Annotated in this window: 157 protein-coding genes, 1 other RNA gene, 1 CRISPR repeat array and 1 riboswitch; of the genes, 93 read left to right on the plus strand and 65 right to left on the minus strand. The window is 66.3% G+C overall.

Annotation, left to right across the window (positions count from 1 at the left end; genetic code table 11):
• Positions 1-78: 78 nt before the first annotated feature.
• From H3005_RS15210 to H3005_RS15220, 3 genes are read right to left on the minus strand one after another with little or no spacing between them, the layout of a single operon-like run.
• Positions 79-810, minus strand: coding sequence for a class I SAM-dependent methyltransferase (locus H3005_RS15210; protein WP_191078509.1), 732 nt, complete (start codon positions 808-810; stop codon positions 79-81).
• Positions 811-814: 4 nt separating this feature from the next.
• Entirely contained in the window at positions 815-1,432 is a 618-nt protein-coding gene (locus H3005_RS15215; RefSeq protein WP_191078510.1) for an SGNH/GDSL hydrolase family protein, read from the minus strand.
• A gap of 3 nt (positions 1,433-1,435) precedes the next feature.
• Positions 1,436-2,710, minus strand: a complete 1,275-nt coding sequence (locus H3005_RS15220; protein ID WP_191078511.1) for a pyridoxal phosphate-dependent aminotransferase — start codon at positions 2,708-2,710, stop codon at positions 1,436-1,438.
• A gap of 121 nt (positions 2,711-2,831) precedes the next feature.
• Here H3005_RS15220 and rsgA point away from each other — a divergent pair, with 121 nt between their 5' ends.
• On the plus strand, positions 2,832-3,932 hold the full coding sequence (rsgA, locus tag H3005_RS15225; protein ID WP_223880285.1) for a ribosome small subunit-dependent GTPase A: 1,101 nt from the start codon (positions 2,832-2,834) through the stop codon (positions 3,930-3,932).
• A gap of 185 nt (positions 3,933-4,117) precedes the next feature.
• Positions 4,118-5,371, plus strand: a complete 1,254-nt coding sequence (locus H3005_RS15230; RefSeq protein ID WP_191078513.1) for a flavohemoglobin expression-modulating QEGLA motif protein — start codon at positions 4,118-4,120, stop codon at positions 5,369-5,371.
• 440 nt (positions 5,372-5,811) lie between these two features.
• Here H3005_RS15230 and H3005_RS15235 read toward each other — a convergent pair whose 3' ends face one another.
• From H3005_RS15235 to H3005_RS15250, 4 genes are all read right to left on the minus strand, one after another.
• On the minus strand, positions 5,812-8,100 hold the full coding sequence (locus tag H3005_RS15235) for a TonB-dependent receptor (protein ID WP_100554203.1): 2,289 nt from the start codon (positions 8,098-8,100) through the stop codon (positions 5,812-5,814).
• Between the two features lie 175 nt (positions 8,101-8,275).
• The gene (gene phbB / locus H3005_RS15240) at positions 8,276-9,016 is read right to left on the minus strand and encodes an acetoacetyl-CoA reductase (RefSeq protein ID WP_025874115.1); all 741 of its coding nucleotides are present in this window, start codon (positions 9,014-9,016) and stop codon (positions 8,276-8,278) included.
• A 25-nt stretch (positions 9,017-9,041) separates the two neighbouring features.
• Positions 9,042-10,370, minus strand: coding sequence for a CitMHS family transporter (locus tag H3005_RS15245; protein WP_191078565.1), 1,329 nt, complete (start codon positions 10,368-10,370; stop codon positions 9,042-9,044).
• A 78-nt stretch (positions 10,371-10,448) separates the two neighbouring features.
• Positions 10,449-11,585: a porin gene (locus H3005_RS15250; RefSeq protein ID WP_191078566.1), complete on the minus strand. Its 1,137-nt coding sequence runs from the start codon at positions 11,583-11,585 to the stop codon at positions 10,449-10,451.
• Between the two features lie 276 nt (positions 11,586-11,861).
• Between H3005_RS15250 and H3005_RS15255 the strand changes: the two genes are divergently transcribed.
• Genes H3005_RS15255 through H3005_RS15275 form a run of 5 tightly spaced genes read left to right on the plus strand, consistent with a single transcriptional unit; the run spans position 11,862 to position 16,377 of the window.
• Entirely contained in the window at positions 11,862-12,551 is a 690-nt protein-coding gene (locus H3005_RS15255) for a response regulator transcription factor (RefSeq protein ID WP_191078514.1), read from the plus strand.
• Complete coding sequence (locus tag H3005_RS15260; RefSeq protein WP_191078567.1) at positions 12,544-13,935, plus strand: sensor histidine kinase; 1,392 nt, start codon at positions 12,544-12,546, stop codon at positions 13,933-13,935. Before H3005_RS15255 ends, H3005_RS15260 begins: the two co-directional genes overlap by 8 nt.
• The gene (locus tag H3005_RS15265) at positions 13,932-14,987 is read left to right on the plus strand and encodes an ABC transporter substrate-binding protein (RefSeq protein ID WP_100553512.1); all 1,056 of its coding nucleotides are present in this window, start codon (positions 13,932-13,934) and stop codon (positions 14,985-14,987) included. Before H3005_RS15260 ends, H3005_RS15265 begins: the two co-directional genes overlap by 4 nt.
• A 54-nt stretch (positions 14,988-15,041) precedes the next feature.
• Positions 15,042-15,752, plus strand: coding sequence for a hypothetical protein (locus H3005_RS15270; protein ID WP_191078515.1), 711 nt, complete (start codon positions 15,042-15,044; stop codon positions 15,750-15,752).
• Entirely contained in the window at positions 15,721-16,377 is a 657-nt protein-coding gene (locus tag H3005_RS15275) for a response regulator transcription factor (RefSeq protein WP_191078516.1), read from the plus strand. Before H3005_RS15270 ends, H3005_RS15275 begins: the two co-directional genes overlap by 32 nt.
• 59 nt (positions 16,378-16,436) lie before the next feature.
• Here H3005_RS15275 and H3005_RS15280 read toward each other — a convergent pair whose 3' ends face one another.
• The 3 genes from H3005_RS15280 to H3005_RS15290 form a co-directional block, all read right to left on the minus strand.
• Complete coding sequence (locus tag H3005_RS15280; protein WP_191078517.1) at positions 16,437-16,742, minus strand: hypothetical protein; 306 nt, start codon at positions 16,740-16,742, stop codon at positions 16,437-16,439.
• Positions 16,743-17,291: 549 nt separating this feature from the next.
• Positions 17,292-19,943 (minus strand): PAS-domain containing protein, encoded by a 2,652-nt coding sequence (locus H3005_RS15285; protein ID WP_191078518.1) that lies wholly within the window; start codon positions 19,941-19,943, stop codon positions 17,292-17,294.
• 68 nt (positions 19,944-20,011) lie between these two features.
• A complete protein-coding gene (locus H3005_RS15290) occupies positions 20,012-21,181 on the minus strand; it encodes a porin (RefSeq protein ID WP_100462677.1) in 1,170 nt (389 codons plus the stop codon).
• Positions 21,182-21,510: 329 nt separating this feature from the next.
• Here H3005_RS15290 and H3005_RS15295 point away from each other — a divergent pair, with 329 nt between their 5' ends.
• Together H3005_RS15295 and H3005_RS15300 are read left to right on the plus strand one after the other, a co-directional pair.
• Positions 21,511-22,866: a dicarboxylate/amino acid:cation symporter gene (locus tag H3005_RS15295; protein WP_089236772.1), complete on the plus strand. Its 1,356-nt coding sequence runs from the start codon at positions 21,511-21,513 to the stop codon at positions 22,864-22,866.
• Positions 22,867-23,095: 229 nt separating this feature from the next.
• The gene (locus tag H3005_RS15300; protein ID WP_100553509.1) at positions 23,096-25,387 is read left to right on the plus strand and encodes an NADP-dependent malic enzyme; all 2,292 of its coding nucleotides are present in this window, start codon (positions 23,096-23,098) and stop codon (positions 25,385-25,387) included.
• A gap of 399 nt (positions 25,388-25,786) precedes the next feature.
• Here the strand turns inward: H3005_RS15300 and H3005_RS15305 are convergent, their stop codons facing one another.
• Positions 25,787-26,542: a basic secretory protein-like protein gene (locus tag H3005_RS15305; RefSeq protein ID WP_100553508.1), complete on the minus strand. Its 756-nt coding sequence runs from the start codon at positions 26,540-26,542 to the stop codon at positions 25,787-25,789.
• Complete coding sequence (locus tag H3005_RS15310) at positions 26,539-29,883, minus strand: GH92 family glycosyl hydrolase (protein ID WP_191078519.1); 3,345 nt, start codon at positions 29,881-29,883, stop codon at positions 26,539-26,541. The genes H3005_RS15305 and H3005_RS15310 overlap by 4 nt, the downstream gene beginning before the upstream one ends.
• A 437-nt stretch (positions 29,884-30,320) precedes the next feature.
• On the opposite strand from H3005_RS15310, the gene H3005_RS15315 reads away from it, so the two are divergent.
• From H3005_RS15315 to H3005_RS15330, 4 genes are all read left to right on the plus strand, one after another.
• A complete protein-coding gene (locus tag H3005_RS15315) occupies positions 30,321-30,518 on the plus strand; it encodes a zinc-finger domain-containing protein (RefSeq protein WP_025874129.1) in 198 nt (65 codons plus the stop codon).
• 15 nt (positions 30,519-30,533) lie between these two features.
• A complete protein-coding gene (locus H3005_RS15320) occupies positions 30,534-31,649 on the plus strand; it encodes a glycosyltransferase (protein ID WP_100553506.1) in 1,116 nt (371 codons plus the stop codon).
• Positions 31,630-32,961: an O-antigen ligase family protein gene (locus tag H3005_RS15325; protein WP_191078520.1), complete on the plus strand. Its 1,332-nt coding sequence runs from the start codon at positions 31,630-31,632 to the stop codon at positions 32,959-32,961. The genes H3005_RS15320 and H3005_RS15325 overlap by 20 nt, the downstream gene beginning before the upstream one ends.
• Before the next feature lie 376 nt (positions 32,962-33,337).
• Complete coding sequence (locus H3005_RS15330) at positions 33,338-33,787, plus strand: transposase (RefSeq protein WP_191078521.1); 450 nt, start codon at positions 33,338-33,340, stop codon at positions 33,785-33,787.
• A gap of 104 nt (positions 33,788-33,891) precedes the next feature.
• Here H3005_RS15330 and H3005_RS15335 read toward each other — a convergent pair whose 3' ends face one another.
• On the minus strand, positions 33,892-34,809 hold the full coding sequence (locus tag H3005_RS15335; protein WP_089236760.1) for an LpxL/LpxP family Kdo(2)-lipid IV(A) lauroyl/palmitoleoyl acyltransferase: 918 nt from the start codon (positions 34,807-34,809) through the stop codon (positions 33,892-33,894).
• 60 nt (positions 34,810-34,869) lie between these two features.
• On the opposite strand from H3005_RS15335, the gene waaA reads away from it, so the two are divergent.
• Complete coding sequence (gene waaA, locus H3005_RS15340; RefSeq protein WP_100462685.1) at positions 34,870-36,168, plus strand: lipid IV(A) 3-deoxy-D-manno-octulosonic acid transferase; 1,299 nt, start codon at positions 34,870-34,872, stop codon at positions 36,166-36,168.
• Positions 36,169-36,404: 236 nt separating this feature from the next.
• Positions 36,405-37,727 carry an amino acid transporter gene (locus H3005_RS15345; RefSeq protein WP_223880286.1) on the plus strand — a complete coding sequence of 441 codons (1,323 nt, stop codon included), beginning with the start codon at positions 36,405-36,407 and terminating at the stop codon, positions 37,725-37,727.
• An 84-nt stretch (positions 37,728-37,811) separates the two neighbouring features.
• Here H3005_RS15345 and H3005_RS15350 read toward each other — a convergent pair whose 3' ends face one another.
• The 3 genes from H3005_RS15350 to H3005_RS15360 all read right to left on the minus strand — a co-directional run bounded on the left by H3005_RS15350 (position 37,812) and on the right by H3005_RS15360 (position 40,651).
• Entirely contained in the window at positions 37,812-39,170 is a 1,359-nt protein-coding gene (locus tag H3005_RS15350) for a TolC family outer membrane protein (protein WP_100553502.1), read from the minus strand.
• 16 nt (positions 39,171-39,186) lie between these two features.
• Positions 39,187-39,834 carry a protein-L-isoaspartate O-methyltransferase gene (locus tag H3005_RS15355; RefSeq protein ID WP_032975442.1) on the minus strand — a complete coding sequence of 216 codons (648 nt, stop codon included), beginning with the start codon at positions 39,832-39,834 and terminating at the stop codon, positions 39,187-39,189.
• Positions 39,835-39,970: 136 nt separating this feature from the next.
• Complete coding sequence (locus H3005_RS15360) at positions 39,971-40,651, minus strand: TetR/AcrR family transcriptional regulator (RefSeq protein ID WP_100553500.1); 681 nt, start codon at positions 40,649-40,651, stop codon at positions 39,971-39,973.
• A 123-nt stretch (positions 40,652-40,774) separates the two neighbouring features.
• Here H3005_RS15360 and H3005_RS15365 point away from each other — a divergent pair, with 123 nt between their 5' ends.
• The 5 genes from H3005_RS15365 to H3005_RS15385 all read left to right on the plus strand — a co-directional run bounded on the left by H3005_RS15365 (position 40,775) and on the right by H3005_RS15385 (position 48,419).
• Entirely contained in the window at positions 40,775-41,911 is a 1,137-nt protein-coding gene (locus tag H3005_RS15365; RefSeq protein WP_191078522.1) for an efflux RND transporter periplasmic adaptor subunit, read from the plus strand.
• A 3-nt stretch (positions 41,912-41,914) separates the two neighbouring features.
• Positions 41,915-45,076: an efflux RND transporter permease subunit gene (locus H3005_RS15370; protein WP_191078523.1), complete on the plus strand. Its 3,162-nt coding sequence runs from the start codon at positions 41,915-41,917 to the stop codon at positions 45,074-45,076.
• Between the two features lie 63 nt (positions 45,077-45,139).
• Positions 45,140-45,453: direct repeats of the CRISPR family, unit length 24 nt; unit sequence CATCCACGCATGGCGTGGATCTAC.
• A gap of 59 nt (positions 45,454-45,512) precedes the next feature.
• Complete coding sequence (locus H3005_RS21165) at positions 45,513-46,379, plus strand: hypothetical protein (protein WP_263407400.1); 867 nt, start codon at positions 45,513-45,515, stop codon at positions 46,377-46,379.
• Between the two features lie 92 nt (positions 46,380-46,471).
• Positions 46,472-47,245, plus strand: a complete 774-nt coding sequence (locus tag H3005_RS15380; RefSeq protein ID WP_089236746.1) for an SDR family oxidoreductase — start codon at positions 46,472-46,474, stop codon at positions 47,243-47,245.
• A gap of 160 nt (positions 47,246-47,405) precedes the next feature.
• Positions 47,406-48,419: a hypothetical protein gene (locus tag H3005_RS15385; protein ID WP_191078524.1), complete on the plus strand. Its 1,014-nt coding sequence runs from the start codon at positions 47,406-47,408 to the stop codon at positions 48,417-48,419.
• A 99-nt stretch (positions 48,420-48,518) separates the two neighbouring features.
• Here the strand turns inward: H3005_RS15385 and leuB are convergent, their stop codons facing one another.
• The 9 genes from leuB to ilvC all read right to left on the minus strand — a co-directional run bounded on the left by leuB (position 48,519) and on the right by ilvC (position 58,176).
• A complete protein-coding gene (gene leuB, locus H3005_RS15390; RefSeq protein ID WP_191078525.1) occupies positions 48,519-49,580 on the minus strand; it encodes a 3-isopropylmalate dehydrogenase in 1,062 nt (353 codons plus the stop codon).
• Positions 49,570-50,148, minus strand: coding sequence for a 3-isopropylmalate dehydratase small subunit (gene leuD, locus H3005_RS15395; RefSeq protein ID WP_191078526.1), 579 nt, complete (start codon positions 50,146-50,148; stop codon positions 49,570-49,572). The genes leuB and leuD overlap by 11 nt, the downstream gene beginning before the upstream one ends.
• Positions 50,148-51,566, minus strand: coding sequence for a 3-isopropylmalate dehydratase large subunit (leuC, locus tag H3005_RS15400; RefSeq protein ID WP_191078527.1), 1,419 nt, complete (start codon positions 51,564-51,566; stop codon positions 50,148-50,150). Before leuC ends, leuD begins: the two co-directional genes overlap by 1 nt.
• Positions 51,567-51,625: 59 nt before the next feature.
• Positions 51,626-52,405: a class I SAM-dependent methyltransferase gene (locus tag H3005_RS15405; RefSeq protein WP_191078528.1), complete on the minus strand. Its 780-nt coding sequence runs from the start codon at positions 52,403-52,405 to the stop codon at positions 51,626-51,628.
• A 10-nt stretch (positions 52,406-52,415) separates the two neighbouring features.
• Positions 52,416-54,008 (minus strand): 2-isopropylmalate synthase, encoded by a 1,593-nt coding sequence (locus H3005_RS15410; RefSeq protein ID WP_191078529.1) that lies wholly within the window; start codon positions 54,006-54,008, stop codon positions 52,416-52,418.
• Positions 54,005-55,096 carry a threonine dehydratase gene (locus H3005_RS15415; protein ID WP_191078530.1) on the minus strand — a complete coding sequence of 364 codons (1,092 nt, stop codon included), beginning with the start codon at positions 55,094-55,096 and terminating at the stop codon, positions 54,005-54,007. Before H3005_RS15415 ends, H3005_RS15410 begins: the two co-directional genes overlap by 4 nt.
• Before the next feature lie 96 nt (positions 55,097-55,192).
• Positions 55,193-55,444, minus strand: coding sequence for an ACT domain-containing protein (locus H3005_RS15420; protein WP_089236730.1), 252 nt, complete (start codon positions 55,442-55,444; stop codon positions 55,193-55,195).
• The gene (gene ilvG, locus H3005_RS15425) at positions 55,428-57,164 is read right to left on the minus strand and encodes an acetolactate synthase 2 catalytic subunit (RefSeq protein ID WP_180165918.1); all 1,737 of its coding nucleotides are present in this window, start codon (positions 57,162-57,164) and stop codon (positions 55,428-55,430) included. The genes H3005_RS15420 and ilvG overlap by 17 nt, the downstream gene beginning before the upstream one ends.
• 37 nt (positions 57,165-57,201) lie before the next feature.
• Positions 57,202-58,176 (minus strand): ketol-acid reductoisomerase, encoded by a 975-nt coding sequence (gene ilvC / locus H3005_RS15430; protein WP_099821015.1) that lies wholly within the window; start codon positions 58,174-58,176, stop codon positions 57,202-57,204.
• 788 nt (positions 58,177-58,964) lie between these two features.
• Here ilvC and ggt point away from each other — a divergent pair.
• Positions 58,965-60,626, plus strand: coding sequence for a gamma-glutamyltransferase (gene ggt, locus H3005_RS15435; protein WP_191078568.1), 1,662 nt, complete (start codon positions 58,965-58,967; stop codon positions 60,624-60,626).
• 552 nt (positions 60,627-61,178) lie between these two features.
• On the opposite strand, the gene H3005_RS15440 is transcribed toward ggt, so the two are convergent.
• A complete protein-coding gene (locus H3005_RS15440) occupies positions 61,179-62,756 on the minus strand; it encodes a BCCT family transporter (protein WP_089236724.1) in 1,578 nt (525 codons plus the stop codon).
• 247 nt (positions 62,757-63,003) lie between these two features.
• A riboswitch (TPP riboswitch) is annotated at positions 63,004-63,105 on the plus strand.
• Between the two features lie 93 nt (positions 63,106-63,198).
• Between H3005_RS15440 and thiC the strand changes: the two genes are divergently transcribed.
• The 5 genes from thiC to H3005_RS15465 all read left to right on the plus strand — a co-directional run bounded on the left by thiC (position 63,199) and on the right by H3005_RS15465 (position 72,353).
• A complete protein-coding gene (thiC, locus tag H3005_RS15445) occupies positions 63,199-65,043 on the plus strand; it encodes a phosphomethylpyrimidine synthase ThiC (RefSeq protein ID WP_100553487.1) in 1,845 nt (614 codons plus the stop codon).
• Positions 65,044-65,144: 101 nt separating this feature from the next.
• Complete coding sequence (locus H3005_RS15450) at positions 65,145-65,816, plus strand: ion channel (protein ID WP_108266178.1); 672 nt, start codon at positions 65,145-65,147, stop codon at positions 65,814-65,816.
• A gap of 259 nt (positions 65,817-66,075) precedes the next feature.
• Entirely contained in the window at positions 66,076-68,400 is a 2,325-nt protein-coding gene (locus tag H3005_RS15455) for a winged helix-turn-helix domain-containing protein (protein ID WP_191078531.1), read from the plus strand.
• Positions 68,401-68,515: 115 nt separating this feature from the next.
• On the plus strand, positions 68,516-69,415 hold the full coding sequence (locus H3005_RS15460) for a helix-turn-helix transcriptional regulator (RefSeq protein ID WP_100553484.1): 900 nt from the start codon (positions 68,516-68,518) through the stop codon (positions 69,413-69,415).
• A 49-nt stretch (positions 69,416-69,464) separates the two neighbouring features.
• A complete protein-coding gene (locus H3005_RS15465; protein WP_191078532.1) occupies positions 69,465-72,353 on the plus strand; it encodes a TonB-dependent receptor in 2,889 nt (962 codons plus the stop codon).
• A 187-nt stretch (positions 72,354-72,540) separates the two neighbouring features.
• On the opposite strand, the gene H3005_RS15470 is transcribed toward H3005_RS15465, so the two are convergent.
• Together H3005_RS15470 and ppa are read right to left on the minus strand one after the other, a co-directional pair.
• Positions 72,541-73,662 (minus strand): HDOD domain-containing protein, encoded by a 1,122-nt coding sequence (locus tag H3005_RS15470; RefSeq protein WP_180165905.1) that lies wholly within the window; start codon positions 73,660-73,662, stop codon positions 72,541-72,543.
• 151 nt (positions 73,663-73,813) lie between these two features.
• Positions 73,814-74,350 carry an inorganic diphosphatase gene (gene ppa / locus H3005_RS15475; protein WP_025874161.1) on the minus strand — a complete coding sequence of 179 codons (537 nt, stop codon included), beginning with the start codon at positions 74,348-74,350 and terminating at the stop codon, positions 73,814-73,816.
• A 181-nt stretch (positions 74,351-74,531) separates the two neighbouring features.
• Here ppa and H3005_RS15480 point away from each other — a divergent pair, with 181 nt between their 5' ends.
• From H3005_RS15480 to H3005_RS15500, 5 genes are all read left to right on the plus strand, one after another.
• On the plus strand, positions 74,532-75,017 hold the full coding sequence (locus H3005_RS15480; protein WP_191078533.1) for a hypothetical protein: 486 nt from the start codon (positions 74,532-74,534) through the stop codon (positions 75,015-75,017).
• The gene (locus H3005_RS15485) at positions 75,017-75,490 is read left to right on the plus strand and encodes a hypothetical protein (RefSeq protein WP_180165901.1); all 474 of its coding nucleotides are present in this window, start codon (positions 75,017-75,019) and stop codon (positions 75,488-75,490) included. The genes H3005_RS15480 and H3005_RS15485 overlap by 1 nt, the downstream gene beginning before the upstream one ends.
• Positions 75,491-75,573: 83 nt before the next feature.
• Positions 75,574-76,074: an RNA polymerase sigma factor gene (locus H3005_RS15490; protein WP_088101228.1), complete on the plus strand. Its 501-nt coding sequence runs from the start codon at positions 75,574-75,576 to the stop codon at positions 76,072-76,074.
• A gap of 103 nt (positions 76,075-76,177) precedes the next feature.
• Entirely contained in the window at positions 76,178-77,119 is a 942-nt protein-coding gene (locus tag H3005_RS15495) for a FecR domain-containing protein (protein ID WP_191078534.1), read from the plus strand.
• 168 nt (positions 77,120-77,287) lie between these two features.
• On the plus strand, positions 77,288-80,203 hold the full coding sequence (locus tag H3005_RS15500) for a TonB-dependent receptor (protein WP_191078535.1): 2,916 nt from the start codon (positions 77,288-77,290) through the stop codon (positions 80,201-80,203).
• A 118-nt stretch (positions 80,204-80,321) separates the two neighbouring features.
• Here H3005_RS15500 and H3005_RS15505 read toward each other — a convergent pair whose 3' ends face one another.
• A complete protein-coding gene (locus H3005_RS15505) occupies positions 80,322-80,579 on the minus strand; it encodes a DUF2789 domain-containing protein (RefSeq protein WP_032976752.1) in 258 nt (85 codons plus the stop codon).
• Positions 80,580-80,686: 107 nt separating this feature from the next.
• On the opposite strand from H3005_RS15505, the gene H3005_RS15510 reads away from it, so the two are divergent.
• From H3005_RS15510 to H3005_RS15540, 7 genes are all read left to right on the plus strand, one after another.
• Complete coding sequence (locus tag H3005_RS15510; RefSeq protein ID WP_191078536.1) at positions 80,687-81,274, plus strand: biliverdin-producing heme oxygenase; 588 nt, start codon at positions 80,687-80,689, stop codon at positions 81,272-81,274.
• Between the two features lie 31 nt (positions 81,275-81,305).
• Complete coding sequence (locus H3005_RS15515) at positions 81,306-81,773, plus strand: YbaN family protein (protein WP_191078537.1); 468 nt, start codon at positions 81,306-81,308, stop codon at positions 81,771-81,773.
• The gene (exbB, locus tag H3005_RS15520; RefSeq protein WP_191078538.1) at positions 81,760-82,488 is read left to right on the plus strand and encodes a tonB-system energizer ExbB; all 729 of its coding nucleotides are present in this window, start codon (positions 81,760-81,762) and stop codon (positions 82,486-82,488) included. The genes H3005_RS15515 and exbB overlap by 14 nt, the downstream gene beginning before the upstream one ends.
• A gap of 8 nt (positions 82,489-82,496) precedes the next feature.
• Positions 82,497-82,922 carry a TonB system transport protein ExbD gene (gene exbD / locus H3005_RS15525; RefSeq protein ID WP_191078539.1) on the plus strand — a complete coding sequence of 142 codons (426 nt, stop codon included), beginning with the start codon at positions 82,497-82,499 and terminating at the stop codon, positions 82,920-82,922.
• Positions 82,919-83,638: an energy transducer TonB gene (locus tag H3005_RS15530; RefSeq protein WP_191078540.1), complete on the plus strand. Its 720-nt coding sequence runs from the start codon at positions 82,919-82,921 to the stop codon at positions 83,636-83,638. Before exbD ends, H3005_RS15530 begins: the two co-directional genes overlap by 4 nt.
• Before the next feature lie 205 nt (positions 83,639-83,843).
• On the plus strand, positions 83,844-84,329 hold the full coding sequence (locus H3005_RS15535; protein WP_191078541.1) for a hypothetical protein: 486 nt from the start codon (positions 83,844-83,846) through the stop codon (positions 84,327-84,329).
• Complete coding sequence (locus H3005_RS15540; RefSeq protein WP_191078542.1) at positions 84,326-84,838, plus strand: hypothetical protein; 513 nt, start codon at positions 84,326-84,328, stop codon at positions 84,836-84,838. The genes H3005_RS15535 and H3005_RS15540 overlap by 4 nt, the downstream gene beginning before the upstream one ends.
• Before the next feature lie 105 nt (positions 84,839-84,943).
• On the opposite strand, the gene H3005_RS15545 is transcribed toward H3005_RS15540, so the two are convergent.
• Positions 84,944-86,971 (minus strand): sodium-translocating pyrophosphatase, encoded by a 2,028-nt coding sequence (locus H3005_RS15545; RefSeq protein WP_100460264.1) that lies wholly within the window; start codon positions 86,969-86,971, stop codon positions 84,944-84,946.
• Between the two features lie 284 nt (positions 86,972-87,255).
• On the opposite strand from H3005_RS15545, the gene H3005_RS15550 reads away from it, so the two are divergent.
• Positions 87,256-87,759, plus strand: coding sequence for a hypothetical protein (locus H3005_RS15550; protein WP_099821616.1), 504 nt, complete (start codon positions 87,256-87,258; stop codon positions 87,757-87,759).
• Between the two features lie 79 nt (positions 87,760-87,838).
• Here H3005_RS15550 and H3005_RS15555 read toward each other — a convergent pair whose 3' ends face one another.
• Together H3005_RS15555 and H3005_RS15560 are read right to left on the minus strand one after the other, a co-directional pair.
• Positions 87,839-88,228 carry a DUF488 family protein gene (locus H3005_RS15555; RefSeq protein ID WP_191078543.1) on the minus strand — a complete coding sequence of 130 codons (390 nt, stop codon included), beginning with the start codon at positions 88,226-88,228 and terminating at the stop codon, positions 87,839-87,841.
• Between the two features lie 30 nt (positions 88,229-88,258).
• Complete coding sequence (locus H3005_RS15560) at positions 88,259-89,515, minus strand: 6-phosphofructokinase (RefSeq protein ID WP_191078544.1); 1,257 nt, start codon at positions 89,513-89,515, stop codon at positions 88,259-88,261.
• 136 nt (positions 89,516-89,651) lie between these two features.
• Between H3005_RS15560 and H3005_RS15565 the strand changes: the two genes are divergently transcribed.
• The 3 genes from H3005_RS15565 (at position 89,652) to H3005_RS15575 (ending at position 92,484) form a co-directional block, all read left to right on the plus strand.
• On the plus strand, positions 89,652-90,215 hold the full coding sequence (locus H3005_RS15565; RefSeq protein WP_025874177.1) for an adenylate kinase: 564 nt from the start codon (positions 89,652-89,654) through the stop codon (positions 90,213-90,215).
• 329 nt (positions 90,216-90,544) lie between these two features.
• A complete protein-coding gene (gene mpl / locus H3005_RS15570; RefSeq protein ID WP_191078545.1) occupies positions 90,545-91,909 on the plus strand; it encodes a UDP-N-acetylmuramate:L-alanyl-gamma-D-glutamyl-meso-diaminopimelate ligase in 1,365 nt (454 codons plus the stop codon).
• Complete coding sequence (locus tag H3005_RS15575) at positions 91,906-92,484, plus strand: LON peptidase substrate-binding domain-containing protein (RefSeq protein ID WP_089236694.1); 579 nt, start codon at positions 91,906-91,908, stop codon at positions 92,482-92,484. Before mpl ends, H3005_RS15575 begins: the two co-directional genes overlap by 4 nt.
• Before the next feature lie 172 nt (positions 92,485-92,656).
• Here H3005_RS15575 and H3005_RS15580 read toward each other — a convergent pair whose 3' ends face one another.
• Positions 92,657-94,654 (minus strand): bifunctional DedA family/phosphatase PAP2 family protein, encoded by a 1,998-nt coding sequence (locus H3005_RS15580; protein WP_191078546.1) that lies wholly within the window; start codon positions 94,652-94,654, stop codon positions 92,657-92,659.
• 85 nt (positions 94,655-94,739) lie between these two features.
• Here H3005_RS15580 and H3005_RS15585 point away from each other — a divergent pair, with 85 nt between their 5' ends.
• Complete coding sequence (locus H3005_RS15585) at positions 94,740-95,402, plus strand: serine/threonine-protein kinase (RefSeq protein ID WP_191078547.1); 663 nt, start codon at positions 94,740-94,742, stop codon at positions 95,400-95,402.
• Between the two features lie 94 nt (positions 95,403-95,496).
• Here H3005_RS15585 and H3005_RS15590 read toward each other — a convergent pair whose 3' ends face one another.
• Positions 95,497-96,180, minus strand: coding sequence for a hypothetical protein (locus tag H3005_RS15590; protein WP_191078548.1), 684 nt, complete (start codon positions 96,178-96,180; stop codon positions 95,497-95,499).
• Positions 96,181-96,287: 107 nt separating this feature from the next.
• On the opposite strand from H3005_RS15590, the gene H3005_RS15595 reads away from it, so the two are divergent.
• Complete coding sequence (locus H3005_RS15595; protein WP_100460256.1) at positions 96,288-97,106, plus strand: NAD(P)-dependent oxidoreductase; 819 nt, start codon at positions 96,288-96,290, stop codon at positions 97,104-97,106.
• 159 nt (positions 97,107-97,265) lie between these two features.
• Here H3005_RS15595 and H3005_RS15600 read toward each other — a convergent pair whose 3' ends face one another.
• Positions 97,266-98,138 carry an ion transporter gene (locus tag H3005_RS15600; RefSeq protein WP_100554199.1) on the minus strand — a complete coding sequence of 291 codons (873 nt, stop codon included), beginning with the start codon at positions 98,136-98,138 and terminating at the stop codon, positions 97,266-97,268.
• A gap of 63 nt (positions 98,139-98,201) precedes the next feature.
• Between H3005_RS15600 and H3005_RS15605 the strand changes: the two genes are divergently transcribed.
• A complete protein-coding gene (locus H3005_RS15605) occupies positions 98,202-99,428 on the plus strand; it encodes an acetylornithine transaminase (RefSeq protein WP_100460254.1) in 1,227 nt (408 codons plus the stop codon).
• 75 nt (positions 99,429-99,503) lie between these two features.
• On the opposite strand, the gene H3005_RS15610 is transcribed toward H3005_RS15605, so the two are convergent.
• Complete coding sequence (locus H3005_RS15610; RefSeq protein ID WP_191078549.1) at positions 99,504-100,106, minus strand: HAD-IA family hydrolase; 603 nt, start codon at positions 100,104-100,106, stop codon at positions 99,504-99,506.
• Positions 100,107-100,228: 122 nt separating this feature from the next.
• On the opposite strand from H3005_RS15610, the gene azu reads away from it, so the two are divergent.
• Positions 100,229-100,678, plus strand: coding sequence for an azurin (gene azu, locus H3005_RS15615; RefSeq protein ID WP_191078550.1), 450 nt, complete (start codon positions 100,229-100,231; stop codon positions 100,676-100,678).
• A gap of 134 nt (positions 100,679-100,812) precedes the next feature.
• Here azu and hemL read toward each other — a convergent pair whose 3' ends face one another.
• Positions 100,813-102,102, minus strand: coding sequence for a glutamate-1-semialdehyde 2,1-aminomutase (gene hemL, locus H3005_RS15620; RefSeq protein ID WP_191078551.1), 1,290 nt, complete (start codon positions 102,100-102,102; stop codon positions 100,813-100,815).
• Between the two features lie 15 nt (positions 102,103-102,117).
• Positions 102,118-102,753 carry a thiamine phosphate synthase gene (gene thiE / locus H3005_RS15625; protein ID WP_191078552.1) on the minus strand — a complete coding sequence of 212 codons (636 nt, stop codon included), beginning with the start codon at positions 102,751-102,753 and terminating at the stop codon, positions 102,118-102,120.
• Positions 102,754-102,787: 34 nt separating this feature from the next.
• Here thiE and H3005_RS15630 point away from each other — a divergent pair, with 34 nt between their 5' ends.
• A complete protein-coding gene (locus tag H3005_RS15630) occupies positions 102,788-103,012 on the plus strand; it encodes a rubredoxin (RefSeq protein ID WP_025874193.1) in 225 nt (74 codons plus the stop codon).
• Between the two features lie 71 nt (positions 103,013-103,083).
• On the opposite strand, the gene H3005_RS15635 is transcribed toward H3005_RS15630, so the two are convergent.
• The 8 genes from H3005_RS15635 to H3005_RS15670 all read right to left on the minus strand — a co-directional run bounded on the left by H3005_RS15635 (position 103,084) and on the right by H3005_RS15670 (position 107,304).
• The gene (locus H3005_RS15635) at positions 103,084-103,929 is read right to left on the minus strand and encodes a SirB1 family protein (protein WP_089236681.1); all 846 of its coding nucleotides are present in this window, start codon (positions 103,927-103,929) and stop codon (positions 103,084-103,086) included.
• A gap of 285 nt (positions 103,930-104,214) precedes the next feature.
• Positions 104,215-104,661, minus strand: a complete 447-nt coding sequence (locus H3005_RS15640) for a DUF192 domain-containing protein (protein ID WP_180165848.1) — start codon at positions 104,659-104,661, stop codon at positions 104,215-104,217.
• A gap of 20 nt (positions 104,662-104,681) precedes the next feature.
• Entirely contained in the window at positions 104,682-105,329 is a 648-nt protein-coding gene (gene rpiA / locus H3005_RS15645) for a ribose-5-phosphate isomerase RpiA (RefSeq protein WP_099820806.1), read from the minus strand.
• 24 nt (positions 105,330-105,353) lie between these two features.
• Positions 105,354-105,833 carry an EVE domain-containing protein gene (locus H3005_RS15650; protein ID WP_191078553.1) on the minus strand — a complete coding sequence of 160 codons (480 nt, stop codon included), beginning with the start codon at positions 105,831-105,833 and terminating at the stop codon, positions 105,354-105,356.
• Positions 105,830-106,423, minus strand: a complete 594-nt coding sequence (locus tag H3005_RS15655; RefSeq protein WP_191078554.1) for a 5-formyltetrahydrofolate cyclo-ligase — start codon at positions 106,421-106,423, stop codon at positions 105,830-105,832. The genes H3005_RS15650 and H3005_RS15655 overlap by 4 nt, the downstream gene beginning before the upstream one ends.
• 83 nt (positions 106,424-106,506) lie before the next feature.
• Positions 106,507-106,692, minus strand: a non-coding RNA gene (gene ssrS / locus H3005_RS15660) — 6S RNA.
• 97 nt (positions 106,693-106,789) lie between these two features.
• On the minus strand, positions 106,790-107,086 hold the full coding sequence (locus H3005_RS15665; protein ID WP_100553461.1) for a cell division protein ZapA: 297 nt from the start codon (positions 107,084-107,086) through the stop codon (positions 106,790-106,792).
• Positions 107,083-107,304 (minus strand): TIGR02449 family protein, encoded by a 222-nt coding sequence (locus tag H3005_RS15670; protein WP_025874200.1) that lies wholly within the window; start codon positions 107,302-107,304, stop codon positions 107,083-107,085. Before H3005_RS15670 ends, H3005_RS15665 begins: the two co-directional genes overlap by 4 nt.
• A gap of 153 nt (positions 107,305-107,457) precedes the next feature.
• On the opposite strand from H3005_RS15670, the gene H3005_RS15675 reads away from it, so the two are divergent.
• Together H3005_RS15675 and H3005_RS15680 are read left to right on the plus strand one after the other, a co-directional pair.
• The gene (locus H3005_RS15675; protein ID WP_089236676.1) at positions 107,458-108,006 is read left to right on the plus strand and encodes a YecA family protein; all 549 of its coding nucleotides are present in this window, start codon (positions 107,458-107,460) and stop codon (positions 108,004-108,006) included.
• A complete protein-coding gene (locus H3005_RS15680; protein ID WP_165781001.1) occupies positions 108,006-109,334 on the plus strand; it encodes an aminopeptidase P N-terminal domain-containing protein in 1,329 nt (442 codons plus the stop codon). The genes H3005_RS15675 and H3005_RS15680 overlap by 1 nt, the downstream gene beginning before the upstream one ends.
• 476 nt (positions 109,335-109,810) lie before the next feature.
• Here the strand turns inward: H3005_RS15680 and pepQ are convergent, their stop codons facing one another.
• From pepQ to rph, 7 genes are all read right to left on the minus strand, one after another.
• On the minus strand, positions 109,811-111,142 hold the full coding sequence (gene pepQ, locus H3005_RS15685; protein ID WP_191078555.1) for a Xaa-Pro dipeptidase: 1,332 nt from the start codon (positions 111,140-111,142) through the stop codon (positions 109,811-109,813).
• Between the two features lie 75 nt (positions 111,143-111,217).
• Entirely contained in the window at positions 111,218-111,592 is a 375-nt protein-coding gene (locus H3005_RS15690) for a PilZ domain-containing protein (protein ID WP_100553459.1), read from the minus strand.
• Positions 111,589-113,865, minus strand: coding sequence for a DUF1631 family protein (locus H3005_RS15695; protein ID WP_191078556.1), 2,277 nt, complete (start codon positions 113,863-113,865; stop codon positions 111,589-111,591). Before H3005_RS15695 ends, H3005_RS15690 begins: the two co-directional genes overlap by 4 nt.
• Positions 113,866-113,985: 120 nt before the next feature.
• The gene (gene hemW, locus H3005_RS15700) at positions 113,986-115,212 is read right to left on the minus strand and encodes a radical SAM family heme chaperone HemW (RefSeq protein ID WP_223880292.1); all 1,227 of its coding nucleotides are present in this window, start codon (positions 115,210-115,212) and stop codon (positions 113,986-113,988) included.
• Between the two features lie 58 nt (positions 115,213-115,270).
• Positions 115,271-115,867: an RdgB/HAM1 family non-canonical purine NTP pyrophosphatase gene (gene rdgB, locus H3005_RS15705; RefSeq protein WP_191078557.1), complete on the minus strand. Its 597-nt coding sequence runs from the start codon at positions 115,865-115,867 to the stop codon at positions 115,271-115,273.
• On the minus strand, positions 115,867-116,253 hold the full coding sequence (locus tag H3005_RS15710; protein WP_180165836.1) for a VOC family protein: 387 nt from the start codon (positions 116,251-116,253) through the stop codon (positions 115,867-115,869). Before H3005_RS15710 ends, rdgB begins: the two co-directional genes overlap by 1 nt.
• Positions 116,250-116,975: a ribonuclease PH gene (gene rph, locus H3005_RS15715; RefSeq protein ID WP_025874210.1), complete on the minus strand. Its 726-nt coding sequence runs from the start codon at positions 116,973-116,975 to the stop codon at positions 116,250-116,252. The genes H3005_RS15710 and rph overlap by 4 nt, the downstream gene beginning before the upstream one ends.
• Positions 116,976-117,097: 122 nt before the next feature.
• On the opposite strand from rph, the gene H3005_RS15720 reads away from it, so the two are divergent.
• The 6 genes from H3005_RS15720 to recG all read left to right on the plus strand — a co-directional run bounded on the left by H3005_RS15720 (position 117,098) and on the right by recG (position 123,985).
• Positions 117,098-117,958 (plus strand): YicC/YloC family endoribonuclease, encoded by an 861-nt coding sequence (locus tag H3005_RS15720; RefSeq protein WP_191078558.1) that lies wholly within the window; start codon positions 117,098-117,100, stop codon positions 117,956-117,958.
• Positions 117,955-118,617 carry a guanylate kinase gene (gene gmk / locus H3005_RS15725; protein ID WP_033831917.1) on the plus strand — a complete coding sequence of 221 codons (663 nt, stop codon included), beginning with the start codon at positions 117,955-117,957 and terminating at the stop codon, positions 118,615-118,617. The genes H3005_RS15720 and gmk overlap by 4 nt, the downstream gene beginning before the upstream one ends.
• A 110-nt stretch (positions 118,618-118,727) precedes the next feature.
• Entirely contained in the window at positions 118,728-119,027 is a 300-nt protein-coding gene (gene rpoZ / locus H3005_RS15730) for a DNA-directed RNA polymerase subunit omega (protein ID WP_005410877.1), read from the plus strand.
• 106 nt (positions 119,028-119,133) lie between these two features.
• Positions 119,134-121,296 (plus strand): bifunctional (p)ppGpp synthetase/guanosine-3',5'-bis(diphosphate) 3'-pyrophosphohydrolase, encoded by a 2,163-nt coding sequence (locus tag H3005_RS15735; RefSeq protein WP_025874213.1) that lies wholly within the window; start codon positions 119,134-119,136, stop codon positions 121,294-121,296.
• A 183-nt stretch (positions 121,297-121,479) separates the two neighbouring features.
• Positions 121,480-121,866: a RidA family protein gene (locus H3005_RS15740; RefSeq protein WP_025874214.1), complete on the plus strand. Its 387-nt coding sequence runs from the start codon at positions 121,480-121,482 to the stop codon at positions 121,864-121,866.
• A 7-nt stretch (positions 121,867-121,873) separates the two neighbouring features.
• The gene (recG, locus tag H3005_RS15745) at positions 121,874-123,985 is read left to right on the plus strand and encodes an ATP-dependent DNA helicase RecG (protein WP_191078559.1); all 2,112 of its coding nucleotides are present in this window, start codon (positions 121,874-121,876) and stop codon (positions 123,983-123,985) included.
• Positions 123,986-124,032: 47 nt separating this feature from the next.
• Here recG and H3005_RS15750 read toward each other — a convergent pair whose 3' ends face one another.
• The gene (locus H3005_RS15750; RefSeq protein WP_100553453.1) at positions 124,033-125,361 is read right to left on the minus strand and encodes a Fic family protein; all 1,329 of its coding nucleotides are present in this window, start codon (positions 125,359-125,361) and stop codon (positions 124,033-124,035) included.
• A 145-nt stretch (positions 125,362-125,506) separates the two neighbouring features.
• Complete coding sequence (locus H3005_RS15755) at positions 125,507-125,917, minus strand: hypothetical protein (protein WP_100553452.1); 411 nt, start codon at positions 125,915-125,917, stop codon at positions 125,507-125,509.
• 754 nt (positions 125,918-126,671) lie between these two features.
• Between H3005_RS15755 and H3005_RS15760 the strand changes: the two genes are divergently transcribed.
• From H3005_RS15760 to H3005_RS15775, 4 genes are all read left to right on the plus strand, one after another.
• Complete coding sequence (locus tag H3005_RS15760) at positions 126,672-127,610, plus strand: nucleoside hydrolase (RefSeq protein ID WP_100554195.1); 939 nt, start codon at positions 126,672-126,674, stop codon at positions 127,608-127,610.
• An 87-nt stretch (positions 127,611-127,697) separates the two neighbouring features.
• A complete protein-coding gene (locus H3005_RS15765) occupies positions 127,698-127,940 on the plus strand; it encodes a type B 50S ribosomal protein L31 (RefSeq protein WP_006389217.1) in 243 nt (80 codons plus the stop codon).
• A 296-nt stretch (positions 127,941-128,236) separates the two neighbouring features.
• On the plus strand, positions 128,237-129,514 hold the full coding sequence (locus H3005_RS15770; protein WP_089236664.1) for a citrate synthase: 1,278 nt from the start codon (positions 128,237-128,239) through the stop codon (positions 129,512-129,514).
• Between the two features lie 267 nt (positions 129,515-129,781).
• Positions 129,782-130,882, plus strand: coding sequence for a hypothetical protein (locus H3005_RS15775; protein WP_100553451.1), 1,101 nt, complete (start codon positions 129,782-129,784; stop codon positions 130,880-130,882).
• A 237-nt stretch (positions 130,883-131,119) separates the two neighbouring features.
• On the opposite strand, the gene H3005_RS15780 is transcribed toward H3005_RS15775, so the two are convergent.
• Positions 131,120-131,893 (minus strand): helix-turn-helix transcriptional regulator, encoded by a 774-nt coding sequence (locus tag H3005_RS15780; protein ID WP_100553450.1) that lies wholly within the window; start codon positions 131,891-131,893, stop codon positions 131,120-131,122.
• A gap of 93 nt (positions 131,894-131,986) precedes the next feature.
• Between H3005_RS15780 and H3005_RS15785 the strand changes: the two genes are divergently transcribed.
• The 9 genes from H3005_RS15785 to H3005_RS15825 all read left to right on the plus strand — a co-directional run bounded on the left by H3005_RS15785 (position 131,987) and on the right by H3005_RS15825 (position 144,589).
• Positions 131,987-132,754, plus strand: coding sequence for an alpha/beta hydrolase (locus H3005_RS15785; protein WP_100553449.1), 768 nt, complete (start codon positions 131,987-131,989; stop codon positions 132,752-132,754).
• Between the two features lie 109 nt (positions 132,755-132,863).
• Positions 132,864-133,229, plus strand: coding sequence for a NirD/YgiW/YdeI family stress tolerance protein (locus H3005_RS15790; protein WP_100553448.1), 366 nt, complete (start codon positions 132,864-132,866; stop codon positions 133,227-133,229).
• Between the two features lie 292 nt (positions 133,230-133,521).
• Positions 133,522-134,028 (plus strand): CS1 type fimbrial major subunit, encoded by a 507-nt coding sequence (locus tag H3005_RS15795; RefSeq protein ID WP_099820820.1) that lies wholly within the window; start codon positions 133,522-133,524, stop codon positions 134,026-134,028.
• 53 nt (positions 134,029-134,081) lie between these two features.
• Entirely contained in the window at positions 134,082-136,805 is a 2,724-nt protein-coding gene (locus H3005_RS15800) for a TcfC E-set like domain-containing protein (RefSeq protein WP_100553447.1), read from the plus strand.
• A 137-nt stretch (positions 136,806-136,942) separates the two neighbouring features.
• Positions 136,943-137,935, plus strand: a complete 993-nt coding sequence (locus tag H3005_RS21140) for a CfaE/CblD family pilus tip adhesin (RefSeq protein ID WP_331273772.1) — start codon at positions 136,943-136,945, stop codon at positions 137,933-137,935.
• A 17-nt stretch (positions 137,936-137,952) separates the two neighbouring features.
• Complete coding sequence (locus H3005_RS15810; RefSeq protein WP_100553446.1) at positions 137,953-138,660, plus strand: pilus assembly protein; 708 nt, start codon at positions 137,953-137,955, stop codon at positions 138,658-138,660.
• Positions 138,661-138,722: 62 nt separating this feature from the next.
• Positions 138,723-139,001: an ESPR domain-containing protein gene (locus tag H3005_RS15815; protein WP_191078560.1), complete on the plus strand. Its 279-nt coding sequence runs from the start codon at positions 138,723-138,725 to the stop codon at positions 138,999-139,001.
• Complete coding sequence (locus H3005_RS15820) at positions 138,923-143,782, plus strand: YadA-like family protein (protein WP_223880287.1); 4,860 nt, start codon at positions 138,923-138,925, stop codon at positions 143,780-143,782. The genes H3005_RS15815 and H3005_RS15820 overlap by 79 nt, the downstream gene beginning before the upstream one ends.
• Positions 143,783-143,851: 69 nt before the next feature.
• Positions 143,852-144,589, plus strand: coding sequence for a hypothetical protein (locus H3005_RS15825; protein ID WP_100553444.1), 738 nt, complete (start codon positions 143,852-143,854; stop codon positions 144,587-144,589).
• A gap of 76 nt (positions 144,590-144,665) precedes the next feature.
• Here H3005_RS15825 and H3005_RS15830 read toward each other — a convergent pair whose 3' ends face one another.
• Both H3005_RS15830 and H3005_RS15835 read right to left on the minus strand, forming a co-directional pair.
• Positions 144,666-145,310, minus strand: coding sequence for a hypothetical protein (locus tag H3005_RS15830; protein WP_100460222.1), 645 nt, complete (start codon positions 145,308-145,310; stop codon positions 144,666-144,668).
• Positions 145,311-145,547: 237 nt separating this feature from the next.
• The gene (locus H3005_RS15835; RefSeq protein WP_100553443.1) at positions 145,548-147,974 is read right to left on the minus strand and encodes a penicillin-binding protein 1A; all 2,427 of its coding nucleotides are present in this window, start codon (positions 147,972-147,974) and stop codon (positions 145,548-145,550) included.
• A gap of 217 nt (positions 147,975-148,191) precedes the next feature.
• Here H3005_RS15835 and H3005_RS15840 point away from each other — a divergent pair, with 217 nt between their 5' ends.
• From H3005_RS15840 to tkt, 13 genes are all read left to right on the plus strand, one after another.
• On the plus strand, positions 148,192-149,250 hold the full coding sequence (locus tag H3005_RS15840) for a pilus assembly protein PilM (RefSeq protein ID WP_032951624.1): 1,059 nt from the start codon (positions 148,192-148,194) through the stop codon (positions 149,248-149,250).
• On the plus strand, positions 149,250-150,146 hold the full coding sequence (locus H3005_RS15845) for a PilN domain-containing protein (RefSeq protein WP_100553442.1): 897 nt from the start codon (positions 149,250-149,252) through the stop codon (positions 150,144-150,146). The genes H3005_RS15840 and H3005_RS15845 overlap by 1 nt, the downstream gene beginning before the upstream one ends.
• Positions 150,143-150,799, plus strand: a complete 657-nt coding sequence (gene pilO, locus H3005_RS15850) for a type 4a pilus biogenesis protein PilO (protein ID WP_100553441.1) — start codon at positions 150,143-150,145, stop codon at positions 150,797-150,799. The genes H3005_RS15845 and pilO overlap by 4 nt, the downstream gene beginning before the upstream one ends.
• Positions 150,796-151,332 carry a pilus assembly protein PilP gene (locus H3005_RS15855; protein WP_170919634.1) on the plus strand — a complete coding sequence of 179 codons (537 nt, stop codon included), beginning with the start codon at positions 150,796-150,798 and terminating at the stop codon, positions 151,330-151,332. Before pilO ends, H3005_RS15855 begins: the two co-directional genes overlap by 4 nt.
• A gap of 21 nt (positions 151,333-151,353) precedes the next feature.
• Positions 151,354-153,336 (plus strand): type IV pilus secretin PilQ family protein, encoded by a 1,983-nt coding sequence (locus tag H3005_RS15860; RefSeq protein WP_100553440.1) that lies wholly within the window; start codon positions 151,354-151,356, stop codon positions 153,334-153,336.
• Between the two features lie 306 nt (positions 153,337-153,642).
• Positions 153,643-154,668 (plus strand): MoxR family ATPase, encoded by a 1,026-nt coding sequence (locus H3005_RS15865; RefSeq protein WP_191078561.1) that lies wholly within the window; start codon positions 153,643-153,645, stop codon positions 154,666-154,668.
• A gap of 8 nt (positions 154,669-154,676) precedes the next feature.
• On the plus strand, positions 154,677-155,606 hold the full coding sequence (locus H3005_RS15870; RefSeq protein ID WP_100553438.1) for a DUF58 domain-containing protein: 930 nt from the start codon (positions 154,677-154,679) through the stop codon (positions 155,604-155,606).
• Entirely contained in the window at positions 155,603-156,052 is a 450-nt protein-coding gene (locus tag H3005_RS15875) for a DUF4381 domain-containing protein (RefSeq protein WP_100553437.1), read from the plus strand. The genes H3005_RS15870 and H3005_RS15875 overlap by 4 nt, the downstream gene beginning before the upstream one ends.
• Entirely contained in the window at positions 156,049-157,053 is a 1,005-nt protein-coding gene (locus tag H3005_RS15880; protein WP_191078562.1) for a VWA domain-containing protein, read from the plus strand. Before H3005_RS15875 ends, H3005_RS15880 begins: the two co-directional genes overlap by 4 nt.
• Before the next feature lie 17 nt (positions 157,054-157,070).
• Positions 157,071-158,939: a tetratricopeptide repeat protein gene (locus H3005_RS15885; protein WP_191078570.1), complete on the plus strand. Its 1,869-nt coding sequence runs from the start codon at positions 157,071-157,073 to the stop codon at positions 158,937-158,939.
• On the plus strand, positions 158,936-160,636 hold the full coding sequence (locus H3005_RS15890) for a BatD family protein (protein WP_100553435.1): 1,701 nt from the start codon (positions 158,936-158,938) through the stop codon (positions 160,634-160,636). The genes H3005_RS15885 and H3005_RS15890 overlap by 4 nt, the downstream gene beginning before the upstream one ends.
• A gap of 57 nt (positions 160,637-160,693) precedes the next feature.
• A complete protein-coding gene (locus tag H3005_RS15895) occupies positions 160,694-162,028 on the plus strand; it encodes a dicarboxylate/amino acid:cation symporter (protein ID WP_089236644.1) in 1,335 nt (444 codons plus the stop codon).
• A 215-nt stretch (positions 162,029-162,243) separates the two neighbouring features.
• Entirely contained in the window at positions 162,244-164,241 is a 1,998-nt protein-coding gene (gene tkt, locus H3005_RS15900; RefSeq protein ID WP_191078563.1) for a transketolase, read from the plus strand.
• A gap of 124 nt (positions 164,242-164,365) precedes the next feature.
• Here tkt and H3005_RS15905 read toward each other — a convergent pair whose 3' ends face one another.
• Both H3005_RS15905 and H3005_RS15910 read right to left on the minus strand, forming a co-directional pair.
• Positions 164,366-166,318 carry an acetyl-CoA hydrolase/transferase C-terminal domain-containing protein gene (locus H3005_RS15905; RefSeq protein WP_100553434.1) on the minus strand — a complete coding sequence of 651 codons (1,953 nt, stop codon included), beginning with the start codon at positions 166,316-166,318 and terminating at the stop codon, positions 164,366-164,368.
• A gap of 33 nt (positions 166,319-166,351) precedes the next feature.
• The gene (locus H3005_RS15910; protein WP_100553433.1) at positions 166,352-166,909 is read right to left on the minus strand and encodes a flavin reductase family protein; all 558 of its coding nucleotides are present in this window, start codon (positions 166,907-166,909) and stop codon (positions 166,352-166,354) included.
• A gap of 118 nt (positions 166,910-167,027) precedes the next feature.
• Here H3005_RS15910 and H3005_RS15915 point away from each other — a divergent pair, with 118 nt between their 5' ends.
• Genes H3005_RS15915 through H3005_RS15925 form a run of 3 tightly spaced genes read left to right on the plus strand, consistent with a single transcriptional unit; the run spans position 167,028 to position 169,199 of the window.
• Positions 167,028-167,393, plus strand: coding sequence for a BlaI/MecI/CopY family transcriptional regulator (locus tag H3005_RS15915; RefSeq protein WP_100553432.1), 366 nt, complete (start codon positions 167,028-167,030; stop codon positions 167,391-167,393).
• Complete coding sequence (locus tag H3005_RS15920) at positions 167,386-168,639, plus strand: TonB family protein (RefSeq protein WP_100553431.1); 1,254 nt, start codon at positions 167,386-167,388, stop codon at positions 168,637-168,639. The genes H3005_RS15915 and H3005_RS15920 overlap by 8 nt, the downstream gene beginning before the upstream one ends.
• A complete protein-coding gene (locus tag H3005_RS15925) occupies positions 168,639-169,199 on the plus strand; it encodes a hypothetical protein (RefSeq protein ID WP_100553430.1) in 561 nt (186 codons plus the stop codon). Before H3005_RS15920 ends, H3005_RS15925 begins: the two co-directional genes overlap by 1 nt.
• A gap of 41 nt (positions 169,200-169,240) precedes the next feature.
• Here H3005_RS15925 and H3005_RS15930 read toward each other — a convergent pair whose 3' ends face one another.
• The 3 genes from H3005_RS15930 to H3005_RS15940 all read right to left on the minus strand — a co-directional run bounded on the left by H3005_RS15930 (position 169,241) and on the right by H3005_RS15940 (position 172,060).
• Positions 169,241-170,041 carry an MBL fold metallo-hydrolase gene (locus tag H3005_RS15930; RefSeq protein WP_100553429.1) on the minus strand — a complete coding sequence of 267 codons (801 nt, stop codon included), beginning with the start codon at positions 170,039-170,041 and terminating at the stop codon, positions 169,241-169,243.
• 10 nt (positions 170,042-170,051) lie between these two features.
• On the minus strand, positions 170,052-170,870 hold the full coding sequence (locus H3005_RS15935; RefSeq protein ID WP_089236636.1) for a S1/P1 nuclease: 819 nt from the start codon (positions 170,868-170,870) through the stop codon (positions 170,052-170,054).
• Between the two features lie 560 nt (positions 170,871-171,430).
• Positions 171,431-172,060 (minus strand): OmpW family outer membrane protein, encoded by a 630-nt coding sequence (locus H3005_RS15940; protein WP_100553427.1) that lies wholly within the window; start codon positions 172,058-172,060, stop codon positions 171,431-171,433.
• A gap of 193 nt (positions 172,061-172,253) precedes the next feature.
• Here H3005_RS15940 and gap point away from each other — a divergent pair, with 193 nt between their 5' ends.
• From gap to H3005_RS15980, 8 genes are all read left to right on the plus strand, one after another.
• Positions 172,254-173,258, plus strand: coding sequence for a type I glyceraldehyde-3-phosphate dehydrogenase (gene gap / locus H3005_RS15945; RefSeq protein WP_025874252.1), 1,005 nt, complete (start codon positions 172,254-172,256; stop codon positions 173,256-173,258).
• Between the two features lie 127 nt (positions 173,259-173,385).
• Entirely contained in the window at positions 173,386-176,070 is a 2,685-nt protein-coding gene (locus tag H3005_RS15950) for a DUF2339 domain-containing protein (RefSeq protein ID WP_100553426.1), read from the plus strand.
• Complete coding sequence (locus H3005_RS15955; protein WP_100553425.1) at positions 176,067-177,443, plus strand: DUF3999 domain-containing protein; 1,377 nt, start codon at positions 176,067-176,069, stop codon at positions 177,441-177,443. Before H3005_RS15950 ends, H3005_RS15955 begins: the two co-directional genes overlap by 4 nt.
• A gap of 636 nt (positions 177,444-178,079) precedes the next feature.
• Positions 178,080-179,255: a phosphoglycerate kinase gene (locus tag H3005_RS15960; protein ID WP_191078564.1), complete on the plus strand. Its 1,176-nt coding sequence runs from the start codon at positions 178,080-178,082 to the stop codon at positions 179,253-179,255.
• Entirely contained in the window at positions 179,252-179,920 is a 669-nt protein-coding gene (locus tag H3005_RS15965; protein ID WP_100553423.1) for an HAD hydrolase-like protein, read from the plus strand. Before H3005_RS15960 ends, H3005_RS15965 begins: the two co-directional genes overlap by 4 nt.
• A gap of 180 nt (positions 179,921-180,100) precedes the next feature.
• Complete coding sequence (gene pyk, locus H3005_RS15970) at positions 180,101-181,567, plus strand: pyruvate kinase (protein ID WP_089236630.1); 1,467 nt, start codon at positions 180,101-180,103, stop codon at positions 181,565-181,567.
• A gap of 199 nt (positions 181,568-181,766) precedes the next feature.
• Positions 181,767-182,771, plus strand: coding sequence for a class I fructose-bisphosphate aldolase (locus H3005_RS15975; protein WP_100553422.1), 1,005 nt, complete (start codon positions 181,767-181,769; stop codon positions 182,769-182,771).
• Positions 182,772-182,907: 136 nt separating this feature from the next.
• Positions 182,908-184,020 carry an ABC transporter substrate-binding protein gene (locus H3005_RS15980; protein WP_089236628.1) on the plus strand — a complete coding sequence of 371 codons (1,113 nt, stop codon included), beginning with the start codon at positions 182,908-182,910 and terminating at the stop codon, positions 184,018-184,020.
• A gap of 73 nt (positions 184,021-184,093) precedes the next feature.
• Here the strand turns inward: H3005_RS15980 and H3005_RS15985 are convergent, their stop codons facing one another.
• Positions 184,094-184,690, minus strand: a complete 597-nt coding sequence (locus tag H3005_RS15985) for an O-acetyl-ADP-ribose deacetylase (RefSeq protein ID WP_100460196.1) — start codon at positions 184,688-184,690, stop codon at positions 184,094-184,096.
• Positions 184,691-185,012: 322 nt separating this feature from the next.
• Complete coding sequence (gene cysK / locus H3005_RS15990; protein ID WP_100553421.1) at positions 185,013-185,972, minus strand: cysteine synthase A; 960 nt, start codon at positions 185,970-185,972, stop codon at positions 185,013-185,015.
• Between the two features lie 208 nt (positions 185,973-186,180).
• Between cysK and H3005_RS15995 the strand changes: the two genes are divergently transcribed.
• On the plus strand, positions 186,181-187,164 hold the full coding sequence (locus H3005_RS15995; RefSeq protein ID WP_108265941.1) for a LysR family transcriptional regulator: 984 nt from the start codon (positions 186,181-186,183) through the stop codon (positions 187,162-187,164).
• Positions 187,165-187,542 lie beyond the last annotated feature (378 nt).

Here is a 187,542-nt window from a genome sequence, read left to right on the forward strand (position 1 = left end):
GACGTACTTGCAGCGCCCCCTGTGCAGTCCACCCACCCGGCCATCTCACGATCACCTTGGCCGCCCACCACGAGGGGCTCAGCCGTTGGCCGCAGTTCCCGGACGCTCAGCCACCAGCAGCCAGCTGTTGAACGGCGTGCGCCCATGCAGGGGACGCAACGGAGCCACCTGCAGCCCAGCCTCGGCCAGCGTGGCCTGCAGCCGCTGTGGATCCGGGTAATGGCGTGGCCGCGTGCCCATCCAGCCGACCAGCCATGCCAGCCGATCAGCCACCCGCGTGGTGCGGTCGCGGCGGTCGCCGGTCGCCAGCGGCGTACGCAGCAGCAGGCGGCCACCGGGCGCGACCCGCGCGCTCACCGCGCGCAGCAGTTCCAGTTGCGGCATTTCGTCCAGGTACTGCAGCACATCCAGCAGCAACACATGCCCGCTATGTGCCGGCAAGGGTGCCTGCACATCCAGACAGTCGAAACGTGCATCGGCCAGGCCGGTGCCGGCGCGCTGCGCACGCGCGATCTTGTCGCTGTCCACGTCGACCCCGAGGTACGCCTGCTGGCGGCCACGCTGGCGCAGCACGTGCGCGAACAGGCCCAGCCCGCAGCCCAGGTCGAGCACCGGCTGGCCGTCGTCGGGAAGGTGCTGCAGCACGCCGTCATACAGCGGGTCGCTGCCCAGCTTGCCGCGGGTGTAGTAGTAATCGCGGCGGCTGCCCCAGGCCTGCATCGGCCGGAAGGACTCGGCGATCAGGCGCGCCTGTCCGGCATCGAGCGGCGAGCAGGGCAGAGGCGTGCCGTTCCGTGGCGTGCCGTCCATCGGCTCAGTCCGTTCTGCCCAGCAGGTGCGCGGCCACCGGCAGCGCACGCGCGCTCCACAGCGCATACATCCGTGCAGACGGGTGCAGGCCATCCTCGGCGATCATCGCCGGGTCAGCGCCGTTGTCGCGGCTGATATCGGTGATGTCGACGAAGGCCACGCCCTGCTGGGTGCTGATCACCTCGGCGGCAGCATTGAACTCGTCGGTCTCCAGTTCGACGCGGGCCAGGTCGCGACCGCTGCCTGCACCGTACGGCGTGGTGCCCCAGTCCGGGAAGGACAGCACCAGCACGTGGTCCGCGCGGCCACCGGCAAAGCCGATCGCGCGTTGCAGCAGGGCTTGGAACTGCACCTGGTACTCGCCCAGCGGGCGCCCGCGGTACTGGTTGTTGACGCCGATCAACAGGCTGACGAAGTCGAACGGGCCTTGCGGCGCCACTTCGTCGATGCCGGCGTCGAGCTCGTCGGTGGTCCAACCCGTGGTGGCGATCGTCTGCGGGTCGGTCAGATCAATGCCCTGCGCACGCAGGGCGGCGGCGAGCTGATGCGGCCAGCGGCCTTCGACCGCGACCGCTTCACCGATGGTGTAGGAATCGCCCAGGGCCAGATACGACAAGCCCATCGCTCAAGCCACCGACCGGCGGGGCTTCAGCGGCACCACCTTGGTGGCGTCTTCGGCACGGCGGGCGAGGGCGCGGTCGATACGGGCGAACACGTCGCGCATCACCGACGCCTCCGGCAGCAGGGTCACGCGGAAGTGGTGGCGGTAAGGCACGTTGAAGCTCGAGCCCGGCACCACCAGCACGCCATCGTTGTTCATCAGGTCCAGCGCGAAATTGTGGTCGTCGAAGCCCTTGGCGGCGGCACCGACCACGGCCGGGAACGCGTACAGCGCTCCGGCGGGCGCGACCAGCGACAGATGCTCGCTGGCCTCGCAGGCTTCGATCACTGCACGCCGGGTTTCATACAGACGGCCGCCCGGTGCGCACAGCTCGGAAATGGTGTCCGGCCCATTCACTGCCGCGTCGATGGCGTACTGGCCCGGCACGTTGGCGCACAGGCGCAGTGCGCCCAGCAGGTCCAGCGCGGCGCGGAAGTCGCCCAGGCGCGCGTCGTCGCCGCTGAGGTGGGCCCAGCCCACGCGCCAGCCGCAGGCACGGTGCACCTTGCTCAGGCCGCTGAAGGTCAGGCAGGGATGGTCACCGGCCAGCGGTGCGACCGGCTGGAACACCGCGTCGTCGTACAGGATCTGGTCGTAGATCTCATCGACCAGCAGCAGCAGGTTGTGCCGGCGCGCGATCTCGACCACGCGCTCCAGCAGCTCGCGCGGGTAGCTGGCGCCGCTGGGGTTGTTCGGATTGATCAGCACGATGGCGCGGGTACGCGAGGACACCAGCGTCTCGATCTCGCTCGGGTCCGGCTGGAAGCCATTCTCGGCGGCGCAGCGGTAGTACACCGGGCGGCCATCATTGAGGATGGTCGAGGCCGACCACAGCGGGTAGTCCGGCGAGGGCACCAGCACTTCGTCGCCCGGGTTGAGCAGCGCACGCAGCGACAGGTCGATCAGCTCGCTGACGCCGTTGCCGACGAACACGCGGTCCGGGTGGGCATCCGGCGCGCCACGGCGGGCATAGGCGGCGGCGATGGCTTCGCGGGCGACCGGCAGGCCCTGCTGATGGGTGTAGGGATCGGTGCGGCCCATGTCATCGGCGATCGCGCGCTGCAGGTGTTCCGGTGCACGGAAGCCGAAAGCGCCGGGATTGCCGATGTTGAGCTTGATCAGCTTGTGGCCCTGCGCTTCCAGCTCCCGGGCTCGCCGTGCCAGTTCTCCGCGGATTTCGTAGCGCACTTCGGAAAGGCGCTCGCGGATGATCAGGGGTTTGGGCGAGGGAGTGGACATGGGCGGTGGGCCGCAGAAGGCATGGGGGTTCCATGGTAGCGGAATTGCTGCAGCGCATGGCAAGGGCTGCAGGGCCCGCCAACATTGGGCTGGGCGGCATCGCACAGGTAGAATGGCGGCGATGACCCAGACCCCCGATTTCACCGCCCTGCAGACCATCGGCTGGCCCTGGCCGGGCCCGCCGCAGCAGGCCGACTGGCAGGCTGTGATGGCTGCACACCCGCAGGCCCGCCCGGCGCGGGTGATCGAACAGCACCGCACCCACTACGTGGTGGCGGATGGCCCGGAGGCGTCGATCAAGGCCGAATCGTTGCCGGAGTGGCAGCGCCCGCGCTTTCCCAGCCACGAACGGCCAGCGGTTGGCGACTGGGTGCTGCTGGACGGCATCCGCATCGTCGCCCTGTTGCCGCGACGTACCGCGATCAAGCGTGGCGCCGCCGGTGAGCATTACCACCAGCAGGTGATCGCGGCCAACATCGATACCGTCTTCATCGTCTGTGGCCTGGATGCGGACTTCAATCCGCGCCGTATTGAACGCTACCTGCTGCTGGTGGGCGGTGGCGGTGCCGAACCGGTGGTGGTGCTGACCAAGGCCGACCAGACCGAGTACAGCGAAGACGCGCTGGCGGTGCTGGAAGAACTGGAGATGCAGGGCATTGCCCTGCACGCGATCAACGGCCTGGATGCAGACAGTGTTGCAGTACTGGAGCCGTGGCTGGGCCCCGGCCGTACAGTGGTGCTGGTGGGTTCTTCCGGTGCGGGCAAGTCGACGCTGACCAACACGCTGCTGGGCGAGCAGCGGATGAAGACCAACTCGGTGCGCGCCAACGATTCGCGCGGCCGCCATACCACCACCCACCGCGCACTGATGCCACTGCCGATGGGCGCCTGCCTGATCGATACGCCGGGCATGCGCGAACTGAAGCCGACCGGCGAAGAAACGCTGGCCGAAGGTGGTTTCGCCGATATCGAAGCGCTGGCCGCGCAGTGCCGCTTCAACGACTGCATGCATCAGCAGGAACCCGGCTGTGCTGTGCGTGCGGCGATCGATGCTGGCGAGATTGAAGAGAGCCGGCTGCAGAACTACTTCAAGTTGAAGGAAGAAGTGGCAGCGGCTGCAGCAAAGCTGGCCGTGCGCCAGGCTGAGACCGCGCAGGAGCGTGGCGGCAGGAAGGGCAAGGGCCAGCAGTTCCGCCCCGCGGGCAAGCCGCGCAGGCGCTGACCCGGATCGCGGGGTCGGATCCCATTGCGCCGCAATGGGCTCTGCCCCCGGCAATGATCCCGCTGCCGCCTGCTTCTGGTAGGTGCCAACCTCGGTTGGCACGAACGCGTCCGAAGCCCGCCGTCGGCGGCTGCCAACCAAGGTTGGCACCTACCAAAGCAAGGGCAGGGCGTTATAGTCCGACCATGGAACCGACCGCGACGCTGGACCGTGACGTGGCCCACCATGCAGCGCTCGATGCGCGCCTGGTCGAGGCCGTAGGAGGCATCCGCCTGCTGGGCCTGACCAGTTGGCCGGCAACCCTGCAAGCACCCTTCCTGGACAGCGTTGCGCGCGGCCAGCCGACGCTGCCGGTGGTCGACTACCCGAAGCTGGATTTCAGCGAGGAGCGTCGTGCACTGGCCGCCCTCGCTGCCGAGTGCGATGAAAGCCATCCGCTGGGCCATTACGTGCGGCAGTCCGCGCAGAGCTGGGATCTGGCTGCACAGCTGCTGGAAGGCCTCGGTACCGCGGCCGTGGATGCCTGTTCGGTGCAGTTGTTCGGTTCACCCGAGCAACCATTGCCGGGCAACGGACCGAGCACGCGCGATGCAGCGCGCCACTTCATCCAGATTGCTGCCGAACTGGATCACGAACTGCTGGCGCCGGAAGAGCAGGTGCCGGTTTCGGCGATCGCGTTGCAGCTGCAGCTGCAGAATGACCTCGATGCGTTCTTTGAATCACGCATCATCCAGGTGCAGCTGGATCCGGATCTGGTCTCCAAGGCAGCGGCCGGACCGACCCGCATCCGTCTGCGCACCAGCGCGCGTTTCAGCGCCTACGACCGCGCGCAGTTGTTCCACCATGAAGCGCTGGTACATTCGCTGACAGCGTTGAACGGTCGCGCGCAGCCGGTGCTGCCAAGCCTGGCGCTGTCCTCGCCACGGGTGACGGCCACCCAGGAAGGATTGGCGACATTCGCCGAACAGATCACCGGCAGCATTGACATCGAGCGACTGAAGCGCATCAGCCTGCGTACCGAAGCGATCGCGATGGCGCGCGAAGGTGCGGACTTCATCGAGGTGTTCCGCTACTTCTGCGATGCCGGCCAGAACCCGGAAGAGAGCTTCGCCTCGGCGCAGCGGGTATTCCGTGGTGTGCCGCCGACTGGCGGTCTGGCCTTCACCAAGGACACGGTGTACCTGCGCGGTCTGGTGTCGGTGCATACGTTCTTCCGCCACATGCTGGCCGAGGATCGCCTGCAGGTCTGTCGCTGGTTGTTTGCCGGCAAGATGAGCCTGACCGATGCGATCGCGTTCGCGCCGCTGTTCGAATCGGGCGTGCTGAAGCCTCCACGCTGGCTGCCGCACTGGATGAGCCGGGCGAACGGCCTGGCCGGCATGCTGGCGTTCTCGCTGTTCGCCAACCGCATCCGGATGGACCAGCTGGCACCGGAATGAAATGCGTTGGCGGGATGATGCGCTGGCGCCTTGATTGATATCGGTTGGCGGCGGTGGTGCACCCTGGCCAGGACACGCCGTAAACCCATCCATGGGGGCTCGATCGGCGCATCCATGCGCCTCACGGTCCTGGCCAGGGTGCCCCACCGCCGCCAGACAGTTTCCCGCGCGGGCGGCAGCACATCACCGCGCCGAAGGGATTGCGCTTGAAAAGCAAAGAGCCGGGCACCGCCCGGCTCTTTGCTTTTGCTCTTGCTTTCCATTGCCTCCGCGCCGGCGCTGGGAACTGTCCAGCGCGGGTAGGCAGGCCCATGCAGGACCGTTGGCGCCATGGATGGCGCCATCGAGCCCCCATGGATGGGTTTACGGCGTGTCCTGCATGGGCCTGCCTACCCGTGCCATGCAGGAACAATCAACGCGCCGCAGCGCCCGCTTTTGACTTAGAACTCCGCCGCCACCGTCATGAACACCTGCCGCGGTGCACTCGCATGGATCGCATACCGCGTGCCCTTCGGATCGGTCGGTGCGAACGAACTCAGCTGGCCCGCATAGCGCTTGTTGGTCAGGTTGGTCGCGTTCAACGACACCCGCACGTTGCGCAGGCCCATGCCCGGGCCGAAGTCGTAACCGGCACCCGCATCGAAGGTGGTCACGCCCGGCACCGACTGGTCGTTGGTGTAGGTGTAGTAGCGCTTGCCGGTGTACTTGGCACGCAGGCTGGCGAAGAAGCCATCGCGGTTCCAGCTGATCTCACTGGAGGCCATGCGCTGCGGCGTATCCACGGTGATCTTGCCGGCCACCGGTACGATCGCACCGCCCGAGGTGTAGTCATCCTCGTAGGTGGTCTTGTTCCAGGACAGCGCGTTGTACCACTGCAGGCCATCGACCGGCTTGAGGATGAAGGTCAGCTCGGCACCGTGGCTCTTCACCGAACCGACGTTGATGAAGCGCGTCACGCACTCCGGACGTGTGCCGACTTCGATGCTCGAGCACGGGTTCAGCGACAGCAGGCGGTTGTCGAACTTCACGTTGTAGGCCGCGATCGAGGCCTGGTATTTCTCGCCGAAGGTACGGAAACCCGCCTCCAGGCTCTTGGACTTCTCCGGCTCCAGGCCGGCGCTGGCCGCAAACGATTCCGGTGACACCTGCAGCGGGCCACCGCTGCCGCCGCCGACGAAGGCAGCGATGTTCTCGGCATACGAGGCGAACACCTCATTGTTGGCGTTGAGCTTGAAGCCCACGCCCAGCTGCGGCAGCACCGATTCCTTCGCGGTCAGCGTGCCCGAGGCAATGCTGGTTTCCACGCCCGGCTGGGCCTTGGCGGTCATGCGCGTGTTGGGGCTCTTGATGCCCACGTCCACGGTCAGGCGCTGGTCGAGGAAGCGCATCCGGTCCTGCACGTAGAACTGGCGGGTACGGATGTCGAAGTCCTGGTTGAACAGGCGGCGGTCCGGGTTCTGCAGGTACAGGTCGTCCAGGAACGGGCCGCTGATGTAGTAGAAATTGCGCGAGACGTTATGGTCGTTCTGTTCGTACCACACACCGGCTTCCAGCTCATGGATGCCCACCGCCCACGACAGCGCGGCGGTCACGCCGTCGCGGTTGATGGTGTAGTTGGTGCTGCGGATCGAGATCGGCAGCATCTTGTCGGTGCCCGGGTAGGACGGCTGGCCCGGTGCCCACCAGTGGCCCTGGCCACGGTTCTCATGGTGGTAGCCCAGCAGCTTCAGGCGGCCCTGCTCACCCAGGCGGATGTCGGCGTCGATCGAGTACAGGTTGTCGTCGCGCAGCGCACGGCTCTGGTAGTACGCATCGTCGATGCTGTTGACGCCGCCGCTGAACGCGCAGCGCGACTTGTTGTAGGTGCCCGGTGCGCAGTACGCAGCCGCGACGGCGCGATCCCAGTCCGGTGCATAGATGTTCCAGTCATAACCCAGGCCGCGCGCCAGCATGTCCTTGGACAGATAGGCATAGTTGGCCTGGCTGGCGCGCGAGGTGGCCACGAAGGCACCGAAGCGGTTGTCGCCCACGTTCCACACCGCCTTGGCGTTGAACTGGCGGGTGGTCTGGTTCTGGTACGGCGCGGCCCACATGTCCTGGTCCTGGTGCACGCCGGAGACATAGGCCGAGAAACCGTTGATGTCGCCGGTGTCCACGCGCAGGTAGCCGCGGCGCTGGTTGTCATCACCCGCGGTGATGCTGGCGCGGCCGCCGAACTCGGTGGACGGATCCATCGAGAAGTACTGGATGGTGCCGCCCAGGTTGCTGGTCGAGGCCACGCCCAGCGAACCGATGCCCTGCGACAGCTCGGCGCCGGCCAGGTTTTCGGCGATCAGTGCACGGGCGATGCTCAGGCCGTTGTAGTTGCCGTAGCTGTTGTCACCCAGCGGAATGCCGTCCAGCGTGTAGCCCAGGCGGCTCTTGTCGAAGCCGCGCAGGCTGATGGTCTGCGATTCTTCATTCGCACCGAATGCATCGTTGGACTGCACCGACACGCCGGGCAGGCGGTCGAGGATCTTCTGGCCGCTGGTACCCGGCGGCAACACCTGCTTGTCGACGGTGGTGATGCGCTGCACCTGGCGGGTCTCGCCCTGGCCGATGACCGAGACGGTATCCAGCGTCTGCGCGCTCAGCGCGGTATCGGCGGTGGCGTCGGTGGCTTCAGCGGCGTGGGCGCTGGCGGCGGAAAGCGCGATCGCCACAGCGATCGTCAGGTATCGGGTCTGCATGATGGTCCATTGCATGGGGGATGGTCACCGGCCCGGGGGCGCGGCGCATGGCCACTATGCGAACGGAACATGAAACCTTGTTTACGAAAAACCAACGAATGGCGACGTGGGGAAGCCGCGCAGGGCGGGAATCTACCGGGGGAGGGGAGTAGACCCACGCCCTGCGTGGAAAGGGCTAGCCCATGTACAGGCCACCGTTGACCGGATAGTCGGCACCGGTCACGTAGGAGGCTTCATCCGAGGCCAGCCAGGCACACAGGCCGGCCACTTCTTCCGGGCGACCCAGGCGTCGTACCGGCACCGACGCGGCCAGTCGATCCAGTACGTCCGGCGGGAAGCTGCTGATCGCCTGGCTGGCGATGTAGCCCGGCGACAGTGTGTTGACGGTGACCCCGCGCGAGGCGACTTCAGCGGCCAGCGCACGGCTGAAACCGTGCATCGCGGCTTTTGCCGTGGCGTAGTTCACCTGGCCGATCTGGCCCTTGTGGGCGCTGACCGAACCGATGTTGATGATGCGGCCCCAGCCACGCGTGGCCATGCCATCGACCACCTGCTTGGTCAGGTTGAACAGCGAGTTGAGGTTGGAGGCGATCACCGCATTCCAGTCCTCCACCGTCATCTGCCGGAACAGCAGGTCGCGGCTGCCGCCGGAGTTGTTGACCAGCACGTCCACCTCGCCGACTTCGGCACGCACCTTGGCGAAGGCCGCCGTGGTCGACGCCCAATCGGTCGCGTTGCCTTCGGAGGCGATGAAATCAAAGCCCTGTTCGCGCTGCTCGCGCAGCCAGTTGGCCTTGCGCGGCGAGTTGGGTGCGCAGCCGGCGACCACGGTATGGCCGGAACGGGCCAGGCTCTGGCAGATGGCAGTGCCGACACTGCCCATCCCGCTGGTGACGTAGGCGATGCGAAGAGTCATTGCAGAACGCTCCTTGGTAAGGGAATCAGGCCGTGAAGGGATAGAGACCGAACAACAGGCCGCCGACCATCAGCAACAACGAAATGGCGATCGCCCACTTCAGGGTGAACTTCTGGTGGTCGGCGAATTCGACCTTGGCCAGCCCTACCAGCAGATAGGTGGAGGGCACCAGCGGGCTGAGCAGGTGCACCGGTTGCCCGGCCAGCGACGCGCGGGCCATTTCCACCGGCGTGATGCCGTAGTTGCCGGCCGCCTCGGACAGGATCGGCAGCACGCCGAAGTAGAACGCGTCGTTGGACATGAAGAAGGTGAACGGCATCGACGCTACAGCGGTGATCACCGCCAGGTAGGGGCCCCAGCTGTCGGGGATGATCGCCAGGAAGCTGTGCGACATCGCTTCGACCATGCCGGTGTTGTTGAGGATGCCGGTGAAGATGCCCGCGGCGAAGATCAGCGCCACCACCGACAGCACGCTGCCGGCATGGCTGACCACGCGGCGGCGCTGCTCGGCCAGGTTCGGATAGTTGATCACCAGCGCGATGGCGAAGCCGATCATGAACAGCACCGGCATCGGCAGCACACCGATGATGAGTGCGCTCATCAGGGCCACGGTCAGCGCCAGGTTCACCCACAGCAGCTTGGGGCGCTTGGTGTCTTCGGCATCTTCCACGGTCGGCAGCGTATTGCCGTCGTCGGACACGCTGTTGTCCATCCAGCTGCCACCCTTGGGCAGGGTCACCACGCCAAGGCGACGGCGCTCCTTCAGGCCCAGGTACCAGGCCAGCAGCAGCACGCCGGCGCAGGCGATCACCATCGACGGAATCAGCGGCACGAACACATCGGCCGGATCCACGTGCAGTGCGGTGGCCGCGCGTGCGGTCGGGCCACCCCACGGCGTCAGGTTCATCACACCACCGGCGAGGATGGTCACGCAGGTCATGTTCAGCGCGTTCATGCCCAACCGCTGGTACAGCGGCAGCATTGCCGAGACGGTGATCATGTAGGTGGTCGAACCATCGCCGTCGAGCGAGATCAGCATCGCCAGCACGGCGGTGCCAAGCACGATCTTCATCGGGTCGCCCTTGACGAAACGCAGGATGATCCGCACCAGCGGATCGAACAGGCCCGCATCGATCATCACGCCGAAGTAGAGGATGGCGAACATCAGCATCACGCCGGTCGGCGCGATCTTCTTGATGCCTTCCAGCATCATTTCGTCGATGCCGGCGGCGAAGCCACCGATCAGGGCGAAGATGATGGGAATGGTGATCAGGGCAACGAGTGGCGACAGTCGTTTGCTCATGATCAAGTACATGAACGTAATGACCATGCCAAAGCCGAGGATGCTCAGCATCATCTGCGGACTCCTAGAGGAAGCAGGACGTGGGACGTGGAAGGGGCCCGGGAGCGTGCGCGCCCGGGGAAAACGCGTTTAGAAGTCGAACTGCAGGCGTCCGGTGACCGCGCGCGTGCGGTCCACCGTGGTGCCGGCCAGGCGATCGCGGTTGCGGCTTTCGATCACGTTGAGCATGAAGCGCAGGTTGTCGCGCAGGTACCAGTTGCCGCCCAGCGTCCAGCCTTCGGTGCTGCCACGGCGCAGGTCGGGTTGGCCATCAAGGTGCTGTGCGCCCCACATCTGGTCGTAGCGCAGGGCCACTTCGAAGGCACCGGCCTTGTGACGGATGTTCTTGACCCGGGCAAAGCGGCCGGTCTTGCGGTCGTAGGCGCGGCTCTCACCGGTGACGAACCAGCTGAGCATGCCGTAGGCGGCCATCACATCACCGCGCTGGGCACCATCATCGAAGGTGGCGCCGCTGAACTCGCCCTGCCATGACAGCGGGCCGCGCACCTGCGCGTATTCCAGCGACCACTTGTTGACGTCGGTATCGCGGCCGGCGGAGAAGTCGACCAGAGTCAGGCGGCTCTCGTCGGACAGATGGCCGGCCGGACGCGGGCGGATCTTCAGGCCCGGCGTGCCGTTGCCGCCCGGGTTGTCGTAGGCCTCGCGGGCCAGCGACAGGCCCAGGTGCAGCACGTCGCCGTCGCTGGGGGCCGGTGCCCAGGTGACGCGGCCACCGGCGGCGCGGCCCTTGACCTGCCAGGCATCGATGCTTTCCAGGCTGTATACGCTGGCTGCCCAGGTGAAATCGCCCGGATTGGCCTGCCAGGACGCGCCCAGCCGGTACAGTGGCGCCAGCGTGGTGCCGGCGTTGCCGCGCTCCAGGAAGCTGCCGTAGTTGGAGCCGGTGCGGTCGTCCAGCGAGAAATACTGCTTGAACTGGCCCACGGTGAGCCGGCCGGCATCGCCGAAGCTGCGGCTCAGGTAGACGTCTTTGGCCTCGACGCGGTCGCCGGAGAAATCGGCTTCCAGCTTGTAGTCGACCACGAAGAACTTGCCGGAAACGTCAACCCAGGCGCGACGGATCTCGGTGTCATCCTTGTTCGGCGTACCCCGGTTGTCGTTGTCGAAGGTGGCGAAATCCAGGTGCAGGCGGCCGCCGACCGTGGCGGTCACCGGACGCTCGTCCTCTGCGAAGGCCGGCGCGGCCAGCGCAGCCAGGGCCATCATGGCGGCAGGACGCCGCCAGGCAATGCTCAATTCCACAAACCCTCCCAGGTGCACGCCAGGCGCGCGGCAATCGTGGGCACCGGACGGTGCGCGGCCGCAGTCTGTGTCGCGCAAGCTGTCATCGTCCTGTCAGCGGTTTGTGCGGTGCAGCGTAAAAGACCGTCGGGCATGGCCCGGCGCTACCCATGCGGTGTACCCCGGTAGCGCCGGTCCATGACCGGCGGGCGGACCCAGCGCCATGCGGTAGCATTCGTTTCCCCCCTCACGCCCCCGCCCATGCGCCTGCTGCTGGTCGAAGACAACCCGGACCTGGCCGATGCGATCATCCGTCGCATGCGCCGCAGTGGTCACGCGGTGGACTGGCAGGCCGATGGCCTGGCCGCCGCCAGCGTGCTGCGTTACCAGAGTTTCGACCTGGTGGTGCTGGATATCGGCCTGCCCAAGCTGGATGGGCTGCGGGTGCTGGCCGGCATGCGTGAGCGCGGCGACAGCACGCCGGTGCTGATGCTGACCGCACGCGATGGCATCGAAGATCGCGTGCAGGCACTCGATGTCGGCGCTGACGACTACCTGGGCAAACCTTTCGACTTCCGTGAATTCGAAGCGCGCTGCCGTGTGCTGCTGCGACGTGCACGCGGGCAGGCCAGCGAAGTGGTGCAGATCGGCGGCTTCCAGTTCGACAACGCTGCGCACCGGGTGACCCTGGATGGCGAGCCGATCGAGCTGCCCAACCGCGAATATCGCCTCTTGGAGATCCTGGTCGGGCGCATGGGCCAGGTCGTGGGCAAGGATGAGATCGGCAATGGCCTGTTCGGCTTCGATGACGAAGCGGGGCCGAACGCCATCGAGCTGTATATCGGTCGCCTGCGCAGGAAGCTGGCAAGCGCGCCGCTGCGGATCACCACGGTGCGGGGTGTCGGCTACCTGCTGGAAGCCAGCGATGGCAGCACCGACACCGATGGCTGACGCGCGCGCTGCGCCTGCCGCGCCGGGATCTCTGCGGCGTACGCTGCTGCTGTACCTCGGTGCGTTGCTGGCGGTGTTCGCGGTAGCGCTGTTGTTTGCTGCACGCGATTACGGCCAACGCGCGGCCAACCGCTCCTACGACCATCTGCTGGTGTCCTCGGCCCTGTCGATCGCCGATTCGGTGGCATTGGTGGACGGCCAGTGGCAGGTGGACCTTCCGTATGCGGCGCTGGACCTGCTGGCGATGGCGCCGGAAGACCGCGTGTTCTACCGGGTCACCGACAGCCGTGGCAACCTGATCACCGGCTACGGCGACCTGCCAGCGTCGCCGCGTCGGCCGGGCACGCAGCCGCAGTTGTTCGATGCCGCCTACAGCGGCGAGACCGTGCGTTTCGTTGTGGTCGGGCGCAGCTTTGCCGCTGCCTCCGCGCAGGGCGAGGTGCAGGTGCAGGTGGGGCAGACCCGGCGTGCGCGCGAAGCGGTGGCGCAGGAACTGGTCAACCGTGCGCTGCTGGCGATCGGCGTGTTGTCGGGGTTGTTGCTGGCACTGGTGGCCTTCGGCGTGCACCGCGCGTTCCGGCCACTGGTCCGGGTCGAGCGCGAACTGTCACGCCGCGAGCCGTCCGACCTGAAACCGCTGGACGCGCGCGTGCCACGCGAGATGGACCAGATGGTGGCAGCGCTGAACCGCTTCATGGAGCGCCTGTCCAGCAGCAATGAAACCCTGCGTGCGTTCATGGCCGAGGCCGCGCACCAGATGCGCACGCCGTTGGCAGCGCTGCGCGCGCAGGCGCAGCTGGCGCTGGATGACGACGACCCGCAGGACATGCGGCGCAGCCTGCTGGCGATCGAGCGCAACGCCACCCACATGAGCCGCCTGCTCAACCAGCTGCTCAGCGATGCGAGCGTGATCCATCGATCACATCTGCAGCGCTTCGCCACCGTGGACCTGGCCGAGACCGTGCACCAGGCGCTGCACGAAGCACTGCCGCAGGCCGGGCCCGCCCCGCGCGTGCAGCTGGCGATGACGGCCGAGCCGGTGCAGGTGCACGGTGACGCGTTGCTGCTGCGCGAGGCCATCAAGAATCTGGTCGACAACGCGCTGAAGTACGGCGGCGATGGTCCGTTGCAGATCGCGCTGACCGCTGAGGGCGCGCAGGCCGTGCTGACCATCGCCGACCACGGTACGGGCATCGCCGCTGCGGATGCCGAACGCGTGTTCGAGCGTTTCGCACGGGGCGAGGGCGCGCCCTCCGGCGGTGCCGGCCTCGGCCTGGCCATCGTCAAGCGGGTGGTCGACAGCCACGGTGGCCAGATCGATCTCAGCAATCGACCGCAGGGCGGCCTGGTCGCCACCATCCGCCTGCCCCGGAGCAGCACATGATCCGCCTGTTTGCCGCCACTGTTGCCCTGCTGCTGGCCGTGCCGGCCCTCGCTGCGCCCGGCGATGTACGCCGCTTTCCCGCACAGGGCACCGCCACTGCACAGCTGCGCATCCACGGCACCACCGATATCGAAGTCTTCGCCGAGGTCATTGCCGACTACCAGCGCCTGCATCCGGGCAGCGAGGTGGTGTACGAAGACATCATCACCCAGGACCTGTACGCGCGTTACCTGCATGACCGCACCGGACCTGCGTCGCCGGATCTGCTGATCTCCAGCGGCATGGACCTGCAGACCAAGCTGGTCAACGACGGTCATGCGTTGCCGCACCGCTCGGTGCAGACCCAGGCGCTGCCTGCGTGGGCGCAGTGGCGTGGCGAGGCGTTCGGCATCAGTTACGAGCCGGTGGTGATGGTCTACAACACGCGCAGGCTGCCGGCCGCGAAAGTGCCGCACACGCGTCGACAACTGCTGGACCTGCTGCGTGCGGAAGGGGCGCCGTTGCGCGGCAAGGTCGGTACCTACGATATCGAACGCAGCAGCGTGGGTTACCTGCTGGCGACCCAGGATGCCCAGCGCGGCAGCATCGCCGGCGCCCTGCTCGGTGCGCTGGGGGACAACGCGGTGGTACGCGAGGAGCGCACCGGCGTGCTGCTGGACCAGGTGGCCAGCGGTCAGTTGTCGCTGGTCTACAACGTGCTGGGCTCGTATGCGCAGGCGCGTATCGACGCGGGCGCACCGCTGGCCATCGTCGAGCCGGAGGACTACACGCTGGTGGTACTGCGCACTGCGGTGATTCCGCGCACTGGAGCGCACCCGCAGGAAGCGCGACGCTTTCTCGACTACCTGCTGTCGCCACGCGGCCAGCAGGTGCTCGCGCGCCAGGCCCGGCTGATGCCGATCGTGCGCGGCGATGCGCGCGGCGACGATGCGCCCGGGCGCAGCCGCCGCCCGATCCAGCTCGGCCCCGGCCTGCTGGTCTACCTGGATGTGCTCAAGCGCCGCCAGTTCCTGGATGCCTGGCGCAGCAGCGTGGAGCCGGCGGGGCGCTAAACCCAGGTGCCATTCCCGCCGATATCATGTTTCCTGTCGTGCGAGGAATGACCATTGGGAAGGCTGAAGGACAACTTCGAAGACGTTGAAATGATTGGCTCAGGTGTCATGCGCAGCATGCACTGGGCCCGTACAACAGCGGTGAGGCGAGTACTCCTGGTTATCGGTTCCTCGGTGATTATGGTCGGCTTGTACGTTCTGCTGATCAATCATCTGAGTTCGTATCAATTGGAGCGAAGTGACTATCGAGCCAAAGCGGCTGGCCAGGACGATGACGCGATTCAATATGCGGAGTTGCTGGACCCGATCGATGAATGCCTGGCTCCACGGAATGCCGCGCTCGTGGAATTTGCGTGCAGGGCTGCGGACCTGAAGTACTCCGAGGTCCAGCGGGGATCGGCTGTGGTACATCGAAAAGACGTTCTGGAGAGAGGTGACTACCCTCGGATGCGGATTGACGTACGGTCGGCGCAGCGATTGTTGGATCTTCAGCGCATTGGCAGCGTTCCTTCCACCCTGCGTGAGGATCTGTACGAAGTGATGCGCAGTACGTATGGCAAGGTTGGAACAATCCTGCTGTTTGGTGTCGTGTATCTGACGATCTGGTTGGCGCCGCATTTTCTGAATTACAGAGAGTCTGCACTGCGGTCGCGGCAGCCCTCCCCGGGCCATCGACTGGCCGGCGATGCAACTGAAGAAGGTATTCCCTTTGGTGACGTGCCAAACTTGCCCCATGAGCGAATACACCATCCTGATCGCCGATGACCATCCGCTGCTGCGTTCTGCGGTGGTGCAGTCATTGCGGCAGAGCCTGCCGCTGGCGCAGGTGCGCGAGGTCGCCAGCGCCGAAGCATTGGCTGCGGCGCTGGATGCACAGCCCGATGTGGATCTGGTACTGCTGGACCTGACCATGCCCGGTGCACATGGGTTCTCCGCGCTGTTGCACGTGCGCGGCTCGCACCCGGACATTCCGGTGGTGATCCTGTCCTCCAACGATCATCCGCGGGTGATCCGCCGCGCGCAGCAGTTCGGCGCAGCCGGTTTCATTCCCAAGTCCGCGCCTGCCGAAACCATCGGTGAAGCAGTGGAGGCGGTACTCGATGGGGGCCTGTGGTTCCCGGCGATGGCCGCCGAGCGTTCCGAGGCCGACGCGCTGCTGGCCAGCCGTTTGGCGCAGCTCACGCCGCAGCAGTTCCGGGTGCTGCTGTGCCTGGCCGACGGGCTGCTCAACAAGCAGATTGCCTATGAGCTGGGGTTGGCCGAGAACACGGTGAAGGTGCACGTGACCGCGATCCTGAAGAAGCTCGAATGCCACAGCCGCACCCAGGCGGCGGTGCTGGTAAAGGCATTGGAGCCGGAAGGCGACGCGCGCGCCGGGTTGGATGGCTGATCGCGGCAGGACATCGAATCAAGTACTGAGTCGGTGTTGATTCTGTTCCGCTTCCTCGATCAGTTTCCGCTGATCGAATTCAGTTCCGGATCGATAGAGAACATGAATCTGTTTTCGTATCCCGCGCCGATACCCTCAGCTACTTCCGCGTAGCTGTAAGTGGGAGACGATCGGTCTGACGCCAGCCTCTGGCCCCATGCCTCGTGATCGGCATTGCTTCGGGCTCGAGCGATGCCAATGCATATGCTCAGGCCGCACGCAAGGCGCTCAATAACGGTGTTCTGATCCATTGCGCGGATGAGAGACGATCGATAGTGCCTGGCCAGGTCCTGCGCATCAGGGCTGGATGCTGCGTCGATGGTCATGCGGTCGATTGCATCATGGGTACTACGACTCGACCGCAGAAGGTCTTCAGCCGTCTGGCTTGAGATGCCCCTGTTTGCCATGAATCCAGACTCGACCTGAAGGTACTCGGATGTGCGTTCCGTACGATTCCCGCTCGACGCCGAAATGCCCTGATTCGACAATGTGCGGCCACGCGGGTTGGCTGAGTCGGGCGTGTCTGGATGACGCTGGCCGATGCTGCTTTCTTCTGTAGTTCCCTGTTGATTCCCGTCTGCTTTCGGTGATTTGCCATCGATGCATCCGCTGCAGCAAAGGCCGAGGAGCGTCGCCACGATCGGGCTGAAATATCTTGTAAATGCGGGAGGTACGGGAGAAACGGGCACGATCAATGCCTCTGGTCTGGCTGGCCGATTGGCCCGGTCATGCAATTTTCTGATCTTCAGCAACGGTGGTAAGTAGGGCAATTGCTCGTCTGCTGTTCAGACCATGCCCATCCTCTATCCATGGGTGGGTCGCCTTTCAGCCTCCTCTCAAAGAGCGGCCGATGGTCCGCGCGTTGTGCGACAGCTTTACCCGCGATGCCGCAACAGCAACTGCGTCATCAATGCACGCAGCGCCGGTGGCCGCACCGGCTTGAGCAGGAAGCCCCAACCGTTCTCGGCAGCATGCGCCTTCAGCGCATCATCGCGCTCGGCAGTCACCAGGATCACTGGCGGCCGCGCCTGCCACAGCGTGCACAGCGCTTCATACAGGTCTGGTCCGTGCCACTGCCCCATGCGCACGTCCAGCAGCAACAGCTGCGGCACGTTCAACGCGCTGGCGATTTCCACCGCGCCCTGCGGGCCGTCGGCAAGTTCCACATTGCAGCCCCAGCGTTCCAGCAGGGCACGGGTCGCCGCACAGACATGCGGGTCATCATCGATGCTCCATACCCGACATTGGCGCAGTGGGCTGTCATCAGACGGCTCGGTCGCGATGACCGGCGCCGCCGGCGGTGCAATCACCTCGTCGGCGCGTCCGAGTGCCACGCTGACGGCGAATACGCTGCCCTTGCCCAGCGTGGAACGCAGGCTGATGCGGTGGCCGAGCAGGCGGCCGATACGCTCGACGATGGCCAGGCCCAGGCCGGCGCCACGTTCCTGCTCCACGCCATCATTCAAGCGGCGGAATTCCTCGAAGATCTCGCCCTGCAGGCTTTCCGGAATGCCCGGGCCCTGGTCATGCACCTCGATGCGCAACTGGTCACCTGCGCGTCGGCAGCCGATCAGCACGCGTCCACGTGGCGTGTAGCGCAGCGCATTGGACAGGAAGTTCTGCAGGATGCGCCGCAGCAGCGCTTCGTCGCTGACCACAACCGCGCGGGTGTCAACCCAGTCAAGCTGCAGGCCACGGCTCTGTGCGGCGATGCCAAACTCGCGCGCCAGGGTTTCCAGTAAAGGCGAAAGCGCAAAAGCGCGCACGCGGACCTGCAACGATCCCGATTCCAGCCGCGAGATATCCAGCAGACTGTTGAGGATCGCATCCTGCGCTGCCAGTGCGGCGTCGATATGGTCACTGGTCTGCTGCTGCGCGGGGTCACTCAGCTTTCCGCGCAGCACCGACACGAACATGCGCGCGGCATTCAGCGGCTGCAGCAGGTCGTGCACCGCCGAGGCCACGAAGCGGGTCTTGTAGCGGTTGGCCTGTTCGGCTTCGCGGCGTGCTTCGTCCAGATCCTGGGTGCGTTCGGCCACGCGGTGTTCCAGCGCATCGGCCAGCGAGCGCAGTTCGCGTGCGGCGTTCTTGTAGCTGGTGATGTCGGCATAGCTGGTGACGAACCCACCATCGGGCAGCGGGTTGCCGCGGATCTCCAGCACCGTGCCGTCGTCCTTCTCGCTCTCGCGCATATGCGGGCGACCGCTGCGCAGGTGGGTCAGGCGCCGTTCGATGGCCTCGTCGATCGGACCGGGGCCCAACAGGCCACGACGTGCATTGAAACGGAACAGTTCTTCGATCGGGCGGCCCACCCGCACCAGCCCCGCCGGGAAACGGAACAGCTCCAGATAGCGAGAATTCCACGCCACCAGACGCTGCTCCTTGTCGATCACCACCACGCCCTGTGGCAGATGTTCGAGGCTGCGGCTCAAGCCGACGTCGGCGTCGGTGGCGGCTTCCAGCAGGCCGTCCTGGGCGGTGCGCAGCTCCTGCGCGTGCTGCTTGAGCAGAGTTTCCAGTTCGCGCCGGCTGCGCTGGCGATGCTTGGACAGGCGACGCCGTTGCTGCACGAACAACACCAGGAATCCCAGCGCCAGCCATGCGGCGGCGCCGGCCACGGCCGCGCCGCGGCCAGCGCTGGTGGCCGCGCCCGCGTCATGCAGCAGATGCAGGCTCCAGTCCTCGTCGGGCAGCGCCAGGGTCTGCCACAGCATTGCCTGCGGTAGTGGTGGGTCGAGCAGGCGGACCATGCGGCCGCCATCGGCCAGCACATCTTCGGTGCGTACGCGCAGCGGTTGCAGCGAGCGATCGGCATACTGCCGCGCCGCACGCATCTCGTTGCGTTCCTCCGCGCCGAGCGGGCGCAGCAGGCGGTAGCGCCAGGCATCGCGGTTGGCCAGGAACACCACGTCGTGGTTGTCGCTGGTCAGCACCACGTCCGGGCTGTTCAACCATTCCTGTTCCAGCGCGGACAGCTCGATCTTGATCACGATCACGCCGATGCGCTGGCTGTCGGCATCCAGGATGGCTTCGGACATGAAATAGCCGGGCACGCCGGTGGTCATGCCGATGCCGTAGAAACGACCACGGCCATGAGCCAGTGCTTGCTGGTAGTAGGGGCGGTAGCTGTAATCCTCGCCGACGTTGCTGGTCGGCTGGTCCCAGTTGCTGGCAGCCACGGCCACGCCATCGCGGCCGACCAGGGTCAGCGTCGAGGTGCGGGTAACCTGGTTGGCGCGCTGCAGTTTCAGGTTCAGGCGTTGCCGCTCGGCGGGCGAGGGCGGTACCCGCAGTGCGTGCTGCAGGTCCGGATCCAGCGCCATCACCTGCGGCAGGGTGCCGAACCGGTCGATGCGCTGTTGCAGCCCCTGGCCATACAGCTGCAGCTGGCGCTGCACCTGTGCGCTTTCCGTGCCCAGGGCGCGACGCCAGGCGTAGTGGCCGGCGGCGACCGCGCACAGCACGGTGCCGGCCACCATCACCAGAACGGTCAGCAACTGCAGGCGGTGGCGGCTGAGCCAATACATGGCGGCAGTCTACGCAGGGCCGGCGGGCGGGGTGTACACGCCCGCCGGGATCTGACACGTGGAAGGGATCAGAAGTGCATCTGCGCGCGAAGTTCGAAGATCTCCGGGGTGCTGTGCACACCGCGACGGCTGGCATCGACCTTCACGTAGTTGGCCTGGAACTTGAAGTGGCTGGTCAGGTACCAGTTCGCGCCCAGGGTCAGGTCGTGCTGGCGGCCGCCGAGGATGCTGCCGTCGTCCAGGTCCAGGCGGCTGTAGCGGGCCACCAGTTCCACCGCGCCGTAGTCGTGCGCCGGCTTGATGTTGGCAACGGCGCCGGCGTTGTACGGGCGCGATTCGCCGGTCAGCACCCAGCTGGCCATCGCGTACTGGCCGTGGCCGGTGTAGTCGGGCTTGCCATCATTGCGGGTGACCGTCGCCTGCAGCGCTTCGGCCTGCAGCGAGAACGGACCGCGGATCCAGATACCTTCCAGGCCGGTGCGGCGGATCTGGTCGGCGGTGACCAGCGCGCCCGAATCGACGAGGCGGATGTCGGTCAGCCCGGCTTCCGGGCGGGCGCGCAGGCGCGCGCTGGCTTCATGATGCACGTCGCGGCCATCGTGGTAACCGCGCGGGTTTTCCTGCGAATAGGCCAGGCCCAGGTGGATCACATCGCCCGGTGCCTTTACCGGCGTCCACACCGCACGCACCGCCTGGGTGGTGCCGGGGTTGTCGCCCTGCAGGTCCTTGCCGCCATAGGCGCCGGCCTGCAGCAGGTACTGCGGACGCTCCAGCACCCATTCCACGCCGGTGCGACGGCCTGCGTAGAACGCCTGCACGGGCAGCGCGGTTTCCAGGAAGCTGCCGGCGCGCGAGGAGGTGTTCGCATCCAGGCCGACCGGGGTCTTCATGTAGCCGAAGCGGAAGCGGCCGACATCGCGGCCGAAGAACGCCTTGCTCTCGAAGCGCACGAACACGTCCAGCCAGGTGTCGGCCTGGAAGTCGTAGTAGACCATCGCGTCGTACACGCCCTTCTTTTTCAGGGTCGCGCCGAATTCCTTGCGGCGCACCGCGTCGTCATCCTCGATGCCGCTGGCGGACGAGAAGTCGTTGTAGTCGTAGGCGATGTTGGCGGTGGCGGCCAGTTCGGTGCCGTCGCCGAAGGTGTACTTGGTCGGCCAGTTGTCGAAATCGGCAGCCGAAGCGAAGGCGGGAAGCGCCGCCAGGGAAAGGGCGAGCAAGGTGGGAATCGGGCGCATGATGGTGCGGCTCTCTCAGATGCGTGTGGACAGGACAACAACGGCCGCAATGGCCGGAACTTTCGCAATGACGCGCCCGGCCGTTCAGGTCGGGCCACCGGCATCCCCGCGATCAGCGGTGCGGCGCCAGTGTAGGCAGCGCAGCCACCTGAACCGGGGGGCTAGTACCAATAGGTTATCTGCGTGGCGGTGCGTGGCGCGTACAAAGGCGTCCATTGGTCGCACCCCTGTGCCTGCAATCGAGGGGCATGCGATCAGTTTCCACGGTAACGGTTCCCGTGCATTTCCGGGGCCGTACGTGCCTGAAAACGCCCCTTCCGGAGTCCGCCATGCACATCCCGACCGCTGCGCCGGTGCCCAGCAAGCCGTTGCCGCTCTACCGCCAGCTGTACTTCCAGGTGATCGTGGCGATCGTCCTGGGCGCTGTCCTCGGCCACTACGAGCCGCTGATCGGCGAGAAGATGAAGCCGCTCGGCGATGCCTTCATCAACCTGGTGAAGATGATCATCGCGCCGGTGATCTTCCTGACCATCGTCACCGGCATTGCCGGCATGACCCATCTGCGCACGGTGGGCCGGGTGTTCGCCAAGGCGATGGCGTACTTCCTGTTCTTCTCCACGCTGGCGCTGATCGTCGGCATGATCGTGGCGCACGTGGTGCAGCCCGGCGCCGGCATGAACATCAACCCGGCCGAGCTGGACCAGACTGCGGTACACAGCTACGTCGAGAAGTCGCACGACCTGACCCTGGTCGGCTTCCTGATGGACATCATTCCGAAGACGCTGCTCAGTGCCTTCGTTGACGGCAACATCCTGCAGGTGCTGTTCGTGGCGGTGCTGTTCGGCATCGCGCTGGCCTCGGTGGGCGAGAAGGGCAAGCCGATCCAGAACTTCCTGGAAGCGCTGGTCGCCCCGGTGTTCAAGCTGGTGCACATCCTGATGAAGGCCGCGCCGATCGGTGCATTCGGTGCCATCGCCTTCACCATCGGCAAGTACGGCGTCGGCTCGCTGGTCAACCTGGCCTGGCTGGTCGGCTCGTTCTACCTCACCGCCTTCCTGTTCGTGGCGGTGATCCTGGGCGTGGTCTGCCGCCTGTGCGGCTTCTCGGTGTTCAAGCTGGCCCGATACCTGAAGGCCGAGCTGCTGCTGGTGCTGGGCACCTCGTCGTCGGAGTCGGCGCTGCCGTCGCTGATGGAGAAGATGGAACGTGCCGGCTGCAGCAAGTCGGTGGTCGGCCTGGTGGTTCCCACCGGCTACTCGTTCAACCTGGACGGCACCAACATCTACATGACCCTGGCCGCGCTGTTCATCGCCCAGGCCACCAACACCGAACTGACCCTGGGCCACCAGATCGCGCTGCTGCTGGTGGCGATGCTCAGCTCCAAGGGCGCGGCCGGCGTCACCGGTGCCGGCTTCATCACCCTGGCCGCCACCCTGGCGGTGGTGCCGGAAGTGCCGGTGGCCGGCATGGCGCTGATCCTGGGCGTGGATCGCTTCATGAGCGAATGCCGTTCGCTGACCAATTTCATCGGCAACGCGGTGGCCACGGTGGTGGTCTCGCGCTGGGAAGGTGCGCTGGACCGCGACCGCCTGAAGCTGGCGCTGGATGGTCGCGAAAGCGAACTGCCGCCGCCGGTCGATGCCGTGCCGCTGGCGATGGCCGAGGCGCTGCCCGCCAAGGGCTGATCCGGGTGTGTGGTACTGCGGGGCCGGTCACGACAGTGGCACGGCCCCGCAGCGTTTCAAGGCGTCCCACGGCTGTCATCGCCAGCGCCGAAGCTGTGCTCTGATAACGTCGCATACGCCATGGAATTGTGCGGTCGCAGCATCACTGCGACAGCATAGCGACAGGTCCGACCGCTCCAACGGGGGTATGATCCCCTGTCCCTTCTGCCCATTCATGTAACCCACATCGATGTCCAACGAAGATTTCAAACAGGCCGCCCTCGATTACCACCGGATGTCTCCGCCCGGCAAGATCAAGGTTTCCGCTACCAAGCCCATGCTGACCCAGCGCGACCTGTCGCTGGCGTATTCGCCGGGCGTGGCGTACGCCTGTGAAGCGATCAAGGCCGATCCGCAGCAGGCCAGCGAGCTGACTGCCCGCGGCAACCTGGTGGCGGTGATCTCCAACGGCACCGCGGTGCTGGGCCTGGGCAACATCGGCGCGCTGGCTGGCAAGCCGGTGATGGAAGGCAAGGGCGTGCTGTTCCAGAAGTTCGCCGGCATCGATGTGTTCGACATCGAAGTGGACGAGAACGACCCGGACAAGCTGGTCGACATCATCGCCTCGCTGGAGCCGACCTTCGGCGGCATCAACCTGGAAGACATCAAGGCACCGGAGTGCTTCATCGTCGAGCGCAAGCTGCGCGAGCGCATGAAGATCCCGGTGTTCCATGACGACCAGCACGGCACGGCGATCATCGTCGGTGCCGCGGTGCTGAACGCCATGGCGATCACCGGCAAGAAGATCGAAGAAGTGAAGCTGGCGACCACGGGCATGGGCGCGGCCGGCATTTCCTGCGTGAACATGCTGGTGCAGCTGGGCCTGAAGCCGGAGAACATCCTGGCCTTCGACCGCGAGGGTGTGATCCACACCGGCCGTACCGACCTCGACCCGGAAAAGCAGCGCTATGCGCGCGATACCGACAAGCGCACCCTGGCCGAGATCGTCGACGGCGCGGACATTTTCCTGGGCCTGTCGGCACCGGGCATCCTGACCGCCGAGATGGTCAAGACGATGGCGCCGGATCCGGTGATCTTCGCCCTGGCCAACCCGACCCCGGAAATCATGCCGGAACTGGTGCGCGCTGCGCGTCCGGACGCGATCATCGGCACCGGCCGTTCGGACTACCCGAACCAGGTCAACAACGTGCTGTGCTTCCCGTACCTGTTCCGCGGTGCGCTGGACGTCGGCGCGACCGCGATCAACGAGGAAATGAAGATCGCCTGCGTGCGCGCGATCGCCGCGCTGGCCCGCCGTGCCGCCACCGACATGGGCTCGGCCTATGGCGGTGAAACCCCGAGCTTCGGTCGTGAGTACCTGATTCCGCGTCCGTTCGACCGTCGCCTGCTGGTGGAGCTGTCGGCTGCCGTGGCCCAGGCCGCGATGGATTCGGGCGTGGCGGCACGTCCGATCGCCGACATGGAAGCCTACCGGCAGAAGCTGTCGCAGTTCGTCTACCGCACCAGCCTGATGATGAAGCCGGTCTACGACCGCGCGCGCAGCGACAAGCAGCGCGTGGTGTATGCCGAAGGCGAAGAGGAAGTGGTGCTGCAGGCGGTGCAGAACGTGGTCGACGACGGCCTGGCACATCCGATCCTGATCGGCCGCCCGGAAGTGATCGAATCACGCATCGAACGCCTCGGCCTGCGCCTGAAGATCGGCGAGAACATTGAAGTCACCAACATCAATGACGACCCGCGCTTCAACGAATACTGGCAGTACTACCACGGCCTGACCGGCCGTCGTGGCGTCACCGTGGCCGCCGCCAAGAACCTGATGCGTTCGCGCCCGACCCTGATCGCCGCCGTGATGGTGGCCCGTGGCGAAGCCGATGCGATGCTGACCGGCATTGTCGGCCGCTTCCACAAGAAGCTGGGTTACGTGCGCAGCGTGCTGCCGCTGGAATCGAAGGTCACCTCGACCTCGGCGATGACCGGCGTGATCAACCAGCAGGGTGTGTTCTTCTTCGTCGACACCCACGTGCAGGAAGACCCGACCGCAGAGCAGCTGTGCGAAGCGACCCTGCAGGCGGCGTACCGCATGAAGCTGTTCGGCGTCGAGCCGAAGGTGGCACTGCTGTCGCACTCCAACTTCGGCAGCCACGATTCGAAGGATGCGCTGAAGATGCGCCAGGTACGCGAGCTGCTGCTCAAGCGCAACCCGCGTCTGAACGTGGACGGCGAAATGCAGGGCGACACCGCATGGGATGAAGCCCTGCGCCAGAAGCTGCTGCCGGGCTCGACCCTGCAGGGCCGTGCCAACCTGTTCGTGCTGCCGAACCTGGAAGCAGCCAACATCGCCTACAACCTGGTGCGCGTGTTCACCGATGGCGTGGCGATCGGCCCGATCCTGATGGGCGTCAACAAGCCGGTGCACATCCTGACCACCAGTGCGACCTCGCGCCGGATCCTGAACATGACCGCGATTGCCGCCGTCGATGCGCAGATCCGCAAGCAGATCGAAGCGGAAAAGAAGGCGTAAGCCTTCGTTCCGCTGCGATCTGCAGAAACGCGCCCTTCGGGGCGCGTTTCTGTTTCCGCAACGCGGAAACCGGATCGGGTAGCGCCGGGCCATGCCCGGCGAGCGCGCAGCGCGGCGCTTCTCGCATTCCGCCGGGCGTGGCCCGGCGCTACCGGAGAACTGCAGCCGCCCGGTAATCGCCCTGCAACCTCGCTGCGGCCCAATACGCCCACGCGGCCTGGCCGTGGGAAGGGACCGGACCGGCCTTCCCACCCTGGGCCCGACCAACTTTCCATGGGCGGAGCAGTGTCATGCGCAGTCGAGTGAGCAAGCGGTATTTCCAGCAGTTGTTCGCGCTGTACGCCGGTTTCGTGCAATCGCGTTGAAGGCTGCCGGGGCATCGCCCCGGCAACGTTGAACTTACCGCCGCTTCGCGCGTCGTGCGGGCGGCGGCGCAGGGGCCGGGGAGCGCGGCTTGGCGTACTCCGTCCACAGCGCCGGCAGGGTCTTGCCGGTGTGCTTCTGCCACAGCGCGGGTGCATAGCGCCCGTCGCGCAGATCCTTGTCCAGTGCCAGCACCAGTCCCGGGTGCGCCGCTTCGGCCCACTTCAGGAAAGCACCGGTCACCCGATAGCCACTTTCCACCGTCTGGCCCTGGCTCAGCTTGTCCGGCAACGCCCAGCCCGCAGCGGCGTTGTTCATGCCGTAGCGATCGCGTGCGTAGTCGGCGATGCCCTCCACCAGCCAGCCCGGCACGCGCTTGTCGCCGTAGCTGGGGTAGCCCTGCACGATGTGCATTGCTTCGTGGGTCACCAGATCGATGTCATCCGGGTGCTGGGCCAGCCAGCCCGGATTGATGGTGATGGTGCTGGCCTTGTCCTTGTCGCCGACGAAGGCGACGCCGTTGTACGCCGGATCGATCACGATGCGCACTTCGTTCGGCGCGGCCGGGCGGAAGTCCGCACGCTCGCGCAGGTAGGCGAAGTAGAACGTATCGATGATGCGCTTGCGCACCGGCGCGGCCAGCGCACCGGTGGCGTCCTGGTAGTACAGCGTTACCCCGTCACGGCTGACCTGGCCATCGAAGGCCTGGGTCTGCGGCTGTGCTTGGCTGAGACTTGGAAATACAAGGGCGGCAAGAGCGAGGGGGAGGAAACGTAGGCGCATGGACGTCATTGTAGGGGGGAGGGCGCCAACAGTTCGATCTCGGCCAGCTGCAGGCGCCCCGGCGCAGCCAGGCGCAGACGGTACTCGGCGCAGCGTGAGGGCGAAGCGATACGGAACGGGCGGGTCTGCCGGGCCGAGGTGAAATCTTCTCCGCGGCGCTGGTCCAGCGTTACCCAACGCCCATTGCCGGCACGTGCTTCCAGCGTCCATTCGCCGCCGCGGATAGCGGCATCACCGCTGGTCAGCGTATACATCGTCGGTACGCCATCGCCCACGTGGCTCAGCGCGATGGTCGCGCCACCACCCAGCGGCACTGCCGTCGTGGCATCGTCGTCCATCAGCGCGGGCAGGGCGCGACCGTCGGCCAGCGTTGCCTGTGCGCCGCCACCCAGAAGATCGTGCAGCAGCTGCGGTCGCTGGCCACGCGCGGTCAGCGAGCGCGGCACATCATCCACGCCGCTGCCCCAGCGTGACGGCTGCGGGCCCATCACGAAGTCCAGGGTCGCTCCCTTGGCGATCACCTCGTGCGGCACCCAGGTCTTCGTCCACGGCTTGCCGTTGATCTTCAGCGACTGCACGTACACGTTCTCACGCGAATTCTGCGCTGCATTGACGGTCAATACCGCGCCGCCCTGCAGTTCGACGCGCGCATGCTGGAACGCCGGCGAACCAATCGCGTACTCCGGCGCGCCCATCCGCAGCGGATACAGGCCCAGCGAGGCCAGCACGTACCACGCTGAGGTCTCGCCGTTGTCCTCGTCGCCCGGATAGCCCTGGCCGATCTCGCTGCCGACGTACAGCCGCGACAGGATCTCGCGCACATGCTGCTGGGTCTTCCACGGCTGTCCGGCATACAGGTACATCCACGGGATGTGGTGTGCCGGCTGGTTGCTGTGCGCGTACATGCCCATGCGCACATCGCGCGCTTCGGTCATCTCGTGGATGGTGCCGCCGTAGGAGCCGGCGAACGCGGCGTCGGCGGTTTCCGGCGTGGCGAAGAAGGTGTCGAGCTTGGCGGCCAGCTTGTCGCGGCCACCGTACAGCGCGGCCAGGCCTTCGCCATCGTGCGCGGCGGTGAAGGCGAACGTCCAGCCATTGGATTCGGTGTAGTCGTGGCCCCACACGCGCGGGTCGTAATCCTTGGCCTGCAGGCGCCAGCTGCCATCGGGCTTGCGGCCCTGGAAGAAGCCGGCGGCCGGATCGAACATCGTCGCGTAGCTGGCGGCGCGGTAGCGGAAGTAGTCGGCTTCGGTGGCGTAGCGTTCGCGCGCGGACGATGTCGTCGCGCGCGTGGCCAGCGCCTCGGCCATGTTGGCGATGCCGAAATCATTGAGCGCCCCTTCCATCGTCCACGACATGCCCTCGTGCACGTCGGCGCTGGCGTAGCCGCGGAACGTTGAGCGGTCCATGCCCTTGCGGCCGACATGGCGGTCCGGCGGCACCACGGTGGCGTTCTTCAGTGCTGCGGCGTAGGCCTCTTCGGGATCGAAGCCACCGATGCCCTTCAGCCACGCATCGGCGAAGGCCACATCCGAGCTGGTGCCGACCATCAGGTCCGCGTAGCCGGGCGAGGACCAGCGCGCGATCCAGCCACCGGCGCGGTACTGCTCGATGAAACCCTGTACCAGCTGCCCGGCATCTTCCGGGGTGAACAGCGCATACGCCGGCCAGGTGGTGCGGAATGTGTCCCAGAAGCCGTTGTTGACGAAGACCTTGCCGTCGCGCACCGGTGCGAAGCTGCGCGTCGCGCTGCCATCGGTGTTGTCATCGGCGGCGCTGGCTTGGCTGGCATAGCGCCATTCGGGAGCGGCGGCGGTGCCCGCATTCTCGTGGCCGGAATTGGGATACAGGTACAGTCGGTACAGGCTGGAGTACAGCGTGGTCTTCTGGTCGTCGCTGGCGTTGCCGATGTCGAAGCGGGCCAGGCGCGCGTCCCACGCATCCTGTGCACGCCCGGCCACGCTTTCCAGAGTATCGGCTGCGGCGATTTCCAGCGCCAGGTTGTGGCGTGCCTGCTCGATGGAGATCAGCGACGTGGCGATGTGCATCGTCACCCGGCGCTCGCTGCCTGCGTCGAACTTGATGTAGCCGGTCGGGCGGCCGGTATCGATCTGGCCGCTGCTGCGCCACGGCCTGTCGAAGCTGGCCACCACATACATGCGGGTGGTGCCGTTGGACAAGCCGCTGCGGGTATCGGTGTAGCCGGACAACGTCTGCGTAGCGGCATCAAGGGTCAGCCCACCACGCGCATCGACGTTGTCGAACAGCAGGTTGGCGTCGCCGCCTGTGGGGAAATCGAAGCGGAACAGCGCGGCATGGTCGGTGGGGGCGATGGATGCGGCGATGCCGTTGTCGAAGCGCACGTCGTAGCGATACGGGCGCGCGCTTTCCTGTGCGCGGTCGAAGGGCAGTGCACGCTTGCTGCGATCAGCTTCAGGCACACCGCGCGTGGCGGAGGGCATCACCTGGAAGGTCTGGCGGTCGCCCATCCACGGGCTGGGCTGGTGGCTCAGGGCGAGTGCCTGCAGCTGCGGCCGGTTCTTCGCATCGTTCTGCTCGTTCCAGCGGTACAGCCAGTTCAGGGCGCCGGCATCGGTCACCGGCGTCCAGAAGTTGAAGCCGTGCGGTACAGCGGTGGCCGGGAAGTTGTTGCCGCGCGAGAAGGTGCCATTGGCCTGGGTTCCGCGCGTGGTCAACACCCAGTCGGAGACACGCTGCGGTGCCTGCCGTGGCTGCACGTCCAGGCGCACGTCGTCGATCCAGCCCGACACGGGGGCGCCATCGGCGCTTGCCACCTCGAGCTCGATGCCGATCACGCGGCGGCCCTTCAACGCGGGCACATCACCAAGGCGTACCGCCTTGCGCGCCCACTGCTGCGGATACAGCGTCTTCGAGTCGCCCTGCGCCTGTGCGCCCAGCGCCACGCCGTGCTGGTCGCGCGCGCCGCTGGCGGATACGCGGCTGCCATCGTCCAGCAGCAGGTCCAGCGAGACATAGGTGGAGGCCACGGTGTCCTTGCCGACGATCTCCGGCAGTACCAGCCAGGACAGCGTGGTGTCGGTGTCGATGGGCAGATCGGTCTTGAACAGTTCGCGGCGCGCCTGGCCGCCATTGGCGCTGTAGTGCAACGCATGCAGGCCGCTGTAGCCGACGTTGCGCTTGGCCGCGTACGGCGCGCCGGGGCCGCTGCCGACTTCAACGGACAGCGCGCCAGCGGATCTGGCCGGTGCCGGCTCGCCCGGCTCGAAGGAGGTCTGCAGCCCTTGCGCCAGCACCGGTGTCGCAGTGGTCGCACAGGCCAGGGCCAGGGCGAGCGGAAGCAGGGCGCGGCGTGGATCGGACAGGGTCATGCAGGGTCTCCCGGTAGGGCAGGCGGCAGGCAGAACCCGCATCGGCGAACACCACGGACAGCATCGCCCCGCCCGCCACGGGGCAGTCGGGAGACGATGCCGGTCCGGTGGGGGGCGGGCCATGCGATCGGGTCAGGAATGGATCGCTGCCGATGCTGCAACAGCCGGCGGCGCCCTGACAAGTGCCATTTAGTTCGATCCAAATGCGGGAAATTCGAACGAAGACCGGTTCTGCACGGAACTGACTGGTGCGCTTGGGGATTTCCTGCCGCCGTAGCTCGGCGTCGCCGCCGGGGAGCGGGCAGGGCGGTTGCATGGCGGGGCCAGGGCGTTGACCTGAAGCAGGCCAACGCGCGCAGCGGCCACGCAGCGCACGGTGTTTGCCGGGCCCAGATGATAGAATCGCAGGCCTCGCAATCCGTTCATCGACATCCGCCATGAGCCATACCGCCACCGCGCCCGCCAACGCTGAAAAGCGCTACACCGTGCACCGCAGCGATCTGCCGCTGAGCTGCCCGACTCCGGAAATGGCGCTGTGGAACTCGCATCCGCGGGTGTACCTGCCGATCGAAGACGAACCCAACGGGCAAGCGCAGTGTGCTTACTGCGGTGCCGTGTTCGTGCTGGCCGACTAAGCGGCCGCCCCCTCGATGCGCCGATTGACCGTGGTGCAGTTGCTGCCGGCGCTGCACTCCGGTGGCGTCGAGCGCTCGACCCTTGAAATCGCCGCGGCCCTGGTCGCTGCCGGCCATCGCGCGCTGGTGGTGTCGGCCGGTGGTCGCCTGGTGCAGCCGCTGCTCGACAGCGGTGCCGAGCACCTGACCCTGGATATCGGCCGCAAGTCGCTGCTGACGCTGCGCCATCTGCCGACCCTGCGCCGCCTGTTCACCGAAGTGGGCGCCGACATTGTCCACGCCCGTTCGCGCCTGCCGGCGTGGCTGGGGCTGTATGCGATCCGTGCGATGCAGCCGGCGCAGCGCCCGCATTGGGTCACTACCGTGCATGGGCTGAATTCGCCCGGCCGCTACAGCGCGGTGATGACCAGCGGCGAACGCGTGATCTGTGTATCCAACAGCGTGCGCGACTACGTGCACACGCATTACCCCACGGTGGCCCGCGACAGGCTGCAGGTGATCCCGCGTGGGGTGGATGTCAGCCAGTTCCCGCGTGTGGCCCGCGCCGATCGACGGCCTCGGCTGGCGCTGGCGGCGGACTATCCCTGGCTGGCCCAGGTCGATGGACCGCTGTTGCTGCTGCCCGGTCGCGGCACGCGGCTGAAAGGTCACGCCCACGCGCTGCAGTTGCTGGCCGATGTCCGTGCAGCGGGCGTGCCGGCGCAGCTGTGGATGCTGGGCACCGACGAGCCTGGCCGCGAAGCCTATGTGGCAGAGCTGCGCAGGCAGGCAGATATGCTTGGCGTGACCGGGGCCGTGCACATCAGCACGCCGACTGCGCGCATCGCCCAGGCGTACGCGGCCAGCGATCTGGTACTGCAGCTGTCGGACAAGCCGGAGGCCTTCGGTCGCACTGTGGTCGAAGCGTTGTCGGTCGGCAGGCCGGTGCTGGGCTGGAACCACGGCGGCGTCGGCGAACTGCTGCAGCAACTGCAGCCCAGTGGTGCCGTGCCGCTGGGCAATGCGCAGCTGTTGGGTGAACGTGCGCTGGCGCTGCTGGCCCAGCCGCCATCGCTGCCGGGCCGTATCCCGTTTACCCTGCAGGCCATGCAGCGCGATACCCTCCGCCTTTATGCCGACCTCGCTGGCTGACGCCACGCCGACCCTGCGCGACGAGCGCGCTGGCCGCTGGGCACCCTGGTGGGTGCTGGCCTACGTCGCGTTGTGGCCGCTGCCAGGCATTGCCGAAACGGTGCTGGGCCTGGGAGCCTTGTACGCCGCCGCACGCATGGTCATCCGCCGGGTACAGCATCGACCGCATCTGCTGAGCCCGGCAGCGTGGGCGCTGACATCGATTCTTTTCCTTGGCTACTGGTTGCCACAGGCGTTCTCGGCCTTCGATGCCGTCGACCCGTCGGCGTCGTGGACCAAGGCGGCGGCCGGGCTGCGCTATCTGCCTTTCATGTGGCTGGTGGCGATCGCCGTGGCCACCCCGCAGCGGCGGCGCTTGACCCTGGGCGGACTGGCGGTGATCACCGGGCTGTGGACGCTCGATGCGCTGGTGCAGGCACTGGCAGGCACCAGCCCCTGGTTCTGGTCGCTGCAGCAGCTCAAGCTGGCCATCAGCGGCCACGCGTTGTGCCCGGCCGATGAAGCCGCGCTGGCTGATCGTCTCAGCGGGGCGCTTGGTCCGTGCAACCTGAAATTCGGCCAGGTGCTGGCCAGCCTTTCGCCGTTCCTGTTGTTGCCGGTGGCGCGCCGTTTCGGCAATGCGGGCTGGTTGCTGGCCGCTGCTGCGGTGGGCGTGGTGCTGTTGCTGGCCGGCTCCCGTGCCTCATGGATCACCTTCGGCCTGGTGGTTGTCTACAGCGGCGTGCGCCAACTGGGATGGAAGCGGTTGGGCCTGCTGGCGCTGGTGGGTGTTCTCTCAGCGGGCGTACTGACGGCCAGCGTGCCGCAGCTGCGGGAGCGTGTGGCGCGCACGGCAATGGCCTGGGGCGGTGGCGAGGACGGGGTCGAACAGGCACTGTCCGGTCGTACCCGCATCTGGAGCGCGGCGGCCTGCATGATCGAAGCGCATCCGATCAATGGTGTCGGTGCACGTGGCTTCCGCGATGCCTATCCCCATTGCGTTGCGGATGAAGGGCCGGCGGTGTGGGGCACGATGCCGGCGCTGCACGCCCACCAGATCGTGCTGGAAATCCTTGCCGAAACCGGTGTGCTGGGTCTGTTGCTGTGGCTGGCAGCGGTGGCGCAGGCATGGCGGGCATGGCGCTTCGCCCCGGCAGCGGCGCGCGAGCGTGCACGGCCGGCGATGCTGGCATTGGCGGTTACCGTGTTCCCGCTCAATACCCACCTGGCGTTCTATTCCGCGTTCTGGGGCGGCCTGACCGTGCTGCTGGCCGCGCTGTTCGTCGGCACGTTGCTGGCGCGCGAACCGGACGATCTGCCGCGCGCCGCGTAATCTCCGCATCCACGCATGGCGTGGATCTACCGGAGTGCGCGGGGCGGGGGCGTATCCACGCATGGCGTGGATCTACCGGGGTGCGCGGGACGGGGGGCGTATCCACGCATGGCGTGGATCTACCGGAGTGCGCGGGGAGGGGGGCGTATCCACGCATGGCGTGGATTTACCGGATTACTCGGGGTGGGTGGTCGTATCCACGCATGGCGTGGATCTACCGGATTACGCGGGGACATTGGTCGTGTCTGATCAGTAGATCCACGCCATGCGTGGATGGGCTTTCCCATGAACATTGGCCGTCGTTGCGGCTTTTCCCGACCTGCCGCGAGGTGGTCCGCCAATGCACGCAGGGTCGCGCAACCCGCAGTCTGTGCCCATGGCCAGCCCCAGACTCCGTTACGGTCGCTACTCGCGAACCGGCAACGTGTACTCACTGACCACGGCGACCCACGGCCGTGCCCCCTTGTTCGCCGATGCCGCCAACGTGGCGGTCCTGGTCGATACCCTGCGCTTCATCGAACGCAATGCCTTCAGCCACAGCCTCGCCTGGGTGGTGATGCCCGACCACCTGCATTGGTTGATGGAACTGCAGAAGGGAACGCTGGCCCAGTGCATGGCCGTGCTCAAATCACGCAGCAGTCGGCTGCTGAACCGGCAACTGGGACGGAAAGGACCGCTCTGGCAGCACGGCTACCACGACCATGCGGTACGCACCGATGAATCCCTTCATGAAAAGGCGATGTACATCCTGGCCAATCCGGTGCGGGCCGGACTGGCCGGCGAGTTGGGGGAATACCCCCACGCCTGGTGTCGTTGGCCGTTGTAGATTCCGGCATCGGAACGGAGAGCATCCACGCATGGCGTGGATCTACCGGGGAAGCAGTAGATCCACGTCATGCATGGATGGGGCATTTCCGACCGCCCGTCATCTCACTTGTAGAAATCGCTCCGCCCACCGGGCTGGCGCTTGAAGCGGCGGTGGATCCACAGGTACTGGTCCGGTGCCTCGCGCACCATCTGTTCGATGGCCTGGTTCACCCGCGCGGTATCGGCTTCTACATCTTCGCTGGGGAAATTCTCCAGCGGCGCACCGATCTTCAGGAAGTACTTCCCGCCTTCGCGGCGATGGAAGTAGGGGATGACCGCGCAACCGGTCATCCGCGCCAGCTGGTGGGTTGCGGTGATGGTGGATGCGGTGTGGCCGAAGAACGGCACGAACACGGTGTCCTTGCCACGCATGTCCTGGTCGGGCGCGTACCAGAGGAAGCCGCCCTTCTTCAGGTGGCGCACCGTCGCGCGGATATCCTCGTTGGCGTACATCGCCTTGGCATAGCGCAGGCGGCCGAACTTCACCGCCCACTCGTACACCGGGTTCTTGTGCTTGCGGTACATGCCGGACAGGTCGACGTGGTCGCACAGCAGGCGGCCGCACATCTCCAGGGTCATGAAGTGGCCCGAGACCAGCAGCACGCCGCGACCTTCGGCCTGCATCTGCTTGAGGTGTTCCAGCCCTTCGATGTGCACCTGCGGGCGGATGCTGTCGATGCTGCCCCACCAAGAGCGCGCGCATTCGAAGATGCCCACGCCCAGTGCATCGAAGCTGTCGCGCACCAGGCGCTTGCGCCAGGCCTCGTCCTTCTCGGGGAAGCACAGCTTGAGGTTGACCTCGGCGGCATGGCGGCGGCTGCCGGCCAGGCGCCAGGCGATCGAGCCGACCCCGCGGCCGAGCGCGCGCTGCAGCATCCACGGCAGCCGGGCGATCCCGAAGGCAGTGAACATGACGGCAAACATCGGCCAGTTGCGTGGATCACGCAGCGACGGACGGACGGCGGTGGTGGCATCGGACATGCCGCCATTCTACCAACCCGGCCGCGTGTCTTTCCCGGGGGGCTCCCGTATCCTTGCCGCATGCGTAAAGACCCTGTCGAATGGATCCTGCGTGGCCTGTACTCGGCCGTGCTGTACCTCCTGCTGCCGATCACCGTGTACCACCTGGTCTGGCGCGGCTTCCGGGTCCGTGAATACTTCCGGCGCTGGGATGAACGCTATGCGTCCTATCCGCAGCCGACAGGCCAGCCACGGGTCTGGCTGCATGCGGTCTCGGTGGGCGAGGTCAACGCCGCTGCGCCGCTGGTCAATGCACTGCGCGAGCAGCGGCCGGACATCCGCTGGGTCATCACCACCATCACCCCGACCGGCTCGGAACGGGTGCGCGCGCTGTGGGGCGACGCGCTCGACCATGTGTACCTGCCGTACGACGTGCCGGGCAGCGTCAATCGCTTCCTCGGCCACTTCCAGCCCAGCCTGGCGCTGATCCTGGAAACCGAGCTGTGGCCGAACATGCTGTTCGGCTGCCGCGACCGACGCATTCCGGTCTACATCCTCAATGCGCGCCTGTCGGCACGGTCGCTGCGCGGCTACCGCGTGCTGGCGGCGTTGATCCGGCGTGCGCTGCGCACGGTCACCTGCGTGGCTGCACAGTCACAGGATGACGCCGCACGCTTCGTGCAGCTGGGTGCGGCGCCGGAACAGGTGCAGGCGCTGGGCAACCTGAAGTTCGACATCGCCACGCCGGACGTGCAGCCCTTCATCGAACAGTTCCATGCCCATGTACCGGCCACGCGCCCGGTATGGATCGCGGCCAGCACGCATGATGGCGAAGAGCAGGCGGTGATCGACCTGCACCGCCGTCTGCGCCAGCAGCATCCGGACCTGCTGCTGCTGTGGGCGCCGCGGCATCCCGAGCGCTTCCCAAAGGTGGAAGCGCTGGCCCGCGAGCAGGGCTGGAGCGTTGCGACGCGGCGCGCACAGCAGTGGCCCGGGGCCGGCAGCGATGTCTTCGTCATCGACACGCTGGGTGAACTCATGCCGTTTTACGGCTGCGCCCAGGTTGCCTTCGTCGGGGGCAGCCTGCAGGCCATCGGCGGGCACAACCTGCTGGAGCCTGCGGCAATGGGCACTGCAGCGGTGACCGGCCCGCACCTGCACAACTTCGCCGAGATCTCGCGGCGCATGCGTGAAGCCGGCGCACTGCTGATCGGTGAGGACGCGCAGGCGGTGGGCGATCTGCTGCTGCACCTGCTCGACGACGCGCAGGCGCGCGAGGACATGGCCCGCGCCGGTTGCACACTGGTCAGCAATGGGCGCGGCGCGCTGCAGCGGACCCTGCAGCTGGTGGCTCCGCACCTGCCGCCACCGCTGGCCTGAGACCCTGCCAGTCGCCGTCAGGGGTCTCAAGGCCAACCCGGCCTTGGCCCTGTCGTGATCGCCTGCATCAAGCCTGCTTGATGGCGTTGAAAGTGTCGTAGCCGGACCGCTCCCACCGCTCGCGGCGTGCAGGCTGTCACATCATCGTGGCTACGGCGCTGATTCCGATTCCGCCTACCGCGTCAGGCTGCCAGCCTGTTGTCGACCACGCTTGGGCGACATCAAGGGAGCTTTGAATGATTGGCGACAACGGAAGCGCGCAGCAGCCCAGCGAGAAGACCGGGGGGCTGGGCACCGACCATCTGCTGGTGGTGGCGCTGACCCTGCTGTTGGGGGGCAGCGTTGTCGCTCTGGTCGGCCAGCACACGGCGGCGCAGGCGGGGCCCGCCATTGTTCTCAGTCTGTTGCTGGCGGCGCTGGGTGCGGTGCCGATGCTGTATTGCCTTCGTATGGCGATGCGGAGTCTACCGAATCCTTCAGGTCTGCATGCTCTGCTGCGTGCCGCCTGGGGCAAGCTGTTCGCGGATGTACTGGTGATTGCCCTGCTGCTGGAGCTGACGGCGACCACCGCAGGCCTGGCGCAATCGATGGCGCGCCATCTGTATGCAGCCGCTGAGGTCATCGATGCGGCTCCCGCGCAATGGGTGACATTGCCGCTGGCGGCTTCGATCATGGTGTTGCTGCTGGGGGCCGCCACTGCAGTGCTGCGGACGCCGCGCGTGCTGCTGTTGGCCAGTGCACTGCTGACAGTGAAGCTGGGCGTTGGCCTGCTGCTGTTGTTGCTGGCAGCACGTCATGTGCACTATGCGAATTGGATTCCATGGCTGCCATCGGCTACCGCGCCCTATCGCTTCGGGCTGGGCGGCGTGCTTGCAGCTGGCGTGGCATTGCTCGGTGTGCTGCTCGGTGCAGGCTTGCTGGCAGGGTTTGCCGGCGGGGTGCCGCAGCCTCGTTCGCAGGTTTCCAGAGCCGCCGGCGCAGCGGTGCTGATGGCGATGCTGTGGCTGATGGTATTGGCGGCGCTGCAGTCCGGCCTGGTCGAATTTTCTGCGCTGGCCAGCACGCGCCCGCTGTCGGTGGCATTGCAGGGTGTGCCGCAGCTGCAATGGTTGCTGCCACTGTTGCCGTTGGCGGGCGGCGCGGGGCTGGCGGCCCTGCAGTTGGTATCGCTGCTGTTGGCCGCGCGCTTGGGGGTGGAGGTCTGGCCGCCGGAGCCGGGCGATGCGGGCACCGATGCGCATCTGCGGGTGACGATTGCGCTGACCATGCTGGCGGCGACGTTGGCGCTGTCGATGCCGGAGGGCTGGCTTCCACAGCTGCCGGGGCCTGCGGGCCTGCTGGTACTGGCCGCCGTATGCCTCGGCGTTGCCCGCAGCCAATGGCAGGCGCGGGCGGCGGCTGGCGAACGGCGGCTCATCCCGATGCTGCTCGCACCTGTAGCGACCGCACTATGCCTGTTGCCGGCAGTCACGTCCCGCTTGTTCGTACCGGTGCTGGTGGTACTGGCGGTCGTGCTGGCAGGCGCCCTGATACGTCGACATCCGGCGCGTTCGCGCTAGCACCATGCGCGGCGCCGGCCATCTGCAATCAATAAAAAAAGCCACCCTCGCGGGTGGCTTTCTGATCAGACCGGTGGCGCCGACTCAGTTCGTGGTCGTGGACGGGTTGCCCGCGTCCTGGGTCAGCAGGCGGTTGAGGTCCTGCAGTTCGGCGACATCCAGGCCACCCACGGCCTGGCTCAGCAGCAGGCGGTTCTGCAGGAAGTTGTAGCGGGCCTGCGCGTAATCCAGCTGGGCGGAGAACAGGATGCGCTGGTTCTGGATCACGTCCAGCACCGTGCGGGTACCCACTTCCAGGCCGACCTGCGAAGCGTCGTAGGCGCTCTGTGCGGAAACCACGGCCAGGCGGCGGGCTTCCACTTCGCTGATGCCCTGTACCAGGGTCTGGTAGGCATTGCGCGTGTTGCGGTCCAGCGCGCGCTTCTGCTGCTCGAAACCATCCTGGGCGATATCACGCTGGGCCAGGGCCTGGCGCACGCCGGACTGGGTGGCGCCGCCAGAGAAGATCGGCACGCTCAGGGTCAGGCCGATGCTGTTGGTGCGTGCATCGGGTGAGAGCGAACCGGCGCCGACGCTGTCGCCCCAGGTCGCGCTCTTGCCCCAGCTGCCGCCCAGCGACAGGGTCGGGTAGTGGCCGCCACGGGCCGCCTGCACGCCGGCTTCGGCGGCACCGACCTTCAGTTCCTGCGCCTTCAGCGCCGGGTTCTGCGTGGTCGCCTGCTGCACCAGCTGGTCCAGGTTGCCGCGGTTGGCCGGCACTTCCGGACGGAAATCGGCCGGCAGGCCCTTCAGGTTCATCACCGGCTGGCCGGTCAGTTCGGTCAGGGCCTGGTAGTTGTCGGCCAGGGTGTTCTGCGCAACGATCGCGTTGGCGCGCGCCTGGTCGTACTGGGCGCGTGCTTCGTGCACGTCGGTGATCGGCGCCAGGCCCACTTCCAGGCGCTTGTCGGCGAAGTCGAACTGCTTCTTCGCGGCCGCTTCGTTGGTCTGTGCGGCGTTCAGCGATTCGATCGCCACCAGCACGTTGAAGTAGGCCGCCGAGGTGCGCACGATCAGGTTGTCGTTGGCCGAGTCGAGGGTGAAATCAGCCGCCTTGCTCAGCTCGCGCTGCGAACGCAGGTTGTTGATCTGCGTCCAGTTGAACAGCGTCTGGGTGCCATCGACCGTGTAGTTGCGGCGCTTGCTGGTGACCGAACCGGAGTTGGCATCGGCATTGGCCTCGCTACGCGTGCGGTTCAGCGTGGCCTGGCCATTGATCTGCGGCAGCAGGGCAGCGCGCGCCTGCACGGCGCCTTCCTTGTCGTACAGCCGGGTGGATTCGGCGGCGGACAGCTGCGGGTCGCCATTGCGCGCCATTTCATAGACCTGCAGCAGGTCGGCGGCATGGGCGGACAACGGCAGCAGGGCAGTGGCCAGCGCAACAGCGAGGGATCGGCGGATCATTGCGGCTTCCTTGGACTCAGAGGTGGAACTGGGGGGCCGGGGCGGCACCACGCAGGTAATCGATATCGGTCTCGAACAGCGACTCGGTGCTGCCATCGGCCTTCACCAACAGCGCTTCCATGGCCGGCGAACGGCCCTGGATGACATACAGACGACCACCCGGACGCAACCACGAAGCGAACTGTGACGGCACCACGTCAACGGCGCCAGTGACACAGATCACGTCGAAGCGGCGTTCGGTCTGCCAGGCCAGGCCATCGGCCACTTCCACGCGCACGTTGGTGCCCAGGCCGGTGGCATCCAGGCGGGCGCGGGCAGCGGCGGCCAGCTCCGGATCGATTTCCAGGCTCAGCACGTCGCGCGCCAGCGCGCCGATGCAGGCCGACAGGAAGCCGCTGCCGGTGCCGATTTCCAGCACTTCGTCACCCGGCTGCAGATCCAGTGCCTGCAGGGTACGACCCTCGATGACCGGCTTCATCATCTTCTGGCCGTTGCCGATCGGCAGTTCGACATCGGCATAGGCCAGCGCCCGGTGCGCGTCGGCGACGAAGGCCTCGCGCGGCAGGCGGGCCAGGACGTCGAGCACCTTGATGTCCAGCACGTCCCAGGGACGGATCTGCTGTTCCACCATCAGTTCGCGGGCGTGGGCGTAATCAATCGTCATGAGGTTCAAATCCAGCGCAGTGGGCCGGCCATTTTACCGGTGCCGGAGGCCGGCGGCGCGCCCAGAGCATCAGCTGCAGGGTGGCCGGGGTCGCAGTGCCGGAAGTCATCGCGACCTCCGGTTCGTTCAGTTTTGGTTATCCAGCGGTTCCGGCCTCTCGCGGGGCGTAGGCGCGCAGGAAGAAATCGACGCTGGCGGCCACGTGGAGCGCAGCATCGGTCTCGACGGGTGACAGTGGCATGCCGCACATCATATGCATGTGCACTTCGCCCTTCACCAGGGTCAGGAACTGCTGGCCGGCGATGTAGCAGTCGGGGATGTCCAGTTCACCGCGCTCGGCACGCAAGCGCATGAAGTCGGCCAGCGCCTCGCAGGTGCGTTGGGGGCCGGCCTGCCAGAACAGTTCGCGCAGGCGCTCGTCGGTCTCCGGGGCCATCATCACCCGCTGGATCGACAGGGCCGCGTCGGAGGTGATCATCTCGAAGAACGCCATGCCGATGCCCAGCAACTGGTCGCGCAGGGGGCCTTCCACGTCGGCCACGAACAGCGCGTCGGGCAGCATCTCGATGCACTTGGACTGCACAGCTTCGGAGAACAGGGTCTCTTTGTCGCCGAAATGGCTGTATACGGTCAGCTTCGAGACGCCGGCCTGGGCCGCGATGCTGTCCATGCTCACGCCGCTGTAGCCCTGTTCGATGAACAGTGTCTTGGCTGCCTCGAGTATCGCCGCGCGCTTGCCCAGATCCTTGGGGCGCCCGGGACCGGCAGCCTTGGCAGCGGGCTTGGCCGACGGCTTTCGGGAAGTGGGAGAACTCATCCCGCTAATACTAGACCAAGCGGTTCGATATTTATACTATACCGGCTGGTTCACTAATGTCCGCGTTGCAACAGTATGTTGCCGGCGCGTTCCCCCCGGATTTCTTTTCAGGTCCTGTACCTCATGAAAAACATGCGTTGGTTGGGCGTAGGCGTACTGGTCGTGGTGTTGGCAGCGTGCGGCAAACAGGCTGCCGAGCCGGTGGCGGCCATTCCGGTGCTGGTGGTGCATCCCACCACGCAGGACGGACAAGCCGCGGCCGCCTACCCCGGCGAGGTGCGTGCCCGCCAGGAAAGCCCGCTGTCGTTCCGCGTTGGCGGCAATCTGGTCGAGCGCCACGTCGATGCAGGCGAGCGGGTGAAGAAGGGCCAGCTGCTGGCTGAGCTGGATGCGGCCGACTACGCCTCGCAGGCGGCGGCGTCGCAGGCGCAGCTGGCGGCGGCGGAAGCAGACCTGGTGCGCGCCCGCGATGACCAGAAGCGCTACGCCAAGCTGGCCGAAGACCAGCTGGTGAGCCGCTCGGCACTGGACCAGCAGACGGCGGCGTTCAAGGCCGCACAAGGCCAGGCCAATGCCGCCCGGGCCAATCTTGCCGTGGCCCGCAACCAGGCCGAGTACGCGCAGCTGCGCGCGCCCGCCGATGGCGTGATTGCCAGCCGCCAGGCCGAAGCCGGGCAGGTCGTGAGCGCTGGGCAGACGGTGTTCACCCTGGCCGCCGACGGTGGCCGTGAGGTGCTGATCGCGCTGCCGGAAAGCAATATCCGCGACTACAAGGTCGGCCAGTCGGTACAGGTGGAACTGTGGAACCGCCCGGGCCAGCTGCTGCCCGGCACCCTGCGCGAGATCGCGCCGGCCGCCGATGCACAGGCCCGCACCTATGCCACGCGGGTCAGCCTGGCGCCGGAAGCACTGAGCGAAGTGGAGCTGGGCCAGAGTGCGCGGGTGTTCGCCACCGCCGGGCGCAGCGGCGCGTTGCAGCTGCCGCTGGCGGCCGTGCTGCGCGGCAGTGATGGCAAGGCCAGCGTGTGGGTGGTCAATCCGTCCAGTGGTGCGCTGAAGGCAACTCCGGTGCAGGTCGGTGCCTACGGCGCGCAGGCCGTGCCGGTCGTGTCCGGTGTGGGCGCAGCGGACTGGGTGGTCGCTGCCGGCGGCCATCTGCTGCGCGAAGGCCAGGTGGTGACGCCGGTCGATCGCCAGAACCGCCCGGTGCTGGCACCGTCGGCCGCCACGCCGGCGCCGGCCGCAGGCAAGGGGCACTGACCCGTGCGCCGCTTCAATCTCTCCGAATGGGCGCTGGGCAACCGTGCGCTGGTGTTGTTCGCGATGCTGGCGTTCGCCGTCATCGGTGCCTGGTCGTACAAGCACCTGGGCCAGTCCGAAGATCCGCCGTTCACCTTCAAGGCGATGGTGGTACGCACGATGTGGCCGGGCGCCACCGCCGAGCAGGTCTCGCGGCAGGTGACCGAGCCGATCGAAAAAGCTCTGATGAACACCGGCGAGTACGAGTTCATCCGCTCGTACTCGCGGCCGGGCGAATCGCAGGTGATCTTCATGGCGCGCGACAGCCTGCGCTCCAAGCAGATCCCGGACCTGTGGTACCAGGTGCGCAAGCGCGTGGGCGATATCCGCGCGACGCTGCCGAGGGAGATCGTCGGGCCCTTCTACAACGATGAGTTCGGCGACACGTTCGGCAACATCTATGCGTTGACCGGCGAAGGCTTCGACTACGCGGTGATGCGCGACTATGCCGACCGCATCCAGTTGGAACTGCAGCGCGTGCCCGACGTCGGCAAGATCGACCTGGTCGGCCTGCAGGACGAGAAGGTGTGGATCGAGCTGTCCAACACCAAGCTGGCCACGCTGGGCGTATCGCTGCAGCAGGTGCAGCAGGCCTTGGCCGATCAGAACGCGGTTTCCGCCACCAGTTTCTTCGAGACTCCGACCGACCGCGTGCAGCTGCGCGTGACCGGCCAGTTCGATTCGATCGAGGACATCCGCAGGTTCCCGATCCAGGCGGGCGAACGCACGCTGCATCTGGGCGATATCGCGGAGGTCAAGCGCGGCTTTGCCGATCCCTCTTCGCCGAAGATGCGCTTCATGGGCCAGGATGCAATCGGCCTGGCGGTGGCGATGAAGGACGGCGGTGACATCCTCAAGCTCGGCGCCACCCTGGATGCCGAGTTCGAACGCCTGCAGAAGACCCTGCCGGCCGGCATGCAGCTGCGCAAGGTGTCTGACCAGCCACATGCGGTGGAAGAGTCGGTGGGCGAGTTCGTGCAGGTGCTCACCGAAGCGGTGGTGATCGTGCTGCTGGTCAGCTTCTTCTCTCTGGGCCTGCGTACTGGCCTGGTGGTGGGCGTGACCATTCCGCTGGTGCTGGCGATGACCTTCTTCGTCATGCACTACTTCGATATCGGCCTGCACAAGATTTCGCTGGGTGCGCTGGTGCTGGCACTGGGCCTGCTGGTGGACGATGCGATCATCGCGGTGGAGATGATGGCCACCAAGATGGAGCAGGGCTACGACCGCCTGCGCGCGGCCAGTTTCGCCTGGGAATCCACCGCCTTCCCGATGTTGACCGGCACCCTGATCACTGCTGCCGGCTTCCTGCCCATCGCCACTGCCGCATCGAGCACCGGTGAATACACCCGCTCACTGTTCCAGGTGGTGACCATCGCGCTGGTGGTGTCGTGGATCGCGGCAGTGCTGTTCATCCCGTACCTGGGCGACAAGATGCTGCCGGACCTGTTCAATCCGCAGCTGCCCAAGCCGGACAGTCTGGCCGGCCGTTGGCGCGCCAAACGCCTGCAGTGGGCTGACCGGCATCCGTCGCTCGCGCGCTGGATCGCTCCGAAGGAGCATGCGCACGATCATGATCCGTACCAGCGGCCGTTCTACACCCGCTTCCGGTCGTTCCTGGATACCTGCCTGCGCCATCGCTGGTGGGTGATCGGTGCGACCATCGTACTGTTCATCGGCTCGCTGATGCTGTTCCGTTTCGTGCCGCAGCAGTTCTTCCCCGATTCGACCCGCCCGGAACTGATGGTGGACATCGAGCTGGCCGAAGGTGCGTCGCTGGCCGCGACCCAGGCACAGGCCGACAAGCTGGAGAAGCTGTTGAAGGGCCGCGAAGGCATCAGCAACTACGTGGCCTACGTCGGTACCGGTTCGCCGCGCTTCTACCTGCCGCTGGACCAGCAGCTGCCGGCCACCAACTTCGCCCAGTTCGTGGTGCTTACCGAAGACGCGAAGGCCCGCGAATCGACCCGCGACTGGATGCTGAAGGAAGTGATAAAGCAGTTCCCCGATGTGCAGATGCGCGTGACGCGCCTGGAGAATGGGCCGCCGGTCGGCTATCCGGTGCAGATGCGCGTGTCCGGCGAGCACATCGCACAGGTACAGGCGATTGCGCGCAAGGTCGAGGCCAAGGTGCGCGAGAACCCGCACGTGATGAACGTGAACCTGGACTGGAGCGAGCCGAGCAAGGTGGTGCGGCTGGTGATCGACCAGGACCGCGCACGCGCGCTGGGTGTCAGCAGTGCCCAGGTCAGCCAGTTCCTCAGCAGCTCGTTGTCGGGCATGAGCGTGAGCACCTATCGCGAAGGCAATCGCCAGATCGAGATGCTGCTGCGTGGCCCGGACAACGAGCGCGCGCAGCTGGACCTGCTCGGCAGCCTGGCGATTCCGACCAGCAGTGGCACTGCGGTGACGCTGTCGCAGGTCGCGCGGCTGGAATACGCGTTCGAGGACGGCATCATCTGGCACCGCAACCGCCTGCCGACCGTGACCGTGCGTGCCGACATCAGTGATGGCATGCAGCCGCTGGATGTGGTGCAGCAGATCGTGCCGACGCTGGATGGCATCCGTGCCGAGCTGCCCAGCGGCTACCTGCTGGAAACCGGCGGCTCGGTGGAGGATTCGGCTCGCGGCCAGAACTCGATCAAGGCCGGCATGCCGCTGTTCCTGATCGTGGTGGCCACGTTGCTGATGCTGCAGCTGCGCAGCTTCTCGCGTGCGGCGATGGTGCTGGTCACAGCGCCGCTGGGCATCATCGGTGCGACGTTGTTCCTGCTGCTGTTCCGCGCGCCGTTCGGCTTCGTGGCGTTGCTGGGCACCATCGCGCTGGCGGGCATGATCATGCGCAACTCGGTGATCCTGATCGACCAGATCCAGCAGGACATCGATGCCGGGCATGACCGCTGGCATTCGATCATCGATGCGACGGTGCGGCGTTTCCGCCCGATCGTGCTGACCGCGCTTGCGGCCGTGCTGGCGATGATTCCGCTGTCGCGCAGTGCGTTCTACGGCTCGATGGCGATTTCGATCATGGGTGGATTGATCGTGGGCACGGTGCTGACGCTGGTGTTCCTGCCGGCGCTGTATGCGGCGTGGTTCCGGGTCAAGCCGGACGAATCCGGGGCGTGATGCCCCGGGTTTCCCGGGCCGCCGCCCCTGGTAGGTGCCAACCTTGGTTGGCATGGATGCGTGCATCCACGCATGGCGTGGATCTACCAGTAGAGCCACCCCATGGGTGGCTGCGGGCTTCCGGGCTCCGTCATCCACGCATGGCGTGGATCTACTGCAGCTGGCCATTGCCCTGGTAGGTGCCAACCTTGGTTGGCGCGGATGCATGCATCCACCCATGGCGTGGATCTACTGCAACTGGCCGCTGCCCTGGTAGGTGCCAACCTTGGTTGGCACGGATGCATGCATCCACGCATGGCGTGGATCTACCAGTAGAGCCACCCCATGGGTGGCTGCGGATGTCCTGGCCCGCCCATCCACGCATGGCGTGGATCTACTGCAGGTGCAAACCGCCCCGCAACAAGGGCTCCAGCCACTCCAGGAACACCTGCACACGTTGCGCACGATGCTGCCGATGCGGCAGCAACAGGGTCACCGGCAACGGCTGCGCGACGTGCTGCGGCATCACTTCCACCAGTGCACCGGAGTGCAGTTCGGCCTGCACGTCGTAGCGCGGAATCTGCAGCAGTCCCAGCCCTGCGACGCAGCAGGCAATCGATGCCTCGGCGCTGTTCACCCGCACCCAGCCGGTCATCGGCAGCGTGCGCAGCTGCGCGCCGTCCTGCCATTCCCACGCCTCCACCCGCGCCGTGGTCGGCGATGCGTAGTTCACCGCGCGGTGCTGCTGCAGGTCGGCAGGATGCTGCGGTACGCCGTGCTCGTGCAGGTACGCAGGCGCGGCAACGTTGACGAAGTCCAGCTGGCCCAGCGTGCGGGCCACCAGGCTGGAGTCACCCAGCTGGCCCACCCTCAGCACCGCATCGCAGCCGTCCTCGATCAGATTCACCGCGCGATCGGTCATGCCCAGGTCCAGCTCGACCTGCGGATGGCGTGCGAAGAAGTCGGGCAGGGCCGGGGCGATGATGCGGCGACCGATCCGGCTGGGCACATCGATCTTCAACAGGCCCTTCGGCTGTGCGTCGTCCTGGCGGAACAGCGACTCGGCATCTTCCATTTCGGCGATCAGGCGCAGGCAGCGCACGTAGAAGGTGTCGCCATCGTGGGTGGTGGAAACCCTGCGGGTGGAGCGCTGCAGCAGGCGTGTGCCCAGACGTTGCTCCAGTTCCGCCACGGCCGCCGAGACGGTGGAGCGGGGCAGGCCGAGCTGGTCGGCGGCGCGGGTGAAGCTGGTGCACTCCACCACCCGGGCAAAGATGCGGAAACGCTCGATCCGGTCCATTGTTCGCCCACTCTGGAAAGTTAAGTCAATGTTGCGGGCTTTATCCGCGATTTCTGCACGATATCGTCGTCAGCACAGGGTTGCCAGTCCGGCAGCCCCTTACCGGGACCGATGCCATGACCGACCACCGTATCCAAGGCAAGACCGTGCTGATCGCCGGCGGTGCCAAGAACCTCGGCGGGCTGATCGCCCGCGACTTCGCCGAGCAGGGCGCCAAGGCCATCGTCATCCACTACAACAGCGCCGCCACTCAGGCCGATGCCGAAGCGACCGTTGCAGCCGTGCAGGCCGCCGGTGCAAAGGCCGTGGCGTTGCAGGCCGATCTGACCTCGGCCGCGGCAATGGAGCGGCTGTTCGCCGACGCGGTTGCCGCCGTCGGTCGCCCTGACATCGCCATCAACACCGTCGGCAAAGTGCTGAAGAAGCCGATGCTGGAGATCAGCGAAGCGGAGTACGACCAGATGAGCGCGGTCAACGCGAAGACGGCGTTCTTCTTTCTCAAGGAGGCCGGACGCCATGTCAACGACGGTGGCCGCATCTGCACGCTGGTCACTTCACTGCTCGGCGCGTTCACTCCGTTCTACTCCAGCTATGCCGGCACCAAGGCGCCGGTGGAACACTTCACCCGCGCAGCATCGAAGGAATTTGGCGAGCGTGGGATTTCGGTGACCGCGATCGGCCCCGGGCCGATGGATACGCCGTTCTTCTATCCGGCCGAGAGTGCCGATGCGCAGGCGTATCACAAGACCGCCGCGGCGCTGTCGGCGTTCACCCGCACCGGCCTGACCGACATCGCCGACATCGTGCCGTGGATCCGCTTCCTGGTGACCGACGGCTGGTGGATGACCGGGCAGACCATCCTGGTCAATGGTGGTTACACCACAAAGTAGAGGCACGCGAGGCTTGAGTTCATGCCGTAGTTCCACGCCATGCGTGGATGCTCTTGGCTTCATTCACGCATGGCGTGGATCTACTGTTGGTCCCCAAGTGGACAGCTTCAGAGCGTTCACGGGCACAATAGCGGCCAGTTCCAGGGCCGGAGCGCCTGCCATGTTCTTCCGTACGACCTGCGCCTCGGCGCTGCTGCTGGTCGCCTGCAGCGGCTCTGCCATTGCGCAGCCGGCAGACGCCGATGCTCTGCTGTTCCAGCATGACCTGCGGGACGTACTTGAGTGCGGCGCGAGAGCGGACGTCCAGCAGGCCGTCGTCAGCCGCCTGCGCGCGGCACGCTACGCCGACGCTGCCGAACGACTGCCGTACCTGCGCGACTGGCGATTCGAGCAGGAAGGTGAGGATGACGATCACCGGGTGACCGTCATCACTCCGCCACAGTCGATCACCGTCCACGGTGTCGAAGTGCCGCGGCTGTTCGCTGATGCGTTCGGGTTCTCGGTTGCGCTGGACCCCGTACAGCGCGATCGTATCGTCGCTGCGCACAGCTTGCGGCTGCAGTCGAGCTCGCTGCGGGAGCCGTTCGAATTGTGGTCGGCGCCCACCACACCGATCATCGTACGCAGTGCGGGCGACGGCTATCGACTGGGCTGTGCTCCTTCCACGAACGGTAACAGGGCAGCGGTGCGTCAGCTGCCGGCTGTTGAAGTCCAGGACCTGCAGGATGCCATTCACTGCCGCGCCGATGAAGGCAGCATGCGTCGGTTACAGGCGTTCTGGCAGCGGCTTTCCGAACAGCCGCAGTTCGAATGGCCCCAGGATGTCCGTTCGGTCAACGAGGTGAACTACAGCGTCGGTGATGATGATCTGCACCTGCTGCTGATCGGAGTGCAGGCGCCCATCCAGGCCTACGGCGTTTCCACGCACACGATTGCGCTGGCGTTCGGTGGCTTCTTCGGCGCGGATCTTGGTGACGTTGCGCTGGAGCCCGTGCTTGCCCAGGCGGGCATGGACACCTCGCATACGGTCGGCAAGGATGCGTGGCAGCGCCTGTTGCCGCCGGTTACTTTCAGTGGTGGCAGTTGGGTCCCGCAGCACATCGTGATGCGCACCGACGAAGGTCGCGTTGTCGCCGGTTGCGCCAGCGACTACGTGCGCAGCACATCGCGCTGAGCGGATCTCGTGCCGGGCAACCAGCAGCAGGCGGGGTAGGGCTCGCCGCTACCGATGGACATGCAAAGGGTGCCGGGCATGTCCCGGCACCCGCGTGCTTCATCCCAGCTTGGCCAGCACCGCGTCGGTGGCCGTCGCCGTGCTCACTGCCGAACCCTTCGCCGCCAGATCCGCAGTGAACACGCCATCGTCCAACACCGCGTGCACCGCCGCTTCCACTGCTGCGGCTTCGGCGTCCAGCCCCAGCGAATGGCGCAGCAGCATCGCCGCACTGAAGATCGTCGCGTACGGGTTGGCGATGCCCTTGCCGGCGATGTCCGGTGCCGAACCGTGGATCGGTTCGTAGATGCCGACCGCTCCCGGCTCGCCCAGCGAGGCCGACGGCAGCAGGCCCAGCGAACCGGCCAGCATCGAGGCTTCATCGGTGAGGATGTCGCCGAACATGTTCTCGGTGACGATCACGTCGTACTCGCGCGGCTTGGCCAGCAGGTGCATCGCCATCGAATCGACCAGCTGGTGTTCCAGCGCGACGTCCGGGAATTCCTCGCGGCCGATGCGCGCGGCAACGTCACGCCACAGGCGTGAGGTTTCCAGCACGTTGGCCTTGTCCACCGAGGTGACCTTGCCGCGCCGCTGCTGCGCCAGCCGGAAGGCACTGCGCAGCACGCGCTCGATCTCGGCCACGGTGTAGCGGCACAGATCGCTGGCGCTGTCGGCATCGCGGGTCTTGTCGCCGAAGTAGATGCCACCGGTCAGTTCGCGCACCACCACGAAGTCCACGCCCTGCAGCAGCTCGGCCTTGATCGGCGAGGCGTGCAGTGCGGCTTCGTGGGTGCGCACTGGACGCAGGTTGGCATACAGGCCCAGCGCCTTGCGGATCGCCAGCAGGCCCTGTTCCGGGCGCACCTTGGCGTTAGGGTCGGACCACTTCGGGCCGCCCACCGCGCCCAGCAGCACCGCGTTGGCGGCCTGGCAGGCGGCCAGGGTCGAGGCAGGCAGCGGTTCGCCGTGACGGTCGATGGCGATGCCACCGATGTCGTGCTCGCTGAAGGTGAAGGTGTGGTTGAAGCGTTCGGCCACCGCTTTCAGGACGGCGACCGCAGCGGCGGCCACTTCCGGGCCGATGCCATCACCGGGCAGGACAACAATTTCAGCGTGCATGCTCACTCTCGTAACGTTCGATTTCAGGGACACGGCCCAACAGATAACCCAATTGATCCACACCTTCCAGCAGACAGGTCTGCGAGAAGCCGTCCAACGGGAAGGAATAGACTCGCCCATCGGGCGTGCGCAGTTCGCGCGTGGCCACGTCGATGGTCAGCTCGTCGTCCGGGCGCTGCATCAACACCTGCACGTCGGCCTCGTCCAGCACGATCGGCAGCAGGCCGTTCTTCAGCGAATTGCCGCGGAAGATGTCGGCGATCTCGCTGCTGACGATGGCGCGCAGGCCGAGGTCGGTCAGCGCCCAGGGTGCATGCTCGCGCGATGAGCCGCAGCCGAAGTTGCGCCCGGCCAGCAGGATGCTGCGGCCGGCGTTGTTCGGCTGGTTGAAGGCGAAATCGGCCACCGGCGAACCATCGGCCTGCCAGCGCCAGTCGTTGAACGCATTGCGACCCAGGCCGGCGCGCTCGGTGGTGGACAGGAACCGCGCCGGAATGATCTGGTCGGTATCGATATTGGTCTGGCGCAGCACCACGCTGGCCGAACGCAGGGTGCGGAAGCCGCTCATCAGGCCACCTCCTGTGCGAACAGTTCACGGGCATCGGCCACGTGGCCCTGCACGGCGGCCCAGGCAGCACTCATCGGCGAGGCCAGCAGGGTGCGCGAGCCCGGGCCCTGGCGGCCTTCGAAATTGCGGTTGCTGGTGCTGACCGCCAGTTGGCCGGGGGCGACCAGATCGCCATTCATGGCGATGCACATTGAACACCCCGGCTCGCGCCACTCGGCACCGGCCGCGCGCACGATCTCGTGGATGCCCTCGGCCTCGGCCTGGCGCTTGACGATTTCCGAGCCGGGCACCACCAGCATGCGCACGCGCTCGGCAACGCGACGACCACGCAGCACCTGCGCCACTTCGCGCATGTCGCTCAGGCGGCCATTGGTGCAGGAGCCGACGAAAACCACGTCCACCGGCGTGCCGGCCAACGTCTGTCCCGCCTGGAAGTGCATGTAATCCAGGCCCTTCTGCGCGGCGGCATCGTTGGCCGCCGGGATCGGCGCGTCCACCGCGATGGCGGTGCCGGGGTGGGTGCCCCAGGTCAGGGTCGGGCGGATGTCGGCAGCATCGATGTGCACCTCGCTGTCGAAGTGCGCGCCTTCATCGCTGCGCAGCTGCGTCCAGCGGGCCACGGCGGCATCGAAGTCGGCGCCCTTCGGGCCACGTGGCGTATTGGCAACGAAGTCGAACGTCACTTGATCCGGCGCAACCATGCCGGCACGCGCACCGGCTTCGATCGACATGTTGCACAGGGTCATGCGCTGTTCCATGTCCATCGCTTCGATGGTGCTGCCGCGGAACTCGATCACGTGACCGGTGCCGCCATTGACGCCGATCACGCCGATGATGTGCAGCACCACGTCCTTGGCGCCGATACCCGGTGCGACCTTGCCATCGACAGTGATCGCCAGTGTCCTGGCCTTTCGCTGCAGCAGGCACTGCGTGGCCAGCACATGGCCGACTTCGCTGGTGCCGATGCCGAAGGCCAGCGACCCGAACGCGCCGTGGGTGGAGGTGTGGCTGTCGCCGCAGACGATGGTCATGCCGGGCTGGGTGAAGCCCTGTTCCGGGGCGATCACGTGGACGATGCCGCGGTTGTCCGAGGCCATGTCGAACAGCTCGATGTCGTGCTCGGCGCAGTTGCGCGCCAGCATGGCGACCTGCGCTTCGGAGGCAGCGCTGGCGTAGGGCAGCGTACCGTCGGCGGCGGCTGGCAGGGTCGGCGTGGAATGGTCCATCGTCGCCTTGGTCCGATCCGGGCGGCGCGGCTTCAGGCCGCGCTCGCGCAGCTCGGTGAAGGCCTGCGGCGAGGTCACCTCATGAATCAGGTGCAGGTCGATATACAGCACGGCGGGCGCGCTGTCGGTTTCTGGAACCACCACGTGGGCGTCCCACAGTTTGTCGTACAGGGTGCGGGGTGCGGAAGTCATGCGTTTGCCTGGCAGGAGTACGAAGTAGCGGACATCGAAGAGAAAGTAACAGGGTCAGGTCAGCGCCGACGCGCGAGCACGCGCAGGCGCACGTAGTCGGCCAGCGGCTGGCCAGCGGCGTTGCGCGGCAGATCGGCCAGCAGGGCGGCGGCGGCATCGCGCACGGTGGCGCGCGCGTCGGCCGGCAGGTCGTCCAGCAGCGGTGCGGCGAACACCCGCAGCCAGCCGGCAACGCCGGTCGGCAGCGCGGTCGGGCGTGGCAGGCATTCGATCAGCTGCACCTGGAAGCCATGCTGGCGCAGGCGTTCGGCGTAGGCATCGGCGCTGGGGAAGTACCACTGGAATGCGCTGGCACCGTGGCCATGGGCGACGCGCGCGGCCTGTACCGCCGCAACGATCGTGGCCACGTTGCCATGACCGCCGAACTCGGCGACGAAGCGGCCGCCGGGGCGCAGGGCGCGGCGCACGCCTTCCAGCACGCGATCCGGGTTGGGCATCCAATGCAGCGCCGCGTTGCTGAACACTGCATCGAACGCGCCCTCGAAGGTCAGCGCGTGGCCGTCCATCACCTGCGCATCGACACCCCGTGCACGGGCGGCGATCACCATTTCCGGCGAAGCATCGACGCCCTGCATGTGTGCGCCGCTGAGGGCCAGTTCGGTGGTGAGCACGCCATCGCCACAGCCCAGGTCGAGGATGCGCTCGCCGGCACGTGCGTCGAGCAGGCGCGCTACCGCGCCGCCGAGGGTCGGCACGAAGCCGGCATCGATCGCATAATCCTGGGCATTCCACTGCTGGCCAGCGCTGCTGGTGGTGGTTGCGGTGTCGAAGGCGCTCATCTCACATTCCTCAGGCGGTGGCGGTGGCGGTGGCAGGTGCTTCAGTGCTGACGCCGGCGTTGGCCTGGCGCTGGCGCAGCAGGCGGTTGGCCACGTCCAGCCAGGCCAGCGCAGAGGCTTCGATGATGTCCTTGCTAGTGCCGGTGCCGTCGTACTCGACGCCTTCGTGACGCACGCTCAGATTGGCTTCGCCGCGCGCATCGGCACCGATGCCGACGCTGTGCACGTGGTAGCTGTCCAGCATCAGCTGCACGCCGGTGGCGGCCGACAGCGCGCCGAACAGGGCATCGACCGGACCATCGCCCTGTGCGGTCTCGGCCACGCGGTTGCCGTCCGGGTCGGACAGTTCGACCAGCGCATTGGCGCGGCTGCCGACATCGCTGATGGTCATCGAGGCCAGGCGGTAGCCCTGTGCGTTGGAGCCGCCCTGCATCAGTGTCTGCAGGTCGGCGTCGGTGACCACGCGTTGCTGCTCGCACAGGCCCTTGAACTGCTCGAACACCAGCTTCAGCTCGTCTTCTTCCAGCCAGAAGCCCAGCGCGCGCAGGCGCGCTTCGACGGCAGCACGGCCACTGTGGCGGCCCAGCACCATCTGCGAGTCTTCCCAGCCCACGTCTTCCGGACGCATGATTTCGTAGGTGCCGCGATGGCGCAGCATGCCGTGCTGGTGGATGCCCGATTCATGGGCGAAGGCATTGGCGCCGACGATGGCCTTGTTGCGCTGTACCGGCATGCCGACCAGGCGCTGCAGCAGCTGCGAAGTACCGACGATACGAGGGGTGTCGATGGCGGTGTCCTGCTCGTAGAAGGCCTGGCGCACCTTCAACACCATCGCGATTTCTTCCAGCGAACAGTTGCCGGCGCGTTCACCGATGCCGTTGACGGTGCATTCGACCTGGCGCGCGCCACCTTCGATGGCGGCCAGTGAGTTGGCCACGGCCAGGCCCAGGTCGTTGTGGCAGTGCGCGCTGAAGATCACGTTGCCCGCGTTCGGCACATCGGCGACGCCCGCGATGACCTGCTGGAACATCGTGCGGATTTCTTCCGGCGTGGTGAAGCCGACGGTGTCGGGCAGGTTGATGGTGGTGGCGCCGGCAGCGATCGCCACGCGCGAGACCTCGATCAGGTAATCCAGCTCGGTACGGGTGGCGTCCTCGGCGGAGAACTCCACGTCATCGATGTAGGAGCGGGCCAGCGCTACGTGCCTGTGTACCGATTCCAGTACCTGCTCACGCGTCATCCGCAGCTTGTGCTCACGGTGCAGCGGGCTGGTTGACAGGAACACATGCAGGCGCGGGTTGGCCGCCGCTTCCAGCGCACGCGCCGAGGTCTCGATGTCCGCCTGCAGGCAGCGCGACAGGACCGCCAGGCTCAGGCTCGGGCGGCGCAGTTCGCGGCCGATCAGGGCCATCGCTTCGCGGTCGGACTGCGAGCTGGCCGGGAAGCCGGTCTCGATGATGTCCACGCCCAGTTCGTCCAGCGCACGCGCCATCACCAGTTTCTGCGGCGGGCTCATGCTGCAGCCGGGGGACTGCTCGCCGTCACGCAGGGTGGTGTCGAAGATGCGGATGCGCGGGGTGGTAATTCGTTCGATGGTGGTCACAGGGAAATCTCCTCGACAGCGGGTGCGACGGCTTGCAGGGGGGAAGGGGAAGGCGTTGGGAAAGCGGTGGCGGTCGCCTTGGCGGGCGAACGCGGAGTTTCTGCCCGGCGTCGGCGCGGTTTGCGCGGCGGACGCGGACGGATATCGGTGAGCAGGCCGGCGAGCACGCCGGCATCGATGTTGCCGCCGGAGACGACCGCGCACTTGCGGCGGCCGGCGACGCGACGCCCGGCGGCCAGTGCCAGCGCACCGGCGCCCTCGGCGATGATGTGTTCTTCCAGTGCCAACCGCACCAGGGTCTCGCGCAGTTCGGCTTCGCGCACGATCACCACATCGTCCAGCAGCGAGGTGCACAGGCGGCGGGTCAGGAAGCCGGGAATCTTCACCCGCACGCCATCGGCCAGCGATGGCACAGGATTGATCTCGCGCACGTCGCCGCGGATCGCGCGGGCCATCGAATCGACACCCTCGACCTGCGCACCGACGATGCGCACGCCCTGCGACTTCAGCGCCAGGGCCACACCTGAGGCCAGGCCGCCGCCGCCGATCGGTACGATCACCACGTCCGGCGCATGCGCGGCCAGCTCGATGCCGACGGTGCCCTGACCGGCGATGACATCGGCATCGTCGAACGCGGACAGGAAGCGGTAGCCGTGGCGCTGCGCCAGCTCGACAGCGAACGCGTAGGCCTCGTCATAACTGTTGCCATGCTGGCGTACCGTCGCGCCCCAATGGGCGACGCCAGCGATCTTGGTGGCCGGTGCGCCATGCGGCATCACGGCAATGGCCGGCACATCCAGGCGATAGGCGGCCCAGGCGACGCCCTGCGCGTGATTGCCGGCCGAGGCGCAGATCACCGGCCGGGTATCGCCACGTTCGCGGGCGGCCAGCAGGGCATTCAGCGCGCCGCGCACCTTGTACGAGCCGGTGCGCTGCAGGTTCTCCAGCTTCAGCCAGGTGCCGAAGCGCTCGGCATGATGCAGCGGCGTGGGCGGCAGGAAGCGGCGCAGGCGGGCCTGCGCAGCCAGTACGTCGGCAACGGTTACGTCGCCGACATCGCTTTCCGTGCTGGCATCAGCGGCCGGCATGGGCCACCAGCAGGGTGTTGCCGACCAGCGCCTGCGGGCACGGGCGGCGAAGAAGACGCCTCCGTACCGGCACCGTGGTGAATACGGTACGGGCGTTCATGCGGATACTCCTTCCAGTGCGGTCATCTGCACCGAAACACAGTCGTAGATCTTTTCCATCTGCCGGCACAGTGTTTCCGGCGGGCGCTGGCTGTCCACCACCAGTTGCAGGTGCCAACGGCCATCGTCGGCGGCCACCGGCGCACCGGTGATCGCGCGCGGTGCGAAACCGCGGCGTTCGGCCATGCCGATCACGCGCAGCAGCGCGCCCTCGGCCGGTTGCAGCACCAGGTCAAGCCGGTATTGCATTGGGGATCTCCTGGCGTGCATGTGCAGGGTTGCTTTCCAGCATGGTGCTGTTGGCGGTATTGGGCGGCACCAGCGGCCACACGTTCGCGCGTGCATCGATGGCCACGTGCAGCAGGGCCGGGCCGGGCTCGGCCAGCAGTGCGGCCAGGCCACCTTCGACGTCATCGCGCGCATCGATGCGCGTCGCCGCGATGCCGAACACCTTGGCCAGGGCCACGAAGTCCGGGTTGTCGGACAGGTCGATCTCGCTGTAACGCTCGGCGAAGAACAGCTCCTGCCACTGCCGCACCATGCCCAGCGAACTGTTGTCCAACAGGATGATCTTCACCGGCAGGCGGCAGCGGGCGATGGTCGCCAGCTCCTGCACGTTCATCATGAAGCTGCCATCGCCGGACACCAGTACCACGGTGCGCTCAGGGCAGGCGAACTGCGCGCCCATCGCCGCCGGCAGGCCGAAGCCCATCGTGCCCAGCGCACCGCTGGTCAGGTGGTTGCGCGGATGGTTGAAGCGGCAGTGCTGCGCCACCCACATCTGGTGCTGGCCGACGTCGCAGGCGATCACCGTATCGGACGGTGCCAGCTCGCTCAGGCGCTTCAGCAGCGCCGGGGCGTAGATGTGCTGGCCCGGTGCGTCGTAGCGTGCGGCGAAGCGATCGCGATGCTGTGCGCAGCGCTTGCGCCATGCGTCCTGGTGGGCCTTGGGGGAGGGGAAGGCCGCACGCAGGGCGCGGATGGCGTGGCCGACGTTGCCGGGCACGGCGACATCGGCGCTGCGCAGCTTGGAGATCTCGTACGCATCGGCATCGATGTGCACCACGCGGGCGAACGGCGCGAACTCGGCCAGCTTGCCGGTTGCCCGATCGTCGAACCGCGCACCCAGCACCAGCAGCAGATCGCTCTCCTGCACGGCCATGTTCGCTGCACGGGTGCCATGCATGCCCAGCATGCCCAGCGACTGCGGGTGCTGGGGAGGCAGCGCGCCCAGCCCACGCAGGGTCATCACCGTGGGAATGGCGCTGGCTTCGACGAACGCGCGCAGGTCCTGCACGGCATCGCCCAGGGCAATGCCACCACCGGCATAGACCACCGGCTTTTCGGCCGCGGCCAATGCGGCGATGGCTTCGGCGATGGCGGCGTCGGCGGCGGCCGGCGGCGGTTCGACGCTGGCCGGCACATGCGCCGGCAGGTGGCTGGCATCGGCCAGCTGCACATCCTTGGGCAGGTCGATCAGCACCGGTCCGGGACGGCCCTCGCGGGCGATGCGGAAGGCATCGGCCACCACGCGCGGCAGATCATCGACGCTGCGCACCAGCCAGCTGTGCTTGACGATCGGCATGGTCAAGCCGAACACATCCAGTTCCTGGAACGCATCGGTGCCCAGCAGCGGCGTGGCCACCTGGCCGGTGATGCAGACCATCGGCACTGAATCGAGCATCGCATCGGCGATGCCGGTGACCAGGTTCGACGCGCCCGGCCCGGAGGTCGCCACGCAGACGCCGACCTGGCCACTGGCGCGCGCAAAGCCGTTGGCGGCCAGCGCCGCGCCCTGCTCATGGCGCACCAGGATGTGCTTCAGCGACGAATCCACCAGCGCGTCGTAGAACGGCATGATGGTGCCGCCCGGGTAGCCGAACAGCGTACGGACACCCTCGGCCTCCAGCGCCTGGGTCAGCCAGCGCGCGCCGTTGGGCGGCGCGCTGCGGTGTGTGGGAGAGTTCATGGGGGAACCTTGCAGAGCGGGTGGGGGTGCCGCGTTGTTACGCGGCTTGACCTTGCAACCAGACCATCTTGGCGCGCAGTTCCTTGCCTACCTTCTCGATCGGATGCTCCAGGTCGGCCTGCTTGAACCTGTTGTAGTTCGGCAGGCCCGCTTCGTACTCGGCCACCCAGTTCTTGGTGAAGGTGCCGTCCTGGATGTCCTTCAGCACTTCTTTCATGCGCTCCTTGGTACCGGCGTCGATCACCCGCGGGCCGCTGACGTAGTCGCCGTACTGCGCGGTCTCGGAGATGAACTCCAACATGCGCGAGATGCCACCTTCGTAGAACAGGTCGACGATCAGCTTCAGTTCGTGCAGCACTTCGTAGTAGGCGATTTCCGGCTGGTAACCGGCTTCCACCAGCGTCTCGAAGCCCGCCTGCACCAGCGCCGAAGCGCCGCCGCACAGCACCGCCTGCTCACCGAACAGATCGGTTTCGGTTTCTTCCTTGAAGGTGGTCTGGATCAGGTTGGCACGTGCGCCACCCAGGCCGCCGGCATAGGCAAGTGCGTACTCGGCAGCCTTGCCGCTCTTGTCCTGGTAGACCGCCCAGATGCACGGCACACCGCGGCCGATTTCATATTCGCGACGGACCAGCGCACCCGGGCCCTTCGGTGCGACCAGCACCACGTCCAGGTCGTCGCGCGGCTTGATCATGTCGAAGTGCACGTTCAGACCATGCGCGAACAGCAGCACCGCGCCCTGCTTCATGTTCGGTGCCAGCACGTCCTCGTACAGCTTCTTCTGCACCATGTCCGGGGTCAGCACCGCAACCAGGTCGGCATCCTTCACCGCATCAGCCGGTGCCTTCACGGTGAAGCCATCGGCCTGCGCCTTGACCTCGGTGGGGCCGCCCGGGCGCAGGCCTACCACCACATCGAAGCCGGATTCACGCAGGTTCAGCGCGTGTGCGCGACCCTGGCTGCCGTAGCCGATGACGGCGATCTTGGTCTGGGGCAGTTCGTTGGTGCTCATGGGGGAGGTTCCTTGCGGGTGGGAAGAAAAAAGACGGCCGGCAGTCGAATCGACGTACCGGCCGGTCAGGGAAAAGCGGGGAGGGCAGCGCCGCGCGTCGCACAGGTACTGCCACCACGAGGGTTCGTGGTGCAGCGGGTCTGGGTTGTGCGATGGGCGTTGGTCATGGTGGTTGCGTCTGAAACCAGGTCCTGAAATGAAAAAACCCGCACCTTGGCGGGTGCGGGTTTTGAAGAGTTCCGGTGTGTTTGTTGCTTACACGCTGGCTCGTCCCGCACCTGTTGGTTGGGTAATAAGTACGAGCACAAGAATCGAACGCAGCGAGGCGGCGCCGGTATCGGCGGCTTCGGTGTGGGTTCGCGGTGGCGTGTTGTGATGCAACATGTGATCGAGAAAACCACAGCCGTTTCCGCGCTGTCAACCCTCGCAGCGATATTCCTGTCAGTTTCCGCTGCATGCAGTGCAATCGCTTGTGGCACAAGGATGGTTGCCGCTGAAAGTGTTTCGGTGAACCCGAATTCACTCTTTTCACCGGGTTTTTTGCGCGGATTCCGGGTGATTTCGCCTTGGTAGGTGCCGACCTTGGTCCGCGCCGGAGTCATCGAAGCCGAAAGCAGTGCGGACCAAGGTCCGCACCCACCGAAGGACTGTCGTCCATGACCTATGCCCGATGGCCCCTGGCCGCCGCAGCAGCGAAGATCGGGTCACCACCCTTCCATCGGAACCCGACCGTGTCCCGACGTCTTGCCCGTTCCCTGCTGGCGGCTGCCGTGCTGGCTGCCGTGCCCATGCTGTCCCAGGCCGCCGACCGCATTACCGGCCACACCTTCGCCACCCGTTCGGAGGTGATCGCCCCGCATGCGATGGCCGCCACCTCGCAGCCGCTGGCCACCCAGATCGCGCTGGACGTGATGAAGGCGGGTGGCTCGGCCGTCGATGCCGCCATTGCTGCCAACGCAGCGCTGGGCCTGATGGAACCCACCGGCAACGGCGTCGGCGGCGACCTGTTCGCCATCGTGTGGGACCCGAAGACGCAGAAGCTCTACGGCTACAACGGCTCCGGCCGCTCGCCGAAGTCGCTCACCCTGGCCGAGTTCCAGCGTCGTGGCCTGAAGGAGATCCCGGCCACCGGCCCGCTGCCGGTATCCGTTCCGGGCGCGGTAGATGGCTGGTTCGCGTTGCACGAGCGGTTCGGCCGCAAGCCGATGGCTGACAACCTGGCCCCCGCCATCCGCTATGCGCGCGAAGGACATCCGGTGGCCGAAGTGATCGCCTATTACTGGGATCGCTCGGTACCGAAGCTGTCGCAGTATCCGGGTTTCAAGGAGCAGTTCACCATCGACGGCCACGCCCCGCGCAAGGGCGAGATGTGGAAGAACCCGAATCTGGCGGACACCCTGCAGAAGATTGCCGACGGGGGGCGTGATGCCTTCTACAAGGGCGATATCGCCCACACCATCGGCGACTACTTCAAGAACAATGGCGGCTACCTGAGCTACCAGGACATGGCCGACCATCATGGCGAGTGGGTTGAGCCGGTCAGCAGCAACTACCGCGGCTATGACGTGTGGGAGCTTCCGCCGAACAGCCAGGGCATTGCCGCTCTGCAGATCCTCAACGTGCTGGAAGGCTACGACTTCTCGAAGATTCCGTTCGGCTCGCCCGAACACGTGCACCTGTTCGTGGAAGCAAAGAAGCTCGCCTTCGCCGACCGTGCGCGCTTCTACGCCGACATGGCGTTCCAGCCGGCACCGGTACAGAAGCTGATTTCCAAGGACTACGCCGCGCAGCGCCGCGCGCTGATCTCGATGGACAAGGCGCTGAAGGAAGTGCAGCCGGGTACACCGAAGCAGCTGGAAGAGGGCGACACGATCTACATGACCGTGGCCGACGCCGACGGCATGATGGTGTCGCTGATCCAGTCCAACTACCGCGGCATGGGCAGCGGCATGGCGCCGCCGGGGCTTGGCTTCATCCTGCAGGATCGCGGCGAGATGTTCGTGCTGCAGAAGAACCATCCCAATGGCTACGCACCGGGCAAGCGCCCCTTCCAGACCATCATTCCGGCCTTCATCACCAAGGGTGGCAAGCCGTATGCAAGCTTCGGCGTGATGGGCGGCGCGATGCAGCCACAGGGACACGCGCAGATCGTGATGAACCTGGTGGACTTCGGCATGAACCTGCAGGAAGCCGGTGATGCGCCGCGTATCCAGCACGAGGGCTCGACCGAACCGACCGGGCAGGCGACGGCGATGACCGATGGCGGTGAGGTGAATCTGGAAACCGGGTTCCCGTACGAGACAGTGCGTGCGCTGATGCGCAAGGGGCACCGCGTGGTGTTTGCCGATGGTCCGTACGGCGGCTACCAGGCGATCCTGCGTGATCCGGAGACCGGCGTGTACTACGGCGCGTCGGAGAGCCGCAAGGATGGGCAGGCGGCGGGGTATTGAGGTTTCCCGGCCACCGGGCTCAGCCCCCTCTGCGGTGGGTTCAGAAGCGGAATAGCTTGTTGGGCCGGGTGGGTAGGCTGTTCGGGGGACGCCGCAAGTACGTCCTTGTAGGCTTGGCAGCCGCATCCATGCGGCTGACACCCCCGCCCAGCCCACCCACCCGGCCTCTGACAGTTTTCTGCGGCCGCCACCGCAGGAAGAAAAAAGAAGATCAAAAGCAACAGCAACAGCAACAGCCGCGTGCTGATGGTTGGGGTCGGATCCGTTTTCCGCAGGAAAACGGATCCGACCCCTTCTTGTTTTCCGATACACCTCATCCACGCATGGCGTGGAGAACCAACCGTCACCGGAAATCTGTCGGGGGTGGGGCGGTGTGGGTGGACAGGACCGTTGGCGCCATGGATGGCGCCATCGAGCCCCCAGGGATGGGTTTACGGCGTGTTCTGCCCACCCACACCGCCTCGCCCAACCAGCAGAAACCCAGAGCCGCTCTGGCTTCTGAACTTGCTCTTGCTTGAAAAAAGCAGTGCAGCCGCAGGCTGCAAAACACCCTCAATCCGAATCCTGCGCCCGCGCCGCCTCCGCCTGGGTCTCTTCCTGCGCCGCCATCTCGCGTGCGATCCACGCGTCGATCATGCGTCGCTGGCGCTGCGTTTGCCGGCGCTCCCGCGTGTACTCCTGGTCCAGCACCCGGTACAGCGACACCATCACCAGTACCATCAGCAATGCGAATGGCAACGCCGCGATCGTGATCATTCCCTGCAGCGCATCCAGCCCACCGGCCAGCAGCAATGCCGCCGCAATCAACGCAACCGCGATGCCCCACGCCAGCTTGCGCTTCAGCGGCGGGTCGCCGGCTTCGTCGGTGGACATGCTGGCCAGCACCAGCACCGCCGAATCGGCCGAGGTCACGAAGAAGATCATCAACAGCACCAACGCCACCGCCGACAGCATCAGCGATGCCGGCAGGCTGTCGAACAGGGTGAACAACACCGTCTCGTAGCCATTGCCCAGCGCCTGCACCAGGTCGGCGTGGCCGAAGATCTGTGCCCACAGCGCGGTGCCGCCGAACACCGCGAACCAGAAGAAGCCCAGCAGCGTCGGTGCCAGCACCACGCCGATCACGAACTCGCGCACGCTGCGGCCGCGCGAGATGCGTGCGATGAACGAGCCCACGAACGGTGCCCAGGAAATCCACCAGGCCCAGTAGAAGATCGTCCAGTCGGCCACCCAGGTGCTGCCGGAGAACGGCGACATGCGCAGGCTCATGGTCACCAGTTGGTTTAGGTAGGAACCCAGCGTGGTGGTGAACGTATCGAAGATGAATCCGGTCGGTCCCAGCACCAGTACGGTCGCGGCCAGCAACGCCGCCAGCGCCAGGTTGAAGTTGGACAGCCACTTCACGCCGCGCTCCACGCCGCTGGCGGTGGAGGCCATGTACAGCACGAAGGCAATGGCGATGATGGTCATCTGCACCGGCACCGTAGCCTCCAGGCCGAACACGCGCTCCACACCCGCAGCGATCTGGATGGTGCCGAAGCCGAGCGTCGTCGCCACGCCGATCGCCGTGGCAACCACCGCCGCGATGTTGACGACGCGGCCGATCCAACCGCGGTGGTGGCGGCCGATGATCGGCTGCAGCATATCGCTGACCAGTCCGCGTCCATTGCGGTTGAACTGGAACCAGGCCATCGCCAGACCGATCAGCGCGTAGATCGCCCACGGATGCAGTCCCCAGTGGAAGAACGCATAGCGCATCGATGCGCGCGCGGCGTCCATGCTCTGCGGTTCAATGCCTTCAGGTGGCTTGGTGAAGTGCGAGATCGGCTCGGCAGCTCCCCAGAACACCAGGCCGATGCCCATGCCGGCAGCGAACAGCATCGACATCCAGCTGGCGCGCGAGAACTCTGGCTCGGCGTCTTCGCCGCCGATGCGCAGGTTGCCGAAGCGGCCGAACGCCAGGTACATCAGGAATACCAGTGCCAGGAATACGACCAGCAGGTACAGCCAACCGACGCTGCGGATGACATCGCCCAGCGCCGCCTGCACGACGGTATTGAAGGGGCCAGGCGCGAGGCCGGCCAGCAGCACCAGGGCAAGCACCAGTGCGATGGAAATGCGAAACACCATGAAGGAGCTTCTCCGATCAAGGGATTGAGGGGAGCGAGCAAAAGCTTGCGGGGAATGGGCCGGCGACAGCGTGCGCACACCGGACAGGAGCCGCGATGGCGGCAGGGAAAGCACCGCTTGCAACGGTGCGGTGCGCGTGCACGTTACTGAATGCGACGTCACGGTTCTGTTAACGCGGGTGCAGTAGATCCACGCCAGGCGTGGGTGTACGGCCAGGAGGCCGAGGGGTTTCTATGTTCTAATGCGCACCAAGAAGCGGGGGTACCGCGGCCTTGTGGCCACGGTTGAGATAGTCCCTTGGAACCTGATCCGGCTCATACCGGCGTAGGGAAGCTTTGCAATGCGGCCGTGCCCCGACCCCGCCCAAGGACTGCCTTGGTGCTGTCCGGGCGCGGGGGCAGTGCGCCGCCGCTTCGTCCCTGACCTTCCTGGACGATGCCCGATGAACGCACAGCTCTCTGCCCTGCAGCAACAGGCCCAGCAACTCTCCGAGTCCGTGACCCGGCCCATACCCGGCTCGCGCAAGATCCACGTGCCCGGCTCGCGGCCGGACCTGCAGGTGCCGATGCGCGAGATCGCGCTGACCCGCACGCCCACCGTGTTCGGTGGCGAAGAGAACGCACCGGTCACCGTCTACGACACCTCCGGCCCGTACACCGATCCGGACGTGCGCATCGATTTGTCTGCCGGTCTGCCGGCACTGCGTCGCGGCTGGGTGGAGGAGCGCAACGACACCGAACAGCTTGATGGCCTCAGCTCTTCGTTCGGCCGCGCGCGTGAGCACGATCCCAAGCTGGACCCGGTGCGTTTCCCCGCGCGCAGCCTGCCGCGTCGCGCGCAGGCCGGTGCCAACGTCACCCAGATGCACTATGCGCGGCGCGGCATCATCACCCCGGAAATGGAATTCGTCGCCATCCGCGAGAACCAGCGGCTGGAGGCGATCCGTGATGCCGCACTGCTGCAGCAGCATCCCGGTGAATCCTTCGGCGCATCGATCCAGCACATCATCACCCCGGAATTCGTGCGCGAGGAAATCGCCCGCGGCCGCGCGGTGCTGCCCAACAACATCAATCACCCGGAAAGCGAGCCGATGATCATCGGCCGCAACTTCCTCACCAAGATCAATGCCAACATCGGCAACAGCGCGGTGTCCTCGGGTATTGCCGAGGAAGTGGAAAAGCTGGTGTGGGCGATCCGCTGGGGCGGTGACACGGTGATGGACCTGTCCACCGGCAAGCACATCCACGAAACGCGCGAGTGGATCATCCGCAATTCGCCGGTGGCGATCGGTACGGTGCCGATCTACCAGGCGCTGGAGAAGGTCGACGGCCGCGCCGAAGCGCTGACCTGGGAGATCTTCCGCGACACCCTGATCGAGCAGGCCGAGCAGGGCGTGGACTACTTCACCATCCATGCCGGTGTGCTGCTGCGCTACGTGCCACTCACCGCCAAGCGGGTCACCGGTATCGTCAGCCGCGGCGGGTCGATCATGGCCAAGTGGTGCCTGGCCCACCACAAGGAAAACTTCCTCTACACGCATTTCGAAGACATCTGCGAAATCATGAAGGCGTACGACGTGACCTTCTCGCTCGGTGATGGCCTGCGTCCGGGTTGCATCGCCGATGCCAACGATGCCGCGCAGTTCGGCGAGCTGGAAACGCTGGGGGAGTTGACGAAGATCGCCTGGAAGCACGACGTGCAGACCATGATCGAAGGCCCCGGCCACGTGCCGATGCAGCTGATCAAGGAGAACATGGACAAGCAGCTGCGCGAGTGCGGCGAGGCACCGTTCTACACGCTTGGCCCGCTGACCACGGACATCGCGCCGGGCTACGACCACATCACCAGTGCGATCGGCGCGGCAATGATCGGCTGGTTCGGTACTGCCATGCTCTGTTATGTCACGCCGAAGGAGCACCTGGGCCTGCCCAACCGCCAGGACGTGCGCGACGGCATCATGGCGTATCGCATTGCCGCCCATGCTGCGGATCTGGCCAAGGGGCATCCGGGTGCGCAGGTGCGTGACAACGCGTTGAGCAAGGCACGCTTCGAGTTCCGCTGGGACGACCAGTTCCACCTCGGCCTGGACCCGGAGAAGGCCAAGGAATTCCACGACGAGACGCTGCCCAAGGACGCGCACAAGCTGGCGCATTTCTGTTCGATGTGCGGCCCGCATTTCTGCTCGATGAAGATCACCCAGGACGTGCGCGAGTACGCCGAGAAGGGCATGCAGGAGAAGTCCGAGCAGTTCCGTGCAGCCGGCGCCGAGGTGTATCAGCAGGGCTGATCGCAGAGGGGCAGCGCCGGGTCATGCCCGGCGTCATCCCATCACCCATCTCACGGACATGCCGCTATCCTCGGCCCATCGTTCCCCGGGGACAAGGAACCATGCCCATTGCCGTGACCACCCGCTGGCTGGCCATCGCCCGCCGTCATCCCTCTGCCTGGCTGCTCGGGGCGCAGCTGCTGTCGGTACTGCTGTACCCCGCGCTGGACGAAACCGCTGCCGGCCGCGCGGCAGTAGGCGTGTTCGGCATGGCCGTGCTCGGCCTGGCCCTGTGGGTGGTGCAGCGCAGCCCGCTGGGAACCTGGCTGGCGCTGGTGCTGGCCATTCCGGCAGTGGTGTTTTCCCTTTCCGCGGCCCTGCTCGACCGGCCGGCACTGGGCATCACTGCACAACTGCTGGAAAGCCTGCTGTATTTCTATACCGCTGGAGCGCTGATCGCTTACATGCTGCAGGACCACAAGGTGACCCGCGACGAGCTGTTTGCCGCCGGCGCCACGTTCACGTTGTTGGCATGGGCATTCGCTTTTACCTTTGCCGTATGTCAGCAGTGGTATCCAGGCAGTTTCCAGGGCGCCACGGGTGGAGCGCAGCGCACGTGGATGGAGCTGCTTTATCTGAGCTTCAGCTTATTGTCCGGAGTCGGGCTGAGTGATGTCGTACCACTGCATCCGCAGGCCCGCGCGCTGGTCATGCTGGAGCAGTTTTCCGGTGTCATGTATGTCGCGCTGGTGGTTTCGCGGCTGGTCGGCCTGACCATGCTGAAACGCTTCTGAAAATGAACGCCAGATAAAAATATCGCGCCCGAAAGGGCGCGAATGATGATGCTTATTATGTGAATGCGTCGGCGAGAGAGAGCCTGATGTCGACCACGCGATAGGCGAGGTAACCCGCATAGGCTAATATCCGGAGGCTTCGTTTTTTTTGCGGTATGCGCCGATGCTTTGTGCGGAATCTGGCTTCTTGCTGTGCCAAGGATGGGAAGGGATCGATGGTGAACAGTGTTTGCGGCCTGTTTCAACCCCATAGCAACGAATGATCAACAGCGAAATCCAGTCGCCTGAATCCGACCGCGTCCGCGTCGGCGAGTGCATCGTTACTTTGTCCTCGCGTGAGGTTGAAGTTGCGGGTGCGCGCCGTACGCGACGTTTGACGCCCAAGTCGCTGGGCGTGCTGCGCATGTTGATGCGGCAGCCGGGACGAGTGGTGACCCGTGACGAGCTGTTCGCCGAAGTGTGGCCGGACACGCTGCCGACCAACGATGTGCTGACCCAGGCGGTTACCCAGCTGCGCAAGGCGTTCAGCGTCGACGACGACAACGGCCAGGCGTACATCGAGACCATCGCCAAGACCGGCTACCGCTTGCTTGTACCGGTGCAGCCGCTGGCGGACCACGAGACCGATGCGACCGCTGCTGCCGAGGAATCGTCTGTAGCGCCGCCACCTGCGCCGGATGCCGTCGCCCCCGTCGGCGCGCCCGTGGTTGAACGCGGCAGTCGTCGCTGGCGGCGCCTCCGCCGTCGCCTGCTGCTGGCGTTGGGCGTGGTGATGCTGCTGGCACTGGTGGTGCTGAGCGTACTGCTGCTGCGTCGCCCGGCGCCGGTGAACTCTCCGGTGGACGCGGCAGTGGAGAACGGCACGCGGGTGATCGGAAGCCCTGAGCGGCCGTATCGATTGATTACCGCCACGGCCGGTTTTGAGACCTATCCCACACTTTCGCCTGACGGATCGCAGGTTGCCTACGAAGGCGCCAACGACGACGGCAAGGGCGGCAACGCCATCAAGGTGCAGACCTCCGGCAACGCGCCCGCACGCCAGCTGCTTTCGCCGCCGGCAGGTGCCAGCGACCGTTTCCCGAACTGGTCGCCGGATGGCCGCGAAATCGCCTTCGCCCGCTTTGGTGCCGATGACAGCTGCCAGGTATTGATCGCCAGTGCCACTGGCGGCGCCGTGCGCCAGGCCACGCGCTGCGACGGCACCGAGCTGCTCAGTTTCGACTGGACACCCGATGGCCGCGGCCTGGTCTTCGGCAGCATGGTGGGTCGCTATGCCCATCGCGGCATCCGCGTGCTCGATCTGGCCACCGGCCAATGGCGTGCGCTGGATTACGCTGTCGACGAAGATGATTTCGATTACGCCCCGCGCTATTCCCCGGATGGCAAATGGCTGGTGTTTGTCCGCAACCCTCAGCTGGGCGACCTGTGGCGGATGCCTGCCAGCGGCGGCACGCCCGAGCAGTTGACGACCGAATCGGCCGAACTGCGCGGTTGGGCATGGCTGGGCGACGGTCGACATATCGTGTTCGGTCGTCGCGTGGACAGCGAGGCTCGCTTGTACTACCTCGACGTCGAGCGCCGTACGCTGCGTGACGCCGGGCTCGACGATGCGCAGTGGCCGGCGGTCTCCCGCCGCGGCGACATGCTGGCGTTCGTGCATCGGCGCGCGCAGTTCGGCGTGTTCAGGATGCCCGCGCAGGGTGGTGCAGGCGAGCGTCTGTTTGCCTCCAGTGGCCGCGATGGGCAACCGATGGTGGCGCCGGATGGACGGCAACTGGTGTTCAGTTCCGATCGTTCCGGCAGCTTCGCGCTGTGGTGGGCCGACATGCAGCGGCCGGAGTCGCTGCGGCCGATTGAAGGGTTGAAACCGGAAGCACGGCAGGCGCCCGACTGGTCGGCCGACAGCCGGCATCTGCTGGTGGTGGGCCGCGATGAGCACGGCGAAGCCGTTGTCTACGAGATCGCCCCGCGCGACGAACAGTTGCATCGCCTTCCGGTTCCCGCCGAGCAACCGTTGCAGGCGTTGTACGGCGCCGACGCGGATCAGCTGCTGGTGGTTGAACGTGATGCCGACCAGCACACCCGGTTGAGCCTGTTCGACCGCAGCGCGCAGCCTTGGCGGCGGCTGGCCAGCCTGGAGGGCGTATCACAGGCGCGTTTCGACCGCAGTACCGGGCGGGTGCTGTTCACCCGGCTGGCAGCCGGTGGGTTGTGGTCGGTGGACGCGGCATTGACGCCGGCCAGCGTGCAGCAGATCAGCGAGGACCGGCCCAGCCGTTGGCGCTACCGGACCTGGACCGTGGCCGGCAACGGCAGCATCGACTACCTCGGCAGCAGTGCCAGCTGCGGCACGACCCTGGTCCGTATCCAGTCCGGACGCGAAGAGGCGGAGCGCTGCCTGGACGCACAGCGCCTGAGCGCTGGCAATGGACTCAGCGCCAGTGCCGACGGAAACAGCCTGTACCTGGCCCTGGCCATCAGCGATGGTGCCGACATCGGCGTGATGCGACTGCCCGAACAACCGCCCGCGCTGTTCCCTGCATTCTCCAAATTGTTGATCTTGAACGAGAAAGGGCCTTCGTAACTTCTTCGTGACGATCTCGCCGCGAATTCGTGGCGATCTCGGCAGTCTTTCCTGACGCGCTGCCGCCTGATTTGGCAAAACGGAGGCCTGTACTTGGCAAATCCGTGGTGCCCCTATGCGTCAACTCTCGCTGGCCGATCGTGGCCAAACCCTCTCCCTGGACAAGTCGATCGACGATGTCGCGCCGACCTGCATGGGCGTTGCCCGCCTCGGCAGCCTGCAGACCGCCGGCATCAGCTTCAGTGTCTGGATGCAGGTGCGCGGTACCTCGTGGGTGGAAGCCAAGGAAGGGCGGTTCCGCCTTCGCCAGGGCGAGTGGATCGCGTTCGAGAAGGAGTCCAGGCCGCTGGTCCAGGCCGGACGCAACGGCCTGTGCGTGGGCATGAACCTGAACGTCGAAGCGCTGCGCGTGCTGACCGAAATGGCCGACTGCGGCCTGTACGCCGGCCGCGGCCTGATGAACCGGGCCGATGCACGCGTGGCACTGCGCCTGTGGCGTGACGCCCTCGCCAGCGGTCAGCCGGCGCAGGCGCTGCGTCCGCTGCTGCTGCATCTGGCCGGTCTGCAGCGCAGCCTGGCAGACAACGTGCAGCGTTGCCCCGGTCGCTCGCGCAGTCGCAAGCGCCAGGTGTTCGGTCGCATGCAGCGCGCGCGCCTGTATCTGGAAGGCAACAGCCACCGTGTGGTGCGCATCGGCGAACTGGCCGAGCTGACCAACTTCTCCAGCTGGTATCTCTCCAAGACGTTCCAGAGCCTGTACGAGGAAAGCCCGCAGTCGCTTTCGGCACGGTTGCGCCTTGAGCGCGCGGCCGATCTGCTGCGCGACACCGACATGATGGTCGGCGAAGTCGCTGCTGCCAGCGGTTTCGACAACTGCTGCAGCTTCGCGCGCGCCTTCCGCGCTCGATATGGGCAGTCCGCTTCGCGCTTCCGCGAGAACGACGGACAGCTTCCGCCACACTCCGCAAAGTCTCCGGTTGTGTCGCGCAAATACAGCGCTGCAACGCAATCGTAACGTGCTACGGCGTTTTAACACGCTACTAACACGTACCTTGGAGAGATTGATGAACGTTCGTATTCCTGCAGTGCGGCTCGGCTTGTTGCCGGCCGGCATTGCGCTTGCCTTGGCACCGTCCTTCGCTTCGGCGCAGGACGCAGCTGCCGGCGGCACGACCGACCTGGACCGCATTTCGGTCACCGGTTCGCGCATCCGCCAGGCGAGCATGGAAACCGCACAGCCGGTGATCGCGCTGCAGCGCGCCGACATTGAAAAGCAGGGCTTCACCAGCGTTGCCGACATCGTGCAGAACCTGTCGGCAACCGGTTCGCCGGCGATCAGCCGCGCCGACGCCCTGACCTCGGGCGAAGAAGTCGGCGGCCAGTACGTCGACCTGCGCAACCTCGGCCCGGAGCGCACCCTGGTGCTGCTGGACGGCAAGCGCATGGGCACCAGCACCGGTGGTTACACCGATCTGGCCTCGATCCCGACCTCGGTCGTGGAGCGCATCGAAGTGCTGACCGATGGCGCCTCGGCCATCTATGGTTCCGACGCCATCGCCGGCGTGGTCAACATCATCACCCGCAAGAACTTCGACGGCCTGGAAGCCAGCGTCTACGGTGGCCAGTACGGCCAGGGCGACGGCCAGAAGCAGGTCTACAACTTCGTTTACGGCCAGACCGGTGAGCGTGGTTCGATCACCTTCGGCGCCGAGTACAGCAAGGAAGACGAGGTCAAGGCCAAGGATCGCTCCTTCAGCCGCTACCCGAACGGTCGCTTCCATCCGTTCCCCACCGACGACGATGCCAATGGCTGGTCGCCGGCGTCCAACCATGGCGTGCTGATCGACGACATGGGCACCCCGAAGAACGCCAACGACGATATCTGGTACACCCGTGGCAATACCGGTGCCGGCAACGGCATGGGCGACTTCCGTGAGTTCGGCACCGCCGACTACACCAATGCCAGCCAGGAAATGTGGCTGCAGAACAAGTTGACCCGTCGCTCGGTGTTCGCCAACGGCAACTACGATCTGACCGACAACATCCGCGCTACCGCGAACGTGCTGTACACCAAGCGCACCGCGACTTCGCAGATTGCCGGCTACCCGTACCAGTCCGAGGTCTACGGCACCCCGCTGTCGGGCGACAGCATCTACAACCCGCTGGGCAAGGACGCGAACTTCATCCGTCGCACCTCCGAGTTCCCGCGCCAGACCGAATCCGAGCAGGAAACCTTCCGCTTCTCGGCCGGCCTGGAAGGTTCGTTCGAGTTCGCTGACAAGTTCTGGGATTGGGACGTGGGTTACGTCTACAACCAGAACAAGGGCGTCAAGACCGGCACCGGCAACCTGTTCATCCCGAATGTGCAGAACGCCGTCGGCCCGTCCTTCATGGACGGCGACGTTGCCCGTTGCGGTACCCCGGGCAAGGTGATCGCGGGTTGCACCCCGTGGAACCCGCTCGCACCGTACGGCTCCACCGGCAATGGTTCGCTGGCTGATCCGGCACTGCAGGCCTATCTGTTCCTGCCGAGCCACGACACCTACACCAACACCACCAAGGCTTACAGCGCCAACATCTCCGGTTCGCTGTTCACGCTGCCGGCCGGTGACCTGGCCATCGCTGCCGGTTACGAGCACCGTCAGGAAAGCGGTGAGTACAACCCGGATGCACTGCTGCAGTCGGGCCTGAGCACCGACCTGGCCGGCGCGCCGACCAAGGGCAGCTACAAGCTCGACGAGTTCTACGTCGAACTGAACGTGCCGGTGCTGGCTGACATGCCGTTCGCCAAGGAACTGTCGCTCGACATGGCCGGTCGCTATTCGGACTACAACACCTTCGGCGATACCATCAACAGCAAGTTCGGCCTGAAGTGGAAGCCGATCGACGACCTGCTGGTGCGTGCGACCTATTCGACGGGCTTCCGCGCGCCGAACATCGCCAACATGTACGGCGGCACCTCGCAGACCTTCGACGCCTACACCGATCCGTGCGACAGCAGCTTCGGTTCGGCCTCGCGCAACCCGTCGGTTGCCGCGGCCTGCGGTGCACGTGGCGTTCCGGCGAACTTCCGCCAGATCACCTCGGGCGGCGCACAGTCGACCGGCCCGGGCACCCAGTCCTACAGCGCCTTCGAGTCGGGTTCCAACCCGGAACTGCAGCCGGAAACCTCCAAGACCTGGACTGCTGGCCTGGTCTACAGCCCGAACTTCGTGCAGGGCCTGGACGTCAGCCTGGACTGGTGGAAGATCCGCATCGACAACGTGATCGCCGCCGAGTCGGTGACCTCGATCCTCAACCAGTGCTACGTGCTGGGCGTGGCGTCGGCGTGTGACCGCTTCAGCCGTGGCACCGACGGCCGCACCGTCAACCAGGTGGTCGACGTTACCCGCACCCTGATCAACGGTGGTTACCAGGAAACCGCAGGTTACGACCTGGGCATCAAGTACCGCCTGCCGGAGTTCTCCTTCGGCAAGATCGTGGTTGACTGGAAAACCACCTACGTCGATTACCTCGAGTACAAGCGCGACAACGAAGCCGAGACCCCGGTCGAGCAGCACACCAGCTGGGCAACCGGCGACTGGGGTGCGAACTTCCGCGTCCGTTCGAACCTGAATGTCGATTGGAGCCTGGGCAACCTGGGCGTGAACTGGGCGGTGCGTTACTACTCGAGCATGAAGGAGCCGTGCTCCTACGACACCGAGTGCAACCTGCCTGACTTCAGCTCGTCCTACACCCTGGGCCAGCCGACCCGCAAGGTCGGTTCGAACACCTTCCACGATGTGCAGGTGCGTTACACCCTGCCGTGGCAGGCTACGGTCTCGGTCGGTGCCAACAACGTGTTCAACCACGAAGGCCCGGTCATGTACAGCCAGCCGAACTCGAGCTTCTCGTACTACGGTGGCTTCGACATCGGTCGTTACTACTACATGAAGTACACCCAGCGCTTCTGATCCATCGAAGCGTGACAGCAGAAAGAGGAGGGCGGGCCGCAAGGTCCGCCCTTCTTGTTTGAGCGCTGCACCGACTGGGTAGATCCACGCCATGCGTGGATGAACGTTCCGGCACAACGGCACCACGAAAAAAGGCAGGCCACCCGGCCTGCCTTTCATCCCCTGCGCACCCGCCTGCCGCTACGCCTCAGGCGTCGCTGGGCACCAGCCCCATCAGGCTGTTGGCGTGCTCGCGCCACTGCGGCAGCTTGTTCAGCACACCGGCGCGCTGCAGATACTCCTCATCCACCGGATCGCCGTTGACCAGTGCCAGTGCCACGTGCACCGCACCGGTCACCCAGAAGCTGCGGGTGTTGGCGCGCTGCGGCTGCAGATGGAACGCCACCGCCTCGATGATCGGCATCGGCAGGCCCCACAGGCCCAGCAGATAGGCGCCGGCTTCGGCATGGCCGGGACGGTCGTCGTCCGCCAGTTCGGGTTCGCTGCGTTCGTTGCGCACGCCCGGCAGCAGCAGGCCGATGTCGGCCAGCAGTGCGGCGGTGGCACCGAGTTCGGCACTGGAGTCGGGCAGCAGGCGTGCGGCCAATCGCGAGGCCATCAAGGCACGCTGCTGCAGCGAGTTGCGCTCGGCGCCGGACAAGGTCGGCGCGGAGAACACTTCACTGGCCAGCACCAGGTCACGCAGCGTGGCCAGGCCCAGCCGGGTCACGGCCGTGCGCAGGTCGGCGATGGTGCGGCCTTGGCTGAAGAACGCCGAATTGGAAAGCTGCAGCACCTTTGCTGCAATTGCAGGGTCGGCGGCGACCAGCTTGGCGACATCGGCGCTGTCGGCGTCGTCGTCATGTTCCAGTGCCTGGGTCAGGCTCAGGTACAGATGCGGCGGCGAAGGCAGCTTCTCGATGCGGCCGATGGCATCGCGCAGGCGCGGGCTGTCCAGCACTTCGCGCAGCTCTTCCAGGCTGGTCAATGCTTCCAGCAGCACTTCCGGTGCCAACGGCAAGGGCAGGAAGCGATGGGCGACACCGATCAGGCGCGCCGGCGGCGGCCGGTTGCCATGCTGTGCATCGACAAGTGCGATGCGGATGGTCTCCGGGCGCAAGGTGCGGATCTGTCCCAGCAGCGTGGTCGCGTTGAGATCGGGCAACTGCGGGCAGACGATCACCGCGTCCACGCCCTGGGTGGCGACCGCGGTCATCGCGGTATGGCCATCGGTGGCGGTCAACGGCTGCCAGTCTTCCCCAAGATCGGCAATGAATTCGGTCAGCTCAGCCGGCAGGCTGGCTGTATCCCCAACAAGCAGAATACGCACGACACATTCCCCTGGCTGTCTCGACGGTCGATGTCGAAGACGTGTGAAGTGACGCAATTTACCTAATACGGCGGCAAAGGTGATGTGCCGCCGTCATGAAACGTGACCCGCATCGCTCCGACGCCGTGCGCCGGAGCAATGCTGTTCAGTCTCAGGCCTTGCTGTCGAGGTGGCGCTGGTGCGCCTCGATCAGGATCTGCTTGGCCTCAGCCGCGCCGCCCCAACCGTCCAGCTTGACCCACTTGCCCTTCTCCAGGTCCTTGTAGTGCTCGAAGAAGTGACCGATGCGCTCCAGCCAGTGGCTGGACACCTGCTCGATGTCTTCCACGTGCGCGTAGCCGCCGAACACCTTGGTCACCGGTACGGCCAGGATCTTCTCGTCGCTGCCTGCCTCATCGCTCATCTTCAGCACGCCGACCGGACGGCAACGCACCACCGAACCCGGGACCAGCGGCAGCGGCAGCACCACCAGCACGTCGGCCGGATCGCCGTCGCCGCACAGGGTGCTCGGCACGTAGCCGTAGTTGCAGGGGTAGCGCATCGGGGTCGACAGGATGCGGTCGACGAAGATCGCGCCGGTTTCCTTGTCCACTTCGTACTTCACCGGCTCGGAATCCTTCGGGATCTCGATGATGACGTTGATTTCTTCCGGCGGGTTCTTGCCGGGCGAGACGAGTTCCAGGCCCATGGTGTGCTCCAGGTGGGGGTGTAGACGGATAGCTCTCCATTTTATGCCTTTGCCGGTCGCTGTGCAGGGTAGGGCGCTGACGGGCCGTCGCGGTGGCCGATGACCGGTCAGGACGGGGTATCCCGATGGGGACGGGCCGGCGACCGGAGCAGGCTGGAATCCCGAACCGAGGAGACCTGCAATGAACTGGAACCGTTGGCGCTGCGGCGTTCTGCTGCTGCTTGTCCCGCTGACCGCGCTGGCGCGCGGGACGCATGTCGACCTGATCGACTCCCCAACCGAGCAAGCTTCCTGGGACAGGGCCTATGCGCTGGAGGGCGCGCTTGCCCAGGCATTCGACCGTCTGTGCGCCGATACCTTCTGCGAAGGCGATTACAGCAACTACCGGGTGCTGGAGTTCCGCTGCGCGGTGCTGGCCCACCGGGGAACGGTGCAGCGCTGCGTCTGGGTGCTGGCGGCCAGCGAACTGGCGGTGCACCCCGACACAGGGCAGGTCCAGGTCGACAACGGCCACTGGACCTGCCCGGTGGAGATGCAGCCCGGGGTGCCGGTTGAAGCCTTCTTTACCTCGCTGGAGGCGCCGGATGGCCTGATGGCGCCGCTGCCTGGGCTCGATCATGGTCTGTTCGAGGTGCTGCCTGATTGCCTGCAGAGGAGGGGCGCCTGATGCGTGCTTTCCCGGGACGATGGCTGCTCTGTGGTCTGCTGCTGGCCGGAACCGCGCAGGCGGCGCCGGCGTTCGTGGACGCCCGTGACTACCCCGATCCCGCGACCGGCCGGGAGCGCTTCCTCGCTGCCGAGCGGATGCTGGTGCGTGGGTTCGATGATATCTGTGGCGACACGTTCTGCGAGGGGCAGTACTACAACCTGTGGGCCATGCGCCTGCGCTGCTCGGTGGAGCGCGCGACAGGCGTGGTCGCCAGCTGCGTCTGGACCTTCGCTGGCAGCGAAACCTGGGTGCAGAAGGACGGCCGGATCGACGTCGACCATGGCACCTACGCCTGCACGCTGCCGCTGGCGCCTGCAACCCGGCTGGAGGAGCTGCTCCAGGTCTGGCAGGCGTCCGGGCATGAGGCGATTGATGCCCCGTTGCCCGGCACAACCACGAGCGTCTATGACGGCCTGACAGACTGTCTCTGATGCAGGGGGTCGTAATGCAAACGTGATTTATTCGCATTAACGGAGTAGCATGCGCGCCGCCCCCGTCTGTCCCGTCGCCGCGCATGTCCTCCAACGCCGTCACCCTGACCGAACTGCTGATCCGCGAACGATCGGCACTGCTGCGGCGCGTGCAGCGCATTCTCGGTGGCGACAGCGGGGCGGAAGACGTGATCCAGGCGGTCTGGTTCAAGGCGCGCGGGGTCGACAACAGCCAGAGCATCGACAATCCGCGCGCCTATCTCTATCGATTGGCCATCAACCTCGCCACCGACCATGGCCGCGAATCGACGCGGCGCAACCGCCTGCTGGCCGAGCACTACCTGTGGCAGGAGGACGAGCAGATTTCCACGGAGGAGCAGGTGATGGCGCAGGATGAGTTGCAGCGCGTGCTCGATGCCGCCGGCCACCTGCCCGAGCCGACGCGTACCATCTTCCATCTCAATCGCCTGCAGGGCCTGACCCAGGCCGACATCGCCCGACGCCTCGGGGTGTCGGTGACCACGGTGGAGAACCACGTACGCACTGCGCTGCAGCGGCTTGCCTGGGCACGCAGCGGTCGATGAACGATCCGGCTTGGGGGCGCACACCCGCCGTGCGTCTTGATTCGCAGGCCGCCCATGCGGTCTAGTCCTTCCGCCCACCTCTGATCGTGTCCCCCGCCAGCCGATGAGCCCGCCCCCGACACCCCGCAGCACCGCTGATGATGCCGTGGCCGAACAGGCCAGGGACTGGATCGTGTGCCTGGCGTCCGGCGATATCAGCGACGCGCGCATGGATGCGTTCGAGCGCTGGCTGGCCGAGCCTGCGAATCGGCGTTCATTCGAGCATGAGCGCATGCTGTGGCGCAGTGTGGGTCCGCGTCCGGTCGCCATCGAACGCAGGCAGGCAGCGCGTCGCCCGCGGCGGCTGCGTTGGGCCATGGCCACCGCCGCTGCGCTGGCATTGCTGGTGGTCTGGCCCGATACCTGGTTGCGCCTGCAGGCGGATCATCGCAGCGACCACCGCGTGCAGGATGTGCATCTGCCCGATGGCAGCCGTGCCGTGCTCGATGCCAACAGTGCGATCGCCGTGCACTTCGATGACCAGCGTCGTCGCATTGAACTGCTGCGTGGCCGTGCCTGGTTCTATGTGGCGCCTGATGCGCAGAGGCGCTTCAGCGTCGCGGCTGGCAACGGTGTGGTGGAAGACATCTCCACCGCATTCACGGTCGCCCACGTTGCCGCCGGGGTGGAGACCGAAGTCGGACAGGGCCGCGTACGCGTGGCCAGTCCGGTCGATGGCGGCTGGACCTATCTGCAGGTGGGGCAACGTGCGGGCTATGGCGAGCATCGAAGCGTGCAGCGCCTGACCGACGTTGCCGCAGACAGCGTCGGTGCCTGGCGACAGGGCGAGCTGCTGCTGGAGCAGGCCAGCGTGACCGATGCCGTGCACGAGGTCGGTCGCTATCGCGCAGGGCCTACGTTCGTGCGCGGCAATCTCCAGGCGCTTCCAGCCGTCAGCGCGGCGCTGCGCGTCGATCATCCGGAGCAGGCACTGGACGCGCTGGCGGCCACCGCCGGCCTGCAGGTCACCCGCCTGCCACTGGGTGTGGCAATCGTCCACCGGTAACGCCACGCCATCCGCGGATGCAGCGGCTGCATCGCATCCGTCTTGGGGATCGCACGCCGCCACGCGTCTCATCCACGAACGTACCCGCCGCCGCCACGTACGTCGTTGGGTCCGCGCATGCGCGGATGATGCCGCGCCCGCGGCCACGCTCCTCTGACAGGTTCCCCCATGTACGAATTCCGCCGCCCGGGCCGCTCACCGCGCCCGTCCCGTCTGTGCATCGCGCTGCTGGCCGCCGGCTTGGCAACCGCCACCCCCACCGTGATGGCGCAGTCCAGCACCGCTGGCCCGGCTGCGGTACAGCACTTCGATATTCCCGACCAACCGCTGGACGATGCACTGCGCGCCTACATGCGCCAGTCCGGTGTGCAGGTGGTCTATCCGAGCACGCTGGCCAAGGGCGTGATCTCGCAACCGGTCAGCGGCACGCTGTCAGCCGACGAGGCCCTAGCACGTCTGCTGCGCGGCAGTGGCCTGAGCGTGCGCCGGGTAAGCGCCGATGCGGTGACGCTGGAGGTCGCTGCGGCGGGCCAGACGGGCGGTGTGATCGTCACCGATACCCTCAGCGTGGCCGGAGACCGCGTGCAGGGCGGCGCGGCCAGCGATGAAGCACGCCTGCTCGACAGCTACCGCAGCGTGGGTTCGACCACCAGCATCGGCCGCGTCGCACTGGAGCGGTTCCGCGGCACCTCCAACGGCGACATCGTCAAGGGCGTGGCCGGTGTTACCGCGGGCGATCCCCGTGTGGGCAATGGCTTCGACGTCAACATCCGCGGCATCCAGGGCCAGAGCCGGGTGCCGGTCATCATCGACGGTGGCCAGTCCAGCATGGACACCTACCGTGGCTATGCCGGCCAGTCGCAGCGCACCTACCTCGACCCCGACCTGATCTCGCGGCTGACCATCACCAAGGGCCCGAGCCTGCAGGCCAATGCCTCCGGCGGTATCGGTGGCGTGGTCGAAATGGAAACGCTGAATGTCGATGACGTGCTGCGCGAGGGGCGCGATGTCGGCGTACGCTTGCGCGGGGGACTGGCCAACGGCAGCGCCAACAACCTGCCCGGCTACGAGGCCGTGCCGCGCAGCGATCGCAGCGCCACCGGCAGCCAGTTCTTCAACGTGGCCGCCGCCGGGCACTGGGATCGCTTCGACCTGGTGGCCGCCTATGCGTACCGAGACAACGGCAATTACTTCTCCGGCAGCAAGGGCTACGACGATTTCCCGCAGACCCGTCGCACCCTGGCCCCGCTGAACCCGCCGCGCACCGAAGTGTTCAACACGTCCTCGCGTTCGAAATCGACCCTGCTCAAGGGCACCTGGCGCATCGACGACGCGCAGACGCTGGAAGCCGGCTATCGTCGCTATGAAGGCACCGCTGGCGAGATCATGGCCTCGCAGATCATCCGCGTTGAACGTGACCGCATCCCGCAATGGGATCCAGGCCACGTCGACATGGACAGCTACAGCCTGCGCTACCGGTTCAACCCGGACAGCGAGCTGATCGACCTGCGCGTCAACGCGTGGTACACCGACGCCGACAGCGTGATGTACAACAGCCTGACCGGCATTACCCCGTGGTACTTCGACCGCCGTACCGAGTGGTACGACGCGCCCAGCTTCAGCGGCAATCCCGGCTACAAGGATGCCTACCGCAACCCGTTGCGGCAGAAACGCTTCGGTCTGGACGCCAGCAACACCTCGGTGTTCGACAGCAGTGCCGGCCGCTTCACCCTCGACTACGGCCTGTCCTACAGTGATGAAGACATCGCCCCGGGCAGCTCCGGCCCGATCATGCACGACGACCTGGTCAACAACCGCTTCCTGCGCAATGCCGAGCGCAAGGAATACAGCGCGGTGGCGTCGCTGAAGTGGGCGCCGGACGAACACTGGGAGATGCTGCTGGGCGGGCGCTGGAACCGCGTGGACGTGCATGACCGCAACCGCCTCGCCACGCCGGACGGATACGAAGTCCAGGGCCAGTACCGCTACACCGAGCTGCTCAACGGCAATCCCAAGCTGCCGTCGTGGCGGGCCAAGCGCATCGCGCTGCTGAACTGGTATCCCGACGCGAACGGCAACTTCACCCAGGCGTCGCTGCTGGCCTCGCCGTACAAGAAGGGCACCGTCGGCGACATCGGTGGCTGGAACTTCTATGACGCTGATGCTGCAGAGGATCTGAAAGTGCCGGTGAGCTGGACCTGGTCGCAGCCGATCCGCCGCCGTGACAGCGCATTCTCGCCGACCGCCAGCGTGGCCTTCCGTTTCAGCGAAGACAGCATGGTCTACCTGAAGTACGCCGAAGGCACCAAGCTGCCGAGCCTGTTCGAGACCACGCTCGGCCTGTTCACTGCGGCCAAGCCGGTGGACGAACTCAAGCCCGAGCGCGCGCACAGCTGGGAACTGGGCGCCAGTACGATCCAGCACGACCTGTTCACTGCCGGTGACCGCCTGGCGCTGAAGCTGGCGTACTTCGATACCCGCATCGATGACCTGATCACCCGCGACTACCGCACGTTGTCGGCCGGCCTGATCCGCAACGTCGACCGTTTCAAGGTGTCGGGCATGGAGTTCCAGTCCAGCTATGACAGCGGCAAGGTGTTTGCCGATCTGTCGGCGCACTACTACTTCAAGGCCAAGACCTGCGCGCCGGACATCGCTGCCGAACGCCGCGCGTACGGCGTCCAGCGCAGGATCGAGGAACTGATCGGCACGCCGGACTGCGTGGATGGTGGCTTCGAAGGTTCCTACAGCAACACCCAGAACCCGCCGCGCTACATGGTCAACCTGACCCTGGGTTCGCGACTGTTCGACGAGCGCCTGACCTTCGGCACCCGCGTGGTCCACAACGCCGGCCCGATCAGCAAGCTGGACAAGGAGTGGAACGTCGGGTTGTCGGCGATCCAGCAGTTGTACCGGCCGACCACGCTGGTGGATCTGTTCGCGAGCTGGAGTTTCAACGACCAGCTGTCGGTGGAAGCGAACGTGGACAACGTGACCGACCGCTACTACCTGGACCCGTTGGCCCTGGGCGTGATGCCGGCTCCGGGCCGGACCGCGCGATTGGCCTTTACCTGGAAGTACTGATCGGCGGGGTCGGATCCCTTTCCTGTGGAAAGGGCTCTGACCCCATCGGGTCCGGCCATCCACGCATGGCGTGGATCCACCGAACAACCGGTAGCGCCGGGCCATGCCCGGCGAGCGATTACAGCCCGGTCGCCGCCTTCACCGCCGCTTCGTGCAGCGCTTCGTTCAGTTCGTCGACCACGGTGGTCCAGGCTGCATCAGCCTGCAGCGATTCGGCCAGGAACTGGCGCTGGGCCTCGTTCCAGTAAGGGGCATCGGCCACTTCCACACCGGCGGCCAGCTGGTGGTCGGCGATGAACCGGGCAATGCCCTCGGCACTGGCATCCAGACCCAGCTGCAGGAACAGGTTGGTCATGCGCGGTTCGGTGGTGATCATCGGTGGGGTCCTGGCAATGGAAAGGAACCTGCATTATCGACGCAAGCAGGGTTGGGGGAACCCTCGCCGGGATCGTCTACAGGGGGACGCTTTCCCTGGCACTCCCGATGACCGTTCAGACATCCCTCGAAGACAGCCGCAGCGTGCGGCTGAAGGCCGCCACCCGCGAAAGCCATGGCGCCCTCGACAAGCGCATCATGGCCGGCGACATCTTTGCCGACCGCAGCAATTTCGCTCGCTTCCTGCGCGTGCAGTACCGCTTCCACCGCAGCATCGACGCGTTGTACGCCAGCCCTGCGCTGGACGCATTGCTGCCGGACCTGGCTGAACGTCGCCGCCTGCAGCAGGTACGCAGCGACCTGCAGGACCTGGAGCAAGCGCTGCCGGGCGAGGACATCATCGCACTCGGGAATGACCTGCCGCTGCCGACTGCATTGGGCTGGTTGTATGTCGCGGAAGGTTCCAACCTGGGTGGCACCGTGCTCTACAAGATGGCGGCTGTGCTCGGCCTGGATCGTGATTTCGGTGCGCGCCACCTGGCGGCACATCCTGATGGGGCCGCGCGGCACTGGCGCGAGTTCACTGCAGCACTGGATGCAGTGGTGCTGTCGCCGGCGCAGGAGCAGGAAGTGATCGATGCCGCCGATGCCGCGTTCCGCAGCGTACACGGCCATGTCGAAGTGGAGTTTTCCTGATGTCCCAGCACTGCCCGCTGGCGCGCGATTGATGCGCTGGCTCTGGTTCGCGCTCGGCTGGCTGATGGTCGCGCTGGGGGTGATCGGCGCGCTGCTGCCAGTCATGCCGACCACCATCTTCCTGATCCTGGCGGTGGGCTGCTTCGCGCGCAGTTCGCCCAGGTTCGAACAGCGGCTGCTTTCCCATCCGCGCTACGGCCCGTCGCTGCGCCTGTGGCGTGAGCAGGGCGCGGTATCGCGCAAGGGCAAGGTGTTTGCCAGCGCGGGCATGGCGGTGGGATTTGCGATGTTCTGCTGGGGTGCACACCCGTCCTGGCGCCTGCTGCTGGGCGTTGGCCTGTTCTTTGCGGTCAGTGCCGGCTATGTCCTGAGTCGACCGGCGCCACGTTTCGATCCTGCGCCGCTGGTGGGCGTGGACGATGCCGCCGATCCGCGCGCTGCCCGCCGTCGCACCACCTCTTCCGATTCCAATGGAACCTCTGACGATGCTGCCTGCTGATCTGGCCCCCATGACCGCCCCCGCACTGACCCCCTGGGGCATGTACCTGGCTGCCGATGTGGTGGTGAAGGGCGTGATGATTGCCCTGGCTGTAGCCTCGCTGGCCACTTGGACCGTGCTGCTGGCCAAGGGCTGGGAACTGGCCCGGCAGGCGCGCGCATTGCGCCTCGCACGAAGCCGGCTGCTGTCGGCACCCAGCCTGCCGGTTGCAGGCGGCGAGCCCGCACTGCAGCAGAGCATCGCCGCCGCCATGCTGGATGCTGCGCGCACCGAGCTGCATCTGTCGCAGGAACTTGATCACCGCGAGGGGATCAAGGAGCGGGTGGCGTCACGACTGGAGCGCCTGGAACTGGAGACCGCACGCAACCAGCGTCGTGGCATCGGCGTGCTTGCCAGCATTGGCGCAGTGGCGCCCTTCGTGGGCCTGTTCGGCACCGTGTGGGGCATCATGAACAGCTTCATCGGCATCGCCCACAGCAACACCACCAACCTTGCCGTGGTTGCGCCAGGCATTGCCGAAGCGCTGCTGGCTACCGCGCTCGGTCTGGTCGCAGCGATCCCGGCGGTACTGGTGTACAACCACTTCACCCGGGTGCTGGCGGGCCTGCGCGGCCTGCTGGGCGATCTGTCCGCAGCTGTGCAGCAACTGGTGTCGCGTGATCTGGATCGGGCTGCACGCCGTGCACCGGCAGGCACGCTGCGTGCAGTGAACTGAGGCACGGCATGGCGATCAGGACCGCATCCGGACCCGATGACACCCCGGAAGAAGCCCACGAGATCAATGTCACGCCCTTCATCGACGTGATGCTGGTGCTGTTGATCATCTTCATGGTGGCCGCGCCGTTGGCTACGGTGTCGGTGCCCGTGCAGCTCCCCGCCAGCAGCGCACAGGCGACGCCGGTAGAAAATGCGCCGGTGTATGTGACCGTGCAGGCCGACCTGTCGCTGCGGGTGGGCGAGGCGCCGGTGGCAAGCGATGGCCTCGCCAACGCGCTGCGCTCGGCAACGCATGGCGATACGTCGCAGCGTCTCTATCTGCGTGCCGATCAGCGCGTCTCCTATGGAGACCTGATGGCGACGCTGGACGCATTGCGCAGTGCCGGTTACCTGAAGGTCGCCCTGGTCGGGTTGGAGCAGGGCGCTCGATGAGCGGGCTGCAGCGCTGGGCAGCCAGCCTGGCGATCGTACTGCTGGCACATGCGGTGCTGATCGGTACGCTGTGGTGGTGGGCGTCGCGCACGCCGCCGGTCGTAGCAGTGGCACCTCCTGCCGCCTTGATGCTGGAATTGGCTCCCGCCGCGCAGGCGCCGCCGGTACCGCCGCGCGCGCTGCCCGCCGGACCGTTGCAGCAGGAGCAGCAGCGGCGCGTGACCATGCCGAAGCAACACGAACAGATCAAAGCGCCGGCGCTGCCACAAGGGGAACTTGCGGCCCCGGTCGAGCCAGCTGCGAAGCCGACAGAGGACGCTGCGGACGCCAACGTCGATCGCACGCTGGCGCCGCCGGACGTTCCTGCACAGGCAGCAGCACGTTACGCTGCACCGCGTACCACCGCTGGCGAACGCAGCAGTGCCAACGCCACCTGGCAGGGGTTGCTGCTGGGACACCTGCAACAGCATCGGCGCTATCCACGCCAGTCCGAACGGTTGCGCCAGCAGGGCGTGGCCTATGTGCGCTTTGCCGTTGCCCGCGACGGCCGTGTGTCGGCGCCGCGCATCGAGCGCAGCAGTGGCTTCGCACTGCTCGACCAGGAGACACTGGACACCGTGCAGCGCGCCAGCCCGGTGCCGGTGCCGCCGGCCGATGTGGCCGGCGACCCGGTGGAAGTGATGGTGCCGGTGGCGTTCTACCTGCGCGGACGGTGATCGGCGGCGGGTCTGCACAGCACCTTCGACGGGCGGGCCCATCTACATCTGCCAAGTGATCATGGGGGCGGAGATCATCGTCCTTCAGTTGAGACGATCGACATCGTGTTGCAGTGAATTCTGACCTCAACAGCCGGGTTTTCTCGGTACAGCACGCTGGATTCGGCGCGCAGACTGGAACTCCACTCAACGCTGGAGAGTTCCGATGCGGGCAGTCACCGTATTGTTGATTGTGGGGATTGCTGGTGTTTCCTGTTCCTTGGAGGCGGCGCCGGTGAAATCACCCTATGTTGATCTGGGCAACTATTCGAAGGAAACATCTGACTTTCCCGAAATAGCCAGAGCGATAGGAAAGAGCTTCAGCAGGGAGTGTGCAAAGCGCGCCTGCACCAATTCTCTGGGTGAGTATCGTCCCGTCCATTTCCGTTGTTCCGCCGATATGCGTTCCGGGGAAATTGCTGTTTGCCACTGGGTATTTGTCGCCATGAAGCTGGAAATGACTCCGGCGACAGGAGCTACGCACGGGGCGGCAACGACGTATGACTGCGTTTTGCCGGGGCTCACCCGAGTGGGCGCTGTCGAGCTGGCAACCGGGCTACGGAGGCACGATCCGCTGCATGTTCCATTGCCTGGAATCAATAAGTCGCTGTGGAGTCTGAGCAGGGACTGTGTGCCAGGGAGGCTGGGATGAATGGCGCATTGTTGGTTGCAGCAACCCTCGGACTCATTCTGTCATCGATTGCCCAGGCACAACCCGCCTATGTCGATGCGCGTAACTATCCTGCTCCTGGCATGGGGGTCGCCGCGTTCGATCGGCTGGAGGAAAGGTGGCTCGAAGGCTTTGACGTTGCCTGTGGTGATGCGCTCTGCAACGGTGTTTATGACTATCAGCGCCCCTTCAAGATCAGCTGTTCGGTGCGTTCCGCTGACGGGATTCTGAAGAGTTGTCATTGGGCGATTGTGGGGACCGTCGAACGAATTGATCCCGAGGCCGGCACGTCTGAATACGAAGTTCGATCGGTCATCTGTGAAATCCCTTTGGTTGCAGACACTCCGCTGCAGGTGTTGTTGGCAACCGCGGATGATGAAGATCCGTTCGATGATCCGCTACCTGGTGGAGAGCTAAGTGCCTACTGGGGTATCGCCGATTGCGTGGGACCGGGTCTTTCGGAGAGCTATGGCCAGCGGCGCGTTCGGTAGGCGGTAAGGAGCGTGGTTCCAAGGCGGCGATGGTGCCTGCGGCGGCAGCTATTGCATGGGCGCTGCGACTGACGACCATTGACATGGCCGTCAGTCGCAGACCTGTTACAACAGCGGCACCAGCAACAACGCCACGATGTTGATGATCTTGATCAGCGGGTTGATCGCCGGGCCGGCAGTATCCTTGTACGGATCACCCACGGTGTCGCCGGTCACTGCCGCCTTGTGCGCCTCGCTGCCCTTGCCGCCGAAGTGGCCATCCTCGATGTACTTCTTGGCGTTGTCCCAGGCACCGCCGCCGGTGGTCATCGATATGGCCACGAAGAGCCCGGTGACGATCGTGCCGATCAGCAGGCCGCCCAGCGCGCGTGGCCCCAGCAGCAGGCCGACCACCACCGGCACGGCGACCGGCAGCAGCGACGGCACGATCATTTCGCGGATCGCCGAGCGGGTCAGCATGTCCACCGCCTTGTCGTACTGCGGCTTGGCGGTGCCCTGCATGATGCCGGGGATTTCGCGGAACTGCCGCCGCACTTCCTCCACCACCGCGCCGGCCGCGCGACCGACCGCTTCCATCGCCATCGCGCCGAACAGGTAGGGAATCAGGCCGCCGATCAGCAGGCCGATGATCACCGTGTGGTCGCTGAGGTCGAAGCGGAACTCCTGGCCGGGATTGGCCGCCTGCAGGTTGTGCGTGTAATCGGCGAACAACACCAGCGCGGCCAGTGCTGCCGAACCGATGGCATAGCCCTTGGTGACTGCCTTGGTGGTGTTGCCCACCGCATCGAGCGGATCGGTGATGTCGCGGATCTCCGAGGGCAGTTCGGCCATCTCGGCGATGCCACCGGCGTTGTCGGTGATCGGCCCGTAGGCGTCGAGTGCGACGATCATGCCCGCCATCGACAGCATCGCGGTGGCGGCGATTGCGATGCCGTACAACCCGGCCAGCGCGTGCGCGCCCCAGATCGCCACACAGACGGCGATAACCGGCAGCGCCGTGGACTTCATCGAGATGCCGAGGCCGGCGATGATGTTGGTGCCGTGGCCGGTGGTCGAGGCCTGCGCCACGTGCTGCACCGGCTTGTACTGGGTGCCGGTGTAGTACTCGGTGATCCATACGATCAGGCCGGTCAACACCAGGCCGATCAACGCACAGCCGTAGAGTGCGACAGGGCCATGCACGTTGTCTGCCATGAGTCCTGTGGTGATCGGATAGAACGCGATCGCTGCCAGCACACCGGAGACGATCACGCCCTTGTACAGCGCGCCCATGATCGAGCCACCGGGCTTCACCTTCACGAACAGCGCGCCGATGATCGAAGCGATGATCGAAACACCGCCCAGCACCAGCGGATACAGCACCGCATTGGCACCGGCCTCGGCCAGCATCAGGCTGCCCAGCAGCATGGTGGCGATCACGGTGACCGCATAGGTTTCAAACAGGTCGGCGGCCATGCCGGCGCAGTCGCCGACGTTGTCGCCGACGTTGTCGGCGATCACCGCCGGGTTGCGCGGGTCGTCCTCGGGAATGCCGGCTTCGACCTTGCCGACCAGATCGGCGCCGACATCGGCCCCCTTGGTGAAGATGCCGCCTCCCAGGCGCGCGAAGATCGAGATCAGCGATGAGCCGAAGGCCAGGCCGACCAGTGCATGCAGTGCCTGTTCCATCGGCAGGCCCAGCCGCAGCAGCAGTGCGTAGTAGCCGGCCACGCCGAGCAGGCCCAGGCCGACCACCAGCATGCCGGTGATCGCACCGCCGCGGAACGCAACGTCCATCGCCGCACTGATGCCATGGCGCGCGGCCTCTGCAGTGCGTACGTTGGCGCGCACCGACACGTTCATGCCGATGTAGCCCGCTGCGCCGGACAGCACCGCACCGACCGCGAAGCCGATCGCGGTGTACCAGCTCAGGAAGATGCCGACCAGCACGAACAGCACCACGCCGGCGATGCCGATGGTCAGGTACTGGCGGTTGAGGTAGGCGCGCGCGCCTTCCTGGATGGCCGTGGCGATGGCGACCATGCGTTCATTGCCGGTGGGTTGGCGCAGGATCCAGCGCGCCGAGACGATTCCGTACAGGATCGCGAGAATGGCGCAGCCCAGCGCCAATGACAGCCCGTGACGTTCCAGCATTGGACCCCTCCGCAAAATGGATGGACAAGCATCCAGTGGCGATGAACTGCACCACGAGGGGGACGACGGGCTGCAGCCTGGAACCAACCCGTACCGACCTTGGTGGTCGTCCGACGTATGGCGGTGTTCAGCATTCCCTGGTGTCCGCAGTATGCGTGCACCCGCGCCCGGATGGTAGCGCCGGGCCGCGCCCGGCGAGCGCAGCGGCTGCTCGATGGATGCGCCTTTGCACCCCGTTAAGCCAACCTCTGCAAGCCTGCGCGCAGTCCTGTCGGAGAATCCCCATGCGCCTGTCCCTGTTGATGCTTGCCGTTCTGGCCCCGGCCCTGCCTGCCTTCGCGGCGGAAGCACCCGAACTGCAGCGCGCGGTCGGTGCACCGCAGGCGGTCGGCGCGGTGCATACGCTGCGGCAGATTCCCGAGGCCTGTGCCCGCCTGGAAGGCGCGTTCACCGGCCAGGCCGCGGAGCCCTATCGTTTCTCGGCGGTGCGCACCAGCGAGCAGTGCCAGCCGCGCGCCCGCTTTGTCGACTACGCCAAGGCACAACCGAGCGCCGACAAGGGCTGGAAGCTCAATGATGTGATCCGGGTTCCGAATGCGGCCTGCCCGGCGCAGCAGGCGGTGGTGCGCGTGTGGCGTCTGCCGGTGAACAACGCGCAGGCGCTGGATGGGCAGGGCCAGTCGCGCATCTATCTGGAAGAAGCCAAGAAGCAGGCCGCCGCCGGCAAGATCCCGCAGGTGACGATGTTCGCCGCGCAGCTGCAGATGGAAGGCAAGGCCTGCAATTGAGGCCAAGCATCCACGCATGGCGTGGATCTACTGCAAGGGAGACCTAGGTAGTGCCGGCCGCTGGCCGGCAACCCATTGATCAATCCGCAAGCCTCGCTCCACGCGCCACCAGCAGTTCGCGCAGTGCCGATCGGTGGCAGTGCGCTGCATCCTCGCAATAGCAGCCCACCGCGATATCGCTGTGCTGCGACAGCGCGGCCAGCAGGTCCAGCGCGTGCGCGGCATCGGGTGTCTTCATTTCGACCTTGTAGTGACGGAAGAACGCCGTCCAGTCGGCGGCGGTCTTCGCCTCGTGCGCCTGTTTCACCAGCTCCGCGCTGGGAGACAGCGTAGGAAACCAGACGTCGTACCAGTCCTGCTTCGCGAACTCGCTGCGCGGCACACCGCGCGGCGGGCGCCGCACAGTGCCGATGCGCAGGCCTTCACCGGGCGCTCGCGGTGAGCCAAGTCGAACAACACGCAACGCCATGGCATTCCTCCCGAAAAGGGGACGGAGGGGTCAGCCTTCGAACGCTGGCAGTTTCTGCTTCACCGCGACGTTCTTCAGCGTCACGTACTTCGGCAGGCCATTGCTACCGTAGGGCAGCGGTGCTTCGCCCTTGATCAACGGCTGCAGGTAGGCGCGCGCCTTGGCCGTGATGCCGAATCCATCGCGGCGGATGAAGCTGGCCGGCATCTTCTTTTCATGGTTGGCGATCTTCGACAGCGGTGCGGCTTCGATCTTCCAGCGATACGGCGCATCGCTGCTGCGCACGATCACCGGCATCACCCCGTTCTGGCCCTTCAGCGCCAGCTGCACAGCGGCCTTGCCCACCGCCTGGGCCTGTTCCCAGTCGGTTTTGCTGGCCAGGTGGCGGGCCGATCGCTGCAGATAGTCGGGCAGGGCCCAGTGCACCTTCAGCCCCAGCTGGTCCTTGACCCGCCCGGCCAGATGCGCGGCCACGCCGCCCAGCTGCGAATGGCCGAAGGAGTCCTTGCCGCCGCCGGCGTCGGCGACGAAGCGGCCATCGGCGGTGGCGATGCCTTCCGACGCCACCACCACGCAGTAGCCCACGCGTGCCACCACGGCCTTGACCTTGGCCAGGAACGCGGCCTCGTCATAGGCGCGCTCGGGCAGCAGGATGATGTGCGGGGCGTCGTCCTCGCCGGTGCCGGCCAGGCCGGCGGCTGCAGCCAACCAACCGGCGTGGCGGCCCATCGCCTCGTAGATGAAGACGCGGGTGGAGGTCTCGGCCATGGCCGCCACGTCCAACGCCGCTTCGCGCACGGACACGGCCGTGTACTTGGCCGCCGAGCCGAAGCCGGGGCAGGTGTCGGTCACCGCCAGGTCGTTGTCGATGGTCTTGGGCACGCCGATGCAGGTCAGGTCGTAACCGGAGCTTTTTGCCAGCTGCGATACCTTCAGGGCGGTGTCCGCCGAGTCGTTGCCGCCGTTGTAGAGGAACCAGCGCACGTCGTGGGCGCGCAGGACCTCCAGCAGGCGGTCGTAACGGGCACGGTCGGCCTCCAGTGATTTCAGCTTGACCCGGCACGAGCCGAACGCGCCGCCGGGGGTGTGGGCAAGGGCACGGATGGCCGCAGCACTCTCCTTGCTGGTGTCGATCAGCTCCTCGCGCAGGGCGCCAAGGATGCCGTTGCGCGCGGCCAGGACCTTGATTCCCTTGGCGCGGGCCTGTTCGATCACCGCCGCGGCAGTGGCGTTGATGACGGCGGTGACGCCGCCGGACTGGGCGTAAAGGAGGGTGCCATTGCGCATGCTTCTACCTGCTCGGGGGAGGGGACATTGCAGGGACATTACCCGGATGCGCTAAAGTGGCGCTATTGCGGTGCAGCGATACCGGACCGTCCGGGACGCGAACCTTCTTTATTTTCAACACGTTGGAGTCAGGTCAATGCGATTGGTTCTGTTGGGACCGCCCGGTTCGGGCAAGGGGACACAGGCGACGCGCCTGAAGGAAAAGCTCGAGATCGCCCACATTTCCACCGGCGACATGCTGCGCGCGGAAATCGCCGCCGGCTCCGAGCTGGGCAAGCAGGCCAAGTCGGTGATGGATGCCGGCAACCTGGTGTCCGATGAGATCCTGCTGGGCATGCTGAAGTCGCGCCTGGCCCAGGCCGATGTCGCCAAGGGCTTCATCCTTGACGGCTATCCGCGCAATGTGGCCCAGGCCAACGCGCTGGACGGCATGCTGGCCGAGATTGGCCAGCCGCTCGATGCCGTGGTGCAGTTGGATGTGGCCACCGAACTGCTGGTCGAGCGTATCGCCGGCCGTGCGCAGGAACAGGGCCGCGCCGACGACAATCCGGAATCGGTGCGCAAGCGCCTGCAGGTCTACACCGAGCAGACCGCTCCGGTGGTCGACTTCTACGCTGGCCGTGGCACCCTGGCGCGCGTCGATGGCGTCGGCGAACTGGACGAGATCGAAGCCCGCATCCTGGCGGCGATCAAGCGCTGACCCGTTCGGGCGGTCGATGCCGGCCGCCGCTGGCGCAAAAAAAAACAGGCCTGATCCGCGAGGATCAGGCCTGTTTCGTTGCATAGGTGCCAGCAAAGGGCTTGCTCAGGGCCCCCACAGCATGAGCTCCCTTGGGGATGGCCTCTTGGGGAGTAGGACCGGTTCGGGTACTGCGGCTGGCATCCTGAATTGTGTCCGGGTTCACAGAACATCGCTATCGGGAATTCCCTGACATGCGATTGGAGTTTTCTCACAGTGACTGTAGGGGTTCTCTTACCCTTCTGCCGACAATGGCCCTATACAGCCGTGATCGGTCACAATCCCCGGTCATGAGCAGCGTACATATCCTTGCAATCGCCGGCACCTTCATGGGTGGCGTGGCCGCCCTGGCGCGGGAACTGGGCCATACGGTCAGCGGCAGCGACCAGGCCATCTATCCGCCGATGTCGACCCAGCTCGAGCAGCTGGGCATCACCCTGGACCAGGGCTACCGCGCCGACAGCGTGCCGGAAGGCACCGGGCAGGTGGTGATCGGCAATGCGCTGTCGCGCGGCAACCCGGCGGTGGAAGCCGTCCTGGATGCCGGCCAGCGCTACATTTCCGGCGCCCAGTGGCTGTCCGAGCAGGTCCTGCCGGGCCGCGATACCCTGGCCGTGGCCGGCACCCATGGCAAGACCACCACCACCACCATCCTGACCTGGCTGCTGGAGAATGCCGGTCGCTCCCCCGGCTTCCTGATCGGCGGCATGGCCGAGGACTTCGGCGTGTCCGCCCGGTTGGGCCAGGGCCGCGAGTTCGTCGTCGAGGCCGACGAGTACGACACCGCGTTCTTCGACAAGCGCAGCAAATTCGTGCACTACCGGCCGCTGGTGGCGATCCTCAACAACCTCGAATACGACCACGCTGACATCTTCCCCGACGTGGCGGCGATCCAGCGCCAGTTCCACCACCTGGTGCGTACCGTGCCGGCGCGCGGCCGCCTGATCGTCAACGGCGAAGACGCGCACCTGGCCGAAGTGCTGGCGATGGGCTGCTGGACCCCGGTCGAGCGCTTCGGTTTCGATCCCGCGCTGGAATGGCATGCCGAGCTGCTGGCCGCCGATGGCAGCGCGTTCCGCGTCCACCATCGCGGGCAGGCGCTGGGCGATGTGCAGTGGTCGCTGCTGGGCCGGCACAACGTGCTCAATGGCCTGGCTGCACTGGCCGCTGCGCACGCAGTGGGTGTCGCGCCAGCCGAGGTGATCCCGGCGCTGGCGCGCTTCCGCAGCGTCAAGCGCCGCATGGAAGTGATCGGCAACCACGATGGCATCACCGTCTACGACGACTTCGCCCATCACCCGACCGCGATTGCGACCACCCTCGAAGGCCTGCGTGCCAGGGTCGGTGATGCGCGCATCGTGGTGGCGATGGAGCCGCGCAGCAATTCGATGCGGCTCGGGGCCCACGCACAAGCGCTGGCACCGTCGTTGGCACTCGCCGATGAGGTGGTGTTCCTGCACCGCCCGGAGCTGGCCTGGGATGCGGCCGCAGTGATCGCCGCGGTGCGCGGTGAGGCGCACGCGGTGGCCGATACCGACGCGCTGTTGGCGCAGCTGCAGACCGATGTGCGCAGCGGCGACCATGTGGTGTTCATGTCCAACGGTGGCTTCGACGGCGCACCGCGCCGCTTCCTGGCAGGACTGCAGGCACGATGAGCGGCGAGGGTTCGCTGCCGCTGTTCCCGCTGCATACGACGCTGCTTCCGGGAGCGGCCATCGGCCTGCGCGTCTTCGAGCCGCGCTACTTGGATCTGGTCCGCGAAACTGGGCGCAGCGGCGAAGGTTTCGGTGTCTGCCTGATCCTGGAAGGGCACGAAGTGGGAGCGCCGGCAACGCCGGCCGCCTTCGGCGTGCAGGTGAAGATCGAGGATTTCGACGTCGGCGCCGATGGCGTGCTGCAGCTGCGATTGCGCGGCACCCGCCGTTTCCATGTCGAGCGCACGCGCGTGCGCGACAACGGGCTGGTGGTTGCCGATGTGCGCTGGTGCGATGAGGATCCCGATGACGAACTGCGTCCGCAGCATGCGCTGCTGGCGACGGTATTGGACCACATCATCGAGCAGGCGGGCACGGCATTCGCACCGGCCACGCCGGCCTTGATGGACCAGGCCAGCTGGGTCAGCTGGCGGCTGGGCGAACTGCTGCCGCTGAGCGAACAGCAGCGCCTGCAGCTGCTGCAGCTGGACGACCCGCACCAGCGCCTGCAGCAGCTGCTGGGCTGGATGCCGTAACGACGGAACGCCGAGACCGGCAGCCGCCAACCAAAACGGAACCGGTAGATGCCAACCAACCCAGAACCGGTAGATGCCAACCTTGGTTGGCAGGCTTTGCCCGAAAGCGCCAACCAAGGTTGGCGACTACCAGAGCGGAGGCGGTAGCGCCGGGCCATGCCCGGCGGATCCATCAGGGCGCGGTGGTCTTCAACCGCAGCACCGGCAGGTCGGTTTCCGGGTGCACGGCTTCCTGCTGAGGCAGCGCCTGCACCGCTTCCTTCACCGCGTTCAACGCCGGATCGATCCCGCGTACCGGGTGCCACATGCCGATCCACTGGAAGTGACGCTCGTAGCGCAGGGTCTGCGCGCTGCCCAGCCACAACGGCGTGTCGCCCGGCTGCAGCTGCGCTGGTGCCTGCCACAGGCGCAGCACGTAGCGCTCATCGGCCTGCGCGCCCTGGCGCACCATCAGCAGCGCTTCGACGCGCGTATCCAGTGTCGCCGGCAGCACCGGCAGTTCATCGGCGCCGGTGTTCTTGTCCAGCATCAGCAGCGCTTCCTGCCAGCCGGCCTGGGCCTGCACCTGCCAGCCGCGCGCTTCCAGCTGCGCCTGCAGCGGCGCCAGCGGGCCAGCCACCTGCACGTCCAGCGGCCAGCGCTGGTCATCGTCGAATTCGTTGCGGCGTGCCGGCAGCTTCGCCCAGTCGTGCTGCCACCAGGCCTGCGCGTCCATCGCCAGCGGCGCCGGAAGGGTCGGCTCGAAGCGTTCCAGCTTGATGGCGATGTTGCGCGGCGCGTACCACATCGCCGCCACCGCGAAGACGCCGTAGAACAGCCAGGCCACCGGCTTGACCCAGAACGAGCGGTTGAAGCGGCGACGGTAGGCGATGCCCAGCACCAGCAGCCAGAACGTGCCGAACAACATGCCGCCGATGACATCGCTCAGCCAGTGCGCGCCCAGGTACAAGCGCGAGAAGCCGATCAGGCTGACCACGATGCCCGATACCAGGTACGGCCAGACGCGGGTGCGGCCGGGCATTTCGCGGGCGATCAGCACCGCGAAGAAGCCGAAGGTGATGGTGGCCATGGTCACCGACACCGACGGGAAGCCGAAGCCACTGCTGGCATCGATCGGGCGCACCACATCGACGGTGGCGCCGAGCAGTTTGGTCAGGGCCAGGCCGAAGGCCAATGCGGCCAGCCAATGGGCGGCCGCCATCCAGCGCCGGCGCCAGATCAGGTAGCCCATCGCTGCAGCGGTTGCCGGCAGCAGCACCTGCCATGCGCCCAACGACGCCAAAGCGGCCATCGGGTAATCGGCCAGCGGATTGCGCAGGGCCAGCATTGCCTGGTGCACCAGAAGATCCACCGCCAGGGGCTCGCCATGGGCGACCACCACGGTCAACAGGGCGAACCAGCCCCAGCCCAACAGCAGCAGCATCAGCGCCAGCATCGCCAGCGGTACCGACTCGCGGCGCTTCGGGTCGAGCACGCCGACGGTGTAGCGACCGAGTGTCGGGTGCCGGTTGGACCAGTCGAGCAGGCGGGCCAGCCAGTTGTCCATGCGTGCGGCCGACCAGCGATAGCCGTACAGCACGATGGCCCAGACCAGGCTGAGGATCACCGCCAGCAGGCCCGCCACCACGACCAGCCGGCCGGCAACTGCAGCGACGGTGTCGTAGGCCTCGCCGAGGATCCAGCCCGGGGCCAGGAACAGCACAGCCCAGGAAATACTGGCGATGCCACTGGCCTGCACATAACGGCTGGCAGGCATCTTCATCATGCCGGCAATGGCGGGCACGAATGGCCGGATCGCGCCGACATAGCGGGCGATCAGGATGCTCTTGAATGCATTGCGGCGGAACAGGTTCTCGCCCCGGTCGAGCAGCTGCGGGTAACGGCTGAACGGCCAGACGCCACGCAGGCGGTCGCCCCAGCGCCGGCCTATCCAGTAGCTGATGCCATCACCGGCGAATGCACCCAGCGCTGCGGCTGCAACCGCATACGGCCCGGAGATCTGGCCCAGGCCGATGAACACGCCGACGGCAAACAGCAACGGCAGCGCCGGCACGATGGCGCCAAGAATGATGACCGCATCGCAGAAGGCGATCAGAAAGATGACCGCACCCGCCAACACGGGATGAGCGGCAATCCACGCGAGGGTGGCGTCGATCCATGAAGAGTCCATTTCCCGATTATAGAGGCGTGAAGGTGACTGGTTCCCAGCCGCTTGGTGACCGTTTGCAACCATCGCCATCGCCTAGAATGTCGCCATGCCTGTATCCAACGACGCGCCAACGCATGCACTGAAGGCCGACAGCTTTGGCCGGATCCTCCTCGTGCAGGGCCCGGAAGGCCCCTTCGTGCGCCGCGATCTGGGGGCCACGCCGCTGTGGCTGCGGCTGCCTGCGTGGTGGCTGGCGCGGCGCGAAGCGCGCGCGCTGAAGCACATCCACGGCATGGCCGACGTGCCGCAACTGCTGGACTGGAATGGCCGCAACCTGGACCGCAGCTTCATGGCCGGCGATGCGATGTACCAGCGCCCGCCGCGCGGTGATGTGGCCTGGTTCCGCGCCGCGCGTCGCCTGCTGCAACAGCTGCATCGACGCGGTGTGGCCCACAACGACCTGGCCAAGGAAGCCAACTGGCTGGTGACCGAGGACGGTCGACCGGCGCTGATCGACTTCCAGCTGGCGGTGATCGGCGACCCGCGCTCGCGCTGGATGCGCTTGCTGGCGCGCGAAGACCTGCGCCACCTGCTCAAGCACAAGCGCATGTACTGCCGCGCGTCGCTGACGCCGGTGGAGAAGCGCGTGCTCAAGCGCACCTCGTGGGTGCGCGACCTCTGGTTCGCCACCGGCAAGCCGGTCTACCGCTTCGTCACCCGCCGCATCCTGCATTGGGAAGACAACGAAGGGCAGGGGCCCAAGCCGTGAGCGCGCTGCCTTCGCAGCTCAGCAAGCAGGTGCGCGGGTACCAGTAGATCGACGCCATACGTGGATGCGCTTTACCGAATGGCGCGGCGAACTACTACGGCGTCACCGGTACCACCTGCTGGCCGATGAAGTTGCGCTTGCCGTCGAAGTCATAGCCGATCTGCAGCTGCCCCACATCCGGGCACGCATGGCAATCGCGCAGCGGCGTGCGGTACAGCAGGCGGATGCCACCGCCGTCCAGTGCTGCAGTACCCGCGGCCTGCGCCGGCGCGAACGGCGTGGCCTGCGGGTTCGCCTTCAGCACCTCCTGCACGCCGGGATCGGCGCGCAGCGTGTCGTCCAGCTGCACTGCATCCACGTCGATACGCTTGCCTCCAGCATCGACCAGGCGCGTGCCTTCATTGGTGTTGGCGCGGAACGGGTATTCGACGGTGGCCACGCCCAGGCCGTCATGTTCATGCCAGGCAGTCACGTAGGCCAGTTCGCCACCGGTGGAAAGCTGTTCGGCGGCGGTGACCGCGTCGGCACTGGCCCCGCCGGCACGCATCGCATCACGCAGGCAATCGCGGGTGGCCGCGCTGTCGCCCTGGCGGCAGGCGTTGAGGTCACCATCCCAGACAACGGCCTCGCTCCAGCGCAGCTTGCCATCACCGGCCGCCTTGTCGACGCTGGCGGCGTCATCCTTGGCCGGCGCGCTGCCGGGTTCAGGTGAGCGGCCCTGGCAGGCAGCAAGCAGGGCCAGGCTCAGGGCAGGCAACAACAGGCGGGAACAGCGCATGGCATGGACCTCGTGCAGTGACCGGGGCGCCAGTATCGTCAACGTGCGGTGAACTCCGCGTCGGCGCGGCATACTAGCGGCTCATTGCATACGCTGGAGTGTGGAACGTGGGCAGTCTGCAGGGCAAAACCCTTTTCATCACCGGTGCCTCGCGTGGCATCGGCCTGGCGATCGCATTGCGCGCCGCGCGCGATGGCGCCAACGTCGCCATTGCCGCCAAGTCGTCGGTGCCCAATCCGAAGCTGCCGGGCACCATCCACAGTGCCGCCGAGGCGGTGACCGCAGCGGGTGGCCAGGGCCTGGCGCTGAAGTGCGACATCCGCGAAGAAGACCAGGTGCAGGCAGCCGTTGCTGCCGCCGTGGACACCTTCGGTGGCATCGACATCCTGATCAACAACGCCAGCGCCATCTGGTTGCGCGGCACCCTGGACACGCCGATGAAGCGCTTCGACCTGATGCAGCAGGTCAATTCGCGCGGCAGTTTCCTGTGCGCGCAGGCCTGCCTGCCGTACCTGCTGCAGGCGCCGAACCCGCACATCCTGACCCTCGCGCCGCCGCCGAGTCTCGATCCCAAGTGGTGGGGCGCGCACACCGGCTACACGCTGGCGAAGATGGGCATGAGCTTCGTCACTCTCGGCCTGGCCGCCGAGTTCGGCCCGCAGGGCGTGGCCGTCAATGCATTGTGGCCGCGCACGGTCATTGCTACCGATGCGATCAACATGATTCCTGGCGTGGACGTCGGCGGCTGCCGCACACCGCAGATCATGGCCGATGCCGCGCATGCGGTGCTGGTGCGTGAAGCGGCCGGCTTCCACGGCCGGTTCCTGATCGATGATGAGGTGCTGGCCGAAGCCGGCGTGACCGATCTTTCCGGGTATGCGGTGGATGCGTCGCGTCCGTTGCTGCCGGATCTGTTCCTGGATTGAGCCAGGAGCATCCACGCATGGCGTGGATCTACTGCCGTTCGGCGAGACTTCATCCACGCATGGCGTGGATCTACTGTCGTTCGGTAGGGCTTCATCCACGCATGGCGTGGATCTACTGTCGCAGGCATGGGTAGTGCCGGCCGCTGGCCGGCATCACCGTCAGTGGCTGAACGTATCCGGCAACGGTCCGCCACATTTGCGGCAGTGCCGCGCATCGGGCTCGTGGCCTTCCAGCCCGCAGTGCGGACAGCCACGTGCATCGCGGCGCGCGGCCAGTTCGGCTTCGCGCATGGTGCTGGCCAGTTCGGCGGTGTAGATGCCGGTCGGCACGGCGATGATGCTGTAACCGATCAGGATCAGCACCGAGGTGACGAAGCGGCCGAGCACGGTCTGCGGCACGATATCGCCGAAGCCGACCGTGGCCATCGTCACCACCGCCCAGTACATGCTGCTGGGGATGCTGGTGAAGCCATGGTTGGGGCCTTCGATCAGGTACATCAGCGCGCCGGCGATGATGGTGATGGTGATGACCGTGAACAGGAACACCAGCACCTTGCGCCGGCTGCGCCACAACGACTCCATCAGCACACCGCTTTCTTCGACGTAGCGGGTCAGCTTGAGGATGCGGAACACCCGCAGGATGCGCAGCGCACGCACAACCAGCAGACTCTGCGCGCCGGGAATGAACAGCGACAGGTAAGTGGGCAGGATCGCCAGCACATCGATGATGCCCCAGATGCTCAGCGCGTAGCGCAGCGGCCGACGCACCACCGCCAGCCGCAGCAGGTACTCGGCGGTGAAAAGGACGGTGAAGGTCCATTCCAGGATGTACAGTCCGGTGGACCAGCGCGCATGCAGGTGCTGCACGCTGTCGATCATCACCACGATGACGCTGGCGATGATGGCCACCACCAGGATCAGGTCGAAATTGCGCGAGGGCCGGCTGTCGTGGCGGTAGATGATGTCGAACCACTGGCGGCGCCAGCCGGTCTCGGTGGCGGGGTTCAGCTGGGGGGCGGAAAACGGTCGCATGCGTGCATTGTGCCGCACCGGTTCCGGCGCGAGAATGGGCATTCCTGAACCCTGCCGACTGCCATGACCGCCGCTACCGATCCGCTGATCTCCCTGTCGCACTACTACCTGCCGGTGTACAAGCCCCGCCAGGTGGTGCTGGAGCGAGGCCAGGGCGCCCGCGTGTGGGACAGCCAGGGGCGTGAGTTCATCGACCTGGCCGCAGGCATCGCCGTGTGCGGCCTGGGCCACAACGACCCGGACCTGGTCGCCGCGCTGGTCGAACAGGCCGGCAAGCTGTGGCATACCAGCAACGTGTTCTACAGCGCGCCGCCGCTGCACCTGGCCGAGGAACTGGTGAAGTCCAGCCGCTTCGCCGAGCGCGTGTTCCTGTGCAACTCCGGCGCCGAAGCCAACGAAGTGGCGATCAAGATGGTCCGCAAGTGGGCCTCCAGCCAGGGCCGTCCAGCCGACAAGCGCGTCATCATCACCTTCCGCGGCAGCTTCCACGGCCGCACCATGGGTGCGGTGACCGCCACCGCGCAGCCGAAGTACCAGGAAGGCTACGAGCCGCTGCCGGGGGGCTTCCGCTACATCGACTTCAACGATGAGGTGCAGCTGGAAACCGCGATGGCGGCTGGCGACGTGGCGGCGGTGATGCTGGAGCCGATCCAGGGCGAGGGCGGGGTGATGCCGGCCAAGTCCGGCTTCCTCAAGCGTGTGCGCGAGCTGTGCGACCAGCACAACGCACTGCTGGTGCTGGACGAGATCCAGGCCGGCATGGGCCGTACCGGCACGCTGTTCGCTCACTGGCAGGATGACGTGGTGCCGGACATGGTGACCCTGGCCAAGGCGCTGGGTGGTGGTTTCCCGATCGGCGCGATGCTGGCCGGCCCGAAGGTGGCCGAGACCATGCAGTTCGGTGCCCACGGCACCACCTTCGGCGGCAATCCGCTGGCCGCGGCTGTCGCTCGAGTGGCGCTGCGCAAGCTGGCTTCGGCCGAGATCGCGGCCAATGTCAGTCGCCAGTCGAAGGCATTGCGCGATGGCTTCGCCCGCATCAATGACGAGTTCAAGGTGTTCAGCGAGGTGCGCGGTCGCGGCCTGATGCTGGGTGCGGTGCTGAGCAAGGAGTTTGCTGGCCAGGCTGGCGCCATCCTCGACCACGCCGCCGAACAGGGCCTGTTGACCCTGCAGGCGGGCCCGGACGTGCTGCGCTTCGTGCCGTCGTTGAACATCACCGACGAAGAAGTGGCCGAAGGCCTGAAGCGCCTGCGCGCGGCGATTGCTGCGTTCGTCGCCGCGCGCTGATCATTCACCAGGGTAGCGCCGGGCCATGCCCGGCGTCTCTTTTTTTCCGCTGCGCTCGCCGGGCATGGCCTGGCGCTACCGCACCCGGTAGCGCTTCAGTACCTTGCCCAGTCCGCGTCCGTCCTGCACGGTTTCCGCGTGCAGGCCCGCCACGCGCGCACCGCGCACGTTGGCGAACAGGTCATCGACGAACAGCGTGTGCCCGGGTGCCACGCCGAGGGCCGCTAGCGTGCGCAGGAATACCTCCGGCGCAGGTTTGCGCAGGCCGAAGTCCGCGCTGCAGAACACGCGTCCCTGCAATGCAGGAAACAGCTGCGGCAGCAGCGTCGGCAGCGCCTGTGCCATCAACGCACCGTTGTTGGTCAGCACCGCGATCGGCACCTGCAGTTCCTGCAGCCGTTGCAGTACCGGCAGTTGCGGGTGGCTGGCCGCGTGCCGTGCGGCGATCCAGGTTGGCAGCGTTACCGTTGTGCCGAGCAGTTCGCCAAGCTTGGCCAGATAGCGCGCGCCATCCAGCGTGCCGCTGTCGTGTGCCGCTTCGAGCCCGCTGTCATACAGTGCGGCCTGCACGTGCGCGGTCGGCACGTCCAGCGCCTGTGCCAGATGCAGCACGCGCTGTGCGCGCTGGTAGTGCACCAGCACGCCGTCGACATCGAGCAGGAGAAGGTCGATCCGCATCGGTCGAGCATGCCATTGCCGCATCCCAGCGCAAACCCTGGACCACGACTGCGACACACGGTCGCAGCCGGGCCTGCCGGCCGCTGCCTAGAATGGCCATCGAACCTGCAGGAGACGTGATGATGAAGGCTTGGATGGTAGCGGTGGGACTGGGCGCGTTGATGCTGGCGCCGTCGGCGATGGCGCGCGTATGTGCGGTCAGCATCGACAGCACCGACCAGATGAGTTTCAGCAGCCGCGAGATCAAGGTGGCCGCCGATTGCAGCGAAGTGGACCTGACCCTGCGCCACACCGGCAGGCTGGCCGCCACCGCGATGGGCCACAACTGGGTGTTGACCCGCACCGCCGACTACCAGCCGGTGGCGATCGCGGGCATGCGCATGACCCTGGCCGACAGCTACCTGCCGAAGGCCGACAAGCGTGTTCTGGCCCACACCAAGGTGATCGGTGGTGGCGAGACCGCCCGGGTGCGTTTTTCCACGAAGGGCATGCAGAAAGGCGGCGATTACACTTTCTTCTGCTCGTTCCCCGGCCACTTCGCGATGATGAAGGGCAAGTTCGTCTTCGGTTGAGTGCGCAGCAGCCACGCATGGCGTGGCTCTGGTAGTAGATCCACGCCATGCGTGGATGAAGCACGGTGCCCAGTAGATCCACGCCACGCGTGGATGGAAGTGCCGACCAAGGTCGGCACCCACCACGGCGGGGCTCAGCCCTTGGCCGCCTTGAACGCCACGCGCGCCGCTGCCAGCGTCGCTTCGATCACCACATCATCGTGTGCGCTGGACAGGAAGCCGGCTTCGTACGCCGACGGTGCCAGGAACACGCCCTGGTCCAGCATCGCGTGGAAGAAGCGGTTGAATGCCGGGATGTCGCAGGCCGTGGCCTGGGCATAGGTCTCCACCTTTTCGCTGGTGAAGAACAGCCCGAACATAGCGCCCACCTGGGTGGTGGTCACCGCTACGCCCGCATCGGCGGCGGCAGCTTCCAGGCCCGCACACAGGCGTGCGGCGCGCGCGCTCAGATCGTCGTGGAAACCCGGCTGCTGGATCAGCTCCAGCATGGCCAGGCCGGCGGCCATCGCCACCGGATTGCCGCTGAGCGTACCGGCCTGGTAGATCGGGCCGGCCGGGGCGATCTGCTGCATCAGTTCGCGACGGCCGCCGTAGGCGCCCACCGGCATGCCGCCGCCGATGATCTTGCCGAAGGTGGTCAGGTCCGGGGTGATGCCGTAGTACTCCTGCGCACCGCCAAGGGCAACGCGGAAACCGGTCATCACTTCGTCGAAGATCAGCAGGGCGCCGTACTGCGTGCACAGCGCACGCAGGTGCTGCAGGTAGCCTTCGCGCGGCGGAATGCAGTTGGCGTTGCCCACCACCGGTTCGATGATCAGGCCGGCGATCTCGCTGCCGCGTGCCTCGAACAGGGCGGTGGCGGCCTCGAAGTCGTTGTAAGGCAGGGTCAGGGTCAGTTCGCTCAGGCCGGCCGGCACGCCGGGCGAGGTCGGCACGCCCAGGGTCAGCATGCCGCTGCCGGCCTTCACCAGGAACGAGTCGCCGTGGCCGTGGTAGCAGCCTTCGAACTTGACGATGCAGTTGCGGCCGGTGGCACCGCGCGCCAGGCGGATCGCCGACAGGGTAGCCTCGGTACCGGAGTTCACCATGCGCACCATCTCGCACGACGGCACCAGGCGGGTGATGGTCTCGGCCATGGTCACTTCCGCTGCGCACGGCGCACCGAAGGACAGGCCGTTGTCGATCGCCTTCTTCACTGCCTGGCGCACGGCGGTGTGGTTGTGGCCGACGATCATCGGGCCCCACGAACCCACGTAGTCGATGTAGCGGTTGCCGTCGACGTCGTACAGGTAGGCGCCGTCGGCGCGCTCGACGAAGAAGGGTTCGCCGCCGACCGACTTGAACGCGCGCACCGGTGAGTTGACGCCGCCGGGCAGCAGTTCCTGGGCGCGGGAGAACAGGGCGTGGGACTGGTCGTGGTTCATGGGGTTTCCTGGGGATTACTGCGGCGTATCGAATCGGGCGAGGTAGGCGCGCTGGGTCGCGACCGGGTCCTGCGCGGCGTAGATGCCGCTGACCACGGCCAGCAGATCGGCGCCGGCATCGATGATGGGACCGACATTGTCCGGGCTCAGGCCGCCAATCGCCACCCGCGGCACGCCCAGTGCGGCGCTTTGCCGCAGCAGGTCGACGTGGGCGCGGTTGCTGGTGACCTTGGTGGTGGTGGGGAAGAACGCGCCGAAGGCCACGTAGCTGGCACCCTCGGCCACGGCACGCTCGGCATTGGCCAGCTGGTCGTAGCAGGACGCGCCGATGATGGCGTCGGGGCCGAGCAGGCTGCGCGCGGCGCCGATGTCACCGTCGGTGCCGCCCAGGTGCACGCCGGCCGCGCCGATGGCCTGGGCAAGCGCCGGGTCGTCGTTGACGATCAGCGGCACGCCATGGGCTGCGCACAAGGCCTGCAGGGCCGTGGCCTGTTCCCGCCGCAGGGCATCGCTGGCGGTCTTGTTGCGGTACTGCAGCCAGGTGGCGCCGGCAGCCAGCAGCGGCGCGGTGCGCGCCAGCAGGCGGGCGGTATCGGGTTCATCCGGGGTGATCAGGTAGACGCCGCGGGGCGTCGGGGAAGCAGAAGTCATCGATGGCTACCGGTGAGTGGACCGCGATGGGACAATGGCGGCCCGTGAATCCAGCCCTGATTATCCGATGAGCGAAGCCACCCCCACCACCCTGCGTACCTGGATGTGCGTGGTCTGCGGATTCCTGTACCGCGAAGCGGATGGGCTGCCGGAAGAGGGCATCGCTCCGGGAACGCGCTGGGAAGACATCCCCGAGACCTGGACATGCCCGGATTGCGGCGTGACCAAGGACGATTTCGAGATGGTCGAGATCGACTGAGCGCAATCGCCGCCGGGCATGGCCCGGCGCTACCGGTGGGTGCGGACCGTCCGTCCGCACACCGGACAACCTCAATGCAGCCGTGGTGCCGGCCCGCCGAGATCAATCAGCTTCTCGCGCAGCCATTGCGCGTCGCTGGCCTCGGGGTTGCGCTTCAGGTACAGGCCCAGGTCGGTGCGGGCCCCGGCCAGGTAGTCCAGCTGCAGATAGGCCAGGCCGCGATCACGCAGGGCATCGTCCTGTTCGGGGGCGAGCTTGAGCAGGCGATCGGCACTGCGCGCGGCACGATCCCACTCGCTGGCTTCGGCATAGACCCCATGCAGGTTGCGCAGCATGCGGATCAGGATCGCGCGGCTCGGTGCAGGATCGAGGATCTGCGCCAGCACCTGGTCATCGGGCATCTGCCCGCCCAGGTGCGACTTGGCGCGTTCGCGCAGTTCGTCCACGTCCAGCGGGCGGCCACCGTTGAACGGGTCCATCACCAGCACGCCATCGTCGACCGGCAGGCGCACCAGGAAATGACCGGGAAATGACACCCCGTCAAGCGGAATGCCCAGCCGTCGCGCCACTTCCATCTGCACCAGCGCCAGCGATATCGGATTGCCCAGACGGCGCTCGAAGACCTGGTTGAGGTAGCTGTTGCGCGGGTCGTAGTACTCCTGGTGATCGCCGCTGTAACCCAGCTCATCGAACAGATGCCGGTTGATGGCCGCCATCTTCAGCGGGCTGTGCTCGATGCTGTCCACCTCGGCGCGCAGGTGCTCGACGTGGCTCTGCACCAGCGCATCGTAGGTCGACGGCTGCAGATCGGGATATTCATCGCGCGCGATCAGCAACGCGGTCGGCAGCAGTGGCAGCGCCTCGTCGTCGAAGGCGGCCAGTGCATCCCAGTCGGGGAGAGTGATCCGGTCCTGCATGTCCACAGACTGGCGGCAATCGTGGGCGGTTTCAAGCAGTGCGGCGTGAATTTCTCATCCCACCGATTTCCCATCCACGCATGGCGTGGATCTACCGTGTCGACCAAGGTCGACACATACCAACAGCAGCAGGAAGCTGTCGAAGGCGGGGTGGGTCCGGTTGCGGGGGCGTGGGATGGATTCACGGCGTCCCCCGCAACCGGACCCACCACGCCAACCCACGGATAGCCCGCTTTTGACGTTGATGTTGATTCGGCGGGTGCCGGGCGCAGCCCGGCCGAACCTTTATTTCTCGATGCCCGGGCCGAAGGTCAGCTCGGTACCATCCTTCAGCTTGAGCTTCTCCGCCTGGCCGGCATTGAGCTCCAGCACGAAGCGCGCCGGGCCACCGCTGGGGTAGGGCGGGCACATGTCGCCGGCCGAGCACGGCGGCACGTCGCGCTGCTGGCTCACCAGCCGCCGCTCGCTGTCGAAGTACAGGATGTCCAGCGCGATCTTGGTGTTCTTCATCCAGTACGCCTGCATTTCCTCGCGGTCATGCACGAACAGCATGCCGTGGTCCTCGGCCATCTGGTCGCGGAACATCAGCCCACGCGCACGGGTTTCATCGTTGGTGGCCAGTTCAACGTCATAGCGTGCGCCGCCCAGTTCCACCCAGTGGCGGGCGGCATCGGTGGCGCAGCCGGTCAGGGCCAGCAGCGGAAGCATCAACAGGGAGCGCAGCAACGACATCGTAGGGTCCTTCGAAAGGGTCAGAGCACGATCGGCGGCTCACCGCCGACGATCACCACATCGGCACGGCGGCGCGCGAACAGGCCGACACAGACCACGCCCGGCAACTGGTTGAGCTCGCGCTCCAGCTTTTCCGGGTCGGTGATCTGCAGGTTGTGGATGTCCAGGATCTGGTTGCCGTTGTCGGTCACCACGCCTTCGCGCCAGGTCGGCTGGCCGCCGGTCATGTCGCGGATCTGGCGGGCAACCAGGCTGCGTGCCATCGGGATCACTTCCACCGGCAGCGGGAACCTGCCCAGTACCGGCACCTGCTTGCTCGGGTCGACGATGCAGACGAAGCGCTCGCTGGCCTCGGCGATGATCTTCTCGCGCGTGAGTGCAGCGCCGCCGCCCTTGATCAGGCACTTGTTGGCATCACACTCGTCGGCGCCATCCACGTACAGCGACAGCGTGCCGGTGTGGTTCAGTTCGATCACCTCGATGCCGTGCTGCTTCAGGCGCGCGGTGCTCTGCTCGGAACTGGACACCGCACCCTTGATGCGATGCTGGATGCGGGCCAGCGCATCGATGAAATAGGCGACGGTGGAGCCGGTACCGACACCGACGATCATGCCGTCTTCGACGTACTCGATGGCCTTTTCGGCGGCCAGGCGCTTGGCTTCAGACATTGCGGGGAGCTCTCAGGCAGGGAATCAGGATTTCTTTTCCAGCGACAGCAGCAGCTTCCACTGCGTAGCGGTCACCGGGAACACCGACAGGCGGTTGCCCTTGGCAACCAGCGGGAAGCCTTCGCCGAGTTCCTCGGCGTGCAGCTTGATCTCGTCCAGCGCGATCACCTGCTTCAGCTTGCGATCGAAGGCCACGTCCACCAGCATCCAGCGCGGGTTCTCGCGCGTGCTCTTGGGGTCGTGGTAGTCGGATTTCGGATCGAACTGGGTGTCATCCGGGTAGGCCGCGCTGGCCACCGTGGCCAGGCCGACGATGCCGGGCACCTTGGTATTGGAGTGGTAGAACAGGATGCCGTCGCCGACCTGCATGCCGTCGCGCATGAAATTGCGCGCCTGGTAGTTGCGCACGCCGTTCCAGGGTTCAATCTTGACCTTGGCCAGGTCATCGATGGAAAAGGCGTCCGGTTCGGACTTCATCAGCCAGTAGCGCTTGCGGGCGGTCATGCGTTCACGGGGGCAGCGGAAGGGAGCAGGGTGCCGGCTTCAGTGCAGATCGCATCCACCGGCACGTCCCAGGACGCTACCGGCAAGGACTCGACCTGCTGCACCGAGAATGCCGCGCCGACCAGCCAGGGTGGCGCCGGCCGATCATGGCGGAAGGCGAAGCTGCGATCATACCAGCCGCCTCCCATTCCCAGCCGCCGGCACTGTGCGTCGAAGCCCACCAGCGGCGTCACCACCAGGGCCATCTGCGCGGGTTCCAGCGTGTCTTCGAGGGCGATGTCCGGTTCGGGGATGCCGTAACGGTTGCTGGTCAGCGGTTGGCCGGGGCGCCAGGGCGCGAAGCGCAACACGTCGCCGTGCAGTACCGGCAGGCAGTAACGCAGCGTGTCGGGTAGCTGCAGCTGCCAGCGATGCAGGGCGATCTCGCCATCCAGCGCCCAGTAGCCGGCCACGGCGCCTTCGCGCGGGGCGAACGGCAGTGTCAGCAGCGCATCGGCCAGCGATTCGGCAGCGGCGATACGGGCGGGGGCGGAGAGGTCGCGGCGGCGTTGCCGCAGGTCGTGGCGCAAGGCCTGTCGCGGGTCGGTCATGGCAGCGTGCGGCAAGGATCAGCCGTCATTGTGCCGGAAAGAACAAGGGCGACGCCCGAAGACGCCGCCCTTGCTGGAATATTGCATTCTCCGCAATGTCGATGCATGCGAAACGACCTTGAACCCGCGGGCTCAAGTGGGAACGTTGGAGAACCATCGGGCTTCCCGCTGCAAGGCGGACCTGCACTCCCGGCGCTGTCGCGCTCCCGGTGTCGTTCTTAAGGGACAAGGCGAATGTTTGCACATGCCGTCGAGTACCGCAGAGAACGCGTGGCCATTATAGCCAGCACGCAGGATCTGGATAGGCCGTTCGTCGGCAACAGTGCGTGCCAATTCAGAAAAGAGAAGGCGCATTCCGCGCCTTTTTCACGTGCTGCTGTCGATTGCCCGGTCCAGACGCCGGTTCAGGTCGGCCAGGGTCTGCTGCAGGGCCACCGCCTGGCGGGCGTTCTCATCGCGCAGCTGCTGCAGTTCGTGCGCCAGGTTGAGCGCTGCCAGCACCGCGATGCGGTCGACGGCGGCCATCCGGTTGCTGCCACGGATCTCGCGCATGCGCGCATCCAGCAGGCGGGCGGCCGCCATCAGGCTGTCGCGTTCATCGCCACCGACACCAACCGTGTATTCACGGTCGAGGATGCGGACGCTGACCGGTTCGGCACTCATGTGTGCTGCTCCAGGGATTTGAGCCGGGTGATCATCGCTTCCACCCGCGAACGCGCCTGCTCGTTCTTGGCCAGCAGCGTCGAGCGCTCGGCCACCAGCTGTTCCTGCTGGTGGCGCAGGCTGCGGTTCTCCTCGGCCAGCCGCTGGTTGCGGTCGAGCAACGCCTCCACACGGGCGGCGAAGGCCTGCAGCTGGGCAAGGGGATCGGCGGGTTCCATGCCCGCACGATAGGCAAGCCGGGTCAGGGCGGTCAAGCACTGTCGCAGCAGGCCCCGGCGGCTACGGAGAGCAGGCGGACAGATTGCTACACTACCCGGCTCACGGGCGCGCGCGTGCGCGCTCCGTAGTTTCCCTTCCGAACGAGCCGCACGATGACCGAACTTCCCTCCGTCGACGACGTTACCCGCGCCAGCCAGGAACTGGGCCTGGGCGCCACTGCTGCCGAGCTGCATGGCGGGCTGTGCGGCTGGCTGGCCGCTGGCGGTGCCCCCGGCAATGACTGGCCGGCGCGCGTGCTGGCCGACGACAATCTGCCGCAGGTGGCTGCCGACAGTGCGCTGGCGCAGTTGCTGGAGGCCACCATCAAGCAGCTGGAAGACCGTGACTTCGCCTTCGAGCTGCTGTTGACCGACAGCAGTGACGTGGCCGCGCAGGCGGATGCCATGTTCAGCTGGACCCGTTCTTTCCTGGGCGGCTTCGGCCTGGGCAGTGGCGGCCACCGCCCGACCTTGTCCGAAGAAGGCGAGGAGGCGCTGAACGACCTGGCCAGCCTGGCCCGTGCCTCGAGCGAGGACTTCGAAGCAGGCGGTGATGATGACGACGAAGCCCTGTCGGAAATCGAAGAGTTCATCCGGGTGGCGGTGCTGCTGCTGCACGGTGACGTGGTGCTGGCCGCGCGCCATCGGCAGCGCCTGAACTGATGGATATCAAGCAGCGCACCGGCATCGCTGCCGGCGAATACAAGCGTCGCCGCCGGCAACTGATGGACATGGCGGGCGAAGACGCGATCCTGGTGCTGCCGGCGGCATCGGAGAAGGTGCGCAGCCTCGATACCCATTATCCGTACCGGCAGGATTCGGATTTCCAGTACCTGACCGGCTTCCCGGAGCCGGAAGCGGTACTGGTGCTGATTCCCGGTCGCCGCCACGGCGAAGCCATCCTGTTCTGCCGCGAGCGCGATCCCGAGCGCGAAGCCTGGGATGGCGGTCGCGCCGGCCAGGAAGGCGCTGTGGCGCAGTACGCGATGGACGATGCCTACCCGATCACCGATCTGGACGACATCCTGCCGGGCCTGCTGGAAGGGCGGTCGCGGGTGTACTACCACTTCGGCCGCGATGCGGATTTCGACCTGAAGCTGATCGGCTGGGTGAACCGCGTACGATCGCAGGTGCGTCACGGTGCGCAGCCGCCGCATGAGTTCCTGGAACTGGGCCATCTGCTGCACGAGCAGCGGTTGTTCAAGTCCGGTGCCGAGGTGGCGTTGATGCAGCGCGCGGCCGACATCAGCGTGCTGGCACATCGTGCCGCCATGCAGGCCGCGAAGGCCGGCATCCACGAGTACGAACTGCAGGCCGAACTGGAGCGGGTGTTCCGCGCCAACGACGCGGTGCCTGCGTACTGCAGCATCGTCGGTGCCGGCCGCAACGCCTGCATCCTGCATTACCGCGACAACAACGCGCGTTCGCGCGACGGCGAACTGGTGTTGATCGACGCCGGTGCCGAGTTCCGCGGCTATGCCAGCGACATCACCCGCACGTTCCCGGTCAACGGTCGTTTCAGCGCCGAGCAGCGCGCGCTGCATGATCTGGTGGGGGCGGCGCAGGCGGCGGCACTGGCCCAGGCCAAACCGGGAGTAGCGTACGAAATGGGCCATCTGGCGGCGGTGCAGACCCTCACCGAGGGGTTGCTGCAACTGGGCCTGTTGAAGGGCACGCTGGAAAAGAATCTTGCCGAAGGGTTGTACCAGCGTTTCTACCGGCACAAGACCGGGCACTGGATCGGGCTGGATGTGCACGACGTAGGCGATTACCGCCTGGCCGGCGATTCGCGCCTGCTGGAGCCGGGCATGGCATTCACCATCGAGCCGGGGCTGTACATCGGCGTGGACGACACGACGGTGGAGCCGCGCTGGCGCGGCATCGGCATCCGTACCGAAGATGACGTGCTGATCACCGACGACGGGCATCGGGTGTTGACCGAAGGCCTGGAGCGCAGCGCCGACGAGATCGAAGCGTTGATGGCGGGGTAAGGATTTTCGGCAGGGCTTGCAGCCCTGCACCTGCAGAGGCAACAGCCAAAGCCAGAGCGGCATTGCGTGGGATGGCGGGGCGGTGTGGGTAGTCAGGACACGCCGTAAACCCATCCATGGCGCCAACGGTCCTGCCCACCCACACCGCCCCACCTCTGACAGATTCCTGCGGCTGTTGGTAACGGCGATTGTTGGAACGCGCGATTGTTGGGACGCGCGGCCGTTGGTAGGTGTCGACCTTGGTCGACACAGAGCGAGCGCAGCGAGCGACCCGCTTTTGCTTTTCTTTCTTTCTTCCGTGGCTGGCCGCGCACGGAAACTGTCCGTGGCCGGGCGGGTGGGCTGCGCAGGGGCGTAAGCGCCCTGGATGGCGCGCCCGAGCCTACAGGGACGTATTTACGGCGTCCCCTGCGCAGCTCACCCGCCCGGCCAAGCCTCAGTAGTCTCGATGCGTTTCGCGACCAACCACGAGGGGCTCAGCCGTTCGCCGCCGCAAACACCGGCCGCGTCAGATTGTCCGCCTCGGCATCAGTGCACAGCACTTCGTCTTCGATGCGGATGCCGCCGTACGGGCGGAAGAAGTCCACGCGATCCCAGTTGATCGCATCGCCATGACCGGCAGCCTTCACTTCGTTCAACAGCATGTCGATGAAGTACAGGCCCGGTTCGATCGTCACCACCATGCCCGGTTCCAGTACACGGGTCAGGCGCAGGTACGGATGACCCGCCGGGCGCTCGATGCGGCCGCCTTCGTCACTGGCAGCGAAACCGGCCACGTCGTGCACCTGCAGGCCGATCAGGTGACCGATGCCATGCGGGAAGAACGCGGCGCTGACGCCGGTTTCCAGCGCAGTCTGCGGCGACACCTTGATCACTCCGAAGTCCTTCAGCACGCCCATCAGCGACAGATGCGCATCAACATGCAGCTGCTTGTAGTCGAAGCCCGGGCGCACCGCTGCGCACATTGTCTGCTGCGCGGCATCGACGGCTTCGATCATTGCCGCGAACTCGTCATGGCCGGCGGCGGCGTAGGTGCGGGTGATGTCGCTGGCATAACCATGCGCGCTGGCGCCGGCGTCGATCAGGAAGCTGCGCATCGGCTGCGGTGCCTTGCGGCCCAGTTCGGTGTAATGCAGCACTGCCGCATGTTCGTTCAGGGCCACGATGTTGCCGTACGGCAGTTCAGTGGCGTCCTGGCCCACGGCCTGGCAGTACGCCATGTGGATGCTGAACTCGTCGGCGCCATTGCGGAACGCCGCTTCGGCTGCGCGATGGCCGCGCACGCCCAGCACCTGCGCCTGGCGCATCAGTGCGATTTCATACGGCGTCTTGCTGCCGCGATGCCATTCCAGGTAGTTCACCACCGGCGCCGGGTTGTTCGGCACATACGCGCCCAGCGCGCTCTGCGGTTCACCCAGGATCGCGCAGCGCGCCGGGTCGGACGGCAGCAGTGCCAGCGCTTCCTCGGGCGTGCGGATGATGTGGATGTCGAAGTGCTCGACCCACCAGCCGCTCGGTGCATCCGGCACTACATGCCAGTAGTCGAACGGCTGGTGGAAGATCACCGCCGGGCGCTTGCCCGGGGTGAACACGATCCAGCTGTTGGGCACCCGGGTCAGCGGCAGCCAGGCCTTGAACTGCGGGTTGACCGCGTACGGGTAGTCACGGTCGTCGAAGACCTGGTAGTGCAGGGTGCCGCTGGGCACCACCAGGTGGTCGAAGCCGCCGCGTGCCAGCGCCTGCTCGGCGCGTCGGCACAGCACGGCCAGGTGGTCGGGATACAGGGCGCCGGGGTCTTGCTGGATCATTGCGGTGGCTCGACACGGAAAACGGCCCTAGATTCTGCCGGATACCGACGCACTCCGCTGTGCCGGAACCGGCACTCAGCCCGTCGAAACCGGTGCCTCGTCGCTGTCTTCGCCGATCCACAGGCGTAGTTGCTGCCGATGCTCGCGTGACAGGGTCAGGAAGCGGAAGCCTGCCCAGCTCTGGCCGGGCGCATGCGCCGGTTCGCTCCACAGCAGGTGTACGCCGACATCGATCACCTCGCTGCGACCATCGGCCAACGGCAACGGGAAGCGCAACTGATACAGCGCATCGTCGCGCAGCGCGGCGCTGGCCAGCATCAGCATGCCGGTCTCGGACACGTTGCCCAGCCGGCCGACCACGCTGTCGCGCATCTGGTCGGTCACCGGCACCAGGTCGGAGACCTGCCGTCGCGGCGCGCGGCGGGTATCAAGGGGCGGTTGCGTACTCATGCGTTGGGCTCCTGTGGGCGACGTCCGGCGAGCGTGCGCAGTGCGCTCAGGCTGGCCTGCCAGGCGCGGTCGACCAGACGGCCCTTGTCTTCGGTGACCAGTTGCGCGCGTCCGGCGCTCATCTGCCGGGCCAGCGTATCCAGGGTGGTTTCGCCGATCTTCTGCCCACGCGCGTTGACGAACAGCACATGGCCGGTCAGCAGGCTGTACCAGGACAGGCGCTGGCGACGCAGAGTGCCTTCGCCGTCATCGATATCGAACCAGCTGCCGAAGGGCAGCGCGCACAACTGCTGGTAGCAGGCCTCCTCGGCCTCGCTGCGCGGTGCGGAATCGCTTGCCAAGGGCTGTGCGCCTGCGTGTTCGCCCAGACGCGCATGCGCCTTCAGGCGCGCGCTGAGTTCGGTGCGTGAGGTGCTTTCATCTTCGCCACCGGGTGTGGACAGGCGGCGCGCGACGGCTGCGGCTTCCTCTGCGTGGTAGCCGACCTGCAGCAGGGCCGATTCAACCTCGGCGGCCAGCGGAGCATCGGTCACGCTGCTTTCGCTGGCGGCCTCGGCAGTGATCGCCGCGATGCGTTCGGTCTGCTGCAGGCGCTCCTGCCATTGCGGCGAATCATCACCGTGGCGCAGGCGGGTCAGCGTCAATGCGTCCGCCCAGGCCTGGCGCAGCAGTGTCTGCACGAAGCGTGGCGGCTCCTGCGTGTCGCAGCACTGGTCGATCTGCGCATTGGCCTGGCGTCGCGCCAGTTCCAGCCGTTCCTTGCCGCGTGCGGCTTCCACGTGACGGCGTTCGGCCAGTTCGGCGCGGTGCGCGGCGGCACGCTGGTGCTGCTGTATTTCTTCGTTGGCGGTGGCAAAGGCCTCGGGCGTCCGCGCATCCTGGCCGAGCAGGCCCTGCACGCTCTGCGCCAGCCGTTGCAGCAGCTGCGGATCGACATCGTCATCGCCGAGCCAGCTGGCGCCGGCTTCAGCGACATGGTTGAGCAGTTCGCGTGCCGGGTGTTCGTCGCGAACGAAGAACCCGGGATCGGCCATCGCTGCGCGCGCCAGTGGTACCTGCAGGCGCGCGAGCAGCGCGGCCGGCACCGGGTCCGGACGTTGCTGCTGCTGTACCTGCTGCAGCAGCAGGCGCAGCAGATCAAGATTGTCACGGTCGTGGCTGCCAAGGCTTGCCTGCGCGCCATGTTCGCTGCGCAGCTGGGCGACCACGGCGGCCTGCAGATCGGTCATGGCGCTGGCGGCGCTGGCCTGACCCTGCAGGCGCGCCAGCACGGCATCAACCGCTGCACTGGGCAGGGCAGCGGGATCGGCCGCTGGTTGCGGGGTCGGCCGTGCCCGTTGCAGCATTTCATGCAGCACGCTGTTGGCCGGTACCGTCAGCCCGGCCGAGGCGCCGGGCGCAGCCGCATCGGCGAAGGCGTCCTGCATCAATGTCGACCACGAGCCGGCCGGTGCCGAGCCACCCCAGCCGGTCATCGGCGTGGGCACGCGCGGTGATGGGCGTCCGCTGCGTCCGCTGCCGACCGACTGGGTGATGATCCGGCGGGTGCTGGAAGAACGCGCCAGGTACGGGGTGTAGACCAGGCCTGGCAGGATGCCGTGCTGCGCCAGCAGCGCATTGGCACGGTCCAGCACATTGCCCAGCCGCTCCAGCACCTGCCGCTCGAAACTGCGGTACAGCGCCATCTGGACGTCGGCGCTGAGGGCATCCTGTTCGGCCAGCTTGCGCACCATTGCGCACAGGGCCTGCGGTGCCAGGGGCAGGGTATCGGCTTCAAAGGCCGGCGCGCCGGCAACAACACCCAGACGCTGGCCGAGCAGGTTCAAGGCGTTGGCCGAACGCAGCGTTTCCCGGCGCACCATTTCGGTCAGCAGCAGGTCGCGGTCGACCTCATGCTCGGCTACCAGGGTCAACCCCAGCATGCCGGGCAACGGCGGTGGGGTGACGGCGGCCACGACCGCGGCGGCCGGTTCACGCAGCCGCGCAAGCGCATCAGCCAGTGCATCGAGCATGCGGTCGCTGAAGTGACCGGCGAACGCATGCAGCTGCCCGCGCTGGCCCAGCAGGTCAGCCTGCTGTTGCGGGTTGCGGGCATGGTCGGCGTCATGCAGCAGGGTCTGCTCCAGCGCTTCCACGGTGAGGATCAGCGGTGCCGTCAGGGCCTGGTGGCACAGGCCGATCAACGCGCCCAGCAGCTCGCGTACACGCGGCGGCAGGTCGGCCGCGGCCAGGCGGGCAGTGTCGGCACTGGAAAGAGAGAAGACAGCAGACATCGGCGAGGGGGTCCGGATTCCCGCGTATCGAACTTGGAATCTACCGTGTCGGCCGGTGACGGCGCTACTTTAGCCGCAGATTCATTCAGCGCGGCCTTCCATGGCCGCGCCGCAGGCAGATCAATCTTCCAGGAACAGGCTGACCACATCGTTGGTGAAGCGCCGGCCGAGCTCGGTCGGTTGCACGTACCCGTCCGCCACCAGCAGCCAACCGCGCTGCACCGCTTCGCCCAGTGGTACGTCCAGCACGCTGCGGGCCAGGCCGGTCCGCGATTCGAAGTCGCGCAGGCTGAAACCTTCATGCAGGCGCAGCAGGTTGAGCATGTACTCGAACGGCAGGCGATCGGCGGCGATCACCTCGTCGCCACCGAACGATGCGGCCGTGCCTGCGGTATCCATGAACGTCTGCGGGTGCTTGTGCTTCCAGCGTCGCAGCACGTGCTCCTCTGCGCCGGAACTGATCTTGCCGTGTGCGCCGGCGCCAATGCCGAGGTAGTCACCGAAACGCCAGTAGTTCAGGTTGTGCGCGCTCTGCCGGCCGGGGCGGGCGTAGGCACTCACCTCGTACTGGCCGAAACCGGCCTGCGCCAGCAGCGCCTGGCAGTGTTCCTGCATGTCCCAGGCATTGTCTTCATCGGGGATGCCCTGCGGCGGCCGCGCGAAGAACACGGTGTTCGGTTCCAGGGTCAGCTGGTAGTGCGAGATGTGGGTCGGCTGCAACGCGAACGCGCGTTCCAGGTCGGCCTCGGCACCGGCCAGGGTCTGCTCCGGCAGGGCGTACATCAGGTCGATGTTGAAATTGTCGTAGCCCGCGTCCTGCGCCATCTTCACCGCGCGCTCGGCCTCGCCACTGTCGTGGATGCGGCCCAGGCGCTTGAGCATCGCATCATCGAAACTCTGGATGCCGAAGCTGAGGCGGTTGACCCCGGCCGCACGGTAGCGGTCGAAGCGGCCGTGCTCGGCGGTGCCCGGGTTGGTTTCCAGGGTGATCTCGGCATTGGGCGCGAAGCGCAGACGCGCGCTGGCCTGCTGCAGGAAGCGGTCGATGGCTTCCGGCGGGAACAGGCTGGGCGTGCCGCCACCGAAGAACACGCTGCTGACCACCCGGCCCCAGACCAGCGGCAGGTCCTGGTCGAGGTCGCGCACCAGCGCATCGATGTAGGCATCGAAGGGCAGTTCGCCCTTGGCCTGGTGCGAGTTGAAATCGCAGTATGGGCACTTGCGCACGCACCACGGCAGATGCACGTACAGCGCCAGCGGCGGCGGCACCAGACGTGGCGGGGTGTCGTGGTCGCAGGACTCGCCGGGCAGGTGGTTGCAGTGATCGTGGTCGTGGTCGTGCGGCATGGCAGTCATCGGTAGTGCCGGCCGCGGGCCGGCTTCCCTGTGTTGTTCTGGTGGGGTATCAGAGCCAGGCCGCGAGCTGCTGCTTGAGCTGCTGCAGGGCGATGGCGCGATGGCTGATGGCATTCTTCAACGCCGGTTCCATTTCCGCAGCGGTCAGGCCGTGGGCGGTATCCAGGAACACCGGGTTGTAACCGAAGCCGTTGCTCCCGCGCAGTTCGCGGATGATCTGCCCTTCCCAGCGGCCTTCGCAGATCAGCGGCTGCGGGTCGGTGGCGTGCCGCAGCAGCACGATCACCGCATAGAAGCGGGCGCTGCGCTGGCCATCGGCGATGTCGGCCATTGCTTCCAGCAGCTTGGCGTTGTTGGCCGCTGCATTGGTCGGCTGGCCCGCATAGCGCGCGCTGTACAGACCCGGCGCACCGCCGAGGGCATCGACGATCAGTCCCGAATCATCGGCCAGCGCCGGCAGGCCGGTCGCTTCGCAGGCGGCGCGCGCCTTCAGCAGCGCGTTCTCGACGAAGGTCAGGCCGGTCTCTTCCACATCGCCCAGGCCCAGTTCGGCGGCCGAAGTGATCTGCAGCGGCAGGTCGGCGAGGATTTCCTGCATTTCCACCAGCTTGCCAGCGTTGTGGCTGGCCAGGACAAGCTTCTTCATCAGCGGGGCTCCAACAGGTCCCAGGTGTTGCCGTACAGGTCGCGGAACACCGCGACGGTGGCGTAGGGTTCTTCGCGCGGCTCTTCCAGGAATTCGACACCGGCGGCCAGCATCGCCGCGTGGTCGCGGCGGAAGTCATCGGTGTTGAGGAAGAAGCCGACGCGGCCGCCGGTCTGGTTGCCGATGCGGCTGCGCTGGTCGTCGTTGCTGGCGCGGGCCAGCAGCAGGGCGGCAGCGCTGCCATCGGTCGGGCCGACCACTACCCAGCGCTTGCTGCCCTGGTCGATGTCGTCCAGCAGCTGGAAGCCGAGCTTGCCGGTGTACCAGGCAATGGCTTCGTCGTAGTCGGCCACCACCAGGGTGGTCAGGGCAATGCGCCGGTTCATGCCGACAGCGCTGCCTGCTGCGCGGCCAGCAGTTCGGTCACGCCCTTTTCGGCCAGGCCCAGCAGCGCATCCAGTTCGTCACGGCGGAAGGCATGGCCTTCAGCGGTGCCCTGCAGTTCGATGAAACCGCCGCCATCGTTCATCACCACGTTCATGTCGGTGTCGCAGTCGCTGTCTTCGGCGTAATCCAGGTCCAGCACCGGGGTGCCGCGGTAGACGCCGACCGACACCGCCGCCACCGCGCCGAGGATCGGGTTGCGCTTGATGTCACCGCGCTTCATCAGCACGTTCACCGCATCGACCAGGGCCACGTAGGCGCCGGTGATGGCAGCAGTGCGGGTACCGCCGTCGGCCTGCAGCACGTCGCAGTCCAGGGTGATGGTGCGTTCGCCCAGTGCGTTGCGGTCCACGCAGGCACGCAGGCTGCGGCCGATCAGGCGCTGGATCTCCAGCGTGCGTCCACCCTGCTTGCCGCGTGCGGCTTCGCGGTCGCTGCGGGTGTGGGTGGCGCGCGGCAGCATGCCGTACTCGGCGGTCACCCAGCCTTCGCCCTTGCCACGCAGGAAGCCCGGCACCCGGTTCTCGATGCTGGCCGTGCACAGCACGCGGGTTTCACCGAAGCAGACCAGCACCGAACCTTCGGCGTGGCGGGTGAAACCGCGCTGGATGACGACCGGGCGCAGCTGATCGGGCTGACGGCCACTGGGGCGGAAATCGGACATGGGGCAGGTTCCGTTGGGAAAGGGAGTACGCCGCCATCCCCGCGGCCTTCACGGGGCGGGGAAAGGGGCTCAAAAGAGACCGCTAGGGTACCATTCCCCCTTTGCAAGCACCGGATACATCCATGATTCGAAGCATGACGGCCTATGCCGGCGGCGAGCGCTCCACCACGTGGGGAACGCTGGGCTGCGAGCTGCGCTCGGTCAACCACCGGTTCCTGGAAGTGGGCACCCGCCTGCCCGAGGAACTGCGCGCATTGGAACCGCAGCTGCGCGAGCGCATTTCCGCGCGCCTGAGCCGTGGCAAGCTGGATCTGGTGATGCGCCTGCGCGCGCCGGAATCGGCTGCCAGCCTGCAGATCAACGAGGTGCTGCTGGGCCAGCTGGGCCAGCTGGCACACCGGCTGACCTCCGATTTCCCCAACCTGCAGGTCAGCTTCACCGACCTGCTGCAGTTGCCCGGCGTCACCCAGGGCGAGGCCACCGACGCCGCAGCCCTGCAGGTTGAAGCATTGGCGCTGCTGGACCAGGTGCTGGACAGCTTCATCGCCGCCCGCGAGCGTGAAGGCAATACGCTGGCCACCGCGATTGCCGAGCGCGTGGATGCCATCGAGCGCATCGCCGCCGAGGTCCGTACGCTGATTCCAGCCATCCGCGACGGCCAGCGCGCCAAGCTCGCCGCCCGCCTGGCCGACCTGCCGCATCCGGTCGATCCGGGCCGCGCCGAGCAGGAACTGGTGATGTGGCTGCAGAAGCTGGACGTGGACGAGGAGCTGGATCGCCTGTCCAGCCACATCGTCGAGATCCGCCGTGTGCTCAAGCAGCGCGAGCCGGTTGGCCGCCGCCTGGACTTCCTGCTGCAGGAGTTCAACCGCGAGGCCAACACGCTCGGTTCGAAGTCGGTGGACAGCCGCACGTCCAATGCCGCCGTCGAGCTGAAGGTGCTGATCGACCAGATCCGCGAGCAGGTGCAGAACATCGAATGAGCATTTCCACGCCCCCGGCCGCGATCGCACGCGGCACGCTGTACATCGTTGCCGCGCCCTCCGGCGCCGGCAAGAGCAGCATCGTCAACGCCACCCTGGCGCGCGACCCGCAGATCGCGCTGTCGATCTCCTTCACCTCGCGGGCCATGCGCCCGGGTGAAGTGAACGGCCAGCACTACCACTTCGTCAGCGCGGAGAAGTTCGAGGAGATGATCGCCGCCGGCGACTTCTTCGAACACGCCTGGGTGCATGGCGACTGGAAGGGCACCGCCCGGCAGTCGGTGGAGCCGCAGCTGAACGCCGGCCAGGACGTGCTGCTGGAGATCGACTGGCAGGGCGCGCAGCAGGTGCGCCAGCTGGTGCCGGGCACGGTGACGGTGTTCATCCTGCCGCCGTCCAAGCAGGCCCTGCAGGACCGCATGCGCAAGCGCGGCCAGGACAGCGAGGCGGTCATCGCCCAGCGCCTGGGCGCGGCCCGCGATGAAATGCTGCACTTCAACGAGTTCGACTACGTCATCGTCAATGAAGTGTTCGACACCGCCGTGGACGAACTGTGCGCGATCTTCACCGCCAGCCGCCTGCGCCGGGACGCCCAGAAGGTCCGCCATGCCGGCCTGATCCAGGCCCTGTTGACCCCGGATGCGAGTTCAACTGATTGATTCCTAAAGGGTCCGGTGGGGGTTGGCTTGATTTTGTCCAGCCCCTGCCAGTACACTCCGTCCCCTTTCCCTCATTCGACTGAGCGGCCGACCGGTCGCCGGGAGCCCGTATGGCCCGCATTACCGTAGAAGATTGCCTGGAAGTCGTTAACAACCGTTTCGAGCTGGTGATGATGGCCTCCAAGCGCGCCCGTCAGCTCGCCAATGGCGTGCAGGCCACGCTGGACAACAGCGAGACCGAGGACAAGCCGACCGTGCTGGCGCTGCGCGAGATCGCTGCCCGCAAGATCGACAACGCGCTGATCGACGAAGTCGAGAAGGCCGAGCGTGAGCGCGCCGAGCGCGAAGCGCTGGAGTGGGCCGCCGCTGAAGTGGTCGCCGACGAAGACATGTCCAAGAACGACGATTGATCGCATCGATCAACGTCATCGCTGGATACGCCGAACAGCCCGCCCCGTGCGGGCTGTTTCGCATTCAGGGTTTGCCGTAAACGTCGCGCTGGCATAGGCTTTGGCCATGAACCCAGGCCCCACTGCCAAGGTCGCCGCAGTCCCCGCTGCCGCCGTACCCGATTACGTCCTCCAGCTCGAACGCGCCGCCCACTACCTGCCGCCCGAGCAGCTGCCGCTGCTGCGCCGTGCGTGGGAAGTCGGCGCCTCCGCGCACGCTGGGCAGACGCGCAAGTCGGGCGAGCCCTACATCACCCATCCGGTGGCCGTGGCCCAGGTGCTGGCCGAGCTCGGCCTGGACGTGGAAGCGCTGATCGCCGCGATCCTGCACGACACCATCGAAGACACCCCGCTGACCCGCGAGGCGCTGTCGGCCGAGTTCGGTGAAGCCGTGGCCGAGCTGGTGGACGGCGTCACCAAGCTGGACAAGCTGAAGTTCCGCGACCGCCAGGAAGCGGCCGCCGAGAGCTTCCGCAAGATGCTGCTGGCGATGTCGCGCGACCTGCGCGTGATCATGATCAAGCTGGCCGACCGCCTGCACAACATGCGCACGCTGGGCGCGCAGAGCCGCGAAGCGCGGGGCCGCATCGCCCGCGAGACGCTGGAGATCTACGCCCCGATCGCGCAGCGGCTGGGCATGAGCCTGGTCAAGAGCGAACTGCAGAACCTCGGCTTCAAGGCGCTGTACCCGTGGCGCCATGCCATCCTGGAAAAGCACATCCGCAGCCAGCCGGTGGTGCGCCGCGAGGCGCTGGCGCAGGTGGAAGTGCAGCTGTCGCAGCGCCTGGCCAAGGAGGGCATCGAGCACCGCCTGGTCAGCCGCATCAAGACCCCGTGGAGCATCTACAACAAGATGCGCGACGAGAACAAATCCTTCGACCAGGTGATGGACGTGTTCGGCTTCCGCCTGGTCGTGCGCGGCGTGCCGCAGTGCTACCACTCGCTGGGCGCAGTGCATGCCGCATTCAAGCCTCTGGACGGGCGTTTCCGCGATTTCATCGCGATCCCCAAGGCCAACGGTTACCAGTCGCTGCACACGGTGCTGTTCGGCCCGTATGGTTCGCCGATCGAAGTGCAGATCCGCACCGAAGAGATGGACCTGATCGCTGAGCGCGGCGTGGCGGCGCACTGGACCTACAAGTTCGGCGGTGACTCGCCCAACAGCGCGCAGAGCCGTGCGCACGCCTGGATCGTCGAACTGATTGATTCGCAGCGTGCCGCCGGTTCCTCGCTGGAGTTCCTCGACAACGTCAAGGTCGACCTGTTCCCGGACGAGGTCTACCTGTTCACGCCGAAGGGCAAGATCCTGGCGCTGCCGCGTAATTCCACCGCGCTCGACTTCGCCTATGCCGTGCATACCGATGTCGGCAACATGGCCGTGGCCTCGCGCGTGGACAAGAAACTGGTGCCGCTGCGTACCAAGCTGGTGTCAGGGCAGTCGGTGGAGATCATCACCGCGCGCTCGGCCACGCCCAAGCCGCAGTGGCTGGAGTTCGTGGTCACCAGCAAGGCACGCACCGCCATCCGCCACCAGCTCAAGCAGCTGGAGCACGAAGATGCCGTGCAGCTGGGCCACCGCATGCTCGACCGCGCGCTGGAGGCGATGGACAGCTCGCTGGAGCGCCTGCCAAAGGGCCGTCTGGATGCCTTCCTTGCAGAGCACCGGTTCCCGCGCCTGGAGGCCCTGCTGGCCGAAGTCGCGCTGGGCAACTGGATGCCGACCCAGGCCGCACAGGCGCTGATGGCGTACGCCGAACTGCGCGGCGGCGCGCATTCGCGCCACAGCTCGCAGGAAAAGATCCTGATCAACGGCAGCGAGCGCGGCGTGGTCACCTTCGCCGGCTGCTGCCAGCCGATTCCGGGCGACGACATCATGGGCTACCACACCGCCGGCAAGGGCATCGTGGTGCATCGCATGGATTGCCCGAACCTGGCCGAGCTGCGCAAGTCGCCCGAGCGCTGGGTGCTGATCGGCTGGGATACCACCGTATCCGGCGACTACGACACCTCGCTGGTGGTGGAAGTGGAGAACGGTACCGGCGTGCTCGCGCAGCTGGCTGCGGCGATCGCGCAGAGCCATTCCAACATCGAGCGCGTGGATTACCTGGACCGCGATTTCAACGCCGCGGTGCTGGCGTTCAACATCCAGGTACGCGACCGCAACCATCTGGCCGAAGTGATGCGTCGCCTGCGCCGCCTCTCGGTCGTGCAGGCGGTTCGCCGGCAATAACCCTGCTTCGAATCCGGGGTCGGATCCCTCTCCAACGGAGAGGGCTCTGACCCCATCGCGTGATCCGATTACATGCACGGGGTCAGAGCCGTTTCCCGAGGGGAAACGGATCCGACCCCGCCTGCATGGCATCCACCCGGTACAATCACCGCTCTGTTTTCCCCCAACGCACCGGAGCGACCCATGTCCCGCCAGATCATCAACACCGAAAAGGCCCCGGCCGCCATCGGCCCGTACTCGCAGGCCGTGCGCGCCGGCAACACCGTGTATTTCTCCGGCCAGATTCCGCTCGACCCGGCCACCGGCGACATCGTCGGCGTGGGTGACGTCGAAGCACAGGCCCGTCGTGCCTTCGACAACCTCAAGGCCGTGGCCGAAGCCGCTGGCGGTTCGCTGGACAAGGTCGTGCGCCTGGGCCTGTACCTGACCGACCTGGCCGAATTCGCCAAGGTCAACGCCGTGATGCAGGACTACTTCCAGGCCCCGTTCCCGGCCCGTTCCACCATCGAAGTCTCCGGCCTGCCGAAGGGCGCCAACTTCGAGGTCGACGCGGTGATGGTCATCGACTGACCGCCACGTGGCACGCAAGGCGGCGGTCACCCCGGCACTGGCACCGTCCGGTGAAGCATCGCTTGCGATGCTCGCCGGCGTCGGTCCGGCCGTGGCCGCCAAGCTGCAGGCGCGTGGCCTGGCCACCCTGCAGGATCTCTGGCTGCACCTGCCGCTGCGCTATGAAGACCGCACCCGGCTGACCCGCATCGAAGACCTGCGCAACGGCATTCCGGCGCAGGTGGAAGTGCGGGTGATCGCCGTCGAGCGCGGCATGCGCTACCGGCCGATGCTGAAGGTAGCGGTGGAAGACGAAGGGCAGGGCACCCTGGTGCTGCGCTTCTTCCATTTCCGCCAGCAGCAGGTCGGCCAGTTCGCGGTCGGCAATCGCCTGCGCTGCTTCGGTACGCCCAAGCCCGGGCATCTGGGGTTGGAGATCGTCCATCCCAGTTACCAGGTGCTGGGGCGCAATGACGATCCCGATCTCGGCGACCGCCTCGACCCGGTGTATCCCACCGTCGAAGGCGTCGGCCCGATGACGATGCGCAAGCTGATCGGCCAGGCGCTTGATCGCCTGCCGGAAGAAAGCACGCTGGAACTGCTGCCCACCGGCTGGCTCGAGGGCCTCGGCCTGCCATCGCTGCGCAGCGCGCTGCTGACCGTGCATCAGCCTCCGCCGGATGCCGATCTGGCCGCACTCGCTGCCGGCACCCACCCAGCGCAGCGCCGGCTGGCGATGGAAGAACTGCTGGCCCACCACCTCAGCCTGCGTCGCCAGCGCATTGCGCTGCAGGCGCATCACGCACCGCCGCTGGCCGGCCCCGGCAAGCTGGCCAAGGCGCTGCTCAAGCAGCTGCCATTCGCGTTGACCGGCGCGCAGGCGCGCGTGTTCAAGCAGATCCGCGAAGACCTCGCGCGCCCCAGCCCGATGCTGCGGCTGGTGCAGGGCGACGTCGGCTCGGGCAAGACAGTAGTGGCCGCGTTGGCGGCGATGCTGGCGGTGGAGCAGGGCAAGCAGGTCGCACTGGCTGCCCCCACCGAACTGCTGGCCGAACAACATCTCAACAATCTGCGCGGCTGGCTGGAACCGCTGGGCGTGCGCCTTGCCTGGCTGGCCGGCAAGGTCACCGGCAAGGCGCGCGCGAAGGTAATGGAACAGGTCGCCAACGGCGAAGCGCAGGTGGTGGTGGGTACCCACGCGCTGATGCAGGAAGCGGTGGTGTTCCAGGATCTGGCGCTGGCCATCGTCGACGAGCAGCACCGCTTCGGCGTGCACCAGCGGCTTGCGCTGCGCGACAAGGGCAAGGGCGGCAACAACGTGCCACACCAGCTGGTGATGACCGCCACGCCGATTCCGCGCACGCTGGCGATGTCCGAGTACGCCGACTTGGATGTGTCGGCCATCGACGAACTGCCGCCGGGCCGCACGCCGGTGCAGACCGTGGCACTGAACAATGATCGTCGCCCCGAGCTGATCGATCGCATCGCCCTGGCCTGCCAGGAAGGGCGGCAGGTCTATTGGGTATGCACGCTCATCGAAGAAAGTGAAGAACTGGATGCCACGCCCGCGCAGGCCACCTACGAATCGCTGCAGGCGCTGCTGCCCGGCGTGCGCGTGGGGCTGGTGCATGGCCGCCTGAAAGCGGCCGAGAAGCTGGCGACGATGGTCGCGTTCAAGGCCGGTGACATCGACCTGCTGGTGGCCACCACCGTGATCGAAGTCGGCGTGGACGTGCCCAACGCCTCGCTGATGGTGATCGAGAATGCCGAGCGTCTGGGCCTGGCCCAGCTGCACCAGCTGCGTGGCCGCGTCGGCCGTGGTTCGGCGGTGTCGCGCTGCGTGCTGCTGTATCAAGCGCCGCTTTCGCAGATGGCGCGCGAACGCCTGCAGACCATGCGCGAGACCAACGACGGGTTCGTCATCGCCGAGAAGGATCTGGAACTGCGCGGTCCCGGCGAACTGCTGGGCACCCGGCAGACCGGCCTGGCCGGTTTCCGCATCGCCGATCTTGCGCGCGATGCGGGCCTGCTGCCGGGTGTGCATGAGTTGGCCGAACGCCTGCTGGCGCAGCAACCGGCGCTTGCAGATCGCGTGGTGCAGCGCTGGATCGGCACCGCCGTGCGTTACGCCTCGGCCTGACCGCGCGCGGCACGTTGCTTCGACACACCTCCACGCATGGCGTGGAGCTACAGTGCCAAGCGCTCGGGCAGCCCAGGAAGCACGAAATACTCGGACGCCTTCCCCACGCGCTCTTTACTGACAAGTCCGGCCGTCACCAATCCGTTCAGGTCCTTCAGCGCAGTCGGATATGTAATGGTGTGCGCTGCCTGGTGGCTGGCCACGGTGTAAGTGCGATCGGGATCCTTCAGTGCGTTGGCGAGCAAAGCGCGCTGGCGGTGATTGAGCGGTCCGTTGCCAAGTCGAGCTGTACGAAGCATGCGCCTCGCCGCTTGATCCTCTGCATGCTTCCTGGCGATGTAGGCATGCAGTCCCTGGATCGACTGCTCAATGGCCTCCAGTTGCTGCGACACGAAGTAGCCAAGATCCCGATTGTCACTCTCGGTATACAGGTAAGCCCGCATGTACTTGCCCGGGGATTTCTTCAGTACGCTGGAAATGGACAGGTACTCGGTCATCCAATACCCAGCATTCATCATCGCCCAGTAGAAAAGCACGCGCGCGGTGCGCCCGTTGCCATCCACGAAAGGATGGTCGTAGCCAATCTGGAAATGCAGTGCGATTGCCTTGGCGACCGGATGAATGAACGGTGTGCTTTCTTCATTGATGAACTGGCACAGCCGCTCAATCCTCGCAGGCACTTCCTCGGCCGGAGGAGGAATGTGCAGCAGCGTCGGCGGTGAACCGCGGTCGAAGATCGCAACGTTGTCCTCGGCCGTTCTGAATCGCCCGGAGTCGGTTGGAAGCTCAAGCGTGCCGTCAGTGAGAATGCTGTGCAGTTCCAGAATTTCGGTGGGCGTGATGGGGCGTATGCCGCGCTCGCGGATGACGTTCATCGCCATGTAGTTGTTGTAGATCATGCGCTCGGACTGGTCACGTGGAGCCCGGCCAGTACTCAGCATTTCCTTCGCTACGGCTCGCGTGGTCGAGGCGCCTTCCAGCTGCGATGAGGTCATGGCTTCCTCAATCAACGAGCGGATCAGGAACCGTCCTTGGCCGCTGGCTGCGTCCACGCCCTTCACCGAACCTGCGGCTTCCCTGTCGATGTAGTGCAGGCGCCGTTGCATCGAGTCGGTGAGAGCCAGCTTGAAAGGTTGCTGTGTCTTGTCCAGCAACTGCGGCAGGGGCTTCAACAACGCCGCCCGCGTCCACGCGATGCCCAGCCACCACTGATCCGCGTTCAGGCCTTCCGGGGGCGTCCTATGGCGCAGTTTGTCCCAATGTTCGTAGACGCCGTTTACCTCAGGACCGATCCGGGCATCGAGAATGCTCCCGAGGGTCTCGACGTATTTCCGGGCAAGCGTCGACAGGTCAGGCGCTGGTATGGGCAGCTTCATGTCTGTTTTCTATAAAATGAGTATAGGTTTTTATAGCAAATGACGTTGAGATCGCCAAGGACGCCTCTAATCGCAGCTTGTTCATGTTTGTAAACGAACATGGGATAGGTCTTCCCCGATCTGAAAGGGACTGCCCAACGCTTGGTCACGCTGCCGGCAACTGCGTACCCATGTATTCGGACAAACCACGGCAGGCCAGCAGCAGTCCTTCGCGGATGTCATCGCCTATCTGCTGCACTTCTTCGCCGTCCACGCGCACGCGCTCACTGGCGTGCAGCATCTCCAGCAGCAGGATCAACCCGGCATTGGCGCGGTCGATGCGGGCCAGCGCCACACGTTGGCCCGGCGTATGCCAGCGGCTCGGCCACGGCTGACCATCGGCACCTTCGTCCTGGCGGATGCGCTTGAGGCAACCCAGCAGGGTGAAGCCGTTGTCCGTAGGGCCGGTCGCGGGGGCGGCGAGGGTGGTTTCCAGCGCCTGCGCCAGCTCATCGGGGATGCTGGCGGCGGCATCGCCCAGCGTGGCGAACAGGAAGGGATAGCGGGATGCGGTCATGTCGTCAGTCCTTGTGCGCAAGGCAAGAGGCCACCCACGCGAAGGCGAGGGTGGCGGACGGTGAGTGGTTCCAATACCGGTGACTACGTTGATAAGCCGGCGGGCACGAGGCCCCCACTCACCGCCCGCCAAAAGGCGCACGGACGGATTGCCTGCCGGACGCCACGCAGGAACACGCGCGCAACGCCGGCAGGCAAGCGTAAACAACGTAAGTCAAACGGGATTGGAAGCCCGTGCCATCCGTTGTCGATGGCCCCTCATGATGTCCACGACAGCCCTCGTCGCTTCAATGAGAATCATTGGAAAAGTCGAAAACGCTGCAATTGCAGCGTGGCCCTGCAAGCGCAGGCCGATTACGTCATCTTTCCCGATCCCTCCGACATCCATCCACGCATGGCGTGGATCTACCGTGTCGACCAAGGTCGCCACCTACCAACAGCTGCAGGGTCGACACCCACCAACAGCAGGCCATGCCATTCCGACAGATCGCGGAGAACTGTCGAAGGCGGGGTGGGTCCGGTGGCGGGGGTGTCCGCGGCATGGATGCCGCGGCCAAGCCCCTAGGGATGGGTTCACGGCGTCCCCCGCCACCGGACCCACCCCGCCATCCCACGGAATGCCAGCTTTTGCCGTTGCCGTTGCCGTTGCCGTCGATTCTGTGGGTGCAGGGCGCAGCCCTGCCGACCCGAACCCCCGTACTTGCAACGGTCATCATCCCGGTCCACACTTCGTTGCCGATCTGAAGACGGCAACGATGACCAAGAAGATCCCGCTGTTGATCGATACCGACCCCGGTGTCGACGACGCACTGGCCCTGCTGATGGCCTTCGCCGATGAACGGCATGACGTGGTCGCCCTGACCATCGCCGCCGGCAACGTAGGCCTGCAGTACACCGTCCGCAACGCGCTCAAGCTCTGCGACATCGTCGGCCGCGCCGACGTGCCGGTGTTTGCCGGCAGCCCTGATCCGCTGCTGCATCCGTCCGTCGATGCCGCCCACGTGCACGGCCGTGACGGCTATGGCGACGTGGACCTGCCGCCGCCCAGCCGCCAGGCCGACGCCGAGCACGCCGCGCTGGCGATCCTGCGTTTGTCGCACCAGCATGCCGGCGAACTGATGCTGGTGATGCTTGGCCCGCTGACCAACCTGGCGCTGGCCCTGAAGCTTGACCCGACGCTGCCCCAGCGCATCAAGCGCATCGTGGTGATGGGTGGCGCAGTCACCTGCCACGGCAACATCACCCCCGCTGCCGAATTCAACATCGCCTTCGATCCGGAAGCCGCGCATGTGGTGTTCACCGCGTTCCCGCACCTGCTGGTGTCGGACTGGGAAGCCACCGTTGCCCACGGCCTGCCGCTGACCGAAGCCGAACAGTGGCTGGGCGCCGATTCCGATCGCGCGCGCTTCTACGAGCTGATCTCGCGCAAGACCCGTGGCCTGTCCGAAGACAGCAAGGGCGGGCGCTGGTACACCGCCGATGCGCTGGCCATGGCCTGGGCGTTGAACCCGGAAGGGCAGCTGCAGGTCGAGTCGCGGCCGCTGAATGTGGAACTGAACGGCACGTTCAGCCGCGGCGCGACCATCGTCGACTGGAACCGGCAGACCGGCCAGCCGGACAACTGCGATCTGCTGATGGCCTACGACCAGGGGCGTTTCGAGGACCTGGTACGCCAGGCCCTGGGCGCGGACTGAAGTTCGACCCCCGCACTGGTTGCCCCGGACGGCAACCAGTGCTTATAATGCCGCTCTTGACCACCAGCCCATTTACGGTGTGAGCCCATGAAGGCCGATATCCATCCGAACTACCGCGACGTCGTCTTCCATGACGTCACCTCCGATTTCAAGATCCTGACCCGCTCGACCATGAGCACGAAGGAAACCATCAAGTGGGAAGACGGCAACGACTACCCGCTGGTGAAGGTTGAAATTTCCTCGGCTTCGCATCCGTTCTACACGGGCAAGCACAAGGTCATCGACACCTCGGGCCGTATCGACAAGTTCCAGAAGCGCTACGCGCGCTGATACGTCGTACCCGGTTCGAACCGACGGCCGCGCTCTGCGCGGCCGTTTGTTTTTGTCCAGCGCCTACCCAACGGGCGTTTGGATGGACGGAACACTGCGTCCTTGTGACAACGCTTTTGCCGATCCCGGCCGCTCGCTGGCAGGGTGCCGGCTGCCTGTCGTCTACGACTTCTGTCTAGCGCCCGGCAAATGCTGCTGTGCGATAATGACCTGATCCCCGGCACAGGCCGAGGACGTCATTCACGTGCCTGACCAATGCGCTTGGGCAGGCGCCTTCCCATGAAGGAGCGCACACAGTGTCCGATCTTGATCAGGTCACGCTCAACGCCGGCGATACGTCGGTCGTTCTGCCCGTCATCAAACCCACCCTCGGCAACGACTGCGTCGACATCGCGAAGCTGACCAAGGAAACGGGGTATTTCACCTACGATTCCGGTTTCACCGCGACGGCCAGCTGCAAGTCCGCCATCACCTACATCGACGGCGACAAGGGCGTGCTGCTGTATCGCGGCTACCCGATCGAGCAGCTGTCGGAGAAGTCGAGCTACGTCGAAGTGGCCTACCTGCTGATCAACGGCGAGCGCCCGAGCGCCGAGCAGCTGAAGGCCTTCACCGACGAGCTGGCGGCCGAAGCCAACGTCGATGCGTCGATCAACACCCTGATCGGCAGCTTCGCCAAGGACGCCCATCCGATGGCCATCCTGACCGCCGCCATCGCGCAGCTGTCGGGCATCTATCACGCCTCGCTGGACCTGTCCGACGCCGAACAGCGCCGCCAGGCCGCCGTGCGCCTGATTGCCAAGGTGCCGACCCTGTCGGCGCTGATCTACCGCCACGGCAAGGGCCTGCCGGCCAACAAGCCGGACACCTCGCTGGACTACGTCAGCCGCTTCCTGAAGCAGACCTTCGAGTCGGCTGATGGCCAGTACGAACTGAACCCGGACGTGGTCAAGGCACTGGATCTGCTGTTCATCCTGCACGCCGACCACGAGCAGAACGCCTCGACCTCGACCGTGCGTCTGGTCGGTTCGACCGGTGCCAACCCGTACGCGTCGGTCGCCGCTGGCGTCACCGCACTGTGGGGTCCGGCCCATGGCGGTGCCAACGAAGCCGTGCTGAAGATGCTGGAAGAAATCGGTTCGGCCGACAACGTCGAGTCGGCCGTGCTCAAGGCCAAGGACAAGACCTCCGGCTTCCGCCTGATGGGCTTCGGCCACCGCGTGTACAAGAACTTCGACCCGCGCGCGAAGGTAATCGGCGAGATGACCGGCAAGGTGCTCAAGCAGCTGGGCGTGCAGGATCCGCTGCTGGACGTGGCCGTGAAGCTGGAACAGGCCGCGCTGCAGGACGAGTACTTCGTCGCCCGCAAGCTGTACCCGAACGTCGATTTCTACAGCGGCATCATCTACAAGGCGCTGCAGATCCCGACCGAGATGTTCACCGTCATGTTCGCCCTGGGCCGTACTTCCGGTTGGGTCTCGCATTGGCTGGAACAGCAGGTCGACCCGGAAATGAAGATCGGCCGTCCGCGCCAGGTCTACACCGGTCACGACGTGCGCGACTACCAGGGCTGATCGCTCTGCGTAGTTTGTGCTGAAGACGCCCCGCGATTGCGGGGCGTTTTTTTTTGCTTCTGGTAGATGCCAACCTTGGTTGGCAAGCTTGGGACATCCGCAGAAAACCATCCACGCATGGCGTGGATCTACTGCGCCCCGGCTGTTGGCACGATGTCCGCCGCGCCAAGGGCGCGTGATTCAAGGGTCTCATCAGCTTCACAAGCGCTCGCGCAGCCTCAGGACACCAACTGCACCCGCAGCACCTGATACGGAGCGTTCGACCCCATGAGTACCCGATTCGACCCACCCGAGCGCGGCCCGCTTGGTCCCGACGTCGCCACCGTCGTCACCACTCCCGTCGTGCCGCCCACCAGCGAAAGCGCGGTGTCCTGGGGCGCCATTTTCGCCGGCGCCGTTGCCGCTGCTGCACTGTCCCTCATCCTGCTCATCCTGGGTGTAGGCCTTGGTCTGTCATCGGTATCGCCGTGGTCGTTCGAGGGCGTTTCCAAGGAAACCTTCGGCTGGACCAGCGTCGCGTGGCTCACCTTCACCGCGCTGGCCGCTTCCGGTCTGGGCGGCTATCTGGCAGGCCGCCTGCGCACCAGGTGGACGCAGATCCACGGCGATGAAACCTACTTCCGCGATACCGCGCACGGCTTCGTGTCGTGGGCTGTGGCGACGCTGCTCACTGCCGGTCTGCTGACCTCGGCCATCGGTGGCGTGCTGGGCGCCGGTGCCAAGGTGGCCGGCGCCACGGCGGGTGCTGCTGTCTCCACCGCAGGCGTCGCTGCTGCCGGTGTCGGCACCGCGGCTGCCGGCGGTCAGGAAGGCGACCTCGACTACTGGGTGGATTCGTTGTTCCGCAACGCCACCACTCCGGGCCCGGACGCCGCCGGTGCGCCTCCGGTTCCGCCGACAGCGGGCGCAGCGCCGGGCAACGGCCCGATGGACCCTGCCGCACCGCCGCCGCCCCCGGCCGCCGCCAGCGTTGGCTCACGTGACGCCCGCACGGCCCCGCCGCCGCCGCGCCCGATGCCGGGCAATGGCCCGATGGGTGACCGCCGCGAAGTCCGTGCCGAAGTGAACCGCATCATCGTCAACAGTCTGCAGGGAGATGGCCTGGACTCGGCCGATACCCAGTACCTGTCGCAGCTGATCGCGCGCGAGACGGGCATGAGCCAGGCCGAAGCGCAGGCCCGTGTGACCGACGTGCAGACCCGCATGCGTGCTGCACTGGAAAAGGCCAAGACCACCGCCAAGCAGGCTGCCGACGATGCCCGCAAGGCAACGGCCTATGCCGCGCTGTGGCTGTTCATCACCCTGCTGATCGGCGCGTTCTTCGCCAGCCTCAGCGCCACCTGGGGCGGCCGCCGCCGCGACCTGTAATCCGCATCTGATGCAAGGAGACCTGCCATGAAGACGCTTCTGCTCTGGTTCCTGGGCGTACCGATTCCGCTGTTGATCCTGTACGCGATCTTCTTCTGAAATCGTATCGTTGAGTGAGACCCATCAGGCCGCCGCAAGGCGGCCTGATGCCATCCTGTTGCGCCTGAGCATTTGTACAATCGAGCCACGCTCGACGCACACGCGCAGCGCGAGCAACAACCACGCGCAGGCCGGGTACTACGCCTCCACGTACCGGCTCGGCGAACATCCCAGCACACGCCGGAAGGCCGCAGAAAACGCACTGGGGCTTGCATAGCCAAGGTCCAGCGCGACACGGGTCACCGCTTGGCCCTGTCCCAGCCGCTCGATGGCCGCCAGCAGGCACACCTGCTGCCGCCACTCGGCAAAACCCACCCCGGTATCGGCGCGGAACAGGCGCGTGAACGTGCGCCGGCTCATGCCTGCGTCTGCGGCAACGTCATCGAGGCGGGCTGCCAGCGAGGGAGTATCGAACAGGGCACGACAGACACGTGCAAGGCGTGCATCGGCAGGCAGCGGTGCATGCAGGGAAAGCACCGGCATCGATGCGATTTCCGCCACCAGCAACTGCATCAGTTTGCCTGCACGCCCGTCCTCGTCATACAGCGGGGGCAGGTCCACCGCCGCCTCCAGCAGCTTCTGCAACAGCGCAGAGACCGCGAACACTTGGCAGTGCTCCGGCAGCGCGACTGCGTCGGCCGCCCCGGCGGAGAGAAAAGCGTTGAGCATCGTCACCGGCCCCCGCATGGTCATCTCATGCGCCAGGCCTGCAGGCACCCAGCAGGCGCGCCGTGGCGGAACCAGCCAGCGCCCCTGCGGCGTGGCCACACTGATGGTGCCGCGCGCAGCGAACGCGAACTGCCCACGCCGATGGGCATGACGGGGAAACGTGGACTCGGCTGCGTAGTCGTTCGAGGTGACCACGACATCGCGTGGCAGGTCTTCGTAGGGGTCAAGCAGCGAGTTGCGCATGGCCCGGATTCTATAGCGATTGACCCGTCATCGACGGTGCGACTGACGTGCGATGCCTAGCATCGGGGATTCCCCCAACTGCACTGGAATCCCATGGCCAATACCTTTCATCGCGTGGGGCACGGATCGCACCCTGTCCTGGCCCTGCACGGCTGGTTCGGCGACGCGCACGCGTTCGAGCCGATCGAGCCATGGCTGTCGCGCGACGACTTCAGCTACCTCTTCATGGACTGCCGGGGCTACGGCGGCATGCGTGATGCGCCTGGCGCGTACACCATCGACGAGATCGCCTCCGACGCGCTGGACCTGATGACGTCCCTCGGCCAAGAACGCTTCAGCGTGGCAGGTCATTCGATGGGCGGCATGGCCATTGAACGCATGGCGGTGCTTGCGCCGGAACGGATACGTGGCATGGTGGCCATTGCGCCGGTGCCTTGCGGCGGCATTGCCTACGACGCCGCGACGCGAGGCCTGCTTGAAGCGGCAGCCGGGGACGTAAGCATCCGTCGGACCATCATCGATCGCAGTACCGGCGGACGGCTGCCGGCGCAATGGCTCGACTGGAAGGCCGCGTATTCGGCGGCACATGCTTCACCTGCAGCATTTGCTGCCTATCTTCCAGCGTGGGCGGATACCGATTTCAGCAATGAGATCGTCGGCACTCATCGGTTGAAGGTGCTGGTGGGCGGGCACGATCCCACCTTCAACCGTGCACTGATGGAGCGCACGTATCTGCGCCGCTACCGGCAGGCCGCGATGGAGGTCCTGCAGGATGCCGGGCATTACCCGATGAACGAGACGCCGCTGGCCCTGGTGGCGGCCATGGAATCGTTCCTGAAAGAGGCGTCGGGTCCGGGATGAATGGTTTCTGACATTGGATGTCGTTTTCAGATCTTTTCGGATTTATTGCATGGGCATCACATTCGAGGCGATAGAACCTGAGGGTACTTATCCCTGCATGGAGAACACCATGAACCGACGACTCACCCTTGCGCTCCTCGCCACCTCCTTGAGCCTGCTCAGCGCCGGGGCTTTTGCCCAGTACACCGGCCCGGGCGCCACCAGTGCCGTCACCACGGTTGCCGAGGCGCGCGACCAGCGTGACGACCAGCCGGTGGTGCTGCAGGGCACGCTGGTGGCCAAGATCGGCCACGAGCGCTACCGCTTCAAGGACGCCACCGGCGAGATCGATGTGGAAATCGACGACAAGGATCTGCCCAGCCACCAGGCCGTCAGCGCGACCACCGTGGTGGAGCTGCATGGTGAAGTGGATACGCACCGCTTCAAGCCCACCGACATCGACGTGGATCATGTGCGGATCGTCAGCACGCGTTGAGGCGGCGGCATTGCACACAGGCGACGAGCATGGCTCGACTCGGCAAAGTGCATTCCGCGCAATGAGGGTTGTTGCAAAGACCGTATGAGGAAATTTGCATAACCCTCAAACATTGAAAGCCTTCAAAGAATCTTCTTAACGTTCAGTTATTTAGGAAAGCTTGAATGGCCGGCGCAGGGTAGGCATACCTACCATTCTCTCGTCGGCCGCACCCACCTCTGCGGACGGCGCTTCCCTCCCTTTCTCCTTGGGGAGGGGAGCTTTCATATCCCCCTGTCCGAGAGAGACACACATGCACGCCATTCTGAAGAAGGCCACGCTCGCTGCAGCGTTGGCCACCGTTTCGCTGTCCGCCCATGCCTTCGACGCCGACATCAAGGTCTGGGCCAGCGTCGACCCGACCCTGGCCATGCTGAAGGCCGACGGCACCGCGCTGGATTCGGTGGTGAACCTGGTCCACAACCCGGTCAACGGCCTGGTGCCGTGGTCGCAGCAGGTGCGTATCTACTCCAACGATATCGACCAGGACATCGAAGTGCGCGTCGGCAGCGCGCCGCAGCTGCTGCACACCTCGGGCGCTGGCGCCCCGGTGCCGCTGACCGTCAGCCTCAACGGCAAGGCATTGACCGTGGCCGCGCAGGACTTCCTTGCCTCCGACCTGTTCGATGGCGCGCTGCCGGGCGCATCGATTCCGATGCCGCTGCGTATCGCGCAGACCAACCAGGCGCCGATCACTGCCGGTGGCCAGTACGAAGGCATCGTCACCATCGCCATGCAGCAGAAGACCACCAGCCCGTAAGGCGCCCGCGCCGGCCCGCTCCCCGGGCCGGCCGCTTCCGGTAACCCCCCCCCATGAAAGCCCCCGCACCCGCCGTCACCCGGCTGGCGGTCGCGCTCGCCCTGTCGTTGGCCACGCCCCTGGTCGCAGCGCGCGGCGTTCCCGTCGGTTTCGAGGATCTGGTTGAAGGCCAGACCGAACAACTCGAGGTACGCCTGTTCGGTCGTTCGACCGGGCTGGTGCCGGTACGCGTGACCCTGGAACACGTGCAGCTGGAAGCCCCGGCCGAGGCGCTGCAGGCATTGCAGTTGCCCGCCGAGGCACAGGCGGCGTTGTTGCCAGCGCTGTCGCAACCACTGCCGCGCAACAGTCACCTGGCCTGCCGCTACGGTGGCGCCAGCGCCGGTTGCGGTTACATCGATCCCCCCGAGGAGCCCACCGCCGTGCGCGCGCTGTATGACGAAGGCGAGGGCGCCGTGCGCCTGTTCGTCGCCCGCCAATGGATTCCCGGCGAACCGGCCGCCGAGCGCTACCACCAGGTCAGCGCCAATGCCGAAAACGCCTTCCTGCACCAGCACACGCTCAATGTCAGTGGCGGCCGCGGCTACCAGTCGCTGGCCGCGCAGGGCATGGGTGCGCTGGGCGTGTTCCAGCGCGGGCACCTGTCCGCCGACTGGACCTTCAGCCAGCAGCACTACCGCGGTGGCCGTGCCCGCCGTGATTTCCAGCTGGACAACACCTACTACCGTCATGACCTGGGCCAACAGCACTACCTGCAGGCCGGGCGCATGGACCGCCGCAACCTGAGCAGCCCGCAGGGCGGCACCTTCAGCTTCAGCATGCTGCCGATGGACCGCTTTCAGGGCCTGCGCCTGGGTACCACGCAGGCCTACGTGGATTCCGCCGCTGCCGTGCAGGCCACGCCGCTCACCGTGTTGCTGGCGCGCGATGCACGCGTGGATGCGTTCGATGGTGAGCGCCTGCTGCAGACCTTCTACCTGCAGGCCGGCATCAACCAGCTCGATACGCGCCGGTTCCCGCTGGGCAACTACACCATCACCCTGCGCATCTACGAAGACGGCGTACTGGTGCGCAGCGAAGACGCGCCGTTCGACAAGGGTGGCGACTGGACCGACAGCAGCGTGCAGTGGTTCCTGCAGGGCGGGCGCCGCAACGAACGCCGCAGTGACCATTTCGATGATGAGCTGGCGGCGATGGGCGGCGTGCGCGTGCCGGTGTCGCGCAACGTGGCGATGACGGCCGGCCTCGCAGACCTGGGTGGCTTCAGTTATGGCGAACTGCGGCTGGACCTGCGCCATGTGTTCGCCACCCAGGAGATCCGCGGCACGTTCAGCGGCATGCACGGCAGTGATGGCAGCCGTGGCCAGCAGCATCAGCTGTCCTACCGCCGCCGTGCCTCGTGGAATGTGTACCACCAGCGCATGCGTGGTCGCGCCTGCCAGTTCGAGGCCGACGCGCGCGACCGGCTGGGCTGTGCCGACTCGCTCAGTGCCTCGATGGCGCTGCCGGTGGCCGGCGGCAATGCCTACGTGGCCTACACCCGCCGCCAGACCTGGCGCGCAGGCACCGTGCAACCGGGGCTGGGGGATGATCCGCTGGCCGGGCTCGAGCCGCTGTTGCCGCCGTGGATTCCACAACCCACGCGCGTGCCGCAGCTCAGCCGCACCTGGCAGGCCAGCTACAGCCGCAGCCAGCGCTGGGGCGAGTTCAGTGTCTCCAGCCGCATCGGCGTGTGGCAGCAGACCAGCGGCGGTGCCCTGCGCGATGGTCGTGACCGCGGCATCTATTTCAACTTCAGCCTCAACCGCCTGCAGCGCGGCGACCGCGGCAGCTCGCAGCGGCGCTACGGTGTGGACGTGCGCCAGCCGCAGCACGCGCGGCCTGACGTCAATTACAACGCCGGGCAGACCCTGCGCCAGGAATACGAAGACCAGTACCGCGAAGTGTCCGGCGAACTACGCGGCAACAACAACGAGCGCTACAGCGCCACGCTTAGCGGGCAGCTGCAGAACCGCATCGGCCAGACCGGCGCCACGGTATCGCGCTACCAGCACCAGGGCGGCAACGAGGTGGCGTACAGCGCCACGCATAGTTCCGGACTGGCCGTCGGCTCGCGTGGGCTGTACTGGGGCGCAGGCGTGGGCGCCGATGCCGGGCTGGCAGTACAGGTGGATGGCACCGACGACCTGGACCTGACCGGCGTTGCCGCCGAACTGCAGGTGGGTGGACTGCGCCGGCAGCGGCTGAAGCTGGGCGAACGCCGCTTGCTGCCGATTTCCGCCTACCAATCGCACCGCGCCGAAGTGCAGGACGCCAGCGCACTGGACAGCATCGCGGCCGTCCGCGTGAGCGGCGTGGGCGGTGCGCGCCCGCTGTTCCTCTCGCCCGGGCGGCTGGTGCGCCTGCCGGTGCCGATTGAAGTGACCTACACCTTCATCGGCAACGCCCACGACATCGCCGGTGCACCGCTGCGCGGCGCCCGCATTCTCAACGCGCCGGTGCCCGGCACCGGCAGCAATGGAGGCTTCGTGGCCGACTTCCCACGACGCGAGAAGACGCTGTACCTGCTGCAGGACCACCGGCTGCTGCACTGTCCGCTGCAGGTGCGCGAGCGCCGCAGTGTGGTGATGCTGGTGGGCACCGTGCAGTGCGAGCCGCTGGCCGTGGCCCAGTTGCCTGCTGATATCCGGCATCAGGCGCGAGTGACGCGACTGCTGCAGGAGCAGGCGTTGATTGCCGCCACGCCGCAGACCGCGGCCGCGGGAGGTGTGCAGTGAACCGGCGGGTGTGGTGGGTGATGGCGGTGTTGTGTGCGTTGGTGGTGTTGGCGCCGCGGGCGATGGCGCAGCAGCCGCCGGAGACAGATCCCAGTCCGATAGTCCAGCAGGTGACGCTTGCGTGGGATCGATCGTCCATGCCAGGCGATCTGGAGATTTGGCCAGACAGGACGGTTCTGGGCTTCAGCCGTGACGTGTCGCGCAAGCTTGGCCAGATACATCTGACCTGCCGATCCAGTGTGGATCCTTCGCAAGGCAGCTGCAGAACCTCTGGCGATGAGGATGTGCTGTTCGGATCGTCGGAAATCGTACTCAGGATGGTCGAACAACGATCCGGTCTTCCAACAGAAGTGAGATTGAACGGTTGGTTGCGACGGATCGTGTCGGGTCGTGCATGCACTGGCGATTTTTGGACCCAGCACGTATACCCGCTGTACTCAGCAGCTTGGGACCAATGCAATGTTGATGAGCCGCTAGGTACCGGAGTAAGGCTTGTACTTCTACAAGAAGAACTCAGGAGACTGGTAGCGGGTCATTGGCACGGTGAGCTCCAGCTCGATCTCAAAGTGGATCCAGCACAAGGAACGGTGCTGACCAATGTCATCACCTTCGACTTCACCATCACCGACTACAACGCGGTCTCCATCTACTTCCCGCTCTTCGACCAGGTCACGCCACACGTTGGCCTGAACCTGCAGTACGACCCGCTGGCACAGACCGTCGGCGGCCGAACCCAACTCGACATGTGCCTGTACGACGGACTGGGCTCGCAGAGCCAGTACCTGGGCGTCACTGTGCGTGACAGCGGACCACGCCCTCCGGGGCCCTCCGGCTACTCGGTGTGGCATGCCGATGGCGGCAGCGATGCCACGCAGCGCGTGGACTACACCGTCACCCTCGATCACAACGGCAGCGCCCTGCCCATGCGCAACGGCGTGGAGCAGCTGCTGCACGGCATCGACACCGCAAAGCTGCGCCTGGTGCTGCTGCCCGGCATGACCCAGCCGGTGTTCTGCGTGCCCACGCCACTGGTGCTGGAAACCCCTCGCGTGCCGGTCAGCAGCAAACGCCCCGGCTACTACGACGGCGATCTCAAGGTGGAAATGCGCGTTCCCACTGTCACGCCCTGATTCCCATGGAGACCCCGATGAAGCCTCTCATTCGCTGTCTGATTTCCTTGTCGCTGCTGATGGCGATGCCTGCCCACGCCAACCTCACCGTGCACCCCATGCGCACGTCGGTGGACGTGAAGAAGGGCGCGCAGATCCGCATCTATTCGCAGTCCACCCAGCCGCAGTACGTGCAGGCCTCGATCAAGCGCATCGTCGACCCGGCCGGTGCAGAAGAACACGAGGTTGAGGTCGAGCCTGGCGAAGCAGCCATCGCCATCACCCCCGGCAAGTTCGCGCTGGCCGGTGGTGGCAATCGCCTGATCCGGGTGATTCCGCTGCAGCCGGTCGAAAAGGAAACCGCCTATCGCGTCTACTTCGAAGGCGTGCGTGGCCCCGAAGGCGTTGAGCACGCAGGCGAGGGCGAGCGCGCACAGGCCAATGTCGGTGTCAGCCTGGTCTGGGGCGCGCTGGTCAATGTGCTGCCCGCGCAGCCGGCCATGGCGATGAAGGTGGAAGGAAACCGCCTGCGCAACACCGGCACGGTGCGTGTCGGCATCACCAGCATTGCTGACTGCGATGGCGCGCGCTGCACCGCGCACGAGGTGTCGCAAAGCCTGTATCCCGGCAGTGCATTGGAACTGCCTTTCCCCGTGCAGCCCGGGCACACGCTGCAACTGCGTTACCGCCTCACCCGCGATGGTCATCGCGAACACGTACAGACCCTGGCGCCCAGCGCCGGTTGATCACCAGTCCCGCCGGATTCTCTGGTGGGGCATCTCTTCGCACCCTCAGTTAAGGAGATTCAATGAATCGCATATATCGTCGCCTGTGGAATCGAGCCCGGCAGTGCTGGGTGGTTACCAGTGAGCTGGGGCGGGCAACAAGGAAGCCTGCCCAGCAGGTTTGTGGTGCACCTGCAGTGGTGCTGTTGGTACTGGCCGCTTCCTTCAGTACTTCAGCCTATGCACAACAGGATGAGATGATCACATCAATTGGCGTGATCCGATGTCGCTGTACGCTTCCCCGCTGGCCTTCAGGTCTGCCATCAGTCCACTGGCCAGACATACGCAGCTCGCAATCGTAAATGACACGCACTATCGCGATTCGACCGTGAGCGGCGATTTCTCGATGATCCTCGGCTCGCGCTCGACGGCAACAGGAAAGTCATCCGTTGTATATGGAACTCTGGCAATTCTTGATGGCGAAAGCTCCGCCGCCATTGGTTCGCATTCAACGGTAAAAGGCAGTTTCAGCGTTGGCGTTGGAGCTGGAGCGTACGTCAATGGCTCTGGTTCGACCTCGCTTGGGGCATATGCAAGGACTGTTGGCGACAACGGGGTAGCGATCGGAAGAGCGTCTCAGGTAGACACTGGCGCCGGAGTTTCGGGAGTCGCTATTGGCGCCGATTCTCGGGCGGGTACGCCAGGATGGACGGGCGCCGTAGCGGTGGGTGGGGAAGCTCAGGCGGGTCACGATGGCGTGGCGCTCGGGTATGCATCGAAGACCAACGGCGCGGGCGCATTAGCCATGGGCAGCAGAGCAAATGCAGCTTCCAATGATTCCCTTGCCTTCGGAAGGAACTCACGATCCAGCGGAGCCGGTGCAACTTCGCTCGGAGGCTCCGCCTCTGCAAGTGGCACGGGAGCAACGGCAGTCGGTCTTAACGCTTCGGCTGCTGGCGAGTTCGCTATTGCCTTCGGCTACGAGTCAAAGGCCAACAGCACGCACACGACTTCCTTGGGCAGTCGCTCTAGTGCCAGTGGCATCGGCGCAACCGCCTACGGCAACTCGTCTTATGTGAGCGGGCGCAATGGTACTGCCGTGGGCAGTGGCTCCCGTGTTGACAGCGGAAATTCGGAGGGTGCCATCGCCATCGGTGGCGATTCCCGTGCCGGTGCCAATGGCTACAACGGTGGTATCGCCTTGGGAAGCAAGGCCAATGCCAGCCACGATAGCGTGGCCATCGGCTACGAAGCTGCTACGCGAGCAAACAATGCGGTTGCGCTGGGGCGCGGCTCGATTGCGACCGAGGCCAATACGGTCTCAGTAGGAACCAGTGGCGCCAAGAGGCGCGTTGTGAATGTGGAGGACGCGCGCCTTTCGACCACCAGCACCGATGCGGTTACCGGCAAGCAGCTCAATTCCACCAACACCAACGTGACCAGAGCCCAGACCGCTGCCGATGCAGCGAAGACGACAGCCGCGGCAGCGCAGTCCACGGCCAACACGGCCAACACCAATGCCAACACAGCTCTGACGAAGGCCAATACGGTCAGCGGGTTGGTCAGCCAGATATCGGCAAGTGGCAACGTAAGGCTGGGTGGTGAGAACACCGGCACCGTGCTGGATGTTCGCAACAAGTCCAATGCTGTTCGCAGCATCACCGGCCTGAAGGATGGGGCGCTTTCTACATCAAGCACTGAAGCTGTGACGGGCAAGCAGCTCAATGCAACCAACACCAACGTGACGGCTGCTCAGACTGCGGCCGACGCGGCGAAGACCACGGCCACAGCAGCGCAGACCACCGCCACTACAGCCAACACCAACGCCAATACAGCGCTGGCCAAGGCCAATACGGTCAGTGGCCTGGTCAGCCAGGTATCGGCCAGTGGCAACGTACGCTTGGGCGGCGAGAACACCGGCACGGTGCTGGATGCCCGCAACAAGTCCAATGCGGTGCGCAGCATCACCGGCCTGAAGGATGGAGCGCTGAGCACGTCAAGCACGGAGGCCGTCACCGGCAAGCAGTTGAATGCCACCAACAGCAACGTTGCCGCCGTGAAGTCCACGGCGGACGCAGCGCAGGCACGCGTGGCGGTACTGGATGGCCTGGTGGGGCAGGTATCGGCAAGTGGAAACGTGCGCCTGGGTGCAGACAACACCGGTACCGTCGTCGACGTGGCCAACAAGAGTGGCGCCAAGCGCAAGCTGCAGAATCTGGCCAATGGCGTGCTCAACGCGTCCAGCACTGATGCAGTGACTGGGCAGCAGCTCAATGCCACCAATAGCGAAGTGACCAGTGTGCGCACGGCCGCAACCGCGGCGAAGACGGCGGCCGACGCCGCCCGTGGTGTAGCCGATGGCGCTGTGCAGAAGGCGGATGCCTTGGGAGGACTGGTGGGCCAAGTGTCTGCCAGTGGCAACGTTCGTCTGGGTGCGGAGAACACTGGGACCATCGTGGATGTGGCGAACAAGAGCGGTGGCAAGCGACGCATCTACAACATCGCCAACGGAACGCTTGGCGCGGGCAGCACGGATGCGGTGACCGGACAGCAGCTGTTTGCGACCAATACCACGGTGGAGACGCAGCAACAGGCCCTGGCCGGGCATGCGCAGCAGCTGGCGGATCAGGACGGGCGTATCGCCGACAACCGGGTCGAGCTGGACGCGCTGCGTGCTGACTTCGATAACTTCGATCCGGACCTGGATGGCGTGGTCAAGTTCAGTGCTGATCGTCGCCTGGTGGACATGGAAGGTGCGCGGGTATCGGGTGTGGCAGCGGGGGATATCAGTTCTGCGACCAGCACGGATGCGGTGAATGGCGGGCAGTTGTTTGCGACCAATGAGCGCGTCAATGCAATCGAGAGTGCCGGGAAGTTCCTGAGTATTGGAAGTGACAGCCTCAGCGAAGCCGCTAGGTCGGGCGCCTTTGGTGTGGCCATCGGTGATTCGGCGCAGGCAAGCGTTGAACATGAGGGAGGAACCGCGGTAGGGGCATATGCCAACGCTAGTGGCAAGAACTCTGTAGCCCTCGGCAGAGGGGCGCTTGTGGAGAAGGGGGCGGAGAGTTCTTTCGCGCTCGGTGCCGGTTCACGCGCAGCGGCAGTTGAAACAACGGCGGTTGGCGCGAATAGTAGGGTTGAAGCGGGTGCGGCCAGGTCCGTCGCCGTGGGGGCTGGATCAATTGCAAGGGAATCTGACACCGTCTCCTTTGGGACGAGTTTGTACCAGCGCCGACTGGTTAATGTAAGTCGAGGTATCGCAGAGGGTGACGTCTCCACAATCGCACAGCTCAACGAAACTCTTGCCGGGCTGGGTGGCGGTGCAGGCTTGGATGCTTTGGGGAACGTTGTCGGGCCAGCCTATAGCGTGCAAGGTGGCAAGCAGAACAATGTCGGAGATGCCTTGGCTGCACTCGATGGTGCAGTGGTCAGGTCAGACATTCGCGTAGATGGCCTCGAAGGTCAGCTGCGTGCGACGTTCCAACAATCACCCTCGACCCGGGTGGATGGAGTTGGTCAGCTTAATCTGGCAGGTGCGCAAGGCATGGTTCTGTCGAATCTGGCCGATGGTCGTATTGCCGCTGGTAGCCGCGATGCGGTGACTGGTAGCCAGCTGTATGCAGCCAAGCAAGATATCGCCGACAACAGAAGCGAGATCGATCAGATGAAGGAGCAGCGAAAGGGCCTGGCTGGCTTTACTCGCCAAGGTCCGATTGACTTTGCTGGCGCTCGGATTACCGGTCTGGCCGATGGTGATATCAGTTCGGCATCGAGCAGTGATGCCGTCAACGGCGGGCAGTTGTATACGACAAACAGCAGACTTACTGATCTGGAGGATTCACAACGGTTCCTGTCGGTAGGCTCAGCCGGTCCGGCAGTTTCCGCAAGAGCTGGTTTGGTGGGTGTTGCGCTAGGTGATTCGGCAGTGGGAGTTGGCGAGGGCGCGACTGCGTTGGGCAGTTTCTCCCGCGCAGGAGGCAAGAACTCTGTCGCTCTTGGTCGTGCCGCGCATGTCATGGAATCTGCGGAGGATGGCTTCGCCGTGGGTGTAAGGTCGGTGGTTGACGCGGAGAAGGGCATTGCAATAGGCGCTGCGAGCTCAGTCCAGGCGGGTGCCAACTATAGTGTTGCCATTGGTAGTGGTTCTATCGCCAGAGATGCTCTTACTGTTTCGTTCGGAGAAGGGGCTCTCCAGCGTCGCCTCGTCAACGTAGCCAACGGCCGCAACGCCAACGACGCAGCCACCATCGGCCAGCTCCGCGGTGCCCTGTCCACCCTCGGCGGCGATATCGACGCAAACGGCAACGTCACCACCCCCGGATTCAACATCCAGGGTCAGCACCAGAGCACCGTCAACGACGCTCTCACCACCTTGGACTCCGCCGTAGTCACCACCGGCTCTCGCATGGACCGCGTCGAAACCCAGCTCCGTTCGGTCTTCCAGGAAACGCCCTCCACCCGCAGCGACGGCACCGCCCAGCTCACCCTGGCGGGCGCCAACGGCATGGTCATCTCCAACGTGGCCAACGGCCTGATCGCGGCTGGCAGCCGCGAGGCGGTCAACGGTGGCCAGCTGCACGCGGTGCAACAGCAGCTCAATGGCCGCATGGATGGTCTGGAGCAGCGCGTCGATGGCCAGCCGCAGTCGCGTGCGCTGGCTACCGCTTCGGCCGCGCCGACCGATCAGGTCACGCCGACGCCGGAAGCCAGCGATTCGCCGCAGGTGGCCTCGGCAGGCGAGGGCACTTCGCCTACGCCGCAGCCGAAATCGAAGAAGGACGACACGCCGTCGCCCACGCCGCAGGTCGATACCGCTGAACTGGAGAAGATGCTGGCCCGCGCCAACGAGTACACCGATGGTGCCATCAGCAACTTCGAGCGTCGCCTGGACAAGATGGACAAGCGCTTCAACCGCATGGCGGCGATGAGCAGTGCGCAGACGGCCATGGCCATGAACACCGCTGGCCTGGCCACCTACAACCGCCTCGGCGCGGGCGTGGGCTACGCCGAGGGCGAATCGGCCATGGCGGTGGGTTACCAGCGCGTACTCAACGACAAGGGCTCAGCCACCTTCAGCCTCAATGGTGCGTTCACCAACAGCGGTGAGCGCAGCATGGGCGTGGGTGTGGGCATCGGCTGGTAAGCCATGGCGCCCCGGTGTGGTGCGCGTAACGAGCCCCGCCGCGCCGGGGCCATTGCAGAGGAAATTGCGATGTACAGCTTCATGAGCCGTTTCATGACCTACCGGCGCTACTACGTCTGGCGCGCCCGCATCCGCTACGTCACCCACGACATGGATACGTGGACGCTGGCGTGCCTGGTGTTGATGATCTGCATGGGGTTGATGGTGTGGGGGTTCTGGCGCGTGGTGAACGTGCCGCAGCCGCGCATCCATCCGGAAGCCGCCGCCGTGCGGGTGGAAGTGCTGACCGACGAAGCGATCCATCGCATCGTGCTGGTGCGCCACGGCGGCACGACGCCGGGTCATCCCTTCTACAGCGCCGCGGAGATCCGCGGCAGCACCCAGCGCACGCTGCGGGTGCGGCAGACGCTGCAGGACCCGGTACCGATGAAGCTGCAGGCGGACATGTACGCGGATATCGCCGATTACATCAACGCTACCGGTGCCTGCATGCCTTTCCCCTGCCGCCGCGTGAGTTTCCGCATCGAACAGCTGCAGCGGTCGGGACGCGAGAGCGCCGTACGCAACAAGGCGCTGGCCGAGATCCTGCAGGTGCCGTGGTACCTGGTGCCGAATCTTGATGGCGAACGCATGCGCGTGCGCAGTGGCTGGGCGGATGATTTCCAGGACGTGTATTCGCACGCCTGGCACCTGCATGACCTGCAGAAGATGCATGCGCGCATGATGGCCGAGTATCCGTACCGTGCTGCGGTGCCGTGGCTGGCACGATTGGCGACCCCGTCCGAGGAAAAGCTGATCTTCCCGTAGCGCCGAGCCATGCTCGGCTGCTCTCCGCGCAGATCGCGGCAGCCCCGAGCCGAGCATGGGCTCGGCTCTACGCCGGTCATCCGCCGATGTAGGCGGTGATCTCCATTTCGGCCAGCAACTGCCGCAACTGCGTGGCCGACGCCCGGCGCATGGGCTTCTCATCCACCGGCGACAGCGGCGCCTGGCGCAGGGCGTCGTAGGGCAGTACCGCCAGGTCGAAGGTCAATTCTTCGGCGCTGAACACCCACACCGGTACGTCCAGGTTGCGCTCGCGGTCGAGCCGCAGGCGCCGCGTACGCGATTCGGCGGGGATGCGATGTTCGTCCAGGAAGCGATGCACCGCCTCCGGGTCGTCGCTGTGCAGGTGCAGCTGCACGGGGCTGTTTGCGTCGGCGGTGCCGTCCAGCACGGGGCCGGCCAGGCGCGGCGAGAAGCCGTGCAGGAACTCCAGCGCGCGCAACGCGGACTCGCGCCGCCGCTGCAGTTCGTTGCCGTGTTGGGGGCCGGAAAACAGCCGCTGGTACTCGCGCAGGGCCTGTTCGATCTCGACGTTGCGGGGCAGCGAGGCATCGTCGTGGATGCCAAGACGGCTGGCGGCCTTGAGTTTGGCCTGGTGGAAGTCGCGGATTCCGCCTTCGGCCATCAGCCGGGCCGCTTCGTGGGCGAGGCGATGACGCCGTTCGCGGGTCTGGCTGGCAGCATGCTGGTGGGCGCGGTGCATGCGATGACTCCCTGTTGCGACCTGGCCACAGACTAGCGCAGGCATGTGACATCTGCGTGGGTATTTAACGGAGGTGCCAACGAGGGTCGGCGTTTACCCGAGCAAGAGGGTGCCGTTGATGCTGTAGAGCCGAGCCTATGCTCGGCTGTTCTACCGCGGGCCCCCTGAGCCGAGCATGGGCTCGGCTCTACAAAGGGCAGTGCCAACCAAGGTTGGCACCCACCAAGCCTGGCCTTATTAGAAGATATCGAACGCGGCCGCGTCCGCCTGCGGGGTGCTCTGCAGGTTGAGGTCGTAGTCGGTCAGGCGGTCCATGTCTTCCACCTTCACCCACTCCACCGCGCCGTTGAGGGTGGCCTGGACCATGCCGCTCGGCGGTTCGTTCTGCGCGATCGGGGTGTCCTTCAGCGCGGTGCGCATGTAGTCGATCCAGATCGGCAGGGCCGCCTTGCCACCGTATTCGCGGTAGCCCAGCGAGCGGAAGTCGTCGCGGCCTACCCACACGGTGGTCACGTACGGGCCGCCGAAGCCGGAGAACCAGGCGTCACGGTGATCGTTGGTGGAGCCGGTCTTGCCGCCCACGTCCTCGCGGCCAAGCACCTTGGCCTGTGCGCCGGTGCCGCGCTGGACCACATCGCGCATCATCGACACCAGCTGGTAGGCAGTACGTGCGTCGATCGCACGCGGTGCGGTACGCGCATCCGGGTTGACCGGTGCGGCTGGCGTTTCGCTCTTGGCTTCCGCCTTGGCGGCGGCGGTGGCGTCAACCTTGGGTGGCGGGGCACCGAAGTTGAAGCCGTCCACCACCTGGTTCACCGGCTGGTCGCTGCTGCCGGCGCAGTCGCGGCAGGCCATCGCCGGGTTTTCCTTGAACACCAGGTTGCCATCGCGGTCGAGCACCTGGTCGATCAGCCAGGTGTCCACGCGCGAGCCGCCGTTGGCGAACACGGCATAGCCGCGGGCCACCGACAGCGGCGTCAGCGAGGCGGTACCCAGCGACATCGACAGGTTCGGCGGCAGCTCGGATTCGGCAAAGCCGAACTGGCTGATGTACTTGCGCGCGTAGTCCACGCCCATGCCATCAAGCAGGCGCACCGAGACCAGGTTGCGCGACTGCACCAGCGCTTCACGCAGGCGCATCGGGCCACGGAAGCCGCCGCCGTCATTCTGCGGCGCCCAGGTCTTGCCGCGGCGGTCGCGGAACACGACCGGGGCGTCGAGCACGATCGAGGCCGGGTTGTAACCCTTGTCGAAGGCAGCCGCATAGACGAACGGCTTGAAGCTCGAACCCGGCTGGCGACGGGCCTGGGTGGCGCGGTTGAATTTGTTGCCGGAGAAGCTGAAGCCGCCGACCAGGGCCTTCAGTGCGCCGCTGTGGGCGTCCAGCGAGACCAGCGCGGACTGGCCGCGCGGGAGCTGGTCGAGCAGCCACTCGCCCTCCTTGGCACCGGCGCGCACGCGCACGATGTCGCCACGCTGCACCAGCTTGGCCGGGCTCTTGTTGGCCCACTTGGCGGCACCGGCCGGCAGCACGATCTCGCTGCGGTTGGCCAGCACCACGGTGGCGCTGCCGTCAGCGCCGGTACTGGCGACGATCGCCGGCAGCAGGCCGGACTGCGAGAACGTGCCGCGCAGGTGCTCGGCCAGTGCGGCGGCATCATCGCCGGCACCCAGCTGTACCTGCTTCTCCACGCCGTGCCAGCCGTGGCGATGGTCGTACAGCAGCAGGCCGTCGCGCACCGACAGGTTGGCGGCGGTCTGCAGCGTCGCGTCGATGGTGGTGGTGACGTGGTAGCCCTTGTTGACAACGTCGCCACCGAAGCGGGCGATCATTTCCTGGCGCACCAGCTCGGCCACGTAAGGCGCATCCACCTGCACCGGCGGCTCATGCGCGGTGGCGTGCATCGGCACGGCCTTGGCCGCGTCGGCTTCGGCCTGGCTGACGAACTTCAGGTCGGCCATGCGCTGCAGCACATAGTTGTCACGGCGCTGGCGGGCGCGCTCCGGGTTGGAGATCGGGTTGCCCGAGGACGGGAACTTGGGGATGCCGGCCAGCGAGGCCATCTCGTCCAGGTCCAGCTCGCCCAGCTTCTTGCCGTAGTAGAACTCGGCGGCGGCGGCCACGCCGTAGGCGCGGTTGCCGAAGAAACTCTTGTTCAGGTACAGCTCGAAGATCTCGTCCTTGCTCAGCTCGGACTCGATCTTGCGCGCCAGCAGGATCTCGGCCAGCTTGCGGGTGTAGCTGTACTCGGAGCTGAGGAAGAACTGGCGGGCCACCTGCTGGGTGATGGTGGAGCCACCGGGCACGCGCTTGTCGTTGGTGGTGGCCAGCAGCCACACCGCGCGACCGATGCCCTTGTAGTCCACGCCGCCGTGCTCGTAGAAGCGGGCATCCTCGGTGGCCAGGAACGCCTGCTTCAGCTTCTCCGGCACATCCTTCATGGTGATGGGGGTACGCCGGGTCTCACCGAACACCGCCATCAGCTTGCCGTCGGCAGCATAGACGTACATCGGCTCCTGCATTTCCACGTCGCGCAGGGTCTGCACATCGGGAAGCTTGGAAGAAACGGCGTAGTACAGGCCGCCAACGGCGGCCGCTCCGACCAGCGCCAGGACCAGGACAACAAGAAAGATCCAGCGCAGCCAGCGGCGGAGACGGGTCATCGGTGTCAGATTCCGATTGCGAATTTCGTGGTCGCAGAGTATAGATTACGCAAGGTGGCGGCTGGGGCCGGCACTGGGGAGTGCAAGGGGACGCCAGGGGCTGCGTGTTCATCCTGTGAGGGATGTCACAGCAGGGCGGTTGCCATTTGCTAAGAATACGTTATTAATGCGCGGACGCAGCTCTTGCGTCCAAGTGCCCGTCGGCAGGGGAGAAACCGTGGGGCTCATCCCAAAAAGTCAGTCGCCGCTCATTGGCGTCGACATCAGTTCGACTGCGGTAAAGCTGTTGCAGCTTTCCCGCAGCGGCAACCGTTTCCGTGTGGAACATTACGCCGTGGAACCGCTGCCGCCGAATGCGGTGGTGGAGAAGAACATCGTCGAAGTGGAGGCCGTGGGAGAGGCCATCCGCCGGGCGATGAACCGTTCCGGCAGCAAGGCCAAGCTGGCCGCTGCGGCCGTGGCCGGTTCGGCGGTGATCACAAAGGTGATCCCGATGCCGGCCGACCTGGACGAGAACGACATGGAAGCCCAGATCGAGCTGGAAGCGGTCAACTACATTCCGTATCCGATCGAGGAAGTGAACCTGGACTTCGAGGTGATCGGGGCGATCCCGAACAACCCGGAAATGGTCCAGGTGCTGCTGGCTGCCTCGCGTTCGGAAAACGTTGAACTGCGCCAGTCGGCACTGGAACTGGGTGGGCTGCAGGCCAAGGTGATGGACGTGGAGGCCTTCGCGGTCGAGAACGCCTTCGCCCTGGTGGCCAGCGAGTTGCCGGTTTCGGCCGAGGGCGTGGTTGCGCTGGTCGATATCGGAGCCACCATGACCACCCTCAACGTACTGCGCGGTGGCCGCAGCCTGTACAGCCGCGAACAGGTGTTCGGTGGCAAGCAGCTGACCGACGAGATCATGCGTCGCTATGGCCTGAGCTACGAGGAAGCCGGTCTGGCCAAGCGCCAGGGCGGGCTGCCGGAAAGCTACGAGATGGAAGTGCTGGAACCGTTCAAGGAAGCCACGGTCCAGCAGATCAGCCGTCTGCTGCAGTTCTTCTATGCCGGCAGCGAATTCAACCGGGTCGACCACATCGTGCTGGCCGGCGGCTGTGCTGCCCTTGCAGGCCTGCCGGAGATGGTCGAGGAACAGCTGGGCGTGCCGACCGTCGTCGCCAACCCGCTGGCACAGATGACCCTGGGGCCGAAGGTGCAGGCGCACGCGCTGGCCCAGGACGCCCCCGCGCTGATGATCGCGACCGGTCTGGCGCTGAGGAGCTTTGACTGATGGCACGCATCAATCTATTGCCCTGGCGCGCCGAACGGCGCAAGCAACGCCAGCGCGAGTTCGGCATCATGCTGGGCATGGCCGCCCTTGGTGGCCTGCTGCTGTCGCTGTTGATCTGGTTCTACTACGACATGCAGGTCAGCGGGCAGAGCGATCGCAACGCCTACCTGCAGACCGAGATCGACAAGGTCAAGGAGCAGAACAAGGAAATCGACCGCCTTGACGAGCAGAAGAATCGATTGCTGGCCCGCAAGGCCGTGATCGAGCAGCTGCAGGCCAAGCGCTCGCAGATGGTCCACCTGTTCGATGCGCTGGTCCGCACCATCCCCGATGGCGTGGTGCTCACCGCTCTGCAGCAGGAAGGCGACGTGCTGACGCTGGAAGGCCGCACCCAGTCCAACGCCCGTGTCTCGGCCTACATGCGCAACCTGGAAGTCTCTGGCTGGATGACCAATCCGGAGCTGGCGATCATCGAGGCGCGTGAGCCGGACAAGGACAAGGAAGGGCGCGCGACCGGCCCGGTGGCTGACATCAAGGCGTTGCCGTACGTGTTCAAGGTCAAGGTCAAGCTGCCCGCGCAGAGCGAGGAAGCAGCGGCCACTCCAGGCCTGAACCCTGATGGCAGCGTGGCCGGCACCGCGCCGGTGGCACCGACCGTCGCACCGCTCAGCGCAGGGCCCGACGCGGCAGCGCCGGCTGCTGCCGCACCAGCGCCGGGATCGACGCCGGCACCGGCAGCCACGCCTGCAACTGCTCCGGCACAGGCCCCGGCACCGGCGGCAGCACCTGCGCCGGCCAAGCCAGCGCAGGCCGCACCCGCACCCAAGCCTGAGGGCAGCCGCCTGGCGCAGCCGCCGCAGGCCTTCCACGCCCCGCTGCAGGGGGATCGCGCATGAGCAAGAAAGTCGACATCAAGAACCTGGACTTCAACGACATCGGCAACTGGCCGAGGAACGCGAAGATCGTGTTCTGCTCGCTGATCGCCCTGGTCATCATGTTCGTGCTTTGGATGCTGCTGGTCAGCGGCAAGCGCGAGGAACTGGCCGGTCTGGAGTCGCGGGAAACCGAACTGCGTGCCGAGTTCACCAAGGAACAGGAACGCGCGGTCAACCTGGAACCGTTGAAGCAGCAGCTGGCACAGATGGAGCAGGTCCTGCAGCAGATGCTGCGGCAGCTGCCGAGCAAGACCGAGATGCCTGACCTGATCATCGACATCTCGCAGACCGCACTGTCCAGCGGCCTGGCCAACGAGCTGTTTGAACCCGAGCAGGAGCAGATCAAGGAGTTCTACGCCGAGAAGCCGATCAAGCTGCGGATGGTGGGTAGTTACCATCAGTTCGGTGCCTTCGTCAGCGGCGTGGCCTCGCTGCCGCGGGTGGTGATCCTGACCATGCACGACATCAACCTCAAGCCCAAGGACAAGACCGGCGGCAACATCCGTGCCGGTGCGCTTGAACTGTCCGGTACGGTCAAGACCTACCGTTACCTGGATGAGGCCGAGGTCGAGGAACAGCAGAAGGCTGAAGCGGGCAAGGAGGCGAAGAAGTGATCCGTTCCTTCATTGCACGTGGTGGGATGGCGTTGACGGTGCTGCTGCTGGCCGCCTGCGGCCGCGGCGTGACCAGCACGCCGGGTGATGCGCCCAACCTGGAAAAGTGGGTCGAAAGCGAGCGTGCGCGACCGGCGCAGCCGCTGGAGCCGCTGCCGGTGATGCAGCAGTTCGAGACCTTCGAGTATTCCGCGCAGGGCATGCGCGATCCGTTCACCGATGCCTGGACCAACCCGCAGCAGGGGAATGGGGGACTGCGGCCAGATCCGAACCGACGCAAGGAGCCGATGGAAGGCTTCCCGCTTGACGCGCTGGACATGGTCGGCACCATCGGAACAGGCGCCGGCACCGTGGCGCTGGTGATGGGGCCGGACAAGGTGACCTACCGGGTGCGTCCCGGCGGTTACCTGGGGCAGAGCGACGGGCGGGTCACCGCGGTCTTCGAAGACCGCGTGGAGCTGATCGAACTGGTGCCGGATGGCGCGGGTGGCTGGCTGGAACGTCCAGCAACACTCGCGCTGGAAGATCAATGATCGTTTACTGGGGATAGCACGATGACCTTTCACCAAGCCAAGGGGCTGCGTCCCATCCGGCGCTCTACCTTGAACCGCATCAGCGCGCTGGGAGTCGCGTTGATGCTGGCCTGCGCTCCGGCGCTGGCCGCCGCACCGTCGGAAAAGCCGACCGGCACTGCGCTGGCGGCGACGCCGGCCGCTGCGCCGGCAGGCCTTTCGGTCGCACGCATCGACTTCAAGCGTGGCGATGACGGCGCGGGCCGCCTGATCCTGCAGTTCGACGGCCAGGGCGCCATGCCCGACCTGCGCAGCCAGGGCAACAGCGTGGTTGTCGATGTCGGCAACGCACGCCTGCCGGCCAATCTGCAGAAGCCGATGAACGTCACCGACTTCGCCACCCCGGTGCAGCGCATCGACGCCAAGCCGTCCGGGGCCGGCACCCAGCTGGTGCTGAGCACCGGCGGTCCGGTCGAGTCACTGGCCTACCAGAGTGGCAACGAGTATGTGGTGGAGATCAGCCCGCGGCAGGCCCAGGCCGCCGTTGGCGCCGTCACTGCCGGCAGCGTGACCCAGGCCGCCAAGGGCGTGCCGCAGCGCGGCTACGCCGGCAAGCCGGTGACCTTCAACTTCCAGGACGTGCCCGTGCGCACTGTCTTGCAGCTGATTGCCGAAGAGTCGAATCTGAACGTGGTGGCCTCCGACTCGGTGCAGGGCAATGTGACCCTGCGCCTGGTCAACGTGCCGTGGGACCAGGCGCTGGATATCGTGCTGCGTGCCAAGGGCCTGGACAAGCGTCGTGACGGCAGCGTGGTGTGGGTTGCGCCGCAGTCCGAGCTGGCCAAGTTCGAGCAGGAGAAGGAAGACGCTCGCATCGCGATCGAGAACCGCGAAGATCTGATGACCGACTACGTCCAGATCAACTATCACAGTGCCACACAGATCTTCAAAGCACTGACCGAGGCCAAGGGCATCGGCGGCTCCGGTGGTGGCGGCGGTGGTGGTCAGGGTGGCAGCGGGTCGGCGTCGCAGGAAGACAGTGGTTTCCTGTCCGCGCGTGGCCGCATCGTCGCAGACGAACGCACCAACACGCTGATGATCAGCGACATCCCGAAGAAGATCGCGCGGATGCGCGAGCTGATCAACGTGATCGACCGCCCGGTCGACCAGGTGCTGATCGAGAGCCGCATCGTCATCGCCACCGATACCTTCGCCCGCGAACTGGGTGCCAAGTTCGGCGTCAGCGGCAGCCGCGACAACGTGTACTTCAGCGGCAACCTGGAAGCCAACGCCAAGACCCGCCAGTCGCAGGTGGACGCCAACAACGCCAATGCGAAGGCTGAGCGCGACTGGATCGCCGGTGGCCGCGTGGGTCCGCCGCCGGTGTCGGTCGGTTCGGCCATCACCCGCGGGCTGAACTGGAACCTGCCAGTGGCAGCGGCCAGCAATCCGGGCTCGCTGGCATTGTCGATCCTCAACGCGGGCTACCTGCTGGACGTCGAACTGTCGGCCATGCAGGAAGAATCGCGCGGCGAAGTGATCTCCAACCCGCGCGTGGTCACCACCAATCAGCGTGAAGCGTTGATCAAGCAGGGCAAGGAAATCGGCTATGTCACCATCAGTGGTGGCGGTGCCGGCGGTGCAGCTACCCCGAACGTGCAGTTCAAGGAAGTGGTGCTGGAACTGAAGGTCACCCCGACGATCACCAACGACAACCGCGTGTTCCTCAACATGGCGGTGAAGAAGGATGAGGTCGAAAGCTACATCGTGCTGGAAGGCTACGGCCAGGTGCCCAACATCAACCGCCGCGAGGTCAATACCGCCGTGCTGGTGGAAGATGGGCAGACCGTGGTGATCGGTGGCGTGTATGAGTTCACCGACCGCAACAGTGTCAGCAAGGTGCCGTTCCTGGGCGACGTGCCCTTCCTCGGCAACCTGTTCAAGAAGCGCGGTCGCAACAAGGACAAGGCCGAACTGCTGGTGTTCGTGACCCCGAAGGTCCTGCGCGTGGCGCGCCAGAACTGAGACGTTGCACCTGTTGCATCCGACCGGGGCCGCCACGTGCGGCCCCGCGTCGTTTGCGCCAGTAGATCCACGCCATGCGTGGATGGGTCAGTAGATCCACGCCATGTCCCTCCAGTAGATCCACGCCATGCGTGGATGGGCGAGTAGATCCACGCCATGTCCCTCCAGTAGATCCACGCCATGCGTGGATGGGTGAGTAGATCCACGCCATGCGTGGAGGCTGTTCAGCCGTTCTTGATGCCAGCAGCCGGACGGCCTGCGATGATGTGGGGAACCCGAGCCATCCTGCGCCGGTCAAAGGCCCCCATGAACCTGCCTCCGCCGATGCCCGAATCCATTTCTCCGCCGCCTGCCCCCGTCACCTCGCGCCTGCATGCCGCTTTCAGCGACCTGCGAGATGCACTGTCGGCCGAGATCGTCGGTCAGGCGGCGCTGGTCGAACGCCTTCTGATCGCCTTGCTGGCCGATGGCCACCTGCTGGTGGAAGGTGCACCGGGCCTGGCCAAGACCACGGCCATCCGGGCCTTGGCGGCGCGGCTGGAAGCAGACTTCGCACGGGTGCAGTTCACCCCGGACCTGCTGCCTTCCGACCTGACCGGCACCGAGATCTGGCGCCCGCAGGAAGGGCGTTTCGAGTTCGTGCCGGGGCCGATCTTCCACCCGATCCTGCTGGCCGATGAAATCAACCGCGCGCCGGCCAAAGTGCAGTCCGCGCTGCTGGAAGCGATGGGGGAACGCCAGGTCACCGTCGGCCGCCACACCTACGCGCTGCCATCGCTGTTCCTGGTGATGGCCACGCAGAATCCGATCGAGCAGGAAGGCACGTTCCCGCTGCCGGAAGCGCAGCTGGATCGTTTCCTGATGCACGTACGCATTGGTTATCCGGACCAGGCGGCCGAGTCGGAGATTCTGCGGCTTGCCCGCGAGCGTGCCCGGGGTGCGCTTGGCGAGGCCGCAGCGGCGCCGGAAAAACTGCCGATGCAGGATGTCTTCGACGCGCGCCGCGAGGTGCTGGAGCTGCACATGGCCCCCGCGCTGGAGCGCTATCTGATCGAACTGGTGCTGGCCTCGCGCGACCCTTCGCGCTACGACGCCTCGCTGGCGCGCCGTATTGCCTGGGGCGCCAGCCCCCGTGGCTCCATCGCACTGGAACGATGCGCACGGGCGCGGGCGTGGTTGGCTGGGCGTGATTTCGTCACCCCCGACGACGTGCGTGCCGTGGCCGCCGATGTGCTGCGCCACAGGGTCCTGCCCAGCTATGAAGCCGTCGCCGAAGGGTGGGATGGTGAGCGCCTGGTGCAGGAGCTGCTGGCCCGGGTACCGGCACCCTGAGTGCGCGCATGACCGGCACGACCAACGGACCTGCTCCGGGTACCAGCGAAGGCGATGGTCTGCGACCGCAGTTGGCCGAGCTGGTGGCATTGCGGCGCCTGGCACAGCTTCCGCCACCGCCTCGTCGAGGGCGAGCGGGCAGTGCAGGCCAGGCACCTTCGCCGCTGCGCGGACGCGGCATGGAATATGCAGAATCACGCGAATACGTGGCGGGCGACGACGCGCGCCACATCGACTGGCGCGTCACCGCGCGCACCGGTCGCACGCACACCAAACTGTTCCAGGCAGAACGCGAGCGGGTCACCCTGATCATTGCCGATACGTCGCCTGCGCTGTACTTCGGTACCCGCGTGCGCTTCAAGTCGGTGCAGGCGGCGCGCGCCGGTGCCGTCGCGGCATGGTCCGCACAGCGTCGCGGCGATCGCATCGGTGCATTGCGCGGCAGTGATCGTGAGGCACCGATCGCACCGGCCGGCGGTGCGCGCGGTGTACTGCGCGTACTCGACGCACTCACGCGCTGGTACGCGCAACCACCCGCCGATGACCTCGGCCTGGAGCGCGCGCTGGACCATGCCGGGCGGGTGCTGCGCCCCGGCGCGCGGATGCTGGTACTGGCCGATCCGCAGCAGGCGATCCGCATTCCGCCGGCGCGCTGGAGCGCACTGGCCCAGCACCATGACCTGAGTCTGCTGCTGCTGGTCGATCCGCTGGAGCTGCAGCCGCCAGCGGCGCCCCTGCAGTTTCTCGCCGCACAGCAGCGCATCGGCCTGGACCTGCGTCGCAGCGATGTGCAGGCGCACTGGCAAGCGCATTTCGTCGAACCGCTGCAGCAGCTGCGCTGCCAGCTTGCCGCACGTCGCGTCGATGTGCAGGTGCTTTCCACCGATGCGGCCAGTGATGCCTGGCTGGCGCCGGCACCGACGGAGGTGCCGGCATGAGTGCCTCCCTGCCACTGCGTGATGTGCAGTTGCCGGCCTCGCCAGCGTGGTGGCCACCCGCACCTGGCTGGCTGATGCTGATCGCACTGGTTCTGCTGTTGCTGGCAATCGTTGCTGCGCTGGCCTGGCGTCGGCGCCGCCGACGCCAACAGTGGATGCGAGTGTTCGATCAGGAGATTGCGGCAGTGAACGGCGCGCCGTCGGAACTGGCAGCCATCGCCAGCCTGCTGCGGCGTGCGGCGCGTCAGGCACGCCCGGGCAGCGAAGCACTGCGCGATGACGCGTGGTGGCAGCATGTCGATCCCAAGGACACCCTGCCGCCTGCGCAGCGCAATCTGTTGGCCGAGGGTGCCTATCGTCCTCACGTGGATGCCGCTGCCGTGGCCGACGTGCGCGCGTGGGCGCGTGCGCGTTACCTGGCGTTGCTGCAGGAGCGCCGACGATGAGCGCGCTGGCAGCTTACTGGCCGTGGCCGGATCTGCAGCTGGCGTGGCCGCTGGCACTGCTGGCACTGCCGTTGCCGATCCTGATGTACGCGTGGAAACGGCGTGCCGACCCGGGCGCGGCGCTGCGCGTGCCCTACGCCGCTGCCGAGCTGGAAGCACTGGCTGGCGGCGGTCGTGTCGGCGTTTCCTGGCTGCGCAGCGGCTTGCTGTGGCTGGGCTGGCTGGCGCTGTGCGTGGCGATGGCGCGTCCGCAGCAGCTGGGTGAGGCAATCACCCCGCCGCAGGAAGGCCGGCAGATGATGCTGGCAATGGACGTGTCCGGCAGCATGAGCGAGCCGGACATGGTGCTCGGCGCACAGGCGGTAGAGCGCCTGACCGCTGCCAAGGCGGTATTGGCCGATTTCCTCGACCGTCGTGCCGGTGATCGCGTCGGCCTGCTGGTGTTCGGTGATCGTGCCTACACGCTCACACCGTTGACTGCGGATCTGTCCAGCGTGCGTGATCAACTGCGCGACAGCGTGGTCGGTCTTGCCGGGCGCGAGACGGCCATTGGTGATGCCATCGCGCTGGCGGTCAAACGCCTGCGCAACCAGCCCGAAGGGCAGCGTGTACTGATCCTGCTGACCGACGGCGTCAGCAACGCCGGCGTGCTGGAACCCCTGCGCGCCGCCGAGCTGGCACGTGCCGAAGGCGTGCGCGTGCACACCGTGGCCTTTGGCAGCGACGGTAGTGCGCGGTTCTTCGGCATTCCCGTGGCCGCCGACCGCGACCCGGTGGACGAGGCAACACTGCGCAGGATCGCCGAGATGACCGGCGGCCGCTTCTTCCGTGCGCGTGACACCGACCAGCTGGTCGGCATCTATGCCGAACTGGACCGGCTGGAGCCGATCGCCGCGAAGGGGCCGACACTGCGTCCGCGCAACGAGCGCTATGCGTGGCCGCTGGCTGTCGCCTTGTTGCTGGGCGCGTTGGCGAGGGTATGGCCGGAGCGCCGCCGATGAGCGCCACCTTCCTGAAGATGCCCGACTGGAGCGCGTTCGACTTGAGCACGTTTGATTGGGGCGCGCTGCATTTCCTGCGCCCGGAGTGGTTGTGGATGCTGGCGGCACTGCCGCTGATCGTGGCCGTGGCCGTATACCGGCAGCGGCGCAGCGACGCCTGGCGGCAGGCAGTCGACGCCCATCTGTTGTCCCACCTGCTGGCCGGTGAGGGGAAGCGACGCGCACGCCTGCCATGGGCTCTGCTGCTGGGCTGGACCGTGGCTGCACTGGCGATGGCTGGCCCCAGCTGGCGGCAGCAGGCGCAGCCGGTCTATCAGGCCAGCGCACCGCTGGTGGTGGTGCTGGATCTCTCCAGCCGCATCACCGCGACCGACCTGCCACCCTCGCGGCTGCTGCAGGCGCGGGCAAAAATCGGTGCGTTGCTGCGTGCCCGTCAAGGCGGGCAGGTGGGTCTGGTGGTGTATGCCGAAGATGCCTATACCGTGGCACCGTTGACCGACGACGCTGCAAACGTGGCGCTGTACCTGGATGCGCTGGCGCCGGAGGTGATGCCGCGTGATGGCCAGCGCGCTGATCGTGGCATCGACTGGGCGGTCCGGTTGCTGCGGCAGACCGGTGCCCTGCGCGGCCAGATTCTCCTGGTCAGCGACCAGGCTGACAGCGAAGCGATGCTTGCGGCAACGCAGGCGCGTGGTCTCGGCCTGCAGGTGTCGGTGCTGGGCCTGGGCACGCCGTCCGGCGCCGCCTATCGCGATGGTCAAGGCCAGATCGCTCAGGCCGCGCTGGATGAAACCAGCCTGCGTGCCGTCGCCACCGCAGGCGGCGGGCGTTACCAGCGCATCGCCAGCGATGATCGCGACCTGCAGGCATTGGGCGTGCTGGATGCCAGGGATGGCGGCGCACTGCAGCGGCCCGGACAGGCCCGGCAATGGCAGGACGAAGGCTATTGGTTGTTGCCGCCGGTAATGCTGTTGGCACTGCTGGCGTTCCGCCGCCGTGCGGTGCTGGCGGCAGTGCTGGCCGTGGGTCTTCTGCCCTTGAGCGGGCAGCTGCAGGCGCAGCCGCGCGCGCCGACAGCTGCACCGACACCTGCACCGGCAGCGGGCACGTTGTGGGAACGTGCCGACCAGCGTGAGCATGAGCGCCTGGCTGCGGGCGTGCAGGCCTACCGTCAAGGTGATTTCGCTACTGCCCGCAAGCAGTTCGAAGGCATCGACAGCGACGCCGGCTGGTACAACCTCGGCAACGTGCTTGCCCGTCAGGGCGACTACGACGGCGCCATCTCCGCCTACGACAAGGCCCTGACGCGCCACCCGCAGATGGCCGACGCCGTCGCCAACCGTGCCGTGGTCGACGCTGCGCGCAAGCGCAAGCCGCCGTCGAACAATGACCAGAGGCAGGGCAAGGGGCAGCAGAAGCCACAACAGGGCCAGCAGCAGAACCAGCAGGGTCAACAAGGTCAGCAGGGACAGCAAGGCCAGCATGGACAGCAGGGGCAGCAGAATCAGCCGCAGCAAGGCCAGCAGAATCCGCAACAGGGTCAACAAGGCCAGCAGCAACCGCAGGGCCAGAAGGGCCAGCAGAATCCAGCGTCTGCAGGCTCCGGCCAGCAGGGTGCGAAACAGGAGCCGCCGCAGGCAGCTGACCCGCAGGCCCAGGCGCAGGCCGATGCCCAGCAGCGTCAGCGCATGCAGCAGGCCCTGCAGCAGGCGCGTGCTGGCGAAGCCGGCAAGACGGCAGTGCGCGGCGATGGCGGCACACCGCAACAGCGCGAGGAACAGCAGGCCGTGGAGGCCTGGATGCGGCGCGTACCGGATGATCCGGGGGCACTGCTGCGGGCCAAGTTCCAGTTGGAAAACGAACGTAGAAAAAGGGAAGGGCGATGACAGGCATGGCGAGCAGGCAATTCCGGTGGCCTCTGCCTGTGCTGGCGATGCTGCTGCTGTGGCTGCCGATGGTGGCCATGGCGCAGACGCGCGCCTGGCTGGAACAGGACAGCATCGCCGCCGGTGATGCGGTCACCCTGCACATCGAGACCGACGAAGGTGCACCGGACTATGCACCGTTGAATGCCGATTTCGCGCTCAGCGCGCAGAGCAGCAACCGCCAGGTGCAGTGGAGCAATGGCGGCGTCCAGCAGCGCAACCTCTATACGGTTGCGTTGACGCCGCGCCGCACCGGTACGCTGCAGGTGCCCTCGTTGCAGGTCGGCAGTGCACGCACGGCGCCATTGGTGCTGCAGGTCAGTGATGCCGTGGTGGCCACCCCGCAGAGCAATGCCACCGCCTTCATCGAAACCGAGGTGGATGACCAGACGCCCTACGTGCAGCAAAGCGTGGGCGTGGTGGTCAGGCTGTACTTCGCTTCGCAGCTGGCGTCGGGCGAACTGGTGCTCGACACCCCCAGTGGCGCGTCGCTGCAGCGGGTTGGCGAGGATCGCAGCGACGTACGCCAGGTCAACGGCCGTCGCTACAACGTGGTCGAACGTCGCTTCCTGCTGATCCCCGAGCGCAGCGGTGCGTTGCGTCTGCCTGGCGCACGCTTCACCGGCCGCAGCGCCGGGGGCTTCTTCGATGACTTCTTCGGCAGCGGTGGCGATGGCCGCATGAATGCCGTCGGTGCCGAACGCACGCTGCAGGTACAGGCGCAACCGGCGCAGGCCGTGCAGCCGTGGCTGCCCCTACACAGCCTGCAGTTGCGCTACACCGCTGCACCCAATAGTGCGCGCACGGGCGAAGCCGCCACCGTGATGGTCGAAGCGATCGCCAACGGCGCCACCCGGGCCCAGTTCACCGACCTGCCCGTGCCCGACCTCGGTGATGCCGCACAGGTGTTCGCCGAACCGGCCCAGTACGAGGAGACCTTCAACGGCAGCACGCCACGCCTGAAGATCACCCGGCGCTATTCGATCGTGCCGCGGCAGGTTGGATCGCTGCGCGTGCCCGGGCCGCGCGTGGCGTGGTGGAACGTGGACAGCGGCAGTGCCCAGCAGGCCAGCCTGCCGGATCTGGAACTGGCCGTGGCGGCGGGCCGGGCCGGCGCGCCCGTGGCACAACCGATCGATACCGATGCCGCGCTGCCGGAAGACGCCGCCCCTTCGGTCGCATCCTCTCTTGCACCGACCGCAGCCGGCACCCGGCCGTGGCCGTGGATGGCCGCCGCCGCAGGTCTGGCGCTGCTGTGGCTGTTGACCCTGGCATGGGGATGGCGACGTGGGCGCCATGTAGCCGCCCATGCCCGTACGGTTCCCCGCCCTGGAGTTGTCGCACCTGCGACGTCGTCGCGTGCCAGCGTGGCCGAGCTGCGCCGGGCCATCGATGGCGAGGGCTTTGACCAGGTGGAGGCGCTGCTGTGTTCGATGGCGGGCGTGGAGCGCCTGGAACAGGTGATCGAGCGGCTGGCCGATCCGGCCCAGCGGCAGACCCTGCAGGCGTTGCAGCAGGCGCGCTGGGGCGGATTGGGCGATGTCACCGCGCTGCGGGCCCGTCTGCGCGAAAGCTTCCGTGACGGACCGCACTGGTCGGCCGCCAGCGGCGCCGTCGACACTGGGCTGCCGCCGCTGTATCCGCCGCGGCAACCCTGAACCGGCGCGGCTTGCGCGCTTTGTTAGAGTAGATTCATTTTTCGAGGAATCCCGCGCATGACAGCAGCTGCTGCCGACAAGAAGAAGTTGCCCTTGCATTGGAAGATGGGCATCGGCTTTGCGATCGGCCTGGTCCTGGGACTGATCGTGCATGCCCTGGGCGGCAGCATCGAAGGCCTGCAGACCGGTGCCAAGTGGGTAATGGACTACGTCACCACCCCGGCTTCGGGCCTGTTCCTCAACCTGATCTTCATGCTGATCGTGCCGCTGATCTTCTCGGCGCTGATCATGGGCGTGTCGGAGATGGGCGACATCCGCGCCCTTGGCCGTATCGGCTGGAAGACGTTGGCCTACACCGTGCTGCTGTCCGGCATCGCTGTGGGTATCGGCCTGGTGCTGGTCAATCTGCTCAAGCCCGGTGCCGGCGTCGACCCGCAGGTGGCCGCGCTGATGCTGTCGGAGAACGCCGAGCGCAGCAAGGAAATCGTGGCTGGCATCCATGGCACGCCGAAGGGCATGGACATGCTGCTGTCGATCGTGCCGAGCAACGTGCTGCAGGCCGCTTCGGACAATGGCGCGATCCTGTCGCTGATGTTCTTCGCGCTCATGTTCGGTATCGGCATGGTGCTGACCGATGAGGCCAAGGTAGCCCCGCTGCGTCGCGCCATCGAAGGCGTGTTCGAAATCTCGATGACCCTGATCAACCTGGTCATCCGCCTGGCGCCGTATGCCGTGGCCTGCTTCATGTTCAACCTGGCCGCGCTGTTCGGCTTCGACCTGATCATCCGCCTGGGTGCCTACGTGGGCGTGGTGGTGCTGGCACTGGGCCTGCACATGGTGGTGACCTACGGCACCGCGGTATGGCTGTCGGGGCGTTCGCCGCTGGCGTTCTTCCGGCAGACCCAGGAGGCCACGGTGATGGCCTTCTCCACTGCCTCCAGCAACGCCACGCTGCCGACCGCGCTGCGCGTGGCCGACCAGATGGGCCTGCCGCAGCGCGTGTCGCGCTTCGTGCTGACCGTGGGCGCCACCGCCAACCAGAACGGCACCGCGCTGTTCGAGGGCGTGACGGTGATCTTCCTGGCTCAGTTCTTCGGTGTCGACCTGAGCATCGGCCAGCAGGTCATGGTGATGGCGGTCTGCATCCTCGGTGGCATCGGTACGGCCGGTGTGCCGTCCGGCTCGCTGCCGGTGGTGGCGATGATCTGTGCGATGGTCGGCGTCAATCCGCTGGGCATCGGCCTGATTCTGGGCGTGAACCACTTCCTGGACATGTGCCGCACCGCGCTGAACGTGACCGGCGACCTGGCCCTGACCACCCTGGTGGCCAAGGGCGAAGCCGCGGACACCCCGGCCGAGATCGCTGCCGCCGCGGCCCGTCTGGACAACTGACCGGTAGTGCCGGCCCCCGCGCCTTCGGCGCAGCCCCCGGACTCCGGGGGCGGTAGTGCCGGCCGCTGGCCGGCAACTTCATGATCTTCGGGAATTTCTACCGGGTTGCCGGCCAGCGGCCGGCACTACCGCCTTGTTGGCCTGACCCCACCCGGCGTCTGTGGGACAATAGGCCGCCCGCAGTTCCGCGGCCGCCTCCCGATTCCGACAGAACCATGACGCAGCCTACCCGTCGCCAGTTGGCCAACGCCATCCGCTTCCTCGCCGCCGATGCGGTTGAAACCGCAAAGTCCGGCCACCCCGGCATGCCCATGGGCATGGCCGACATCGCCGAAGTCCTCTGGAACGACTACCACCGTCACAACCCGAACAACCCGCAGTGGTTCAACCGCGACCGCTTCGTGCTGTCCAATGGCCACGGCTCGATGCTGCAGTACGCGCTGCTGCACCTGAGCGGCTATGACCTGCCGATCGAGCAGCTGAAGGCATTCCGCCAGCTGGGCAGCCACACCGCTGGCCATCCGGAGCGTCACGAGACCCCGGGCGTGGAGACCACCACCGGTCCGCTGGGCCAGGGTTTCGCCAATGCCGTCGGTTTTGCCTTGGCCGAGAAACTGCTGGCACAGCGCTTCAACCGCCCGGAGCTGGAAATCGTCGACCACCGTACCTGGGTGTTCATGGGTGACGGCTGCCTGATGGAAGGCATTTCCCACGAAGCCGCCTCGCTGGCCGGCACCTGGGGCCTGCACAAGCTGGTCTGCTTCTGGGATGACAACCACATCTCCATCGACGGCAACACCGAAGGCTGGTTCACCGACAACACCCCGGAGCGTTTCGAGGCCTATGGCTGGAACGTGGTCCGTGGCGTCGATGGCCACGATCCGGAAAGCATCAAGGCCGGTATCGAAGCGGCCCTGTCGCAGGACGGCAAGCCGACCCTGATCTGCTGCCGCACCACGATCGGTTTTGGTTCGCCGAACAAGGCCGGCAAGGAATCCAGCCACGGCGCACCGCTGGGCAAGGACGAACTGGAAGCTACCCGCAAGGCGCTGGACTGGAACTACGGCCCGTTCGAGATTCCGGAAGAGATCTACGCCGGCTGGCGTGCCGGCGGTACCGGCACGTTGCGCCAGGCCGAGTGGGAGCAGCAGTTCGACAAGTACGCTGCGCAGTACCCGGCTGAAGCCGCTGAACTGACCCGTCGCTCGCATGGCGATCTGCCGGCCGACTTCGTCGCCAAGGCCGACGCCTACATCGCCCAGGTTGCCGCCGAAGGCCAGACCATCGCTTCGCGCAAGGCGTCGCAGCTGGCCATCGAAGCGTTCGCACCGCTGCTGCCGGAAATCGTTGGCGGTTCGGCTGACCTGGCGCACTCGAACCTGACCCTGTGGAAGGGCAGCAAGTCCGTCGCCACCGACGATGCCAATGCCAACTACGTGTACTACGGTGTGCGCGAGTTCGGCATGACCGCGATCGCCAATGGCCTGGCCCTGCACGGTGGTTTCATTCCGTTCGATGCCACCTTCCTGGTGTTCAGCGACTACGCCCGCAATGCCGTGCGCATGAGCGCGCTGATCCCGGCCCACGCCATCCACGTCTACACCCACGACTCGATCGGCCTGGGCGAAGACGGCCCGACCCACCAGCCGGTGGAGCATCTGGCCTCGCTGCGCTACATCCCGAACAACGACGTGTGGCGTCCGTGCGACGCGGTCGAGTCGGCCGTGAGCTGGAAGGCTGCGATCACCCGCCAGGACGGCCCGAGCTGCCTGGTGTTCAGCCGCCAGAACCTGCCGCACCAGCCGCGCGACGCCGAGCAGATCGCACAGATCGAGCGTGGCGGCTATGTGCTGGCCGATGCTGCCGGCACCCCGGACGTGATCCTGATCGCGACCGGTTCGGAAGTCTCGCTGGCGACCGAAGCGAAGGCGCAGCTGGATGCGGCCGGCCTGAAGACCCGCGTGGTCTCGATGCCGTCCACCGATGTGTTCCTGTGCCAGGATGCGGCCTACCGCGAATCGGTGCTGCCGAACGCCGTGCGCAAGCGCGTGGCGATCGAAGCCGGCATCACCGGCTTCTGGCGCCAGTTCGTCGGCCTGGACGGTGCAGTGATCGGTATCGACACGTTCGGTGCCTCGGCCCCGGCCGACAAGCTGTACCAGCACTTCGGCATCACCACCGCGCACGTGGTGGAAGCAGCCAAGGCGCTGTAAGCCGCGCTGCATGGAATACGGGGAGGCCGGCGCAAGCCGGCCTTTTCTTTGCCTGTCAAAAAGGGGACGGAGGGGATTAAGTCGTTTGTGCCACAAACGACTTAATCCCCTCCGTCCCCTTTTCTCAGGCGGTGCGTGCCAGGGCCAGCCTCAACAACCGTGCATTGAGCCGTTCGCCGACGTCCTTGGGCGACTGCAGTTCCATCCGCTGCAGGTACACCGCGTCGCCATCACCTGCAGGCTGCCACAGCGCGTCCCACACGGTGCGCAGCTTGCTGCCGCGCGTCTGCGTGTTGGCTTTCAGCCAGCCCAGTGCCTTCACCAGCACCTGTTCGATCTCGGTGAAGTCGCTGCCCAACGGGTAATCGGGCAGGGTGCCATCGTTGCGGAACGGCGCCAGCGCCGCCGCCAGTGCCTGCGGTGTATTGCGCTGCTGCCGCTGCGCATCGGGCTGTGCCGTTGCTGCCAGCTTGCGCGCCGCGAAGGCCTGCTGCAGCAGCGCGCCCTGGAATGGCGCCTCGGTGATTGCCGCCATCGCGTGCACGCAGTCGTCGTCGGTCAGGCCGCGCACATCGGCGATGCCGTACTCGTTGAGATAGATGTCACGCAGGTGGCGCGGAATGGTCGTGTGCCCGTAGTTCCAGCGCACATTGGAGTCGCGCTGGCCCTTGTCATCGCGCGCGGCGCGGAACATCAACACACTGCGTGCTTCCGGCAGCGCATGCGCCATCGCCACGAAGTTGTACTGGCCGCCCACACCGGAGACCACGCGTCCATCTTCCAGTGCATCGGACACCGCTGCGCCCAGTGCGGTGGCCATCATGCAGGAATTGAAGAAGCGCGCGTGCCGGCGCTGCAGGCGTTCCAGTGTTTCGTTGCCGCCGTACAACTGGTTGATCTCGCTGATGCGGCGCATGCCGATCGCCCGGCATTCGTCCTCGGGCAGGGTGCGCAGCCATTCGTAGAATTCGGATGAGCCCAGGTAGAACGCGCCGTGCAGATACTCGCCCTCCGCCTCCAACGTGGCGTGATCGATGGACAGCGTGCTGCCGTTCTCGATGCGCTGCATCAGCGCCAGGTCATCATGCACCTTGCGCTTGATCACGCCGGTCTGCACCAGCCGGCGGAAGCCCTCGTTGAGCATTTCGCTGCAGCCGTACAGGCCGATCTCGAACGGCTCCAGCCCGCCGATCTCCTGCACCAGCGGATGGCTGGCCAGTTGCGGGTCCAGCGCATCCAACACGCGCCGGTAGCGCGCGTTGTCGGTGTGGCGCAGTACCAATGCGTGGCTGAGTGCATCGGCCAAGGTGCCGATGCCGATCTGCAGCGTGCCGCCGTCGCGCACCAGGGTGCTGGCATAAAGGCCGATGGCGTAGTCGGCGTCGGCCACCGGTTGCCGCGGCAGCCCGAACAACGCCGGATACGGTGCTGGCGGGGTGATGACCAGATCGAAGAAGGACACGTCGACCGTGGCCGTGCCGCCCAGATACGGCAGCTGCGGATCGATCTCGGCGACCAGCAGCGGGCGCGGCAGGCCGCGCGCGGTCATCGCGTCCAGCGTGTCCTGGGTGATGTCGTTGTTGCAGGACAGCGAAAGGCGCCGGTCGTCCGGGCGCATCGCTACTTTCTGCACGATCACCTGCGGCGCGCGCTGGGCCACGGCATCGGCGGCGTGGGTGTAGTTGAGGCTGGTGTAGCTGGACTGCGCCTGCCGCGAACCGAGCAGGGCACCGGACTGCATGTAGAACTCTTCCACCTGCACGTGCGCTGGCAATGCGTCGCGCGCGATCGCATCGGCATAGGCCAGGCGCGGGAAGTCTTCACCGAAATGGCGGGACGCGAACGGCGCCATGAAGCGCGCTTCCAGGCCGTCTCCCTTCGCCTGCGGCGGGTTCAAAGACAGCGCGGTGTACAGCTGCAGCGGCCGCGACGGGTCCTGTTCCACACGCGCATACAGGGCGTTGAGCAGGCGGTGGGGTTTGCCCAGCGCCAGCGGTGCACCGATCCGCAGCGGCCCATCCACGCGCGCGAACAGCCAGTCAACGGCGGCGTCGAGGTCGGTGAGGTGTTCGGTCATCCGGGGCGATCCTGCTTGGGGGGAGTGCTGGCATTACAGCATGTCGGGCTTGAACCGCCGTCGACGCGAGACTTCGGCGCCGGCCACCATGAACCGGCCATCGCCGCGGTAATGCACCGTGCGCGGCAGCTTCGGCCGCGGCGCCACGTGGGCGCGCACGATTTCCCAGATGAAGAGATTGCTCGATTCGACCTGGCTGTCGTCATGCAGGCGGCACTCGAAACTGGAATGGCACTGGCCTACCAGCGGTGCCCCCACATCCCGCGCCGGCACCGCATCCAAGGCGAACCGTTCGAACTTGTCCACGTCGCGGCCGCTGCAGTTGCCGATGTCGACCACGGTGTCCAGCAGTTCGACCCCCGGCACGTTGATCACGCACTCGCCGCTGCCACGGGCCAGCCCGAAGCTGTGGTTCTCGTTCCACAGGTAGGTGGCCACCAGTGAGGGCGAAAAGCCCATCACCATGTGCCAGCCCATCGTCATCAGGTTGCGCTGCCCCCGCCACGCGGTGCTGACCAGCACGATCGGGCCGGGTTCGAGGAAGCGCCGGGCCTGTTCGACGGGGAAATCACGCTTGCGCAAGGGCTTCATGCCGGTACCTGCGATGGAGGCCCCTCATGCTGGCGCAGGCGCGATGAAGTACCGGTCGAGGGCTTGACAGCAGGTTCGATTACGCGCGTAATCAAGTCATCGATTACGGACGTAAACCATGACCCCGATCAGCGAAGCAGAGGCCGTAGTGATGGAGGTGCTGTGGCAGCAGGCACCGCGCACCGCCGATGAGGTCGTGGCGGCACTGGCCCACCGCAACTGGGCCGAGCCGACCATCAAGACCCTGCTCAACCGCCTGCTGACCAAGGGCGCGATCGCCGCCGAGCGCGATGGCCGGCGCTATCTGTACCGGCCGCTGCTGCAGCGCCAGGCATGGGTGCAGGCGCAGAGCCAGGACTTCCTCGGGCGTGTGTTTGAGGGCCGGGTGGCGCCGCTGGTGGCGCATTTCAGCGAACGCGGCCAGCTCAGCGCACAGGACATCGCCGAACTGAAGAAGCTGATCCAGGAGCTGGATGATGAATGAGCTGCTCGACGGACTGTGGCGGGCCAGCCTGTGGCTGGCGCTGGGCGTAATCCTGCTGGCGACGGTGCGGCCGCTGCTGTTGCGGCTGGGCGGCGCTGGAGTGGTGTATCGCAGCTGGTGGCTGCTACCGCTGCTGTTGGCCGCGCTGTTGCTTCCCCTGCCGCAGGTTGCGTTGTTGCAGCATGTGCCGACCTTGCCGCTGAAGGTGGTGCCCGAAGCAGTGGAGGGCCTGCCTGCGTCATCTCTGCAATGGCCCTTGCTGCTGTTGTTGGTGTGGGCGCTGGGCGCGGGCGTCTGCCTGTTGCGCGACCTGCGCGCACAGCGCCGCTTCGAACGTGGCATGGGCGGCCTGCAGGCACGCGCCGATGGCAGCTGGCAGGCCAGTGGAGATCCCGGGCTGCCGGCGCTGGTGGGCCTGTGGCGGCCGCGCATCGTGGTCGGCCCGGATTTCGACCGGCAGTTCAGCGCGCAGGAGCAGCGCCTGATCCTGCAGCACGAGCACAGCCATCGTCGCAATGGCGATCACTGGGCCAACGGCGCGCTGTTGCTGATGCGCGCGATGTTCTGGTTCCACCCGCTGCTGCCATGGGCTGCACGTCGTTTCCTGCGTGACCAGGAACTGGCCTGCGATGCCCGCACCATTGCCCCGCAGCCCGCGCTGCGCGGCCTCTACGCCAGCACGCTGCTGAAGGCGCAGCTGGTCCACCCGGTTGCGCCGGCGGTCTGCCACTGGCGCAGCCAACCTGTGTTGAAGGAGCGTATCGCCATGTTGAAGCAGTCCAAGCGGAAGGCATTGCCGTGGGTGTCGGGTCAGGTACTGGTGGTCGGGTTGTGCCTGGGGATGGGGGCGGTGGCGTGGGCGAGCCAAGGTGGAGCAGCGGGCGTGCCGTCGATCAACGTCGAGCCCTACGAGCACGCGGAACAAGATGCAGCGAAGGCCGGGTTGGATCGTCCGATCCAGGTCGACAAGATGCCGCCACCCTCCTATCCGAAGTCTGCGATAGAGCAACGTCAGGCCGGCGTAGTTAGCCTGCGCGTGGACGTGGATGCCAAGGGCTACCCCACCGATGTGCAGGTACTCAGCGCCACCAATCCGGGCGTGTTCGAAGCGGTGTCGATTGCAGCAGCGCGAAGCTGGACCTATCGCCCGGCGCTGAAGAACGGCAAGCCGGTGGCGGGCGCCGTGCGCATTCCGATCACTTTCGCCATGGATGAGAGCGATGAAGTGACGGAGACCGCCAGGTGATGCGCATCACGCTGCTGTTGGCAGCGGGGATGCTGGCAGGCTGCGCCACACAGGAACGGCTGACCACCGTCGACACCCGCAATGAGAGTGTCGGCCATCAGCGCCTGCATGCGGAAGGGAAAGGCGGCAGCGGCCAGGTGCAGGCGTACACGCTGGGAGCGACCGAAGGCTATCGGATGCCGCAGCTGTATGCAGCGCCGGATCCGCAGATCGGCGATCGTGACCCGCGTACCGAGCTGGCGCCGACCACGATCTGCCTGCAGGTGGTGATCGATGCCGACGGCGCTGTCGAGCGAAGCCTGGCGCTGGTAGACCGCAGCGAATGCGCTGCAGGCGCGGCAAGCGAGAATGCGCCTCTGCTGCAGGCGGCGCAGGAGGCGGTGGCGATGTGGAAGTATTCACCCGCCGCCGTCTGCCACTTCGCACCCGGCAAGGTGCCGAACGACCGTGGCGACTGCGAAGGCGCCGAGCGCGTTGAGCCAGTGCCGGTGAGTCTGCTGTATGCCTTCACGTTCGAGATCGTGAAGGGCCAGCATGTCGTGCGCACGCAGGGCAAATGACGCCGCGTCATTCCCGCCGCGATGAAGCGACCGTGCGGCCCCTACGCTCCGCCCTGGATGTTCGCCTTCACCGCCGGCTGCATCAGCGTTGGCTCTGCCAAGGTCGCATCACGCGCCTGACGCACGCTGACGAACTCGGCCTCAGCCACGCCGTCATGCACGTGGATGTTGTGCGCACGCTGTTCGCCGATGCTGGTTTCATTGGCGAAATCGCGGCCGCCCGGGCCGTAGTCGTGGCAGACGAACACGCGGGTGGCATCGGGCAGGGCAAGCAGACGCTGGATCGAGCGGTACAGCTGCGCGGCATCTCCGCCGGGGAAATCGCAGCGTGCAGTGCCGCCATCGGGCATGAACAGCGAATCGCCGGTGAAGACAGCATCGTCGATCAGATAGGCGATGCTGTCGCTGGTGTGGCCGGGTACGGCGATGATGCGCCCCTGCAACTCACCCAGTGCAAAGGTCTCGCCATCGGCGAACAGGTGATCGAAGACCGCATGTTCATCGGGCAGCTGCAGGCCATAGCGCGGTGCGAACGTGGCCTGCACTGCGCGGATGCCTTCGCCGATGGCCAACGTCGCCTGCGGGAACCGCTGCTTGAGCCGCCGCCCGGCCGACACGTGGTCGGCATGGGCGTGGGTTTCCAGCAGCCAGCGCACGTGCAGCTGCTGCTGCGCGATGGCATCGAGCATCGCGCGCACCGGTGACTCGCTGCTGGCGTCGGTATCCGGGTCGTAATCCAGTACCGGGTCGATCAGCGCGGCCTCCCTGCTGGCCGGGTCGCTGACCAGGTAGCTGAAGGTATTGCTGTCACGGTGGAAGAACGATTGCACCTGGACCGACATCGGATACTCCTCAGCGTGTGGCGAGCACGCGGTTCAGCAACTGCGCCAGATTCTCACCCGCCAGTCGCAGCTGCGCTTCGGCCACTGGCCGGTAACGCGTGGTGTAGTCGTCGCCGATCTTACGCGAGGCAGGGTAAACGCCAGGTTGCACGGAAATGCGGCAGCTGGCTTCGGCCCAGCTGACCGGGTCGCGCTGCGGGTTGGACTGGCGTGCCAGCTTCGGCGCCGGCAGCGCGCGCAGCACCGGCAGGTAGCCGGCATCGTCGACCTTTCGGGTATTGAGCATGCCGCTGTCCCACAGCGAGTGCAGGTTGGTACCGCGGTTGCCGAACTGCAGCTGGAAATCGTTGCCGCCCTTGTCGTGGCCGTAGCCGGCGTGCATCGGCTGATGGATGTCGCCGACCAGGTGCACGACGAACTTCAGCGCCTGCAGGCGCTCGCCATCGGTCAGGCTGCGGTCGCCGAGGATCGCGCTCTGCGCCTTCAGCGCTTCGACGATGCAGTTGCCGCTCTTGCAGTGCTTCGGCGCCTCGTAGTGGCAGCCATCTTCGGCGATGTTGACGTAGTGCCAGCCGGCCGAGCGACGGCCCAGGCCGGGGTCCTTGGCGCGCAGCTGGTCGGCCCAGGGCGCGATGCTGGCGAGGGTGGCGCCGGGTTCGGTGGCCAGCAGGCGGTCGACCTCGGTGCGTGCGGTCGGGTTGAGGCGGCTGTCGGCGACTTCGGCGACCAGGCGGTGGCCTTGCGCGCCCCAGGCATGGGCGGGTGCAGACAGGGTCAGCAGGGCCGGCGCGAGAGCGGCGGCGAGGAACAGGGAGTGCAGTGCTTTCATCCGCTCATTCTAGCCAGCGGGGGAGATGGGTGGTTGATGGAAAGCGGCGCGTTCATTGTCATCGGGGCGTGTGCGGCCGGGGCAGGCAGTGCGGGACACGCCGTAAACCCATCCATGGGGGCTCGATGGCGCCATCCATGGCGCCAACGGTCCCGCTCTGCCTGCCCCGGCCGCACACCTCCAACATGGCCGCGTTGGCGGATGCAAAGGTCAAAAGCAGAATCACAGTCAAATGCAGGATCACATCCTGCGGCGCGCGAAGCATCCGGCCGATAGCAACTGCGCCATGCGGATGCCGGCTTCTGCTTGCGCTTGCGCGCGCGCGGAAATGAGAGGGGCGGGGCGGGTGGATTGCTCAGGACCGTTCGCCGCATGGATGCGGCGATCGAGCCTACAGGGACGTATTTACGGCGTGTCCTGAGCAATTCACCTGCCTCGCCCAAACGCAGCTCTACGCTCTGCAACAAAAAAAGCCCCGGCACACACATACCGGGGCAACATGCTGCGAGGGTTTTGCCTGTAGCGGGGGAGCGGGGGCGAAGCCCCCGCCAAACAACCCCTTAGAACTTGAAGACGTAGGACGCGCCGTAGACCAGCGGATCGATGTTGACCGTGCCGATCTTCTCGCCGTCCAGCTTCACCTTGCTGTCGATGTCGATCCAGCGCATGTCCACGCGCAGGGCGCCCTTCTCGCCAATCGCGAAGTCGATGCCCGCATGGGCGGCCAGGCCCCACGAATCCTGCAGCTTCAGCTTGCTGCTGGCCAGCGCGCCGGTGGTGTCTTCGCTGAAGAAGGTGGTGTAGTTCAGGCCGGCGCCCACGAACGGTGACACCTTGCCCTTGCTGTTGAAGTGGTACTGCAGGGTGACCACCGGCGGCAGCTGCTTGGTGCTGCCCACGCGGCCCAGGCCGTTGATGTTGATGTCGTGCTTGAACGGCAGCGCCGCCAGCACTTCGATGCCCAGGTTGTCGGCGATGAAGTACTCACCGGTGATGGTCGGCTTGACGTCGTTGTCGACATCGACCTTCAGGGTGCCACCGGCCAGCCAGCCGTTGTTCGACTTCGGGGCGACCTGGTGCACACCGGCGGAAATGGTCCAGTCGCCCTTGGACTGGGCCATGGCCGGGGCGGCGGCCAGCGACAGGGCGGCGGCCAGGCTGGCCACGATCAGGGGGGAGTTCTTGCGCATGGGGGTGATCTCGTTGCTGGGTGGATGTGGCCAGTCTCGGCCTCACGCCGCGCTAACGCTTTGATCCGGATCAAATCCTGTCCGGCCGCCGTCCCGGGGCCGGCCTTGGCCGGCGGTGGTCAAGGCCGGCCTGCTAGACTTGTGGGCCCTATCCACCCCGCCGCACCTGTCGCGGCTGCAGGAGCTTGAGAACATGGCAATCAAGGTTGGTATCAACGGTTTCGGTCGCATCGGGCGTAACGTCCTGCGCTCGGCGGTGCTGAACTTCGGCGACGACATCGAAATCGTGGCCATCAACGATCTGCTGGAGCCTGATTACCTGGCCTACATGCTCAAGTACGACTCCGTGCACGGTCGTTTCAAGGCCGACGTAGCCGTCGATGGCAAGGATCTGCTGGTCAACGGCAAGAAGATCCGCCTGACCCAGGAACGCGATCCGTCCAACCTGAAGTGGGACGAAGTCGGCGTCGACGTCGTGCTCGAAGCCACCGGCCTGTTCCTGGACAAGGTCAGCGCGCAGAAGCACATCGATGCCGGTGCCAAGAAGGTCATCCTGTCGGCACCGTCGAAGGACGACACGCCGATGTTCGTGTTCGGCGTGAACGACAAGACCTACGCCGGCCAGGCGATCATCTCCAACGCCTCGTGCACCACCAACTGCCTGGCGCCGCTGGCCAAGGTCATCAATGACAAGTGGGGCATCAAGCGCGGCCTGATGACCACCGTGCATGCGGCCACCGCCACCCAGAAGACCGTCGATGGCCCGTCCAACAAGGACTGGCGCGGCGGCCGTGGCATCCTGGAAAACATCATTCCGTCCTCCACCGGCGCAGCCAAGGCTGTCGGCGTGGTCATTCCGGAACTGAACAAGAAGCTGACCGGCATGAGCTTCCGCGTGCCGACCTCGGACGTGTCGGTGGTCGACCTGACCGTCGAGCTGGAAAAGGAAGCCACCTACGCCGAGATCTGCGCCGAAGTGAAGGCACAGAGCGAAGGCGCACTGAAGGGCATCCTGGGCTACACCGAAGACAAGGTGGTTGCCACCGATTTCCGCGGTGAAACCCACACCTCGGTGTTCGATGCCGACGCCGGCATCGCCCTCGACGGCACCTTCGTCAAGCTCGTGTCGTGGTACGACAACGAGTGGGGCTACTCCAACAAGTGCCTGGAAATGGCCAAGGTCGTCGCGGCCAAGTAAGGCCTGCGAAGATCGTTGCGCGAACCCCGGCCTGGCCGGGGTTCGTCGTTTAAGGGGCCCGGCCTGACGTAGCATGGGCCCGTCGACCGCCGCCATCGTGGCGCGGGATCGCATTGGAAGGCGAGGAATGGAAGCACTCTTGGTCCTGGCAGTACTGGTCCTGCTGGCGATACCGCTGCTGCTGGTGGTCGCGCTGGTGATGATTGCCGGCCTGCGCCGGCGGGTCGCCGCCCTGGAGGCCGCACAGACCGTGCAGGTCGCGCCCATCCCGGCCGGGACGGTAGGCCGTGCGCCCTCGGCAGTAGCCGAGCCGCCGCGCGCGCCTGCGGCAACACGCGAGCCCAGCAGCGAACCCTCGTTCCTGCGGCCCACGGCAACTCCGGCATCAGCGCCGGTCGCCGCCCGCGAAGAGCTGCCGCCGCCGGCCCAGCCCGCGCGCCCAATGCCGCCACCGCCGTTGCCACCGGAGCCCACAGTGCCGCCGCTGCCGGCAGAACCGGCCCTGCCGAACCTGGTCGAGCGCGCGATCGGTGCGGTCAAACACTGGTTCACCCAAGGCAACGTGCCGGTGAAGATCGGCATGCTGGTGCTGCTGGCGGGTGTCGCCGCGCTGCTCAAGTACGTCAGCGACCAGGGCTGGCTGGTGGTGCCGGTCGAACTGCGGCTGGCGGGCATCACCGTCGGTGCGCTGGGCCTGCTGGCCTTCGGCTGGCACCAGCGCGAGCGCCGGCGGATGTTCGCGCTGGCCTTGCAGGGCGGCGCCGTCGGCGTGCTGCTGCTGACGATCTTCGCTGCCTTCAAGCGTTTCGATCTGCTCGCGCCCGGTTTCGCTTTTGCCAGCTCGATCGCCCTGGTGGCGGGGCTGTGCGTGCTGGCGGTGGTGCAGAACTCGCGCACGTTGGCGGTGCTGGGCATCCTGGCGGGCTTCATGGCGCCGCTGTGGCTGTCCACCGGCAGTGGTAACCACGTCGGGCTGTTCAGCTACTACGCTGTGCTCAACGCGGGTATTTTCGCCATCGCCTGGTATCGCCCGTGGCGTGTGCTGAACCTGCTCGGTTTCGCGTTCACCTTCGGCATCGGCACGTTCTGGGGCGTGCTGCAGTACGACGCGGCCAAGTTCGCCAGCACCGAACCGTTCCTGCTGCTGTTCTTCGCCTTCTACCTGCTGATTCCGCTGTTGTATGCGCGCCGGCAGCCGGCCGGGCGGCGCGATCTGGTTGATGGCAGCCTGGTGTTCGGCACGCCGCTGATCGCCTTCTCGCTGCAGGCCGGCATGCTGCACGAACAGCCGATGACGCTGGCCCTGTGTGCGCTGGGCCTGGCCGCGATCTACGCATTGCTGGCCCGCGCGCTGATCGCACGCGCGTCGTATACGGTGCTGGCGCAGTCGCATGCGGTACTGGCCGTGGGCTTTGCGACGCTGGCGGTGCCGTTGGCATTCTCGGCGCGGGCCACCGGCGCGGTGTTCGCGCTGGAAGGTGCCGGCCTGGCGTGGCTGGGGTTGCGCCAGAAGCGCTGGTTGCCGCAGGTGACCGGTGCGCTGCTGCAGCTCGCCGCCGCATTCGCGTTCGTGGTGGGTGCCGACCATTGGCATCAGGACCAGCGTTTCCTGCTCAACCCGACCGCGATCGGCGCGCTGCTGCTGGCCGTGGCAGGCTTCGCGGCGGCGTGGAGCTATCAGCGCAGGCAGCGCCATGACATCGCCCTGGCGTATTACCTGTGGGGCCTGCTGTGGTGGTTGGGTGGTCTGGTGCATGAAATCGGCCGCTTCTTCCCGCATTCGACGCAGGCCGATGCCGTGCTGGTGCTGGCCGCCGTCACCGCTTGGTTGGCGTCGGAAGTGCAGCGCCGCATGCCGGCACGTGCGCTGGGCGTGACCGCGCTGGTGATGCTGGCAGCGGGCTTCCCGTTGGCGCTGCTGCAGAGCGACGCGCACCAGCAGCCGTTTGCCGGCTATGGCGCGCTGGCATGGGCAGTGTTCGCCGTGCTCGGCGTGCGCAGCCTGCTGTGCCTGCGTCAGGGCAGTGGTGGCGTGGCCCGTATCGCCCAGTTCCTGTGGTGGCTGTTGTGGCCGTCGCTGCTTTCGCTGCTGGCCCTGTGGGGCGGCGGCGACGCGCGCCTGGCGCAGGGCTGGACCGCGTTGCTGGTGACCCTGCCGTGGTTGCTGCTGGCGGCGCTGTCGCTGTGGCGCTGGAACGTGCTGCGCTGGCCGCTGGGTGCTGCGTTTGATCCGGTGCGCCTGCCACTGCAGAGCGTGATTTTCGCGGTGCTGGCGTTGGCCTGGTTGTTCGGCCTGACCCTGGCGGGCGACGCCACGCCGTTGCCGTGGTTGCCGCTGCTCAATCCTGCCGAACTGGCGCAGTGGGTCAGCCTGTTGCTGATCGCACGCTGGCTGTATGACGCGCAGGGACCGGCGCCGCTGCAGCGGTTGCGTGTGCCGGTGCTGGCCGTGGCCGGTTTCATCGCGTTGACCAGCACCGTGCTGCATGGCGTGCATCATTGGGGCGGGGTGGCCTGGGATCCGACAATGGCCCGCTTCAGCCTGGCCCAGACCAGCCTGACCGTGTTGTGGAGCGTGCTCGGCGTGATCGCCTGGGTGTGGGGCTCGCGTCGCGGCCAGCGTGTGCTGTGGATGGTCGGTGCCGTGTTGATGGCCGTGGTGCTGGCCAAGCTGGTGCTGATCGATCGCCAGCACCTGGGCAACCTGCTGGGAATCGCATCGTTCATCGCCTACGGCCTGCTGTGCACCGTGGTGGGTTACCTGGCGCCCGCGCCGCCGAGCGCGCCGCCAACCGTGGAGGAAAGCCAATGAGGAAGTGGAGCCGAGCCTTGCTGCCGGTGTTGTTCGGGGTGGCCGGTGCAGTTGCTGCACAGGCCACGGACTACCGCGCGCAGTACGCCGAACAATGGCCGCTGAGCCTGTCCAGCGCGCAGTCCGGTGCCTACCGCGTGGTGCTGGAGCCGGCGATTTATCGCCGTGCAGGCACAGCCGATCTGAGCGACCTGCAGGTGTTCAACGCCGCTGGCCAGGCATTGCCGTCGGCGCTGCTGGCACCGGACCAGCCGTTGGCGCAGCCGCCGGTACAGCGCGAGCTGCCGTGGTTTGCACTACCGCCGCTGGCCGAGGCCCAGCGCAACGACCTGCAGCTGCTGACCGAGCGCGATACCGACGGCCGTGTGCGCCGGGTCGAAGCTCGGCTTGGTGGTGGTGCGGTAGCGAACGGGCAGGGTGGTTGGTTGATCGATGCCAGCGTGCTCGGCCAGCAACCGTTGGCAGCGCTGGTGCTGGACTGGGCCGAAAGCAGCCAGCCACTGCAGGCGCAGGTACAGCTCGATGCCAGCGACGATCTGCAGCGCTGGCAGTCGATCGCCCGCGACGTCCCCCTGGTGGATCTGCAGCGCGCGGGCAAGCGCCTGCTGCAGCGCCGCCTGCAGGTCGACAGCAACGTGCGCTACCTGCGGATCCTGCCGCAGGGCGAGGCGCGCCTGCCGGAGCTGCGCAGCGTCCTGGCGGAACTGCCGCCAGCGCCGGCAACGGTGCCCTGGGAGTGGCTGTCGCTGACACCGACCGCGCAGGGCAAGGGGGAATTCACCTTTGAACTGGATGGCCGATTCCCGGTGACCCGCGCCGACGTGGCCAGCACCGACAACAGCCTGGTGCAGTGGACCTTGTTCAGTCGCGATGACGCTGCCGCCGAATGGCAGCGCCGCAGCGCGCCCTGGATCGCCTATCAGCTGCAGCAGGGTGCCCCGGGCCAGCGCCAGCAATCGGCGGCACAGCCGTTGGGCGGCATGTACCGCGACCGCTACTGGAAGCTGGTAGCGAGCCCGGTGGAGACCACCAGCGCGCCGACCCTGCGCCTGGGCTATCAACCGGAAGTGATGGTGTTCCTCAGCCAGGGCGCAGCGCCCTACGCACTGGCCGTGGGCAGTACCACCGCGCGCCGCGCGGAGGCACCGATCACGGTGCTGATCGAGGAACTGCGCCAGCGCAACGATCCGTCGTGGCAGCCGACGCTGGCACGCTTGGAAGGCAGTCCGGAGACGCTGGCCGGTGATGCGGCGCTGAAGCCGCAGCACGACTGGAAGGCGTGGCTGCTGTGGGCGTTGCTGGGACTGGGCGTGCTGGTTGTCGGCGGATTGGCGTTGAGCCTGCTGAAGCAGAAGCCGTCGCCTTCGGCGTAGTTTGCAGCGAACGGCGCAGCCCCTCGTGGGTGGTCGGTTGGTCGCAGGGAGCAAAAGCCTCGCTTGGCCGGGCGGGTGGGCTGGGCAGGGGACGCCGCAAGTACGTCCCTGTAGGCTTGGCAGCCGCATCCATGCGGCTGACACCCCCGCGAACCCACCCCGCCCGGCCTCTGACAATTTCCGTGTGCGTCCACCCACGGAAGAGAAAAAAAGAGCAAGAGCCAAAGCCAAAGCGGGTCGCTTCGCTCGAGGGCCGTCGGGGTCGGATCCGTTTTCCGCAGGAAAACGGCTCCGACCCCTTCTTCCTTCATCCGACACCAGAAAACGCTCTTGCTTCCGCCTTTGCCATCCGCTCCGCCTCATGAACCTGTCGAGGCCGGGGCGGTGTGGGTTGGCAGGGGTGTGAGCCGCATGGATGCGGCGACCAAGCCTCCATGGACGGATTCACGGCGTCCCCTGCCAACCCACACCGCCCCGGCCCACCCACAGCACCACGAAGCGCCAGCGCTCTGGCCGTTGCTGTTGCCGTTGCCGTTGCCGTTGCCGTTGGCCTCTGCCTGCCGCAGGCATCGCCACCCGATACAATGACCTTCTGCCGCAAACCGGCATCCCATCTCCAGAGCCAAAGAGTTGCCCATGTCCATCGTCCGCATGACCGACCTCGACCTCTCCGGCAAGCGCGTGCTGATCCGCCAGGATCTGAACGTGCCGATCGAGAATGGCCGCATCACCTCCGAACAGCGCATCACCGCTTCCCTGCCGACGCTCAAGCGCGCGCTGGAGCAGGGCGCGGCGGTGATGGTCACCTCGCACCTGGGCCGCCCGAAGGAAGGCGTGTGGAGCGAAGCCGATTCGCTGGCGCCGGTTGCGCAGCGCCTGTCGGTGCTGCTGGGCCGCGAAGTGCCGCTGGTGCGTGACTGGGTCGACGGCGTCGACGTGCAGCCGGGCCAGTTGGTGCTGCTGGAAAACTGCCGCATGAACGTCGGCGAGGGCAAGGACGATGAAGTCCTGTCGAAGAAGTACGCCGCCCTCTGCGATGTGTTCGTGATGGATGCGTTCGGTACCGCGCATCGTGCGCAGGCGTCCACCCATGGCGTGATCCGTTTTGCCCCGGTTGCTGCCGGTGGCCCGCTGCTGATGGCCGAGCTGGATGCGCTGGCACTGGCACTGGATGCACCGGCCAAGCCGCTGCTGGCCATCGTCGCCGGCAGCAAGGTCAGCACCAAGCTGGAACTGCTGGCCAACCTGGTCGGCAAGGTCGACCAGCTGATCGTCGGTGGCGGTATCGCCAACACCTTCATCGCGGCGGCCGGCTACAAGGTCGGCAAGTCGCTGTACGAGCCGGACCTGCTGGATACCGCGAAGAAGATCGTGGCCGACGCCAAGGCGCGCGGTGCGGACATCCCGCTGCCGGTGGACGTGGTCACCGCCAAGCAGTTCCTGCCCGACGCGGTTGCCGAAGTGAAGGCCGTCGATGCGGTGGCCGAGGATGATCTGATCCTGGACATCGGCCCGCAGACCGCCGCGCAGTACGCGCAGCTGATCCAGAAGGCCGGCACCGTGGTCTGGAACGGTCCGGTCGGCGTGTTCGAGTTCGAAGCCTTCAGCAAGGGCACCGAAGCGCTGGCCCGCGCCATCGCCAGTTCGCCGGCGTTCTCCATCGCCGGTGGTGGCGATACCCTGGCCGCGGTCGACAAGTTCGATATCGCCCAGCAGGTCAGCTACATCTCCACCGGTGGCGGCGCATTCCTGGAATTCCTGGAAGGCAAGACCCTGCCGGCCGTTGCCGCCCTGGCCGCGCGCGGCGCATGAGCGTCGACCTGCGGGTGGACGGAGAAGAGCGTGCAACGCTCTTCTTCGACATGGACGGTACGCTGATCGATTCGGAAGTGGGCATCACCACCTGCATCGCCTATGCGCTGCAGAAGATGGACCATCCGGTGCCGTCGCAGGAAACCCTGCTGGGCTGGATCGGTCCGTCGCTGCGCACCACGTTCGCGCCGCTGTTCGGCGATGCCGAACGGGTGGAGCAGGCCGTGGCCTTCTATCGCGAGCGCTTCGACGTGGAAGGCTGGCGCGAGCACACGATCTATCCGGACATCGAAGCGGTGGTGCGCGCACTGCACGAACGGGGGCACCGCTTGGCCGTGGTCACCGCCAAGAACGAGCCGCATGCCCGCCGCATCGTCGAGCATCTGCCGTTCGGTGACCTGTTCGAGGACGTGATCGGTTCCACGCCGGATGGCTCGCGCAGCAGCAAGCCGCAGCTGGTGGGCGAAGCGCTGCATCGCCTGCAGCTGGCACCGGAACGCTGTTGGATGATCGGCGACCGCCGCATGGACATCGAAGGTGCCCGTCATCACGGCCTGCGCAGCGTGGGCGTGCTGTGGGGCTTTGGTGGCGAGCAGGAGCTGACCGAGGCCGGTGCAGGGCAGCTGGCCCGTGATCCGGCGCAGCTGCTGGCATTGCTGGCCTGAAGCAGACGAGGCGCGCGCCGGGCCTTGCCCGGCGGCGTTTCCGCTGCCATCGACCGGCGTATGTCCGGAACATGTCCGTGCGATGTCCCGCAGAGTCAGGCAGCACAAGGCTGTAACCGTATACATGGGACGTGAAGGATGTGCTAATTTCCGTCCTTTAACGGGAGAGGCCCATCCATCATGTTCGAGCGTCAGCGTCGCACCAAGATCCTTGCCACCCTCGGTCCGGCTACCGATCCGCCGGGCGTGCTGGAGGATCTGTTCCGCGCCGGCGTCAACGTGGTGCGCCTCAACTTCAGCCACGGTGACCCGTCCGGCCAGGCCAAGCGTGCCGCCGATGTGCGCGCCGCCGCGCAGCGGGTGGGCGTGGAAGTAGGCATCCTGGCCGACCTGCCGGGCCCGAAGATCCGCATCGAGCGCTTCGCCGAAGGCAAGGTGCATCTCAAGGCCGGCGACCGTTTCGACCTGATCGCCAGCACCAATGCCGGCCCGGGCGATGCGACCCAGGTGGGCGTGAGCTACCTCGGCCTGCCGCAGGACGTGACCGCCGGTGACGTGCTGCTGCTCGACGATGGCCTGATGCAGCTGCAGGTGGTGGAAGTGCAGGGCGAGCGCATCATCAACACCGTGCTCAATGACGGTCCGTTGTCCGATCGCAAGGGCCTGAACAAGCAGGGCGGTGGCCTGTCGCTGGGCGCGCTGACCGAGCGCGACAAGGAGCTGATCGGCATCGTCGCCAAGATCGGCGTGGACTTCATCGCCGTGTCGTTCTGCCGCAATGCGCAGGACATGAACGATGCACGCGAGATCGCCGAATCGCACGGCTGCTACGCCGCGCTGGTATCCAAGATCGAGCGCACCGAAGCCATCGAGAACCTGGAAGAGATCGTCGACGCCAGTGACGTGGTGATGGTGGCGCGTGGTGACCTGGGCGTGGAAATCGGCGATGCCGAGCTGCCGGGCCTGCAGAAGAAGATCATCAAGGCCTCGCTGGCGCAGAACAAGGTGGTGATCACCGCCACGCAGATGCTGCAGTCGATGGTCGAAAGCCCGATCCCGACCCGCGCCGAAGTGCTGGACGTGGCCAACTCGGTCATCGACGGCACCGATGCGGTGATGCTGTCGGCCGAAACCGCCGCTGGTGCGTATCCGGTCAAGGCGGTCGAAGCGATGGCGCGCATCTGCCTGGGCGCCGAGCGCCAGTTCCAGACCGAGACCGACTTCGGCGCCTCGCCGCGCAACCTGGAACGTGCCGACCAGGCCATTGCCATGGCCACCATGTTCCTGTCCCAGCACGTGGGCGTGCGCGCGATCGTGGCGATGACCGAATCCGGTGGCACCGCCCGCTACCTGTCGCGTTTCCGTGCCTCGGCACCGGTGTTCGCGGTTACCCGCCACGACGGCGCCCGCCGGCAGATGGCGCTGATGCGCGATGTGTTCCCGATCAACTTCGACAGCCGTGGCTTCACCCCGCGCGAAGCCGCACGCGGCAGCATCCGCCTGCTGGTGGAAGGCGGCATGCTGCAGGCCGGCGACCGCGTGGTGTTCACCAGCGGTGAGCACATGGAAACCCACGGCGCGACCAATACCCTGCGCCTGCTGGAAGTGGGCGACGACGGCCGCGCCAGCGGTCTCGGCGACCTGTAAGAGCTGATCACACCGGGTCGGAGCCGCTGTGCGGATCCGACCCCGGGGTCAGATCCCCGGAGGGGCTCCGACCCCATGCCGTGCAGGACATTTCCTGTCCTGTACGGAAGTGGAATCGTTTCCACCCTGGCCTCCACGTCGAGGTAACGGGGCGTCGGGGCTATACTTACGTTTTTCCCGCACCCGCCACAGGAAGTACATGAGCATCGAACAGCTGGCTGAAACCGCCCAGGCCATGGTTGCCCCGGGCAAGGGCATCATCGCGATCGACGAATCCACCGGTACCATCGCCAAGCGCTTTGCCAGCGTCGGCATCGAGAACACCGAAGAGAACCGTCGCGCCTACCGCGAACTGCTGCTGACCACGCCGAAGCTCAACGAGCACATTTCCGGCGCGATCCTGTACGACGAGACCATCCGTCAGTCGACCAAGGACGGCGTGCCGTTCGCCAAGTACATGGCCGACCACGGCATGATCCCGGGCATCAAGGTGGACAAGGGTGCGCACCCGCTGGCCGGTTGCCCGGGCGAGCTGGTCACCGAAGGCCTGGACGGCCTGCGTGAGCGCCTGCAGGAGTACTACAAGCTGGGCGCGCGCTTCGCCAAGTGGCGTGCGGTCATCAACATCGGCGAGAGCATTCCGTCGGGCACCTGCATCGAGTCCAACGCGCATGCGCTGGCCCGCTATGCCGCGCTGTGCCAGGAATGCGGCCTGGTGCCGATGGTCGAGCCGGAAGTGATCATGGACGGCGAGCACGACATCGAGACCTGCTACGAAGTCACCGAAGCCACCCTGCGCTCGCTGTTCGACGCGCTGTACCAGCAGAACGTGCTGCTGGAAGGCACCATCCTGAAGGCCTCGATGGTCATCTCCGGCAAGGGCTGCGACGAGCAGGCCGACGTCGAGGAAGTGGCCGAGTCGACCGTGATGTGCCTGAAGAGCACCGTGCCGGCGATCCTGCCGGGCGTGGTGTTCCTGTCCGGCGGCCAGGGCGATGAGCAGTCCACCGCCCACCTCAATGCCATGAACCAGATGGGTCACCTGCCGTGGCCGCTGAGCTTCTCCTATGGCCGTGCCATGCAGCAGGCGGCACTGAAGCTGTGGGCCAAGGACATGAAGGGCAACTACGCCGCCGCGCAGAAGACCGTCTACGAGCGCGCCAAGGAAAACGGCCAGGCCGCCCTGGGCAAGTGGAACGGCTGATCCGTCGTTTCGCAGCATGAACTGAACAAGGCAGCGCCGGCATCACGCCGGCGTTTGCTTTTGCCGGTATCGTTGCCGCCTCCCGCACGCCAGGCCAGTGCGTGGGGGCATACATGGAAGGCCAAGGAGAAAAAACATGCGTATTACCGCAATCACGCTGGCCGTTGCCACGGTGCTGGCTGTCGGCGGCTGCAACCGGATGGGTGGCAGCCCGGACGTGGGCAAGGCCCCCTCGCTGGAGTTCGACAAGCCGGTATCCGGCGAAATCACCTCGCGCAGCGGCGTCAATTTCAATGATGGCAGCCACCATCAGCTGTACCAGCTGAAGCTGGACGACAAGCAACTGGTCGGCATCAAGTTGACCGGCGCGCTGCGCGGCTCGATCGCCGTGTTCAACAACGGCGTGCTGGTGGCCAGCAGCAGTTCGGGCTACGAGCGCGGCGACGACGTCTCGCTGGCATTCCGCGCCAATGGCACCGGCAGCTACCAGGTGGCCATCAATGCCGACGGCCCCTCCGCCTTCGGCCCGTACCGCCTGCGCGCCGAGAAGCTGGTGCCGTATGACGGCAAGCCGATGGTGGCCGAAGGCGAGATCGTCGACCTGCTGGTCTCCAAGTCGCAGGATTACACCCTGCAGGTGGACAAGGCGGGCATGTACGAGATCCGCCTGGAATCGGATGCGTTCGATACCGTGCTGAAGCTGGACGGCAACGGCGCTCAGTCGGAAAACGACGACGGCGGCGACGGCACCAATTCGCGCATCGGCATGCCGCTGGAACCGGGCAAGTACACCCTGCGCGTGCGCAGCCTGGGCGAAGACGGTACCGGCGCCTTCAAGCTGACTGCCAAGCGCACCGAGCTGCCGGCCAACATGGTCATGCGTGATGGCACCACCCTGCCGAACTCCGGCAGCGTGTTCGCCATGCTTGATGGCGAAGGGCGCCGCCGCTTCCTGCTGAGCCTGCCGCGTCCGGCCGATGTGCGCCTGGATGCGATTTCCAGCCAGGTGGATACGGTGCTGCGCGTGGTCGGTTCGAACGTGGAGCTGGTGGACGACGATGGTGGCAATGGCACCAACGCACGCCTGGAAGAATCGCTGCCGGCCGGCCACTACACCGTGGACGTAACCAGCCTGAGCGACGAAGCGGGCATGGTGGAAGTGCGTGTGCAGGTCGACGGCGCCGCTTCGGCCGCGGCATCGGCGGCTGCTACGGCGGCGGCCGACGCTGCCGCCGAAGTAACGAACTGACGCTGTCGCGACGGATGTAAACGAAAAGGCCGGGCAATGCCCGGCCTTTTTTTCTTCCACGCCCCGCATTGTTTCAATGCGCCGGCACGAATCCGGTATCGCCCAGTGGGGGCAGCAGCGACCCGCGCCCGCTGTCGGCGACCTGGCCTGCGGCCGACAGCGCCTGCTGGTAGGCCTTGGCGGTCGCCGTGTTGAATGCCACCAGCACGATCCGCATCGGCTGGGCGTGGCTGCGCTGCCAGGCCAGTGTTTCGGTCACCGCGATCTGCGCCGCCTGGTACAGCGGATAGCCATACACCCCGCAGCTGATGGCCGGGAACGCGATCGACTGCAGGTTCAGCGATTCGGCCAGCTGCAGCGACTTCCAGTAGCAGTTGGCCAGCAGTGCCGGTTCGTCGCGCTGGCCGTCGTGCCAGACCGGGCCGACGGTATGCAGTACGTGCCGTGCCGGAAGTGCATGGGCATCCGTTGCGCGCACCTCACCGGTCGGGCAGCGCACGCCGGGGCGCAGCTCCGGCAGACGCTCGCACTCGGCCAGCAGGCCGGGGCCAGCCGCACGATGGATCGCGCCGTCGACACCGCCGCCACCGAGCAGTGATTCATTGGCCGCGTTGACGATCGCATCCACCGCCAGGGCCGTGATGTCGCCCTGCCACACTTCGATCTTCATGCGTCCGTCTCCTGCCTGTAGTTGTTGCGCGCCGTGCCCACGCTGGCTGCACCCGCATCTTGCGGGACAGGGCATCGATGCTGCGTCATGACCGTCTCACGCACTGCGATCCGCGCTGTTCATGCACGATGGCCGGCAGCGCCTTCACGCAGGCTGAAGCGAGCGCCGCACGCAGGCGAAACGAAAGTTCCTGAAATGGATTGCTTCTGATTTGCGGGGGAAAACGGTCCGCTTGCAACGGCAATGCCCAGTCAGGATTGCCCAAATGGAAACGCCCACCGCGAGGGTGGGCGTCATCCTGCTGTCATCGACAACGCGGCGATCAGGGCAGACCGGCCAGCCAGTCGTCGTCGGAACCTTCATTGACGTCGGCGAACAGCGGCGTGGAGAAGTAGCGTTCACCGGTGTCCGGCAACATCGCCAGGATCACCGCGCCCGGTTCCGCGCGATGTGCCACGTCCAGTGCGCTGGCCACGGTGGCACCGGCGGAGATGCCGACGAAGATGCCTTCCTCTGCGGCCAGCTGGCGGGCAGTGGCGATCGCGCGATCATCTTCCACCGTCACCAGTTCGTCCACCACATTGCGGTTGAGCACATCGGGCACGAAGTCCGGGGTCCAGCCCTGGATCTTGTGCGGCTTCCAGTCATCGCCCTTCAGCAAGGCGGCGCCTGCCGGTTCGGTGGCGATGATGCGGGTGTCGGGGCGGGCGACCTTCAGCACTTCACCGACACCGGTCAGGGTGCCGCCGGTGCCCCAGCCGCTGACGAAGTAGTCCAGACGCTTGCCGGCGAAATCACGCAGGATCTCCGCGGCGGTGGTGTTGCGGTGGTAGGCCGGGTTGGCCGGGTTGGCGAACTGGCTGGCCAGGAACCAGCCGTGCTCCTCGGCCAGTTCGCGCGCCCTGCGCACCATGCCGCTGCCGCGCTCGGCGGCCGGGGTCAGGATGACCTTCGCGCCGTAGGCGCGCATCAGCTTGCGGCGTTCCACCGAGAAGGTCTCGACCATCGTCGCCACGAACTTGTAGCCGCGTGCGGCGGCCACCATCGCCAAGGCGACGCCGGTGTTGCCCGAGGTGGCTTCGACGATGGTGTCGCCCGGCTTGAGCAGGCCACGCTGTTCGGCATCGAGGATGATCGCCAGCGCCAGGCGATCCTTCACCGAGCCGCCGGGATTGAAGGATTCAACCTTGGCGTACACGGTCACGCCCTGCGGCGCCAGGCGCTGCAGCTTGACGATGGGGGTGTTGCCGATGGTGTCGAGGATGGAGTCGTACAGGGCCATGGGAGCGCTCCAGGAACAGGCCGCGCCGGGCTCGGCGGGCATAAGGGAAGAAGGCTGGCTGTTCAGGCCAGCGGCTGCCGGCTGACCGTAGCGCCGGCATATGACGCCCGGAAATGACCAGATACCTTTCTTAAACAACCTTTGGTTATAAGCTGGTGACGGCAATTGACCCTAGAGTGGACCTCCGCCCCCACATCGCCCGCCTGCCATGACGCTGACCCAGCTGCGCTACCTGGTTGCCATCGCCGACGCCGAGCTGAACATCACGCTCGCCGCCTCGCGGGTGCATGCCACCCAGCCCGGCCTGTCCAAGCAGCTCAAGCAGCTGGAGGACGAACTGGGCTTCCTGCTGTTCGTGCGCAAGGGACGCAGCCTGGAGTCGGTCACCCCGGCCGGCACCGAAGTGATCAGCCGCGCCCGCGCCGTGCTGTCCGAAGCCAACAACATCCGCACCTACGCGGCCAACCAGCGCCGCGAGAGCCAGGGTCAGCTGATCCTGACCACCACCCACACCCAGGCGCGCTTCGTGCTGCCGCCAGCCGTGGCGCGCATCAAGCAGGCCTATCCGCAGGTCAGCGTGCACCTGCAGCAGGCCGGTGAGGCCGATGCGCTGGACCGGCTGAACCAGGGCGATGCTGATATCGCGATCATCAGTACTGCCGGCAGCGAACCCAGCGACGGCATCGCGGTGCCGCTGTTCCGCTGGCGACGGCTGGTGGTGGTGCCCAAGGGCCATCCGCTGGACCGCGCCGGCCGCGTACCGGACCTGGCAGCATTGGCCCGCCAGCCGCTGATCAGCTACGAATCCTCGACCCGACCCAACTCCTCCCTGCAGCGCGCCTTTGCCGCGCAGAGCCTGGTGCCCGATCTGGCGCTGACCGCGCTGGATGCCGACCTGATCAAGACCTATGTGCGCACAGGTCTGGGGGTGGGGCTGCTGGCCGAGATGGCGATCAGCGCCAACGACGAGGATCTGCGGGTGTGGCCGGCACCGGCGCCGATCACCGAGTGCATCGCCTGGGCGGTGCTGCCACGCGACCGGGTGCTGCGCGATTACGCGTTGGAGCTGGTGCATGTGCTGGCCCCGCAGATCGATCCACGCGATCTGCGGCGGGTGCTGGACGGCAACCAGGCCGCGTCCTGGCCGGTGCCGCCGACCTGGGAATCGCTGACGCAGACCATCACGGTTTGAGGGTTGGTCGAGCAGGGCTGCGCCCTGCACCCGCTACCAGCCGGAGCAACAGCAACAGCAACAGCAACAGCGTGCATTCCGTGGGGTGGCGGGGCGGTGTCGGAGTGCGGGGACGCCGCAAGTACGTCCCTGTAGGCTTGGCCGCGGCATCCATGCCGCGGACACCCCGCAATCCGACACCGCCCCGCCTCTGACAGATTTCGACGGCTGTTGGTAGGTGTCGACCTTGGTCGACACGGTAGATCCACGCCATGCGTGGATGCTTTTCGATCAATTGCCGAAATATTCGATTTCGTTGGAGATTCATCCACGCATGGCGTGGATCTACAGATCGCGGAAATCTGTCGAAGGCGGGATGGGTCCGGTTGCGGGGGCGTG

It is taken from the genome of Stenotrophomonas sp. Br8, assembly GCF_014763005.1.
In the GTDB taxonomy this organism is placed as follows: domain Bacteria; phylum Pseudomonadota; class Gammaproteobacteria; order Xanthomonadales; family Xanthomonadaceae; genus Stenotrophomonas; species Stenotrophomonas lactitubi.

Bases quoted from the DNA above. Each gene is read 5' to 3' on its own strand.
- H3005_RS15210 (WP_191078509.1), bottom strand. From the start codon at position 810: ATGGACGGCACGCCACGGAACGGCACGCCTCTGCCCTGCTCGCCGCTC.
- H3005_RS15215 (WP_191078510.1), bottom strand. From the start codon at position 1,432: ATGGGCTTGTCGTATCTGGCCCTGGGCGATTCCTACACCATCGGTGAA.
- H3005_RS15220 (WP_191078511.1), bottom strand. From the start codon at position 2,710: ATGTCCACTCCCTCGCCCAAACCCCTGATCATCCGCGAGCGCCTTTCC.
- rsgA (WP_223880285.1), top strand. From the start codon at position 2,832: ATGACCCAGACCCCCGATTTCACCGCCCTGCAGACCATCGGCTGGCCC.
- H3005_RS15230 (WP_191078513.1), top strand. From the start codon at position 4,118: ATGGAACCGACCGCGACGCTGGACCGTGACGTGGCCCACCATGCAGCG.
- H3005_RS15235 (WP_100554203.1), bottom strand. From the start codon at position 8,100: ATGCAGACCCGATACCTGACGATCGCTGTGGCGATCGCGCTTTCCGCC.
- phbB (WP_025874115.1), bottom strand. From the start codon at position 9,016: ATGACTCTTCGCATCGCCTACGTCACCAGCGGGATGGGCAGTGTCGGC.
- H3005_RS15245 (WP_191078565.1), bottom strand. From the start codon at position 10,370: ATGCTGAGCATCCTCGGCTTTGGCATGGTCATTACGTTCATGTACTTG.
- H3005_RS15250 (WP_191078566.1), bottom strand. From the start codon at position 11,585: ATGATGGCCCTGGCTGCGCTGGCCGCGCCGGCCTTCGCAGAGGACGAG.
- H3005_RS15255 (WP_191078514.1), top strand. From the start codon at position 11,862: ATGCGCCTGCTGCTGGTCGAAGACAACCCGGACCTGGCCGATGCGATC.
- H3005_RS15260 (WP_191078567.1), top strand. From the start codon at position 12,544: ATGGCTGACGCGCGCGCTGCGCCTGCCGCGCCGGGATCTCTGCGGCGT.
- H3005_RS15265 (WP_100553512.1), top strand. From the start codon at position 13,932: ATGATCCGCCTGTTTGCCGCCACTGTTGCCCTGCTGCTGGCCGTGCCG.
- H3005_RS15275 (WP_191078516.1), top strand. From the start codon at position 15,721: ATGAGCGAATACACCATCCTGATCGCCGATGACCATCCGCTGCTGCGT.
- H3005_RS15280 (WP_191078517.1), bottom strand. From the start codon at position 16,742: ATGACCATCGACGCAGCATCCAGCCCTGATGCGCAGGACCTGGCCAGG.
- H3005_RS15285 (WP_191078518.1), bottom strand. From the start codon at position 19,943: ATGTATTGGCTCAGCCGCCACCGCCTGCAGTTGCTGACCGTTCTGGTG.
- H3005_RS15290 (WP_100462677.1), bottom strand. From the start codon at position 21,181: ATGCGCCCGATTCCCACCTTGCTCGCCCTTTCCCTGGCGGCGCTTCCC.
- H3005_RS15295 (WP_089236772.1), top strand. From the start codon at position 21,511: ATGCACATCCCGACCGCTGCGCCGGTGCCCAGCAAGCCGTTGCCGCTC.
- H3005_RS15300 (WP_100553509.1), top strand. From the start codon at position 23,096: ATGTCCAACGAAGATTTCAAACAGGCCGCCCTCGATTACCACCGGATG.
- H3005_RS15305 (WP_100553508.1), bottom strand. From the start codon at position 26,542: ATGACGTCCATGCGCCTACGTTTCCTCCCCCTCGCTCTTGCCGCCCTT.
- H3005_RS15310 (WP_191078519.1), bottom strand. From the start codon at position 29,883: ATGACCCTGTCCGATCCACGCCGCGCCCTGCTTCCGCTCGCCCTGGCC.
- H3005_RS15315 (WP_025874129.1), top strand. From the start codon at position 30,321: ATGAGCCATACCGCCACCGCGCCCGCCAACGCTGAAAAGCGCTACACC.
- H3005_RS15320 (WP_100553506.1), top strand. From the start codon at position 30,534: ATGCGCCGATTGACCGTGGTGCAGTTGCTGCCGGCGCTGCACTCCGGT.
- H3005_RS15325 (WP_191078520.1), top strand. From the start codon at position 31,630: ATGCCGACCTCGCTGGCTGACGCCACGCCGACCCTGCGCGACGAGCGC.
- H3005_RS15330 (WP_191078521.1), top strand. From the start codon at position 33,338: ATGGCCAGCCCCAGACTCCGTTACGGTCGCTACTCGCGAACCGGCAAC.
- H3005_RS15335 (WP_089236760.1), bottom strand. From the start codon at position 34,809: ATGTCCGATGCCACCACCGCCGTCCGTCCGTCGCTGCGTGATCCACGC.
- waaA (WP_100462685.1), top strand. From the start codon at position 34,870: ATGCGTAAAGACCCTGTCGAATGGATCCTGCGTGGCCTGTACTCGGCC.
- H3005_RS15345 (WP_223880286.1), top strand. From the start codon at position 36,405: ATGATTGGCGACAACGGAAGCGCGCAGCAGCCCAGCGAGAAGACCGGG.
- H3005_RS15350 (WP_100553502.1), bottom strand. From the start codon at position 39,170: ATGATCCGCCGATCCCTCGCTGTTGCGCTGGCCACTGCCCTGCTGCCG.
- H3005_RS15355 (WP_032975442.1), bottom strand. From the start codon at position 39,834: ATGACGATTGATTACGCCCACGCCCGCGAACTGATGGTGGAACAGCAG.
- H3005_RS15360 (WP_100553500.1), bottom strand. From the start codon at position 40,651: ATGAGTTCTCCCACTTCCCGAAAGCCGTCGGCCAAGCCCGCTGCCAAG.
- H3005_RS15365 (WP_191078522.1), top strand. From the start codon at position 40,775: ATGAAAAACATGCGTTGGTTGGGCGTAGGCGTACTGGTCGTGGTGTTG.
- H3005_RS15380 (WP_089236746.1), top strand. From the start codon at position 46,472: ATGACCGACCACCGTATCCAAGGCAAGACCGTGCTGATCGCCGGCGGT.
- H3005_RS15385 (WP_191078524.1), top strand. From the start codon at position 47,406: ATGTTCTTCCGTACGACCTGCGCCTCGGCGCTGCTGCTGGTCGCCTGC.
- leuB (WP_191078525.1), bottom strand. From the start codon at position 49,580: ATGCACGCTGAAATTGTTGTCCTGCCCGGTGATGGCATCGGCCCGGAA.
- leuD (WP_191078526.1), bottom strand. From the start codon at position 50,148: ATGAGCGGCTTCCGCACCCTGCGTTCGGCCAGCGTGGTGCTGCGCCAG.
- leuC (WP_191078527.1), bottom strand. From the start codon at position 51,566: ATGACTTCCGCACCCCGCACCCTGTACGACAAACTGTGGGACGCCCAC.
- H3005_RS15405 (WP_191078528.1), bottom strand. From the start codon at position 52,405: ATGAGCGCCTTCGACACCGCAACCACCACCAGCAGCGCTGGCCAGCAG.
- H3005_RS15415 (WP_191078530.1), bottom strand. From the start codon at position 55,096: ATGCCGGCCGCTGATGCCAGCACGGAAAGCGATGTCGGCGACGTAACC.
- H3005_RS15420 (WP_089236730.1), bottom strand. From the start codon at position 55,444: ATGCAATACCGGCTTGACCTGGTGCTGCAACCGGCCGAGGGCGCGCTG.
- ilvG (WP_180165918.1), bottom strand. From the start codon at position 57,164: ATGAACTCTCCCACACACCGCAGCGCGCCGCCCAACGGCGCGCGCTGG.
- ilvC (WP_099821015.1), bottom strand. From the start codon at position 58,176: ATGAGCACCAACGAACTGCCCCAGACCAAGATCGCCGTCATCGGCTAC.
- ggt (WP_191078568.1), top strand. From the start codon at position 58,965: ATGCTGTCCCAGGCCGCCGACCGCATTACCGGCCACACCTTCGCCACC.
- H3005_RS15440 (WP_089236724.1), bottom strand. From the start codon at position 62,756: ATGGTGTTTCGCATTTCCATCGCACTGGTGCTTGCCCTGGTGCTGCTG.
- thiC (WP_100553487.1), top strand. From the start codon at position 63,199: ATGAACGCACAGCTCTCTGCCCTGCAGCAACAGGCCCAGCAACTCTCC.
- H3005_RS15450 (WP_108266178.1), top strand. From the start codon at position 65,145: ATGCCCATTGCCGTGACCACCCGCTGGCTGGCCATCGCCCGCCGTCAT.
- H3005_RS15455 (WP_191078531.1), top strand. From the start codon at position 66,076: ATGATCAACAGCGAAATCCAGTCGCCTGAATCCGACCGCGTCCGCGTC.
- H3005_RS15460 (WP_100553484.1), top strand. From the start codon at position 68,516: ATGCGTCAACTCTCGCTGGCCGATCGTGGCCAAACCCTCTCCCTGGAC.
- H3005_RS15465 (WP_191078532.1), top strand. From the start codon at position 69,465: ATGAACGTTCGTATTCCTGCAGTGCGGCTCGGCTTGTTGCCGGCCGGC.
- ppa (WP_025874161.1), bottom strand. From the start codon at position 74,350: ATGGGCCTGGAACTCGTCTCGCCCGGCAAGAACCCGCCGGAAGAAATC.
- H3005_RS15480 (WP_191078533.1), top strand. From the start codon at position 74,532: ATGAACTGGAACCGTTGGCGCTGCGGCGTTCTGCTGCTGCTTGTCCCG.
- H3005_RS15485 (WP_180165901.1), top strand. From the start codon at position 75,017: ATGCGTGCTTTCCCGGGACGATGGCTGCTCTGTGGTCTGCTGCTGGCC.
- H3005_RS15490 (WP_088101228.1), top strand. From the start codon at position 75,574: ATGTCCTCCAACGCCGTCACCCTGACCGAACTGCTGATCCGCGAACGA.
- H3005_RS15495 (WP_191078534.1), top strand. From the start codon at position 76,178: ATGAGCCCGCCCCCGACACCCCGCAGCACCGCTGATGATGCCGTGGCC.
- H3005_RS15500 (WP_191078535.1), top strand. From the start codon at position 77,288: ATGTACGAATTCCGCCGCCCGGGCCGCTCACCGCGCCCGTCCCGTCTG.
- H3005_RS15505 (WP_032976752.1), bottom strand. From the start codon at position 80,579: ATGATCACCACCGAACCGCGCATGACCAACCTGTTCCTGCAGCTGGGT.
- H3005_RS15510 (WP_191078536.1), top strand. From the start codon at position 80,687: ATGACCGTTCAGACATCCCTCGAAGACAGCCGCAGCGTGCGGCTGAAG.
- H3005_RS15515 (WP_191078537.1), top strand. From the start codon at position 81,306: ATGCGCTGGCTCTGGTTCGCGCTCGGCTGGCTGATGGTCGCGCTGGGG.
- exbB (WP_191078538.1), top strand. From the start codon at position 81,760: ATGCTGCCTGCTGATCTGGCCCCCATGACCGCCCCCGCACTGACCCCC.
- exbD (WP_191078539.1), top strand. From the start codon at position 82,497: ATGGCGATCAGGACCGCATCCGGACCCGATGACACCCCGGAAGAAGCC.
- H3005_RS15530 (WP_191078540.1), top strand. From the start codon at position 82,919: ATGAGCGGGCTGCAGCGCTGGGCAGCCAGCCTGGCGATCGTACTGCTG.
- H3005_RS15535 (WP_191078541.1), top strand. From the start codon at position 83,844: ATGCGGGCAGTCACCGTATTGTTGATTGTGGGGATTGCTGGTGTTTCC.
- H3005_RS15540 (WP_191078542.1), top strand. From the start codon at position 84,326: ATGAATGGCGCATTGTTGGTTGCAGCAACCCTCGGACTCATTCTGTCA.
- H3005_RS15545 (WP_100460264.1), bottom strand. From the start codon at position 86,971: ATGCTGGAACGTCACGGGCTGTCATTGGCGCTGGGCTGCGCCATTCTC.
- H3005_RS15550 (WP_099821616.1), top strand. From the start codon at position 87,256: ATGCGCCTGTCCCTGTTGATGCTTGCCGTTCTGGCCCCGGCCCTGCCT.
- H3005_RS15555 (WP_191078543.1), bottom strand. From the start codon at position 88,228: ATGGCGTTGCGTGTTGTTCGACTTGGCTCACCGCGAGCGCCCGGTGAA.
- H3005_RS15560 (WP_191078544.1), bottom strand. From the start codon at position 89,515: ATGCGCAATGGCACCCTCCTTTACGCCCAGTCCGGCGGCGTCACCGCC.
- H3005_RS15565 (WP_025874177.1), top strand. From the start codon at position 89,652: ATGCGATTGGTTCTGTTGGGACCGCCCGGTTCGGGCAAGGGGACACAG.
- mpl (WP_191078545.1), top strand. From the start codon at position 90,545: ATGAGCAGCGTACATATCCTTGCAATCGCCGGCACCTTCATGGGTGGC.
- H3005_RS15575 (WP_089236694.1), top strand. From the start codon at position 91,906: ATGAGCGGCGAGGGTTCGCTGCCGCTGTTCCCGCTGCATACGACGCTG.
- H3005_RS15580 (WP_191078546.1), bottom strand. From the start codon at position 94,654: ATGGACTCTTCATGGATCGACGCCACCCTCGCGTGGATTGCCGCTCAT.
- H3005_RS15585 (WP_191078547.1), top strand. From the start codon at position 94,740: ATGCCTGTATCCAACGACGCGCCAACGCATGCACTGAAGGCCGACAGC.
- H3005_RS15590 (WP_191078548.1), bottom strand. From the start codon at position 96,180: ATGCGCTGTTCCCGCCTGTTGTTGCCTGCCCTGAGCCTGGCCCTGCTT.
- H3005_RS15600 (WP_100554199.1), bottom strand. From the start codon at position 98,138: ATGCGACCGTTTTCCGCCCCCCAGCTGAACCCCGCCACCGAGACCGGC.
- H3005_RS15605 (WP_100460254.1), top strand. From the start codon at position 98,202: ATGACCGCCGCTACCGATCCGCTGATCTCCCTGTCGCACTACTACCTG.
- H3005_RS15610 (WP_191078549.1), bottom strand. From the start codon at position 100,106: ATGCGGATCGACCTTCTCCTGCTCGATGTCGACGGCGTGCTGGTGCAC.
- azu (WP_191078550.1), top strand. From the start codon at position 100,229: ATGAAGGCTTGGATGGTAGCGGTGGGACTGGGCGCGTTGATGCTGGCG.
- hemL (WP_191078551.1), bottom strand. From the start codon at position 102,102: ATGAACCACGACCAGTCCCACGCCCTGTTCTCCCGCGCCCAGGAACTG.
- thiE (WP_191078552.1), bottom strand. From the start codon at position 102,753: ATGACTTCTGCTTCCCCGACGCCCCGCGGCGTCTACCTGATCACCCCG.
- H3005_RS15630 (WP_025874193.1), top strand. From the start codon at position 102,788: ATGGCGGCCCGTGAATCCAGCCCTGATTATCCGATGAGCGAAGCCACC.
- H3005_RS15635 (WP_089236681.1), bottom strand. From the start codon at position 103,929: ATGCAGGACCGGATCACTCTCCCCGACTGGGATGCACTGGCCGCCTTC.
- H3005_RS15640 (WP_180165848.1), bottom strand. From the start codon at position 104,661: ATGTCGTTGCTGCGCTCCCTGTTGATGCTTCCGCTGCTGGCCCTGACC.
- rpiA (WP_099820806.1), bottom strand. From the start codon at position 105,329: ATGTCTGAAGCCAAGCGCCTGGCCGCCGAAAAGGCCATCGAGTACGTC.
- H3005_RS15650 (WP_191078553.1), bottom strand. From the start codon at position 105,833: ATGACCGCCCGCAAGCGCTACTGGCTGATGAAGTCCGAACCGGACGCC.
- H3005_RS15655 (WP_191078554.1), bottom strand. From the start codon at position 106,423: ATGACCGACCCGCGACAGGCCTTGCGCCACGACCTGCGGCAACGCCGC.
- H3005_RS15665 (WP_100553461.1), bottom strand. From the start codon at position 107,086: ATGAGTGCCGAACCGGTCAGCGTCCGCATCCTCGACCGTGAATACACG.
- H3005_RS15670 (WP_025874200.1), bottom strand. From the start codon at position 107,304: ATGGAACCCGCCGATCCCCTTGCCCAGCTGCAGGCCTTCGCCGCCCGT.
- H3005_RS15675 (WP_089236676.1), top strand. From the start codon at position 107,458: ATGACCGAACTTCCCTCCGTCGACGACGTTACCCGCGCCAGCCAGGAA.
- H3005_RS15680 (WP_165781001.1), top strand. From the start codon at position 108,006: ATGGATATCAAGCAGCGCACCGGCATCGCTGCCGGCGAATACAAGCGT.
- pepQ (WP_191078555.1), bottom strand. From the start codon at position 111,142: ATGATCCAGCAAGACCCCGGCGCCCTGTATCCCGACCACCTGGCCGTG.
- H3005_RS15690 (WP_100553459.1), bottom strand. From the start codon at position 111,592: ATGAGTACGCAACCGCCCCTTGATACCCGCCGCGCGCCGCGACGGCAG.
- H3005_RS15695 (WP_191078556.1), bottom strand. From the start codon at position 113,865: ATGTCTGCTGTCTTCTCTCTTTCCAGTGCCGACACTGCCCGCCTGGCC.
- hemW (WP_223880292.1), bottom strand. From the start codon at position 115,212: ATGCCGCACGACCACGACCACGATCACTGCAACCACCTGCCCGGCGAG.
- rdgB (WP_191078557.1), bottom strand. From the start codon at position 115,867: ATGAAGAAGCTTGTCCTGGCCAGCCACAACGCTGGCAAGCTGGTGGAA.
- H3005_RS15710 (WP_180165836.1), bottom strand. From the start codon at position 116,253: ATGAACCGGCGCATTGCCCTGACCACCCTGGTGGTGGCCGACTACGAC.
- rph (WP_025874210.1), bottom strand. From the start codon at position 116,975: ATGTCCGATTTCCGCCCCAGTGGCCGTCAGCCCGATCAGCTGCGCCCG.
- H3005_RS15720 (WP_191078558.1), top strand. From the start codon at position 117,098: ATGATTCGAAGCATGACGGCCTATGCCGGCGGCGAGCGCTCCACCACG.
- gmk (WP_033831917.1), top strand. From the start codon at position 117,955: ATGAGCATTTCCACGCCCCCGGCCGCGATCGCACGCGGCACGCTGTAC.
- rpoZ (WP_005410877.1), top strand. From the start codon at position 118,728: ATGGCCCGCATTACCGTAGAAGATTGCCTGGAAGTCGTTAACAACCGT.
- H3005_RS15735 (WP_025874213.1), top strand. From the start codon at position 119,134: ATGAACCCAGGCCCCACTGCCAAGGTCGCCGCAGTCCCCGCTGCCGCC.
- H3005_RS15740 (WP_025874214.1), top strand. From the start codon at position 121,480: ATGTCCCGCCAGATCATCAACACCGAAAAGGCCCCGGCCGCCATCGGC.
- H3005_RS15750 (WP_100553453.1), bottom strand. From the start codon at position 125,361: ATGAAGCTGCCCATACCAGCGCCTGACCTGTCGACGCTTGCCCGGAAA.
- H3005_RS15755 (WP_100553452.1), bottom strand. From the start codon at position 125,917: ATGACCGCATCCCGCTATCCCTTCCTGTTCGCCACGCTGGGCGATGCC.
- H3005_RS15760 (WP_100554195.1), top strand. From the start codon at position 126,672: ATGACCAAGAAGATCCCGCTGTTGATCGATACCGACCCCGGTGTCGAC.
- H3005_RS15765 (WP_006389217.1), top strand. From the start codon at position 127,698: ATGAAGGCCGATATCCATCCGAACTACCGCGACGTCGTCTTCCATGAC.
- H3005_RS15775 (WP_100553451.1), top strand. From the start codon at position 129,782: ATGAGTACCCGATTCGACCCACCCGAGCGCGGCCCGCTTGGTCCCGAC.
- H3005_RS15780 (WP_100553450.1), bottom strand. From the start codon at position 131,893: ATGCGCAACTCGCTGCTTGACCCCTACGAAGACCTGCCACGCGATGTC.
- H3005_RS15785 (WP_100553449.1), top strand. From the start codon at position 131,987: ATGGCCAATACCTTTCATCGCGTGGGGCACGGATCGCACCCTGTCCTG.
- H3005_RS15790 (WP_100553448.1), top strand. From the start codon at position 132,864: ATGAACCGACGACTCACCCTTGCGCTCCTCGCCACCTCCTTGAGCCTG.
- H3005_RS15795 (WP_099820820.1), top strand. From the start codon at position 133,522: ATGCACGCCATTCTGAAGAAGGCCACGCTCGCTGCAGCGTTGGCCACC.
- H3005_RS15800 (WP_100553447.1), top strand. From the start codon at position 134,082: ATGAAAGCCCCCGCACCCGCCGTCACCCGGCTGGCGGTCGCGCTCGCC.
- H3005_RS21140 (WP_331273772.1), top strand. From the start codon at position 136,943: ATGCCAGGCGATCTGGAGATTTGGCCAGACAGGACGGTTCTGGGCTTC.
- H3005_RS15810 (WP_100553446.1), top strand. From the start codon at position 137,953: ATGAAGCCTCTCATTCGCTGTCTGATTTCCTTGTCGCTGCTGATGGCG.
- H3005_RS15815 (WP_191078560.1), top strand. From the start codon at position 138,723: ATGAATCGCATATATCGTCGCCTGTGGAATCGAGCCCGGCAGTGCTGG.
- H3005_RS15820 (WP_223880287.1), top strand. From the start codon at position 138,923: ATGTCGCTGTACGCTTCCCCGCTGGCCTTCAGGTCTGCCATCAGTCCA.
- H3005_RS15825 (WP_100553444.1), top strand. From the start codon at position 143,852: ATGTACAGCTTCATGAGCCGTTTCATGACCTACCGGCGCTACTACGTC.
- H3005_RS15830 (WP_100460222.1), bottom strand. From the start codon at position 145,310: ATGCACCGCGCCCACCAGCATGCTGCCAGCCAGACCCGCGAACGGCGT.
- H3005_RS15835 (WP_100553443.1), bottom strand. From the start codon at position 147,974: ATGACCCGTCTCCGCCGCTGGCTGCGCTGGATCTTTCTTGTTGTCCTG.
- H3005_RS15845 (WP_100553442.1), top strand. From the start codon at position 149,250: ATGGCACGCATCAATCTATTGCCCTGGCGCGCCGAACGGCGCAAGCAA.
- pilO (WP_100553441.1), top strand. From the start codon at position 150,143: ATGAGCAAGAAAGTCGACATCAAGAACCTGGACTTCAACGACATCGGC.
- H3005_RS15860 (WP_100553440.1), top strand. From the start codon at position 151,354: ATGACCTTTCACCAAGCCAAGGGGCTGCGTCCCATCCGGCGCTCTACC.
- H3005_RS15865 (WP_191078561.1), top strand. From the start codon at position 153,643: ATGAACCTGCCTCCGCCGATGCCCGAATCCATTTCTCCGCCGCCTGCC.
- H3005_RS15870 (WP_100553438.1), top strand. From the start codon at position 154,677: ATGACCGGCACGACCAACGGACCTGCTCCGGGTACCAGCGAAGGCGAT.
- H3005_RS15875 (WP_100553437.1), top strand. From the start codon at position 155,603: ATGAGTGCCTCCCTGCCACTGCGTGATGTGCAGTTGCCGGCCTCGCCA.
- H3005_RS15880 (WP_191078562.1), top strand. From the start codon at position 156,049: ATGAGCGCGCTGGCAGCTTACTGGCCGTGGCCGGATCTGCAGCTGGCG.
- H3005_RS15885 (WP_191078570.1), top strand. From the start codon at position 157,071: ATGCCCGACTGGAGCGCGTTCGACTTGAGCACGTTTGATTGGGGCGCG.
- H3005_RS15890 (WP_100553435.1), top strand. From the start codon at position 158,936: ATGACAGGCATGGCGAGCAGGCAATTCCGGTGGCCTCTGCCTGTGCTG.
- H3005_RS15895 (WP_089236644.1), top strand. From the start codon at position 160,694: ATGACAGCAGCTGCTGCCGACAAGAAGAAGTTGCCCTTGCATTGGAAG.
- tkt (WP_191078563.1), top strand. From the start codon at position 162,244: ATGACGCAGCCTACCCGTCGCCAGTTGGCCAACGCCATCCGCTTCCTC.
- H3005_RS15905 (WP_100553434.1), bottom strand. From the start codon at position 166,318: ATGACCGAACACCTCACCGACCTCGACGCCGCCGTTGACTGGCTGTTC.
- H3005_RS15910 (WP_100553433.1), bottom strand. From the start codon at position 166,909: ATGAAGCCCTTGCGCAAGCGTGATTTCCCCGTCGAACAGGCCCGGCGC.
- H3005_RS15915 (WP_100553432.1), top strand. From the start codon at position 167,028: ATGACCCCGATCAGCGAAGCAGAGGCCGTAGTGATGGAGGTGCTGTGG.
- H3005_RS15920 (WP_100553431.1), top strand. From the start codon at position 167,386: ATGAATGAGCTGCTCGACGGACTGTGGCGGGCCAGCCTGTGGCTGGCG.
- H3005_RS15925 (WP_100553430.1), top strand. From the start codon at position 168,639: ATGCGCATCACGCTGCTGTTGGCAGCGGGGATGCTGGCAGGCTGCGCC.
- H3005_RS15930 (WP_100553429.1), bottom strand. From the start codon at position 170,041: ATGTCGGTCCAGGTGCAATCGTTCTTCCACCGTGACAGCAATACCTTC.
- H3005_RS15935 (WP_089236636.1), bottom strand. From the start codon at position 170,870: ATGAAAGCACTGCACTCCCTGTTCCTCGCCGCCGCTCTCGCGCCGGCC.
- H3005_RS15940 (WP_100553427.1), bottom strand. From the start codon at position 172,060: ATGCGCAAGAACTCCCCCCTGATCGTGGCCAGCCTGGCCGCCGCCCTG.
- gap (WP_025874252.1), top strand. From the start codon at position 172,254: ATGGCAATCAAGGTTGGTATCAACGGTTTCGGTCGCATCGGGCGTAAC.
- H3005_RS15950 (WP_100553426.1), top strand. From the start codon at position 173,386: ATGGAAGCACTCTTGGTCCTGGCAGTACTGGTCCTGCTGGCGATACCG.
- H3005_RS15955 (WP_100553425.1), top strand. From the start codon at position 176,067: ATGAGGAAGTGGAGCCGAGCCTTGCTGCCGGTGTTGTTCGGGGTGGCC.
- H3005_RS15960 (WP_191078564.1), top strand. From the start codon at position 178,080: ATGTCCATCGTCCGCATGACCGACCTCGACCTCTCCGGCAAGCGCGTG.
- H3005_RS15965 (WP_100553423.1), top strand. From the start codon at position 179,252: ATGAGCGTCGACCTGCGGGTGGACGGAGAAGAGCGTGCAACGCTCTTC.
- pyk (WP_089236630.1), top strand. From the start codon at position 180,101: ATGTTCGAGCGTCAGCGTCGCACCAAGATCCTTGCCACCCTCGGTCCG.
- H3005_RS15975 (WP_100553422.1), top strand. From the start codon at position 181,767: ATGAGCATCGAACAGCTGGCTGAAACCGCCCAGGCCATGGTTGCCCCG.
- H3005_RS15980 (WP_089236628.1), top strand. From the start codon at position 182,908: ATGCGTATTACCGCAATCACGCTGGCCGTTGCCACGGTGCTGGCTGTC.
- H3005_RS15985 (WP_100460196.1), bottom strand. From the start codon at position 184,690: ATGAAGATCGAAGTGTGGCAGGGCGACATCACGGCCCTGGCGGTGGAT.
- cysK (WP_100553421.1), bottom strand. From the start codon at position 185,972: ATGGCCCTGTACGACTCCATCCTCGACACCATCGGCAACACCCCCATC.
- H3005_RS15995 (WP_108265941.1), top strand. From the start codon at position 186,181: ATGACGCTGACCCAGCTGCGCTACCTGGTTGCCATCGCCGACGCCGAG.